Consider the following 230,686-nt stretch of genomic DNA (forward strand, 5'->3'; position numbering starts at 1 on the left):
CTCTTAAGCTTCCTCTTCTGGTTATTCAAACCACGTAAGAAAGAAAAGATGCCCAAGTTCTTAAGAGAGTCCGCAATGGGCGTGGATGTGCTGTTTAAATAGACCTTAAAAGAGAAGTTAGAAGCTAGAAGACAGTAGTTAGAAGCTGATTATCAATGCGTTCTGTCGCATGTATGGCTCGCCAAGTTGGCGGTAACTGGCTGCTGGACTATCAAAGACGAACTCCTTACTTGCTTCGCCATCTACGGCAGACCTCCGTATAAGTCCTAAATGTAGGATAGAGCAGACTTATCAGTAATCCACATCATCCTATAATTAGGATTGTTTGATCCGAAGATATTGAAGCGGAACACGTAGCTGGCTTCCTGGCCTGACATAAGCCTGCCGAATATAGGTGCCCACCCGCTTGGAGAAAGTGGAACCTCTGGCCGTGTCGGTCGAGCACCTAAAGGAACTCGACTACGATCCTACGCCTTACCAACTGTCTCGATACGGAAATCTTCCAAGCGTCGAACCACTGCTACGGGATCGTTGATCTGCAGCACTTCTTCAACCAATGCCCGTGCATCCGCCATCTTCATCTTACGTATAAAATACTTCACCTCAGGCAGCATCGAAGACGTCAGGCTCAACGAAGTCGCGCCCATGCCTAGCAGCAAGCTGGCATAAATCGGATCACCAGCGATTTCACCACACACACTCACGGGTTTCCCCAAGCGATTGGCCTCATCAATAATATGCTTCAGCGTGCGCAGCACTGCTGGGTGCGCAGGCTCATAGAGATGTGCGACACGATCATTCAAACGATCCACTGCCATCAAATATTGTATCAAATCATTCGTGCCGATACTGAAAAAGTCTGCCTCTTCCGCCAAAATATCAACAATCGCAGCCGCACTCGGGATCTCCACCATCGCTCCGACTTCGATCGCTTCATTGAAGGCGATGTTCTCTGCACGCAGGTCGATCTTCACTTCCTCTAAGATCGCATTCGCGCGCTTCAACTCTCCCATACCACTGATCATAGGATACATGATCTTGATATTGCCCTGCGCACTGGCGCGAAGAATCGCTCGCAGTTGCGTCTTAAAAATATCCTGATTTTCGAGGCAAAAGCGAATCGCCCGAAAGCCCATGAAAGAATTATCCTCCTGCACGCTACCATCGCCCAATGTCTTATCACCACCGATATCCAGCGTGCGAATAATCACCGGCTCATCACCCGCAGCGAGGGCCACCGCAGCATATTCCTCATACTGCACAGATTCTGACGGATATCCATGATGCCGTAAAAAGATGCCCTCAGTGCGGAAAAGTCCGACACCATTCGAGCACATCGCCACAACCTGATCCATCTCCTGAGCACCTTCGATGTTAGACATCAAACCGATCGGCGAACCATCCTGAGTCTCACTCGGCTCACATATGACCGAATTATAAATTTTATCCAGCTTACGGCGCTCACTTGCGAGCTTCCCATACTTAAACAGTCGCTCCTCCGATGGATTGATCACCACAATCCCATCATAGCCGTCGACCAGAATCTGATCGCCGCTCTCAATCTTCTTCGTCGCATCATGCAACCCGACCACTGCCGGAATCCGCATCGAACGCGCCATAATCACAGAGTGACTCGTCTGACCGCCGGCATTGGTGATGAACCCAAGCAACTTACTACGATCCATGTCCGCAGTGTCAGACGGCGTAATATCTTCAGAAACGATAATGCTATGTGCCGCCAACTCGCCTAGATTGGACTTCTTCATGCCAATCAAATTCTGCAACAGACGGCGTGATACGTCCCGAATATCAGTCACGCGCTCTTTCAAATATTCATCCTCCATCGAGCTGAAAAATGAGATATAGCGCTGCGCGATTTTATTATAACAACTCTCAACGTTCTTATTCGTTGAACGCAGCTCCGAGTTCACCTCGTCCAACAGCGCATTATCCTCCAGCACCATCAAGTGTGCATCAAATATCCGAGCTTCCGCTTCGCCTAAAGAAGCTGCTACCTTATGACGAACACCAGTGATCTCCTCTCGTGTCCGCAAAATCGCCTGATCAAAACGCTCAATTTCAGCATCGATCGCCTCCGGTTTGAGGTCGTAACTCGGCACATCTAGCTCCTTTTGGAGATATAGCAATGCAGTGCCGTGTGCGACTCCAGGTGACGCAGCAATTCCTTCTAGGATAATTTCTTCTTTGGATGTTTGTTCAGGCACTCGTTTGGGTCGTTAAATAGGGAGGGGGGAGAATAAAGGGGCTAACGTTGTGATTTTCAACTCAGCAGATAGAAGTTTCAACCCAAAAGACGCCCTCACCCCATGCATCGCGCACAAATCGTCCGATTTCCTCAGCACTTACCCCCTCTTTCTCCAACAAAGCAAAGCAGCAACTACCGCTACCGCTCATCAAGCACGCAACTCCCTGCTCCCTTAAGTTCGCCAACAAAGTCGAAATGGCTAGATATTTACTCCCCACGGGAGCTTCGAACGAGTTATACAACACATCTCCCAAGTCCCCATTTTCAACAAACCGCTCCAGACGTGCCACACCCGCGGCCTCAGTTTCATATGTTTGTGGAGCACCTGCCACAAGACGCCCATACGCCCACGCCGTCTCCACACCGAAGTCCGGACGAAACAGCACCAAGCGCGTGCCACGCAAGCGCTCGGCCAGCCCCGCCGCCAGTGGCTCAATCACCTCGCCACGCCCACGCATCCATGCAGGCACTCCTTCGATAAAGAACGGACAATCCGAACCAAGCTCGGCCGCGATCTCACAGAGTATCTCGTTCGTAAACGGCTCGCCGAGAAGTTCATTCATCCCCCGCAGTGCCACTGCGGCATTACCACTCCCGCCGCCAAGACCAGCTCCCATCGGGATGCGCTTGTCCAAATCAAATTCAAAAAACACCTCGCGCTCCAGCCGAGCCCTAAACGCCGCGGCCGCCTTCAGCACCAAATTTTCCGGCCCAAGCGGCACCGCCGCATCCGAACAACGCAACACATCCGCCGAATCACTCGGCCGAATCGTCAGCGTATCGCCAAACTCCAACGCCACCACCAGCGATGTCAGCGCATGAAAACCATCTCCTCGCTTACCATGCACAGACAGCATTAGATTTACCTTGGCTGGCGAAGGCAGTGTTAACTGACCGGAAGAACTATTCGATTTGGTAGGCACGCCTCATTAATGGAGCGACTTTTCTGCTGCGCCGAGAAAAATTCGTGGTTTTACAAATTGCCTCCGCCAAATCCGTTTCACAGGCTTTTCGCATGTCCAACCAGAATTCCTGCAAACTCATCCTCGCCCTCGACCTTGAAACCCGCGAAGAAGCCTTCGCCATGCTCGACCGCCTCGGCGATTCCTTAGAGTGGGTCAAAGTCGGCCTGCAACTTTTCACTGCGTATGGCCCCGACTTCGTGCGCGAAATCGCAGACCGCGGCTACAAGGTGTTTCTCGATCTCAAGCTACACGACATTCCCAACACCGTCGCGAAAGCAGTGAAAAGTATCTCCACTCTTCCAGTTGAGTTGCTCACACTTCACGGCTCTGGCGGCGGAGAAATGCTGGAATGGGCAAACAAAGCGCGTAACGACTACGCTCCCAACCTGAATTTACTGGCAGTCACCGTCCTGACATCGATGGACGAAGCACAGCTCCGCGGTCTCAACGTGCACGCCACCGCCGAAGCGCAGGTCAAGCACTTGGCCGACATCAGCCTCAACGCTGGCATCCAAGGTCTCGTCTGCTCCTCACTTGAGCTTTCACCACTACGCGCACGCTTCGGCAACGATCCGATCATCGTCACTCCCGGCATCCGCCCGAAAGGCAGCTCCGCCGATGAGCAAAAACGCATCATGACGCCACACGCCGCAGCCGCAGCCGGCTCCAGCTACATCGTCGTCGGTCGCCCGATCCTCAACGCCGAAGATCCCGCCGCAGCCGCAGCCGCCATCCGCGCCGAACTCGCACTCTAAGGGAGGGACGAGCTCCGCCTCGTCCGCCGATCCTAAGCCACCGAGACTACGGGAAGCTGAACAGTTTAAGGAGTGTGGGCGACTCGCCCACGTCAACTCAACACGAGGCCGAATCGCCCTCACTCCATTACAAAACACATGCATCGCAACGCTCCAGCCTCAAGCCTCAGCTCTCAGACCACCGCCATCCTCCTCGCAGCTGGCAGCGGTTCACGCATGCAAGGCGCCGTCGCAGATAAAACACTCGCACTGCTCAACGGCCTGCCTGTGCTTTGCCACAGCGTGCGCGCCTTTCTAGAAAGTGGCTGCATTGCGCGCCTCACCATCGTCCATCGCGACGAGACGCAAAAAGCAGAGCTCACCGACGCGCTCAGTCAAATCGACCTAGGCAGCACGCCCGTCGACTGGGCACTCGGCGGCAGCGAACGCCAAGACTCTGTTTACAATGCACTCCTCGTTCAGCCAGAGAGCTGCACCCATGTGCTAATTCACGACAGCGCGCGGCCACTAGTCTCCATCGAGTCAATACAAGCGCTTCACACCGCCGCAATTCGAGACCGCGCCGCAGTGCTCGCCCACCCCGTTGCCGACACCATCAAACGCATTCCCGACGCAGAGCAACTAACACAAACGGAGCTCGAAGACCTCGACCGCTCACGCCTGTGGGCGATGGAAACACCACAAGCCTTTGCGCACTCCGACATCCTCCGCGCCTATCAACACGTGCGCGACTCCGGCCTACGCATCACCGACGACACCGCAGCCGCAGCCACCATCGGGCTGCACACCACGATCGTGCCCAACCACACGCCGAACCTTAAGATCACCACCCCGCACGACCTGAATTACGCCGCTTGGCTGCTGCAGCAGTAGTAATTCCTAGCCAATAAGTGCCGCTCCGTCTCCGCTAACACGACTTCAAGAAGAAGGAAGCATCTTACTCGTAATCATACTCTTATCCTAATCCCGTTTTGAGTAAGCCATTTTCTAATGCTCTGCTGTTTAGATTAGGATTACGATTAGGGCTTAAGCTTCGGGCTTCGAAACGACTAAAGGCAGTGCAGCGCGAAACGCCCCAAGTGCACTTTCACATCGAAGCGCCCGATTTAAACAGCGCTTTAATCGCTCGACCCGTTGAAAAACCGAACTTGAATGAACATATTCAACAGTTCCGAACAATTATAACTTAGAAAGCGCATTTATTATGAAAAAAGATTTTATTTGGGGAGTCGCCACCGCAGCACATCAAGTCGAAGGCGCATGGCTTGAAGACGGCAAGGGTCTGAACATCTGGGATGCCTATAGCCACACACCCGGCAAGATCACCAACGGCGACCATTCCGAAGTCGCTTGCGACCACTACCACCGCTACGAAGAAGACATCGACCTGATCGCCAACCTCGGCACCAATGGTTACCGCTTCTCCATTAGCTGGTCGCGCATCATTCCCGATGGCAAAGGTGCCGTGAACCAAGCAGGCATCGACTTCTACAACCGTCTCATCGACGGGCTGATTGCCAAAGGTATCACTCCCTTTATTACTCTGTATCACTGGGATCTCCCACTCACGCTACAACTGGAAAACGACGGCTGGCTCAGCTACGAAACCGCTGAAGCCTTTGAGCGCTATGCCGAGACCTGCTACAAAGCCTTTGGTGACCGCGTCACCAACTGGATGACTTTTAACGAGAACTGGTGCACCGCTGTGCTCGGCTATGGCGACGGTCTGTTCGCGCCTGGCCGCGTCTCCAACACGGAGCCTTACATCGTCGGTCACAATCTCCTGCTCGCCCATGGCCTTGCCGTTAAAAAGTTCCGCGATGGCGGCTACCCAGGTCAAATCGGCATCGCCAACAATTGCGACTTCCGTGAACCACTCACCGACAAGCCCGAAGATATCGCCGCCGCGCAAGAGAGCCTCGAATTCTTCTATGGCTGGCTCACTGATCCCGTTGTCTTTGGCGAATATCCGCAAATCATGCGTGACCGACTCGGCGACCGTTTGCCAACATTCACACCCGAGCAATCCCAGCTCCTCAAAGGATCTGCGGATTTCCTCGGACTCAATCACTACACTACGCACTACGCCTCCCGCGAGCCCGCAGCAGACAACCCGGTTGAATCCGAAGACGGCAACGGCGGTATGAGCGGCGATCAGCAAGTCTGCCTCAGCTCGGACTCCAGCTGGCACGTCAACAGCATGGGTTGGTTCGTCGTGCCGTGGGGCTTCCGAAAAATGCTCAACTGGGTGCACGATCGCTACAACGGCCTGCCGATTTACGTCACCGAGAATGGCAGCGCCGTCGCAGCTGATACCGTCGAAGAAGCCGTCGACGACCAGGAGCGCGCCGATTTCATTAAAGGCTACACCGATGCAATGAAACTAGCGGTCGAAGAAGACGGCGTTGATGTGCGTGGATACTTTTGTTGGACACTCATGGACAACTTCGAATGGTGCCGCGGCTACGACATGCGCTTCGGTCTCATCTACTGCGACTTCGAAACACTCGAACGCACACCGAAGACCTCGTATTACGCCTACCGCGATATCATCAAGGCCAGCCAATAGAAAGTGAAACAGACATTCCTGTCTGTCCCACAGAATCAGCTCTCTCACAGTGATGCAGACTATTGCCGCACCCGTGAGGTAGGAGGCGCTACATTACTTCGGGGCTTGTGGCCTTTGCGCGGGCTTCGCAAGCAAAGCCCCTACGTTAGAGTCGAGAAAGAGCCTGATAACTTACGCCTTCACGCCAGTCCGCGAAACAATTGACACGCCGAAGATCAACCCAGCGAGCAGTAGAACTACTATCAAATTACCACCACCCCGACGACTCGCTGTGCGTTCGCCGCGAAGTTCGATAATCAAATCGGCTTGATCGTTAATCTGCAATGAGCGCGTGAAGGTCGCTACGTTACCTTGTTGCGGCAAAACGGTCTGAATCGAGAGCGGACTCACCGGAACGGCTTGCTGTTGATCGATCAAACGCGCAGCTAGAAGCCGCAGTGTGTTGTTCTCTTCTTCTGAATTTCCGCGCAAGACATCCTTCACCATTTTGTCGGTGTAGTTCATCAACTGCGACTCATCGATCGCGATTTGCTCGTTGGCCTGCACCACCCCACGATTGTCGTTCATAAAGACATTACGTCGATTCGCCAAAGCGACCAACGCCTGCTCTTCGCGCACATTTTTCAACTGCACGCGGGCATCCTCATTCAACGCATCATCAAACTGAGAGAGATTGTAGGCACTGGAAAATGCCTGACGCGCTTCCTGCTGCTTGCCCAGTTCTCGCAAATTATTCGCCGTCGTCAAATAGCCCTCCGCCTTCCGCTTCTGCACCATACGATTCTGCTGCTCGGATTGCATATAGCTAGAGAGATCCGTCACACCTGCACGGCGCACGTCCACTTGATCCTGTGTCATATTGCCATCCCACTCCTCGGCAGTCCATGTATCCAGATTGAAGGCGATCATGGTAATTGACAGATGGAAACACTCAATAATTTGATTTGGCGAGTAATATCACCCACGGACTCTCGCCTAATAAGGCCTACATCCCTTTCATTAAAAAAGTAGAGTAAAGCCTCTACCCCAAAGCCAATAAACCCCTAGCCCCCACTAAAGATTGATATGAAACAGCCTTTAATTCTACTCGTCGAAGACACTCCTGAAAATATCGATATCCTACATGGGCTGCTAGTGATCGGGATGGAGTATCGCATCAAGTTTGCAACATCTGGAAAACGTGCTCTTGAACTAGCACAAATCGAAGCCCCTGACTTAGTTCTCCTAGATATAATGATGCCTGAAATGGATGGCTTCGAGGTCTGTCGTCGCTTAAAAGCAGATGACTCACTCAAGGATGTCCCCATTATCTTCATCAGCGCTCTACATGATACCTTGAACAAAATGCAAGCGTTTACCTGTGGAGGCGTGGACTATATAACTAAGCCTTTTCAACCTGACGAAGTCGCTGCCCGAGTGCGCACACATCTCGAATTACAGCAAATGCGGACTAATATGAAGTCACTGGTGCAAGCAAAAAGTCATGAACTGATTGAAGCAAACCGTCGTCTCGAGCTCGCAGACATTGCAAAAAATGACTTTTTACACTTAATCTCACACGAATTACGGACTCCAGCTAACGGTATTATCGGAATTACAGACCTATTGTTTGAAAACCTCCCAGACGATCCTAGCATTAATAAGATGCGATCAATTTTCAACAAATCTAGAGATCGCATGATTGATACACTAGATGATGCCCTGTTTCTGGCAAAAGTGGATATGTCTCTCAAACAAAGCGATCTACAACTAATAAGGTTAGACCACTTACTCAGAGAGGCTGCGATTATTTCGGATTGCGTAGTCTCCGAAATCCCGGAGATCTCGAGTCAGGTTAAAGGCGAACTTGACATACTGACCAATGCATTGAGCTCTTTAATACAAACGGTCGGTTGTTTCACCTCAGATGAAAAACAGATAGAGATCGAAGCACACCAGAGCAACAAACAAACAGTGGTCCAAATAAAAGGGACTGGACCAATTGTCGACACCAAGGCTTTGGATGGATTTTTCGATGTCATGAACGATTCACTGATCAGAACCTCTGCAGAGCCTTTAGGCCTAAAACCAATTGTCGCAGAACACATTATATTAATGCATGGAGGACAAGTAGCGCTCAAAGCCAATGAAGAAGGCGGAATTTCCCTCGAACTCATGTTTAACTGCGCATCCAAAGAAACAACCGATTCCACCGCTTCCTTAAATTAGGCCACGTCTCTGAACTGCCACTTAGCAGCAATGAAGATGGGAATGGTAAGCGTGACTTTCAGTTAAAAAACTGGCCACAGTCTCGGAATATACCGCTACAACTTAAAAAAAGAATAAACACATAAAAATCGGTGGTGACATTAAATTTCCATGAAAAAACTGACTTTGATTGTTGGACTGTTTCTCGCGGGGCTACTTTCGGCGCTAGAGCTGAATGAAGAGGAGAAGGCATGGATTAAAGCGAATCCTACCGTGCGCTGTTTCCTGATGGATTCGCCACCCTATCATTTCCAAGAAGACGGAAAAGAAACGACAGGGATATGCGTCGAACTGCTGAATGACATTGCAGAACAAACCGGCCTTAAAATCGAATATGTGAAGGGAGAGACATTAGCAGAAGCGCTTGCGGAACTCAGAGAAGGTCAATCGATCGGAATCCTTCCATTGGTTAAAAACACCGAAGAGCGAAGAGTATATATAGAATTTAGCGATGACTATTGGTCCGATACGATCTCCATCTATACCAACCGAAATAGTTCACCTATTTTTAGCATTGCAGGTTTAGCCAAGAAAACGGTCGCAATCCCTGAAGCATCCTACTTAGGCCAAATGTTAGCAACCGAGTGTCCAACAGCAAGAGTCATCGAATTCCCGACAGCGACGTATTGCTTAAGCGCATTAAATCAAGGAGCAGTCGATGCATACCTTGGCGACCTTGCTGGAACACACTATCAGATCACACTCAATGAATTTGACCAAATCCGGCTCAGCGCGCCGACGCGATGGGAAACACAGCAATTAGCATTCGGGGTTCGTAAAGAATGGCCCGCTTTGGCCTCAATTTTGAACAAGGGATTATCTCAAACATCAGAGTCGGATCGTGCCGCCATGGCTCTGAAATATTACACTAAAGATACTAGCAAGCTAAAGGTGCTAAATACCGTGATTACCAGGGGCATGATCGGCTCATTACTGATCATACTGATAGTGCTGGCTTGGAATGGCACCCTACGGCGCAAGGTCAGACTAAATACAGAGCAATTACGTCAGCACGGGCAACAGCTCGAAATACAAGTGAAGGAAAAAACCGCTCATTTGATAAAGGAGAAAGAACAAACAGATGCACTGCTGGAAGCAGCCCGAGTCGTGCTCAAGTCCGATAATTTCTCTGCTGTGGCAGAACGAATATTCGAGATATCAAGCAAAGTCATCGGGGCCTCCGCTGGTTATATCGCTCTACTGTCTGAAGATAATACGGAATACGAACTGCTATTTTTAATGGAAGGCAAGCACGCTGACGACACAAAGCACCTCCCTCCATTCCCCAGAAGGCTGCGCACCCCGCCTCGCAACAGAATTGAGGCAGCCTACGAAAACGACTTACACAAGAATAGCCGATATAACGGCCTACTCCCGACGGGAGTTTCAACCTTCAAGAACTTGGCGTTCGCACCATTCACCATTAGCGGAAAAGTTTACGGTCTGATCGCTTTCGCGAATAAAGAAGATGGCTTCACTGATGACGATTTAGAAATCGCCTACGCTCATGCAAAGCTGGCGACAATGTCCCTAAGAAACTCAAGATCTCAAAAAGCATTTGAGATATATTCTCAAGAACTAGAAGTTTCCAACTCTCGTTTAACTTCACTCATCGACAACATGCCAATCGGCTATGCCGAACATGAGATCATTCTAGATGAATCAGGAGAGATGACCGACTATCGCTGCCTCTCAGCCAATCGAGCCTTCACCGAACAGAGCGGGTTAACCAGTGATGTAGTGGGAAAAACCGGGCTAGAGGTATTGCCCGAAATCGAAGATTATTGGATTAAGATCTTTGAGTCGGTAGCGCTCACAGGAAAGCAGCAATCACTTTCGCACCACTCAAAAGCCTTAGGTAAATACTTCGAAGTCCAGGCGTTCTCTAGTATCAGGGGACAATTCTCCGTCCTCTGTTCAGACATCACAGAACGTAAAGAAGTAGAATTAGAAATGGTTCGATTAAACGAACTCAGCCGAACATCCTTAGAACTCGCGCGTGCAGGCGCATGGCACATGGATGTGGTAAACTATCCCGAACGGTTCTATGTGTCGACCGACTTGATGAAGCTTTTAGGTGAAGTCGTCCCAGCAGGACAAGACTACATTTTGATAAAGGATTGGAAGGACAACCTAATGTCTACAAATCAAGAAGTGGGAAAAGAAGCGATCGCGACCCTGCAAACTGAACTCAACAATCACAACGGGTCCTCCTCGGATTGCACTTGGCAATATACCCGAAAGATCGACAACCAAATTCGCTGGTTTCATTCGATGGCAAAGGTCGAGCGCAATGAAAACGGCGATGCCGTTTATATTTCAGGAGTCACTCAGGACATCACGGCACAAAAAGAAGCCGAAGACGCACTCCGAAACAGCGAAGCTAGCTTAAAGGAAGCACAACAACTCGCCCAATTAGGCAATATAGGCGTTAACCTAAAAACAAATGAAGTTGTGGCATGGTCTGATGAAACGTTGCAGATATTAGGCTTACCTCAGGATGCTATATGCCACCTCGACACGATACTAGCCCTAGTTGATCCAGCTGACCTGAAAGCCATTCAATCCACGACTAAACAAGCAGTGGAAACAAATGAGACGCAAACGATTGAATACAGGATAACCCGGCCTGATGGAGATACCCGCACAATCTATCAAACCGAGCGCACCATTGTGGACAACTCAAGCGGCGATCTTCTTTTACAAGCTACCATTCAAGACATTACCGAGCTACGCCATGCCGAAGAACGAGCGCTATTGTTAAGTTCAGTGGTCGAAAACAGCCGCGACTTCATTGGAATCTACAATCTCGACCTGAGATGTATCTACATGAATGCATCCGCCAAACGTTTATTGAATGCCCCACTGGATTTGCAGATATCGTCGCTGAATATTCAAGACCTACATCCAGACTGGGTGAATGATATCATTAATAACGAAGGATTACCTGCAGTCGTTAAATACGGCGAATGGAAAGGCGAAACTGCCCTATTGAGCCTAGATGGAAATATTATCTTAACATCACAACTCATCTTCCCAATCATGAACTCCAAGAATGGTAAAGTGCAATACTACGCCACAATAATACGCGACATCAACGAACGTAAAAAACAAGAGGCAAGATTGCGAAAAGCCAAAGAAGCAGCCGTAGCAGCTAGTATCGCAAAATCTGACTTCCTCGCCAATATGAGCCACGAGATTCGCACCCCGCTCAACGCCGTCATCGGCATGGGCTACCTAATAGGAAAAACCAAGCTCGATGCTCAACAAAGCAACTACCTCAAGAAAATGCAGGTCTCAGCGAAAATCCTACTAGGAACAATCAACGACATCCTTGACTTTTCAAAGATCGAAGCTGGCGCTGTAGAGTTGGAACATACTGAATTTCGTCTTGCCGACGTCTTACACGACGTAGGCGACATCAATGCCATAACAGCGCATAAGAAAGGACTGGACCTTTTCTACAACACATCAAACGTCGAAAATCTCATACTGATGGGCGATTCCTTACGCCTAGCACAGATACTCAACAACCTGGTCTCAAACGCCATTAAGTTCACCAAATCAGGATCCGTGGTGATATCAGCAGAGATCCTGTCTGAAAGATCAGAAAAAATAGAACTACGTTTCGTTGTCAAAGATACTGGTATCGGTATCTCAAAAGACCAACAGGCACTATTGTTTAGTTCATTCACACAGGCAGACACATCCACTACACGCAAATTCGGCGGCACAGGACTCGGGCTATCTATCAGTAAAAAGCTGATCGAAATGATGGGCGGTGAGATCGGAGTCGACAGTATGCCTGACCAAGGTAGCACCTTTCATTTCACAGTTCACCTAGACCATTTCGCCGATAAGATAACACAAGCACTCGAAGAGATCAAAAGTAGGCACGTGCTGATTGCCGTCGAAAATTCCGAATTATCGACAATTCTAACCGAAATGCTCACTCCCCGTGCGGCCACAGTCGAAGCCATATTGAACCGTGATGCTGTGCTACTGCGTCTGCAACAAGCATCCTTCGACATCGTTTTTATCGATTGCTGCCTGGGCGACCCCTACTCGAGTAGAATATGTGCCAAAATTAAGGAGTTACCGATCGATAGAAAAACGAAGATCGTCTCCCTCGGAAACGATACCTGTAGATCATGCGGTAGCCCGAACTGTAATGCTCCGTTGCCCAAAAATTTCTCACTTTCCGACCTTTATAACGCAATTTCAAGAGAGAGAAAGAATCAGCCAGTCACTAGCACTCTAGATAAACCTGTCATTGATGAAAAGCACGTTGCAAACAAAATAGGTGGATCACACGTCCTATTGGTCGAAGATAACGAAATCAACCAAGACCTTTCCATTGAACTGCTCGAAGCGGTTGGACTGAAAGTGACCTTAGCCGAAAATGGTCAAGACGCCATCCAACGACTTGAAACGAACAACTTCGACATCGTCCTAATGGATATCCAAATGCCGATCATGGACGGCTATGAAGCCACTCGCCGCATCCGCTCCGATGCTCGCTTTGAAACACTGCCCATCCTTGCGATGACCGCCAATGTGATGTCAACCGACATCGCCAACGCGAAACAAGCAGGTATGAATGCCCATATTGCCAAACCAATTGATCCCAATGAGCTATACACAAAGTTGCAGGAGATGATCGTGGTGAAACATTCAAACAAAAGAATTCAACCTAAACTCAAAGAACAGTCACAAATACCTCCGAGAGTATCTATAGACGGACTTGATTTAGAAAAAGGAATGCAAAGCGTCGCAGGACGATGGGAACTCTACGAAAAAATTCTTAGAAAATTCATCACGAACTACGCAGACATTGGGGAGGAGTTATCCAGCAAAATCAAAAACAAACAATACGATGATGCCCAACGCAGTGCTCATTCACTCAAAGGGCTTGCCGGCAGCATCGGTGCTCACGAACTGCAGAAAGCTGCAAAAATTGCTGAACAAGCGATCAAGGATCAGCATTTAGATGAAGCTCAAACTGCATTCAGACAGATACAGAGTGTCATCGAGCCTCTGATCGCAAACATTCAAAGCACCATAGGGAAGTCAACCGAGCCTGCGCCAACCACAGTCACTGCCGCAGGGGATACGGCAGAAATTTTGAATAAACTACGTGCTGAGCTCAAAGCTGGAGAATCAACAGCTCTTCAAACCTTCAAACGACTCAACGGAGTCATCACACCTTCCCAGTTTAAAGAAGTTGCCATCCTCCTTGAGAATTATGCCTTTGAAGATGCCCTTCAAGCTCTCGAAGGATTTGAACCGGCGCCCGACACACTCGAGTGAACAGTTGCAACGCTCACGAGAATAAGTGATCTACATCGATTTGGAACAAACGCGAAATCGACCTAGACCTTCACCTTGACCTAAAGATAAATATCAGACATTAACTAAGCATCGATAATCAATACAGTGTGATTCATTTCCTACCCTTGTCTCTTAAGTGGTGCACCAGATAAGAACAGTTGATATCTCGCTGATCATACCCGCGTTCCGTTTTTGTAAGGCCAACGGAATTGCAACCGAACGTGTATTGCACCTATCAAAGATTCCAGAGGCAATGTTTGAAGTTGGCGGACGGATTTCGCGACACCAAGTGTATCGTTTCTATTCAGAAATAGCACGACAGGATGAATCCGGGGAGTTCGCTGCACACATGGACGAATTAGTTGATTACAACGGCGACTTCATCGCAATGGGCTTATATTCTTGTATCAACTTAAAGCACGCGATTACACGCATGCAGCAACAACTCCCGCTAGTCATTGATAGCTCGCATATTGAGATATGCACGAGTCGAGACGAGCCCGTTTGCTTGCGTTACAAAAGTGCACATGGATGGGATAATGAAGAACGGGTAGTCCAGCAAACAATCATTGGCTTCCTAATCGCACTGGTTCGTATCGTTACCAGTGATGAATGGCTCCCTAAAGCGATATGCATTCCTAAAAAAACAGACTCAACACAAAGCCTATTTAAGTTAGCCCAAAAACATGAGATCAAGGCAGTGCATTATAAAACAGATATCGTGGGAATCTATATTGATGCCCCTAGCCTATTCCGAAAATTAATACGTCCTCCACATAAAGACGACAAGTCGATGCCAGAAGCTCACCACAATCTGTCACTCGGTTTTATTGATGCAATCAAGGGATTGGTGGCTAGCCATTTAGAGGCTGGGCACTTACTGACATATCATGACATCGCAGATATATGCGGACTATCGGAAAGAACTTTCCAGAGAGACCTAAAGGAGAAAGGCTATAATTATCGCATGCTAGTTAATGAAATTCGCCACCATCTAGCCTGCCAGCAGCTCACTCAGACCAATGCCACTGTCGAATGTATTGCAATTGACCTTGGGTATTCATGCCACAACCCGTTTGTAAGAGCCTTTAAGGCTATTGAAGGGGTGACGCCGTCTGATTATCGCACCCAGATCCAGAGATAGTCCTACAGACTGGCGATTACTGTTACATAGCAAAGCTTGTAACACTAACGTCATAAGGAAAGGATTCATCATCAACAACCAACACAACTGGAAACTGCTATAATTTAGATGGAAACACTCAAAAAAAGCGACAGATCGAAGCACCAGTTTTGTATTCATTGCAGAAAGAACCTGAAATGCATGATCACTGCTGTGATCGTAAAAAGTGAAGGGAATACTTTTTGTAGCAACACCTGCCGAGATGAATATGCATATGAGCTGAAGATGAAATTAAAATCACAAGTAAGCTCATTCTAATGAGTGCCGAAATGTGGTGATATACTGCCGCGCATCAAGAATTGTAATTCCCAATGGTTCAAAAATCTTCGCAGGGGTCGTGCTTGCGCGAACCGCGAAGGCACGAGGCGTTACAAAAATCCATAACCTTCAGGCCTTTTCGCGGTCTTCGCAAAGCAAAGCCCCTACCTTAGACAGAGAAACAATAGTGAAGGCACTTTTCACAAATTATGATGCGTGTGAGTATCGCCGAGACAACTCAGCAGCATCCCCCTCCATCCCTAGGGCGTGAGACAATTGACACGCCGAAGATCAGCCCCGCGAGCAGTAGCACGACCATCAAATTGCCACCACTTCGACGACTCGCTGTGCGTTCGCCGCGGAGCTCTATAATCAGATCCGCCTGATCGTTAATCTGCAATGAGCGTGTAAATGTCGCTACGTTCCCTTGTTGCGGCAACACGGTCTGAATCGAGAGCGGGCTCACCGGAACGGCTTGCTGTTGATCGATCAAACGCGCAGCTAGAAGCCGCAGTGTGTTGTTCTCTTCTTCTGAATTTCCGCGTAAGACATCCTTCACCATTTTGTCGGTGTAGTTCATCAGCTGCGACTCATCGATCGCGATCTGCTCATTGGCCTGCACGACTCCACGATTGTCATTCATAAAGACATTACGTCGATTCGCCAAAGCGACCAACGCCTGCTCTTCGCGCACATTTTTCAACTGCACGCGGGCATCCTCATTCAACGCATCATCAAACTGAGAGAGATTGTAGGCACTGGAAAATGCCTGACGCGCTTCCTGCTGCTTGCCCAGTTCTCGCAAATTATTCGCCGTCGTCAAATAGCCCTCCGCCTTCCGCTTCTGCACCATACGATTCTGCTGTTCTGATTGCATATAGCTGGAGAGATCAGTCACCCGCGCACGGCGCACGTCCACTTGAGCCTGTGTCATATTGCCTTCCCACTCCTCGACAGTCCATGTCTCGGGATAGAAGAGCGACCATGAGATATTTTCTAGAGGCAAGTCCAACTGCGGCCCGCGCAAGCTCGCCCGTAGATCGCGGCGGTCTTCGATCACGGATTGCGTGGAATAGAAAAATTCAACACTCACATCCGCCCCAGCCACTGAGTTCGCCTCCAATTGCAGCAAGATATCGCTGCCCTCGCGCCATGGCCATGCACTTTGCTGATTCACAAATCCAAACCAAAATTCACTTTCGGGTGGCAAAGAAATCCGCAGCATACGTTTGTCACCTGGATCTAATTGCAACGCTACTTTGGTCAACATCGCGCCTTTTCCGGAAAGCACCGAGGTCAGTTTCACGTCGCGCACTTGTGCCGGCACGAGCTCCACGACTTCATGACGCTTCACATCTAGCAATAGACTGACATCGGGACGTAACAAACGATACACATGCGAGGCTTCGTCCACTTTCAAGTCGCCTCGCAGCTTGGCCGCAATCATTTGTGCTTCGGCTTTCTGCAAGGCATCGCCCTGCATCTGTGGCACCAGCTGAAGTCGCCCACGTGGCAATAAAGTGAGATACCCCGACTGCTGATTCACTTCCATTGCCTCAACGGCTTGCACAGTTAATTGATCGGGCTGATCCGGTGTTGGAATCTGATACGAGAGTTCAACGACGAAGGCACCCACCATTTTTTGATTCAACTTCACCGTCCATTCGCTAGGCACATCCTCTTGATGATCCGCCACCGCATCGCCGGAGAACTGCACACCCAGCGCACCTTCAGGCAGACGGAAACGCTGCTCACGAATCCCTGCATTTTCTACGAGGAAATTAAAGCGCGCCTTCACATCGACCATCCCACTACGAATCGCCACTGACTGCACACGCTCGACTTCGACCCACGGATCGACGCGTTCCACATCAAATACGAGCTGTGCATTCTCATTGAGAATCCGGAAAAGCATCATCTTCTGACGCGACATGCCCGCTGCTGCGGGATCCATTTGAATCGCCGCCACACGCTCAGTCGGATTGAGACGATACCCAAGCTCCGGCACGAGCGCTAGGGTGCCACTGTGTCGCCCCGCTCCTTCAAGCTGTAAAATGCTCGGCGTAAACGAAGCTTGGTCACCGAGCCCCGGCCCAGACAGCCCCACATTTAGAACGACCGCACCTTGCGTCTTGCCCTTCAAGTGGAGTTGCAACGAGCGCGCACCATCCGCGCCAGTCGACTCATTCCAATGGCTCAATTGTTGCCCAGAGACGGACTCCACATCGTAATCCGCAGGCAGGGGCAGGCTCAGCTTAAACACACCCGCACGATTGATCTGCGCCTGTAGTTCAGCGCGTAGTAAAATACGATCTTCGCCCAGCGACAGCGTCTGCTGTGAGGTAACACGCACATCTGGCAGCACGGCTAAAGCTTGCACATCAAGCGAGCCCGACTCCGCACTCCAGCGATACGCCCGACGCACCACAGGCACGCGCCCGAGATGTGCGAGCTGCTGCGCATACGCTGCAGGAAAATCTTCTAGGTTCAAAGTCGTCGCACCCTGAGGATCCACCTCCCCCACCTGCACCTCTTCGTCGGTGGCTAAAGCCACTAAACCCAACTGACTCGCCGCACCGATCACACGTGGCGATTCCACCACCCGTCGATACGGCAGCTCTCCAGATGCATATTGCGAAAAGACTGCCACCTCAAACTCCGACAGTTGCACCGGTTGAAAATACAACATCAACTCACGCGCATCCGGATCAAACTGCCAATTTACCATATGCTTCGCTTGCACCGCAGTGATCGTCATCTCCTCAGGAACCTTCAGCTTCAAACTATCCAACTGCCCCTGCGCTAAACGCACGCGATAACGGTGATAGCCACTCATCAACCCAGACAGCGGCGTAAATAGATCATAACTCTCCGCATGATAGACCGCAGCCTCTTGACTGCTATCGCGACGCTCTGGCTGCCATGCGAGCGACACTTCGCTAGCGGGTTTAAAGACCACCTTAAATTGCATTGCACCCTTGGGAGCTTTGATCGATTGCACCGTGACCGCTTGTTCCGACTCCAAAGTCACATTTGTATTCGGCAACTGAATACTGGCCTGATTACTCAAGACTAGACCAGTTGGCAGTTGCACCTTCGACTGACCATCCTCCTGCAACACCACTGGCACGCGATATCGATAACTAAGCGTATAGCTACCCTCCGTCTCGGCTTCGAGTTGATAGTTCACCTGTGACGACACATTCACCTTACTCAAGCGCAGCCCCTTCGGCAATTTGGACATTTCTAGCAATGTCGCAGGCGCGCGTAGAAATATATAGCGCTCGCCCGCTGCTGCCACCCAGGTCAAGTCCGCAGCGACATGCGCAATGTCATCCTGCACTTCAATCGACTGCGTCAACTCTTGCGCCACCGCAGGTTCCGGCAACTGGAGCGTGCGTGCCTCCAAGTGCGAACTAGGAGTAAAGGCCAAGCATCCCAAAGCGAGCAACACAGACGCCTGCACGACGCCGCCGAACAAATACTTCGCACAGAAAGGCCGCATCACATGCACCACGAAAAACAGAATGAGGCAGGCAATAAATAACTCCGCTCCAGCAAATCCACTCAGTGCTCCGAGAAAGACGCACAACCACCCAGCCGACAATAGCAACTGACGGCGCTTATCTGTCATCATAGCGTAGCACCATAGCGCGACCCCGATCACCGCAGGCCACAGTGCGATCACTCCGACCTGCGTCTCATCGTAAGAGCGATTCTCAACCTCAAGGCTCAAAGGCTGCGAGGACAACTCGATCGGCGTGCGCAAAGTAATCGAATTCTGCAACCCACTCGAATGCGGACTATTATTACTTAAGACCATGCCTAAGAAAACTAGCGCCAGCAAACTACCAACCAATAGAAAGATTTTAAACAATCGCGAAAACAGCCCATGCTGCCCTGAACCACACACGAATAAACGCGCGGCAAAGATGCCAATCGAGCCACTCAGCAAGAGCAGCAGCAATGCCACGCGTTGATGACGTCGCTCGCCGGCCAAAACACCGCGCAACCAACTAAAGCCATCCGTTGCAGGGCTCAATTGTGCCGAGCTAATATCTCCCCCCTGATAGCGTAAGCCATAGCCCGGGTCCGAATCCAACTGCCAGTTCACAATCAGCGAAGGTGCGAACAATGCCGGCGCTGTGATCACGAGCTTCTCAGCATTGTCTGCCTTCGATGCGAGTTCCAATTTCACTGGCACTGCACGGTTCGGATCTTGCCCAGCAGGCAATGGCAGCAAGATGCCGTCCGCCACCGAGATCGGGCTCACTTTCTCACCCGCAACTAAAGCCGACCAAATACGATGCCCCTCGGGCACCTGCATACGAAAATGTGTCTGCCCCTTGCTCTTGAGCATCAAATCGACCGCAGTGAGGATTTCACCATCGCGCGAAATCTGTGTCTTTAATTCAGCGAAATCGATCACTTGATCCATACCAGCCGCTTGTGCGAACGACTTCAGCTCAAGCTCCACTTGCATCGGCCGCGCCGTGTATTGAAACGCCGCCAGCACTTTGGAATCATACAGCAAACGAAACTCGGAAGGAATTTCGTTCGGCTCCAAGCGCAGCAGCCCAGCACTCGACTCCACCGCATTCAACGCAAAGGGGAAGTTACTCACCACCACTACATAGCCCTGCTCGGACGCGACGCCCTGCGGAGCGACTCCCGCAAAGGCAACACGCTCACCCTGTGATTCGAACTGCGACTCATACGTCGCCAGCAAAGTATATGCACCGGACGCCGGCGTGTGTAGTTCAACTACATACAGCCCTTCACCCAACGGCGACCAGCCGCGCACATCACGCCCAACGAAATCTAAATTCTGCATCGACTCCGGAACTTGTATTTTAAATTCCGATACAGGTGCTCCGGATATAATAAAGTTCATCACCGAACTCCCATAGATGCGCCCCTCACCCACCGAATACAAATGCAAGGCATCGGCTTGAATCGCTTGCGGCAGTTGCTCGACTTCTAAAGTCGCAGCCCAATCGACCTCGCGCAGACGTAGCGCGACTTGCAAATTCGCCACGGTCTTCGGAAAGAAATTCGGCGCCTGCTCACTTAAACCTTCGATGCTCTGCACACTGGCACGCAAGCCAGGATCCACCGACACGCCCACGTGGCCGCGCACATTTTTAACGTCCTGGGCCTGAAAGCTCGGTAAGGCCCAGGAACCCGCTGTCAGTTTGCGATTATCCTCCAACTCTAATTCAATCACTTGACGCCCCGAGATCGGCTGTGAAAAGACGAGGCGTAACTGATTCCCGTCCTCCGCATTTTCTAGAACGAAATAATCGGCAAGCTTCGGTGCCTTCAGATCTGACAACGAATAACCCTTTGGTATTTGAATAAAGAAATCACGCAGTGGTGCTTCACGAATCGTCAACTCAAGCTCAGCGCGCAGACTCTGATCTTCAAGTCCGACATGATACATCAGCAACTGCGAGACTGACACCTCGGGCAAAATATTTTCGGCCTGCACGGTGTAGTCGAAGTTCACATCCGAGAACCGATACGCCAGCACCTGACCACTGCCTTCGACCACGGTGTTCTGAGCTGGAAAATATTCTGGTGAGATTTGAGCAAAGCCCTGCGCCTTTGGCACATCGATCGAAACCGCGCCGACGTTCACAATTCGAATATAACCGCTGTAACGAATTGCTCCCTGTGGCACGACTCGGAGCGGATCGGCCTGTGTCGGAAACGCGTCCATCGCATATTGCGACTGCACACGAATAGAGAAGTCTCCCGTGTAGTCTTTGTTTAACTCTAGCACCAGTTGCTGTCGCGCCGCATCCTCTGGATTCGGCAAAACTTGCCATCGCAAAATCGAATCGCTGGTGACCTGAGTAATTTCGCCGACACCCTCTAGATCGAAAACCAAATTACGCAGCGTGCCCTGCATGACCTGCACTTGATAGTCGCTCACTTGGCGAATCAAGCCTGGCCCAACAGCTAGTTGCGACACGCTTTCGACCGAATAAAATAAAGCCGCCTCCACCGCCTCGGGTCGCTTCCACGAGGGATCAGTCCAGACTAAGGAAAGCTTTCCATTGCCCGCTAGGTTGCCAGTCAAGGCATCACCATCGGCCTTGGTCGGCACGCCATTGAGTCGCACTTGATCGGCAACCACCGGCAATCCCGTCACCCGGATCGGCTGAAGTGCCGAATCGATCAGATCAAAGCTCACCACACTGCGACCCGCATGCGTGGCGACCCGTGCATCAAATTCTAAACACGTCGGATACTCACCAGGCTCCTCGACATGCACGTAATATTGATTGCGCTCAAACAGCACCTTAGCGCCCTCAACCACAGGCGCTGCGGAAAACGCCGCATTTCCCGCGAGTAAGGGCAACTTGTAATCACCTGCGTTGAGCACATTGAGCACACCCGTCATAACAAAGCTAAAGCGTCCATCCATGAATTCCCCCGCTAATTCAAAATCATCAAACGTCACATTCGGGTGCATCAAAGGCTCAACATTTAGACGCAAAGACTGACCTCCGCCATTGAACGCATACGACAAGGTTCGCTGGCCAATGCTTTCGATGGCGCGCAAGCCCTGAGTCTCACTCGGCACAACACGTAAACCGACCGCAGTCGATACGAGCATTGAACCCGTCAACAAATCTGCATCGGGCGGTGTAAAAAATAACCCCGCCAACTGCCCGGGCGCACTCGCCTCGCGTTGACGTGCCGTAACAGTGCAGACAAAGGTGCCAGCCTCAATTGGCTCTTTCAACTCGACTAATAAACGCAAGCCACTGCCCTCGCCGTCATCGGCAAGCCCGGGGCGTTCCAGACTCCAAGACTTCACCCCGTCACCCGACACACGCTCAATCGGCAACGTTCCAGTCACAGCCAGCTCGATCACTTCTAACTTACCATGCTTCACCTCCGCCGTCAGCACCGTGGTTTGCACCAACGACGCTTGCTCAACTGCGAGTGTCGCATCCGCATGCAGCGAGTAGATCAACTGCTCATCTTTCTCATCAGCGGCAGGATCACTAATCATCGCCTGAATCGTAATGCTCCCCTTGCTCCCATCAAACGTCAGACCATCCACATTATAAGCGGCCTCCTTGGCGCTGAGCGGCAAGCAGCTCAGCATCACACAAACAATCCAAAGTAACGCGGCAGGTAAATTCAGTCTAATTTTCATAATATTCAAATCCTCCGATCCTAATCTTAATCTTAATCCTAATCCTAATCCTCTCTCAAGTCTCAGCCCTCAAGTCTCCAATCTCTCCCATCTCAAGTCTCTCACCTCTCCCCCATCAGCATTCCGGCGTTGTTGATCATGTTCTGTAACTCGACGACGCGTTGCTGGGTCGGAAACGCCTCGGGTAAATCATTGGTCAGGGACGAGAGCTCGCTGAAACTATAGCCCCGTGCATACGGGTTATTTGCGAGGCGCTCTGCAAAGAGTGCACTCGTCGTTGCCAGGCGCAGCGCAGGGCTCGCGACGTCGAGCGATGGAATCGCACGCGGCATTTCAAGTGGCCACTTCTGCTCATGATACAGCCCTGTCGACGGATCACGGTAGCGCACTTGCAACGTGCCCAAGCTACCGATCACATTCGGGTCGTCATTGATCTGCACGACATACAGTGCAGTGCCCGCCTCAGCCTCGCCAATCTCTGCGGCATCCACCGTGTTGTCGCGGAAGTCCTCAGTCTTGAGCTGATGCAAATCGTATCCGACTTGGCGATACGTCGTCACACGCTCGGGATTCCAAATCACTTGCACCTTCACGTCCGCTGCAGCCACCCGCAACGAACCCGCCAACTTTTCTGAAAAGTCCTGTGCGGCATCCTCCGCCGAATTCAGGAAGCCATAGCGTCCGTCACCATTGCGTGTGATCTCTTCCAATAGCGCATCATTATAATCGTCCCAACCGATACCAAAGGCATCTAGAGCGACCCCTTGCTTGCGTTGCTCGACTACTAAGTCAGCCAACGCAGTGCCATCGACATCACCTAAGTTCGCCGCGCCATCCGTCATTAGAATCACGCGATTGCTCGCAGCCGGATCAAAGTTACGTTGCGCATTCTCATACGCCGCAGACAGACCCGCCTCCAAATTGGTGCCGCCTTCCGGACGATATGCCAGTGCCTGATCGACAGCCACCTGTTGCGCATCGTGCGTGCTCGCATTTGCGATGAGCTTCGGTTGACGCGCGAACAGCACGATACTGAGTTCATCCTGCGGCTGCAGCTTATCCTTTAGCGACTGTAAGCTCTGCTCCAAAATCGCACGACGATCCGGACGCTGCATTGAGCCAGAATTATCCACCAACAAATGCAGGTTCAATGGCTGCGCCTTCATCCGGCCTGCGGCCTGCGTCTGCAACGAGAAACGAATCACCTGACGACCATGCGCATACGGCAGATCTGCAATTTCCCAATTCAACGAGACCGCCTCATTCCCTTGAGGAATCGGATCACGATAATCAAAGCTGTTCACGAATTCCTCTGATCGAATCAACGATGCATCCGGCACCCGTGAGCTGTTCAACGCAGCCTGCGCCAACTTAAAGGAGACATTACTCACGTTCAGCGAGAAGGTTGAGATCGGTGCATCAACGGTTTGTTTTTCAGCTTTGGGTGTGAGCGTGGCTTTCTGCTTTTTAGGCGCTGCTGCCATCGCAACTGCCGGTTGAACACGAATCCCCGAATCAGTCACTTCATATGAGTGGTTCACTTGCTGCGTAACGAATTCCACAATTCGATCCAGGTTTAAATTGCGCAGTGAGATGTTAACACGAGGATCCTTTCCATTTACAGGCGTAAACTCAATCGGGACGCCAACCTGCTCTGGGTCATATTCAACCGACAGTTCATTCAGAGTCGCAATCACCTGACTGAGCGGCATTCCACTGAAGTTAACCCGCGGGATCACAATGGACTTCTCTTTGTGTAGGATAGAAGAATTCACCACCTCATCTGACTCGCCCTCCACATCAAACACCTTAGGTCGCTCCCACGACTGAGAAACCTGAGCAAGCATCTGCTGACGAGTCATACCCTTTTGACGATCCTTCACTTCACTTGTAATCTGGCCGATACGTCCCTGAAATAACTGAGCCTCGCGATTCGAAGGATCTTGAGACTGAACTTCTGCAAATGTCGCAGCAGCCCCATCATAGTCGCCATTAAGATATTGCTTACGTCCTAGCTTCAGCAACTCAGCAGGCTTCTCCGAAGCAGTCGCAGGCCCCGCATACGGATCCGCAACTTTCATCAAAGTGCCAAGAGTCACGTTTGGCGGAACCCCACGATTCACAACAAAGTCTTGCGGTGTGCCAGCAGTAATCGAAATAACACCTTCTGGCCCAGAATACTCACCATCATAATAGATCGGCTCGCCTGCATATAAATGCTCTTCAACGACCGTCCCACGGCTGACTACCGCTGACGATTGACTCGGCGCCGCAAACCGATCCACAAATCCTTTAGAGCGTTCTCCCGCATAGCCACCGCTCGATGGCGCGGCGAAGGCATCCACTGGTGGAGACGATGGCCGAGGCGCATTCGTCACTACAGGCCGCGCACTTCGAGCCGCGAATGGATCAACTGGGCCAGAAGCATCATAATCCGTATCCGCCATAACCACTCCAGAGCCACCCGCTCGGCCTAAGTTCAGGTCCCCCATTGCCAGCAATCCGTCCTTCCCATCCATAGAACTTGCATCATTGCCGACAAATTCAGAAAGCGTCTCCTCCGCTAGATCCATCCTCCGCTTCTCTTTTTTGAAACCATCACTCTGCACAGTGCCATAAGCAACCGAAGAAGCGTCACTCTCTATTTTGTCCACCTCCGACGCACGTATCTGTTGGCTCCTCCACCTGGAAGAGTCCCCCTCGTCAGCATCCCTTAAGCTTCCACCTAGTGGTGACGAACCACCTCCGATACCATGACTCGTATTCATCTCGAATGAGTCCGAAATTTCCTGTTCAGCAACTTCCACGCCCCAAGCTGATTGCGAAGCAACAGGCTGAGGAATCGACTTGCTACGTGGAGAGAGCTTTATGGCATGGGGCGTTTGTGGCGCAGCCTTAAGGCTCTCCATCGGAAGTTCCGGAGCTAAGGCAAAGAGTTCGTCTTTACTGGCCAACACATCCTCAGACGATTCCATATTAAAGGTATGAACCCGCTCTTCGGCTCTAGCCTCATGTTCATAGGCGACCCTGCTGGACTTCATCTTCACAGCACCCACCGTAGGAATTAAAATCCCAGCCAGGATAAACAACACCGCAAACACCGCAGCGATTTCAAAGACACGCATCTTCCATGAGACACGCTTTGGTTCCTCGCGCGGTTCAAACTCCGCGGCGTCCACATCTTGGAAGATCTCTGCCCGACGTTCGGGGCTCAGGCGCATCGCTGCGTTCGCGACGGGCGGCGCAATCTCGTCACGCGCATCATGCACATGGCCAATCAAGACCGCCATGCGGTCGCGGTAAGCCGAGAGCTCGGCATCCACCGTCAGGATCTTCTCCAATTCATCCGCGTCCACTTCGCTGAGTTCGCCAGTCAATAAAGCGACCACACGGAGCTCCAGCTCTTCTCTCAAACTTCTGGGGTCTGAATCACTCATTGTGTAATGCCCTCCTTGTTGAGTTCTAGTTCTAATGATTTGAGCGCGTGGTGTAGACTGTAGCCGACATTGCTAACAGTCATCTCCATGCGCTCCGAAATTTGTTTATAGCTTAAATTATCGATGAATTTGAGCCGCACCAAATGCTGATCGCGCGGTTTCAAGCGCTCAATGCACACCCGCATCAGGCCAGTGCGCTCATCGATTTCAGATAATTCATCGGGTGACGGCGAAGGATCCTCGGGCTCCACCTCTGCCGCATCCTCCGTGCGCGGGAACGGCACCACCTTACTCGACTTACGCAGACTATCGATCGCCAGCCGGCGCACCGTCGTATACAGCCAGGCTTTCGGGTGTTCCACCTCCGCCAAATTCTTTTGCAGCCGTAAAAACGCCTCTTGCACTACATCCTGAGCGAGCTGCTCATTTTTGACCATTTGGTGCGCAAATCCCAGCAACGGCGATTCCAAGTCATGGAACAGCCCAATCAATCGGCGCTGCTGCACGCGCTGAGTCGCCTCATCTGCTGTGCCGGATGAGCTCAAATTGCGTAGGGGTTCGGGGTGAAGGCGTTCATCTTTATAGTTCGTTCTAGTGTGTAGACGGACGAACTGTGACTTTCTTAGAACTTTTTTAGAAAAAGTTACGCATCCCCAGCAACATTGCCACATAAAAGCGTTTGGAACGGCAACTGCGGGAGGGATGGCCTCCGCGCTTGCCGCGTTCTACGCTGCCGTCAGCCGAGCCTCAGCACCGGATCACAGCACCAGCACACCGCAAAGACGAGGCGGAGCTCATCCCTCCCAAAGTGTAACACTGCGGGAGGGATGGCCTCCGCGCCGTCCGCCGAGCCTCAGCACCGATCCACAGCACCGATCCACTGCACCAGCACACCGCAAAGACGAGGCAGAGCTCGTCCCTCCCAAACAAATCACTGCGGGAGGGATGGCCTCCGCGCCGTCAGCCGAGCCTCAGCACCGATCCACAGCACTCAACCACTGCACCAGCACACAGCAAAGACGAGGCGGAGCTCGTCCCTCCCAAACAAATCACTGCGGGAGGGATGGCCTCCGCGCCGTCAGCCGAGCCTCAGCACCGAGCCTCAGCACAGAGCCACTGCACTCAACCAATGCACCCACACACCGTAAGGACGAGGCGGAGCTCATCCCTCCCACACAAGACGTGCTACTAGTCAATCATGCCATGACAAAGGAAACATCTCACCTGCATACGGCCAATCCTCCGCTTTCTGCACCAAACCCGCCCGAACAGGATTATTGAACACATACGCCCACTTCTCCGAGTAACTTTCTCCAGTGCGTAATTCACGATCCCAGAAGTCTCGTTGCCACAATTTTCCATCTTGCCCCAGCTTCGCACTGCTAGCGAAACACGACTTCCAATAGCCCACCCAAGGTTTCAACGACGGACTCGGTAATGCATTCGGCGCACAAAATAAATGTATGTGATCTGGCATGATCACATAGCGCCCCACCATAAACACTGAACTGTCAGACCACAATTCCCGAAGCAGAGTATGCACTCGCTCATTAGCTAAAATCGGACGACGCTCTTTCACACACACCGTCACAAATTGAATCGAGGATCGGTTTCCCTTAGCCATCGAAGGCAAATGCACCGGGCGCTTACGATTAGGGCATTGGTTTTCCGACATGCAATAAACATGAACAAATGAGCAACAAACGCAAGCTGCGAACAAAAATCGCGGGAGGGATGGCCTCCGCGCCGTCAGCCGAGCCACAGCACTCAACCACTGCACCAACACACCGTAAGGACGAGGCGGAGCTCATCCCTCCCAAAGTGTAACACCGCGGGAGGGATGGCCTCCGCGCCGTCAGCCGAGCCTCAGCACCGAACCACAGCACTCAACCACTGCACCAACACACCGTAAGGACGAGGCGGAGCTCATCCCTCCCAAAGTGTAACACCGCGGGAGGGATGGCCTCCGCGCCGTCAGCCGAGCCTCAGCACCGAACCACAGCACTCAACCACTGCACCAACACACCGTAAGGACGAGGCGGAGCTCATCCCTCCCAAAGTGTAACACCGCGGGAGGGATGGCCTCCGCGCCGTCAGCCGAGCCTTAGCACCGATCCACTGCCCTCAACCACAGCACCAGCACACCGCAAAGACGAGGCGGAGCTCGTCCCTCCCAAACAAAAAAAGACCCTTGGTTCCTATATGGAACCAAGGGTCTTTGCTAAAAAACAGATCTGAAGCGATAGAACCTATGCGGCGACTTCGCGTAATTCTCCAGTCAGGCTCGCGAATTCAACTTCACACGCTTTCGCGATTTCACCTGCAGCCTCAAGCAACACGCGCTCTGGTAGTAAATTAATCGAAACAACCACGGTTGCTGGCGAAATCGACTTTTGATTGATCGATACCATCAAGCTCGGGCTCCGCATGAATTTACCGATATGCTTAATGAACGTATCGACATCCGCTTGAGCCTCGAAACAAAAGTGACGCTGAACCAGTAGGGATCCGTCGCGTAGCTCGATTACCCAATTGTTAAGTTCACCTGCGTCATTCAGTTTCATAGTATGTATCTCCTTATTATGTGTGTTGATTTATTTAAGGTGCCGCATCGTGCGACACATCGGATATCAACAGATTCCGTGCCAATTTATAAAAATGCAAAAAAAGTGAGCAACCGCCTCAATCGCCAATGCTCTTACCCTTAATCCTACTCATAATTATAAAAAATGAGTTGAACCGTTAATTAACGTTAATGGACGTTAATAGGATAGCAGAAATACATGGATTTAGCAGACTTGCCGATTTTCTTAAAATTGCCATTCGTCTGTCAGGCCATCGCTATCATGGCTCTGGCTCTGATTAACGTGCATTAACGTGCATTAACGGTTTAAGAAACTGAACCTAAGCCTACTTCCGAATTTAGGATACTCAGACTCATACTCAAAGCGCCGCAAAGAAGACCTCACGATTTCACCCAGAGGATTAAGAGTATGAGTAAGATTACGATTAGGATCCCTAAAAATGTTATATTTCTATTCTCAGCGCAGCTTCTCGTCAAAGAACCGCAGCAGTAAGTCGAAACAGTTGCGGGCCACTGCGGGATTATGGCGCGGGCCTTCGTCACGCAGAAAGGCATGCGCTGCGTTGAACTCGTGCCACTCATAATCCGCATTCACCTCATCCAGACGGGCAGCAATTGCTCGACGACCTTCAAGTGGAACATGCGGATCCTGCCGGCCCCACACAAAAAGGAACGGCGTCGGAACACCGGCAAACCGCACCAGTGTGTCATCCTGCTTGCCGGCACCCAAAGTCCCCGAATGTATATCGGTCGGATAAAATGCCGCCACGGCCGAGACGAGCGGTTGAAAGCCAGCACGCACCGCAAGGTGACCGCCGAGGCAAACACCGAAGCTGCCGACTTGCCCCGTGCTACGAGGATGCGTAGCCAAGAACTGAGAAACGACTGCGGCATCTTCATCCGACGAATCGAGCTCTTTAGTAAACTTGAGCTCATTGCCACGCTCCGTGCCCGCTTGATCATATTCAAGCACCGTGCCAGCCGCTTCAAACTCGTGATACACTTCAGGCACCGCCACGAGAAACCCATGCCCCGCCAACGCTGCCGCCATGCGGCGGATCGGCCCCGTCATTTGATAAATCTCCGAATAAAAAATCACCGCAGGGTGCTGCCCCTCGCCTGCCGGCACGAACAAATGCGTGCGCATCGCGCCGCGTGTGGTGGAAAGATCAACGAAAGTATCCGGCTCAATAGTCATAGTGCCTCCACAGAATCGGTTCAGGATGCAGACGTAAACGCCAAACACAGCGGAGTAATGAGCGTAGTCGAGTTTCTTTAGGTGCTCGACCGAAAAGGCGATTGATCCCACCCCTCCAAGCGGCTAGCCACCTACATTCGACAAGCTCATGTCAGGCAAGGAAGCCACCGACTTACATCACTTCCTTTCAGGTCTCCCCCCTCAGCTCTCAGCCTTCTTCCTCTCACCCCTGCACACTCAACCCCGTCGGCAAGGACTCACCAAAGAGCTGCTGAATATCCTTCGCGTCGATCGGTGTGTATTCCCGCAAAGGCAGTAAGCGTTTCTCACTGGCGCCAGACTCCACCGCCTTCGCTAAAATGCGCTCGCGCACTTCCTGCGTCACATCGTGGTCGCGATTGTTTACGATGCGTGCCGCCTGCACAAAGAGCTGCGGCATATTCCTGAGATTATCACGCGTCCAATCAAGAGGCTCCAGTGCATCAAAGGCTCTCTCAACTTCAATTGGATCGAGCAATGCGTGTTCACCGCCATACAGCGGCACACGGCTCAGCAAGCGCCCGAGCGCCCAAATCGAGTGATCACAAAAGCTCTCTTTGCGCGTCTCAATGCTCTGCGTGAAATGATGCGCCAAGGCCAAGCGCTTATCTGTCGACAAATGCTCAAACGCGCCGAGCATGCGCGCAGGTTCGTAAGACTGCTTGGTATCTTGCAGCACTTTTTCAATCCACTCGTCATAGAGACTCTCTTGTTGCGTCTGACTCAGACCGCCAGCCACACGACGCCACAGCAAAAAGTATTGCTCGCGGTTCGCCTTACTCGTCACAAACGCCAAATCCAATTCCTGAATCAACCATAAGGTGCGCAAATAATATTCGTCTAGCGGATGCCCATACCCCGGGCGCAGCAAATAGCCCGCCGCATTCAGCCACGCCAATTCATGCTCCTGCGAAATATCACGCCGCGTAATACACTGACTCAATGGCTGCCACAGTTCACGAATCAGCGGCACATTCCATTCGCGCCGCCCTTGATGGCAAATCGCTTCCAGCGCCTTTAGCATCCCAGCGGCTTGCGCAGGCTTCGTCACGTCACGGTCAAAGGCCAACTCAATCGCAGCCTTCGCCGCAACCAGATCTTCCGTGCTGATACCAATATCGGCAACTTTCCCGCGCGGCGCATCCTCAGTATCTGCTGCGCTTTCACGCAAATTAAACTCCAGACGCCAGTTGCGATTCTGTCCCTGAATGCGTCGCACACTCACGCAATTCACGCGTAAAATACCGAGCGTATTCAGGTGCGCTTCCAAATGAATTGGCACGCTGCCGTCTTCCGGCATCGGTTCCTCAGGCGGCAACTGCGCCATGGTATGCATCGACGGCAACTTATGAAAATCGTGCTCGTTATGCGCAACCAGCTCCGCGCCTTTATCCTGCTCACGACAGGTCGACGTGTAAGCCTGAAATTGCACGGGCGTATTCACCTTCAACTGTAGATTCAACGATACAATCCGCGTCGACTCCTCCAAGGGACTGCCTTGCGGCAACACACAGACCAACCGTGTTTCCGTCTTTGCGCCGCCCTTCTTTTTCTTGCCGCGCTTGGTCGGCACACTCACCTCGATGTAAAAACTATGCCCTGAGCCGCCTTCAATCGTAGTCGCATGTTCGCGCTGCTGACTCGCCTGATACCACGCCGCACCACGAGCCACAGCCAAATCCAACTGATCATTGGTCAAGCACGCAGGCGTGGCGCCTTGCCAATGCGCCACTTGCGCAACGAGACGATCCTGAACCTGCTCCGAATCGAGGCTGCCACCATTAAACAAAATCGCATCCACTTTACGCTGACGAATGAAGTCCGCCAAGTGATGCGTGATCGCCGAGTCCTGCGCATACGGCAACCCGATCTCACGCAGCCCGCCGCTCTTATTCTCTGGTTGCACATCAGATTCACAGTGCGGAAAGAAGCCTTCCAAAATTGTATTCAGAATCTCACTACGTGACAGCGCCACCGTTTGCACCGAAGCAAACAAATTGCCCCCTTCCGCAGCGAGTGCGATCGTGAATACCTCGCCCGCATCGCCAGCGGCCGACAGCACACGTTCCTTCAAGTCACGGCATTGCGCAGTCAACTGACTCCACGTCTTCGACGACAAAGGCTCTGATTGCGACAGCTTCGCCTCGGCTTGGTGCGCCAACGCAAGATCAACATTATCACCGCCCAACAAGATGTGATTGCTCACCGCAATGCGGCGCACACTCGGAAGTGCCTCTCCTGCCTGCAAGGCCAACTCAAACAAACTAAAGTCAGACGTGCCGCCGCCGATATCACACACCAGCACCACCTTCGGTTGCTCACTCAGCCCTGCAATCACTTGCTCCCACTCCTCAACATTCGGATGTTGCTCCAACCACGCATAGAACGCCGCCTGCGGTTCTTCCAGCAATCGCGTGCCCTTCGGGTAGTGCGCCCGCTCGGCCGCATCCAGCGTCAGGCGTTGCGCCACCGTATCAAACGAAGCTGGCACCGTGATGACGACATCCTGCCGATCGAACTGCGACTGCTTATCCGTTGCGCCAATGGTTTGATCCCATGCGAACCGTAAATAATCCAGATACGCCGCACTCGCCTCAACTGCTGAGCGTTTCTGCTCGTCCGCAATCGCCGTGCTTTTCCACGGCAGGAGTTTCGCCTCACGATCGATCCCCGCGTGACACAGCCACGACTTCGCCGAACTAATCGTGCGCTCCGACTCCGAAGCCGCACGATCACGCGCCAGTAAACCAACCACGGTTTCCTGACTCCACGCCGCATCCTCCTTTTCCTGCAAGGTGGCATTCTCAGCATCGCTCAAGAAATAACAAAACGAGGGCAAGGTCGTGCGTTCACGCACCGTGTCGAGCGACTCAAATTGAGGAATCGAAAACACCTGCGTGCCCGCAGACGGATCTTTCGAATCGATGTAAGAGAGCGCACAATTACTAGTGCCAAGGTCAATGCCGATAAAGTAACGAGCAGCCATTTTTTAATTCAGTTTGTAGGGGCGTTGCTTGCGACGACCGAGACTCCACGAGTGCGGTCTTCGGCGAGCAAAGCCCCGACGACAAGATTGCTTTCTATTTCTAATTCGTGCGGACAGCGAACTCCAGCTTCCACTTGTGATCCGAGCGTGTGTGCTGCATCCATAGATCCAGCGTGCCCATTTCGGTGACTTTGGCGTGGATCTTTACCGGAACCGCTTCGCCAGTCGCGTGCCCTTCCAATGGTGTCAGCACCGTCTTAAGCTCCAGTGTTTCTTCAAGCTCTCGTTCCGCATCCGACAACACGGTGCCGACGACATCACCGGAACGCACCGATGAGCTAAAGAAACGGAAAGTCACCTCTTCGCCTGTCACGAGACCGAACTCTTTCGAATCCAGCACTTCTTCAGTGCCCTCTTCCATTCCTTGCGGGACGACGCACAAGGCCTTCAGCGGCGGCTTAAATCCAGGAATCGCGAGACCCGCAGTTTCGAGACCGATATAGTAACTACGCGACGCGCCTGCCTTCACACGCACACCGCTACCCGTCAATTGATTGAGACCGTAGTAAGCCGCACCATGGGCCACTGCTTTGTCATAACGCGCACCCGCCAGTTCGCGAACCGTGGCCTCACCCGTCCATTGATTCAGCAAGGACAACACACGCTCACGCGCAGGCGCTGCATTGAAAAATCCACCGTTAAACAAGACCGCAGTCGGGCGTAGGAATGTGCCGCCGAGTGCGGACTCGTTAAATTTCCCAGCCAGCGCGGGGTTGGCCTGCACATTTTGTAAGCTGCGAGTGAGGAAGCGAGCTAGGTGTTTGCTCAACACCGGATCTGCTTCATACGAAAGACCGAATTCCTGCAAGCCCGCCGAACTGCGCTCCTCAGGCATCACCGTCGGCTCGATCATCGGCAAGAAGCCGTCGAGCGCGATCTGCGACAGCGTTGCACGACTGAGCGTCGTCGCCACAGTTCCCGCAAACATCGACGACCCACGCGATGGCACCGAAACCGGCACTTCACCCAAACTAAGATCTTCAAACAATGCTTCCTTTGCCTGGCGACAGGCGTGGATCAATGCCAGAAACTGCCAATCATCAATCGTCTTACCTTCGCCATCCATTTGATAGCGCAACACATGCGCCAACGCCAAATCGAGATTGTCGCCACCGAGCAGCAAATGTTCGCCGACGCTAATACGCTCCAGCTCCAAGTCGCCATCCACTTCGGACACACAGATCAGGCTAAAGTCAGAGGTGCCGCCACCGACATCGCAGACCAAAATAATGTCGCCCGTGCTCACTGCTTTGCGCCAATCAGCGCCCGCCTGCGAGAGCCAGGCATAAAACGCAGCTTGCGGCTCTTCCATCAAAGTGACCGCGCCCAAGCCAGCCGCTTCCGCCGCTTCGTAAGTCAAGGAACGCGCGACTTCGTCGAACGACGCAGGCACCGTCAAAATAACATTGGTATTTTCAACCGACCAGTCACTGCTCGCCGCCTGTCCCGCCGCGGTAAAACCATACGCGAGATGTTCCAGATACAAACGCGAGGCATCGATCGGTGACAGCTTATCGGTCACACTGGTGGACTGCCACGGCAGAATCGGCTGACGATGATCAATCTGTGTGCTGCACAGCCACGACTTGGCCGAAGCGACCAGACGGTCTGGCACTTGCGCACCATGTTGACGCGCAAACGCTCCCACGATCCGCGAGCCCGACGACTCAAAGCCAGGTAGATTAAACGCATCCGCCGGAAATTCATCCGCCGCCGCGATATACACATTCGACGGCAAGCCCGAACGCTCCTCTACCGTGTTCGGCCCAACCGCCTGCAACACCGAGAGATCATTCAATTTCCCGTCAGCCAGCGTAGCGACCGTCAAGGCCGAGTTGCTAGTGCCAAGGTCGATTCCAAGACTATACTGTTTCGACATTTTTTATTTAATTTAAACTGAATTTATCGCCATTAAAGCAGTGCGCTCTAGCCAAACAGCTGGCTTTCGTTAGTTGCTACCAAGCAAGTTATAAGCCAACCAAACTACCTACCGAACCTCCACCTCTGCAGCAGCCAGCAAGTGAGCCCCCTTCGCATTTGCGCGGTCGCCCATCACTTTCGGCAAGCTGATGGAGGCCGTCTTCCAGCCCTTATGCTTTAAGGTGCCGGTATGTGGTGGTTGACCTTCGATCTTACCGCTGAGGCGATAATCGCCACGCTCGTAATCTTCGGCCAGTGTGATGCTTTGGTTCTCGGCCACAGTTGCGACGGGCTCGATTTTAAAATTACTCTGCATGACCGACTGGCAGCCCTGATGCACGAAGCGGGCAGCAGCCGCGATCTGGACGTCGGGCACGCTTTTGATGTCATCCATCACGAAATCGAGGAAACGTCCTTTTTCTTGCAACAGTGACAGCAGTTGAGCGACTTGCACCTCGCCACTTTGCTCAGGAATCGCCGCGATTTCAGGCGCGCGAGTCTCTGGGACGCTTGGAGCAGGCTCTGACTCTGCCGCAACAGGCTCAGACTTCACACAGCAGCTACTTTTCACGCAGAACGAGAGCACACAAATAACAAGCGCCAGCGCAATCACCGCATAGGCCAATAATTGCGATTTTTCCGCAAATGCAGGCTGAGTCGAAAGCACGCCAAGCACCGCAACGGTGAGGCTAAGAATGATGATAAATGGTTTTGTCATAGTCTAAAAATGGAAGGTCGCTAGGTTCCCGATCTGAGCAACAGAGGCAAGCAGACAATTTTGATCTACGAAAGTGCCAAACAAGCACGCCACCGACCCAAAACGCCGCGAGCGGCGTAACCACAACCATTATCCCATCCAGAAATAATACTGTTTGTGGTTATCGCGCTTGCGCGCATATGCAGCGTGCAAGTCACTCACCCTAAGCACGCCACCGACCCAAAACGCCGCGAGCGGCGTAACCACAACCATTATCCCGTCCAGAGATAATACTGTTTGTGGTTATCGCGCTTGCACGCATATGCAGCGTGCAAGTCACTCACCCAAAGCACGCCACCGACCCAAAACGCCGCGAGCGGCGTAACCACAACCATTATCCCGTCCAGAGATAATGTTGTTTGTGGTTATCGCGCTTGCGCGCATATGCAGTGTGCAAGTCACTCACCCTAAGCACGCCACCGACCCAAAACGCCGCGAGCGGCGTAACCACAACCATTATCCCGTCCAGAGATAATGTTGTTTGTGGTTATCGCGCTTGCGCGCATATGCAGCGTGCAAGTCACTCACCCTAAGCACGCCAACGACCCAAAACGCCGCGAGCGGCGTAACCACAACCATTATCCCGTCCAGAGATAATACTGTTTGTGGTTATCGCGCTTGCGCGCATATGCAGCGTGCAAGTCACTCACCCTAAGCACGCCAACGACCCAAAACGCCGCGAGCGGCGTAACCATAACAATTATCCCGTCCAGAAATAATGTTGTTTGTGGTTATCGCGCTTGCGCGCATATGCAGCGTGCAAGTCACTCACCCTAAGCACGCCAACGACCCAAAACGCCGCGAGCGGCGTAACCACAACCATTATCCCGTCCAGAGATAATACTGTTTGTGGTTATCGCGCTTGCACGCATCCCCGAATTCCAAGCAACCTGCGCCCTAAAATGCCTTTTCCAACCAATCCGCTAGTTTTAGCAGTTTTCATACGTTCCGGACTTTCCAACTCGGTGAATCCATGTTCATCTATTTCCTTTAATTACACTCACCGCTGAGAACCAAGATGATCGGACTCATAGAAAACGCAGGAGGCACCCCCGTCACACAGGGCTATCTCGTCGCGCTCATTGACTCGATTTTCAAAGAAGGTGGCACTTTACAAACCGTCCTCGAACTCGACCACCGTCCGCAACAAGCGGCCATGGCACTGAGCACCGCGCAGTCGCTAGAGACGAATAAGCCCCTGCTCTTCGAAGCTGGCACCGGTGTCGGCAAGAGCCTCGCCTACCTGATCCCTGGCCTGATCCACTCGATCAATACTGAGCGACCGCTCATCGTCTCCAGTCATACGATCACTCTGCAGGAACAAATCCGCAGCAAGGATCTGAAAATCTGCCGCCAATTGTTCAACGCCGTGCCCGAACTGAAGCGCTACGCTGAGTTCAAAACCGCACTCATGGTCGGCAAAGGCAACTACTGCTGCACGACCCGTCTAAGCAACGCCATCAAAGATGCGCAATCCGGCAAACAAACCGAATTCCTCGAAAGCGACGCCAAGAAAGAACTGATCCGTCTCGCAACTTGGTCGGCCAGTAGCAAGAACGGCATCGTTCAAGAGCTCTCCCCCGCGCCACTCCCCGATGTCTGGGACGCCGTGAACGCCGACAGTTCCACCTGCTCAAAAAAGAACTGCGATCCTGCCACCTGTTTTTACCAACGCGCACGCAAGAAACTACTGACGTCGAACTGCGTGATCGTGAATCACAGCCTCCTGTTTGCTCTGATCAACGCCGGCATGCCGCCCAAAGGTGACGCCCGCGGTATTCTGCTGCCCGATGATTTCGTGGTGCTCGACGAAGCGCACCGCATCCCTGCGATTGCGACCGACCACTTCGGACTCCATGCGAGTTCTTACGCCGTCGACCGTGCGCTCAAACGTGTCTACAATCCACGCACCAATCGCGGCATCCTCCGCAAGCACGGCCAGAAATGGGATCACGATGCCGTCGACGATGCCATCACTGCAGCGGCTGAGTTCTTCAGTTATCTAGGCGACACCTTCCTGACGAAGCGCTCCATCCTCCGTATTCACGAAGCCGACTTCTGTGATAACATCGTATCCGGCCCACTCAAGGCGGTCGCGGAGCGCCTCGGCGCACTCATTCAGAAGAGCGACAACGAGCGCGTGCAGGATGAGCTCAAAGATCACCGCCGCCGTATCATGGGCTACCGCGATGCCATCAACGGGTTTGTGACACTCGCCGAAGACGACCATGTGCACTGGCTAGAGCGCGGCGGCAAAAAGGGACAACTCATCACTCTACGCAGCGCACCACTCGACGTGGCGCCCTACTTACGCGAAGCACTCTTCAGCCGACAAACCGCAGCCATCCTCACCAGCGCCACCCTATCCGACGGCACGAGCATCGATACGTTTCAGGAAAAAGTAGGCGGCGAAGTAGCCGAGACGCAGGTCGAGTATTCACCCTTCAACTACAAGGATAACTGCCGCGTTTTCATCGCAACCGATGCGCCCACCCCCGACCCCGGGCAGGGTCGCCTTGATCTCGACTATTTGGCCAACATGATTTGCTGGCACAGCCGCAACGTCGCCGGCGGCACCCTCGTGCTGTTCACCAGCCACTTCGACCTGCGCCAAGTGCATCAACGCACCGAAGCCTTCTTCGAAAAAATCGAGCGCCCACTGTTCAGCCAAGGGCACGGGATCGACCGCAGTGAGCTCACCCGCAAATTCACTGAAGCTGGCAACGGTGTGCTGTTTGGCACCGATAGCTTCTGGACAGGAGTCGATGTGCCCGGCCCCGCACTCTCGCAAATCATCATCGCCCGCCTACCGTTTGACAACCCGAGCCACCCGGTGAGCGAAGCGCGCAGCGAATACATCCGCTCACACGGCGGCAATCCCTTCGCCGAAATGACGGTGCCCGAAGCGCTGGTGAAATTCCGCCAAGGCATCGGCCGCCTCATTCGCCGCCATGAAGACACCGGCAATATTGTCATACTCGACTCTCGTATTTTAACAAAAACTTACGGACAACGTTTCCTAGATGCGCTGCCAGTGAAGGACTTCACACGCTTTAATCGCGAAAACCGCGGGCACGTCATTCGCTAACCCACCACCACTATGCAACTTTCATCCCACGGAATCACTGACCAAGGAAAAGTGCGCAAGGCCAACGAAGATGCCTTCCTGATCGATGCAGCGCATCAAGTGCTTGCAGTTGCCGACGGACTAGGAGGCCTCCCCGGAGGAGCCGAAGCGAGCCAACGCATCGTCGAGCTACTCAAACAAACTTACCGCCAGGTAGACTCCAACGAAGAGCGCGCCGATCTCGGCGAGCTTATTTTAGGCATCAATAAAATCCTAACCAAAGAAGGGCACGAGGCACACCCCTTCACCGGTTATGGCAGCACACTGACGATCGCTCAACTCATCGGCGATCAGTTACTCATCGGGCATGTCGGCGACTCTGCCGCCTATCATCTGCGCGGCGATGACTTTAACAAGATCACGATCGACCACACGATGGAGCAAGAGTTCATCGAACGCGTCGGCGAAAGCGGCCGCAAAATGATGCCGCCTGAATATCCGCACACTTTAACCCGCTGCGTCGGACAAAACGAAGCACTCCGTGTCGATCAATCACGTCTCACCATCGCCCCCGGCGACCGTCTACTGCTCTGCACTGACGGACTTAATAAAGTCGTCACTAAACAACAAATCCACGCCACGTTACAAACCGCCCAATCCGCAGAAGCGATCTGCCAAGGCCTCGTCGATCATGCCAACGCAGCCGGCGGCCCAGACAACATCACTGTAGTGGTGGTGTTTATTAAGTGACACAGACATTGCTGTCTGCCCATTCAGCAAAACAGTTTACGTAGTGGAGTTCCTTTAGGTGCTCAACCGACACCGCCACAGAAGCCACCTACTTTTTCAGCAGCCTGCCGCGTTCTACGCGGTCGTCAGCATCACACAACAATTCCAAACATGAAAAAATCAGAAATCTTCCTACCCAAAGTCGAAGCTAAGCCCGACAACATGCTCTTCCGCTTCAGCCTCGGCCAAGCGCTCTACGACGAAGGCGCCACCGAAGCATCAATCCCACACTTGCAACGCTGCGCCGATTCCCGCGACGACTGGATGCTGCCACGTATCTTACTCGGCAAAGCCCTACTCCAACACGGCCAAGCCGAAGCCGCCAAACCGATCCTCGAACACGCACTGCAACTCGCCGTCGATCAACACCACGACGACCCCGCCGAAGAGCTCCGCAACATTTTAGAGGATTTGTAGGGGCTTTGCTTGCGAAGACCGCGCCAACGCCGAAAACTCTCGAACTATCAACGGTCTTCGCAAGCAAGGCTCCTTTCCCACAAACATGAACACGCACCGACTTATTTCAGTCCTACTGATCCTGCCGATACTGGCGCTGTTCAAATCAGCCAGATGGGTTCAGCCCAAATTCATGTTGGGCTATCTCGTTCTGATCTCGCTCATCACATGTTACACCTATTGGCACGATAAACGCCGTGCACAGATTGGCGGAAGACGCGTATCTGAAGCGACCTTACACACCCTAGAATGTCTCGGCGGATGGCCAGCCGCTTACTACGCGCAGCAGAAGTTTCGCCACAAGACGATCAAGCGGAATTACCAGACAATCTTCTGGTGCATCGTCGGCCTGTATCAATACCTCTCACTAGAGATGCTCTTTCAATGGCGTGTGCTCCACACCTTCGTCGCACTGTTCCGGTAGATCACAGAGCTTAGAACCAAGCTCGTCCCTCCCAAACCAACACGCAACGGGAGGGATGGCCTCCGCGCTTGCCGCGTTCTATGCTGCCGTCCGCCGAGCCTCAGCACAGATACACAGCACACAACCACAGCTCTAGCACGACGTAAGACGAGGCGGAGCTCGTCCCTCCCAAACCAACACGCAACGGGAGGGATGGCCTCCGCGCCGTCCGCCGAGCCTCAGCACAGATACAAGGCACTCAACCACAGCACTAGCACGACGCAAGACGAGTCGGAGCTCGTCCCTCCCTGACCAAAACGCAACGGGAGGGATGGCCTCCGCGCCGTCCGCCGAGCCTCAGCACAGATACAAGGCACTCAACCACAGCACTAGCACGACGCAAGACGAGCCGGAGCTCGTCCCTCCAAACCAACACGCAACGGGAGGGATGGCCTCCGCGCTTGCCGCGTTCTACGCTGCCGTCCGCCGAGCCTCAGCACAGATACACAGCACTCAACCACAGCACTAGCACGACGTAAGACGAGGCGGAGCTCGTCCCTCCCAAACCTCGTAAGCGGATCACTCAAAATTCTCGCACTCCTCCAGCGCACCTCTCACTCTAGCACTCATGCCAAACACCGATGTCACTTACCTCGACTGGAACCTTCCCCTACTGCCTGCGATCACCCAGCAATTGCTCGCAGGTGCCGACGGCGATTTCATCGACCTAAGCAGCATCCTCGTCATCGTCCCCACCGTGCAATCCGGTCGTCGCTTGCGCGAAGCCCTTGCCCTCGCAGCCAATGACCGCGGCTTATTTCCGCCGGACATCGTCACCCCCGACGTCTTTCTCGGGCAAGCGATCAAAGACGAACCGATCGCTAACGAAGAAAGCGCCACCGCCGCATGGGTCACCGTGCTCGGCGCAATCGACTGCACACAATTTGAAGCCCTGTTCCCGATCGCTCCGGAGCAAAATACGAGTTGGCAACTCGGCATGGCACAACGGCTCATGCAACTGCGCAATGAGCTCGGCGAAGAAGGACTCGACTTCACGCTCGCCGCTCAACGCACTGCAGAGAGCGGCCACGAACCCACACGCTGGCGTGAGCTTGCACGACTCGAAGGTCTCTACCTCGATCAACTTCGAGCACGCACGCTCAAAGATCCCAAGCTCGCCCGCCGCGAAGCCGCGCAGAACTACGATGTGCCGAAGCAGATCCAGCGCATCATCCTGGCCGCCACCCCCGACCCACAGCCCTTGCCACTGCAAGCACTCGAACGCGCCGCTGAAAGCATTCCTGTCGAAGTGTGGATCTACGGTCCTGAAGACGCCTCGTTTGACCAGTGGGGACGACCTATCACAGAATATTGGACGCAGCGTCCTCTGGATTTCGAAGCGTGGGACTGTCACCTGCAAACCCTTGCCGCACCGAAACCAACTGCTGCGTGGATTGCCCAATCCATGCAAGACAAAGCACCTGAGTCCGTGCTACTCGGCCTAGCAGACCCAACGCTTAACCCCATCGTCGTCGATGCACTCAGCCGCTCAGAAATCGCCAGCTACGATCCGGAAGGGCAACCGCTGCACATCGGTGGCGTCGGCCGGCTCACCGAACTGCTCTGCCAACTGTGCGACGACCGCAGCACCTCGACCATACGTATACTTCTGCAACATCCTGACATTCAGGAATGGTTGAATATCACGCGCAGCAGCAACGAACTACTACGTCAACTCGACCGTCTATTTGAAGAGCATCTCGCGCCCGACCTCAACACACTCATCCATTTCGCAAAACGCAAGACCAGCCCCGAGCTACATAATACGCTCAACCAACTCGACCGACTCGCCGAAGACCTCGGCGCGACCAAGCACTTCCCCTCCGCACTCGCACAAGCCCTGCAACAGATCTACGCAGGCAAGCAGATCGAAGCATCCGCCCAGTCCGACGTGCCGTGGAAAGAACGCGCCGACGCGATTCGGAAGCTACTGAACAACGCAGCCGAAGCAGATAACCTGTTCCCAAAGTTACCTTCAGCTTTCAGTCGTTCCGCCTTTCGCCAAAACCTACAACGCAGCCGCGTCTATCCCGACCGCCCACGCGACGCACACGACTTACTCGGCTGGCTCGAACTCCTATGGAACGATGCGCCACACCTCATCCTGGCCGGACTCAACGAAGGCATCGTGCCCGAGTCGATCGTTGGCGATGCCTTCCTACCCGAAGCGCTACGAGAAGAACTCGGCCTACGCACCAACGCACAACGCTTCGCCCGCGATGCCTATCTGCTCGAAGCGCTTTGCCGTCGGCGTGCGGGTGAGCTAGGGCGCATCGATATACTCGTCCCACAGGCAGGCGACGACCACACCCCGCTCAAACCCTCGCGCCTACTCTTTCTCGGACACCCCGAGACGCTCCTCACTCGCACACGCCAGCTCTTCAAAGAAACCGAAGACAGCAGCGCCGACATCGAGCACAGCGCCGCATGGAAACTCACACCACCCGCAGGCTTACCCTTGCCTGAATCGATCTCTGTCAGCGCATTTAAAAGTTATCTGCAATGCCCGTTCCGCTTCTTCCTCAGGCACATTCTAAAAATGCGCACGGTGGATGTCGAAACGCGCGAGCTCAATCCAGCCGCCTTCGGCAACCTCTTCCACGACACGGTCGCAGAACTCAAAGGCCGCACACTCGACGACTCAATCGATCAAGCCGCCTTAGTCAAAAAGCTACACGCCATCACCGAGCAGATGCTCAAGCACCGCTACGGCGACAAGCTCTCCTTCGCCCTACGTCTCCAACACGAAGCGCTCATGTCACGCGTCATTGCGTTCGTCGAGCATCAGGCAGAGGACATCGCAACCAACGGACGTATCACGATTCTGGATACAGAAGAAGACTTCGAAATCCCACTCAACGGATTTACAATCAAAGGACGCATCGATCGCATCGATCAACACGGCGAGCGTTTGGAGTTGATCGACTACAAAACCAGCAACTCGCCCGTCACCCCAGAGAAAGCACACCTCGCTGTGGTTGCAAAAAAGGCACCACCTGAGCATTTGCCCCAAGAAGCCTTCTTCGATCACGAAGGAAAGACCTACCGTTGGACGGATCTACAACTCCCACTCTACGTCCTCGCCAAACGCGAAAGCGGGAGCGAACGTCCCTCCGTCGCCTATTTCAACCTAGGCCAAACCATCGAGAAGAGCGGCATCGAGCGCTGGGAAGGATTTACCGACAGCCACCTCGACTCTGCAAGAGTCTGCGCCCAAGCGGTCATTGAAAAGATCAAAGCGGGCGTTTTTTGGCCACCGAGCCAAGACGTCCACGAAGCCTACGATGACTTCGCCGCCCTCTTCCCCGACGGCATCGAAAACTCCGTCGATGGTGAAGCGTTTAAGGCATATAAATTCAGTTCGTAGGGGCTTTGCTCGCGAAGACCGCGCACTTGCAATGCACCACGAAACCACCGACCGCTTCAAACTCATCTTAAAGCTCCCGTTCCCTACGGTCACTTAAGGGCACGAGGCTCAGAGCGGATCCGACGTTGTAATTTATTCAGTCGACACAGCACGGTCGAGGCGAAGCCTTAACCGTGACACAGACATTGCTACGCCATCTCCGGACTTCGGCGAGCTCAGTCGAGTCGCAGACCTCCGTCCTGTGTGTCCCATCAGAGTCGCCACAAATCATACGTAACAGGCAGGAATGCCTGTATCACACACGTGCTCTGCGCCCCAACGCACACATCGAAACCGCTTCGCGGATTCCGCTACAAAAAGTCACTCAGTCGAACCAGTTAAAGCCGCGCGAACATTGCCACTCGCAGCTTCCAAAAGACGCTCAGCGACTTCGCGTGACACACTCGCGCGTGCCATGACGATGGCAGTCTTCATATTTCCTCCGGCCTGTTGCAAGAGTTGCTCGGCCTCCGCCTCAGTGGCGAGGTCTGTCGTCTGCATGACGATGCGACACGCACGTGCGCGCAGCTTCTCATTCGACGCGGCCATGTCCACCATCTGACCTTCATAGACTTTTCCGATGCGAACCATCGCGGTGGTCGTCATCATATTTAAAACGATCTTTTGAGCGGTGCCTGCTTTCATGCGCGTCGACCCTGCGATCACTTCAGCACCAGTTGCCACTTCAATCGGCTGATCCGCAAATTCACTGAGCGCTGCGTTTTTATTGCATGACAAAGCAACCGTAAGCGCACCCACTTCCCGCGCCTCCTGTAAGGCACCGATGCAATATGGTGTGCGACCACTCGCAGCGATCGCCATCACCGCATCGCCGGAAGTCACACCACGTGCTCGCAGCGCCTCTGCACCTTGCGATGCATCATCTTCGGCACCTTCCACAGAGCGCACTAAGGCACCTCCCCCACCAGCAATCACTCCTTGAATCATATCCGGAGAGACTCCAAAGGTTGGCGGACATTCTGACGCATCCAGCACACCTAAACGACCACTGGTTCCAGCACCGACATAAAAGAGCCGACCACCTGCACCAAGCCGGGCAGACACCGCTTCGATCGCCGCGGCAATGCTTGCAGCCTCCGCGCGCACGGCAGCGACGGCCTGCTCATTGGTATCTGCGATCAGGTTGACGATAGTCAGCGAGTCCATCGCATCCAACCCTCGCAGGGTAAGATCGCGACTCTCTGTCCCAAGCCCGCCGAGGTTCTCTTCGATTTTCTCTGCTGCTTGAGTGTCATCCATAGTCAAAAAAACTAAGTGGCGAGGTAGGTATGTCCACGAAGAATCTCGGCATATTCATCCAACATTTTCGTGCCCTCACGCGGCTTGATTAGGTCATCCTTAGTCGCGCGATCGATTTGCTTCTTCAGCTGACGCGTCAGTATATGCCCATCGTATTGCGTAAATCCGAGCACGTCATTTACCGTAAAGCCCTTGATACTATCCTCGATGTAAAATCCGTCGTCTTCGTCGTCTTCAAGAAAGACATGCACCTCATTCACACGACCAAAAAGGTTGTGTAAATCACCCATGATATCCTGATACGCGCCAACTAAAAAAACACCCAAATAGTAAGGCTGCTTCGCATTGAGCTCATGCAATCGAAGTGTGCTACGCACATCTTCAACATCCGTAAACTTGGATACCTTACCTTCACTATCGCAAGTAATGTCCACCAATGTCGCATCCACATCGGGCGACTCGTTGAGTCGGTGCAGCGGTGCAATCGGGAACAACTGATCACAAGCCCAATGATCGATCAGCGATTGAAAAACCGAGAAGTTGCATACGTATTGCTCCGCCATCATCTGCGGCAGAGATTCCAGCTCTTCGGGCGTGTAGGTGGCATCCTTTCCTTGCTCTGAGAGCTCTTTGCAAATCTTCCAATACGTCGCATCCGCTTCGGCCTTTTCTGCTAGGTCGAGGTAGCCTAGAGAAAACAGGCTATTGGTCTCTTCCTTCTTCTGCTGTGCGTCGTGATAGCGCTCCAGTGGACTTGAGTTATACTCGTTTAATAGGATCGCCTCCAGGTCACGTAGAACTGGGTTACGCTTCTTTTTCTTTGGTAACTTGGGATCGACCGAGGTCTTTGAAATACGATCACACACACGCGTGACTAAAATCGAATGCGGTGCGACAATCGCACGTCCACTCTCCGTGACGATATCAGGCACCTCAACACCTGCATCCGTGCAAACGGTCTTAATATTATAAACGACATCGCGCGCATACTCACGCATCGTGTAGTTCATCGAGCTCTCGTAGTTACTTCGCGAACCATCATAATCAATACCGAGACCTCCGCCGACATCCATCAAGCGCATCGGGAAACCCATTTTTTTCAGCTCACAAAAGAAACGCGTCGCTTCGACAGTGGCCTTTTTAATCGTCTGAATATTAGGCACCTGAGAGCCGATATGGAAATGCACCAACTGCAAGCAATCACTCAACCCCGCTCGTTTGAGTCGACGAGTGGCATCAATAATCTCAGGACTGGTCAAACCAAACTTCGCATCTTCGCCTGCAGAGCTCGCCCACTTTCCTTCACCAGAAGTGGAAAGTTTAATGCGAAACCCAATCAACGGGCGCACTCCGAGCTGCTTACTGATCTGAATAATGCGAGGCACTTCACTCAGTTGCTCAACGACCAGGAAGATTTCTTTACCGAGACGCCGTCCCTGCAAGGCAAGTTTGATAAACTCATCATCCTTATACCCATTGCAAATAATCAATGACTTCGGATTCTTATGCATCGCTAAGGCAATCATCAACTCAGGCTTGCTACCGCACTCCAACCCATAATTGAACTCCTTACCCGCGGCTTGAATCTCTTCAATCACTTCACGTAGTTGATTCACCTTAATCGGAAAGACGCCGCGATACTTCCCTTGATAGCCCTCGTCTTGGATGGCTTGCGCAAAGAGTTCATTCAGATCAACCACACGAGTGCGCAACAGATCCTGAATACGAATCGTCAGCGGCGGCTTCAGTCCCTTGCCAATCGCCTCGGTTACAATGTCATGAATGCGAATACTGCGCTGGTCACGAGAAGGGTGCACCAACATGAAACCATCGTCGTCTACAGAGAAATGCCCTCCCCCCCAGCGCTTGAGACCATAATAGTCTTCGGCATTCGCGATCGTCCAATCGTTATCGGAGGGTTTAGTGGGAGGTGTCATAAGTTGCGCGTTTGTATTCTTGCTATTGCAGTGGAGGCGAAAAATGACGGATCGCCTCGCCCTTAGAAAGCAAAAAAGGAAGCGAGATGGCTCGCTTCCTTTAAAAATATCAGCAGCAGTTCGCTGCAGTCAGCTCTTGAGTTAAATCAACTCTGAATACGCCTCAGGCGTCATCAAATCCGCAACTTGAGACGCATCGCTCAGACGGATCTTCAACAGCCAACCTTGATTAAATGCCTCTTGGTTCACGAGTTCTGGTGCGTCATCCACAGCTTCGTTGATTTCAATCACCTCACCACTCAATGGCATATACAGATCAGAAGCGGCCTTCACTGATTCGACGACACCGAAGGTATCTCCGACTTCAAGCGTGGCTCCGACCTCAGGGAACTCAACGAAAGTAATGTCGCCTAGGCTCTCTTGCGCGTAATCGGTAATACCGACAGTGGCAGTGCCATCATTGTTCATTTTGACCCACTCGTGGTCTTTAGTATATAGTAGGTCGGCTGGTAGTTCGCTCATTAAAGGTGAAACAATTGGATCGGGTAGATAGAGAAGACGAAAACGCGCCTACTCGAAAAATTCAATAATCTGCTCGATGATATACTTATGCTCCATCGGTGTAATCTCACCAGCCTCAAGCTGCTGATCGGCTTCGAGCGCTTGCTGAGCCATGCGCTCAAATGGATCGGCACCCGTAGAGTTAGGCACTAGGTCGCTCTTCATCTTCGCCTCCATCACGGCTGGCTCCAAGTCGTGGTAATAACCAAGGTCTTCTGAAAGGCCGAAACGCACAAAATTCTTGCTCTTCTCATTCGGCACTGGTGTGAAATATTTAACGGCAGGATTGAAGCCTGCCTTTTCGAGACGAATCTCGTGGCTCACTTTACGTGGCAGCGAAATAGTAATCGGGGTAATACCAGTCGCCTGCCCATCGATATAAACACTCGCTTCCGTCGGAAACGAAACAATGACAACCTCCTGCGGCGTGCCCTTTTCAAATGAGGCACACGCAGAAAGGAAAATGGACAGAGCCAAGGCAGAAATAATGCAAAATGGGGATTTCATATTTAAATAGACAACAAATGGTAAATAAGTCTCAAACTTACCCTTGCCGCTGTTTATCGGTCAAGTCTTAAGCAAAAAATACTGCATTACCAAATCGCCTCAGAAATCCACTAAATGTGCTTGAATATCATCACTCGCCTAAATCAACATACTTGAATCTAGGCTAACGCAGACCGAATACGAAAATGCGCCTCATTTCATGCGTATAGCCACCAGCCAATGACCTTCACTTTCACTCTAGCAATCGCCTTCACGATCGGAGTCTCCGCACTCTGCTCGATTCTTGAAGCCATGATTCTCAGCACCACCACAGCAGAGATCGAGGCACTCAAGAAAAAGAACCTCAAAAGGGGCGAAACACTGGAACGTCATAAGCTGGGTTTAGAAGAAACCAGCTCTGCGATCCTGAGTCTGAATACAATCGCAAACACCTTGGGAGCGACACTGGTCGGCGGTCTCGCAGTCAAAATCTGGCCAGAAGACACGAACATTCTCTTTAAAATTTCGTCAGCCATGGCGATCGCTATCCTTTTCTTCTCCGAAATCCTCCCAAAAAACATGGGGGTGCTCTACCGCCCGGCCTTACAACCGATACTGATTTACCCACTGACTTGGGTCTGCGCCATTATGGCACCCCTCTCAGGAATCGTCGCAGTAATCGTGCGTATGCTACTCAAGCCCTCCGAGACAACAACCGATAGCGACGAGGAAATCCTACTGCTTGCCGAAAAAAGCGCAAAAGAAGGCACCCTGACTTCAAATGAGCACGAAGTGATTAACAACGCACTGAGCCTCGATGAAGTGCTGGTCGACCAAATCATGACACCGCGCACCGTCCTCTACGCCATCGATGAAGCGGAAACCGTCGGTTCCTTGTTCGAAAAAGAGAGTAACCTCCCCTTTGCTCGCATCCCAACCTACCGCGATGAGACAGAGAACATCACCGGTATCGTCCGCCGCCGCGACATCCTCAGCGCCAAGGCCAAGGACGAAGACCACCTCAAAATTTCTGAACTGACGACTGAAGCGATCTACATCCCTGATAATGTGACCATTGATGATGCCCTACAAATTTTCCTCAAAAAGCACCAACAACTCGGCATAACAGTGGACGAATTTGGCACAATTTCGGGCGTCCTCACCATGGAAGACGTGATCGAACACATCATCGGCCAAGAGATCTTCGAAGAAGACGACCCCGCGGTTGACATGCGTGAATTCGCTCGACGCCGACAGTTTGCATCCAGGCACAAAAGCCGCAAAGGCGAGCTCTAAACCGAGCTGAGCTTAAGCATTCGCCACGCTCAGCGCATAGGCCTTCGCAAAGTAAGTCAGAATCATGTCCGCTCCAGCTCGGCGAATCGCCAGCAGCGACTCATCACGGCAACGCTCCAAATCCAGCCAACCCCTTTCTGCAGCTGCTTGAAGTTGCGCATATTCACCAGACACCTGATACGCCGCTAACGGCAACTCGGTCTCTTCACGCACTTCGCGAATGATGTCCAAATACGGCCCCGCAGGCTTCACCATGAGCACATCGGCGCCTTCCTCCTCATCCAGCGCCACCTCGATCAGCGCCTCACGACGGTTACCGGGGTTCAACTGATAGGTGCGCTTATCTAAATGATGCGTGCCTGCGCTGCTCGCACTACCGACGGCATCACGAAAAGGCCCGTAGAAAGCCGACGCGAACTTCGCCGAATACGCCATCACAGCGGTTTTTTCGAAGCCATTCTCATCCAAAGCCACACGGATTGCGCCCACGCGCCCATCCATCATATCAGACGGAGCCACGAAATCGACGCCCGCCTCCGCGGCCAGCACCGCCATCTCGGCAAGTATCTCAACCGTAGCATCGTTGATCAAATCCCCCGCCTGCACATCAAACAGTCCATCGTGCCCATGCACCGTATAGGGATCTAGCGCCAGATCCGTGATAATCGCCATCTCAGGCACCGCGGCCTTCAGCTCGCGAATCGTGCGCAAAATCAATGTCCCTGGGTTGAGCGCCTCGCGCCCATCGTCACTTTTCAACGAGTCGTCCAGCTTAGGGAACAGCGCCACCGCCGGGATTCCCAGTGCCAACAACTCGCGGCATTCCTCGATCAACAGCGGGATCGTCAGCCGTGAAATGCCCGGCATCGACTCAATCGGCTCCGCGTCGCCCTCGCCATCGATCACGAAAATCGGTTGGATCAGATTATGAACATGCAGATCCGTCTCATTCGCCAAAGCGCGCAAAGACGCCGTGCGGCGCATGCGGCGTGGACGGTGTGTAAGATCCAGTCGAAAGTCAGAAGGAGCTGTCATATCGCTGCAACATGACGACTCCCCTACTCATTTCAAGCCGAACTCTTTTATCCCATTTGAAACTTCACACATTAGTGTTATCCCTTCACTCTACCACACTTTTCACTTTTTCACTTTCCACTTTCAAATGTCCGTTCAACTCTACGACACACTCAGCCGATCCGTCAAACCACTCGCCCCAGCAAGCGGCCAACCACTGCGTTTTTACTGCTGCGGCCCGACTGTTTATGGCCCAGCGCACATCGGCAACTTCCGCACCTTCCTGATCCAGGACGTGCTCCGCCGCGTCGCGGAAGCCGACGGCATTGAGGTCAAACACGTGCGTAACATCACGGATGTGGACGACAAGACGATCCGCCGCTCCATCGAAGAAGGTCTCTCTTTGGGCGAATTCACGGCGAAGTGGACCGATAAATTTCACGCAGATTGTGACGCGCTCAATATGCGCCCACCCTCCATCGAGCCCAGCGCCGTCGCTCACATTCCACAGCAGATCGCACTCGTCGAGACTTTGATTGAGAAGGGGCACGCCTACGCGACCGACGACGGCTCCGTCTATTTCCGCGTCAATTCCTTCGAGGATTACGGACGTCTCTCGCGCCTCAAGCAGCGCGAGCTCAAGACACAAACCGAGAATTCTGCGGGTGAAGTCAACGACGCCGACGAGTATGACCGCGAATCGGTAACCGACTTTGCACTCTGGAAAGGCCGCAAGCCCGAAGATAAAGCCAACTATTGGAAGAGCCCTTGGGGCGAAGGTCGCCCCGGTTGGCACCTAGAGTGCTCGGCCATGGTCGACAGCGCCTTCGACGGCGAAACCATCGATCTACACGGCGGCGGCATCGACCTCTGCTTCCCGCACCACGAAAACGAGATCGCACAGTCCGAGTGCGCCCACGGCCACGACTTTTGCAACCACTGGTTCCACAGCGCCCACCTCATGGTGGAAGGCGCGAAGATGTCTAAAAGCCTCGGCAACCTCTACACACTCGACGATCTTAAGGACAAAGGCTTCAGCCCAATGGTCGTGCGCTATACGCTGATCGCCGGCAGCTACCGCCAGCAGCTCAACTTCACATTCGACGGCCTGCACGCCTCGCAAAGCGGACTGACAAAGATCGAACGCTTCGCCGAGTCGCTCCTAGCCATCACAGGCGAAGACAAAGCCGCGATGAACAGCTACATCACCGCCGATGCACCCGAGGACTTTGGCCGCCTCGCCAAAGCATGGGATGCTCTACGCACCAATCTCAACACCGCAGCCTGCCTCGGCGCCATCTTCGGCGTGATCGGCTCTAACCCTGCCGCATCACTCGATGCCAAAGGTGCCCGCGCACTGCTCAAAGCACTCGGCACACTGCTCTATGCCATGGGACTCGAACTCTTCACCGTTGAAGAGACCAAAGTCGATGCACCAGAAGAAGTCGTCGAACTCGCCCAAGCCCGTTGGGATGCAAAACAAGCCAAAGACTGGGGCAAGGCCGATGAACTACGCGATTCACTACTTGCCCAAGGTTGGGTCGTGAAGGACAAAAAGGATGGCTTCGATCTCGAACAGGCCTAACGTAACACTAGAAATGCACCATCTAATCGCACTTTGCATTTTACTCTGTCCACTGGGATTATTTGCAGCACTGACTCCCAGTGCGTATGTGTCTCGTGAATACGTGGACGTAGTGCAAGCGCGAGTAGGCGAAAAATACGCAGCCATCCGTCACAAGAATGGTAAAAAGGAACTAATCCCAGTGAGCTCACTGCGTCCAGCAAACCTAGATTGGTTTTTCAAAATCGAAGCAGCAGATCCGCTAAGAAGGGGAGACTCTTCTGTAAAAGTCGTAACAACGATCAAGGAGTATGAACCGAAGAATACCATCGTCACATCGGAGATAAAGGATGGCGTCGAAACCGTGCAACTGTGCGCCCCAAATGTCTTCCGCAATCAAACTGGCGGCACGTGCATGTTCTACGCCCGCGTTCATTTAATGGATATCGCAGGCTACTATGTGAATAATGGCACCATCAATAAATCGATCAACGGGGCACCGCCCCACGACCCGTGGAGTTCACCAAACTACGTTGCGGGCCTAACGACGATTGTAACAAACCATACACCGACGCCAATCCTACACGACCCGCTACCCTATGGAGATAATTTTGAATGGGCACGCCAACAACTACGCCTAGGACGACCAATCCTAGCAGCACTGCCCAGTGAGATCTGGCAAGCACTCCCCTCCGGCTATCTCGCCGAGCGGCAATGGAGTGGCGGCAAAGTGGGTCACCAGATCGTGGTCAATGGATTCACCTACAATCCAGAAACCGACGAAGGCACCTTTCATATTGTCAACACTTGGGAGGAACTCCCAGAATTCGACCTTAAAACCGAAGACGCGCGACGGGGCATATTAGTCTTTGAACAAAGCGTATCGCCCTATGGACATGTGCCAGATGACGCGGAGCAAGAACGCTTAGCAAAAGAACTAAAAGTGATCAGCATCTCCCTCCTGCGCAAAGCGGGCAGCTACAACCTCTACAAGGTGGTAACGAACCAAGGCGCCCAACACATCATGGCACCTGATAAATACACCGCACAACGCATCGTCGAAGATCAAGAATAGCGGGCACGGCTCGCCAAGACTACAGCCCGGAAAGCAATACATGGGATGACTTCGTCTCCGGCAGTGTAACTGTCAACCCCGAGCACATCGGTAAAAAAGTCACCGCTCACGACGCAAAAGAAATTGCCCTAGGTGCCACCGAAACGGTTCGACTACGTTTAAGCTAAATTCGGCAATAGGCTTAGGCTCTGTTTTAGAAACCACGACGTAGGTCTTCCGGAGATGGCGAAGCAGTATTACGAATACTACGTGCAGCACCAAATCGATGCGCACATATGCATACAATCGATCCAGAAATAATCGTCAACCAATGCACCAAAGGCACCGCCGGAACAATCGCTCCAGTCTGTCGACTGGCACCATTTAACCCAGGCATAAAGTGCGTTTATTCATTCATATTCAAACATTTCACAGTGGGTAAAACGCTCGCAACATCCTGACGCATCGAAATACTGAGGTCTCCATTTAAACTGCATCAAGCAATCCCAATTATGAAGAAAACAGTCCTCACACTCACCGCCCTACTAACACTCTCCCTCAGCGCCTTTGCCGCTGCCCCGAAAGATAAAAGCAACCCTTGGTTTAAAAAACACGACACCAACGGCGATGGCATCATTACAAAAGCTGAGTTCATCAAAGCCCGATCAGCATTTTACGTCCAAAAGAAAGACTTATCCAAAGAGGAGGCAGATAAACGGGCTGAAAAAGCATTTGCCAAAACCGATCAAAATAAAGACGGCAAGATCACGCCCGCAGAGTTCTTTGCGGGCAAGTAATAAACCTAAAAAGATGAGTTAGGAGGCAGAATTCAGGTTTCTGCACGAGCACCACAATACCTTGACTCCGCCTCTGTCGACATGATCGACAGAGGCTTTTTTGCGCCCGCGGACAGCACACAGATCACAGTCAATCATCACATTGAACGCTAACAAGCGTAGTTAGAAGCTAGTAGCCTGGAGTTACAAAAAAAGGCCACCAATACCCCACAAGCCACTGACAAATAACAACTTAATCAGAAAGAAACTCAAGCGCCCTAGTCTAGATTAAAACAAAACCTGAAACTTTCTAAAAAGAATCACGATCTAACCTGCGAACCCCAAAGAATAACAATCACACATCATGAGACTACTATCCAAAATACTACTCACCTTCACCCTGACCCTGACCGCAACACTCTTCATCTCCAGCGCCTACGCGGGCTCGGATGCTGGCAGAGGCTCTGCTAAATACTATAAAACATTCCCCGATAAATGGGATGGTAAAAAGGTCCATATGGACTGCGTCTCCGTCAAACGAATCAACGGCGGGCCCCAAGTCGAAGGCGTCGTATTCTTTGGAGCACAAACAATTGATGACAAAAACAACGCCCCTGGGGGTAGCATCGTCGTCGCGGTGCTTGAAGGTGACGTTGAAGCCTTCGTCCGGAAATACGGCACTGTAATGGAACGCACTCCAGGCGGATCCGAACGAGTCGATAACACACGCCTAAGCGGTGTTTTTCACCAACTAGAGCGCGGCCATGTCTACCTCGATGCATCTGGTGAAGCGAATGACCTGATCCTTGGACACAAAGAAGAGGCCAAAAATGCGATTCGCTTCGGCGATGGGATCCGATCAGGTGGCGGCGATGGCAAAGGCGGGCCCTACATGAAACGAAAATATAAAAAATAGAGCCCCTTAAATAACTGCTCAAAACGCCGCCTAAACAGGGCGGCGTTTTTTTGTGCCTGCACCTCCTTGCAGTTGACGCCTGCACCCCTCTCCCCCATCAAGCTTGAGCATGTCAGCACTCACGATTCAAACCATCGGCACACACATTTCAAAATGGGGCGAAGGCCCAATCTTCACAGAAGGACACTTGGTCTATGTTGATCTCGAAGGCCACAAGATCATCCGCCTAAACCCAGAAACAGGCGAAGAACAAATCTGGAACCTCGGAGAACGCGTCGGCACCGTCGTGCCACGTAGCGGCGGAGGCTATATTTATGCGGGCGATAACGGCATTGCATCCTTTGCCCCTAGCAATGGTGCGACACAAAATCTAGCCGACCCAGAACCGGAGAAACGCGCAACCAATCGCTTTAACGACGGCAAGTGCGACCCCGCGGGGCGGCTCTGGGCAGGCACGATCAGCCTCGTTAAAAACACAGGCGATGCTGCACTCTACATGCTCGATACAGACGGCGCGCTACACCTCAAAATCGATGAAGTAACGAATTCCAATGGCATTTGCTGGAATGCGGACGCCACTAAAATGTATTACACCGACACCCCGACCAAACAGATCCGCGCATACGATTACGACAACGCCAGCGGAGCCATCAGCAACGCGAGCATTGCCATCGACACCGCAGCTCACGGCTACGACAGCTCCCCCGACGGCATGACGATCGACGCCGACGGCAACCTCTGGGTGGCCTTCTGCCACGGCGGATGTGTCACCTGCTTCGATCCGAACACAGGCAAGCAGCTTCGGAAGGTCGACCTCCCCTGCGTCGAAACAACCGCCTGCGCCTTTGGAGGTCCTAACCTAGATCGCCTCTTCGTCACCACCGGCATCCACAGCAAGCTAATCGAGCAAGACGCCGGCAAAGTCTTCGTCATCGACGGCCTCGGCGTCAAAGGGATGCCAGCGTTCGCCTACAAGGGCTGAGCGCCATCGCTTAAATAAACAAATGACAGGCTCGACTCCCAGGCTCTCTCAAACCAATATTTGAGCCGATGTAACATGGGCAAGCACCGCCCATTGATCGGCAACTAACATGAAGATTTTACATATATGTGGCGGTAGTTTAGGATCAGGGGCCACTCTCGGCGCACTCTCCCTGCACCAGGCTCTCATAAAGCAAGGAGTTGAATCTTCTTTAATTTTTTCGAAGGGCGACAATGAGTCAAACGCACAGCACGTCTCACCCTTCTTCAATTCGAAACTAGCAAGGAAGTTATTCGACAGCGGCACTAAGTGGATAGAGCCTCAGCTCTTAAAATCCGAAACCAAACGGAAAGTAAAAGACATATCACTCGGTCTCGTCGGGCACCCATTCTTCCTTAAAAACCGTGAGATTGAGGCCGCAGACATCATCCACTTGCATTGGATCAATTCAAGGTTCCTACGCATCAAAGCGATCCAGCACTTCAATAAGCCTATAGTGTGGACACTGAGAGACGCATGGCCCTACACAGGTGGCTGCCACTACACCAACGACTGCGAAAATTATAAATCAGGTTGCGGCCAATGCCCGCTACTGCACTCGAATGATCCAAACGACCGCACAAAACAAGTAATCGAAAACAAGCGAAAGCACCTACCCGATGGAATTCGATACGTCGCACTGAGTAACTGGACTGCCGAACAGGCACGAGCGTCCAGTTTGCTTCAAAACCAATCCATCGACACTATTTATAACAGTATTGACCAGAACTACCTCACTCCAAGCAACCAATCGAAAGAATCCGCCTGCGCACAATTCAATTTACCGACCGATAAAGTGATCCTACTCGCAGGCGCCGCACGCCTCGACTCACAATTCAAAGGCTACAAAGACATACTGCCAAAGTTTCCCAACGCTCAAGACTCCAACATACACATCGTCACCTTCGGACGGATCTCAAAAGCACTACAAGCAGCAACTACCGCTCCAGCCACACACTTAGGATCAATCACATCGAGCGAAGCGTTGAAAACACTCTACGGGGCAGCCGACATTTTCATAGCACCTTCCACCCAAGAAGCATTTGGTAAAACACTCGCAGAAGCGGGCGCATGCGGGCTCCCGGTCATTTGCTACGACACCGGAGGCCCTAAAGACATCGTCCTGCAGGGAAAGACAGGCTACCGAATCAAAACGAACTGCACCGACGAATTCATCAATGCGACACTCAAATTAGCGGCGGACCCCAAAACGCGAAGCGAAATGAGCGCGGCGGCAATTGAACATACTCACAAATCCTTTTGCCCTCGTCTTGCAGCAGAAAAGCACATTGAGCTCTATCGCACACTTTTAGAACGACCCAATGATGAATAAATACATCACAGAGCACGCGAAAATATCGATCGCCATCTGCACGAGAGAGCGCCCCGTCATGCTCACGAATCTGCTGAACAGCATGAGACACCTCGCCTTACTAGAAGGAGTCGAAGTAATCATAGACATCATTGAAAATCACACGGAGGAAAACCTTAAAGAGTTAATAAGTCGATTGGCCCCCAGTCTCCCGTTCAAAGTCAACTACCACTGGGAACCTAAGCTGGGCATTCCGATTGCTCGAAACCACGCCCTCAGAGTCGCCGAAGGCTCCAGCGCAACTCACATCATTTTCCTCGATGATGATGAACGCGTCGACTCTCAGTGGCTCAAAGAACTCTGGGCAGCGTATCTAAAATTGGATCAAAGCAGCATCATCCAGGGCGCCGTCATCTCAGCACCTGAAACTGAAACGAACAAGCACCTGCACCCCTTCTTCCAGAGAAAAATCAGACAAACTGGCGACAAGATGGAAACATGCTCCACTAACAATGTAATCATTCCAATCGAGTCACTCACCCAGCATAACCTTACGTTTGATGAAAGTCGCCCATTTGCAGGCGGAGAAGACTACATTCTCACACAAAAGGCTCATAGGCTCAATATCCCGATGCGATTCTGCGCGGAATCCTTTGTCTACGAAGATATACCCGATGAACGCCTAAATCTGAAATGGTTAAGCAAAAGAAACTTCAGCTCTGGCCTAACGGATGGAGAACAAAAACGGGAACTTGGCTTCAAGCTCACTTACGCACTGCAAAGGCTCTGGAAGCTACTACTCAACGTATTCAAAGCAGCCACTAACAAACTGCGTTCTAAAGACCATGAATCGATCAAGAAATGGCTCAAAGCCTGCGTGAACGCTGGCCAATTACTAGGTTATTTCCGATTTTCGCTGAATTCCTATAAGACAACCGATGGAAATTAATCAAAAAGCCTCAGTATCATAACGTCCATTGCGCATCATTAGACATGGCACACTTATTACCTGAATCAACATTTATAGTCGCATGAAAATCAGCGTTCTAATCAACAATTATAACTATGCCTCATTCATCACAGAGTGCTTAGACTCGGTCCAAGCGCAGAGCTACCCCATACACGAAGTCATCGTCGTCGATGATGGATCGAAAGATGATTCAATCGAACGAATCAAGGCGCACCCGCTAAGTCCCACCTGTATCGAGAAAGAAAACGGGGGACAGTATTCAGCCATGCAAGTGGCCACACAAATCGCGAGTGGCGACATCTTTTGCTACCTTGACTCGGACGACACTTGGTCGCCCGACTATCTAAAAAATGTAGCCACTGCCTTCGAAAGCGAGCATCGACCAGACTTCGTCTACACGAGCCTAGAAATGTTCGGCAACAATCACGGCCCACACCACCTCAATAGCAAAATTGATCAACCTCAATTCATACCCAAAAGCCAACAACTCTTACTAATAAGAAGAACCTATCTAGGCGCTCCAACCTCAGCCAACTCGATCAAAGCAAGATACGCCCGACAACTCTTCAAAGACGCAAGCCCCAAACGCCTAAACGACTACCGAATCTGCGCAGATCAAATACTCGTGCTAGGATCCTCACTCATCGGATGCAGCAAGCTACAACTCCCAGGCAAACTAGTCAATTACCGCGTCCACGGTGACAATAGTTTCCACAATAAAGAGCCCGAAAAATCCGAACAAGATAAAGACCTAAAACGCTTCCTCGAACTAAGAGAACACTTAGCCGACCAACAGAACATAGAACTACACCCTAAAGAGCTCTTTAACGAATTTGATCAGCTCTTAAAAGCAGGCAACCGTCAGCCAGACCTCGTTCGCATCTATTCAAAATCATACCCTCGGCACAACATCAGCCCGTTTAGAAAGTGGTGCTGGAAACGTCGCTTCAAGTTAAGATACTGTCTATTACGCTGGTCCAATCAAGTGAAGAGAAAACCATCAGTCACATGAGTCGCAGCAAATAATTGACTCACTTCGGAGTCGGTTCATTAAGAACGTCATCAAATTGCACACGCTCAAACGCCTCAAGGTGGCCTCCGCGTGTTGCATTCAAAATACGAATACCATTCTGATCTGCAAACGTTCGAGCATGTTCAAATGCAAGGTCCATACGATCAATCGAAGCAGGACTCACTAACTCTCCTTGCTTGCGATAATCAGGATGAAAATGATTCGCAGCCTTAGCCTCTACCACCTCTTCCGTGGTCACATCCTTTTCTCCAGCATAGTAATGATCGCACCCGATAATATAAATAGGATTAAGGCCAAGATGATGAGCCAATTGAAGGTTCGTATACGTTACCGTATAGCCTCCGTTCGATCCTGCGACAAGATCAGGCGAAAACATACATTCGACCGCAGGATCACAGGACGCCGCCGGCAATTCATGCAAATAAAGCAGCTTACTTTCTAACTCTTTGTTTTTCGTAGTCAGATATTCAGGAATTATAATACGAGAAAAGTGCTTCGCACACACATCAGCAATTTTGGGCCACAAGATCTCATCCACTATCGTGAAAAAAGTGGGGCGCCATTTAGTCTGCTCGAATGCCAAATAGATTTTGTTCGATGCGATACAAACTTCCCCTTGCAATCGATCGAGGTCCTCAACTTTGAGACTAGGGCCATTGCCAATCACCCAACCACGTTGACCACTGCAGCACCCCTTCAGTCGCTCCCAAGATCGACGCCGGCGCTTCTTTTCGAAACGCCGACGCTTCCGATTTAAACTACGCAGCAAGGGGCCGATCATTTTTGACTGTGTTAAACGTGAAATATCCATTAATACGTCAACACTAGCAATTAATTGCCAGTGCACAAAGTAACTTTACTCAATACTACTTATTTTCGTAGATACGATCCATGGCCTGCATCAGACGGAGTGCATCTTCTGAATTCCCTAGCTGAACTGGAGTTCCATTCAGAATCGCAGCAAAGAACTGAGTCACCTCGGCGCTCCACGATGTATCCGTGTGGAAAATAATATGCTCTTCGCTTTCAAACTGTCCCTGTGCTCGATTCAAATCATTGTGCTTAATCGCTAAGTCCTCGTCGCCATACACGCCTGAAGATGTTTTTAAACCGTTCAGGACGAGCGCTCCTTTCTCGAGAAAAACCTCCAAAGAGAAGAGGTAACGCCATTGAGTCATGGTCGAATGCAAGGATGCGCAGACCCCGGTCTGGCTATTCTTCATAATTGAGAAGACATTATCTTCCAGGCCTTCAGTCTCCCAAAAGAGATTAGAGACCAGTGAGTGAATTTCATCAAATTCACCTGCAAAATGTAGAAACAAGTCCAACATATGAATGCCTTGGTCCAGCATAATACCTCCACCCGCAAGCTTTGGATCCGCACGCCACCCCTTGAAATATTCGCCATCGACTTCTTTGCCGTAACGACCGCGCATCCACAGGATCTTCCCCATCTCACCGCTGTCCACGATCTCTTTCATTTTCTTGATGCTGCCATGGTGGCGATGGTTGAAACCATACATCAGCGTTTTCCCACTGGCCGATTCCACCTCGCGAACTTCTTCGACCTCTCTCGCATTAAATGCTGGTGGCTTCTCGGAAAACACATGCTTTCCAGCTGCCAAGGCCTGCTTACATAAGGGTGCGATTCGAAAATTAGGCGTGCAGATAAACACCGCATCAATACTCGGATGATTGATAATCGCATCTTCGTCCTCGGCGACATCATAGCCACAATCAGAAACATCCGTTGTATCAAAGACTGCGACGACTTTCCCATTACCGCTTTGCTCGATCGCATGCGCACGAGTTTTGCCCATTTTTCCAAACCCAATAATACCACAGCGCAACTGCGTTGCGGCGTCAGAGGGTGATGCGTTGAGAGGTTCAGAAGTTGGTTGCGTCATTCTAAATGTCTTAAGGTTACTGAGTTAATTACAGGAGGCTCAAAGGCGCTGTTACATGAATTAAGTTTGCTGCAGAAGCAATCAGCCATTCAGCCGGGCTTCAAAAGCAACAAAATCACTCGCCAAGCCAGCCAGGAAATTCTCGCAATTACTAGAGACATGTGGGCTCATCAGAAAGCGCTCTGGGTGAAACTGCTTTAGCTTCCCCTGATAGGGCTCCTGCCAAAAGACGTCAAAGGCGGCACGTAGTCGACCCGACTCAATTTCAGTAAAAAGCGCATCTTCGTCTACCACGGGGCCACGAGCGGTATTCACCAAAGCCGCACCGTCTTTCATCCACGAAAGCTTTTCTGTATCCATAAAGCCGGTGGTCGCGTCCATCAATGGCACGTGTAAGCTAATGACATCTGCTTGCTGAATGAGCCCTTTCAGCTCATCCATCGAATTTTGCAGGACGTCGAAAGTCATCACTTCAACCGAAGGAGCCAACTTACGAGTCACATGACTACCGATATTTCCCTGCCCCAGAATCAGCACCTTCTTATTACCGAGAAAACCACGCGACTGCTTTACCCAGCCATCGACTTCACCGATTTCATTAAACAGCATACGAAACACCAAATAGACCGCGAAATTCGCAGTTTCTTCGAAAATATAGCGCTTCGTCTGTTCCGAAGGCATGCAGATTTCGATGCCGCGCTTCTCCGCTTCCTCAAACGGGACATTGTCAGTGCCGACGCCACATTTGAAGATACCTTTAAGGTTCGGCATCGCAGTTAGATCGATCGGCTTGCTGCCAATCACGGCCATCTCTGCGTCAGCGACATCCACAGTATTCAGAAGATCAGGGACAAGCGCATCGATCGTTGCAGTATTTTTCCAGAATTTCATAAGTTAGGTGTTCAGCTTCATTCCTTGACGATTAGCTGTCCAATTTCAGGTTTTGGTGATGGATCCCAGTCTAAGCAACAGAACTAACGGGGATTTTTACGACAAGTTTGCGAACATGCGTAAATCCATTCACATAAAGTTGCGGCATATGTCCGTCTTGGGGATAGAGGATACAGAAATTACCAGTTGTATTGTCGACACGATGCAGGCCCTTTCCGATTGGCTTGTAAAACTGGAAGTCTTTCTCCTCGAGAAACTCTCCCTCCTTCTCGAGGAGCTCCACAGATTGAATTTCAATCCCTTCAGCGCCTTCAATCGTGTATTGTAAATCAATCGTGGCGAGATGGCTTTCATAGCGCGCATCACCGCGTTCCTTGAGATCATACTCCATGACTCGGACAAACGCACCGCCGACGCCGAGGTCATACTGACCGACTTCCGAACGATGTGCATTGGCTTCGATCCACTCAAACGCAGCCTTCCACACGGGATGACTCGTTACTCCGGGGAGGGACTTCCAGTTCTTAATATTATCAGTAATCATAATTTTAAAGTGTCAGTTTTGTTGCGACATATGCCCTATTAGTCGCGTCCCTGCGCTGGGCTATCCTCGGTATTATAAATGTGCGCCACATCTCCACGACTCACAGCCAAGCGAACTGCTGGTTCATCACCAATAGCAGTGATCTTATGCCACACATTCTTGGGCATAAAAACCAATTGACCGGGAAGAATTTCCATTTCCTCGTCGCCGATATTCCATTTCCATTTGCCGCGAAGAATATACCACCATTCGTTCCATTGCGGATGATAGTGCAGTCGATTGCCTTCACCTGGTAGTTGAGAGATAACCGTCGCACTGTTGCTTTCAGTATTAATAATTCGGCGGCACCAAGAGGTTGATGAGTCCATTTCTTCGATTGCCTTCTCGATATCGGTAACGGGCAAGTTTTCGTGCTCAAAATCACTAACCATCACTCCATCGCGCTTCAAAATAGTTGGGACATCGACCTCCGAAGCTTCTTCCCCGAGACTTTCGTAATACTCAGGCGTCGCACCTCCCACACCTGTGCGTGCCTTGATGGCCACTTCAGCTAGTTTAAAGTCGTCCTCTTCATCAATATCGATCGTGGCCAACCCTGACACCTCAAAATATCCCACCTTACCTTCGCCTCCATGGTAGCCCGAACCGATCTTCTTAATATTCGCTTTAAATTCATCGGTATTCCAACCCATGAAGACTGTGCCATAGCTAAAGACCGGCTCCATCTCCTGAGAGGAACGATGTTTTTCCGTTCGACTGAAGTTAATCGGCGTCTCTCCATGGAGACAGGCGATTTGATGACGGACCACTGAAACATAGCTGTCATAACCACCCTCGATCATTCCATCAACAAAGGCGCAAATTTCCTCACCTGTCACGAGCGGTGATGTCGGCAAAAGCTGGAAGACGATATCGGCCTCGACGTTTTCCATGAAATCAAGTGCAAATTCATCGTTCACAGATGTGTCACTCGAAAAAGTAGCATCGCGATGGTAAAACTTAATTCCGTATTCCGATGCGATTTCAGCAAAAATCTCTGCTTCCGAATTAAGATAAATCTCATCGAATGCTCCAGAGGCCTTCGCCGCCTCAATAATGTAGGCGATCAACGGTTTTCCCTCAATCAATCGTAAATTTTTCTTTGGAACCCGCTTACTGCCAAGTCGGGCCGGAATCATTGCTACTTTTTTCATATTTTCTAATTTGCTAATTTATTGAATAATTACACCACCATCAATTACCAGAGACTGACCGGTGATAAACTGGTTTCTATCTGAAGCGAGAAATAATACTGCAGCTGCAATATCCACCGGCTGGGAAAATCGCCCCAAGGGCACCCGATCGAGCAGTGCATTTCTAGAGTCCTCGTCCAAGCTCGCGAGCATGTCCGTTTCGGTGTAAGCAGGGCAGACGTAGTTCACCAAAACACCTTGAGCGGCTAGGTCTAAGGCTGCTGCACGTGTCAATCCAGCAAGTCCCGCCTTCGAGGCCGAATAAGTGGCCAGTGATGAACGCGAGACAATCCCCGCAATCGATCCGACATTCACAATACGCCCCCACCCGCGTTGTCCCATCACATCGCAAACGGCCTTCATCAGTAACATTGGAGCCGTCAAGTTGACAGCCATGACCTTATCCCATTCCGCGACATCAATCTCACTCAGCACCGCCGAATAGAAGGCCCCTGAATTATTCACGAGAATATCAAACTGCCCAGAGCGGATATCTTCACAAAAAACCTCCAATTGGACTGAATTCGAAAAGTCACAAGCGATCAGCGAACAATTTGCTTCCTGAGACCACCAGCCTTCGCGCTCGGACTGTCCCGTGATCGTAACCGATACCCCCTCAGCCAAGAGTTCGCGGGCGACGGCTTCACCAATTCCACGAGTTCCACCGGTTACGAGTGCTTTTTTCCCATTAATCCCTAGATTCATAGATCTTTCATGTAGAGTTTATCAGCGAAAAATTTCGCTATTAATGTTTCAAGCCGACCATCCAGATCACTCAATCGCTTGAACATATCCCCCGCTCCGCGCGTAAGAATAAGTCCCAGTTGTGTGCCTACGTTCTTTTTGTCCTTTCGTATCGCACTTAGGTATTTATCGATGTTCACCTCGGGAACAGGATGCCCATCGAATACGATTTCACAGGCTTTACGATAGCGATTCCGGTCTTCCATGGTGATCAAACCAAAGGACTCGGACACCAAGTTCGCCAAATCGATACCATAAGCGACGGCAATGCCATGTGGGAGCGCATACCCCACCGCAGATTCCAAAGCGTGACCAAATGAATGCCCGTAATTGAAGACACAGCGAGGCCCCTTATCAAACTCATCAATCTCAATCATTGCCTTTTTAATTGCCAGACTCCGATGCATCAAAACTTCAAGTCGCCCCTCACCGGCACGCAGCGCAGGAGCCTCTGCCATAAACAACGCCAAATCTTCTTCCGACTGAACCATCATGTAGTGGAGCATCTCCCCCAAACCTGAGGCAATCTCACGGTCTCCCAGACTTTTGACGAAGCCCGTATCAATCACGATGCCCGCCGGCGGGTAAAAGCCACCGAGCATGTTCTTGTATTGGCGAAAATTAATCGACGTCTTACTTCCAATGCAGGAGTCGCACTGTGTCAGCATATTCGTAGGGAAGAAGAACCAATCAATCCCACGATACAGGAGCGAGGCAATGTATGCCGTCACATCTTGCGTAATCCCGCCTCCAAAAGCGAACAATCGGTGATTTTTACGAAAACCTCCCTCAATTAATCGTTCAAAAAGAGGAATCACCCCCTCATAGCTCTTGGCACTTTCCATAGAATCCAGAAGCCATACCTGCTCTCCAGCTATTTCTAAAATTTCCGGATGGAGCTCTGCGATAACGCGATCAACGATGAAGAAATCCCCCGCTGTAGCGAGCCCCTTCAAAGCACTCAAATAGTCAGAGGTGAACTCCACAGTATATTCGCGAAACACGGATTTAATTTTTAATTCCTCAGACATTGGTAAATCCTCCATCAACAATAATATTTTGACCAGTCAGATAGCGATTCTCTTGACTTAAAAGGAAACGAACAACGTCCGCGATGTCTTCGGGCGCAGCCATTTTACGCATCGGCACTTGCGCCTCAAGAGCGGCAATCTCTGCCTCTGAAAGTGATTCACGCGTCATATCCGTCATCACAAACCCAGGCGATACCGTGTTTACCAAAACACCTTTTGGGCCCGCCTCCACTGCAAGTGCACGAGTCAAACCAACCAGTCCGGTTTTGGCACTGGAATAAAGCGAACGGTGCGCCTTAGTAATGACACTCCAGATCGAGGCAATGTTTACAATACGCCCGCCACCAATCTGCTCCATTCCTTTGATCACTTCGCGACACACCAAATACGGCGAACGCAGATTCGTATCATGAACAAAATCATAATCTGCCTCGTCCACCTCATCCAATGGCTTAATCCGGTTCACGCCGGCATTATTCACCAGTCCATCAAAAGGACCTAACCCGGCAAGTGCGGTTAAAAATACACGAACGGATGCACGATCTGAAAAATCGACATCCAGCCATGAGACACCAACCAAATCAGGCAAGTCCGCACAGCGTGCTGCAGAACGATTCGTGCCGGTGCCATAAACAGCATAACCGTCTTTAAGCAGCCGCGCAGCAATTGCACGACCAATCCCACGGGTCGCCCCGGTAACTAATACTTTTGGTTTCATGATTTAATTGATGACGAAGGGCGAATTATCTAGACTTCAACGGCAACGGACTAAAGTGAAAAAGCGTCCTTCTGCATGTTCTGAAAGCCTTCACGATCCCACTCAGTAACACCCATGAACTTATCGAGCCAAACGTGCAACAATACCTGGTGCGCGCACTCAACAATACCGTAAGTCTTGGCAGGGACGTAAAGGTTGATGTCACCCATTTGGCGCGACTGATTGTCCGGTTTCAGTCCAGAAAACGTCACCACGCCCATTCCCTTCGCACGCGCGGCTTCAATCGTCTTCACGATATTAGGAGAATTACCGGAGCTGCTGATAGTAATCAGCAAATCACCACTCTTCGCATACCAACTCAAAGGAGCCGAAAAAGCCTCTTCATAACCAAGATCATTGCCGAGAGCCGTCAACAGCGCTGAATCGCTGAACGAGTGCGTCGGCACGCCACCATTCTTCGTCCAATCTAGCGCCATATGATTCGCAAACGCCGCACTGGCACCATTGCCAACCAAATATTTATTACGACCCGCATCACGAATCTGACCTGACAATTCGCATAGCTTATCAAAGCCCAGGTCGTGATCGATAACTGCACCACCTCGGTCAGTAATTTCTAATCCAGCTAAGGCCGAATCATGTGCGTTGAGGTAATTTTTGTAATAACTTCCCATCAGTCAGTTTTTTTTGTCAGGTTGAGATTTCCAGTTTCACTTTGGCAGAGATGACAGAGCGCCCGCCAGACAAGTAATCAATAAAATCAGTCCAGAACTGTTGCCGACCACGGCCAAACAAACTGTTGATGTCATCATCCATCGAGTAATAATAATATTTCATCATACGAGTCAGATACACAATGAGTCCATCATGATCGACGTCGAGACTACGAGCAGATTGAAGCGCCGAGAGGATTGCCTCTTCGGGATCTCCTCCTGCAGAAACTCCACTGCCTAAATCGTCAGAACAAATGCTATAAGGCCCCAATAAATAAACGGGAACCTGATCCAGCAGCGACAGAAAAACAGTTTTAGAGCCGAGCGAGACTGTTAGGTCAGCAAGTGACAATATCTCATAGATGTCAATATTCCCAAGAACCTTCACATGCTCGCCAAAAGCACAAGCGGGAACCTCCTGCCCGAAATAATAGTTACTAGTATTCGGATGATCTTTATATAAGATAGTCCAATTATGCTTTTCCGCTAGTTTAGCAAAGTATTCGAGCATATCTTCGTTACTACCAAAATCAGGCGAATATTCCTTAGAAAAATCGGAGCAACGAGGGAACAAGCCTGAAGAGTGAGCCTGGACCCCATTAACGTAAATCACTGGCCGGCCAGCTGGCAGTTCCAATGTCTCCATGCTCGCATCGGTGGCGTATTGCCCGACTTTAGAGGATATTCGTCCTTTTACAATAGACTGCAGATGCGCTTTCATCACTGCGATTTCATCAGGACTTACCGGCAATTCACCAAACTGCTCCTTATACCGTATCGGCCAAGATTCATGAAACATACCTTGACCACAAATAAATGTCGTCCCTGGTATTTCTCCATATTCACTAAAAACCAAACGTGCACCAGAACGAAGCGCCTCCCTCTTCAATAATCGCATGCCAGTCAAATGCTCAGACCACACTACAACAGTATCTCCATCGCAAAGTGAGGTATGATGAAAGAAGCGAAACACCTCTCCTAAACCACTAATTCCCCGCAGAAACGCGCGCCGTATCCTACGAAACTTCAAACGACGTCCGGGGCGCTCAAATGGCTTGGTTTTGAACTCTAAAACCAACAATTCCCACAAAAATAAAGGATCTCGAAACAAGAGAGACAACATCGCCACAAAACCGGAGTAAAACAGCTCAGAATTAATTTTTGCATCACAGAGCCAACGAGGAAAATACACCTCGTGAAACCCAGAAGGTGAGACCTTCTCCACGCTATGAGCACTGAGAAGGTGCAATGAATCGAAGTATGTTTTAGCCTCCTCTGAATTGAACCAAAACTCACATTTCTTCGTATTGACATCACCAACAAACGAACCGGCAATAAATAGCCGTCGAGGTGCTGTGCGTTTCATTGAGGTTTGATCCAACATGCACCTATATGGGGCATAAAAGCATCGATGCTACCAGTAAAATAAAATAATATCCCCAACTCTAGTAAAACCTGCCCCCAACTGCCATCAATGCTTCTGCATTGAACTCGACGACATAAATCTGCGCGATTTCAATCGTAAGATGGTGAAAACCGTCCCGCCCTAAAAAAACATCAGTCGCAAAACGATGTAATTCCTTTTCGCATTGCCGCCCACGACGCACCTCGCTCTCATAGCGCCCGTGAAAATCGGTTTCGTGCTTTATGACTATTATCCCTTCGGTGGCCTTCAGGAAGACTGCTTGGCTACGGCGGTCGCTACCGCCGAGCGCGGGCATGAAGTTCATATCTTCACGCGGACATGGAAAGGCGTCTGCCCTACGAATGTGAAGCAACATCTCCTCGGAAAAACTGGCTGGAGTAATATAGCGCGCAATGATCACTTCTTTAGAGCACTCGACACCGAGCTGCCGAAGCACCAACTCGATGGCGTCGTGGCCTTTAATCGCATCCCGAAGTCCGACATCTATTTCGCAGCCGACCCGTGCTACGTCGAACGCGTTAAGAACAAGCCCTTTTGGTATAAGTGCCGCCTACGGCACCGCTACTACAAAGCCCTAGAACACACAATCTTCGGCAGTGATACCGCACCCGAAACACTCGTGCTCACCGACCGTGAAATCGCAGCCTTCAACCAGCACTACGGCGTCAGCCCAGAGAAATTTCATTTGCTCACACCAGGGGTCGAAAAAAATACGAGCAGCACAGCGACCGCACACAGCAACCGCACGGCACTACGCACTGAGCTCGGAGCCGCTGAAGATACCGTCGTCGCACTCTTTGTCGGCTCTGGCTATCGCATCAAAGGCCTCGATCGCGCGCTTCGTGCGCTTGCGGCGAATCAATCCTCTGCGGCCAACCTTGAATTCTGGATCGTCGGCAATGGCAGCGCGTCACGCTTCGCAGCACTCACCAAACAAGCAGGGATCACCGTGCGTTTCCTCGGCGGCCGCGCCGATGTGAATCGCTTTTACGATGCCGCCGACTTCCTGCTTCACCCCGCCTATAGCGAATCAGCTGGCAAAGTGCTTTTGGAAGCGCTCACACATGGCTTGCCCGTGCTGACCACCGACACCTGCGGCTACGCACCACACATCCTAAAGGCCGAGGCTGGTGCAGTGATCCCCTCCCCGTTTACTCCAGAGGCACTCAACACCACACTGAAAGCGTTCATCCAGAATACAGCTGAAAGAGAGCGCATGAGCCAAAACGCACTGGCCTATTGTGCGAAGGAAGATTTATACAGCTGTCATCAAGCCGCAGCGAAGATGATTGAGAACATCCTGAGCAAAAAAACCTAGTTAGAGTTGTGGATTATACTTTCCGAAGGGAGCATGTTAACGTCTTCTCAACTCTGCCCGTAAAGTGATGTAGACATTCTTGTCTACCCAGTCAGAGTCAGCGCCGCCCCAACGCAACAGGCAGGAATGCCTGTATCACTTCTCACTTCTCACTTCTCACTTCTCACTCTCACTGATGATCGAACTCACAGACGAACTCCGTAGCGCCCTCCCTGAAGGCGCGGATCCCTTTGAGTGGTTTCTTGAAGGTGGCGGCGAAGTGCACCGACACGTCAAAAACCGCCTGACTTACGAGGTCAACTTGGGCGACATGCATTTTTACGTCAAACGTCACCTCGGCTGCGGCTGGGGCGAAGTGCTCAAAGAGTGGTATCGCCTGCGCAAACCCGTCGTCAGCGCCCGCACCGAATGGGAAGGCGCAGCCACGCTCGCCGCCGCTGGCGTGCGCGTGCCTAAAGTCTTGGGCAAAGGCGAACGCGGACGCTATCCACACGCCATCGAATCCTTCGTCGTGCTCGATGCACTCGAAGACTGCGAGACGCTCGAGCACCTCAAAGACGGCTGGATGGGCACCACCGGCTCGCGCTTTGTCGCGCTCAAACGCGCCTTAATCCACGAAGTCGCCAGTATGGGACGCACCATGCACGGCCAAGGGATCAATCACCGCGACTTCTACATCAACCACTTTCTCATTAACCGCGACTTGATCCGCAACTGGCAACCAGGCCAAAGCATCCCGCTCAACCTGATCGACCTGCACCGCGTGCAACATCGCCCCAGCGTGCCACACCGTTGGCTACTCAAAGACCTCGCGTCGCTACTCTTCTCCGCGATGGATGTCGGCATGACTTCGGCAGACTATGCGCGCTACCTACGTATCTACCTCGGCGCAGACTGGAAGCAGCAACTACAGGCCAACCAAAAACTGTGGCAAGGCATCCTCAAACGCGCCTGCAAGCTGTATCATGGCTTTCATGGCAAAGCACCGGAGCTCCCGCGCATCTTACAATTGTAAAAGCCGTAGCGTGCCGCTTTAGCAAACGTCCAGTGCATATTTCTATATCTGTATACTTTTCGTATGAAACAAAAACCTATAGCACTGAGATTGAGCCACAAAAAGGCACGAAGAAGCACAAAAACTAGGCAGCAGCAATTTTTGTGCTTCTTCGTGCCTTTTTGTGGCAATAAAATACCCATTTTTTGAACATCATCCTAGCTGTTTTTTCTAATATGCAATGGCATTGCGCGTCACCAAACATGCATCGTGCTGGCTCAGGGCACTGAACGTTTGCTAAAGCTGCACGCTACAATTCCAACATTCCCTCCTAAATGAAAAACGTCTGGTTCAACCCACGCTTCGCAAACACTACACCGAGCCTCGCAATCTTCGCGGATCGCGACGGCACACTCATCCGCCACGTTGACTACATCAGCGATCCTGAGCAGATCGAGCTACTCCCCGGCGTGAAGAAATCTGTCCACGAGCTCATCGCCCGTGGCATCCCGTTTTTTATCCTAACCAACCAATCCGGCGTCGGCCGTGGCTATTTCCCGATCGAGAAGGTCCACGCCTGCCAGCGCCGACTCTTCGAACTCCTTGACCTTCAACCAGAAGACATCGCAGGCTGGTGCATCGCGCCCGAAGCGCCCGGCACCGAAGGCGGCTATCGCAAGCCCTCGACACGCTTCATCGACGAAGCGCTGAAACATCTCGCTGCTCCAGAAGCCGCCACACATATGATCGGCGACACCCTGGTCGACCTCGAAACCGCATGGAATGTGGGATCCACCGCGTGGGCAGTCGGTTGTGGCAAGCCGCAACTCCCCGCCGCCCACCACGCAGGTCAAATCGATGGCGACTACGAATTCCGTGACACTTTCCCCGACTGTATCCGCTCAATTACCCCAGACTCAAAAGTTGATCGCTAGATGCCTAATTGCCAAGTTCAGTCGCTAACTTCTAACTCCTGCCTCCTAACTCCTCTTTTAAGATTATAGACTAGTCTTAAGCCCAACAAATCTTGATACTGCGACGATTCTTTGAGTTTCACACCAGATAACACAGATTTTTAAGCAATGAGCACAGGCAAATATACACTCGTCACCGGCGGCGCAGGCTTCATCGGCAGCGCCCTGATCCACGCCCTCAACGAAGCAGGCAACACCAACATCGTCGTATCCGACATCCTCGGCACCGACGAGAAGTTCAAGAACCTCGTCCCCCTTCGCTACGCCGACTACATCGAAGCAGACGACCTGATCATGCTGGTCGAAGAAGACCCTGACTATTTCGATCAATTCGACACGTTTTACCACCTCGGCGCCTGCTCTGCCACCACCGAGCGCGACGCGAGCTATCTGATTCGCAATAACTACGAATACACTAAGACCCTCGCTGGCATCGCCATCGAGAAAGACATCCGCTTTGTTTACGCTTCCAGCGCAGCCACTTACGGCGACGGCAGCCAAGGCATGGACGACACCCTCGAAGATCTCCACACGCTGACACCGCTCAACATGTATGGCTACTCCAAGCATATGTTCGACTGCTATGCTCAGCGCATGGGCTGGGACAAAAAGATCGTCGGCCTCAAATATTACAACGTCTACGGTCCCAACGAATGGCACAAAGATGAGATGCGCAGCCTCGTCAACAAAGCCTTCGAGCAAGTGCAAGCCACCGGCGAGATCGGCCTCTTCAAGAGCTACCACCCCGACTACACCGACGGCAACCAGATGCGTGACTTCCTCTACGTGAAAGACGCCGTCGCCATGACCATTCACTTGGCCAACACACCGACCGCCAACGGCCTCTTCAACCTAGGAACCGGCGAAGCCAACACCTGGAACACCCTCGCCGAAGCGATTTTTGCCGCACTCGACTTAGAGCCGAACATCAAATACATCGAAATGCCCGAGCAACTGAAGGGCAAATACCAGTATTACACCTGCGCCAATACCGATAAGCTCAAAGCCACTGGCTACGACACCAGTGTAGGCTTCTCCCTGAAAGACGCCGTCAAAGACTACGTGCAAAACTACCTAGTCACCGGCAAGCACCTAGGGCAGGAAGGCTAAGCAATGAATTTGCCTAATAAAAAATGGCTCACAATGGAGCAGGCACTCGAAGTGCGTGCCTCCGAACGCGCCGCCGGACAAACCATGGTTATGACCAATGGTTGCTTCGATCTGCTCCACGTCGGCCACATTTCCTACCTTCAGGAATCCAAGAAGCTCGGTGATCACCTATGGATTTTGATTAATAGCGACGAAAGCGTGCGCGCACTCAAAGGACCAACACGCCCGATTCAGTCGGAGGCCGAACGCGCCTTCTCACTCGCCGCACTCAGCTGCATCGATTACATCGTGGTGTTTAACAAGCCACGCCTGACCGAAGAAATTCAGCTGCTAAAGCCCGACATTTACACCAAAGCAGGCGACTACACCATCGACACACTCTACCAGCCGGAACGCGAAGCCTTCGACGCTGTCGGAGCACAGATCAAATTCCTGCCTTTCCTCGAAGGCTTTAGCACCACTAAGATGATCGAAAAGATCCATAAAGCCGGCTCGATTTAGGAAATTCCTAATTCTTAATTCCTAATTTTTAATTCTCCACATGTCTCTCGTTCAAAAAGATTACGACACTCTCAAAGCTTGCCTCGACAAGTTCGCCGCACAGCTCGCTGCTGTCGAAGCAACGGGGCATATGATCGTCGAGCGCCTACGCCAAGGCAAGACTGTGTTCGCTTGCGGCAACGGTGGCAGCGCCACCGACTCCATGCACCTCTGCGAAGAGCTCGTTGGTCGCTATCGTGGCAATCGCCGCCCGCTACCAGCCGTGTCGCTCAACACAGACACCTCCGTGCTCACCTGTATTGGCAACGATTACGGATTCGACGAAATTTTCTCCCGCCAAATCGAAGCCCTCGGTAAGTCTGATGATATTCTGGTCGGGTTCTCCACCAGCGGAAATTCCGAAAACGTCGCCCGCGCCTTTACAGCGGCCAAGAAAAACGGCGTCACCACCATTCTGCTCGCAGGCAAAGACGGCGGTAAAATCAAGGCAATCGCCGACCATGCCATCATCGTCGAGAGCGATAACACCGCCCGCATTCAAGAACTGCATACTTTCATACTTCATGCTTGGCTCGAACTCGTCGAAGTCGAAGACTGGAAGGGGGAAGGGGAAGAAGGCTGAGGCCTGAGAGAGGAGACTTGAGGCTCAGATAAATTTATACGAACCTTCGGCACAATATCTCGAAAAACGTAGATAGTCTCAATTCCCCCATCTCAGCTCTCAAGTCTCCCGCCTCAGATCTCAAAGCCTCCCATCTCAAGTCTCCCACCTCAGCCCTCTCCCATGGATATTCAAGCCACTTTAGATAAATTCGCGAAGCTGCGCATCGTCGTGATCGGCGATATCATGCTCGACCACTACATTATGGGCGACGCCACGCGCATCTCCCCAGAGGCACCAGTGCCAGTGGTATCCGTCGCGAAAGACACCTACGTCCCTGGCGGCGCGGCCAATGTGGCAAACAACTTTGCCGGACTCAGCGTGCCGACCACTCTCGTTGGTTCCTACACCGACGACCCCGAGAGCGTCTTGCTCAGCGACGTGCTCACTCACCGCGGTATACAGCTCTCCCCTATAGGGCAAAAAGACGGCGCGACTACGATTCTAAAAACCCGTGTCGTCGTGCAGCGTCAGCAACTCTGCCGAATCGACCGCGAGGCGAAGCCCGCAGCCTACGGGCTCGACCATATTCTGCAAGATCCTCAATTCCTCGAATTGATCTCCAATGCGGATGCCATCCTCTTTTCCGACTACGCCAAAGGCGTGGTCAACGACACGCTTCTCAACGCGGTGCGCACGCATCTCGCCACACTGCCCGAGCAGCCGCTGCTGATTGTCGACCCCAAGCCGAAGCGTCACCTCGACCTACACGGCATGACGCTCATGACGCCTAACCGAGCCGAAGCCCTGCAAATGGCAGGCTTCGACAGTAGCTCCGACGCCGAATTCGACGACGAAGCCGTGAGCGCTGCAATTTTCAACAAATACAACCCCGAGAAACTCGTCATCACCCTCGGCGCCGAAGGCATGCTTCTTGGTGAAAAGGGTAAGATCATCGGCCGTATTGCCACCGTCGCACGCGAAGTGTTCGACGTTTCCGGCGCAGGCGATACCGTGATCGCCGTTCTCACCGCCGCACTCGCAGCGGGAGAGCCGCTCAAAGAAGCAGCCACACTAGCCAACCGCGCCGCAGGCATCGTCGTCAGCCACCTCGGCACCGCACCCATTTCAGCGGAAGAATTGCTCAACGCTTAATCATTCATTACCTATTCGCTATCAGCTATTAGCCATTTAAATTTTTATGTCCGATCCGATCTCAGTCCCACTTCTTGACCTCAAGCCACAATACCTTGCCCTCAAGCCAGAGCTTGATGCAGCTGTAGCCGAAGTCATCGCTTCCCAGTATTTCATCCTCGGCCCCACTGTTGAGAAATTCGAAAAAGCCAGCGCGACCTACTGCGAAACCGAGCACGCCATTGGAGTCTCCTCCGGCACCGACGCTCTAATCGTAGCACTCATGGCCATGGGGATTGGCGAGGGCGACGAAGTCATCACCACTCCTTACACCTTCTTCGGCACCGTCGGATCGATCATCCGCCTCGGCGCGAAGCCGGTGTTTGTCGACATTGAGCCAGACACCTTTAATATCGACGTCTCTAAGGTTGAAGCCGTCATCACCGACAAAACGCGCGCCATCATCCCCGTCCACCTATTCGGCCAAATGGCAGACATGCGCGCCGTCAACCGCGTCGCCCGTGAGCACGATATCCTAGTCATCGAAGACGCTGCTCAAGCGATCGGTGCCAAGCAAAACGGACACCCCGCCTGCTCTTTCGGGCACATGGGCTGCCTTTCCTTCTTCCCGACGAAGAACCTCGGTGGCTTCGGCGACGGGGGCATGGTCGTCACGAACGATGCCGAATACGCAGGCATCTGCCGCCAACTGCGCAACCACGGCATGGAACCGAAATATTTCCATCCACGTGTCGGCGGCAACTTCCGCCTCGACGCACTGCAAGCCGCCGTGCTCGACGTAAAGCTCAACCACCTCAACAGCTGGCACGAGCAGCGCCGCGAAAACGCCGCACTCTACCACAAGCTCAGCAACGAAGCTGGCATCAGCCGCAGCGCCGACACACTCGAAAGCGGCGACCTCAACAACGGCATCATTTTGCCAACTGAAAAGGAAGGCAACTACCACATTTACAATCAGTTCGTCATCTACTCAGACCAACGCGACGCACTGCTCAAGCACCTGCAAGCCAACAACGTCGGCTGCGAAATCTACTATCCACTCGCGCTGCACGAGCAAGAGTGCTTCCGTCTTCTAGGCTACAAGAAGGGCGACTTCCCACATGCCGAACGCGCCGCATCCATGAGCCTCGCATTACCAATCTTCCCTGATCTTGCTCCTGAGCAAATCGCCCGTGTCGTCGAAGTCATCGCAGGCTTCTTCGCAAACGCATAGATGCACCCAACGCTTTCGCTGCTACGCGCTCCTTTTCTTTATGTTTTTAAAACGCTTCGGCCCTTACTTCAAATACCTTAAGCCCGTCCGCAAACAATTTGCGCTCGGCTTACTCTTTGGTGTCGTCTCTGCAGCAGCCTCTGGTGCAGGTCTTCCCTTTGTCATCAAATATCTGGTGCCCTTAGTGACGAGTGACGATGCCCCTACTGGCGTCAAACTGACACTGATCCTCGCCTCCATTCCATTTGCATTCGCGCTCCGCTCCATCGGCAGCTTCTTCAATGCGTATTTCATGGCCTATGCAGGCATGCATGTCGTCGAACGCCTTCGAGTCATGGTTTTTGAGAAAGTCCAGCACCTGCCACTTGCATTTTTCCATAAAAACCATACTGGCGACTTAATGAGTCGTGTCTTAGGCGACACCAACAAACTCAAGTCAGCGCTGGTCACAGTCGTTAATAGCCTGATCAAGGAACCCATGACACTACTCAGTGCCTTCGGATTCTTGATCTACCTGACGATCACACAAAGCAACGTCTCCTTTTTGCTGATAGCCCTCGCATCCGTCCCAGCCTGCGTGCTTCCGATTCGAATGATCGGCAAACAGATCCTAAAAAAGTCCAGAAAATCACTCAAGCTGGGCGGGCAACTCAATGACGTGCTCAACGAGAACCTTGCCTCCGTTCGAGAAATCCGCGCTTACAACTTGGAATCTAGAGAAGTCGATCGTTTCGCAAAAAAATGCCGAAAACTATTCATCCTGGGCATGAAAACCGTAAAATACGGAAAAGCACTCTCGCCTCTCATTGAATTTGTATCCTCCCTAGCAATTGTCTTTGCCCTCTACGTGGCGGTCAAAAAAGAAATCGCTCCCGGAGACATCGCTTCGATTCTGGCCGCACTTTATATGTGTTACCAACCGATCAAGTCCTTAGGTGGCGTATCCAATACAATTCGTAGCGCTGAAGCCTCATTGGACCGCCTAGAATACATTTTAGACTACGAAGATACCGTCCCAGAGACGACGAACCCCGTCACGATCCGCGCCGTCTCGGGTAAAATTCAGTTCAACAACGTCACCTTCAGCTACGACGAAGAAGCTGCATTGAAATCCGTGAATGTCACCATCGAAGCGGGTGAATCCGTTGCGCTGGTTGGGCCGAGTGGCGCAGGAAAAACCACTTTTGCCAATCTGGTGCCACGCTTCTACGATGCCTCCGAAGGGTCCATCACTCTCGACGGCACCGACCTACGCGACGTGCTCAAAGCGGATCTGCGCCAGCAAATCGCACTGGTATCACAAGAGGCCATCCTCTTCGACGACACGATCGCCAACAACATCCGTATGAGTCAGCCAGACGCTACTCTGGAAGAAGTCAAAGAAGCGGCACGTATGGCGCATGCCCACGATTTCATTGAAGCCTTCGACGATGGCTACGAGAGCATGGTCGGCGAACGCGGCTCACGCCTATCTGGCGGTCAACGCCAACGCGTAGCGATCGCTAGAGCCTTTCTCAAGAATGCTCCGATCATCATACTCGATGAGCCGACCTCCGCCCTCGATGCCGAATCCGAGCACAACATTCAGTCTGCACTCGAGAACCTATCGAAGGGACGCACCGTCATTATCATCGCCCACCGCTTCAGCACGATTCAACACGCTGACCGCATCTTCGTGTTCGACGACGGCGAGATCATCGCAACTGGCCCTCATAAAGAAATCTATCACAGCAACGATCTCTACCGTAGCCTCTACGACAAGCAGGCAAAGACGGTGCTCTCTGCCGAGAGTTAACCAACACATTCCGATAAAAATATGAAACGCATCCGCACTCTCATCCTCCTTCTGTTACTTGCATCGATAGCCCCTGCACTCACGAGCTGTGGCACCACCACTGAAAACGGCGTCACCATCGATAAAGGCAACCCGCTCAAGTTCTGGTAGCCTAATTCACCACGGTCAAACTACAATAGGCGCTCGACTCCGAACTCATGCTACACGTCGCAACGCCTCATCGTTTCAACTTTCAATTCCACACGGAGCGCATGCTGCGTGAGCTCTACGCGACCGATGCCTCCGAGTATCAAGAACTGCCGCTTGCTGTCGCATTTCCGGAGAAGCCAGAGCACATTCGTGAGCTCATTGAATACGCGGCAGCGCATCAACTGAGCCTCATTCCTCGCGGCGCAGGCACCTCGCTCGCGGGACAAGTCGTTGGCAACGGAATCGTCGTCGATGCGGGGCGGCACTTAAACCAAATCCTATCGATTAATACCGCGCAGCGACGCGTGCGCGTGCAACCTGGCGTTGTGCGTAACGAGCTCAACCACGCGTTGCAGCCCCACGGTATCGTGTTTGGCCCCGAGACATCCACTGCCAACCGCGCCATGATCGGTGGCATGGTCGGCAACAATTCCTGCGGCTCAAACTCACTTGCCTATGGCTCCACCCGCGAACATCTCGTTTCCTGCAAAGGCTACCTAAGCGATGGTTCCGAAGTCATCTTCGAAGCGCTCAGCCCTACAGCTTTCAACGCAAAATGCGAAGAAGACAGCCTCGAAGCTGCCATCTATCAAAAATGCCGCGAATTACTGAGCAACTCGGCCAACCGCGCCCTCATCACCAAGCACTATCCGAAGCGTAGCATCCCACGTCGCAATACGGGCTATGCCCTTGATCTTTTGATGGATGCCGAAGTGTTCGATCCGTCCTCCGACAAACCCTTCAATCTATGTAAACTGATCGCCGGCTCCGAAGGCACACTCTTTTTCGGCACCGAGTTTGAACTCGATTGCGATCCCCTGCCGCCAAAGCACAGCGCCCTACTCTGTGCGCACTTCAATACCATCGATCAAGCGCTGCGCTCCGTGCTGCCTGCACTCAACTCAAAGCCCTTCGGAGTCGAGCTACTCGACCGTCACATTCTTGAAGCCACCAAGCGCAACCGCGACCAAGCGAAAAACCGCTTCTTCGTGCAAGGCGATCCTGGTGCAATCCTCGTTGTTGATATTCGCCGCGAGACCGAGGACTCCGTAGACGAAGCGATTACTCAAGTCACCACTGACATCCAGGCCGCAGGCTATGGCACCCATTTCCCTGTGCTCAAAGGTGCCGACGAAAGCAAAGTGTGGGAACTTCGCCGCGCCGGACAAGGCCTCGTCAGCAACCTCCCCGGCCACGAAAAGCCACGCGAAGTCTGCGAAGACACCGCCGTCGATGTTACCGAACTAGCCGACTACATTGCCGAGTTTGATCAACTCATGCGCGAGAAACACGGCAAAGAATGCGTTTACTATGCACATGCCGGCTCTGGCGAACTGCACACCCGCCCGATTTTCAATCTAAAGACCGAAGCAGGCCTGAAGACATTCCGTGCAGTCGCCGAAGATGTCGCTGCACTGGTCAAAAAATACAACGGCTCGCTCAGCGGCGAGCATGGCGACGGTCGCCTGCGCGGCGAATTCATCCCCTTCATGGTTGGCGATCAATGCTTCGCCATGATGCGGCAAATCAAGGAAGCCTTCGACCCCGAGAACCGCTTCAACCCGGGCAAGATCATCGACACACCACCGATGGATAGCCACCTACGCTACGGCCCGAAAACTCCCGATCCGCACTACGCGACCATCTTCGATTTCTCCAGTAACAAAGGTATTCTCAATGCCACCGAGAATTGCAATGGCTCTGGAGATTGCCGCAAAGGTCCGCTCGCTGGCGGCACCATGTGCCCGAGCTATATGGCAACGCGCAACGAGAAAGACAGCACACGTGGCCGCGCCAATACCCTACGCCACGCATTAACCAATCCAGTAAATCCCCTTCAGCCCTTCGACAACGAATCAGTCAAAGACGTGCTCGACCTCTGCCTTTCGTGCAAAGGCTGTAAGTCCGAATGCCCTTCCAACGTTGACATGGCAAAGTTGAAGGCCGAGTTCACTCAGCACTACTACGATGCCAACGGCGTGCCGCTACGCACGAAGCTGATCGCCAACTTCACACGAAGCAGCCAGCTCGCATCCTACACCCCATGGCTCTGGAACGGCATCGTCAACACGCCCGTCCTACGCAAGACGCTCAACAAGCTCATCGGCTTTCACCCCGACCGGACGATCCCACGGCTTCACCGCACGACACTGATACAGTGGCATCAAAAGCAAACCCACGTCAGCCTCCCTCCTCAGGTCTCCCCGAAACGGGTATACTTGTTCTGCGACGAGTTCACCAATTTCAACGATGTGCCAATAGGCCAGAAAACTGTGCAGCTCTTAGAGCGCCTCGGCTATGAGGTCATCATCCCGAAACATTTAGAAAGCGCACGCACCTGGCTCTCAAAAGGATTGATCCGCAAAGCCAAACAGATCGCCAACGCCAATGTCCGCCAGCTAGCACCGCTCATCTCCACAGACACACCACTGATCGGTATAGAGCCCTCAGCAATACTCGGATTTCGCGATGAATATATCGACCTCGCCGACGGCGAGCTAAAAGACACCGCACGCATACTCTCCCAAAACTGTCTCATGCTCGACGAGTTCCTAGTGCGTGAATTCGACGCAGGCCGTATACGAAGCGACCAGTTTCAAGCCAAGCCAACGCTCATCAAATTGCACGGCCACTGCTTCCAAAAGGCACTGGCGTCCGTCGTGCCGACTGTGCGCGCCTTACAAATCCCCGATGGCTACAAAGTTCACATGATTCCCAGCGGGTGCTGCGGCATGGCAGGCTCTTTCGGCTACGAGAAAGAGCACTACGAACTGTCCATGCAAATCGGCGAACTCGTGCTATTTCCTTCCGTCCGAAATACACCGAGCGACGTCCTCATCGCTGCCTCAGGCACCTCCTGCCGCCATCAAATCCACGACGGCACGGGCCGCACGGCACTGCACCCTGCAGAGATTCTGTTCGATGCACTGATCCAGTCAGAGCAAAGGCAATCTACAGTTTGACGCCGCCCTTAGAGTTGTTGTAGATTTTGCTTCTACCCATACCCGAAGAAGTGAAAGTCTACATTCAACTCATCATACTCCAGACCTTGCTATTGGTCTTATTCAGCGCGCTCTTCGTTGGTATCAACCAGAAATCACAAAAGCACCTGGCGCACACCTACCAATCCCTTGAAGCAAAAGAAGCACTCACCTTCGATCAACTGGTGAATCTAAAGCGTGAGAGTATGAAGACGCTGGCGATGGACTACTCCTACTGGCAAGACCTGATTGACTGGATCCAAGAACCAAACATGGAGTGGGTGGAAAAGCAATTTGAAGAGTCACTCAACACCTATGGAGTCGACTTGTTCTGCATCTATGACTCAAAGGGGAAGCGCCTCACCCCCACTTTAGATGCGGGCTTAGCCTCCACCACACAAAGTGGCGTGCGATTCCCAGATCAACTACCAACAACCATACTCAACAGACCGATCGATCAATGGTTTCAAGCAACCTTCGATCAGACCCCCAAAGGCATCAGAGAACTTTTCTACGCGCCCATACAGCCACAATCCGACCATGATCGAAGTGGAAAACATTACGGATACCTAGCCACTGCGAGCTACTGGGACACAGAATTCATTCATGAATTGGAAACGCTCACTGGTGCAACTATCTATCTAAACAACGATGAGTTCAATCAAACCTCCAACTCCGATCACATCAGCTTCCAGCGCAGTTACCACGACTATCAAGAACGACCGATCATTACTCTTAACGTCTATAAAACACTGCCTGTCGCCAGTCAGCTCATTCAGAAGCAAGCACACCATCGAACACTCATACTGGTCGCATTTACCATCGGCGGCATCTGCTTACTCGCCTTTATTTACGTCACTATCTCACGTCCGCTGCGCAAACTCTCTCGTGCGATGGAAACCGGAGACAATCAAATCCTCGAAAGCATCACACACTCGCAATCGGAATTTAAGCACTTGGCTCAACTGATCGTCGAAAACACGAAGCACAAACAACTACTACAAACTGAAATCGAGAATCGGCGGACATTTGAGCAACAATTACTTACCGCTAAAACCCGTGCCGAACAAGCCAACCGCGCTAAATCTCAGTTCCTCGCTAACATCAGTCACGAAACACGCACCCCGCTACATACGATCTCAGGCTTCACTGCCTTACTCAGCGAAAGTAATCTCGACGACGATCAACAGAAAACTTTAGAGCACATTCGAGAGAATGCAGACCATCTAGTCAAAATGCTCTCCGACATTATCGACCTCTCAAGTATCGAGGCCGAAGAAATGAAACCACAGCGTAGGGAATTAAATGTCAGAGAGCTTTTTGACGAAATCGTCGCAGCAGCGCAGTCACACGCCGCAGTCAAGAAACTAGAAATCATAGAGGAGTTTTCAACGACCATCCCCGAGGTCATACGCACCGACTACGCTCGTCTGCGCCACGCGCTACTCTCAGTCGTCGACAATGCGATTAAATTCACAGACGAAGGCTCCATTACATTGCGAGCCAACTATGTCGACACCACCAACGAGCCCGCATTAACTTTCGAAGTCATCGACACTGGGATCGGCATGAGTGAGGACGTGCTCGAAAGTATCTTTGAAGCCTTCTACCAAATGGATGACTCTGATTCACGCCGCTATGGCGGAGGGGGGCTAGGCCTCGCCATCGCACGAGGAATCGCTCGGCTCTTAGGTGGCTCTATCGAAGCAGAAAGCACTTTAGGGGAAGGCACCACGATTCGATTGATCCTGCCACAGGCAGCCATCGAGACGAAGTCACCTTTAGTTGCCGCCAATAAAGCCGAGTAGCCATATCGCGTCACACGCCCTCTAATTGACAGTCGTGCCTAAGAGTGTGCACCACGGATAAAACCTCGACGCAGTGGGTCTTCGTCGTCAAATTTCCGCACATCGAAACTCAGCATACGACCGATTAAATATGAAGAATAACACACTCCCGAAGACATTTTGGTGGCATAACCTCACTCAGTTCGGTGGCGCAATGAATGACAACGTGTTTAAGCTCATCATGGTGTATGCGCTGATGGCTTGGAATCTGGATGCGATTAAAGCCGGAGAGGCCAGTTCCGCCACAATCTTGGCACTCGTCGGGCTAACATTTGCACTGCCTTTTCTAATCATTGTCCCCATTGCAGGTAACTTTGCCGATAGGTTCAGTAAGCAGGGAATGATTGTTAAACTCAAAATATCAGAGTTTACCATCATGGCATTTGGAATCGCGGCACTCTATTTCGAAAGTAGTCCCATGCTCTACACCACCATGCTCCTGATGTCGACACAGAGCGCCTTCTTTGGCCCCTGCAAGCTGGGAATCATCCCAGAGATGGTCGACTCCGAGCGACTCTCCAAAGCAAATGGCTCGATTCAACTCTTCACCTTCATCGCGATCATCAGCGGCACCGTCTTAGCTCCCCAACTCAGCACTTGGACGCATGAAAACTTCAGTCTCGCCGCCTGTGTTTGCCTACTGATCGCGGCATTTGGACTCGCCACGTCACTCAAAATCTCACCGACGCCTCCTCACCCAGAGCGCCACCTCAGCCTCAACGGCTTCGGCTCAGTCTTTAAGACTTTCTTGGAAATCCGTAAAGACGGCTTTCTAACACTAGCAGTGCTAGCACTCGCAGTGTTTTACCTAGCTGCCGCCTTCATTCAACTCAACGTCATCGACTATGGCGCACAACATCTCGGACTGACCCCAGAGCAGGCAACGAACCTCTTTTTACTCACTGCCATAGGTATCGGCGTCGGTTCAACGACTGCGGGCTGGCTCAGTGGTCGCTCAATTGAGTTCGGTATCGTCCCGGTAGGCGCACTATTGATGAGCCTCTGCCTCGGAGTCTTAGGCACCCTATCAGAAGGTAATCTCTGGTTATCAGCAATCAGCATGTTTGTCCTGGGATTTGCATCAGGCCTGTTCATCGTGCCGCTCGAATCATTCGTGCAGTATCGCAGCCCGGCCGACCGTGTCGGTGCGATCCAAGCCGCCAGTTCCTTCGCAACATGGATCGGCATTCTAGCTGCCAGTGCTTTTATCTACATCAACTCCTCTATACTGCATGCCACCGCGCAACATGGATTCTTCCTACTCGCATGTATGCTATTGGCCCTCGCACTCTTTAGCCTCTGGGTGCTGCCAGATTTCTTTGTAAAATTCATTCTGATGCTCGTGACTCGGTTCTGCTACCGTTTCCGCGTGCGTGGGCTCGATAACTTACCAGCCAACGAACCAGCCCTACTGGTCTGCAACCACGTCAGCCTCATGGATGCCGTGCTAATCGTGACCAGCCAGCAACGACGCGTCCGCATGTTAATGTCACGCGAATATTACGATGATGCCGGATGGCTCACCAAAAAGATCGTCAAACTCGCCAAGGTCATCCTCATCCACAGCCACGACAACCCGAAAAAGCTCCTTCAATCCCTGAAGACTGCACGCACCGCACTCGACGAAGGCTACCTCGTCTGCATCTTCGCCGAAGGCCACATCACACGAACCGGCATGATGCGCCCTTTCAAGCAAGGCTTTGAGCGTATCGTGAAAGGCACCGATTACCCAATCATCCCCGTCTATATCGGTGGCGCATGGGGCAGCGTTGCTAGCTTCCAACAAGGCATGCCAAAAATCCGCCTGCGCAGTGACTTTCGCTACCCAGTTAGCGTTCACTTCGGCACACCGCTCCCAGCCACCTCGACCACATTCGAAGTGCAACAAGCTGTCAGTGAGCTGTCGGTCGACTCCTTCGAACTCGTCAAAGAAGACCGCAAAAGCATCGGCCACGAGTTCATCCAATCCGCCCGTCGCAATTGGAGTAAACTAGCAATGGTTGACAGCACAGGCCGCGAGCTCAAATTCGGAGAGCTACTAATCGCCAGCCTCATACTACGCGACCGACTTCGCGCGCACACGACAAAGCAGGAGCAGAGCATCGGCATCTTACTCCCAACGGGACCTGCATCCGCGATGGCAAACATCGCCACCACGCTCGATCAACGCATCAGCGTCAACCTCAACTACACCGCACCACCATCCAGCGTAAAGTCAGCACAAGAGCAATGTGAGATCCGCACCGTGCTGACCTCGCGCAAATTCCTCGAAGTCTTACCCGAGTTGCCACTCGCCGAGAACGTCCTCTACATGGAAGACTTACTCAAAGACATCAGCGGCACCGAAAAATTCCGCACCTTCCTCAAAGCACGCATCAGACCGGCACGCATTTTACTAGGCACCAAACGTATCCGACCGGACGAGGTCACCACGATCCTGTTCTCCAGCGGATCAACCGCCGAACCAAAGGGCGTCATGCTCAGTCATCACAACCTGCTGTCCAATATCGAGTCCTTCCGCTCAGTGGTCAGCCCGAAGCGTGAGGACGTGATGCTAGCCACACTCCCCTTCTTTCATTCATTCGGCTACACCGTTACGTTCTGGTTCCCACTCATTTCGGGTATCACCACAGCCTGCCACACGAATCCACTGGAAGGCGAAAAAATCGGTAAGCTCGCAGAAAAATATAAAGCATCCATTTTACTCACGACACCGAGCTTCCTACTCGCCTACACACGTAAGATTAAGCCCGAGCAATTCGCCAACCTACACTACGTCTTCACCGGAGCTGAAAAGCTACAGCCGCGCATCGCCGCGATGTTTGAGAAAAAGTTCGGGATCCACCCACTCGAAGGCTACGGAGCAACCGAACTCTCACCCGTCTGTGCGCTCAGCCTGCCAAACGTCGAAGTCGACAACCTGGAAGAAACAGGCAATCGCGAAGACCGCCTCGGTCGTGCCCTACCCGGCATGGCAATGAAGATCGTGCACCCAGAAACAGGCGACAACCTAGCCCCAGGCGAAGAAGGTCTCATCTACATTAAAGGACCGAACGTCATGGTCGGCTACTTAAAGAAGCCAGAGCTCACCCAATCCGTCCTGCACGACGGGTGGTATGATACAGGCGATATCGGCCTGATGGACCCTGACGGATTCTTTGCCATTACTGGACGGCTCTCGCGCTTCAGTAAACTCGGCGGCGAAATGATCTCACACGGTGCCGTGGAAAAAGCATTGCAAGAAGCCCTCAAACTCGGGCCGGATGCGCTAGCAGTCGTTGCAATCGACGACGAGCGCAAGGGCGAGAAACTCTGCGTGCTTCATAACGCTGCAGAGCTCAACGAGGACGCGATCCGCGAAATGCTCAAAGCCCTCGACATCCCTAACCTTTGGAAGCCAAATCCCAAAGATTGGCAACTCGTCGATGCCCTGCCCCTACTCGGAACAGGCAAATTGGACTATCGCACGATGAAGGAAAAAGCAGCGCAAGTGTAGTTAAAATTCACATACGCAGCGTGTAACTTCACGTAACACGCACAAATAACGTAAAAAAAATATTAAAACGCACATAATATTAGCTCTGCTTACTATCTACTCATTGACCTTCCTAGAAAAACATTGAGTCTGGCAGTGATCCTTCACGCCCAACAGGGCGATACCCCTATGCCATAATAGTTCAACGACAGATGTTTACCCTAACTAACATCTGACATCTCCAAATAAGCACGAACAATGAGCATTCACATCTTAACACAAAATTCTGAAGTCAAAACTCGACTGGGAGCCTTCCTAGATGAGATGGGGAAGAAGTATGTATTCCATGACACCCTGTTGACTCTGGAAAAAAAGCTCAGCCGTTTAAAAAAGACAGATGCCGTTTTTTACGATCTGCAGCTCGAAGAACACATTTGGGCATTTGAACCGATCTACTTAGGATCACGCAAGACACACATGGTCGTCTTCGAGCCTAGCGATACTGGTTCCGTGAACTACAGCCCGATGGGCAATGAACACTTTTTAATATTATCGAAAGATGATGCTCGCACAAAAAAACGGCTAATCACTCTCTTCCACGAGCTCACCAAACTATCAGCACCACGTAAGGCAGCGAAAAAGAAAGCAAAGAAAAAGGCAGTCGCAAAAAAGAAAGCCACAAGCCAAACAACCGATGCCACCGCGACTACCCCAGTCGCTGAAGCGCCAGTAGCAGCAGTCACACAAACGACACGCTACTTGCAGGCAAATAGCGACGCGATGAAACACTTCGCAGCAGAGCTAAAAGAAGCCGCAGGGAAACATAAATTTACAATGCTGCAAGGCGAGGACGGTGCAGAATTCGAACTCGCAGCCCGCGAACTCAACTTTCAGGCCAACGGAGACATCAGCCCACTCATCGTGTTCGACCCGATGAACCTAAAGTCTCAAGAGCTAGAGGAACTGGCAGAATCGGCCATGGCCGCAAAAGTCACTCAATACTGCTATCTCGGTCTCACACTTGAGCTCAACAGTCAGTCCGTCTCTGAGATTGCCAGTTTCCTAGGTCACCTCAAAATGCAGCTCAAAGAGCAGGACACATACCTGCACCTAATCATTGGCCACGAAATCGAGTCCGAGTCCTGCTTCCCTGACAATATCCGCCCAACGCTCGACGCAGTGCGCGGCACCAGTCACCTACTCCAGATCCCAGGTATGGCGAGTCGTGCAGATGATATTTCAGCGATCGCCCACTCCATATTCAGCATGCTGCGCATGGCGCACCCGTTCCTGCAAGCACGCTCAATCGACAGCTCTGCGATCAAGCACCTCGAAGCCGAATGCGCCGAGCTAGATTACTCAAGAATCACACGTGTCCTACGCAATGCGATGGCTCTCGGCCGCAGCCCAACACTGACTAAAGACGAGCTACTGAGCTTCCGTGACAACAGCCCGACCACTCAGCACTTAATGGAAAGCTTAGCTGACGAGAAATACTACCCCTCCGCTCCTCAGTAAAACCAATGGCACGTATACTGCCTCGGAGATTATAAAACTCCGAGTGTAACTACGAAACCGTCAGGCCAGTGTTATCAGCGACGAGACGATAGACACGACTACTCACACCATTGGACTTGTAAACCTGCTGCATCGCAGCGCCGACTTGTAGCGCATGCGCCTTATCTGTCACACAAATCACGGTCGATCCGCTACCACTGAGCCATCCGGTAAATGCGCCATCATTACACCCCGCCTGAATACTTTCGTGCCCAAATGGATTGAGCAACTCACGGTAAGGCTGGTGAATATAGTCATTCACCGCACCTTTGAGACGCGCGAATTCACCGGAAACGAGCGCTCCGACTAAAAATGCCAAGCTATTCGCACTGCGCACCACATCATTAAACGGGATACTATCGGGCAGAACACGGCGAGAATTCTTCGTCAACACCTGATAAGCTGGTGACACGGCGACAAACATCAACGACTCAGGCAAGCCGAAGCGCACATGTTCGCGATAGGCAAAACTGTCTGGATCTGTGCGAGCGATACAAAAACCTCCCGCAAATACGGCGCAGGCATTATCCGGCGCATTATCCAACTGAGTCGTTAGGCGAATCATCGCGTCCTGATCTAGCGGGCTACCAGTCAATGCATTCAGCCCAGCGACAATACTCGCGCGCACGGTCGCACTCGAACCGAGACCACGCGCCAACGGCACATCGCCCCAAATCTCATAGTCAAACCCGCCGTATTCGACACCAGCGAGATCAAGAAAGCCACGCGTAGTCGCCTCTACCATCGCCTGAGTGCCCTCGGCAGCTTCGCCAATGCTTACGATCTGCGCATCCTCGCGCGAGGTAATGCGCACAAAGTTATACAGTGTCAGAGCGATACTAAGTGTATCAAAGCCAGGGCCACAATTCGAGGTGCTGGCCGGAGCCTGAACGAGGACAGATTGTTGAGACATGATGGTGGTGGTGACGCGCCCTATTTATGGTGGCGCATTTCGCGCTCAGCTTCACGCATCGTGATCTTCTTCTTCAGCGTCTCACGTTTATCGAACAGTTTCTTACCCGTGCAGAGCGCGATCTCGACCTTAATTAGGCCGTGTTTCAGATACATGCGCAGAGGGATCAGCGACTTACCGCCGGCCTCCATCGCACCAAATATTTTATGAATCTCTCGACGGTGCAGAATTAACTTACGCTTCCGACGCGGAGGGTGGTTGGCAAAGTTTCCGAACTTATATTCGCCAATATGCGAATTATAGAGCCAGCACTCGCCTTTCTCGATACGACAAAACCCTTCGGTGATCTGTGCATCGCCTGCACGAACCGCTTTTACCTCGGTGCCTTGCAGCACGATACCTGCCTCAAAAGAGTCCCCCACAAAATAATTGTGGTGAGCCTTGCCGTTGCGGATTTCCTTAAATCGGTCCTCCGGTGACTTTTTTTTAGCACACACCGTAAAATCTCCCTTTATATATAGGGAACGTTAAAATTTGGAATCAGACGAATAAACGACTCGCAAACAGCTATTCGCTGTCGCTGTGTTTCTCTTCGTCCAACTGGTAAGTAATCTTACCTTCCATGACTTCGCGTAGAGCCAAATCTTCGGCTGATAGGCGTTCAAGTGACTCAATCAGTGGCTTGTAGCCACTTTTCAGTTGTTTCGCACGACGCGAAATAACATTGATCAAAATCATTGGATCAGGGATTACCAATTGTGCGGCCTGTAAATAATCGTCTCTCAAAGTGATAGCTCCTTCTTAGTGGTGTATTTGGAAAAGCAGCGGAAAATGACGCAGCAGCGACCATTTGCAATAAAAAAGCTAAATAAGCTGAAAAGGTTTAAAATTCCAATTGACAGCGCCTTCTCGCATTCTACTGTTTGCCGCTTTTCCAAAATCATGAAAACAACTTTAGCTACTACATCCGATCACACCAAGAACTGGTTCGTGGTTGACGCTGCCGAAGAAACACTCGGTCGTATCTCCGTAAAAATCGCCAACGTATTGCGCGGCCGTCATAAGGCTATCTATACTCCGCATGCAGACACTGGCGATTTCGTCGTTGTTATCAATGCTGAGAAGATCAAAGTATCCGGCAAGAAGAACAGCGATAAGAGCTATATGTTCTACTCTGGCTGGATGGGCGGCGAAAGCCACGTCACAATGGCAGAGATGCGTGCGAAGAAACCTGAGTTCATCATCGAACACGCGGTTAAGGGCATGCTGCCTCGCAATATCCTTGGTCGCAAGATGATCAAGAAGCTAAAAATTCATACTGGCCCTACGCATCCTTACGAAGCGCAGCAGCCTAAGCCACTCGTCTAATCTTTAGAATACTATAATGAGCGAACAAACATTTGTAACCGTCGGCCGCCGTAAAACAGCGCGCGCACGTGTCCGCCTTACTCGCGGCACTGGTAAAGTCATCGTTAACGGCAAAGAGCCAGCTGACTACTTCAAGACTGAAGATTTCACCCGCGCAGCACTCTCCCCTCTCACTACCGTTGAGATGGCAGATCAGGTGGACATCATCGTTAAAGCAGAAGGTGGCGGTCTCAATGGCCAAGCAGGCGCAACTCGCCTCGGCATCGCTCGTGCTCTCGAAAAACTCAACAGCGAACTTCGCGTGCCTCTCAAACAAGAAGGCCACATGAAGCGTGACCCACGCTCTCGTGAGCGTAAGAAGTCAGGTCAGCCTGGCGCACGTAAGCGCTTCCAGTTCTCGAAACGTTAAACCGCCAAGCGGCAAGGACGCATTTTTGCAAACCCTCCCAGGCCGTATTACGTGCCTTGGAGGGTTTTTTCTTTTTCAACATTCTGGCTCATCAGCCACCAGCTATTCCACCACTTTCACTGCCGTAGGCGTCACTCGCCGCAGGCGCCACTTCTCACTTTATTATGAACGCAGCAGTCATCGGAGCATCCGGCTATTCCGGAGAAGAACTAGTTCGGCTACTTTCACGTCATCCAGACGTGACATTAGCCGCAGTCACTTCGCGTTCGCTCGCGGGCAAGCCCGTCGCAGATGTCATGCCAGGGCTACGGCACTTAGTCGGCGACCTTGAGTTTACAAACTCAGATCCTACAGAGCTTGCTGCTCGGAACGACCTCGACGTATTTTTCCTCGCGCTGCCACACGGTGTCGCCTCCGAATATGCAGATCCCCTCTTCCAAGCAGGCAAAGTCGTCATCGACTTGAGCGCAGATTTCCGGCTCAACTCGACTACAGTTTACGCAGACTACTACGGCCATAAACACCCAGCACCACATTTACTAGCTGCGGCACCTTACGTCATCCCCGAACTCGCGGACGACAAATGGAAAAGTGCATCGCTCATCGCCTGCCCAGGTTGCTATCCCACCAGCATTCAACTGCCACTGGTTCCACTACTGAAGGCAGGCCTGATCAAGACCGATGGCATTGTAATCAACAGCTACAGCGGCGTCAGCGGCGCTGGCCGCAAGGTCGCCGAAGACTTCATCTACTGCGAACGCAACGAAAGCATGAAAGGCTACGGCATGCCGAAGCACCGCCACCTCTCCGAAATCGAAGAACAACTCAGCAGCGCAGCTTTCGCAGATTGTATCGTGCAATTCAACCCGCACTTGGCACCCATGTCGCGGGGCATTTCGACCACCATCGTCGCTAAAGCCAAGAAAAGCTCACTGCAGAACATCTACTCGACCTGGAACACAGCCTACGCCGACAAGCCCTTTGTCAGCGTGCTTCCAAGCGGCACGTATCCAGACACCAAATACGTGACTGGCACCAACCGGGCAGACATCTCTGCCGTCTATGATCCACGGACAGACAACTTCATCATCACCTCTGTGATTGATAATCTATTGAAAGGAGCCAGCGGCCAGGCCGTGCAGCTGCTCAACCTAAAGTTCGGCTTCAAAGAAACAGCCGGACTGGTCTAAAACCTGCATAACACGCCGCCTACCGACATGAACACGCCACTTACAGTCAAACTCATCGAAGATTCCGGCGGCCTCGCAGACTGCCCTGGCTACAAACTTGCCGGCGTGCCCGCCGACATCCGGGAAACCGGCGATACCAAGCGGCTCGATGTAGCGCTCTTCATTTCCGAAGAGCCTTGCAGCGCAGCCGGTGTATTCACATTGAACGACGTCTGTGCCGCACCAGTCAAAGTGTGCCAAGCAATCCTCGCAAAGAGCGCGGACAACATCGCGGGGTGCATCTCTAACAGTGGCAATGCCAACGCAGCCACTGCCGAGCAGGGCATGGCGGACGCGAAGCAAATGAGCACACTCGCGCAGCTCGAAACAGGCATCGGCGCCCCTTTTCTCGTCTGCTCCACTGGCCGGATTGGCCGGAAGCTACCGATGCAAAAGATCGAAGCAGGCATCGCAGCAGCAGCGAAAGCACTTAACAGCGAACGGCAATCCTCACTCAACGCAGCCGATGCCATCCTCACCTCCGACACACGGCGGAAGGTCGCCACCGCACAGTTTGAATACGAAGACCAGACCATCACAGTCTCTGGCATGGCAAAGGGCGCAGGCATGATCGAACCAAACATGGCAACGATGCTCGCCTACGTCGTCACTGACCTACAGGCAAGCGGTGCACTGCTCAAAACAGTCATCAAAGAAGCCTGCGATAAGACATTTAATTGCATCTCCATCGATGGCGACATGAGCACCAACGACACGGTGCTACTCTTCGCAAACGGCAAATCCGGCATTCAAGCCGAAGCAACGCCAGAGCTCCTCGCCGCGTTTAAAGACGCAGTCTATCAAGTCTGCGATAGCATGGCCGAGAAAATCGTCGGCGATGGCGAGAAGGTCACCAAGCTCATTGAATTAACCGTCAAAGGCTGCAAATCAAATGCCGATGCCGAGAAAGTCGCCCGCGCAGTGGGAAACTCCCTACTCGTTAAAACCTCTTGGTATGGCTCCGACCCCAACTGGGGACGTCTTGCCGATGCTGCAGGTTACGCCCGTGTCGGCCTCGACGAAACCTGCTTCGATATCCACTATGATGACTGCCCCGCCCTCATTGGAGGCCGCCCACAGGACGACAAACTTCAGGAGTGGAAAGACATCGCGGCGAAAAACCGCTTCCGCATCACACTCAATCTAAATCAAGGCGAAGGCACCTTCCGTCTCCTAACCTCCGACCTCAGCGAAGCCTACGTAGACTTCAATAAATCGGAGTAGTCGCTTCGCGCTCTTTAAACGTTTCAGCGTTTCAGTTTTTCCAAAGTTTCAGCTTTTCAAATAATGATAAACACCGACCACCTCGACGTCACCACTAAGGCAGCCGTGCTCCTCGAAGCACTTCCCTACATTCAGCGGTTTCGTGATTCCATCTTCGTCGTCAAATACGGCGGTGCATTCATGGACGATGCCGACCCGAAAGTGCGCACACGCGTCGCCACCGACATCGCATTCCTAGCAGCTGTCGGCATCAAAGTCGTCGTGGTGCACGGAGGTGGCAAGGCCATCACTCGTGCCCTCGCTGAGTCTAATGTTGAGACTCGGTTTGAGCATGGTCTACGTGTCACCGACAAAGACTCGGTTCAGATCGTCGAACATACACTCAACAAAGTCGTCAATCTCGACATTTGCGAAATCTTGCAAAAGAAGAGTGCTCGCCCTCTCGGCATCGATGGCAATGACGTGCTCGTTTGCGACAAGAAAGACGTCGTGGTCGATGGCGAACACGTCGACGTCGGCTTTGTTGGCGAAACGCACACTGTCAAAACCAAGATCATCAAGAAAGCACTGAACGACGGATACATCCCAGTGATCTCACCGATCGCTTGTGACGAAGACGGGCAAGTGTATAACACCAATGCCGACGCAGCCGCTGGCCGTGTCGCCGCCGCTCTACGCGCACGCCGCCTCGTTTATCTCTGCGACGTGCCTGGCCTGATGCGCGACATGAGCGACCCCGAGTCACTCATCTCATCGCTCAAAGCCGACGAAGTCGCAGGCCTCGTCAAGGATGGCACTATCAGCAAGGGCATGATCCCGAAGACCGACAGCGCAGTCAAATCCCTCCGCAGTGGCGTGCACCGCGTGCACTTCGTCGACGGCGAAAACCCACACAGCCTCCTACTCGAGATCTTCACCGACAAAGGTGTCGGCACCGAGATCGTAAACGGCTAAGGCTTCCATTCGTAGGGCCTTTGCTCGCAAAGCGCCGCCCAGCAGAGTCAGCCGGTATCAAAGGCACTCCTAATTCGTAATTCCCAATTCCTAATTCTTCCCATGCATCACCCAACTCTCATGAAAAACTACGGCCCGCCCGCGTTCAACGCAGTGCGGGGCGAAGGCGTATATCTCTACGACGAGAGCGGCACACGCTTCTTGGATTTCGGTAGCGGCATCGCCGTCACATCTGTCGGCCACTCACACCCGAAATGGGTCAAAGCCGTGCAAGACCAAGCCGCCACCCTCACCCATTGCAGCAATCTTTACGGCATCCCTGGCCAGCAAAAGCTCGCTGACCGGATCATCGAAAAGGCTGGCCCAGGCCGGACACTGTTCTGCAACAGTGGTGCGGAGGCCAACGAAGCGCTTATCAAACTCGCACGGCTCCACGGCCGGAATCTCTCTGGCGGCGAAGAAGACAAGCGGTATACCGTCGTTGCAGCCGAACACGCCTTCCACGGTCGGACCTTCGGCGGCATGGGCGCCACACCGCAGGAAAAAATCCAAGGTGGCTTCCGGCCAATGCTGGACGGTTTTAAATTTGGCCAGCTCAACAACATTGAAAGCTTCGACAAACTCGTCGACGACACCGTCGCCGCTGTATTCATAGAATCCATACAAGGCGAAGGCGGCATCTTCCCTGCCGAAGACAGCTTCCTTCAAGAACTACGGGCACTCTGCACCGAGCGGGGCGCACTGCTCATGCTCGACGAAGTGCAATGCGGCATCGGCCGGAGCGGACACTTCTTTGCCTTTGAAAAGAGCGGCGTAAAGCCAGATGCAATCGGTATGGCCAAAGGCCTCGGCGGTGGCTTCCCAATCGGCGCGATCTGGGTATCCGAGCCCTATGCAGAACTGTTTCAACCCGGCTCACACGGCACCACGTTTGGCGGTTCGCCACTCGCTTGCGCCGCAGCCAATGCCACACTCGACATCATCGAAGAAGACAACCTCCTCGATGAGGTCGCCACGAACAGCTCGATCTGGCACGAAGGCCTCCAAGATTTAATCAAAAAGCACCCACAACACATCGCTGGCATGCGGGGTGCTGGATACATGGTCGGTCTCCCGCTTCACGCCGATGCACTTGCCGTCACTGCAGCCGCTCGCGCCAAAGGCATGCTGATCGTCCCCGCAGGTCACAATACCATCCGCCTCTTACCAGCACTTACAGCCACCCTCAAAGAACTCGCCGAAAGCGTCCGCATTCTCGACGAAGTCTTTGCTGAGCTGGATTCTTAATTGCTACGCCATTTCCGCGCAGCTCCATTGTCATTCTTAATTCCAAATTCTTAATTCCTAATTGAATCAGATGCACCATTTTCTAAAAGTCACCGACTTCACACTCGAACAAGCACAAGAAGTCTTCTCCCTCGCAAAGTCCCTCAAAGACGACCGGTTCAACACGCCCGCCTCGCTCAACAAGCAATCGTGGGGACTACTCTTCTACAAGAGCAGCACTCGGACACGCGTCTCCTTTGAGGTCGGCGTTAACGAGCTAGGCGGCTTCCCGATCGTGCTCAATTCACAGAATACACAGATCGGTCGCGGCGAAACAGTCGAAGACACTTCCAAAGTGTTGTCACGCTACCTCCACGGTCTCGTAATCCGTGCCTACGAGCACGAAGTCGTTACCGAGTTCGCTAAGCATGCCACCATGCCGATCATCAACGGCCTGACCGACTTCAACCACCCCTGCCAGCTTTACACTGATATCTTCACCCTGCTTGAGCGCTACTCGCCCGACGCAGTCGATATCAACACGCTCAAAGGCAAGAAAGTCGCCTTCCTCGGAGACAGCGCCTGCAACATGGCGAACTCTTGGATTCTCACCGCCGCCATGTTCGGCATGGAGATCGTCGTCTCTGGCCCCGAAGGGTATGAGCCGAAGCAAGCCGTAATCGATGCGCTCAAAGCCGATGGCCTGCCAGTGAACTACACTTACACTTCCGATGCGAAGGAAGCGGTCAAAGACGCCGACGCGATTTACACCGATGTATGGGTATCGATGGGTGATGAAGCCGAAGCCGAGCAGCGCCTCAAGGAAATGGCACCGTATCAAGTCAACGCCGAGCTCCTAGCACTTGCTAAGCCCGACGCCTACTTCATGCACTGCCTGCCAGCACACGCCGGCGAAGAAGTCAGCCAAGACGTGCTCGACAGCCCGCAAAGCATCATCTTCGACGAAGCTGAAAACCGTCTCCACGCTCAGAAAGCGATCATGGCCAAGCTGGTTGAACTGAACGGCTAAAGGAGCGTGGGCAACTCGCCCACCGCAACCACCAATGAAGGCGAGTCGCCCTCACTCTTTTTCAAAACGCATCTCAGCAATGAGGTGCGTTTTTCGTATCTAGTCTGCGCACCAACTTCCGGGATCAAGGAAAACTCTGCCCACTCAGGCATCAGGCCTGAGATCCACGATTTTACTCACTTTAATCTAAATGTGCAGATTGCAAACGAGGTTAAACTGAATCTGTTTAGTGATTAGTTAGTTTACCTCACCACACGTATAATACCCCAAACTATGAATAAGTTCTTCACCTCATGCGTCCTAATGCTTACCAGCCTATCGGCCGGAGCCGCCGAGAAGCCAAACATACTGGTCATCTTTACCGATGACATCGGTGTTTGGAATGTAAATGCCTACGCGCGCGGCATGATGTCCACTCAGACACCCAATCTCGATAGCATAGCAGCGCAGGGCATGCTCTTTACCGATTACTATGCCGAACCGTCCTGCACCGCTGGACGTTCGGCATTTTTGACAGGACAATTCCCGGTTCGCACTGGCATGCATACTGTCGGCTTACCCGGAGGCCCAGCCGGCCTCCGCCAAGACACCCCAACGCTACCTGAACTACTAAAGCTTCAAGGCTACGTCACAGGCCAATTCGGCAAGAACCACCTAGGTGATCGCGACGAATTCCTACCGACGATGCATGGGTTCGACGAATACTGGGGCTGGCTCTATCACCTCAATGCGATGGAATATGTCGAAGATCCTGATTGGCCTCAAGGCGAGGAATTCCAGAAAAAATTCGCGCCTCGCAATGTGATCCACGCATGGGCACAGCCAGATGGCAGTCAGAAGATTGAAGACGATGGCCCACTCCCAATCGAGCGAATGCGAACACTCGATGACGAGGTCAACCGCCACACGATTGATTTCATTACGCGCGCAGTCGAAGCAGATAAACCGTTCTTCACATGGTATTGCCCCTCGCGCGGACACGTCTGGACACACCTCTCCCCAAAGTATGAAGCAATGCTTGGTAAAAATGGCTGGGGACTCCAAGAAGTCGTCATGAAGGACTTGGACGATCATGTCGGTGAAATCCTAGGAACACTCGAAGCCCTCGGCGTGGCAGATAACACGATCGTCATGTTTACTGCAGATAATGGCCCAGAGATCATGACATGGCCAGACGGCGGCATGACTCCGTTCCGCGGCGAGAAAGGCACCACCTGGGAAGGTGGCGTGCGCGCGCCGATGCTCATTTCATGGCCCGGTAAGATCCCGCCCAATACCGTGAATAATGGTTTATTTGATGGTAAAGACTGGATCCCGACACTCGTCGCTGCTGCCGGTGGCCCTGCCGACTTGAAGGAGCAATTGTTGACTGGCTATAAAGGCCATAAGGCACACTTGGACGGATATAATCAGCTTGGCCTGCTAATGGGCACTGAAGAATCCAAGCGCAAGGAGATCATTTACTATGAACGCACACAGCTCCAAGCCGTGCGTTATGGGGACTGGAAGGCGCACTTCGTCATCCAGCCGCACGGTTGGGCAGGCGCAAAAGAAGAGTTGAATGCACCCATGCTCATCAACTTGCGTCGCGATCCGTTCGAACGTGCTCCGGATGAATCCGGCATGTATATCAACTGGATGGGCAAGAAGATGTGGGCATTTGGCCCTGCCCAAGCGGTTGTCAAACAGCACCTCGCCACCTTCAAAGAATGGCCCGCCGTTTCACCAGTCAAGAATCAGGCTCAAATTGAAGCGACCTTAGAAGATATGGATCGTCGATAGGTAGTGCCAGAGATGATCCATTACACTTTCGAGACTGCGAGTGCGCGATACGCAGCACTTAGCAGTCCCGTTTTTTAAACCTCAAAAGAGTAGTTAGAAGCTAGTAATCAGGAGTTAGTCCCAGATCATTAGTTGCTTACAATATCAGAGAGGTTCGCCAAGCTGGCGAGCCCTCAACATCCCGTAAGTCCCTGACACAGAAATACTAACTCCTACCTCCTGACTTCTAACTCCCGCATCTAGGTTAAACCTCAACAAAGGTCCTTATGAATCTAAAAAAATACCTACTCATTGTATCGTTCGCAACGATTTGCGTCATCGGAGCCATCTATGGCATCTCACCGGCATGGTTCTTCGATACCTTTCTAATCAATTCAAGTGCACCAAGCGTGGATCAATCCCACATCCTAAGAGCCGTCATGATGCTCTACATCGGACTCGGCTGCTTTTGGCTGTATTGTGCGTTTTCAGATAAATATCGAGATGCAGGCGTCGTCGTTCTGGCCATCTTTTGCGGAAGTCTAGTCAGTGGCCGTATCCTGAGCATCATAGTCGACGGCATGGCCTCGCCGATCCTGTGTGTATACATCGCCATGGAATTAGCCCTAGTGCCGATCTGCATTTGGCTACTGAAGCGAGGTTAACTCAGCCATTTAACTGAAATCAATTCCCCAAAAGGTAATCATGGCAAAGCTGGTCGAGCTGAATTCGTAGGTTCTGTCTGTTTCACCGCAAGCCCACACGATGTTTTAAAAATCAACGCGCTCCCGCAACGGAGCGCGTTTTTTTGTTTGGGAGGGACGATCTCCGCATCGTCCGTAAGCGGAATAGTAGAAGCGACACTCATGTCGCTTTGGTTCACTGAAGAGCGGCAAGAGTGCCGCTTCTACAGATGAGTCGCGGCACACAACTGCTCCAACTCTCAAAAAATTCAAATTTCGATGTTGGACGTTGGACGTTCGACGTTCAGATTGACCACAGCCCCTTGGCAGACCTCCATCCTAATTTCTAATTCTTAATTCCTAATTCTACCTACCTGTGTCCGCGAAATATAACGAAGACAGCATCAAATCCCTCGACTGGAAACAACACATCCGCCTGCGCCCGGGTATGTATATTGGTAAATTGGGCGACGGCTCGTCTTCCGACGACGGCATTTACATCCTCCTCAAGGAGGTGATCGACAACTCGATCGACGAGTTTGTCATGGGCAACGGTAAGATCATCGAGGTCAACATCGACAGCACCCACGTGGCGGTGCGCGACTACGGCCGCGGCATTCCGCTCGGCAAGCTCAAGGACTGCGCTTCAAAAATCAACACGGGTGCGAAATACGACTCCGAAGCCTTCAAGAAGTCCGTCGGCCTCAACGGTGTCGGTATCAAGGCAGTCAACGCCCTCTCCTCCGAATTTGAGATTCAAGCCTTCCGCGATGGCAAGACCCGCTCAGTCACCTTCTCTCAAGGCGAAGTGCTCTCCGAAGATAAGAAGGACAAATCCGGTAAAGGTGCCGAAGATGGCACCGCGCTACGCTTCGACCCCGACCCTGAAATTTTCGGCGCAATTCGCTTCCGCGATGACTACGTCGAAGACATGCTGTGGAACTACGCCTATCTGAATCGCGGACTGACCATCGTTTATAACGGCAAGAAGTTTAAATCAGAAAACGGCCTCAAGGATTTGCTCAACAACAAGTTGGACGGCGAACCGATGTATCCAATCGTGCACTTGAGCGATACCGACATCGAGGTCGCGTTCACACACAACGACTCTTACGGCGAAGACTACTACTCCTTCGTCAACGGCCAGCACACCACGATGGGCGGCACGCACCTCGCTGCTTTCCGTGAAGCACTGGCGAAGACCATCAAAGACTTCTTCAAAAAGGACTTCGACGCGGTTGATATCCGCACCTCGATCTGCGCTGCCGTGGCAGTCAAAGTCGAAGATCCCGTCTTCGAATCTCAGACCAAGACCAAGCTCGGCTCCACGGAAATGGGTCCTAAAGGTCCAACCGTGCGCACCTTCTTGATCAATTTCATCAAGCAGGCACTCGATAATTATCTGCACCGCAATCCCGAGACGGCTGACATTTTGGTCAAAAAGATCCAAGAGTCCGAGCGCAACCGCAAGGAGCTCAAAGGTATTCAAAAGCTCTCTCGTGAGCGTGCGCGTAAGAACAAGGTGCACAACAAGAAGCTGCGTGATTGCCGCGTGCACTATGGAACAAAGGCAGATCGTCGCCTCGAATCCACGCTATTTATTACCGAGGGCGATTCCGCATCGGGCTCGATCACCAAGGCGCGCGACGTCAACACACAGGCCGTGTTCTCGCTCAAGGGCAAGCCGCTCAACTCGTTTGGCCTGACCAAGAAAGTCGTTTACGAAAATGAGGAGTTCAACCTCCTGCAGGACGCCCTCAACATCGAGAACGGCCTCGAAGACCTACGCTACAACAACGTCGTGATCGCCACCGATGCCGACGTCGACGGTATGCACATTCGCCTGCTACTGATCACGTTCTTCCTGCAATTCTTCCCCGAGTTGATCAAGCAAGGCCACCTGCACATTTTGCAGACGCCGCTGTTTCGCGTGCGCAACAAGAAGGTGACTCGCTACTGCTACAGTGATGAAGAACGCCGCGAAGCGATGGAAGAGTGTAAGCCGAAGCCAGAAATCACCCGCTTCAAAGGCCTCGGTGAAATCTCACCCGACGAATTTGGACACTTCATAGGCAAGAGCATCCGCCTCGATCCCGTCATCATCGGCAAGGGCATGACCATTAAAGAAATGCTGACCTTCTACATGGGCAAAAACACACCCGATCGCCAGGAGTTCATCATCAATAATCTTAAGATTGAGAAGGACGAGCCAGAGGCAGTGAGTGCGTAGCCGCTACGCGGCTAGTTAGGAGTGACGAGTGATAGTGAAAAAACGTAGTCGGGTTCCTTCAGGTGCCCGACCGACATGGCCATCGTTGGCATTACCTCCAATCGGGTGGCCAGCTTATGCAAGCCACCTACTTTTGACTAAAGTGATCCACAATCCGTTGCTCTTGGTATTCGTAAAACGGATTCCAACGAAGTCGTAGCATATCAGCGGCGGCGATCGACAGCACACCTTTCTCTCCACGAATGGCCAAGGCACCGAGATGGATCCGTGTTTTATCCTTGCGCGGGCCAGCGCCATAGATCGGATCTTGCTCCGCAAAGGGCAAGGCGACGTGTGATAGTGAGTAAATCGTTTCAGGCCATTTCAAGCCAATCGAGCTCAGTTGCGGCTCATGGATATGTGGGGGATACGTATGCGCCTCAACCGCCTCATTCCTCGCATCCTTATTGGTAATTAGGGTAAAGATATAATCGCGAGTGGCCTGCGCCTCCAAAAGTCCGACATCTGGAATTTTCCCAGCTTTCAACAGAGGCTCTATTTCAGCAGATCGATTGATATCATACACCACTAACTCATGCCCCACATCGGCTGGCAGTAGATCAAATAAGTCCTTCACCAACGCCGGAGCCAACACCGTCGAATCGACAATCGATTGAAACGCCAAGACATTCGGGAACCCCGACAACTGCCCATCTGCTTCTAGCTGTTTAAGACTCTCGCGGTTCGCAACCGTCAGATTATGCGCAAGCATCCCGGCATTCGCAGGAAACGACGTGTATTTATACGGGTCATACTCAGGCAAGACCGACTGCCATTGTAGTTTATTCAAACGTAAGACGTAGCCGATACGCTCCTGCCAGATGGATAGGACCGCCATCCGCGTGATCCCAATCTCTGGAGAGAGCAGAGCCATACCTTCTAACTGCGGCAGACTCGGATCTTCAATGGCATCAATTGCATAACGCACACTGAGCGCCCCTCCGTTTGAAAAGCCTACGACGTAAAGCGGTTGATCGCCGACGGCGGCCTTTAAAGATCGCATCCCGACGCGCACTGCTGCCGCCATGTCTTCCCACGTCGTGACTGTCAAAGCCGACGGTGCCGTGCCATGCCCTGGTATGCGTAGCCCGATGACATGCGCACCCTCTTGATTCAAACGCTCACCAATCAGCCGTAAACTATAGGGGGAATCGGTTAGACCATGCAACAGCAGCACGCCACTCTTCGCTTTTTCCGCAGGCATCTCGAAACTACGATTCCAATTTACATCCCAAGCAGTCGCATCCGAAAGACTGCCTCGCGTATATCGATTCACATCCAACTCATCAGGTGTATCACTATCCGTGTAGATCAACTCATTGAGTTGCTGAAACAAGCGATCCTCTAACTCCAAATAGTCCTGAAAACTGCTGACGTCTGAATCCTCCGTAAACTCTGCATCCAACACCACTTCATGCCACAGTTGTAGATCCGGCTTATTATTCATCATCTTCACAGCAACGATGAGTAACATCACGACCGCCCCAACGATCCCATACAGGAAGCATTTTAAAGCGTAGGAGGCGGTGCTCATGACCATTTTTTTCATAACAAAAATACGTTGAATTGATATTAGCGCCTCTAGTTCTTGCGGGCACGCGCCTTCTGGATGACATCCATTTTGTTCAACTCTTGAGAGATGTCATTCCAAAGTTTCTCTTTACCACCCGTCGGCCCCGATGGCACCGCTTGCGCCTCAGATCCTTCGAGATACGCACCGTGCGCCTCCAAGTAGCGCTCTTTAAAATCATAATACGACCAGCGTCCCTCAAAGCCCATGCGCACGATTAAATCGTTAAACAAACTGCGACGGATTTGAAGGTCCTTGATCCGTAAGATTTTATAATACTCATCTTCAAAGACTTTAAACTCAGCGGCCTCACGTGCCTCTATTGCGCGCTGCTGCATCTGAGCTTGTTCCACAATCATATCAAGCGAAACATTCCCGGCCGCTTTCTGTGCGCGCAGCAGCTCTAAGTCATCCGCGGCACGTTGCCCCACACGGACGTGATACAGCACCGGAATATTGGAGCCTAAATAATAGCGCACAAAAAACAGTGCACGGTCATTCGCTTGCACGTTCTGCACCAATGGATCTAGCGCCACCTGAGGCGATAGAAAGACATCGCCTGCATCATTTTTCACATACGTCCACAAGTTTAAATCATGATCCGAGCGATACGCGACAAACGAACCCGGCATCTGGCCTTTGAAACTCTCATCGACTGAAAATGTCAGATGCTTGCCTTTCTCCCAGATCAACTGCTGCAACGGCATATCACCATAGGCAATATCCTGAAAATGGACCCCCATCACACCCGTTTGATATAAGGGCTCCGGAATCACCTTCGTCAGCTCTCCATAAAATACATGTGTCGACGCATTGTAAGTGCGCACCAGATCCCACGTGTCCTCCACCTTCGGCTGCGCCACGGAAACAGGACACAACTGCAAGATCAGGTAACAAACTAGAACAACGCGTTTCATACCTAGAGAGCTAAACGGATCATCCCAATTGGCTAGATTAAAACAGGCGCTGAGTTGAAGTGGCGCTTGATTTGGGGAGGGACGAGGCTCGGTGCTTATGCTCGGCTGACGGCGCAGAGGCCGTCCCTCCCGCAAAACTAAATAAGCGGTTAAAGATCTGGGTTCTATTCCCATCCTCAGATCGAAACCGCTTCAGGCTTCGCAACAGCTACGCGACGACAAGTCGCGGTTTCCGCAACACAAAACCGATGTATCCCTACAGACTGACTGCACCTCCACTCTGACTGACGCGACTAGCGTCGCATCGCTACCAATATATTGGACTGCCAGTCGATGTGTGATTCTACACGCCCACGAAAAAGCCCCGACCGTTTCCGGTCGGGGCTTTGTTATAATCTGTAGTATTAGCGTGGTGGCTAAAGTAACCGCAAAGCGATTACATCATGCCGCCCATTCCGCCCATTCCACCCATGCCGCCCATGTCAGGCATGCCATGACCACCAGCAGCGCCGCCTTCTTCAGGAGCGTCTGTGATCATGCACTCAGTGGTGAGGAGCATACCAGCAACTGAACCAGCGTTTTGAAGCGCGGTGCGAGTTACCATGGCTGGATCAACGATACCAGCAGCAAGCAGGTCAACGTATTCGCCAGTCGCGACGTTGTAACCCTTCGAGCCCTTGGACTTGAGAACTTCAGAAACGACGAGCGAACCTTCAACACCTGCATTCAAGCAAAGCTGACGAAGGGGTGCTTCGATCGCACGACGCACGATCCATGCGCCGAGTGCTTCGTCACCTTCAAGTGTGCCAGCAGCTGTTTCGATTGCCTTAGCAGCGCGTAGCAATGCGACGCCACCACCTGGAAGGATCCCTTCTTCAACCGCAGCACGTGTTGCGTGCAATGCATCGTCCACGCGATCCTTCTTCTCCTTCATTTCTGGTTCAGTCTGTGCACCAACATTGATGACGGCGACACCACCAGCGATCTTAGCAAGACGCTCTTGGAGCTTCTCACGATCGTAGTCAGAAGTCGTTGCTTCGATTTGACGGCGGATCTGCTTGACGCGGCCTTGGATCTCGGAGCTCTTACCGCCACCTTCGACGATAATTGTGTTTTCCTTATCAACCGACACGCGCTTTGCGCTACCGAGATCGCTCAACTGAACGTTCTCAAGCTTGATGCCGAGATCTTCAGTGATGCAACGACCGCCAGTGAGCACTGCGATGTCTTCAAGCATTGCCTTACGGCGATCACCGAATCCAGGAGCCTTAACAGCTGCTACATTCAATGTGCCACGGAGCTTATTCACGACGAGTGCAGCAAGTGCTTCGCCTTCGATGTCTTCAGCGATGATGAGCAATGGCTTGCCGGACTTAGCAGCGAGCTGAAGGAGTGGAAGCACTTCGTTCAGGTTGCTGATCTTCTTCTCGTTGATGAGAATGTAAGCATCGTCGAAGTTCACTTCTTGAGACTCAGCGTCTGTGCAGAAGTATGGAGAGAGGTAGCCCTTATCGAACTGCATACCTTCGACAACGTCGAGGGATGTTTCGATACCCTTAGCTTCTTCAACGGTGATTGTGCCGTCTTTACCAACGCGGTCCATTGCGTCTGCAATGATGTCGCCGATTTCAGCATCCCAGTTCGCAGAAACAGTTGCAACCTGACGAATTTCTTCGCGGTCTTTGACCTTCTTGCTTTGCTTTGCGAATGCCGCAGTTGCCGCAGCAACAGCCTTATCGATACCACGCTTGAGGTAGATCGGGTTCGCGCCAGCAGCTACGTTCTTGATACCTTCACGGTAAACCGCTTCAGCGAGAACGGTTGCAGTAGTAGTGCCATCACCAGCAGAGTCTGCTGTCTTAGAAGCCACCTCACGCACCATTTGTGCGCCCATGTTTTCGTAAGGATCAGCGAGATCGATTTCCTTAGCAACGGTGACACCGTCCTTAGTCACTGAAGGTGCACCGAACTTCTTGTCGATAAGAACATTACGTCCCTTCGGTCCGAGTGTTACTTTGACAGCCTTAGCAAGTGTTTCAACACCTGCTAGAATCTTTTTACGTGCTGCTTCATCAAATAAAATTTGCTTAGCCATAATGTGTTATTTCTTTAAATTGTATTTTGTTGATATGAGTGATCCTTAAGCAATAACGCCGAGGATGCTGTCTTCTTCGATGAGGATATATTCAACACCATCGACTTTGACAGGAGTGCCACCGTAGCCAGGAAGGAGAACTTTATCGCCCACCTTCACATTGAAAGGAATTGCCTTACCAGCGTCGTCTTTCTTGCCAGTGCCAATTGCTACAACTTCAGCTTCTTGAGATTTTTCTTTAGCAGAATCAGGAATGATGATGCCGCCGCGGATTTGTTCGTCTTCTTCAATGCGTTGCAAAAGAACGCGTTCACCGAGTGGTTTGATTTTCATATTTTTTTTGTATTTTTGGTTTTGAGAATGATTAAGAGGAGCTAGAATTAAGGAGTTAGAAGTTAGTGTTTAAACACCTACAGCGACTGTGTTGTCACTATACGTGAGTATGATTCTATCTTCTAACTCCTTGTTCCGAACTTCTTTTAAAGAGATTATTTTTTGTCGTCTTCGTCGACTACTTCGAAGTCGGCATCAACGGTTTCAGCACCTTCAGCTTGCTTTGGCTCGGAAGCCTCACCACCCGGAGCGGCACCTTCTGGACCAGCTGCGGCGCCTTCGGCTGCTTGTTGGCTATACATTTCTTCAGCGAAGGATTGCATGATCTCAGTGATCTTGTCCTTCGGTGCTTTCAATGCATCGACATCAGCGTCTTGGTTTTCAAGAACGGCCTTACCTTCAGCAATCGCTGCTTCGAGTTCAGTCTTCTTGTCCGCTGGGATCTTGTCGCCAAGGTCTGTGATCTGCTTTTCGGATTGGTAAACGATGTTGTCGAGTTCGTTACGTGCTTCGACGCCAGCCTTGAGAGCTTCGTCTTCAGCAGCGTGCATTTCTGCTTCGCGCTTGAGCTTTTCAACTTCGTCCTTATCGAGGCCGGAAGAACCAGAGATCGTGATCTTCTGCTCCTTACCAGTGCCTTGATCCTTAGCGCTGACGTTAAGGATACCATTGGCATCGATATCGAAAGTCACTTCAATCTGAGGTGTGCCACGAGCTGCGGTTGGGATACCATCGAGACGGAAGTTACCGAGTGTCTTGTTATCCTTGGCCATTGGGCGCTCACCTTGGAGCACCTTGATGTCCACTGCTGTCTGATTGTCAGCGTAGGTGGAGAATGTTTGGCTCTTCTTAGTAGGGATCGTAGTGTTACGCTCGATCATTGCAGTGGCAACGCCGCCTGCAGTTTCAATCGCAAGTGTCAAAGGAGTCACGTCGAGCAGAAGCACGTCGCGCACATCACCTTGAAGCACGCCACCTTGAATCGCAGCACCGATGGCGACCACTTCGTCAGGGTTCACACCTTGGTGTGGTGCCTTACCAGTGAGTTCCTTAGCGATCTCAACAACCTTAGGCGCACGAGTCATACCACCAACCAGCACAAGCTCGCCAATTTCAGATGCAGTGTGACCTGAGTCCTTCAAGCACGCTTGGAAAGGCGCCTTGGTGCGCTGGTAGAGCGCATCACAGATCTGCTCAAACTTCGAACGAGAGAGCTGGATGTTCAGGTGCTTCGGTCCGCTAGCGTCGGCTGTGATGAAAGGTAGGTTGATGTCTGTGCTCTGAGTCGAGGACAGTGCAATCTTTGCCTTTTCAGCTTCCTCCTTCAGGCGCTGGAGCGCCATCTTGTCAGAGCGAAGGTCCATGCCTTGCTCCTTCTTAAATTCTTCAACGAGGTAGTCGATCAAAGCGCTGTCCCAGTTATCACCACCGAGGTGTGTATCACCATTGGTTGCTTTAACTTCGAAGACGCCATCACCGATCTCAAGGATCGATACGTCGAATGTGCCACCACCGAGGTCATAGACCGCGATCACTTCGTCTTGACCTTTATCAAGACCATAAGCGAGTGCCGCAGCAGTTGGCTCATTGATGATACGCTTCACTTCGAGACCAGCGATTTGACCCGCGTCCTTCGTTGCTTGGCGCTGTGCATCATTGAAGTATGCAGGCACTGTGATAACTGCCTCTGTGACAGTTTCACCCAAGTATGCTTCCGCATCCGCCTTGAGCTTTTGCAAGACCATCGCAGAGATCTGCTCTGGAGCAAACTGCTCTGCCTTACCCTTCACTTCGCATTCGATGTAAGCATCGCCGTTTTTGCCTTTTACGACATTGTAAGGAAGGCTCTTTGCTTCTTCTTCAACTTCAGTGAATTTACGTCCGATGAAACGCTTCGCTGAGAAGATCGTGTTCGTCGGATTGGTTACAGCCTGGCGTTTTGCAGCCTGGCCGACAAGGCGTTCGCCATCTTTAGCGAAAGCCACGACAGAAGGAGTAGTGCGAGCACCCTCCGAGTTTGGTATAACAACCGCTTCGCCGCCTTCCATTACGGACATGCAGCAATTTGTTGTTCCTAAATCAATTCCAATTATTTTAGCCATGCCAAGTCTTAAGCAATCGCGATGCCATGATTCAAAATGCCACACAACCAACTGACTACCAACAACTTTAAGGCAGAACAAGAATCTATCAACATTCTTCAACAGCCTCAAATCGCGCCACAGTGTCACACTTTGTGTCACACCCACCAGACACTGTCCCACAACTGTGACACACTAATGAGCCTAAAAAGAGGAGTTAGGAGGCAGACCTCCGTCTGACTCCTTACTTCTAACTCCTGAATGTAGGATGAGTGTTCGTCGCAGATTCCTATAACAGCGGCGAACGAGAAGTGCATCTACCTCGATGAAACTATACCCAGTTGTGGAACGGGCTTCTCGAAGAGAGCCTGTTTTGCGTTGTCGAAGGCATGCTCGCCTGCAAGCAGGAGAAGCATGCAGCACAACTCATAGCCAACCATCCCACCAATCGTCGATGAACCGAAAATCATCCCAACAGCCCTGAACACGTATTGCATTTGGCAGAATTCTAGCTTCAACTGCGGGCAATGCTCCCGCTAAAGAAGAAAAAGAAAGTCGATTATGAAGCGCTCAATTCGCCTTTGATGCGCATCCCGCGCATGGATGTCGCTGTCGCACGCAACTTCATCGACATCGGCATCCGGGAGATTTACGAGCTCCAAGGGCGCGCGCCCGAGGTGCTATTCGAAGAGGCAAAGCGTAGAAGCGACAGCATCCCCGACGACCGTATCCGCTATTTCCGCATGGCGGTTTACTACGCGGAGAGCCCCGAACCTGATAATTCAAAGCTGCATCCCGATGAGTGGAACTAGACCGACACCACCGAAAAAAATAATACAACTGCCCGTCATGATTGACGACGTGGAGATCCCTCAAGAAGTCCCCGTCATGACGCTCAGCGGTGCCGTGCTGTTTCCGCAAGCGATGATGCCGCTATTTATTTTCGAGCCACGCTACAAGACGATGCTCACCGATGTTCTGGCAAATGACCGTATTTTTGCCGTCGCCACGCTCGACGAACGCAGCGAAGGCTCCGCAGACTCGGAGACGCCCTACTCTGTCGCTGGCATCGGTGTGGTGCGCGCATGTAAACAGAACCCTGACGGCAGCTCAAACCTCGTGCTACAGGGACTTGCACGTGTCGAATTAGAATCTATCAGCGACGAAGCGCCTTACCGCAAGGCACAGATCCGCCAAATCCTGAGCGAACCCGGCGGTTCTGAAGACAGTATCGCCACCAGTCAAAGCCGACTCCTGAGTTTAATCCAAACACAGAGGCGACTCGGAGCAGGTATTCCCAAAGAAGTCGTCCAATTCTTAAGTAACATCAACGAACCAGAGAACGCACTGGATCTCGCGATTTACACGCTTTGCTCCTCCGCTACACTCAAGCAAGAGCTACTTGAAACACGCGGCGTCCTGCCCCGCTACAAAAAATTCGCCGCCTACCTGCAATCCGAAATCGAGCGTCTCAAACTCGACATCAAATTAAAAGGTAAGCTCGACGACAAAAACATCGGACACAATTAGAGAGCGGATTAATTCCGAGGCTTCTCGAAATAGAAGCTCAACAGCCCTGGATTCACCTCAATCGTCTCAATCTTGACCAACGACACCTGCTGATCACCAATACGGTTCTCCACTTCAAACGCGAACTGGCAGCCATCGACCTCACGATAATCGCGATAGAGCGTCTCTAGGCTAGGCGTGCCGTCGGCATTCAGCTGCTCACGCTTAAGAATCAAGCCACTGCGTGCACTTAGATAGTAACGCATGAACGGTTTGCCCTGCTTCGTCACCTCCAACACATTCACAGGCTCCCCATCAACCAACCCCTCCCCCAACAGAGTAATCGCATTCCAAGACTTTTCCAAATGTCGGAATAGAGGACTATCAAAATCCGCCTCGTCACGAAGCACTGTAAGTTGACTCGATGGTAAGTCCTTAATCGTCACCTCGTCTCCGACCTGGGTGCGCTGCCAGCCCGAACGACCATTATAGCCACAGACAATCGACGTGGCCCCTGCGTTTAAACGGTAACGAATCGAGTGCGAGCGCTTCTTACGCATCAAAAACTCAAAACTTTTACCATTCTGAATTTGGGTGCCCTCAATGCTCAGGGATGACAACGCCTCCACCGCACGCGAGCCGCCTAGAGACTCAGTATACCGCTCCAGAATACGCTGCACCGCAAGCGCATCGCTCGGCTCGGCAAACACCTCAGACGAGCACGATAGAAACACATAGCTAAGAATCACTAAAAAACGCATTTCATGGATAGTTAACGGCGCGTCCCCACTCAGGCAAGCCAATCTACCCCATAGAAACACAACAGAACGAGCGCCTCTAAGATTGTAATGCCACTGCGAATCCTCCATCACTCCATTTGTGACTGCTGAAACAATATCCAAATGGCTCCTTCAATTTAAACTCTCTGCTGGCTCTGCCGAGATCGCAGCGCTCGTCCTTGCCGCGCTCTACCTCGCCGTATTGGCCTGGCTCGCCAACTTCATCACGAAGCGATTCATCACTTCCGTGATCCATCCGCTCATACATAAGACAGGCGCGAAGTGGGACGACAAATTGGCAGAGAACGGCGTGCTCATACGCTTCTCTCATATCGTCCCAGCGGCGATCATACACATATTTACGCCGACGCTCTTCCAAACTCACCCGCAAATCATCGCCATTTGCCAAGTCGTCGTAAATACCTACCTAATCGTCATCACCCTCTTCATCATCGATGGCGTGCTCAACTTCTGTCGCTCCATCTGGGATCAACTTCCGGTTGGCAAACGCTTCCCCGCAAAGAGCTTCATCCAAGCCATCAAGTTAGTGATCAACCTCGTCGGTTGTATCTTTATTCTCTCCGTCGTCTTGGGCAAATCCCCACTCGTCTTCTTCTCAGGACTCGGCGCCGTCACCGCCATCCTGCTCCTCATTTTTAAAGACGCCATCCTCGGCCTCGTCGCCGGCTTCCAGCTTTCCGTCAATAATATGGTCATGGTCGGCGATTGGATCGAAATGCCCGCCCGTGGAGCCGACGGCGATGTGATCGACGTGTCCCTCACCACCGTCAAAGTGCAAAACTGGGACAAGACCATCACCACGATTCCGACCTACGCCCTCATCTCCGATTCTTTCAAAAACTGGCGCGGTATGAGCGAGTCCGGCGGACGGCGTATCAAGCGATCACTCAACATCGATCTACGCACTCTACAATTTGCAGACGAGACACTACTCGAACGTTTTAAACATATAAGAATCCTGCGCCCCTATTTAAAAGAAAAGCTCGAAGACATTCAAAAGCACAATGACGACGTCGGCGACGATCTCTCCGAGCTGATCAACGGACGCCGCCTCACTAATGTCGGCACCTTCCGCGCCTACTGCGTGGCGTATCTGCGCAACCACCCCAAGATTCATCAAAGCGGTATGACACTGCTCGTGCGCCAACTAGCCCCCACAGAAAAGGGCCTACCGATCGAACTCTACGCCTTCTCCAGCGACACCGCATGGGCAAATTTTGAAGACATCCAAGGCGACATCTTCGACCACCTGCTTTCGATTCTACCAGAGTTCCAGCTCAGTGCCTTCCAAGCGCCTAGCGGAGCCGATTTAGAAAAAGCGATCCGGCATCTAACAGACTCCAAGTAATCAGATGCACCTTAAAAGAGCAGTCAGAAGTCAGCAGGCAGGAATGATACTGCCGCGCATCAAGAATTGTGACTTTTGCTCAACACATTTGGGAGCGATGAGCTCCGCCTCGTCCTCCGAACCTCAGTCCAGAACTAGCACGCTGCGGACGGCGCGTCGTTTCGACAAGCTCAAGACCCTGAGCCTGTCGAAGGGGAGTCCATCCTCCCGAATCTAGGATGAACGACACTTCTCCAAACCGCACCCCACTCTCTCCCTATTTCCTTGATCGCGCTTCCACTCTACGCGATCAACCCGACTGGCTGGAGGCACAGCTAAAGAGCGACACCACGCGCTGCCTGATCGCCCACGGCGCTCAACTGCTGTGCCGTGCCAACGCGCCCGAGCACCCGATCATTCTCACGCCATATGAGCTCGGTTCGGCGATCAACCTCTCAGCCGATTCGGTCTTTCTAGGCACCGTCGAAGGCATCGCCTACTTCGCCGTTCTAGTCCAGAGCGCCGAACAAGCCGCTCAACTGTGCCAGCAGTTTTCCGGCAGCTTCGAGCCCAGTGTCTCACGCGCGCCCCACATGGAGCGTGCCGACAAAGACATTCTCTCGCTCGCCTGCTTCATGGGCTACTGGCACTCAAGGCACCGCCATTGTGGAAAATGCGGCAGCCAAACCACAGTCGTCAGCGCTGGGCATCATCGCATCTGCAGCGACTCCGAATGCGCGCAGCACTTTTTCCCGAATATGGATCCCGCAGTCATCGTGCTCGTCGAACACGACGGACGCGCGCTGCTCGGCCGGCAAGCCCGCTGGCGCGAAGGCATGTATTCGACACTGGCTGGATTCGTCGAGCCCGGTGAGACAATCGAAGCCGCCGTCGCACGCGAAGTGCATGAAGAGGCAGGCGTCCCACTCGAAGCGATCGAATATCAATCCTCTCAATCCTGGCTCTTCCCTAATTCCCTGATGCTCGGGTTCAAAGCCAAAGCCACCTCCCCTGAGATTACCATTGATCCCAACGAACTCGAAAGCGCCGCATGGTTCACCCGCGAGCACGTGCGCGCGAATCCCGACATGCTGCCCAACAAAGCATCGATCTCGTATGCGTTGATCCAGAGTTGGTTGCAATCAGAAGATCGAGGCGTCATGGACCAATAAAATCATACAATTCCATCGACAAAGTCTGACAAAAGAATACTTTAATCGCATGAAATTCAGCGTAGAGATGGATGAGACGACCCTTAAAAAGGTCATGACAGCGACTGGAATCTCCAAGAAAGGGCCAGCGGTTGCCAAGGCGGCGACCGAATATTTACGGCGCGAGATGGCTAAGGAATTTGCAACGATGGTGATGGAGGGAGAGTTTGAGGACTACCCACTGACCAACGATGAGATCGAACAGTCCGACCGCTAAGCCATGGTCATAGTCGATACCAGTGCGTGGATTGAATTCTTTCGGCGAGACGGCGCTCCCGCAGTCAAACTGGCGATGAAAGCGCTCGTCGAAGAGTTGGAGGCCACCCTGTGCGGCCCCGTAGAGATGGAATTCCTCGGAGGGGCACGTCCTCACGAGCGTCCTCGCATCCAATCCCGCTTCGAAATACTCCCCTATCTAGCCAACGACCAGAAACTCTGGCGCGAGGCGGCCACCCACTACGCCACGCTTCGCACCGCAGGTATCACCCTGCAATGGAACGACGCACTCATCGCCACACTAGCCATCAAGCAAGACTGCCGCGTGTATGCAGTCGATCAACACTTCGAGGCCATGGCGCAGCATTTAGATCTGCAACTCTACAAACCCGGCTACAATGGCAGCTTCGCGCCTGAGCCAATCGATTAGTCTGCAGCAAACACCTGCTGCGTCGGCGTCTGGTCCCCCTGAACAAAACTCGCGACGTCGCCCGCATACACAATCTCGCCGCCGCCATCGCCGCCTTCTGGGCCGAGTTCGATGAGCCAGTCTGCGAGGCGGATCACATCGAGATCGTGCTCAATAATCAGAATCGTGTTGCCCGCGTCGCGTAGCTTAAAGAGCAGATCCATCAGGCGTTGCACATCCAGCCAATGGAGTCCCGTCGTCGGCTCATCCAAAATATAAAGCGTTTCGCCCTGCTGACGCTTACTCAGCTCTAACGACAATTTAATACGCTGCGCCTCACCACCAGACAAGGTCGTCGCCGGCTGCCCTATCTTAATATAGCCTAGCCCCACATCCGAAAGCGTGCGTAGTTTCTCCGCGATGCGTGGCTGCTTATCAAACACCGCCAAGGCTTCGTCCACACTCATCGCCAACACATCCGCGATGCTGTAACCCTTGAAGCGCACATCCAATGTCTCACGGTTGTATCGTTGTCCACGGCAACTGGTGCATTCGGAATACACATCGGCCATAAACTGCATATCGAGCTTAATCACACCGTCGCCCTTGCAGCGCTCACAGCGACCACCCGACACATTGAAACTAAAGCGGCTCGGTTTGTAGCCACGGATCTTTGCCAACGAGCACTTGGCATATAGATCGCGCAACTGATCAAACAACTTGGTATACGTCGCAGGGTTCGAGCGCGGGCTGCGCCCGATCGGCGACTGATCCACCTGCACGACCGACGTAAAATGTTCCAGCCCCGTCACGCCCTTATGTTTCCCAGGAATCGACTTTTCTCGGTTCAACTTAAACGCCGCAGCCTTCGCTAAAATCCCATTCACCAAGGTGCTCTTCCCTGAGCCAGAGAGGCCGCAGACCACGGTCAATAATCCCACAGGAAACGCCGCAGTGACGGACTTCAAATTATTCTCGGTCGCCTCCTTAACCGTCAACCAATCCTGCGACGGCTTTAATGATTCTACCGACTTCTCCACTTGTTGCCGCCCACTTAGGAACGCGCCCGAACGGCTCGTCGGCGCAGTATACGATGCCTCTGGTTCACCTTCGAAGATAAGCTCGCCCCCCTCAACGCCCGCGCCGGGTCCGAGCTCAATCAAATGATCCGCCGCGCGCATGGTGTCGGCATCATGCTCGACCACGACCACGGAATTCCCACGGTCACGCAATCCGAGCAGGGTCTGAATCAAGCGACGATTATCCAATGGGTGTAAGCCAATGCTCGGCTCATCCAAAATATACACCACACCAATCAAGGACATGCCAAGCTGCGTCGCCAAGCGCACACGCTGTGCCTCGCCGCCACTCAATGTGGCATAGCTACGATTCAAGGTCAGATAACTCAGCCCGACTTCATTCAGAAAGGATAAGCGTTGCGCCAAACCATGCACTGCATCGCTCACCGTTTCATACTTCGCGTTCGCCTGTAGCGAGCTCACGAAGGCCTCCGCCTCTTGCAGCGACAGTCCCAGAAAGTCCGAAATGGAAGTGCCCTCAATCAGCACACTCAAACTCGACGGACGTAAACGCCGCCCCTTACAAGTCTCACAAAGGCTACTGGTTTGATACGCCATCAACCGCGCACGCAGCCCATCGCTCGTCGTCGCGCGTCGCATCTCTTCGAGGTCTGCCAGCACACCAGCAAATTCCATCGTCTCTGGCTTCGAGTTTCCGCCCTTGAGCTTAAAGCTAAATTGCCGACTGCCCGTGCCATGCAGGATCTGTTCGCGCACCTCATCATCGAGTTCCTCCCAAGGCACATTCGGATCAAACGGCAACTGCTCGGCCAACTGCTTTAAAATCGCATTGCGCTTAATGATCATCTGCTTCGATCCCAAGCGCCAGGGTTTGATCGCGCCCTTCTTCACCGTCTTCAACGGATCCGGCACCAGCAACTCCGGCTGAAATTGCAAGGTCTCGCCCAGACCGCCACACTCGGAACACGCGCCTTCCGCATGATTCCACGAGAAATGCCGCGGCGAGACCACATCATACACATCGCCACACGTCACACAGGCCAAGCGATTGCTCAGCGGTAATTCACGCCACCCACTCTTCGCCTTTTTGTCTTCAATTAAAACAATCGCGCGATCCCCGCCTTCGCTGAAAGCCAAATCTAAAGAGTCCGCAAGGCGACTGCGTTGATCCGCATTGAGCACGATACGATCCACCACGATCTCGACCACGATCTCCTTCGCCTTTGAGTCGATTAAATCCGGCTCATCGAGACGGCGAATCGCACCATTGATCCGCACACGTTGAAAGCCGCGCTGCTGCAAACGAGGCAATTCCTCACGCAGAATCGCAGGTTTGGTAATCATCCACGGCGCAAGAATCATCAAACGACTCTTTTCAGGCTCCGCAAACACACGCGCCAAACAATCATCCATCGAGCGGCGTTCGATGATTCCCCCATCCTTCGGGCAATACGGCGTGCCACACACCGCCCACAGCACCCGCGCAAAATCCGCGATCTCGGTCACGGTCGCTACCGTGCTACGCGGACTACCGCCACCACCCGTGCGCTGCTCTAGCGCGATCACCGGTGAGAGCCCTTGAATAAAATCGACATCCGGCCGCGGGATTTGCTCCAGCACCGTGCGCGCCTTCGTCGAGAGGCTATCGATATATTTCCGGTAGCCTTCCGCATACACCGTATCGAACGCCAACGACGACTTGCCCGAACCACTCACCCCAGTGATCACCACCAATTGATCCCGAGGAATCTCAAGGCTGATATTTTGCAAATTATGCTCACGCGCCCCCTTAACGGAGATCGCTTCGGCATGTGCTGGACGTGATGGCGGCATAAAGCCCCTACCGATAGACGCACCGAGCGCAGAGCGCAAGCGCGGGTTGAATTGCAACTAACTCAGCCGTGACACAGACATTCCTGTCTGTCCACCGAGCCAAAGCCGTAGCGTGGGTCTTTAGACCACGTCACCGAACCAGAGCACAGATTTCAAAGACGGGCACACATATCAATGCAGCATGCACATAACGCGGATCTCAACGGTTCAGTGATCATGGCGTTTGGCCAGAGGCCTACGCTCCATATTTTTCAAACGCAAAGGAACACCCGATGGAGCGTGGGCGTCTCGCAACGAACCGAGCCTAAGCACGTCACCCCAACAAGATGAATCCGTCTGAGTATTGAAACTCCGTAACGCGACGAAACTACCCTACTAGAACCATTGTTGTTGATTGCAAACACATGGAAGCGATGATTCAAAGCCAACTATGCCCAGCCGCGGACGTCATCAAAGCACTTCAAAAGAGTGCAAACGCATTATCCAAAAGATCGAAATGATTGACGGCGTGGTCGGCGTCATTATCGGCCATTCCTATGGAGGCAAATCACTTGGAAAAAACAGTCGCACCGGCAGCGTAAAAATACAGCGCAAAGAATCTGGAGGCCTCAAAGCAGTCACACAATCTGCCAAAGGCCTGCAAGAACTCTTCATTCGAGTCGAAGTGGGGCACGAAGATCAAGCCATCGAAGCGATCCATAAAATCATCTAATTTGTAAAGCATTCCCCGCAAATGGCCTCTTTATCATTTGAGGATCAGACGAGGTCATGCCACTGCTTCAGTGGCGAACGCTCTGACTTTAAGGACTCAGAGATGTGGCTCAGAGCCATCGTGCACTACAGTGACCACAGGTAACGGGTGGTTTGAAACGATCCATGTCTTTAAAGAAATCACACAGCCATTTGAGATTCAACACGCTTTGGGCATACTCTAATTTTCTCCTCCCTTCAAAAGATCTACCATGAAAATTAAATCACTTGATGCGCTCGAAATACTGGACTCCCGCGGCAATCCGACCGTTCGCACATACGTGGAGCTCGAAGATGGAACAACCGCTTGTGCCTCTGTGCCATCCGGAGCATCGACAGGGCTCAATGAGGCGCTCGAGTTGCGTGACGGCGATCAGGCACGCTATCACGGAAAAGGCGTGCGCGATGCAGTGCGCCACACCATCAACCACCTCAGCCCTGCTTTGCGCGGTATGGAAGTCAGCGAACAAGCCGCGATCGATGCGCGTATGATCGAGCTCGATGGCACTGACAACAAATCAAAGCTCGGCGCCAATACGATTCTTGGAGCGTCGATGGCTGTCGCGCGTGCGGCTGCCACTTCATTGAACTTGCCGCTCTATCAATACCTCGGCGGAGTCAACTCGGTGCGGCTCCCCGTGCCTTGTATGAATATCGTCAATGGCGGCGAGCACTCGGACAACAGTGTCGACTTTCAAGAATTCATGGCCGTGCCCCACGGAGCGCCCACCTTTACCGAAGGCTTACGCTATGTCGCCGAGACCTTCCATACACTCAAAGCGATCCTCAAAGACAAAGGGCTCGCAACAAGCGTCGGCGATGAAGGCGGCTTTGCCCCAAACTTCAGCAGCAACGAAGAAGCGATTGAAACGATTCTACAAGCCATCGAGCGCGCCGGCTACAAGCCGGGAGAGGACATCTCCATTGCCATCGATAGCGCAGCAAACTCGATTGCGACCGATGTAACAGGCGCTTACGATTTGAAATGGTCAGGCGAGGGCGCGCTCTCCAGCGATGCACTCATTGCAAAATCAGGAAAGTGGCTCAGTAAATACCCAATCATCTTGTGGGAAGACCCACTCTCTGAAGATGACTGGGCTGGGTTTGCCAAGTTCAACGCCGCCTACGGCGAGCAAATCGAAGTCGTCGGCGACGACATTTTTGTAACCAATACCAAATACATACAGCGCGGCATACAGGAGCGCACCGCCAATAGTTGCCTGATCAAGCTGAACCAAATTGGCACAGTGACCGAGACCATCGAAGCGGTCAAAATGTGCCGCGAAGCAGGTTGGCGCTACTTCCTGTCACACCGTTCAGGCGAGACCGAAGACAGCTTTCTAGCGGACTTCGCCGTCGCAATGGATGGCGGGCACTTGAAGACCGGATCCGCTAGTCGCAGCGAGCGGATAGCGAAATACAACCGCTTGCTGGAGATTGACCATGCTCTCGGTAGCCGAGCCCAATACTACTGGAAATAGGTCTTAGTCTTAAAAGAGTAGTTAGAAGTGGGAAGACAGGAGCTAGAAGGTGATCATGGTGATTGATAGGTTCTTCACCGTTCGCCAAACTGGCGGCGACATACTTGAATCGAAGTATTCCACTACCAATGGCTCACTTCTGGCTCCTAAGTTCTATACTCACGCGATTTCTCGATCTGACTGTAGGGGCTTTGCTTGCGAAGACCGTGCAAAGGCCAAACGCATAGGAAGTTGTAACACTTTAGCTACCTTCGCGGGCGACGCCCTACGACTAGCTATGGGCCTTGAGCCTGTCGAAACGGCAAGCAGCTACCCCGACAGCAAGGTTCTTCGATTTGATAACTCAGCAGTTATCCTAAAAAGATGAGCTGGAACCGCGACGCAGGTCTGCCGAATTTAGGTTTATCATGCGCTACAGTAATACCCCTAGGTATGGGCCTATATATCGGAGCAAACGATTGAATCCGCCTAAGCAGTTTAATTTTAGCCTTTCGGCAGCTCAATGTGCAAGCCGCTGAGCAAATGATAGTATGCGATGACAGCCAAGAGCCCGAGGCCGACGGTGACTAAAATTCTTAGTTTCATTCCATGGGCGTGATGCTTTTCCCGCTCACGGTGAGAGCTAACATCCATCATTTCATCGCCGAAATAGATCGAGAGCAAAGTCCCCGCGGCACTAATGATTAGTATACTCCAGTAAGGGTAAGGAACGGTGAGGATCTTTTCGAGTAGCGACGTGATGAAGGTGAGCTGATAGTCCGCTCTAAATTTCCATAGCATCACCAGATTAATCCCGACGGCGACGAACCATATAATGACCTGAGTCAGCGCCATCTTAACGCCGAATAGAAGACGCACGGGAAATGCGACAATAAAGCCGCCATCGGCAATAGGCGTGCAGAGCACAAAGAAACTCCAAGTCAGCAGCGCGAGACCAAAGCCAGTGGATGCGTCATACTTCCAACTCATCCATACAAAGTATCCCAGCAAAAGCGCAACCAGCGCAGAGAACTTCAGTATGGTCTCCTGATGGGTCTGTTTTTTCGGATTGATTTTGTTCATTCTTAAAAGAGTAGTTAGAAGCTAGAAGGCAGTAGTTAGAAGTTGAATATCAGTGCTTTGTGAAGAATATTCAATTCGCCAAGTTGGCGGCAGCGAATACGACCGCAAGCGTCTCATTACCAAAGACTAACTTCTAACTTCTGAATCTAGGTTCATAGTTCTGGATCTGCAATCGAACGATCTATTTGCAGCAGCTCGACCGGCGCTCCGTTATCTTCAATAAATGCAACGAATACTCCGGGCGACGGACTATTGGGCTCAATAATGACATGCTTACCTTGAATTGCCTCATGTAAGTCTTCCACTTCAAAGGCCACATGCGGCAGAGTTTTGACAATATCAGGGAAGTCTGCGTCCTCATCAAAACGCATCCATTCAATGCCATAGTCGTTTTTACCGAACCCACTCACAGTCATTTTGAGGTGCTTCAGATATTTCTCATCTTTGAGTTTTTGCTTCGTCGGAATCCCGAGGTGGTGATATTTCATGTATGTGATTGATATCAGGTTAAGCCATACGACATGTGTCAAACAGCCAATTCGTCTACTGATATTTAATCAGCTGCGCAGAAAGAACATGGTCACGCATTTGAGTGGTCGTAGAGACCTCAGAATAACTGCCTTTACTGTGTTTATTACGCTCCTTCAACTTACCATCCTCGGTAATGTAATACTCAGGATCAGATTGCTTGTTCTGCCCACTGGTATAACTCGAACTGCCCACGTTGACTGTCTGCATACCGGTAATGATAATACCGTCGGCTCCCTTCGCCATCGCATCGCGCATCAACTGCTGTTGCATATCCTCAAAGGACATATACTCGGTGGCCTCAGCCTTTGCCATGCCCATCTGAGTGTGTGGGCGCGTGACTCCTCCCGCGCTCATATAAACATCTACATGCGTAGTGGGCGAATAGGTCTGACCGACATATTCCGTATTCGCGCAGCCAGCGAAAAACATGAGAGCACTGAACGAGGCCAAAGCAGCAATGAGTATTTTCATTGAACGCAATTGAATTGCCCAACCGACGATACGCAAACATCAGGCGTAGATTTTATCTGTTACAAGGACTCGGGCAACACCACTCATGACGTCTGCGGCGGTTTAGGACGACATCGTTCCCTCTCTCCAGCTTGCATCCCAGCCCAAAGTCATCATGGCTTTTTCACTTGAGAGCGAATCATCTGCTTCTGCCACATCATAAATAAACGAAATACTTTGTCTGAATGAAATCGTAGTTTATTCAGGTAACGACGGAGTGTTGCCCTCCGAGGTGCCACAAACTCCAGTGGCACCTCAGGCAATTCGAGCTAAGGCTGCTGTCGCGTCGGGGCGAGCACAATTTCACGAATGCACACGTTCTGAGGTTGCTCATAGGCAAACACCACTGATCGTGCAATATCGTCTGCAGCTAATGCTCCGCCAATAGACTCCGCCCATTCGCCATAGCCGTCTTTAATCTCAGTGGAAGTTGTATGCCCCAGCAACTCGGTCGCTGCAGCACCTGGAGCAATGGTAATCACCCGAACATTTGCATCTGCGACCTCCTCACGCACCGTCTCACTAATGGCATGCACGGCGAATTTAGTGCCACAATACGCCGCATGCGATGGAAATCCCTTACGGCCAGCAATTGAAGAAATATTTATAATGGTGCCTGAATTCCGCTCTTTCATCGAACTCAGCACAATTTGCATGCCACTCAATAAGGCCAACACATTGACCGAATACATCTGCTTCCATTCATCTTCTGACTGATCCACAACAGATCCAAGCAACATCACCCCAGCGTTATTAATCAAACACTCAGTGGCTCCATACTCAGCCTCCGCAGCTATAATTGCATTCCGGAAAGCTGCACTGTCAGTGACATCGACTGCTTTACACAGCGCATTTGGTAAGCCCAAAGCTTCGATTCGATCCAGACGACGGGCAATTAATAGAAGCGGATAACCTAGATCCGAAAAACGTTGTGCGATTGCTGCCCCGAAACCGGAACTGGCACCTGTAATAACGATTAAACCTTTTTTCATAATAATATAAGTGAACTACGTGACCGATAAATCCGACACACACCCAGAAAATGGAATGACAAGATGAAGTAAAATAGGGCAACTGTTTGCTAGAAAATCTAAATACATAGGATGCTATTTTCTTGTCGAGAAGTCGAACCACAAATGCGTCCTCTTTCTACTGAGATCGCACTACCGATGAACCATCTCATAGAGCGATGTAGCTTATAGGAGGTTACGATACACTTCCTACAATCGCTGGGATCGCCACTCGACAGGCTCTGGACCTTAGCGATGGCGAGCAACTCTCGGACAAATATCTCTAATCAAAATGCGGTCTATATTCCGGCACAAAGCGACGGATTGCCTGTTTAATTTCGTTCGCATCGCTATCAGCTAAAACAGTCAACGCCGCTCGCATCGACCCGACGGAATCTGCTCGTTCCCCGCCAGCAACGAAGCGCATCACGCGTGGATGATCCGTCGGCTCGTGCGTCTCACTGAGGTGCTGCACCTCCTCATAGAGCTTTTCGCCCGGCTTCAGACCTGTGAATACAATTTCAATATCTTCGCCCTCTTGAAAACCACTGAGCGCAATCATTTGACGCGCGACATCCAGGATCTTCATGGATTGCCCCATATCGAGCACGAATATCTCGCCGCCAGTTCCCTGCGTCGCACTTTGAAGCACCAAGCCAACCGCTTCTTGAACCGTCATAAAAAAACGCGTCACTTCGGGGTCAGTCACCGTCACGGGGCCTCCCTTTGCAATCTGGCGTTTAAAGATGGGGATCACACTGCCCGATGATCCAAGCACGTTACCAAACCGAACGGCCATAAACTTCGTAGTGTTCCCCTCTGCCTTCTGCTGCTCGAGAAGAGATAGTTCAGCCAAGCGTTTGCTCGCGCCCATGACACTAGTCGGGTTGATTGCCTTATCAGTCGAAATCAGGATGAAACGTTCAACCGCAAATTGACTGGCAAGCCGTGCCAAGCTAGCCGTGGTAAAGAAATTATTCTTCAACGATTCAGCAGGTTGCGCCTCCATCAGATTAACATGCTTATGAGCGGCGGCATGAAAAATCACTTCAGGCTGGTAGCGTTTAAACACCGCCTCCACCTCATCCGTCTGATGCACATCCAGAATCAGAGTCTGCGCGGGCTCAGACGTATCAAGCTGCGCCAACACTTCCTGCTGCAAATTGAAAATCGCGATCTCTGCCTGATCGATACAGAGCAAGGATGCAGGCGCATATTCCAAGACCTGCGCCACTAGCTCACGACCAATACTGCCTCCGGCACCAGTCACTAGGACACGTTTACCGGCAAGCATTGAACGAATACCATCCGAGTTCAGATCAATCGTATCGCGCCCGAGTAAATCTTCTAGCTCGACGGGGCGCAACTGTGTCATCTGCGCACGGCCACTCACCAAATCTGTAAGTGCTGGAACAGTATCCACTGCCAGTCCGGCCTCACGCGCCATTTCAGTGACCTTACGCACACGTCCAGCAGATGCCGAAGGAAAAGCAATGATGAGCTTATGTGCCGCGTAACGTTTCGCCACGTCGCCCAAACCATCGATATTATCCGCGACCAAGACACCATGCACATAACGACCAATTTTCCTTTTATCATCATCAAGAAAAGCCACCGGACGCATACCGAGTCGGGCCTTTTGCTTTAGCTCAGTGCAAAGCCCCGCACCGACTTCGCCTGCCCCGACGATCAACACATTTTCCGCATCTTCCCATGTCAACCAATCCTCCAAGCCGCTACTGGCTTTCACACGCATCGCGACACGGAATCCGGCCAACATTAAAAAGCTCAACAGAAAGTCCGTCAAAATAACAGCCCGTGGCGGCACTCCATTACCACTGTAAACATACCACATAGACGCGAGTATCGCACTCGCAGCAAACAGTCCGCCTGACAACCGCACAGCATCGGGTATTCGGAAATACGAGAGCACACAATCCACCTGCCCCGCCGCGATCAACAACATCAACTTCAGCCCGACAACCCACCAGATGGTGTTTACCAAATCCTGCGAAAAATGATCCGGCACATTGAAATCGAAGCGCAATTGAAAGGCGACGAAGTAACTCACCCCGCACAGAAGTGCATACAACAGGATCAATCCCAGAGTCCGAATACTCAAATAACGCGATACAGTGCTGACAGCCATAGTGAAGTATCTTTGTTATGCCTGTGACTGCGAAAAACACGAGCGCACACTCTCAATGACTTTATCCCGATCCTCATCACTCATCGACGAACCGCTCGGCAAGCAAAGCCCGTTGGCGAAGAGCGCCTCTGCACAATCCCCGCCGATCGACGCACAATCCTGAAAGACTGGTTGCATGTGCAAAGGCTTCCACAAAGGCCGCGCCTCAATAGCTGCATCCGCAAGCGCAGCGATCACTTGATCGCGCGAGCTGCCACCCTTCACTGGTTCAATAGTCAGGCAAGAGAGCCAATAATTGACCGCATCTGGATCCGCAATCGGCATAAATGCGACGCCAGGCAAGCCACCCAAGGCCTCACGATACGCCTCGAAATGCGCACGTTTCACAGCTATGCGCCGCTCCAAATCATCCAGTTGGCTCAGGCCGAGACCAGCCAAGACATTGCTCATCCGATAATTATAGCCGACCTCTCGATGCTCGTAATGTGCGACTGGCTCTTTCGCTTGAGTTGATAAAAACCGCGCCCGCTCAATCCACGAGCCCTTATCAGCGAGCAACATCCCGCCGCCCGAAGTCGTGATGATCTTATTGCCGTTGAATGAGAAAAACGAAAACGCCCCCATACCACCGGCCGGACGCCCTTTATAAGTCGCACCCAATGCTTCGGCCGCATCTTCCACTACAGGAATACCATAGCGCTCACACACTGCTAGAATCGGATCCATATCCGCACATTGACCATACAAGTGCACCACGATCACCGCCTTTGGCAGTTCGCCCGAAGCCGCGCGTTCGCCCAACTCCAGCTCCAGAAGCACCGGGTCCATATTCCATGTATCTGGCTCACTATCGACAAAGATTGGATCGGCGCCGCAATAACAGATCGGGTTCGCACTCGCAGCAAACGTCAAGGTCGGGCAGATCACGGTGTCCCCCGGACGCACATTGAGCAGTTGGAGTGCAAGGTGCAGCGCCGCAGTGCCTGAGTTCAGCGCCACTGCATAGGCACGCCCAGAGCGCTCAGCAACCGCGGCTTCAAAAGCCTCCAAATGCGGCCCAACCGGAGCGACCCAGTTAGAAGTCAACACCGCGTCCACCGCAGCATGGTCCTGCGGGCTAATATCTGGAGGGGAAAGATAAATACGGGGCATAGTGACTGGCATGTTTCCCGTTTCAGCAGCGTATTTCGATCTTTTTCCACATCGATTACATGAAAAAGCCCCACATTACTGTGAGGCTAATCAGAATACCCAGGGCGGGACTTGAACCCGCACGCCATTGCTGGCAAGGGATTTTAAGTCCCCAGTGTCTACCATTCCACCACCTGGGCATAGGCTGTGTCATTCGACAAGCGCAGAAAAAAGCAAGCAGACTGAATGTTGGCAAGTCTCGATCACAGCGAATCGATTAAAAGAGACGGCAAGCCAACCACTATATGGGGCCGCACCTTGCAACCCCCTCTCCTCATGCGTAGCATCTAGCTATGAAACACATCGTCATTACCCTTATAGCCATCGCCTCGCTCAACAGCCTCAACGCACAGATAAAAGGCCCAGTAACCATCAACAACCCGAAGGATCTTGAACTACAAACCAAGATCCATGCCAGTGCCTTAGCCGATCAATGGGCAGATGCCTTCAAAGTATTCAAAGCCACTCCTGGAGTAAACCTAGAGATCGTCACCAGCAAAGATGGGCTCGCACTCACTCTGAGTAATATCCACACACTAGAGAGCACCGCAGCCATCACCAAAGGAGGCAACCTGCTCTACGCAGTGCAACGTATCGGCAACCGCGACTATACTGTAGTGCTCGACCCACGCCAGATACGCTACATTCGCCAGATGAAAGCCGACTAGCAATGACTACTTCTTCGATAGGTCGTAGATCGCATAGCCAGCAAAAAGGTTAGGCAGAACCTTACACTCTCCACTCCAATCACCTGAGAGATACGCTCGGTTCTCGATTTTTATCTGACGTGCAGCACAAAATGCATCAAACTCAGCGACAGAAAAAGGATTCGCTCTAAGCGTCTCATACCACGGGCGCGGATACACTTCGTTAATCGTGCGTTGCCCCTTCACGAGGAAGTTGAGGCGATTCAGCCAAAAACCGTGATTCACAAATCCTACTGTCACTCGCTTACCGACACGCAGGCCTTCTGCTAAGATGGCATCTGGATCATCGAGCAACTCTACCGAGCGACTAAAGATGACGCGATCAAAGGCATTGTCACCAAACGTCGCGAGCAATGACCTCACATCGCCGTGATACGCAGGCACGCCGCGCTTCACGCAACTAAGAATACGCTCGAAATTGATATCTACGCCAACCCCATACACAGATTTCTTCTGCTTTAAATACTCCAAGAGCACCCCGCGCCCACAGCCAAGATCCAGCACGCTATCGCCCTCACTCACCCATTGGGCGATGACCTGAAAATCAACTTGGCGTCGCTTGTTTTTATGAATCATAGCGTCAATTACCGGTCCAGAAAGGTTCGGATCAAGTCATAGAGTTCTGGTGAGCGCACGAGGAACGAGTCGTGCCCAAAATCCATCTCTAGTTCTGCATAGGTCGCATCTTTGCCTAAGCGTAAAAGCGCTTCAGCGACTTCACGGTTTCCTTGCGGCGGATACAACCAATCGGAAGTGAAACCAACAACAAGCCCTGGAGCCGAAACTGCAGACAGCGTGTCATCCAGCGACACTGGACTGTGCAGATCAAAGCGATCGAGCGCCTTAGTTAAATACAAATAGGTATTTGCATCGAAACGACCCACAAAGCTTTGCCCTTGATAGCGCAGATAGCTCTCTACCTCAAATTCGACGTCAAAGTGCTCACGCCCCCCATCCAAAGTGCGCCGCTTACGGCCAAATTTGGCCTCCATCCCAGCGTCTGAGAGGTAAGTAATATGCGCCATCATTCGCGCGACTGATAGGCCATGCCCAGGCGGTTGATCGGGATCATAGTTCCCCTCATCCCAAACTGGATCACAAATAATCGCTTGGCGACCCGTATCATTGAACGCAATCGCCTGCGCATTGTGCCGCGCACAGCAAGCCATTGCGATATAACGCCCCACACGATCTGGAAAATCAATCGCCCATTGTAGCGTTTGCATCCCTCCCATACTGCCACCAACGACAGCATGCAGTCGGTCGATCCCCAAAGAGTCCAGTAATACACTCTGCGCTTTAACCATGTCACGCACAGTCAGCTTGGGAAAGTCCAAGCGATAACGTTCACCCGTCTCAGGGTTGACCGAATACGGCCCTGACGAACCAGAGCAGCCCCCCAAGGAGTTCGAGCATATCACATAATAGCGCGACGTATCAATCGGCTTGCCTGGGCCGACCACAAAGTTCCACCAGCCCGATTTGCGCTCATCCATACTATGCACACCCGCACAGTGATGATTACCACTCAGCGCGTGGCAGATGAGTATTGCATTATCCTTCGCGTCATTAAGGTGCCCGTAGGTCTCATAACGCAGCGTCAGTTCAGGAATCGTCCCGCCCGATTCGAAGCGAAACGGTTCACGGGAAACGAAATCTTGATACTCAACTAAGCCGACATCCCCCTCTTCTGGGGAATGCGGTGCTGGTTCGGAATCATTCATTACTTAATAGTGAAATAGTATGCCTCCGACAAGAGGACGCAGCGAAACGCGCGTCAAGCAAACGGACTAGTATCCTTTGATCTCAAAGAGACCAGTGACACTGGCGTTATCATGAATACGCTTAATACCTTCGCCCAGTAGCGCTGCGACACTGAGCACAGTAATCGGCACCCCTTCACGCTGCTCCACAGGAGTCGTGTCTGTTGTGATCAACCGATCCAGCAAGCCATTGGAAATACGCTCGTAGCCCATATCGTTCAAGACACCGTGACTCACGGCAGCCATGACACTCTTGGCACCATTCTTTTTAAGCAATTCCGCAGCAGCGCAGAGCGTGCCTGCAGTCTCGGTCATATCATCAATCAATAGGATATCTCGACCTTCAACATCTCCCACGAGTGAAACAGCCTCAACCGTTTCGGCTGAAGTGCGTCGCTTCGCGATAAATCCGAGCGGCACGTCCAACATGCTCGCATACGCAGACGCCATCTTCATGCCACCGACATCAGGAGAGAAGAGCGATAAGTTAGTCGTGTCGATATCCTTCAGGTATTCGAACAAAACCGGCGAAGCATAGAGATGATCGACTGGAATATCGAAGAAACCTTGAATCTGCTGTGCGTGCAAATCGACGGTCAATACACGCGTCGCCCCCGCAGAAACCAACAAATTGGCTACCAGCTTTGAGGTAATCGGCACACGTGGCTGATCCTTACGATCTTGGCGTGCATACCCATAAAACGGGATCACAGCAGTAATGCTTCTCGCCGAAGCGCGACGCGCCGCATCGATCATGATGAATAGCTCCATCAAATACTGATTTGCCGGATTACAGGTCGACTGAATGATGAAAATATCCGCACCGCGAATATTCTCATTAATACGAACAAAGCTCTCTCCATCTGGAAAACTAATCACCGTGGCATCCCCAAGAGGAACATCCAGATAATTACAGATATCTTTCGCTAATTTCGGGTTGGAATTCCCGCAGAAAATTTTCAGTGAGCTTTCTTTCATATCAATTATTTTGTTGTGTCACGTTCAGCCAAAGACTCGACACTTTTCTCTAATTTATCGAATCTTTTAAACAGATCCGGAAGACGCCGCTGTAAAACAGCAATGCGGTTAAAAAGCATAATAGGCTCTGCAGTCGGCCCACGCACCTGTTCTTTAGGTTTCAATGAACGTGCAATTCCAGTCTTACCCGCAGCGACGACGCCAGCTCCGATCGTCAAATGCCCGGCAACGCCGACTTGGCCTGCCAGCACAACACCATCCTCCAGCACTGTGCTGCCGCTGATACCGACTTGAGCAATGATCAAGCAATGCCTGCCGATCCGCACATTATGGGCGATCTGCACCTGATTATCGACTTTAGTCCCAGTGCCGATGACCGTGGACCCGAAACGAGCCCGATCAATCGAAGTATTCGAACCAATATCGACATCCGCTTCTGTCACGACATTGCCAATCTGAGGAATACGTTGATGTCCTCCGTCGCGGAACTCGTAACCATAGCCATCAGAGCCGATGACACAACTGGAGTGAAGCCGGTTTCGAGGACCGACGACACAATAATCACCGACAACGACGTGCGGATAAATATACGACTCATCCCCCACCTTCGCATATTTACCGATGCTAACATGCGACTCGAGCACTGCTGCCCCCACCACCGCACCTTTGCCAATATAGCAAAACGGTCCAATCGTCGCAGACGGCGAGATCACTGCGCCCTCATCCACAAAGGCAGTCGAATGCACGCCCGGCTCAGGAGCCGGCTGCAAGCTTTTCTCCATATCGCGGCAGAGCAAGGCGAGCGCATACGAAGGGCTATCCACTTTGATGTGTAGCTGTCCAGCCTTAGGGGCTTCTGCATACTCACGCGGTAAGAGCAACACAGATGCCTGCGATGCGGCCACAGTATCACGATACTTTGCATTCCCTAAAAAGGAGAGATCCCCCTCGACCGCCTCGGAGAGAGACGCGATGCCGAGGATATTACCTTGGAATTGACCGGAGCATTCTGCGTCGTCGCCGACGATTTCCAAGATACGTTGAATGGTGTAAACAAATGCCATACAAAAGAGAGAACAAAAAACCCTGTCCTAAGCGAGAACAGGGTTTTTGAAATTTGAAATTATTAACGAACTTATTTAGCCGCATTCAAAACTGCGATCACAGCGTCGGAGATCTCAAGATCATCCGAAGCGTAGACCACTGCATTAATTGGCACGACCAAATCGATGCCCTTGTCTTGAGCAACCTGCTTGACTGCTTCGACTGCTTTGGCTTGTAGCGGAGCGAGCTCTTGTTGCTGGCCTTGCTGAGCGAGTTGCTGTGCTTGTTGGCGGAACTGGTTGAGCTCGACTTGAGCGGCTTGAAGCTGAGATTGGAGACCAGCGACTTCTGCAGCAGCTTCAGCCTTTGCTTCATCACCTAGAGCAGGATTCTTAACCTTCGCCTCTGCCTCACGGCCAGTTGTAACGATCGCTTGGATGTTTTCCTGCATCCTCTTCATTTCCTCTTCTACTGGGGCGACGGACCCTTTGACCTTCTCAACAGCAGTCTGGAAAGCAGTGTAGTCGTTCAAGATACGCTGAACATTGACAGTCGCAACGACTGGAGTCTTCTGGCCGAATAGACCGACCGCGCAGAAAACAGAAGCAAGAAAGAGAATAGTTATTTTTTTCATAGTTATTAATTGAGGATTATGATTTGAGAATGCAAGCAACACTAGAAGCGTGTGCCAAACGAAAAGTTAAACTGAGCCCCATTATCATCCGCATCATCAGGCACTGTAATAGGGAAACCAAGGTCAAGCTTCAGCGGAGAGCCCATTAGGATAATACGCGCGCCGATCCCCCAATTAGATGCATAGTCTGAAGGACTAAAATCATAATCAGATTCGTTAACAAAACCACAGTCATAGAAAGCAACGAGCCCTAAAGGTTCCGCAAGTCGCCAACCATATTCGAAAGAAAGCATGCCGTAAGTATCACCACCGACCGATTCACTCGAATCTTCCTCATCCCGTGGGCTAACATCACGATACTCGAAACCACGCAAACTATCCGGACCGCCCAGGTAGAATCGGTCATAAAATGGGACATCATCACTATCGCCGTATGGCGAAGCGGTGCCGACACGCCCGATAATTGACAGCGTCTGATCATACAGATCAAAGGTCGGAAAGAATTGAGCAGAGCGCGCCTCAAGCTTTAGATAATGCACATCACCGCCCACACCAGCGAGGTTCGCAGAGAGCGTCGTCCGATTACCATTGCGTGTGAACATCAGCGAATCGCGAGAATCACGAAGTAATGTCAGGCCCACGGAAGACACATATTCATCTCCCTCGGCCTCACGATAGGTCTTCACATCATCATCCACATCAAAAATATCGACCAACTCCAAACGGTAACTGACACGCGCTTCAACCAACTCAAAGAGTCGACGACGCAGATACAGCTCAAAACCAGTGCGGAGCTCATTATAATCACTACTATTGTAGTCCGACTCCGTGCGGAATATCTCGACCCCAAAGGCCAAACGCTGCTCGAATAACCAAGGCTCCTCGAATGCGATCAAGACTTCATTACTCGTCGTGCCCAACGATGCGCGGAAACGGAACTTCTGGCCAGCACCACGAAAACCAGAGCGCCAGTTAAAGAGGTCGAAATTACCTTGAGTCAGCTCGAAGTAAACGACCGCACTCTCAACGGAACCAAAACCAGCACCAAAAGTGAAGTTACCCGTGCGACCTTCGCTGACAGTCACACTTAAATCACGACGACCAGGAATATTGGTGGCCTCCGGATTCATGCGCACATCACCAAAATAACGCGTATTGCGCAAACGGTTCTCACTGGTCTCCATACGCTTAAGGTCAAACACGTCACCTGGGCGAAGCGCCAATTCACGAATGATCACCCGTGTCTTCGTAATCGTGTTGCCTTCGACCTTAATCGATTCGACATAAAACTTCTCGCTCTCCCGCACTCGGAACACGACATCAATCGCACGTGTAGCCATATTCGGCACACGTTCGGCACGCACACCTGCATCTAAATAACCACGCGAAGTATAATATTCGCGAACAGCAGTCGCAGCCTGATCGACTTTCTCAGGAGAAAATGGATCGCCGGACTCAACCTCAACCGCTCCAATTAGCTCCCCTTCAGTAAAAATCGTGGCATTCTCAATCGACATCTCACCGACGGTATAGCGCTCCCCTTCCGTCAAACGAATCGTGATGTAAAGATCCTGATCGGTCTTAAAGTCTAGGATCACATCATCCGCATCCACAACCACATCCAAATAACCCTGATTGCGATAATACGTGCGGAGCAGCTCTAGATCTTCCTTAAATTTAACTTCATCAAAACGACCAGAGCCAGTCAACCACGACAACCAACCTCTCTTTTTAGTCTCCAGGACCTTCGCAAGTTTCTTACTTTCGATTGAATCGTTCCCCTCAAACCCCAGCCCCTTGATCTTAACATTCGTGCCCTCATCAATATCAAACAGCACAACTGCAAAGCCAGTGTCTTCATCCCGCCGGATACGGTAATCCACTTTTACATCAGGATACCCCTTCTTTACGTAGTAAGCTTGGATTTTGTCAGCAGCCTCGCTGACTTGATACTCATCCAGCGGCACACCTGCCTCCAACTCACCTTTCGAGGACAAACGCCCTTCCTTGTATTTGTTATTTCCGGAATACGTAATGCGCTCAATGGTATACTTAGGAATCACCTCAAAGATCACATCCACCGAACCGTCATCTGAATTCTCGACCTTCACCTCGACAAACTCAAAGTGTCCGGTGCCATACAGTGTGCGAATCGACTGATCGACCAACGCTGTGTTATAGTTCATGCCGCTGCGCAATTGCACATTGCTGAACACGAACTCCTCACTCACTGACTTGAAGCCGTCGAACTCGACACGCACTTCATTTACCTTCGGGTATTCCTGAGAATCCTGAGCGGATAAAATAGTCAGATTGGCAATGGCTGCGAGGCAGATCACTGCACGCAGGAAAGTCTTAATAAATCGCATTTCTATGTATCTCTAAGTGTTCGCGAACGGCTAGCGATGAAAATTTTCATAGCGTGTATAACGTCGCACAAATGTTAAATCAATGTCGCCAATCGGACCATTACGTTGCTTCGCAATGATCAATTTAATATGCTCCACATCACCAGGCATCGCCCCGTCTTGCACGCCCTCATCATCATCGCTCTTCTTTGGACGATGCAGCAGCAACACCACGTCGGCATCCTGCTCGATCGAACCGGACTCACGAAGATCAGAGATGCGCGGATCGCGATTCTCTTTCTCTGACTCACGATTCAGCTGACTAAGCACGACCACAGGAATACTCAGCTCCTTCGCCATGCCTTTCATACCACGGGAAATATCGGCAATCTGCTGCTCACGCGGCACGCGTGGATCAGCGCCACGAATCAGCTGTAAATAATCGACCACCACGAGACCGAGCTTACTCTTAGTGTGCAGACGACGCGCTTTTGCACGAATATCTAAAATAGTTGAGCTAGAATTATCATCGATCCACAGCGGCGACTGCTTCAGCTCTTTGGCCGTAGTCACGATGTCCGACATATCCTGCTTCGAAGCAACACGGTCGCGAATACGCTTCATATCGACCCGCGAACGGCAGCAAATCAAACGCATCGCCAAGTCTTCGGAGGTCATTTCCAAACTGAACACCAGCACGCCTGCAGGCTTACGCCCCTCCGCTGGCAGCATTGCGTGCTCCGCAAAATTCATCGCCAATGAGGTCTTACCCACCGATGGACGGGCCGCCAACACGATCATTTGACCTGGATGGAAGCCATACGTCATGCCATCCAAATCGCGAAAACCAGATAGCACGCCGTCAATATCATCCTTACCACTTAACAGGGCTTGGATATTACTCACCGCGCCATCAACCGCCTCGCGGATCGGCGTGGCACCCTCAGTGACACGGCCACTACTAATATCGAAGATGTCCTGCTCAATCTTTTCGATGAACGTGGACATATCCTCCTGCTGTTCATAGCAGGCCTCGATCGTCTCGCGTGAGGTGCGAATCAAGCGGCGTAGCAAATACTTCTCGTGAACAATACGGGTAAAGTAGCGCGCGTGAGCTGGCGTCTCGATTCGGTTCTGAATCGCATAGATCGCAGCAATGCCGCCGACTTCTTCTTCCATCCCGTTCTTACGGAGATAGTCCAAAAGCAAGATTTCGTCGATCGGATCACCCGTTTCATACAACGCTAGAAGCGCACGAAAGAGCTCTTGGTGAGATGTCTTAAAGAAATAATCTGGTGTAAGCTTTGCTTCAATACACTCAGTCAGAATTTCGCGACCACCATCAATCAGACAGGCAGCCAGCAGGCCTTCCTCGGCCTCAACATTATGCGGCTGCACACGGATCTCATCAGGTGAGTTTTCCGGGCTCCGAGCATCACGAAACTTACGGCCGCCTTTGTTGCGACCGTAAGAGGAATTCGTTGATTCAGGCGGCATGGAACGAACTATTGTCTAATCGACCGCGCTGAGTGGCTTAATCTTCGTCTTCGTCAGAAGCGTCTTCAACAACGGCTTCTTCGATCGGATTTTCAGATACCACTTCGAACTTCAGTTCTACTTCAACATCAGCATGTAGCTTGATGCCAGCAGTGTGCGAACCGAGTTCCTTGATTGGCTGAGCCAAACCGAGTTGCTTCTTAGCAAGCTCGATACCCTCTTCCTTGAGGCGCTCGATCAAATCGTTGGCAGTGACAGCGCCAAACATCTTGCCGCCTTCGCCAGTCTTCACTGCGATTGCGATGCTGGTCTTTTCGATTTGCTCGCCCAATGTGCGTGCTGTTTCGAATTCTTTCTGCTCACGTGCTTCACGTGCCTTGAGAAGCGCTTCAACATGCTTCTTGTTTGCCTGAGTGATAGGCAAAGCTTGCTTGCGTGGAAGCAGGAAGTTGCGTGCATAACCTGCACGCACTGTTACTGTGTCACCCTCGGCGCCGAGGCCTTTGATGGGTTGAAGGAGGAGAACTTGAGAGTTAGCCATGATACGTTTAATTTAAACTGTTATAAAGAGGAGAAATGATACTTTTTTAAAACGGAACGTCCTCATCGAGTGTGTCGTTATCGTTTGAGAAATTTGCCGCTGGCGCAGCAGGTGTTGCCGGAGCAGCTGGCGCAGAGGGAGCCGAACGCGCCGGAGGCGAGCTCTTTTCGTAACCACCGCCAGTATTGCCACCGTCATTGTCTTCGCGACTGCCGAGGAACTGGAAGTTCTCGAGCACGACACTCAACTTACTGCGCTTTTGGCCATCAGATTCCCACTGATCGAGCTTCAAGCGGCCTTCGACCATGATCGGACGCCCCTTACGCATGTATTTATTGATCACCTCGGCCTGCTTACCAAACGCGTCGATATCGACGAACGTTGTTTCTTCGCGGCGCTCTCCATCTTTAGTGGAGTAAACACGCGAAGTCGCGAGACCGAGCTTACAGATCGAATTACCATTAGGCGTCACACGCAACTCAGGGTCGCGGGTCAAGTTTCCCATGAGGATGACTTTATTAAATGAGGCCATGGCGTTTCAGTTGTAAGGAGAGAGACCGACGCAGAAGTCAGATTAGACTGACTGAACGAAGATGCGGTTGACGCGTTTGTCGAGACGAAGCTTTTCTTGAAGCTCTGCAGGCACTGTTCCAGGACCGTCGAAGTAAACTTCGAGGATATGGCCCTGAGTGTAGCGGCGGTCAGCAGCACGCGCGAATTCGCGCATACCGAGATCTTCGCTCTCAGTTACCGTGCCACCGAGTGACGCGAGAATTTCAGTCAAGTCAGCTAGAACTTTAGCGGAATCGTCTTCGGATTCGCGTAGGTCTAGGATGAAAGTAGTTTTGTAGTTGTTTGTAGTCGTTGCGCTCATGCTAGTGTGCCGTGCGTTGGTTGATGAAGTTCATGGCGTGCTCAGGCTCCTTGTCAATAATGAGCTGAAAATGCTCAAGATAGGCGGGAATCCGATCTGCCAAAAGTTTTTGCTCGTCCTTCGAAAATTTGCTTAGGACGTAATCTGCGAGGTCCATCTCTTTGTGTGGTTTCGCACCGACTCCGATACGATAGCGAAGAAAACCCGGCCCAATCTGCGCGAGCAAATCAGTAATCCCGTTGTGACCACCAGCACTACCACCGGCGCTGAGCTTGGGCCTGCCAAGTTCAAGGGTGATGTCGTCATATACGGCGACAAGTGATGAGGTCGGGAGTTTCCGATAGCGCAAAATCGCACCTAACGAGCGTCCGCTGGCATTCATGAAGGTTTGAGGCTTCACCAGGAGGAGCTTGCGCTCCTCATAGGACACAGTCGCGATTTCAGCTTCGAAACGAGCTTCCGTCTTCCACACGGCACCCAGCTTTGCTGCTAGTTTATCAACTAGAACAAAGCCGACATTGTGCCGAGTGTTGCGGTATTTTGACCCCGGGTTTCCGAGGCCGGCAATGACCGCTATGGACATTTTGGAAAGAACAAAGAGAGAATCGAAAACGCTTCTCTCGAAAAAAATTACTCAGCGTCGTCAGCAGACACCTTCGAAGCAGGAACTTCGTCAGCAGCAACTGCTTCAGCAGCATCCTCAGCAGCAGTCGTAACTGCAACAGTCGGAGCTTGGATCGATACGATCACTTGGATTGGGTTGCCTAGGTATTCAACACCTTCAATGACAGGAAGCTCACTGATGTGAAGCGCATCACCAACACCAAGATCCTTAACGTCCACTTCGACGTGATCAGGAAGCTTAGATGGACGGCAACGAATTTCAACTTCGTGCGTCTTGTGATCAACAATACCACCTTCAAGGCGAACACCAGCAGCCTCAGACGCGTTGATCAAGTGCACAGGCACGTGAGCAATAAAGCTTTCACCACGAGCAACTTCTAGGAAGTCGATATGGTTAATGCAGTTCTTAAATGTGTCGCGCTGAACATCTTGGATATTAACGAGAGCAGTCTCACCCTTCTCATCGACTAATTCGATCAGAGCAGCACCGCCGCCGATCGAGCGTTTGAGATCACGATACTCCACAACGGAGAGCGAAATCGAGCGTGAGTTTCCTTTACTGTATACACAGGCAGGAATGTTACCTTCCGCGCGGAGGCGGCGAGCGACGCCACGACCGGTATTTTCACGGCTTAAGATGTTTAGTTTGAACTGTTTCATTGTCTAAAAATGTGATGAAATGCGCCCCCAGCATGGAGGCTCTTGTTATTAGAAAACCGCGCACAATAAAATAGGGGTTCCAAAAAGCAACCTAAAGTTTCGGCATTTTTCAAAAGACGCCAAACACCCCGACATCATTTGATCTAGGGATATAAAAACAGCTCGCAAAGAAGCCCCAAGCAGCCTTTTTACAATCACTAAACGACATATGGCTCAAGATCCGACACCTCCCTTGACTCCCGAACGCCTCGCCGCGCTTCGGGCCATTCCATTTGAGAAAGCACCTTCTCCTTCCTACATTGTGCACCTCGACCGCCTAGAGGAGAACTGCCAGCTGCTCAAATCTGTCGCCGAACGCTCAGGCGCAAAAATCCTGCTGGCTCTCAAAGGGTTCGCTTGCCACAGCACCTTCCCACTCATTAAGCGCTACCTCAGCGGCACCACTTCCAGCGGACTGCATGAAGCACTACTCGCCCACGAGCTCTTCGGCAAAGAAATCCACGTCTACTCCGCAGCCTACAAAGACACCGAACTCATACACCTGAGCCGGTTCGCGCACAGCCTCGTATTTAACTCTGCCCAGCAGCTCTCCCGAGGGATCGAACAACTCCCACCCGCCAATCGCCCCGAACTAGGCTTGCGCGTCAACCCCGAATACTCCGAAGTCGACACCGAGCTCTACGACCCCTGCTCCCCCGCGTCCCGACTCGGCACCACGCGCGCTGCACTAGACCACGCACTTTCTAAACTCCCTGGCAATCCACTCGAACAACTCGACGGCCTACACTTCCACGCACTCTGCGAGCAAGACGCCGACGCGCTCGAACACACTGCCGACGCCTTCGAAGAAAAATTCGGCGACCTCATCCCTGGCCTCAAATGGCTCAACTTCGGCGGGGGACACCACATCACCCGCCCAGGCTACGACATTGATCGCCTCTGCTGCACCGTCCAACGCTTCCGTGAGCGCTACGGCGTTGACGTTTATCTAGAGCCAGGCGAAGCGGTAGCGCTCCATACCGGCGTGCTGGTTGTCACGGTGCTCGACCTCATTGAAGCTGGCGGCCACCAAATAGCCATTCTCGACACTTCAGCGACCTGCCATATGCCAGACGTGCTGGAGATGCCCTATCGCCCGAACATCCTCGACGCAGCAGAACCAAGCGAGCTCCCCCACACCTATCGACTCGGCGGCATGTCTTGCCTCGCCGGCGACGTGATCGGCGACTACTCGTTTGCCGAGCCACTACAAATCGGGCAGCGCATAGTCTTCCTAGACATGTCACACTATACGATGGTCAAAAACTCGACTTTCAACGGCGTGCCACTCCCCGCCATCAGTTTATTCAGCGAACACTCCGGCCTTCAGGTAGCCCGAAAGTTCGGCTACGAAGACTACCGCAACCGCCTTTCATAAAACTACACCATAAGAGCATTGAATATGACAGCCAAGCCACTAGAGTTGATTCGAATTTAATGAAACAACTTACCACAACCAGTATATTACTAGGCATCGTGCTACTTATTCTGGCAATCGCGTCCACCGTTTTAGTGTTCAACCTCCGCTCCCAACAGCCCACTGCCACTCAGCCCACCATCGAGTCTCCCAAATGAAACTGTCGGAACATCCCTTCATCCAAAGTATCTCTGCAGATCGGCGCGATACCATCCTCAGCGAAGTGGAAGTCCTGCATCTTCAGCCTGGTGACATCATCTTTCTCGAGAACAGCCCGCCCGACGCCCTATATGTCATCCTCGAAGGCATTGTATCCTTCACCAAGGAGAAGCCTGACCACTCAAATCAACACGTCAGCACTTCCGGCGAAGGCAGCTTCTTTGGCGAAGTCGGTGTATTCACTGGCGAAAAACGCGCACTGGATGCCAGCGCCCTTAGCAATTGCGTCGTCGGTCGCGTCCCAGAGGAAACAGTAAAAAAAATCATCGAGGACGCTGAGCCCGTCAAAAAAGTGCTCGAAAGCGTCATCGAACACCTAAGAAGCACGACCTCCCATTATATGGAGGAAGTCATGCGCAAGGAAAAGCTTTCGCTGGTCGGCACCATGATCTCGTCCATACTGCACGATTTCAAAAATCCGTTTTCTATTATTAGCCTCGGCTCACACATCATCCAACAACGCCACGGAGAGGCAGATCCGAAGACCGCAAAGATCTGCGGTAACATCGAGTCACAAATCCGCCGCATGGTCGATATGGCCAACGACCTAGCCGCCTTTGCACGAGGTGATGGTGAAATCGAGATTGCCCACGTATCAATGGAGCAACTCTTACATCACTTCAAAGAGCTAAACGCCCCGTTCTTTCAGGACGAGAGCGTGACGATTGAGATGAGCCCCAACAACGTCTCTCTAGAAGGCGACGCCAGCAAGCTCCTACGCGTCCTACAAAATTTAATCGCCAATGCAATCGATGCGATTCACCTGACCGATAAGCCAGGGAACATCGCAATCACCGCGATTGACAAAGGTCATACCATCTACCTGTCCATCGCCGACAACGGCCCAGGCATCCCTGAAGAGATACAAAGCCGGTTCTTCGAGCCATTCGTCACCTTTGGTAAAAGCGAAGGCACAGGACTAGGCACCGCAATTGCGCGCTCCATCATCGATGCGCACCATGGTAACATCATCTTCTCGACCAGCGCAAAAGGCACGACATTCACGATCCAACTACCCAAAGAATTCAAACCATCGAGCAGCAGCTCCCTGGATTCCAAGAAGTTAGCCCGCTAACTTAGAGGTGCACACTAGATGCATCGGCATCGTCGAACAGAGCCCCCCCAAAAACAGGGCAAAGGAACGCCTAGCCTACACAACTTTGATTCATCGTTTTATTTATGAACATTTTAGTCACAGGCGGCGCAGGATTTATCGGCAGTAATTTGATTCGGACGCTCATTCAAAACACCGAACACACCGTCCTCAACCTCGACGCACTCACCTACGCCGGGAACCGCCATTCTCTCAAAGACCTCGAGAGCCACCCACGCTATCAATTCAGCCACACCAATATCTGCGATGCACAGGCGATTGATCAAGTCTTCACCGACTACCAGCCCGACTGGATCATGCACCTCGCAGCCGAGAGCCATGTAGACCGATCCATTGATGGCCCAGATGCCTTCATACAAACCAACGTCGTAGGCACTTTGAATATGCTACAATCCGCGCGGCGCCGATACCACACCTTAAGTGGAGCTAAGAAAGCAGCCTTTCGCTTTCTCCACGTCTCCACCGACGAAGTATACGGCTCACTAGGGGCGAAAGGCTTATTCACTGAGACCACTCCCTACGATCCGCACTCTCCATACTCCGCAAGCAAAGCCGCATCGGACCATCTCGCCCGAGCATGGAGCGACACGTATCACTTACCTGTCATCGTCACAAATTGCTCTAACAACTATGGCCCCTTTCAGTTCCCCGAAAAACTCATCCCTGTCGTTCTCCTAAAAGCACTACGCGGCGAAGCGATCCCAATCTATGGCACTGGTGAAAATATCCGCGACTGGCTCTACGTAGGTGATCACGCGGACGCACTTCATACCGTAATAGCAAAGGGAGCCATCGGCGAGACTTACAATATCGGCGGTTACAATGAGCGGCAAAACATCGATTTAGTAAAATTACTGTGCGACCTACTCGACGAACTCAAACCACGAACAGACCGTCAACGCTATGCCGATCAAATCACATTTGTAGCAGATCGCCCCAGTCACGACCTGCGCTACGCAATCGACGCCTCGAAAATCAAGCGCGAGCTCGGCTGGACGCCCAAGCAGGATCACACCTCAGGCTTCCGGGCAACGGTTCAATGGTATCTCGACAACACGGCATGGACTGAGCAAATCCTAGACGGCAGCTACCAACTGGAGCGCCTCGGGAACAGCTAAATAAAGCGCAAACGAGACTCCCGCCACGCAAAGGGCCCCTCTTAGCGGACGGATCCTGCACACGCTTCGCGAACTAATTTACCGATTCAGCGCCCCGACGATCCCACGCAAGCCCCACAAATCCTTCATCCTAGATTCAGGAGTTAGAAGTTAGGAGTCAGACGGAGGTCTGCCGTAGATGGCGTAGCAAGTTAGTCCTGGCAATAAACCACTTACGAGAGTATTTGACGCCGCCTACCGAGCGCAGCGACACTTTATTATGCCCTCGGGTGCAACCGAAGGGCGAAGCCATTTGGCGAATCGGAGATTCTTCATAAAACACTGATATTTAGCTTCTGACTACTGTCTTCTGACTTCTAACGACTCTTTTAAGGTTCATAACTCAGGCCGAATCCAGCATTGACTCTCGAAGTTTCAACTTCTGACTCCTTTCACCTTAAATATTATGAAAGAAATGTCTCCACTCGAGGAACTCCGCCACTCCTGCTCGCACGTGCTCGCCACTGCTATTCTGCGTCTTTTCCCAAAGACGCAGCTCGATATTGGCCCTCCCACGGACAACGGTTTTTACTACGACATCGACCTCGACAAGAAGCTTGATGCAGCTGACCTCGAAGCCATCGAGGCCGAGATGAAGAAGGTGATCAAAGAGAACCAACGCTTCACCCGTATCGAATGCTCACGCGAAGATGCTATCGCGAAGATCAAAGAGATCGGCCAAGAAACCTACAAAATCGGCCGTCTCGACGACATCCCCGAAGGCGAGCAAGTCAGCTTCTATCAGAACGGTGAATTCATCGACCTCTGCGCCGGCCCACACGTTGGCTACACCAAAAAGATCAAAGCCTTTAAGCTACTCTCCATCGCAGGTGCGTATCACCGCGGCGACGAGAAGAACAAACAACTTCAACGCATTTACGGCACCGCTTTTCCAAGCAAAGTTGAGCTCACTGAATACCTAGAGCGCCTCGAGCAAGCCAAAGCACGCGACCACCGCAAGCTCGGCAAAGAGCTCAAGCTCTTCCACATCGACGAAGCTGTCGGCGCAGGGCTCACACTTTGGACGCCGAATGGTGCCGTCATCCGCCAAGAGCTACAGAACTTCATCTCCGAAGAGCTGCGTATGGCGGATTACGATCAGGTCTTTACGCCGCACATCGGCAAGCTCGGCCTCTACCGCACATCGGGTCACTTCCCTTATTACAAGGAGTCGCAGTTCCCGCCGATTGTCGATCCCGGCACAGTCGACCGTCTCGCGACTGAAGGTTGCTCCTGCAGCGATCTATCCAATCAGCTCGATTCGGGTGAAGTCGACGGCTACCTGCTCAAGCCGATGAACTGCCCGATGCACATCAAGATCTTCGACAGCCAGCCGCACTCCTACCGCGACCTGCCGGTGCGTCTTGCTGAGTTCGGCACCGTCTATCGCTGGGAGCAATCCGGCGAGCTCAACGGCCTCACTCGCGTCCGTGGCTTCACTCAAGATGATGCCCACCTATTCTGCACTGAGGATCAAATCAGCCAAGAAATCAAAGGCTGTCTCGATCTGGTCAAGCTCGTGTTCAACACGCTCGGCATGAGTGACTACCGCGTCCGAATCGGTCTACGTGATCCAGATGCCACTAAATATGTCGGCGATGCCGAAAAGTGGGACAAGGCCGAAGAGGCACTGCGCGACGCAGCGAAAACACTCGGCGTCGACTTCGTCGAAGAGCCAGGCGAAGCCGCTTTCTACGGCCCGAAGATCGACTTCGTGGTGAAGGACGTGATCGGCCGCGAATGGCAACTCGGCACCGTGCAGGTCGATTACAATCTACCAGAGCGTTTCGACCTCAACTACATCGGAGCCGACAACGAAAAGCACCGCCCCGTCATGCTGCACCGTGCGCCGTTTGGCTCAATGGAGCGCTTCTGTGGCGTGTTGATCGAGCACTTCGCTGGCAGCTTCCCGACATGGCTTGCTCCCGAGCAAGTTCGTATCTTGCCAATGAACGACGACCTCGTGCCGCAAGCACGCGAAATCGAGAAGCTCCTCAAGGCAGCGAAGATCCGTGTCACGGTCGACGCCATCGCCGACAAACTCGGCGCGAAGATCCGCAAGGTGCACGTCGACAAAGTGCCGAACTTCCTCGTTCTTGGAAAACAAGAAGCCGAGCAAGGTCTGGTCAAGGTCAACTCGCGCGCCAACAAATCGCTCGAAGGCCTCAAGACTCCAGCTGAGTTCGTGACCGAGCTCCTGCAGATCATCGCCAACAAGACGCTGCCCGACCCCAAAGAGGACGCGTAACGAGCCTGATAGTTTAACTATTCATCCAAGAACGCCTTCTACGTAGAAGGCGTTCTTTTTTTGTGATAGATACGCACCTATAAAAAAGCGCGCGTCGGTCGCGTTCAATGCGCCCATCGCCATCGAGCACATTGCCCTGCGTGCGCTAGACGTTGGACTCGGCACCTGCTGGATGCGCTTATTCAACGACCAGGCCGTGCGTGAGCTCTTCAACTGGGAGCCGCACATCTACCCCGTCGCACTCATCCCGGTTGGCACAGCCGACGAAACGCCGGCAGCGCGCAAACGACGCCCGCTGGATGAGTGGATCCTTGATTAAGCGAAAACAGGCGCGCGAAATTTTCATTTCTCTGACATTCGATGTTCGACGTTCGACGTTCGATGTTCAACGTTCCCTCGTATGGAAGACAGCACACCACTCTCAAGCGCCGAAAAGAAAGAACTACGCGGTATCGCGCAACGCCTCAAGCCACACGTTCATATCGGCAAACAAGGCCTGACACTCACAGTCCTGAACGAGATCGAGACCGCGTTGCTCAAGAACGGGCTCATCAAGCTTCGCTTCGAATGCGACCGTGCGACGATGAAGACCTACTGTGAAGAAATCGAAAAACTCCGCCAATGCGAATACGCCGGCGGCGTAGGCAAGACTGGTATTTTCTTCCGCGAGATGCCAGAAGAGGGAGAATAGGATTTCAAAATTACGCCTACTCACCGAATTCCCAGTATGAACCCCGCTCCTGATTCAAGCAATACCAACAAGAAGCGATCCACTGGGGCTAAAAAAAAGCGAAGCGCGGTCGGTTCCGCGATACGCGCATTAGGTCGTGGCTTGTCCCATGCGGGTAAAGCCATACACACGAAGCCGGTAAGACCCACTCCTGGCGGATCTCCTGGCATTGAGCAATACCTCCACAACGACACAAAAGAGGTTCCGTTCAAGATTACGACCGTCGATTATGGCAGGGACTTTCATGATGCTCGCTCCGACGTCTCACTGGAGCAGGCGTTAAACTCACCACGCAAAGAAGGCCAGCGAGTTCGCTGGATCAACATCGACGGACTGAATCCGCACGTCATCGATGTCGTCTGCAAACACTTTGGAGTGCACACGCTGGTGGCAGAAGACACGCTCAGCATCCACATGCGCCCTAAAATCGAAGTATTTAAGGACTATCTACAAATCGTCGCTCGCCAACACTACCACAAGCAAAACGAGCTAAAGAATGAGCAAGTGAGCATCTTTTTATTCAAAGATACACTGCTCTCATTCCAAGAACACGCCGGCGATGTCTTCGATCCAATCCGTAAGCGCTTGATGAACCACGACTCACGCTTTCGTTCGAATCAAGCCGACTATCTCTGCTACGCACTGCTCGATTCGATCGTCGACCATCTGTTCCCGATTCAAGAAAGCTACACCAATGACCTTGAGGAGCTCGAAGATCGGATTTTAGAAGCGCCCACTGCGGAGTGCCAACAATCACTCTTTTCGATGAAGCACGACCTATCGCGGCAACGCCGTGCCCTATGGGCCTTGCGCGAAGTCATTGACGGACTGTATCGCACAGAGTCGCCACTGATTGGACACGATTTAAAACCGTTCTTACGCGATGTGCAGGATCACACAATTCAGTTGATTGACCTTATCTCCAATGCGCGTGACACGGCAGCCAGCTTGGGAGATCTCTACCAAACCTCGGTCAGCAATAAGATGAATGAAATCATGAAGGTGCTGACGTTGATGTCTAGTTTCTTCATTCCGATGACGTTTCTCGCAGGGGTTTACGGTATGAATTTCAAATACATCCCGGAGTTAGACTGGAAATATTCGTATGCGACCTTCTGGCTGATCTGCTTAATCAGTTGCACTAGTCTATTGATTTTCTTCCGGCGTAAGGGCTGGATCGGCCAGAGACGCTAAGCGCTATAGGCGTATCACTTGCTGCAGATCCTCACTCAGCGTCAGTGGAATAACTTGCATGCCGCCCTCATTCTCGACGGTGATCTCATAGTCACCCCAAAAGCCCCGTAAGCCCACGCGACCGTCCTCATCGGTCGTCAACTGAGAGTCCGTATTCCAGCGTTGCTTCATCAAGTAGAGCCAGACCTTACCACGTAAATTCGGAGCACCCTGCTCATCTAAAATGTGACGTTCCGCCGCTTTCTCAAAACCAGACGGCATCAGTGTCCAAGCATAGATTCCGTTCACCGAAGGGTGGCTAAAATACACCGTCATGACTCGTTCGGTCATGATGGCTTTGTTCAACTCCCCCTCGACATTCGAACCGATCTCAAACTCGGTCGCAGTCATTGACAACCTAGAACCTGCCAACAAACAAAGGCGTTGATAGATCGTCTCAGGTGGCGTCATCGCATGAAAACGGCTCTGCAAGCCGAGCCCAGTCAGAGGGGCACCCTGTTTCAACAATTGAACGACCTCCTTCATATAGAGAACCATCTTTTTGGAGCGCACCTCAGGATCGGTATCAGAGATCACTCGATTCTCATTCAGATACAGCCCTGCATGGGGCTGCACGCAATTGGCTCGGGCGATGTTAAACCAGTCAATGTAAACTTCCTCTCCGAGCAATTTCGCGACATCAAAATTCCCGCGGGTTTCATTAATCACATCCCACTCGAACACATCCCACTTCGCCGCCCAATCCGCGACCTGCATTTCACACATCTGCTTCAGCGCCTGCTTATTCTGCTCTGAGGGATCCGCCTTGCAGCGTTTCACCAACACAGTCATTTCACGGCTCATATGGTCACGTCCTGGCCAGATCAAGCAATGCCCTCGAACCGGAATTTCATGCGCGCCAAACCACTCCAGCTGTTCGGGTATCAGATGCTCGTTGCCCTTTCGCAGCTTATACTTGAGCCCATTGTTAAATCCAGCGTGGTTGAACCCGAAATCTAAAAAAGTCTGTCGATATTGACCAGCTGAGAGCTCCCCCGTCCCCGCCGCCATTCTTTTGGCATTTACGATACCACCAAATTGAAAGGCGTGATTGACCAGCCTCACCCGCACGTGGGCGTTCGAAACTGGCCGACCCGACTTCAGCACAGTCAACTGTAGATCCGCCATACGATGCTGACGAATACGCTGATCGGCCTCTGCGCGCCACGGTTCGGCAGACTGCTGCACGGCAGAAACAATTGGCTCAATGCCAGTCAGATCAGCACCACTATAGCGATCCTCCGCGCTTAGCGACAGAGCGAGCAGACACAGAACGAACAGGCTAAAATATTGATTCATCCTCCGATACAACGCTCGAGTTAAACTGAACACTTCTAGCATCACCACTCAGCCAACCTCTCGATTTCAGCCACGAGCTCGGCAGCCATTGACTTATGCTTTTTTACACTCGGATGATAGTGCCCACCCTTATCAGCTGGCCCGGCAAATGGCGCATACGAAAGATAACCATTCTGATTTTCAACGGAGTTGCCTTCATCCAGGGTCTTCGCCTCGTTCCCATAGCCGCAAGTTATCGAATCTCCGATCACAAGTATCTTTCGCTGCGGTGCTTCAGGCAGAACCACGCGCCCATCATCTGAGATTTCAAAACCATGAAACTCCACCTCCCCTTTTCCGCCTTCGCTGCGCTTAAAAATCTCGATGCTATGTGACAAGGCGGGAGCCAAACCATCCGCCAAGGTGTAGAGCTGACGCCCCTTCGTTAACTTCAGAAAACGAGATGCACCATCAACCACAATCGTCAGCCCCGCAGCGTCTCCATCTACCACTTCAAGGTCAGCGGCAATCGACGTGCCTGAGAACTCCGTCTCAATCATCGACCCTGTCCAACCGAAACGGAAGTCCTCCGTGAAGCGGCCGACCATTCGAATCGCGTCATCATTCAGCGCCACAGGCTTGGCAAGCAAGACAGGGCACAAAGCCAAGAGGCAACAGATCACAAGGAATGGAGGCATGCGCATACAGGACAGGGTAATTAATAAGGAGACCGGACAAGTCATAGTTTGCCCAAACACCTAGGGTGACAATACGCCAGTCCATTGATTTCCTACAAAAAAACGTGACAATCATGCACTTAAAGAGCCGGGTGAGACCGCACTCTTCAGTGCCTAATAAAGCATTAACAACGCAGTGATCGTGGAGGCGACTCGATAGATGAGCGAAAGCGATTGAGGCGCAGTCTGCAGATACCTGAGGGCAGTGCCATCGGGTTCGGCGCACCCAAGGTTGAGGTTTATTTTGCCCTTGGGTGCTCTGCGGTTAAAATTACACCTGATCGGTTTCCATTCTTCTGTATATCAGCGCATTCGGGCTCACTTTCATCTTCACTTTCGGAGTCGCGCACCACAGAGTCTTGCTATGTCTGATTATAAAACCGTTCAGGAAGTCAAAGCGCTCGACGTCAACATAGCGGCTCGCTTCCGCTGCATCCTCATACTTCGACGCAAGACCACCAAAACGGCCAAAACAGGCAACCCCTTCCTCAGCATCGAACTGGGCGACAGCAGCGGCAGTTTTACCGCCAACTGCTTTGATGGAACAGACATTTATAAGGTGATCGACGCCGTGCCCGAAGGCTCCATCCTGCGCATCGCAGGGATCACCGAATATTGGCAGGAGCGCTTTTCTCCTAAGATCCAAGCCGCTGAGTTCATCGAAGCTGAAGAAGCCGAGGCTGAAGGCATGATGGCAAATCTCATCGAGACGCCGCCCGAATCGGAAGACGAACTTTGGGGGCACATTCAAGAAGGCGTCGAGGCGATCCAGCACCCACAGCTCAAAGAGACCGTGCAACGCGTGCTGAACGAACTCGGTTCACGTTTCCGTAAATGCCCTGCGGCTGTGAGTATGCACCATGCCTACTACAACGGCTTGCTCGAACACACCACCCATATGGTGCGCGCCGCCCGCGCACTCTTGCCACTCTACCCCGAAGTCGATGCCGACCTCGCCATCGCGGGCATCATTCTACACGACATGGGCAAGTTAGAGGAATACGAAGGCGAGTTTGCAGCAAAGGTCAGCCGCATTGGCACCTTACAAGGTCACGTCGTAATTGGCTTCCGCATCGCTCGTAAAGCCGCGATCATGTCGAAACTCAACGCCGACCTCACCGAGCGCTTAGAGCACATCATTCTCAGTCACCAAGGCGAAAAAGCCTGGGGCGCCGCAGCCATGGCCGCCACGCCGGAAGCCGTGTTCGTCTCCATGGTCGACAATCTCGATGCCAAAATGGGCATGGTGCAACGCGTGCTACGCAACACCGCCAAGGGCGAAGAATTCTCCGACTACCTCATGGGGCTGCAGACGCGCGTGCTAGTGACGCCGCCGGACAAGAGCTGAGCAAATCGACATGCACCGTATTACCTTATTATTGCTAGCTCTGCTACTTGGAGCCAGTGCTAACCCACTGCTTGCTCGCGACTTGACTGACATCAAAGGCCGCAGCATCGACGTCGACGTCATTCTGATAACGGAAACTACCGTTACGGTTCGACGAAGTAGTGACGGCTCTCAATTTGAGATTCCACTCGAAAACCTCACAATCGCAGACCGTGAGGCGCTCAAGCGAGAACACGAAAAACTGGGCACCAACAACAGCTTTACCCCTAAAAACGAGGCACTCGGTATTGAATTATGGGCAGATACCCTAATCTGGGATGATGCCCCAGCCAACATCGCAGCACGACTAGGCTGGCAACTTGAATACCAGACACAAAAACTCGCATGCTATCGGCACTATTTCCCCAAAGATGCACCGCTAATTGCTGGGGCGCGACCGTATGCAGCTGCCTTATTCGTTATCGATGGCAAAGTGGACTACCTCTCCATCACATTTGCCAACTCACTGGACTCCACAACCGCCAGCTCGCATAGTAAACGTATCGCAGAAGTAAAGCGAGGCATCGGCAAAGCGATTAGGTTGGATCAAAAAGCAATTGAGAAATGCCTAAATTCCTTAACGAGGAAATTGAATCACAAGCGCGAACATGCAGACGAGAAGTCCGACTTCAACCGATGGGACATCCAACACTGTAGCTTTATCTTACACACAAAAGAAGAGCAATATATTAACCTACAAATCATGCCTGCAAAACTTGCAGACTGGTTTGAACGTTCCGACAAACGTAAACTTGCGAACAGGATGATACGCCCGACACCAGCCTCAGACGGCCCTATCGTTTTAACCGACCTCCCCGAAGTGAGCCCAGGACCAAAGCAATTGCAACTGGCTGCCACAGCTGAAGCCTTTCTGAGACACAGCAACATTCGGGCAGATATGTATCTGCTCGCAATGCACTTAGATAATGAAGACGCCACCACACCCCGCACTGAAAAGATATTCAATGCGGCGAAGCAATTCGCAATCCAAGACGGGGACACCCCCATCCCAACTGATTTAGCCATTAGAAAAATTGATTCAAGAATACTCTTTCAACGAACAGTCCTATGCGCACTAAAGCCACTACCAGAACTAACACCTAAAGAAGAACAACCTTCCGACGATCCAAACCAGGAACAAATCAATGGGCACACTCTGACGCAACGCTCCACAAATCACAGCGAAAACAATACACCCAATTTTTTCATCATTACTGGCTACAATCCGCAGAATCAAACACTCGCACTGACAAGTGCAGCATCTGGCTATAAAGTCCATTGGGTGAATGAAGCGCTAGTCAAATCGGTAGATTCAAGGCAAAACCACTACTTCTACCCACACTACCGCTGACACTTCGGGCAATAAAAGCTATTACGCTGCCCGATAGTCACCGAGCGAATCACGGTGCCACAGGTCGGACACGGTTCACCTGCTTTGCCATACACTTTTAGTTGTATCCGAAAATAGCCGGGCTTGCCATCCGCGCCCATAAAGTCGCGTAGCGTTGTCCCGCCCTGCTTGATCGCACGCGCCAACACCGTCTTAATATGCGCACCCAACTCGACATAGCGTGCACGGCTCACCTTGCCTGCCGCCCGACGCGGGTCGATGCCTGCCATAAATAAGGCCTCATTCGCGTAGATATTGCCCACGCCGACCACCACGGCATTCGTCATTATAAAATTTTTGACCGCCACGGAACGTCCGCGCGACTGCTCAAACAATCGCTCGCCATCGAACGCCTCCGAAAGCGGCTCAGGCCCCATGCCTTGCAATAATTTGAGCGGTGCTTCGTCCGCTCCCTGCCACAGGCACGCACCGAAACGGCGAGGATCGTTGAGCCGCAGGCAATACCCGCCTTCCAACACGAGATCTAAATGGTCGTGCTTCAGCACTGGTTTATCACTCGGCTGCACCGTCAAGCTCCCTGACATGCCCAAATGCAGCACGATACTACCACGCGCCGTATCGAGCAGTAGATACTTCGCGCGGCGACGCACGGCCGTAACGATTTCACCGATAGAGTCTCGCACCGCATCTGGAATCGGCCAACGCAGCTGCGCTTGCCGAATGACAATCGCCTCAATCCGCAATCCTTCCACATGCGGCGCGATCCCGCGCCGCGTCGTCTCAACTTCTGGTAATTCTGGCATACTTCGAATTCATAAACCTTGAATGCTGGTAAAATACAACCTAACACTATCCCCAACGCATATGCTAACCATCTGCCTTATACTATAATGAAACAGTTACACCTCCTTCTTATGATTGCCTGCGCACTGACTGCAGGCTCACTCTGCACCGCTCAGGCGGAAGACTCCGCTTCGGCAACCTCTGTGCAACTCGTGTCCGACGTATGGCCGCCATTCACAAATCACTTTGGCCAGCCACGCATCGCCACAGAGCTCGTCCACCTCGCACTCGCGAAGTCCGGCTACAAGCCAACTAGCGAAATCCTCAACAATTGGACAGTGCCCGCCGACCTGAAGGCAGACAAATACGATGGTTGCGCAGCAATCTGGAAATCCGAGGAGCGCGAGGACTACTTACTTTTCTCCAAGCCATACCTAGAAAGCCGTATACACCTCGCGGGAAAAAAAGGCAACGATGTCAGCATCACCGACCTATCGCAGCTCAAAGGTAAACGCCTCGCCCTCGTCAAGGACTATGCATATGGCGAGTTGGTAGAGTCACTCACCGGCGTCGAAATCATTTACGGCAAAGATGACGTAACCAACCTGAAAATGCTCATCAGCGACGAGGCTGACTACACACTCGTCGATGATCTCCTCATTCAATACGCGTTGAAAGAACACGCCGAAAAATGCGAAGAGTTCCTCGACTTCGGGCAGCAGTCGCTACAAACGAATCCGATCCACTTAGCCGTGCGTAAGAATCTGCCAGGTGCAGAAGACATGATCAAAAAGTTCGATCAAACCATTCGCCTCATGCAAGCGGACGGCACCTACAACCGCGTGCTCCGCCTCAACTCCATCGCGATCGATATCGATGGTGATGGCCAGAAGGAATTAGTCCTCGCTGACGTCAACCTTGGGATCGAAGCGCCCACAGGCGGCTACGACGTCTTCGCAGACAACACCGACGCGCCCAAACTACCCGCCAAAACACGCTACTCCATCCGTGACACCATCTACAATGGCTGGGACGCGGTGCCAGACGACTACCGTGGCATGGACGACGTCATCCCAGACACCCGCGAAGAAGGCTTCAGCATCTTCGGCGGCGACTTCTAGACCATTACAAAGCAATTTATTCAAAAGCCTGATCGCACCTGCGCGATCAGGCTTTTTTGTGTGCTGGTGGGATTCCATAGCCACGAAGCCTTTGTAGGGGTGCTGCTTGCGGCACCCGCGAGCGTTCGAGGGGTTACAAAACTTCGAGTGCGGTGGCCTTTGCGCGGGCTTCGCGAGCAAAGCCCCTACAAACGAACGACACAAAAAAGCCTGAACCACATACGGTTCAGGCTTTTTGAAAAAACGAAATATCGCTCCGATTACTCAGCGCTCTTCAATGGCTTCAAGCTCGGGAAGAGAATCGTGTCGCGAATACTTTCAGCTCCAGTGAGCAAGATAATCAGCCGGTCAATTCCAAGCCCCATACCACCCGCTGGTGGCATACCGTGCTCAAGCGCGTTGAGGAAGTCAGTGTCCATGTCTTGAACCTCTTCACCGACCTGTGCCGCAAACATCTTACGCTGAATGATCGGATCATTCTGCTCAGAATATGCGGGCGCGATTTCCTGACCGTTGATGCACAACTCGAACACATCAATCGTGCTGTCGTCATCGACAGTGATCTTCGCCAATGGGCACAGCTCCTTGGGAATGTGCGTCACGAAAGTCGGCTGGATCAATGTCGGCTCAATCAGTTTTTCAAAGACGTTGTTGGTGATCTCGTAATCTTCCAACTCGCCATCGACTTCGATGTCCATCGCACGTGCCTTAGCCAACTTCTCGTCGCGGCTGTGGCTGAACCACTCCGCGTCGCCAGTCGCTTCAATGATCAGGTCCTTATACTTCGCCTCGCGCCACTCGCCATCGAGATTGATGGTGCTGCCATCAGGACGGGCGATTTCGAGCGAACCAATCACTGTCTTTGCAACGTGTTGAATCAGACCTTGTGTGAGCTCCATCATGCCACGGAAGTCCGTGTAGGCTTGATAAAGCTCTAACATGGTGAATTCCGGATTATGACGGCGCGAAAGGCCTTCGTTACGGAACACACGACCGATCTCGAACACGCGGTCTTCACCTGCAACGAGCATGCGCTTCAGGTAAAGCTCCAATGCGATACGCATGTAGAACTGGCAATCCAGCGCGTTGGAATGCGTAACAAATGGACGCGCAGCCGCACCACCTGCCACACTCTGCAGCATCGGAGTTTCGACTTCAGTAAAGTTACGATCCCAGAGATACTTACGCATTTCTTGGATGATCTTCGCGCGGTGGCGGAAACGCTGACGCGACTCTTGATTCACGATCAAGTCGAGGTAACGCTGACGATAGATTTTGTCGTCGTCAGTCAGGCCTGCCCACTTCTCAGGGAGCGGACGCAGCGCCTTCGACACCAGCGTATAGCTCGCCGCACGCACGGTGATCTCGCCAGTCTTGGTTTTAAAGAGCTTACCGGTAACACCGATGATGTCGCCCAAATCGAGCATCTTCTTAAAGTAAGTATTGTATTCGCCCTCGGGCAAATCGTCGCGAGTCACGTAGCACTGGATCGGGCCATCGCTGTCTTGAATCTTAATGAAGCTCGCCTTGCCCATCACGCGGAAGACGGTGATGCGACCAGCGACAGACACTTCTGCCTGGTCCTCGTCGGCTACGTCTTCTTTATAGAGTTTAACAGCCTCGCCGGATGTATGCGTCTGCGCGCAATTTGCCTGAAAGGGATTACGCCCTTCCTTGCAAAGATTCTCGAGCTTTTGGAGGCGGACTGCATAGAGATCATGCGAATTGTCCTGGTTGGCTGTCTTATCTGTCATAACGAAAGCAGGCGAAAATGTGCCAGCACTCCAAAATGGCAATTGTAAATTGAGCTTAGCCCCAACAGGGGTGCCCATATGTCAAAATGAATATACCGCTTGCCAACACGTCCATTTGAGCATAGCATAAGGCTCAAATGAAACAACAAGACAGAAACGACAAAGTCGAAGAGCCGACGGCAGTCTATAACGTAGCGAGCAGCGCTGCTGGAGAGACGGTCGAGCGCATCCGAGCTGGCTTACCCATGGTCGAGTTTGTCGCACTTCAAGAGCTGCTCGGCATCGGAGCCGAAGCACTCGCGCAGCACCTCGCGATCTCCCGCAGCACTTTAGTGCGTCGCCGTAAAAGCGGTCGCCTCGACATGCAAGAGTCGGATCGACTTTTACGGTTTGCTCGCCTCTATGCGCGAGCACTGACTGTCCTACAAAACGAGGCTACTGCCTGCGACTGGCTCAAGCAACCCGCTCGCGCACTTGATTTTATCACGCCGCTGACCTTCGCCGAAACCGAAATCGGAGCACGTGAGGTGGAGGCGCTCCTGGGGCGGATTGAGCATGGCGTCTTCAGCTAGCCGAACATGATTACCGCATGGCGCATCGTCCCGAAGAATTGGGCGCACACCGCATTTGATGGCGAAGGGGCACGTCTATATGGTGGCCGCTGGAACAGCCAGGGGCGCCCTGCCGTCTATCTGGCAGACAGCCGAGCACTCGCCGCGCTTGAAGTGCTCGTCCACCTCAACCCCTCAATGGTTGCCCAACAGTATCAAATGATTGAGGTCACTTTCCCCGCGAACTTGGTGCAGGAAATCGACATTACCCCGCTGGCTGCAGCGCTCGCCTCGCCATCAATATTGCCAGCCACCCAACAAGCAGGCGACGCATGGCTCACCGAGAGTAGCGCCCCCGTATTAAAAGTATACAGTTCGATCATTTCCGAAGAACCCAATTACGTGCTCAACCCCAAGCATCCTGAATTCGCACGTATCACAATCGGCGACGCACGCCCGCTTGCCCTTGATCCACCACTGATAAGTAAAGCGTAGCACTTTTTTTGACGTGCGAGTTGACTCGCGCCCGCAGTGCCCCTCAGCTCTCAAGTCTCCCCCCTCAGCTCTCTCCTGATTTTCAGCCTTCCAGTTTTCGCAAGTTTCAGCATTTTCCCCAGCAATGACTTGGATCGAATATACCGCACTCAGCGTCACCAGCCTGATTTTCATGATCGGCCTCGCCACTTCCCTGCTCCCAGTCGTGCCGGGCAGTCTCATCGTTTGGTCAGGTATTATCATCCACAAACTTTGGATGGGAGACGCGTCTGTCGCGTGGAAAATCGTCATTATTACCGGAGTGATCACCCTCATCGGCCAAGTCGCAGATTTTGTCATGGGCGTCTGGGGCGCACGTAAATTCGGAGCATCATGGAAAGGCGCACTGGGCGCATTTCTCGGGGCCTTTATCGGATTGTTCCTACCACCGCCGCTCTTCTGGCTGATCGTCGGCCCGATTATCGGCGCAATCATCGGCGAACTCGCAGCCGGTCGCACCTTCAAAGCTGGTAGTAAAGCCGGCCTCGGCACTGTCATCGGCGGCATCGTCGCCTTCGCCTTGAAGTTCAGCCTCAGCGTCTGTGTGGTGGCAATCTTCTACTTTAGCCTGTTTTTAACAGTTTAACAACAGCCCCCGCTTGACTCCCCTAGATCTCAGATATCAAGATGTGCCTTCACACATCACCCTCACAAATTATGAAACTGTTACTTCCCGCCCTCTCCCTCTCCTGTGCCGCACTTTTTATTGGTTGCTCTCAAACGTCTGAAAAAGCGACCTCCGACGCAGATCATGCCGTGCCCGCAAGCACCATGGGTGTGAGCGATGGGCTCATTCCAGCGAAATTTGCAACCGAAGCAACACCGACGATCACTCAGCCCACAGTAGAGGTAGCTCCAGCAAGTCCCAAGAAGACACCAGTCGTGAAAACAACAGTAGCGTCACCTGAACCAATTGAAGTCGTATCGAGTGGTGAAATCCCCAAGAAACAACAGAATCGATTCAACAAGAAAGATGCCAATGGTGACGGGCAACTCGACAAAGAAGAGATAGTCGATGCCTTCAAAGCACACTACCAACGCAAAGAGCTAGATAAAGATCCAGAAGCAGGTGCAGAGAAGTATCTCAAAAAGCACGATGAGAATGGCGACGGCACACTCACCGCGGAAGAGATCTACGGCAACTAAGCCTCTAGGCTCGAAGAGGTATCTGTGAAAAACAGCAGCCGCAGGCTATTTAGGCACACAACTACGGTGCTGCCCTCATGAGCAAAGACACCGACACTGAGCGGAATCCAACCTAGAATCGCCGCAGCGACCATCAGCACCACTGTGCCCAATGCAATCGTCAGATTCTGGCGTATGATCGCACGCGCACGATGGCTCAAGTCCGTCGCCGCTAGATAGTTCTCAATTCGATCCTTCATCAGCACCACCTCGCTTTGCTCCAGTGCGGCATCACTGCCACGCGCACCCATGGCCACAGAGACATACGCAGCAGCAAGACTCGGCGCGTCATTCACACCATCGCCGACCATCGCCACTTTGTATCCGTCTTTCGAATACTCCTGAATGGCAGCCACCTTACCCTCCGGCGTCAGCCCAGAGCGCACTGCTTCGATGCCGATCTCACGCCCCACAGACTCTGCCGCACCGCGTCGATCACCGGTCAACATCACCGTGCGCACGCCCATCGATTTGAGCTTTTCCAAAATCGGCTTTGATTCCACTCGGATCTGATCCTTCAGTAAAATACGGGCAATTAAGTCGTCCTTCAATATCCAGTTCTCCGAAAACTCAGGCGCAGGCTCAGGCACATCTTTAATCCACTCAGCCAACGGCCCGTCCGCCAAGAGTTCACGGCGGCCGAGCACACACAGCGTCTCGCCCTCCCGCCCCTGCACACCTTTGCCACTCATGGCTTGAAAGTCATCAATCACACGGCGCTCCAAGCCCTGCGCTTTTGCATACTTTTTAATTGCACGTCCGATCGGATGCGAACCATGCGCCTCCAGCGAATACGCCAACTCCGCCGCTTCACGCTCGCGCCCCGCAGGAAAGCTCTCAATCGAGTCCACCTCCATTTCGCCCGTCGTGAGCGTGCCAGTTTTATCAAGCGCCACGAGATCCACCTCCGCCATCTTTTCGATCGCAGCACCACCACGAAACAAGATGCCGTGCCGCGCACCCCACGCAATCGCTGCAAGAATCGCCGATGGAATCGACAGCACCAACGCACAGGGACTCGCCACCACCAGCAAGGTCATCGCTCGATAAAACGCTGAAAATCCTGCCTCAGTATTTGTAAAGGGCGCGATACCGAAGCCCAACCACCAGACAAAGAACATCACAGTCGTCAGCGTCAGAATACCAATCGTATAGCGCGTCCCAAACTTGTCAGTGAAGCGTTGACTCGGCGCCTTCAAATGCTGCGCCTCTCGAATCAAACGAATCACTTTCTGGAGCGCACTTTCGCTCACTGGCCGCAGCGTCCGCGCATCCACTGCGCCCCACAAATTGATCGTGCCGCTAAAAACAGTATCGCCGACGAACTTCGACACAGGAACCGCCTCACCCGTCAGATTCGACTCATCCGCCGCACTCTTCCCTTGAATCACCTCGGCATCGACAGGGAATTGAGCACCAGGCTTCACCACCACGACATCGCCGACATTCACTGCCGACACTGACACCTCACGTTCACCGCCCGAGGCATCGCGCACCGTCGCTGACTTCGGTGCCGCATCAAACAAACTATTAATCTCACGACGCGTCCGATACAGCGCGAAATGTTCCAACGCAGCCGAGAACGAAAACAGAAACAGCAGCAAGGCTCCTTCCGCCCATGCGCCAATCAACGCCGCTCCAACTGCCACTGCTAACATCAAGAAGTGGATATCGAGCTCGCCCTTTGGCAGGCCTTCCTTCGCATCTTCAAAAGCATCCCAACCACCAGCGATCATCGCGCCGATATAAAACACGATCGACACCCACGCAGGCGCAGCTTCGACATAGGAAACGATCCAGCCCGACATCCCAAGAACCGCACACCCACCCGCAAGCAGAGCAAGCAAGCGCCACTCCTCACCTGTCTCTTCCTCGGCATCCTCCGCAACTGGCCATTCTAATTCACGCCAATGCCACAACATCGGCGCAGTCAAACACGTCGCCTTCTGCAAACGAATCCCACCGTCCGCCTCCTTTTCAATCGAGACTCCAACCGCAGCGCTCGTATCGGTATCGGCCTCAATCAACCGAATCGTCTCGGCCAAGCTCTGCTGCAACATGTCCAGATTGACTGGTCCAAACGTCGCGATCTCAACTTTACGATGCCCGGAATCCACCCGTAGTGCTTCCACAGCAGCATTCTCCTGTAAAAAGCGAGCCAAGCCAGCCGACCAATTATCCGATTTCAATGGTTCTGCTTCCGATGTCATATGCTTATCTAGAATGATTCTAAATTAAGCACATGCAAGCGACAAGCCACTTTAGCTGCCGGCTAGAACGATACCTGCGCGCGACTAAACGTATCACTAATATCTTGATCGATAATCAGCTGCCCGTTTCTAGCCGACGGAACTTCTTCACCAATATTCCATGGCGTGGCGCACAAAACAGCACCACCGCAAAAATAACCCCAGCCATCACTGCCATCATACCGGAAGTGGATGTCGCATCCACCACATCAGGATCGAGCCCTAGCCACCCTGGCAATACAATGGCAGAGACATGCCCCAAGACAGCGGCAACAACGGACAACAGCACACTGATGATCACCATCACATCTAAACGATCCGTTAACAAATGCGCCGACGCCGCTGGCACGATCAACATCGCAATCACGATAATACTTCCCACCGCTTCAAACGCCGCCACGGTCGTAATCGCAACCAAGGTCATCAACATATAATGCATAACATTCGCATTGATCCCCATCGTCGTCGCGAGCTCGGAATCAAACGAAGTAATACGCAGCTCCTTAAAGAACAGCACCACAAACAACAGGTTGACCACACAAACAGGCAGCAACACCAACGCCGCACGCGGCACTTGCCAGACAGTGCCAAACACTTCAGGACGCCACACCACGTCAAGTGGCGTCATTTCAATCGCACCATACAGCACACAGCTTGCATCCAGATCCACATGATCCGCCGCCTGCACGATCAGCAACAAGCCCAACGCAAATAGCGTCGTAAAAACGATGCCCATCGAAGCCCCTTCATCCACCTTGCCGAAGCGACTCACCCACTGCGTAAAGACCGCAGTCAAAATACCCACCACCGCCGCACCGATAAACATCGTCAGACTCGCACGTGCACCTGTAATCAAAAAGGCAATCGCCAAGCCAGGTAACACCGCATGACTGATCGCGTCGCCCATCATACTCATCTTACGCAGCACTAAAAAGTTACCCAGTAGCGCACACGAAACCGCCGCCAGTATCCCGACGATGACAATCCACGTATCTATTGAAACCCAAGTCATGGCTTCGCAGTGAGAGTGAGGCGCTGCGCGCCTAGTGAGAGTGACAAAGTGAGAGTGTTAAAAAAATTCATTCCTAATTCCTAATTCCTAATTCCTAATTCTCGGTCAGTCTCCAGGTGTAATCGGGTGAGGGCTCGCCGGAACGTTTAGATCGCTCGCGGGGTGTCGTTTCACTAATTTCGCCTCTAACAGCGCTACTAGTTTTTCGCCTAAGACGTGCTCCACCGCATCCGCATCGCGATCCACTCGGCTCGTTGCCACATCAGCATATTCGATCAAATACAGTTCCCACAAACGGTGATTCCGGGTCACCTTCGCAGCAGCTTCCAACCCGGCCTCGGTCAGCGTAATGGAATCGTCCTTACCCACAGTATCGACCAATCCGTCGTCGTAAGCCTGCCCTAAAGTGCGGCGCAATTGACTATCGCTCCATGTGCGACGACCGCGCACCTGACGGAAAGGCACCGCACGAATGCGCAGACTCGTATCATCCGCTTCAAGAATTTCATACAACGCCCGCAACAGATGCTGGCGTCCAACACTTCGCTTTAAATTTAACTGACGCAGCCAACGCACCACCACGCCGCGCTCCCCACCAAACAACATACTAAATAAAAAGAACGCAGCCGCCACTAACACGATCACTGCCCCCGCCGGCATATTCGGAATCAACGCGCTCACGCTCGCTCCCATCCAACCGCTCACCCCACCGATCAGCGCAGAAAGCAATAACATCCGATCCAATCGATCCGTCCAAAAACGAGCCGCCGCCGCTGGTGTAATTAAAAATGCGATGATCAAGATCAACCCGACCGCTTGCAGACCAGCCACCGTCACCGCAGTGACCAAAGCGATCAGCAACACGTCTAAAAACTTCACCGGCCAGCCCTGAGAAGCCGCATAAGATTCGTCGAAACAAAGCAGTCGAAACTCCTTAAAGAGTAAACCTGACAACAGCAACACACTACCTGTCACCACAGACAGCAGTTTAAAATCACTCAACACCATCGATGCTGTCTTACCATAAATAAATGATTCCAATCCAGCCGCAGCACCTTCTGGCATTTTCGTCACCATGGTCAATAATGCCACACCCGCACCGAAAAATACGCTCAGCACAATCCCCATCGCCGCGTCATCTTTAATCCGCGAACGATTACGAATAAATAAAACCGTGCCACACCCCAACACACCAGTGACCGTGGCCCCGAGTAATAATAGGGGCAACGACTTGCCCTGCCCGCCCATCATCACACCGACGAAGAATGCAAGACACACACCCGGCAAAGTCGCATGCGACAATGTATCCCCCATCAACGAGCGTTTACGCAGCAACAAAAATCCGCCCATCAACCCACAGGCACAGCCCAGCAACATGGTGCAGATCACTACCAGTCGCGTATTATACTGACGCAACAGCAGCACATCGAAAATATCAGTCAGCTCAAACATCCCTACAACGATTTCGCCAATGCCTGCGCGGCTTCACTCAACAGCGACAGTTTGCCACCATACGTCTTGCGAAGGTTCTCTTCGTGAAACACATCCTTCGTCGGCCCCGACGCGACGACGCGCATGTTCAGCAGCACCGTCCAATCAAAATACTGCGGCACCGTGGCCAAATCGTGATGCACCACTAGGCAGGTCTTACCGCGCTGCTGCAATTCCTTAAGCAACTCAACAATCGCCCGCTCGGTCGCGGCATCCACCGCAGCAAACGGCTCATCCATAAAATAAACATCCGCATCCTGCACCAAGGCACGCGCAAGAAAGGTGCGTTGCTGCTGCCCGCCTGATAACTGACTGATTTGTCGATGTGCATAATCCGCAAGGCCAACACGATCCAGCGCCTGCAAGGCCAACGCTTTTGAGCGCTTACTCACGCGGCGAAACCATCCGAGTTTACCATACGTCCCCATCGCCACCACATCCAAGGCGCTCACCGGAAAGTCCCAGTCCACACTCTCGCGCTGAGGCACATACCCGACTCGCTTGCGCGCTTTGGCATAGGTCTCTCCATAAATCGAAACCTCCCCCGACGTGCGCGGAATCAAATCCAAACAAGCTTTAATCAACGTGCTCTTTCCGGCCCCATTCGGGCCAACGATACTGACTAACTTCCCCTCGGGGATCTCGAGGTCAATATCCCAAACCACTGGCTTACGATGATACGCCACCGTCAAATCACGAATCACCAGAGGTAATGACTGACCCGACGCACCGACCAACGGCGCGGACTGTAATTGTTCTTTGGAGACTGTGTTCATAATTAAAATGGTTTAGGCCACAAAAAGGCACGAAGATACACAAAAACTAAGACTACACAATTGGGTCTAAAATGTAGCGCTTGATAAATAACTTCGGGCTACCAAAATTAATTAGCAGTCCGTATTTTTTACCACTGCCTCGTAGATAACCCAACAATTGAGCGACATGATCGTCATTGACTGCGCGCACTGCTTTCAATTCGACGATAATCTCCCCCGAGACAAGTAAGTCGGCATTCAAATCACCAAGTATGGTGCCGTCTTCATCATAAACTGGGGCTTGCTGCTGAACTACAATTTCCAGTTTTTTGAGTCGATGAGCCAATCCGTTCTCATAAATCTTCTCAAGATGCCCGTGGCGCAAATGCTTATGCAACCCGAACGAGCATTCTCGGATCGTATCACAAAGGTGGTTAATGTCTGTTTCATTCATATTTTCATCCTCCTATATTTTTGTGCTCTTTTGTGCCTTTTCGTGGCTAAAAAAAACCAGCGCGAAACTCCGCGCTGCCCCCATCGTATCCATGGTATATATCCTTTGACTACTGTGTTCATAAAGGAAATCCATCAGGCCACAAAAAGGCACGAAGATACACAAAAAGTATAGCGCTGGGTTCAAGACGTCGCTTCATTTACATTTTCATCCTCCTAACTTTTTGTGCGTTGTTGTGCCTTTTTGTGGCTAAAAAGATCAGTGCACCACTCCAGTCAGTTTACCTTGCATCCCAGTCACTGGAGCCTCGCCGCCAAGGGCATTCGTAATCGTTGTCACATTATGATCGATCATACCGATATACGTGCCCTCATAGGTGCCAGTTTGCCCCATCGCATCGGAGAACAACGTTCCACCGATCTTAACTTGATGCCCACGTGCCTTCGCGCCTTCAACCAAGGCACGCACATTTTTATCGGCAACGGAGGTCTCAACAAATACTGCAGGAATTTTCTGATCCGCTATGTAATTCACCAAATTCTCAAGATCACGCACACCCGCTTCCGATTCGGTGCTCACGCCTTGGATGCCACGAACCGTCAACCCCGTCGCACGTCCCAAATAGTTAAACGCATCATGCGCGGTGACCAATACCCGTTGTCCCTCCGGGATCGAGGCGATCGCATCGCGCGCATACGCATCCAGCACCTTCAGTTTTTCCAGATACGCCGCCGCATTGGCCTGATAGACATCCGCATGTTCGGGATCAAAATTGCTCAACGTATCTGCCACAACAGGCACCGCCAGCATCCAGCCACGCACATCCATCCACACATGCGGATCGGTATGCTCCGAGCCATCCTCCTTCTCCATCAAATAATCCGGATCCTCCAAGATCAACTCCGTCACCGCTCGCACAGGCTTACCGCTCCCAGCGATTCGCACGAGCACATCCGTCATTTTCCCCTCAAGCAGCAGACCATTATAAAACACGACGTCCGCTCCACTGAGCTTCACCACGTCACTGCGTGTTGGCTTATACAAGTGCGGGTCAACGCCTTCGCCAATGATCCCTTCCACCTCGGCATAGTCACCTGCCACATTACGCACCACATCCGTAATCATCCCCACGGTGCAGACCACTTTATAGGAACCCTCCGTATCCACCGACGACGACTCTGAGCCACAGCCGACGAATAACACCGCGACCACGAAGACTAAAAATGAATTAATTGCTCTATCAAATTTCATAATTTGACCATTCAAAGTAGAACCCTCCGCGTGTCAACTCGTGATATATCACTTAGTCGCGTAGACCTCAGTCGTAGAGCCCAACATCTTTCCTCAAAGTAAACGTTCCCAGTCAAATACTGACCATTTATCAATGAATATACGCATGGCGCTTCAACTGCCAGGCTTACAGGTTATAAGCTGAATGCCTACCATTCATATCCCCAGCAGAAAAGAAGTCACCCGCACGTCACTCACGACAACAACCAAGCCGACGCCCCTACCCCACGAGCAATCATCAGCACCCCTCTAAAACAAACTTAGATATGAGCTATAAACATTTATTCACAATCTCGCTGCTAGTAGCATCCACCTCCTTTGCGGCACGCTACCACGCTCCACATACCGATGGTATCGAGCCCTACTACCAACCAGAGGAGACTGTGCGCTACATGAGCGGCCTGTCAGAAGAAGAACGCGCCACTTTGTTTGCCAAAGAAGGTGCGATCGATTGGTGGCTCGATGCCCGCTTCGGTATCTTTGTCCACTGGGGGCCGAGCTCCATGCTTAAATGCTCCATGAGTTGGGGCCGCATGGGGCCACGCCCGCAGCACTCCACCGATGGCACAGTCAAAAAAGGCATCCCGCAGGAAATCTACGACAATCAATACAAGTTGCTCGAAGCCGCTGAGTTCGACGCAGATGAATGGATCAAGCTCGTCAAAGACTCCGGCGCAAAATACTTCCTCTTCACCACCAAGCACCATGATGGGTTCAGCACTTATGACAGTGCGGTGACCGATTACGACATCATGAACACACCCTTCGGCCGCGACATGACCCGCGAGATCGTCGAAGCGTGCAATAAATACGACATCAAAATCGGCTTCTACTATTCTCAGCCCGATTGGAATCACCCGCTCTACGCCGCGGGTGAAAATGAACAATACTGCGAAGCGTTCCTCTTTCCGCAAATCCGCGAGTTGCTGACCAACTACGGCAAGATCGATATCATGTGGTTCGATGGCCTCGGTCGCAATCCCGACACTTGGCAAAGCCCGAAGCTAATGCAAATGATCCGCGAGCTACAACCGGATATCATCACGAATCACCGCTTCGCACACCCGCCCGCACACATGGGCGACTTTGACGGCCCAGAGCGTAGCATCGGTCGCTTTCAAACCAATCGCCCTTGGGAAACCTGCACCGTCATCGGCGGTGGCTGGGCTTGGATGGGCGACGCACCTGCCATGCCACTCCCGCAAGCGATCAGCTTACTGGTGCGTTGTGCTGGCGGTGGCGGCAACCTCGCACTCGGTGTCGGCCCCAATGGCGATGGCGAGTTCCTTCCAGACCACAAAAAGCGCCTGCTCCAAATGGGCGACTGGCTCAAGCAATACGGCGAAACCATCTACGGCACACAGGGCGGCCCTTACATCTCCGGCCCTTGGGGTGCAGCGACCTACAAAGACGACACCGTCTATCTACACATCCTAGCCAACTGGTCGGGCAAACTCACCCTCCCCGCGCTCCCCGCGAAAATGCTCAGCACCACAGTGCTCTCCGGCGGAACGGCACAGGTGCAACAAACCGACGATGCACTCACCATTTCGATGGATCCGAAAGACATCAACCCCGTCAACACCGTGATTGCGCTGAAGCTCGATCAATCGGCCGCAAACATCACACCGATCCCAACGATCAGCCTACCACTCTCCATTGGCGCAACCGCCACAGCGTCTTCCGAAAAGAGCGCGAAGCATACTGCAAACTCAATCGTAGCTGGCGACCTGAAGGAATTCTCCGAAGGCATCATGGTTAAAAGCTCATGGAGTCCAGCCCCCAAGGACAAGGCACCGTGGATTCAAATCGAACTCACAGAATCACAATCTGTATCACAAATTCAAATACGCGAAGGCAAGTTCGGCGCAGCCAGTCGAGTCAAAGCATTCGTCCTCGAAGCCAAAGTCGATGGCGCATGGCAGGCCATCTATGCAGGCAAGCGAATCGGCGGCGACTTCGGCCTAGTCCTGAGCGAACCAGTCACCAGCGACACCTTTCGGCTACGGATAATCAAATGGCAAGGCGGACTCAACATTAACGAATTAGAGTTATTTTAGTAGATATAGCACAATGAAGCCCCTATCCATCACTTGCCTACTCGCGATCACGAGCATCGCCTCCGCGAGTCAAAGCATCTCCAGTGATGATGCACGTATCCAAACTCTGGGCACGAAATACATCAAGCAGGCGGAGTCCGGCACTCAGTATCAACGTCACCGCGAAGACGTGCTGCAAAGTCCGCGTAAACAACTCGGTATCAACCCCGACAAAGCGCGCAACACCAGCGGCATCGTGCTGGCCTTCAATAGCGACAGTAAAAACATCACCGCCCATTTCGATATTCTCGCAGCCAACTATATGGGCTCTGGCTTTGGCGCCTTTGAGAACGGCGAACTCATTGAGGAATTGAAGCTCAAGGCGAAAGATAAAACCGCCACGCTTAAATTCACTTCAAAATCCAAAGGGAGTTCACTCTACGAAATCGCACTCCCCAGCTTTGCCTACGTCGCGTTCAAGGGGCTCACCATCGACGCCGGCGCTGATCTGCAACAAAACCCTGCGCTCGACAAGAGGATCTATGTCGCGCTCGGCGACTCCATCAGCCACGGCGTCGGCCAGGACGGTGCGACGCACAAGACATGGCCCTTTCTGCTGTCACGTCAGCTCAACGCCGAAGTCTTCAACCTAGCCGTTGGTGGTGGTAAGATTTCAGTGCCAACAGCCGCCATGCTTTCCGATTGGGAACAGATCGACCTCATCACCGTGCTCATCGGCTACAATGATCTGCATTTCGATGCCAAAACACCCGCTGCCTACGCAGCGAAATACAACGAACTACTCGACACCATTCGCGCCAACCATCCGAATACTAAAATCTACTGCATCAGCTTACTCTACACCGATAAGCCAACCGCCAAGTCAGGGCACACCGCCGATGAATTCCGTGCAGCACTCACGCAGGTGATTACCCAGCGCAAGTCCAGCGACAAGCACCTCTTCCTCGTCAAAGGCGACAGCATCACCTCCAAGAAGAATCTGCGCGCCGATAATGACAAAGACCCCGTGCACCTCGGCGTCGAGGGCGCTGCAATGTTGGCCAATGAATTGGCAGCGATCATACAACGATAGAGGGCCCCAAAGATGAAACGCCTGATCTCCATCTGTTTTGCACTACAATGCATCGCCATGCTCATTGTATATACATCGAGCACTAACGTGGGTGCATCCCAGCGATTACAACAGAATTGGGTATTTCACCATGGCGAAGCACAAGGTGCGAGCAGCATCAAAGGCGATACCGATGCGATAAAACTAGCGATCGAAGAACACGGCCACATGTGCATCGACTGCTTCTGCTGGTTATTGAACAACAACAACTTCGCGCATCGTAAATTTATAGTAAAAGAAATTGTAGAGTTCGTAAAATCAACGGAGAGCGGTAAATAATCATCCTGTAATACATTTGTGAAACCACTGTAGATCGCGTTTTCTGTGAGATACTTCACAAATCTAACTCTACACCACCCCCCCCTGCAGAACTATGACTAAACTCACCCCCTATATCCTCGGCGCATCGCTTTGCTTTGCAGGCGCCGCCTCAGCTCAAGTTCTTGTTGAGCAGTTCCTATTTGAAGATGGTGTTGGAACCAATCTCACCGCGGCAACAAACTCGGTTGGCACTGCTACTTTTGGTGGAACAACAACCGTTGCCGAGAATGCCAGTGGAGATATGGTTTTTGGAGTCGATGCCACCAATGGTAATTATTTCAACAATGGCACTTTGACTGAAGCCAGCGGCTATAGTGTAGGCACACTAGAGTTACAATACACAGTAACTGGATACGATATGTCTAATACAGCAGACCCTTCTGGTGCAAGTGCTGGCTTTGGTTTTAGAGATGCTAACAACACTGACCTTTTTCTTTTTCGTCTACAGCACCAGAACAATTCAGTTCGCCTACAGCACCGCATCGGAACGACAAATACTGATCTGTTTGACTTCGGAAATGAAGTGGATACTTTCACGACTTTAGCTCTTCGCGCTGTGGCTAATTTGGGCACAGATAAGGTCGACTTTTATTGGTCTATTGATGGTGCTGCGGAGTCTTCAAGTCTTGGTGTCACAATTGGTGGCACAGGGCTAGCAGCGGTCACTAATTTGCGCACTGCTGCAACTCTCAATAGCACTGATATGGCTGCTGGGGACTTTGTTTCCGTCGAGTCCGTATCAGTTTTTTATACCGTTCCAGAGCCCAGTTCTTACGCGTTGATCGCGGGTCTTCTTGGGTTGACTGCAGTGATGATTCGCCGTCGTGCTTAAGTCCTAAGTTAGACGCAAATTTACAAAAGCCTCCGTGAAAACGGAGGCTTTTTTTGTCGAAAGTTGCATGCGCTTTTCTTCGCATGGTGGTAGAGGCCAAAGCCGCGCGTAAGGAACTGTCGCGAAAGTGCACGTATGAATCACAACCGCGATAAGTATCATTGAAAAAGGCACTCCCCCTCTCGCTAAAAAGAGTTACCTTTAGCATTCTATTTCCTTCACCTCGATTTGTATTCAGATACCCCATCCACCATTTTCAATGAAATTCATTGCCCAACTCTTTATCGTCGCCGCGCTCTGCGCCTGCAGCCTCACGTATGCGCAGCAAGCACCCAACATCGTCTTTATCCTAGCTGATGACCTCGGCTATGGCGGACTGAATTGCTACGGCACGGATTGGCTGGAAACACCTAACATTGATCAGCTCAGTCGCGATGGCATGAAATTCACCAACGGCTATGCCTCGCACCCGACTTGCCAGCCTTCGCGCATCGCGATCCTCAGCGGCCAATATAGTCCACGCACGGGAGGCTACCGCGTGATGAATCACCACCGCGGGCAGGAAGATAAGATTAAATATATCGTGCCGCAGTTGACAGGTCTCGCACTGGAAAAGACGACCTTTGCCGACACTTTTAAGCAGGCAGGCTACGCCACCGCGATGTATGGTAAATGGCACGCCGACAATTACGATAAAGCACTGCACCCGAGTGGCCAAGGCTTCGACGTAGCGATCGTGGCCAATGATCATTACGGCAAGAAGCCGTCTAGGCCCAAAGTCGACCTGCCCGAAGGAATGGACTACGCCGAACTCTTCACGGGTATGGCCATCGAGTTCATGGCCGAGGCCAAAGCGAATGATCAGCCCTTCTTCCTTTATATGCCCTACTACCTCGTGCACGCTCCGTTCGAAACGCGCGCGGATTACATTGAGCACTTTCAAGCCAAGCTCGCAGGCAAAGTATTCAAAGATAAAAAGGCGGACAACATTCCAATCATCGCAGCCATGACCAAGCACCTCGACGATCAAGTGGGTCGACTCGTTGCAGCGCTTCAAGAAATGGGACTCGAAGACAATACCATCGTCGTCTTCACCTCCGACAACGGATCTTACTGCAAAGACCTCGTCGGTGGCTATCGCGGCACAAAAGGCGATGTCTATGATGGCGGCATGCGCGTGCCGTATCTCTTTAAATGGCCAAACAAAATCGCAGCGGGCAGTCTCTCTGAAGAGCGCATCACCCACGTAGATCTGTTTCCTACCTTTCTCGACATGGCTGGCTTGCCACGCCCGGAGAATCATCCACTGGACGGCGTAGACCTCACGCCACTCCTGACCGGAAAGGTTGAGCACATAGCGCCTCGCCCCATCGTTTGCTATTATCCGAAATATGCAGGGTTCAGCGACAAGACCAAAACGTGGAGAGTGCCTTGGCGCAACGTGCTCTTCGATGGTGACTACAAGCTACGCGAAAACGTCGAATACAGCAGCTACGAGCTCTACAACTTGAAAAACGACCCACTCGAAAGCAAAGACCTCGCGCCGAGCCATCCCGAGAAGGTGCAACAACTCGAGCAGAAGCTCCGCGCATGGGAGCAGCAGGTCGGAGCGCCCGAACTGACACCGAACCCCGACTACAGCTTAAACTAATCCCAATGCCATCTCACAAAGGCCGCAAAGGCTCACTCGACGAAGGCGGCCACCGTGTGCCCTTCATCGCGCAATGGCCTGCCGTCATCGCAGCCGACAGCCGTAACGATACGCCCTGCAACTTAATCGATCTCTATGCAAGCTGTGCCGACCTGCTCGACGTCAAGATCGAACCAGACACCGCCGAAGACAGCATCAGCATGCGACCACTCTTCGAAAGCAACAACGACGCCTATACTCGCAGCGAAATGGTGCACCACGACTTCGGTGGACGCTTCGCCTTTCGCCAAGGGAAGTGGAAGCTCATCACATCTCCATTCAGTAAGAAGCAGGCGCTCTACGATATGGTCGCAGATCCGAGCGAGACTACTAATGTCCTTAAAGCGCATCCGGAAGTTGTAGAGCAGATGGAGCACCGATTGACCGCCATCGTGCAGGACGGCCGCAGCACGCCTGGCCCGAAACAAACGAACGAAGGCCCCGCATGGTGGCCTGAGCTGGTTTGGATCGAGCAACCGTAGAAGGACGCTCGCATCAAGAATTGTGATTTCTAGCTTACCCCATTCGGGAGGGACGAGCTCCGCCTCGTCTTGCGGTGCGCTGGTGCTTTGGTTGAGTGCTTTGGTTCTGTGCTGAGGCTCCGCGGACGGCGCAGAGGCCGTCCCTCCCCCAAGCAACACACATTCAGCAGATCTGCATGAGCCGTGGCGCTTTTCACGAATCATGATGTGAGCGAGTATAGACACTCGCTGTATTGCCATTCAGTAACGCATCCGATTGGATCGTTCAGTGGACGAACTCTCTCTATTCACCGACGGCAGCGTCAACACACAGAACAAGCTCGGATATGGCGCATCTTTGACGCTCACTGAAGACGAGTTTTCACTGCCGATCGCAGCTCTGAAAGCACGTGTCACAGTCCAGAAGTTTGAGCAGACCTCGTCCACCAAGTTAGAGTTGCAGACACTCCTTTGGGCGCTCGCCGAACTCCCTGACGCCATCGAGCAGCTCACGGTCTACACGGATTCTCAAAACATTGTGAATCTAGCGGCGCGCAGGGAGCGCTTCGAAGCGCACGACTACCACTCAAAAAAGGGGCTACCGCTACGCAACGCTGAGCTCTACCGATCCTTTTTCGAGGTAAGCGATCGATTACAGTTCAAGCTAGTCAAAGTCGAAGGCCACAAGCCGATGCGGAAGCGGAACCAAATCGACCAGCTGTTCGCGTTGGTCGACAAAGCCTCACGCAAAGCAAGACGCGCAAAAAAGTGATACAGACATTCTTGTCTGTTCTACCACAGCGAGTCCGAAGCAATTCATTTCCCGTAATAGGGGACGTGCTTGCGCGAACCGCGACCACTCCGATGTTCACTTGAACCTAAAAAGATGAGTTGAACCGTTAATAAACGTTAATGGACGTTAATCAGAGCTTCTAAATACATACTGCTTAAATACTTGAGTGACGTCTCGAACTAGGAATCGCGTGTTAGCTCATTCGCCATTTTGGCAGTGGCTGGATTGACGTTAATTAACGTCAATTAACGGTTTAAGAATCAAAGCCCATGCCAACTGCCGAATCTAGGTTGAACACGACGCGGAGCAAAGTAGAAGCGGCTTCCAGCCGCTGGCTCCATACTGCCGCACATGATAAATTGTGATTTGTGAAATCGAAGGATCTTGCGTAGGGGTCGTGCTTGCCGTTTCGACAGGCTCAAGGCTCAGAGCTCGTCGAAGAGCGGCACCCGCTAAGGCCGCTAAAGTTTTAGAACTTCCTGTGCGTGTGGCCTTTGGGCGGGCTTCGCAAGCAAAGCCCCTACAACAAGATCGCGAAATAGCGTGAATGCGCTTTTCACAAATTATGATGCGTGTGAGTATACTCAAAAAAAGGCTGCTCTCCCGTTCGGAAAGCAGCCTTTTGAAAATTCAACTCTGAGAGAGAGCGTTATGCAGGTGTCGGTGCAGGTGCTTCGTCGCCTGCAAGACCATCCTTGTCGTCGTCCTCATCGACCTTCTTTGCGACTTTATCTTCATCCTCCTCATCGGTCTCAGGTTCTTCCTTCGCGATTTCACGCTTTATAATCGGTGAGCGCATTTCGCCGTGCTCAAGAATCTCCAAGACGTGCACACCATCAATGGTTTCGTGCTCAAGGAGCATGTCAGCCATCGTATCGAGCGCAGCACGGTGCTCATTGAGAATATCGAGCGAGCGCAAATACTCCTTCTGCACAATCTCGTAGATCTTTTTATCAATCTTCTGTGCTGTTTCTTCGCTAAAGTTATTCGCCCCGGCTCCCATCGTGCCCATGTAGGCATGGTTCTGACTTTCACCGAAAGCAATCGGCCCAAGATCCGTCATGCCCCAGTCGCACACCATGTGACGCGCGATGGATGTCACCATGCGAATATCACCGGAAGCACCACTGGTAATGTCACCCACTACGATCTCTTCCGCAGAACGGCCGCCCATACCAGTGCAAATCTGATTCAACAAGCGACGCTTGGAGTGGTTGAGCAAATCCTTCTTCGGCATGAACATCGTCGAACCGAGACTCTGGCCACGAGGAATAATCGTCACCTTATGCACCGGCATATGTCCGTCATCCACGACTGCTTGAATCAACGCGTGACCGGCTTCGTGATAGGCAGTGATCTTGCGATCTTCGTCATCCATCAACCTGCGACGCTCGCGACCGAAAGAGATCTTATCGCGCGCTTCATCGAGATCGTTCATCTCAATGACCTGCTTATTATAACGCGCCGCGATCAACGCACCTTCATTCAGTAGGTTGGCGAGATCCGCACCCGAGAATCCAGGCGTGTTACGCGCAACGTGCTCAAGGTTCACTTCTTCGGAAAGAGCGACCTTTTTAGCATGCACCATCAAAATTTCGTGACGACCATTCAAGTCAGGCAAATCAATGGTCACTTGGCGGTCAAAACGACCAGGACGTAGCAACGCAGAGTCGAGCACGTCAGGGCGATTCGTCGCCGCGATGATGATCACACCTTCGTGCCCATCAAAACCATCCATCTCAACGAGGAGGGAGTTCAACGTTTGCTCACGCTCGTCATTACCACCACCGACACCCGCGCCACGTTGGCGGCCCACAGCATCGATCTCATCGATAAATACGATACAAGGCGCGTTCTTACGACCTTGCTCAAACATGTCACGCACACGTGCCGCACCGACACCGACGAACATTTCGACGAAGTCGGAACCACTGATCGAGAAGAACGGCACTTCCGCCTCACCTGCAACCGCCTTCGCAAGCAGTGTCTTACCAGTTCCCGGAGGGCCGACCATCAGCACACCACGAGGGATGCGACCGCCAATGCGTTGAAATTTCTTGGGATCTTTGAGGAAGTCAACGACCTCACTCACCTCTTCCTTGGCCTCATCGCAACCCGCGACGTCCTTAAAGGTCAGCGAATCTTTATCACGCTTCAGCATCTTGGCCTTGCTCTTGCCAAAGCTCATCGCTCCCTTACCCGCGCTCTTGAGTTGGCGCACAAATAGGAAATAAAGCAGACCGATAATCAGTAAGAACGGCAGGAAGCTGATCAGGATATCTTGAAACGCCGTGCTACGGGGACTTTCTTTCAGAACACTGCGCACCAATTCGAAATCCTTTTCGAGCAAGCGACCTTGCGCAGAAAAGTGCACCTTCTCGGGCACAGTCTCATCCGATAGATTCGCATCATAGTCGGGGTTCTTCATCATACCAGTAATGGCATACCCATCCTCGCCGAGCGACGGTTCCGGCTTCATGACCCCCTTATCTTCCTTCACGATGGCACCATCCTTTACGGCCTCGACCAATTCACTGATGGTCAATCGCTGATGATTCGCCCCGGCATCGGGTTGAGCGAACCAAAGTCCGATAATTGCCGAGATGATGACCAAAAAAATTAGAAGCACTTTAGGGTTAAAGCGCTCTGGTTGGCCGTTATTTCCGGGTTCTTTTTGTTGTGGCTTATTTTGCTGTGACATTTGTGCGGTCAAAGTGGGTTTCTTCGTTCGTAAGTCAATCTAAGAGCCCTTTTCGTTGCGGCACTGATTTTCAGGGCATCGGCTGGAGGAAAACCTGGCACCCATACGACTTCTCCTGAATGCGACAAGACAAGCGGGAGCAGCTTTCGTTCCTTCACGGGGATCTGCCGGTCAATAAACCAATCTTTCAGCTTCTTCGTGCCCGGAGCACCAATCGGACGAAAGCGATCCCCGGGCAACCAACCTCGGATCTCAAATGTCTGCCCGACCTCAACGGCGATATAAGCTTCGCATGCAACATCGACCCCACCCTTCAGAATGGCATCGCGCAACTCGTCGTCTAGCTCCACGACCTCAGTCTCGAGCACAGCGCCCGTAGTCAGCATCACCGACTCACCTGCCTCGATCTCACTAGGCTCCAAAGTCTGCCCTCTCACCTGTGCCGATTCGAAATGAATACTCGTCTCGTCGAGTTCGATATAAAACGCCCCCGCGCTCAACCGGTTCTTCGGTTTCACCGCATAGACGGCATCCATCAGCAGGTCCATCGCTGGCGCACTCATCGACTGAATCAAATCATGTGAGCTCAACCACGCAGACAATGCCCGCCGCGTCAGGGCTCGTGGCGCAGCGCGTAGCACCAAGCGATCCAGCGATTCACTCTCGGTAAAAGCTTCTGGCACAGTGACTCGCGCCAACGCATCCAGCGCATCCGCATCTTCTTCTAATAAATACCGCGAACGCGCCGAACCCGCCGAGGCATCGCGATCCAAAGCATCACTCAGGCTAGGAATGACATTATGCCGCAGCGCGTTACGCGAAATCTCCACATCTTCATTGGATATATCCTCGCGCCACGGAATTTCGGCGGCATTCAGCGCCATGCGAATCGCCCCCGCTCCCAGATGCAGCACGGGCCGCACATGTGTAGGATACGACTCAAAAAAATGAACCGGCCGCGGAGCCGCCAGACCATCCGTGCCACTGCCCCGCGCCAAGCGCTGCAGCTGCGTCTCTAAAATATCGTTCTGCTGATGCCCAAATGCGATGCACTGGCAGCCGTGCTCCTTCGCCGCAGCCCGCAAAAAGTCTAAGCGCAAGGCGCGCGCCGTCGTCTCCGTAAACGCCGCCTCATTTTCTGGCCGATCCGCGGTCGCATAGCCGCAGCGCAGTTGCAGCGCCAATTCTCGCACGAATGCTGCATCCTGTCGCGAGTCCTCCCCCCGCCAGCGATGATTGTAGTGCGCGACCACCAGCTCGACGCCCAAGTCAGCCGCCTGTGCCCACAATTGACACAGCATATAAATCGAATCAGCGCCGCCCGAACATGCCACCAACACACGCTGACACTGCGGTCCAGTCAGTAGCTGACGCACATTCGCATGCAGCGAACCTTCGCTCATTTGCGCATGCAGCATTCGCGCCGCTTCGGGCCAATCATGTGGGTGGGTGGGGTTCGACATAAGACCCTATTAGTTGGCTACACTTTTGATCAGACCGCAAGCCCGCAGGGACTTTGTTGAAAGGTTCACAGAACAAAAAAACGACCAATCGCTTTTCGACTAGCAGAATCACAACCACAACAATTCGCATGCATCGCAATCGTTCCCCCATTACGCCACACCCTGATCTTTGGAGCGGAGCCAGGAACTGGTTACGACACTGAACCTCAGCACCGCGCCCCAAAATGAAGGAGTCGCACCCGAACTACCCCCCCAACCGCTCTCGCAGCTCCGCTTCGCTCAAGCCGGTAACCAACAAGCATTTCTGCGAATTCGTTTGGCCGCGCAACACCGACACCGCCCGCTTCGGCAAGCCCAGGTGCTTTGCCAGTAACGCGCAAATCGCCTTGTTCGCTTTTCCCGATTCTGGCGCCACGGCGGTCTTGATCTTCAGTGCGCCCGCATGCCAGCCGACAATTTCGTCACGCGAGGCATTCGGAATCACCCGAACATTGAGTTCTGTTGTTATAGGCATCGGAATTCTCATCATTTCAGGACAGTCACCTTCAGCCATTCTTCGCAAAGCTTCGGCCATGTCTCCGCAGCTCGATGTCCGGCACGCATCCCATAGCCGTGCCCGCCTTCGGGGAGCACATGCAATTCAAAAGGAACTTTAGCTGTGCGCAGTGCCGAGCTCATCACCAGACTGCTGTTCGCATGGGGATCATCTGCAGCGACAAACAAAAACATCGGCGGAGTCTCTGCATCAAGTTTCAATTCCGGGGTCAGCACATGATTCTTCCCCTGATCCAAGTATGCTGGGTAAATCAACACGGAGAAATCAGGCCGAGCCGACACGCTGTCCAATGCATCGATCGGATCATAAAGCACCTCTTGATAACGCGTGCTGGCTCGGGCGCTTAAACTCCCGCCGGCAGAGAACCCTAATATCCCTATTCTATTCACATCCAGCTCCCATCGTTCACTCATTCCCCTCACCATCCGAATCGCGCGTTGCGCATCCTGCAGCGCGCCCACCCGCTTCCGGGGCACCCGATATTGCAGCACAAAGGCGGTATACCCGAGCTCACTTAACCACTTCGCAACCTCATACCCTTCGTGATCAATCGCCAAAATACCATAGCCACCTCCAGGGCAAACAATGACAGCCGCCCCATTTCGATTTTCATGGCTTGGCTCATAAACGACCAACGCAGGATTCGTCACCTGACTAATACGAGTCACGCCACCTCGTCGATTATCGGAAATCTCCGGTGACGCCTTAGCCGTCGTTTCCCCTGGAACCGAATTCGGCCACAAATACAGGATCTCACGATCCTTCTGCGCATGACCGATGCTGCCTAGGAATAAACATAGTAAGGTTACATATACTGTTTTCATATATTACGAAGCTAAGAAACGAGTGGCAGGAACTCATATAATTAGCCTATCAAGCAAGCAATCCTCAATCACGTGGCCGACATCACCAAACAGTGCAAACTCATCCTTAATTTTTCGTTTGCCTTCTATGATTGCCGATTGATCCTCTGCAGCGCGTTACGCACCAAATATTGAACCCAAACAGATCACATTTCACTCTACATGAAGACTTTCAAAACACTCTCCGCGACAGCACTCCTGCTCGCGACTAGCGGCATGACACTCTCTGCGCAAGAAGTAGCAGAGACACCAACACCTGCAATCACAGAGCCAGCAATTGATGCAGTCGCAATCCGTGTAAACGGCGAAGACATTAAGCAAAGCGAAATCCAAGCAATGGCGGACATGATGCTCCAGCAGGCTCAAGCAAGCGGCCAACCAGTGCCACCAGCGATGCGCGAGCAAGCGATCAAGGCAGCAGAAGATAATATGATCATCCAAAAGCTAGTCACCAGCGAAGTGGCTGCCGCCGAAATCGTCGTCACTGATGACGAAATAGAAGCAACGATCGAGCAGATCAAAACCAGCCTGCCTCCAACCATCGACTTCGACCAAGCGCTCGCGATGCAAGGCCTCACGATTGAAGAACTGAAGGAAAACATCAAAGACGACACCGCTGCCCGCCAACTGATCGAAAGCAAAACACAAGATGTCGCCGAAGTCAGCGAAGAGGATGCCCGCGCATTCTACGACAGCAATATTGATAAATTCGCAGAAGAGCCGAAGGCCTCTGCGAGCCACATCCTTCTCTCATTTGAAGAAGGCGAAAGCGACGAATCCAAAGCCGCTAAGAAAGCACAACTCGAAGGCATTCGCGCCGAGATCATCGCTGAAACCATCACATTCGAAGACGCAGCTAAAGCACATTCCGGTTGCCCAAGTAGCGCCCAAGGCGGCTCACTCGGCGAATTCGGCAAAGGCCAAATGGTTCCAGAATTTGAAATCGCAGTCTTCAGTCAAGACGTTGATTCCGTCGGCGAGGTCGTCGAAACATCCTTCGGCTATCACATCATCAAAGTCACTGACCGGACAGACGGCGGCACCGCAAGCTTCGACGAGGTCAAAGCACAGATCATCGGCTATCTCAATGGCAACGCCAAACAAGAAGCTGTCGGAGCTTACCTCGAAAGCCTGCGTAAGAGCGCCACGATCGAATACGTGACCGCAGATGCACCTGCACCAACAAACTAAACGTTTTTAAAACACCTGGTTGAGCGCTCCTAAAACAGCAATCAACTCGCCGAAACGGCGGATCTGCATATTTGCTAGATCCGCCGTTTTTTTTGGGGGGGGCGACCACCAAGCCTCTCGCCTCAAACGATACCATCGTGTCGCGGGAGTGGTCGAAATGGCTTCGCCAGTCCGCTACCAATTAAACCTAAAAAGAGTAGTTAGACGGAGGTCTGCCGTAGATGGCGAAGCAAGTTGGAAGGTCGGAGTTAGAAGCTGAGCATCAGTGCTTTATAGCCCCTGAAGCGCTCGGCAGGCGGCGTCAGACTCGGCCGTAAGCACTTCATTACCAAAGACTAACTTCTAACTTCTAACTTCTAACTTCTGAATATAGGTTAAAACGTAATCAACTCGTCGGGGCGACGGATCTGTGTGCGGAACCAAGTGCCCTGTTTTTTCACTAAGTGATTGGTGCTTTGCACGATCGCGGGTGCCAGTGATTTGAGCTGAATCGCACCACGAAGATACTCAAGCGTCTCGCGATACCCAATCGCAGAGGCCGCGCTGGGATTCTTTTCAAGACCAAGCTCACGCAGGCATTCGACTTCTTCGATGAGCCCATCCTGCAACATCTTATCCACGCGACGTGCGACACGTTGCTTTAAATTTTCGGGATCACGCTCCAGTAAAATATACTTTTTCTCACAGTCCGCATACGGCTCAGGGCGCGCAGCAAACTCAGCTTGTAGATCCGGCAAGGACTTACCCGATGCGATACAGCGCTCCAGCGCGCGCAAGACTCGGCGCGGATTCAACGCATCTAAATTCCCAATCCCTGCAGGGCTGCGTTGCCTCAGTTCCGCCACCAAACCATCTAAGCCTTCGGCGGCATAGAGTTCCGCCACCTGTGCACGAATCGCATCAGAGACCACGACAATATCGATCACTGGCGCAAAGAAGCTCTTCAGATAAAACCCGCTACCACCAGTCACCACGACCGACTTGCCACGCGCAAAAATATCGGCCACGGCCGCCTTAGAATCGCGCACATAAGCAGCGATATGATAGGGCTGATTGACCGCGTTCACATCAATCAAATGATGTGGCACACGCGCAAGCTCCTCAGGCGTCGGCTTTGCGGTGCCGATATCCATACCGCGATAAACGAGTGATGCATCGCACGACACGATCTCAGCATTGTGCTTCTCAGCGTAGGAAAGCGCATACTCGGTTTTGCCAACCGCGGTGGCTCCAGTGATGATGTGTAAAGTCTGTGTCATAAAATTGTGCATTGAGGCTATGACAAGCTATGCCCAGACTTCCAACACCTTTTTAGGGGGCACACCGAATCACGCTTGGCAACCAGAGCAATGCGCGTAATCCTGAGCCCACGAATGACGCTTGACCTCACCGAATACGATTGCACCGCATGTGGCGCCTGCTGCCGAAGCTTCCCCATCTTTGCGAGCGAGGCCGACGCCGTGCGCGAACCCGCGATCCGCAACGAAGCACGCCGACTACCGGAACATTTGGAGACCGAGGATAAGGCATATCAACTCTTTCCACTGCCCTTCCAAACCCGCTGCCCCTATTTGAAAGAAGACGAGCTCTGCCGAATCTACGAATCGCGGCCAAGCGTGTGCCGTCGTTTTGAAGCCGGTAGCGCGCAGTGCATCGAGGCGCGACGACGGCAGTTCGGCGAAGCCGAACAGTGACGCTTTGCGAGTGAAAGTGAAAGTGATCAGTGATCAGTGGGACAAGTGTATGAGACAGAGCTCGTCACCCCCCGAACGATTCACTCTCACTAGCGAAGCGCCTCACTCGCCGAAGGCGCCTCACTAGCGAAGCGTTCACTCGCGAGCGCAGCGAGCGCTACTCTCTCAACGTCCCAGCCGCTTGCTCGTCGAGGAAGGATTGATACGCCATCGCCACCCCTTGCTCGATTGGAATCTTAGGTGCCCACCCAGTGGCTTTAATCTTCGAAATATCAGTGAGCTTGCGTGGCGTGCCATCTGGCTTGCTGGTGTCAAAGGTCAGCTCGCCTGCGTAGCCCACGGCGTCTTTGACCAGACGCGCTAGGTCACCAATCGAAATATCGGTCCCGCAACCGAGGTTTACCCATTCCGGCGGATTCTCAAGTTCCAGTAAGTGCAAAATCCCTGCGGCCGCATCGTCCGCATGCAAGAATTCGCGCAACGGTGTGCCCGTGCCCCAGATCGCGACTTCGGGTGTGTGGTTTGCCTTCGCCTCGTGGAAGCGACGGATCAACGCGGGGAGCACATGGGAATTTTGCGGATGATAGGTATCGCCCGCACCGTAAAGGTTGGTCGGCATCGCGGAGTGATAGCAGACGCCATATTGACGCCGGTAATACTCGCACATTTTGAGACCTGCGATCTTCGCGATGGCATAGGCTTCATTGGTCGGCTCTAGCGCACCAGTCAGCAACGATTCTTCCTGGATCGGTTGCTCGGCAAATTTCGGATAGATACAGGTGCTCCCGAGAAAGAGCAGACGCTGCACGCCTTCATTGTAAGCCTCGCCAATGGTGTTTTGAGCGATGGCGAGGTTCTCCATCATAAACTCGGCCGGATAGGTATTGTTGGCATGGATACCGCCAACACGTGCCGCAGCGATAATCGCGACTTCTGGCTTCTCAGCGGCGTAGAACGCACGCACCGCGGCTTGGTTCGTCAGGTCGAGTTCACCCCGAGTGCGCACCACGATGTGATCAAACCCCTGCGCACGCAACGCACGCACCACAGCCGAGCCAACCATACCACGATGCCCAGCGACGTAAATTTTTGATGTCTTATCCATGTCTACCAAAGCCTCAATCAACTCTCAATTCCACATTCCTAATTCCTAATTCCACATTCCTAATTCTCCTCATCCGTTCGTCGCTTGCTTGTAAGCGAGCTCTTGCTTGGCCAGAACGAGGTCGGAATCGACCATGATCTTGACCAACTCCTTGAACTTCACCTTAGGCTCCCAGCCGAGTTGCTTCTTCGCTTTGGCAGGATCGCCGATCAACAAATCGACTTCGGTCGGACGCTCATAGCGCTTGTCGTAGTCAACATACTTTTCCCAGTCTAAATCGAGGTTGTTGAAGGTCTCAATCACGAAGTCCTTCACGGAGTTCGTTTCGTTGGTGGCCATCACATAGTCATCGCCCTCGTCTTGCTGGAGCATCAGCCACATCGCTTCGACGTATTCCTTGGCATAGCCCCAGTCGCGTTGCGCGTCGAGATTGCCGAGGTAGAGCTTATCCTGCAGACCGAGTTTGATACGCGTCGCCGCGCGGGTGATCTTGCGCGTCACAAAGGTCTCACCACGGCGTGGCGATTCGTGATTAAAGAGAATACCATTAGTCGCATGCATGCCATACGATTCGCGATAGTTCACAGTGAGCCAATACGCATAGACCTTCGCGCAACCATACGGCGAGCGCGGATAGAACGGTGTCTTCTCGGTTTGTGGCACGTCCTGCACCAAGCCGAACATTTCGGATGAGGAGGCTTGATAGAAACGGCACTTACCTTCGAGACCGACTTCGCGGATCGCTTCGAGTAGACGCAGTGTGCCTAGACCTGTGACGTCGCCAGTGTATTCCGGAATATCAAAGGAAACACGCACGTGGCTCTGCGCGCCAAGGTGATAAATTTCGTCTGGCTGCAAATTGTAAAGCAGCTTCATCAGCATCACGCCATCAGCCAGATCCCCATAATGCAGGAACATCTTGGTGCCATTGATGTGCGGATCATTATAGAGATGATCGATGCGCTGTGTATTGAAAGTCGAGCAACGACGAATAATGCCATGCACCTCGTAACCCTTAGCTAAGAGAAGTTCTGCAAGATACGATCCATCTTGACCGGTGATACCTGTGATGAGTGCTTTTTTCATAATGGCGGCAGTATATACGACCTTGCTTGGCCTGTCTTTTCGTATTTACGTATAAATAATTATATATTTACGAATAAACCATGCGCACCCATGAACAACTCGTCGCGATCGCCTTCGATCTGAATTTCCGCCACGCCGCAGAAATCTTCAGCGGCGTGTCCGATTATGTAACCGAAGCACGACTCGATTGGCAGCTCATGCCACTCAATTTCGGCTTCGAAGTGCGGCTCATGGAATTGGCAAAATCCGGACAACTCTCCGGAGCGATTGGCACCTTCGTGAGCGATGGCTGGATCGCAGGATTGCTCGAACAAGGCGTCGCCGCGATCAACATGTTTAACTTTTCGGAGATTCACAGCATCCCCAATGTCGGACCGGACGACTTCGCCACAGGCGAAGCCGCTGCTGAGCATCTGATCGCCCAAGGTGCCAAGCGCTTTGCGTTCTTCGGAGCGGACGGCGTGCATTACACACGGCTACGAGAAGCGGGGTTCAAGGCTGGCCTCCAGTGGCGCAGCACCATCGAACTACGCCCCGGCCCTTGCTTAGACGATCAAATTAAGGACTTAAACACCGCCGAAGGTCTGCTCGGCATCTTCTGCTCGAATGATCTATCCGCCCGTGAATTCATCCTTGCCGCACAACGGCAAGGCCTGCACTGCGGGCGCGATTTCCTGATCGTCGGCGTGGACAACGATCCCTCCGAGTCGATCTTTGCCGGCATCGGCATCAGCAGCTTCAAGCAACCGATCCGCGAGACCGGTTACCTCGCAGCCAAAGCGCTTCACCAACAGCTCACGCTCGGGCAACTCACCTCCGAGCTGACACTGCAAACACCCTCGCAACTCATCGCCCGTGAATCCTCACTAGCGTCAGGCCGCGCCCGCATTGCCCAACAAGCCGTCAACCTACTACACGAGCACCTCGCCGATCCGGAGCTAGAAATGGAAAGCATCGCTCAACGCATCGGCGTCTCTCGCCGCGTGCTAGAGCTGGCCGTCAAAGAGCAACTCAGCACCAGTCCCTACCAAATCCTCTCCAAAGCCCGACTCGAGCGAGCACAGCAGCTCCTGAAAACCACCAAGCTCCCGATAATGGAAGTCGGCACACAGTCCGGCTACCCCGAGCCGCACCATTTTTCCGCATGGTTTAAGAAACAGTGCGGCATGGCTCCGAAAGCTTTTAGAGGTTGAATCGCCGAGCGAAAGGCGAATGTCAGCCAATGATACGCTCTTCCTCTAGATAATTGATTTACAACCGCTATGCTAGGGTGCCCTACGGACGAGAATGGGGAGGTCATTACCTATATGAAGTAACAGACTGAAAGGTCTGAATTACTGATTCCACTCATTCGATTCTTAAGTTAATTTCGATGTAGTAGATGCTCTCACCCTGCCACTTTAGTTCTTCAAAATATCTATTTTTGTCAGTATTAAGCATTATTGAACTATCATAGTGACGCGGCCGATCGTAGAAACTGGAGCTATTCTTCTTTTCCGTTTTTATCCGAAGTTCGGTGATGTTCCCCTTACGGTTCAATTGGTGATAACCGGGGTAATTATAGACGAAAATTTCTATTTTACGGCTATCACTTCCGAGTATAACGGTGGTCTCAAAATCGGATTTTGCATCAAACCGAGTCTCCACGATTAACTTTTCCTTCTTCCCGATTGAAATCTTTTTATAAGATCCGTGCAGCCCCAGCAACGCCGCCTGCTTCCTAGAAAATTCGTTATTCGTCTTGGGTGGCGTCAGTTGCTGCCAAGCGTTCAGTCGGCACGTCAAAGACAGGAGCAGAATTAGTAACAGTGGTTTCATTATTTTTATGCCGAACGTGGAGAGTGATCGATATCGCTTTCACGACATTGATCAGCTCGATTAGATATCCTGTAGATGGTTATCTGCATGTCCAGATTCGATATAGACTCCAGGTTGCATCTTCGTTCCTTTTGAAGTCAATGTGAACGTGAGAAAGGGCACCGCCGTGTCCTCCTAGCTTAAAGTCACTTTCATTGCTGGGGAATTGCTCAGAGCTGAAAACCTCACTTAAAGAGCGCTGGCCTAGGGTTTCTTTCATTCTTTCTATGTCGTGTAGTTGGCCAACTGCATCAGCCTTATGCGTCTGGCTTCTTACGATCTTACTTTCTTCATTTTGGTCCAATGCTTCATCAATCCACTGCAGGAATGGGGCGAGTTCTGTAAATGAAACGGCATTCGACTGTGCTGAATCTTGCTGTGCTAGAATTGAAGCGGGATTCTTCTCTTCAGGACGATCGGGACCGCAGCAAGTGAACGGAACTCCCCCTGCGCATCCCAGTGTGATTGCTGCTATCAAAAATTTCATTTCCTCTGGATATCGTAGAGATCAGCGGATGCGAGGCAACTGATTTAGATTAACACCGGCGCATGAACTCGCATTCGCTGCATCGACTGGATCAGGACTCAAATGTGACAAATGCACAGACCGCTCAACCGCGTCTATGCACTGTTTTTTTTTCAGCATCTTGTCACGGCGTAATGCAATGGAGGCGGAAGCTGGAGACCGCTTATTTTCACTAATTTACGCTTATTATGAGGTTTCATTTTTCGTTCTTAGCGTCGGGTTGGATCAGCGTTTATTAGCGTAAATTAGCGGTTAAAAAAATCTGGGTTCCTTTTCTTCTGTATATCGTAGATAGTGGTAAGAGGACTAATTCTGGATATACCAGTGGGCAGTGCAATCGGGATCGGCGCTTCGGAGTGGTTGAGGTTCATTTTAGTGGGATTTTTAAGATTCGTTCAGAGTGGTTAGAATGTGGATTCATTCAATTCAATCATCCCCAGAGGCCAGCGGGGCTGGATCCGCTTAACTTGCTACGCCATCTCCGGCAGACCTCCGTCGCTTAATTTACGCTTAAAAAGAGATAGCTGACGTCGTTCAGGTTAAGCGTGATTAAGCGGTCAAAATCTGGGTTCATTTCTTCTGTATCGTGGAGCGTGAGCGTGAGTGATTCTAAGCGAACCTCATTGATCACCGCGACTGGTTATCATCCTGGATTAGTTCTAGAAGGATTTGGCAAACTTGTGCTAATGCTTTTAAAGTTATAAATAGGATTCCTGCGACGACTATAGTTCCTATGGTGTAATAGAATTTTTCACTATTGTCTAGTCTTTGGTTTGTTAAAGAAAGGATTGGAAGTGTGATGCCCAACGCGATGCTAAATGCAGCCATCCCATTTAGCATTGCTTTGAGTAAATGAAGGTAGGTAAAGCGATGCCCTGATAGAGCTTCCCTGATCTCCTTATCCAGTATGCCTTCGTTTTGATTCTTCATTTCTCTGATAACGTCCGAGTCATCCTACGTCTGACCGAGGGCGCGCTCCGAATTCCGAATTGATGGTTGAATAGCGATGAAGCGTAGAACTCGTGGCGGGTCAGGCGTTAGGATCGACGCCTTGTTCTGCTTCTTCCGTTGATTCTGCACTCTTCGCCCACAGGCATAAATAGGCGTGGAATTGGCAGTGCCAGAGCAGGCGGAGAGGATTACAATCGTCTCCTTCGCATTACCATAAGCCCCACTACTGTTGAAAGGAGAAGTGCTGTGGAAGATGGTTCGGGAATTTGAAAGGCGACGATAGCGTCGCCACTGCCTCCGATGTAACCACTACCATTGGGAACTGTTCCGCCGAAATCTGAGGATTGAAGGAAGAAACTTGAGCCGCCTAAATTCACATAGTCCAGTCTCTGATCGAGACTGCTGCTGACAAGCGACAGGGTGGTAGTGATTCCAGTCAAGATGGGTGGTAAGGAAATGTCCTTCAGCAAAATGTCACTCTCCGTAACTTCGATCATGACCAGGCCAGGATTTGGCCCCGCTATATCATACTCCCATAAAGAGTTCGCCGGGGTGAAAACATACGCGGACGGTCCCGGTAAGGTTACTGTGATATTCCAATCCGTGAACGGTGTGTCATTCTCGGTGAACTCTCCCACTGTAGTCGTGATGGTTCCGGCCACGGTGAAGCCCTTGTCAAGCGGGTCAGCAAGAATCTCGTTAGGGTCAACTACCTGGTAATCAAAAGCAGCTTGCGCCGGAAGGCAAAGGACAGCCGCAATGACAACCGTTATTAGGTCTTTTTTTCTCATTTGAACTTATTTTGGGTGGTCGGATTCAAGCGGCCAGCGCAACTGGGTTGGTGGTTAATGTAGATTCGTCGGCGAAACATTAGAGATGTCAAGCACAACGTAGAGATGTGACATAGATGAGCGCCAGCGAAATCTATTGATCACAATCGACTGGATCTGACTCCTTTTCAAGTCTTTCCGCGATCCCAATTATGAGTGTTTGGACTGGATCACCAATCCAATTTTTAATAGTAGTCCCAATGATAACTCCGGTCATAATGCTTATGAGCATTAACATTGGTAAGATTGTTGAATACGCTAGGGCTTGAAGTTCTATTTTTCCTTCCAATTTTACTGGAATTGAAGCCATGGTATTTGCTGCGAAGCAGAAGGCGGCCATCATCAGTATGATTAGACATACGAAAACCCATTTCATTTTCTGAAACTGCTTTCGGTTTTTCTGAAGCCGATGTAGCGCTTTGGATTCTGCTTCAGTTAAATTCATTACTTTTCAGATCGTCGAGGACAGGCAACCCGTCTGACGAGTTCAAAGTCCTGTTGATTTTTAGAGTTTTACTGGAGGGTTATCGGGTTGTCCTGCTCCGACTTGCTCACGTCTCTTTTTCTTAATTCGCTTCGAGAAGGCGAAATCGTAAACCTCAGCTGTAAGACCAACCGAACGTGACACATACGATACAATCAGGGGAAACACCAGAGGAAGTGATACGACCCAGAGTAAACCAAAGATCCCCAAAAACCAACTGACGATAGATTCTTTACTGACCAACTCGGCAGTCAGCATCGCAAATGCTTTTCCGATTTGGTAAATGCCGCCGACGAAAAAGAAGAGCAGGAAGACTCTCCAAATGATTCGAAGACCGTTGATCCATTCTCTTTTTAAATTTTCCATTTTCTGTGAACAAGTTATTATGTCATTTGAGATAATATTCCCGTTAGGGCTTGTCAACGCCACTTTGGCGTAAGCATGCCAAGTCATTTTAATGACATATCAAGCCGATTGGGGTGATATGTCATTGAGATATTACCCCCTTGAACGAATACCTGAGAGCCGACCCATAGTCTGGCAGCGTAGCTTAGCGGCAAACCAACAGAATCACTATCTGCGACCTTTGCGTCTTTTACGGCCTCCCCCGCTCCCCGCTCCCCGCTCCCCGCTCCCCGCTCCCACTCCCCACTCCTCACTTTCACTCCTCACTCAGTAGGAAGCACTATATCACTCGCGAAGCGCCGCTTCGGTTTGACAATTAGGCCTACTAGTCGCTTCTCTATGCGCATGTCCAAACAAGGCGTAATACTACTCAATCTCGGCTCACCCGATTCCACTCAAGTCAGCGACGTGCGCAAATACCTCGGCGAGTTCCTGATGGACGGTCGCGTGCTCGACGCTCCTTTTGCGATTCGCTGGTTCCTAGTGAACTGCCTGATCCTGCCCAAGCGCCCAAAACAGTCCGCCGAGGCCTACTCAAAGATCTGGCTCGACGAAGGCTCACCACTCATCCTGACCTCGATCGCGCAGCAGAAGGCACTCGCCGAGCAAGTTGACGTGCCTGTCGCCCTCGGAATGCGCTACGGCAGCCCCTCCACCGAAGGCGCGCTCCAAGAGCTCCTCGACCAAGGCGTGGACGATGTCTTTATCGTGCCCATGTATCCGCACTACGCGATGTCCAGCTATGAGACTGCCGTGGTTCACTTGATGGAGTCGGTTCGCAAGCTCAAGCCTGACCTCAAAACCACGCTGATGCCTCCGTTCTATCAAGACCCCGACTACATCGCGGCTCTGGTCGAACGCTCCCGTGCCGACCTAGTAGAAGGCAGCTACGATAAACTTGTGTTCTCGTTCCACGGCATTCCGCAGCGTCACCTGGTGAAAGGCGACCCATCGCACAGCCACTGTATGACTACGCCGGATTGCTGCAACACCTGCCACCCCGCGCATGCCACATGCTACCGCCATCAGTGTGCCATGACAGTGGAAAAGTTCGTCGCCGCGCTGAACATACCGAAGGACAAATACATGATCACCTTCCAATCGCGCCTCGGCCGCGAGCCATGGTTGCATCCTTACACCGACCAGACGCTAGAGCAGCTCGCCGAAGAGGGACACAAGCGCGTCAAAGTGATCTGCGCCTCGTTCACTGCCGACTGCCTAGAGACCTTGGAAGAAATTGCGCAAGAAGGCCGCGACACTTTCATCGAAGCTGGCGGCGAAGACCTACATCAGATTCCTTGCGTCAACGAGCACCCGAAATTCATCGAGTTCTTGCGCAACAAGGTGACAGCGTGGCAGAGCGGTGCCTACGAAACGGCGCACGCCACACCGCCGGCCTACGTCGCTAAATAGCAACCACTGCCCCCTGAATGTTCGATGAACTAGCCATTACCGCCCGCGACGCGATCGCGATCGGAGCCTCAATTTATTTGAGCGCTTTCCTGCTCGGCATCTTCACCTTGCTACTGCGCAAGCCCTACCCACGCGCGTTAATGTTTACGTTGCTCGCGGGTGGTTTCATCATGCAGACCCTCGGGCTCAACCTACGCGGCGCAGAGATCAAAGGCTGCCCGCTGGGTAACATCTTTGAAATCTCGCAGTTCATCGCATGGTCACTAGTGCTGCTCTATTTCATCATCGGCCCGGCCTTTAAGCTGCGCCTACTCGGCTTCTTCACTGCGGGGCTCGCGGGCTTTCTCTCCAGCACCGCACTACTGATCCACGCTTGGGATAGCCCTTATCCTCCAGGCATCTTCGGCGGTAACCCGTGGATTGAGCTACACGCCGCACTCGCGATCTTCAGCTATGGCATCTTTGCCATCGTGTCAGTTGTCTCGTTCATGTTTTTGGTTCAACAACACGGCCTCAAGAAGAAGCAGTTCAAAGGCGTCTATCAATATCTGCCCTCCGTGCAGCAGCTCGATCTAATGGCCAAGCGCCTCCTTATCACTGGAGTGCTCGTGCTCAGCGCGGCCCTAATTTTTGGAGCCGTTTTTTGGATCAGTCACCCCGAGCGCGTGCCAGTGTTTAAGCTCAGCGCCACCTGCCTCGTATGGGCGGGCTACCTGACTGTCGTCGTTTTACGGATACAAAAGAAGCTCGTTACGCGCCGCCACGCCCTCGCAAGCATCGGACTCTTCATCTTCGCCCTCGCCTCGTTGTGGCCCGTCCAATCTGCACGTGACACAACGCACATCGACGAGCCCTCAGCGCAAGTATCTGAATGAGCGAAGTATTGCAGTCACTCTTTGTGCTCGGCAGCACGCACCATGAAGCTCCACTCGAAGTGCGCGAGCGTATGGCACTCACGCCTGCCGACGCCGCAGCGCTCCAACAAGAGCTACACGCGTTGGATGACATCCGCGAGTGCCTCGTCGTCAACACCTGCAACCGACTCGAAATTTACGGGCTGGCCAGCTCGCCCGATGTCGAGTCCACCATACGTGATCAGCTCTGCGCACGCAACGGCGTGAGCCGTGAGCTACTCGATGCACACTCCTTTTGGCACACCAACCTCGACGTGCTGCAACACGCCTTTGAAGTCTCCTCCGGGCTCGACTCACAAATGGTCGGCGAGACCGACATTCTAGGGCAAATGAAAACCGCCTATGCTGGCGCCCGCGAAGCAAAATGCACGGGCATCGTGCTTAATCGACTTTTCGAAAAAAGCTTTCAGGCCGCCAAATCGGCGCGCACGCAGACCGGCATCACCCGTGGTCAGGTCAGTATCGGCAACGTCGCCGTCGATCTAGCCAACCGTATCTTCGGACATCTACGCGACAGCCGCGTGCTCCTACTCGGAAGTGGCGATGTCGCCGAAAAGACTGCACAATCCCTCAAGAGCCGCGGCGTGGCCGACATCACCGTCGCCAGCCGCACCTATGAGAATGCACATGCCCTAGCCCACAGCCTCGGCGGTGCCGCGATTGAATTGAGCGATTTCGCAGCACAGCTCAAACGCTTCGACATCGTGATCAGCTCCACCGCCGCGCCCAGCCTATTGCTGAACTGCGACATGATTGCGACCGCGCTGAAGCAACGTCCTGATCGACCATTCTTCTTGATCGACGTGGCACTGCCACGCGACATCGACCCAGCTGCGGACCAGCTCGAAAACGTGTATCTCTACAACCTCGATGACCTCTCAGCCATCGCCAACGAAAACCTTGAGTTACGTAAAGCCGAGATCGAACGCGCTCGCACGATCCTAAAAGGCCATGCGTGGAATCTATGGCTGCAGCTCAGACGCCGCACCATGATGGCGGCGAGGTAAGACGATTGAACGCACAGATAAGAAGGCTTCGCCGATCTTCTACCTCAGACGCCCTAGCGGACTGGCGAAGCCATTTCGACCACCGAACCTCAGCCATTCCAGACCCCGAGCAGACAGGTAAGCACGGCTTCGCCGATCTTATACCTCATACACCGTAGCGGACTGGCGAAGCCATTTCGACCACCGAGCCGCAGCCATTCCAGACCCCGAGCACACAGGTAAGCACGGCTTCGCCGATCTTATACCTCATACACCGTAGCGGACTGGCGAAGCCATTTCGACCACCGAGCCGCAGCCATTCCAGAATCCGAGCACACAGGTAAGCACGGCTTCGCCGATCTTCGACCTCACACGCCGTAGCGGACTGGCCACGCCATTTCGACCACCGAGCCTCAGCTCCTCGGGCTAACGCACTACGAGCGTTACCAACCCGGTAATTAACGTCCGCAACTCCCGGGTATCCCTAGCATTGGTTCGATAGCCAACTGCCGACCTTCCCAACAAATGTGCAAGCTGCGGAACCGACATCCCTTGATGACGCACGCTCTCGCTCTGAGATCTAAGGATCTCGACGATCAATTCTGTGAACCTCACAAAATTCGCATCCACCGCCTCACGCGCGCCAGTCAGCGACCAGTCGAATAAATCACTCGCGCGGGGCGAGCGACCAATCAACTCAAACGGGCGCACGATCCATACATCAAACACGAGAATCAGCATCGAATCCAGCGACGAAAACTTCATCAAATCAGAGCGAATTTCAGCAATCGCACTCACGCCCCACTCACTGATAATACGGTTCAGCAACAGCTCTTTACTCTCAAATTCGACAAGCAGTTCCTCCGTTGACACCTCCGCGGCTGCCGCAACCGCTGACATAGACACTCCCTGAAAGCCATGCTGCAGGAACAACTTCCGTCCGACTTCTAGTATAATCAATCGCTTGCTTTCCATGGGGATGACTACGGAGATTCCATGTCATTTCGTCAATCGACGAATCACAGATTGGGGCGGCGCATCGATGAACCTAGAAAGTGCAGCGATATTGTCGCACATCGAGAGTTGTGATTTTCAGCTCAACTCATGGGGGAGGGACGAGCTTTACCCATAAGTTAGAATGTGTGAAAAGTTGGTGGTAAAAAGCTTATAGCTCCTTCCCTGCGAAGGGAAGGTGGATCGCGGAGCGAGACGGAAGGGTTTCGCGCAACATGAGCAGATTCTTTGGGCTAACATGCCGAAACCCCTCCGACCCCGCCCTTCGACGGGCTCAGGGTGGTGAGCTTGTCGAACCACAGACGGAGCCACCTCCCCTTCGCAGCATATCCTTCTACATATCTTTGCATTATCAAATCTACGTAACCCAGATTCATCAAAGGCATATTAATTGTAGCACCAAAGGTGCGGCCGATGTCAGCCTAGGGCAAAGCCCTAGAGGTGGAATGAACCATCCACCCAAAGCCCTGAAAGGGCGATCTAATCGAGCAAGTGTTTGGCCCATCCAATAGAACGCCCTTTCAGGGCTCGCTGTGTTTTTGGGGTTGAATACCCGGGGCTTTGCCCCAGGCTGACATCGGCCGCACCCTTGGTGCTACAATCATGCGAATACGCTCCACAGACTTGTGTATAAGGATATGCTTCGCAGGGGAGGAGCTCAAAGAACCGCGTTCATCGCGACAACAAGAAGATACAACATTATGGGTAAAGCTCAGGCTCCGCCTCGCCTTGCGGCGTGCTGGTGCTTGGTTAAGTGCTTTGGCTCTGTGCTGAGGTTCGGCGGACGAGGCAGAGCTCGTCTCTCCCCCCAAAAACAAAAAAAGCCGCCTCCCCGAAAGGAAGCGGCTTTGATTCAAAAATCGGAGTGACCTTATTTTACCGAAGGTGTGCTGCTTGGAGCTGCTGGCATTGGCGCTGCGGGTGCACCCATCCCTTGCCCCATCATCATGAGTCCCATGAGTGGCATCATCGCGCCTTGTAGGCTCTGGTCGAATTGTTCTTGAGTCTCGGCTGCTGCGATTTGAGTCAACACACCATCCATCATCGCGAGAACGCCCATGATCTGCGGTTTTTGAGCAGCAATATCTTCTGGAGACGTCGCTTCGAGTTCAGCAGTTGCTTCTGCAACCGATGAAGCCCAATCACTTGCCATATCAGCCGGCACCCAGCGCTCTTCAACCTTAGTGAATGTTTGCTCTACTGGTTCTTCACCAGGAACGGTCATCAACAAAGTCGCTTGTAGATCATCTGCATCTACCACGCTCACGACGGAGTTGACGTAATCTGAAAGCACGTATTCTTCTCCGGCCAGCACACCGAGCTCTTCGACATACCCAGCAAGCTTTGACACAGTCGTATCGAAAAATGCCTGACCATCAAAATTCAACAAGCCAGTCGAAGAGGCCAACTCGCTTTGAGTCAGCGTATTGATGACACCAACGACTGACGGCAGCGCCGCTTCGAGCTCAGCCATCTCCTCAGCCGAACGGCCTTTAAGGAAAGAAGTATTCAGGATAAAAGCCTGCTGCTGATCCACCACCTCAGCAAGACGGCCAATCGTCGCAAAGCTCTTATCGTAGACTTCAGCATCCACCTTGGTGCCCGCAAGCTTTACCAGAGTCGTTACATCAGTCTGGTAGCTCGCTGGCATGGCCTCCCAAAGAATACCGCCATTGCCTTGAGCAAATTCAGTGATGACCGTTTGGATCGCGGCATCCGGAGCTGCTGGAATCGTGTCTTCAGCTGGTTTGCTGCATGCGGTGATGACTAGAGCACTGGCAGTCAGGCCAAGCGCAACGTGTTTAGAAATCGAAGTTATCATATTATTTGGGTGGGTTTAAGTAAGAAACTAGATTCCAAGCGAAATGGGACAGGAATTCGACCCTAAAGTGTCAGATCCCACAGAAAACGAACGCCTGTTGATTCAGCAACTCTAGGAAGTCAAAAATATCAAAAAAATGATACGTTTTAGTGCAGCAAATTAAAGTATTTAACTGAAGGACAATCATTAATCCTAGATTCAGGAGTTAGAAGTTAGGAGTAGAAGTTAGTCCTTGGTAATAAAACGCTTACGAGAGAATTTGACGCCACCCACCGAGCGCAGCGACACTTTATTATGCCCTTGGGTGCAACCGAAGGGCGAAGCCATTTGGCAAATCGGAGATGCTTCATAAAACACTGAGATTCAGCTTCTGACTTCTAACGACTCTTTTAAGGTTAATGGAGAACTGGTTCCAATATGTCGTTTGATCGGCCTAATTATTTTAATCATATACGTCGTCAAACCATCAGTAGGAACAACCGGCTACGGCCGAAGTGATTTCGCCGAATCGCAGTGCCCCCTTTATTTAGCAACAAAGGCCGCTTCCCAAAAGAAGGCGAAGCAGGCATGCGCGTCGTGGCGTATATGAATGGTCACACTGAGGCGGACTTCATCAAGCGCATCAACAATCAGACCCAATAATACTAATACCACGTCTCAAGCTGATCATATCTGGTGTGGTGATCGCGCTCGCGCGTATACAACAGCGTGAAAGCCACTCACCCGAAGGACGGCCGCAAACGGCGTCACCACAACTTTCGACTAGGCCGCGCTTCACAGCCAAATATTGAACCAGCCCTTCAGCCCCAAAATAGCGAACGCGTGATATGCGCTATCCATCCAGCAGACGCGTGCGACGGTGTTGCTGCGGGAACTGTAGGGTAATCGCGGTGCCCTCGCCTTTGCGCGATTCGATGCCGAGCTGACCGCCGTGGTCGCGGATAATGCGTTGCACGATCATCATGCCGAGTCCGTGACCTTCCTTCTTGGTCGTGTAATACGGCTGCAAGATACGAGAGAGCTCATCTTCTGAAATGCCCGAGCCGGTATCGATGAATTGCAGATACACAAATTCGTCATCACTGCGCGCTAAAACTCGGAGCTTCCCACCTGCCTGCATCGCTTCCATCGCATTTTTGACCAGATTAAAAAAGACCTGCTTGATTTGGCCACGATCGCCAAGGATCGATGGAATGGTTTGGGCGACATCGACATTTACATCCAAGCGCCGGTTACTCAATTCGGCTTCCTGCACACGTAACACCTCGTCTAGGAGTTCGATCAAATCGAGCTCATTGAGTTCAGGTTGCTGCGGCCGCACCGCTTCGAGGAAATGGGTAATGATACCGTCGAGGCGCTTGACCTCGCCCTGACACACTTCGAGTGAGTCGGCCATACCACTGGCCTCCGCTCCGAGTTGTAGCTTTTTCAGTTTTCGTTCGATCAGCTGCAGATGAATCGTCAACGAGTTGAGCGGATTACCTAGCTCATGGGCGACGCCCGCAGAGAGACGCATGATCGAGGCAATGCGTTCGCTCTCGATCCGCTCTTCCATCGAAACTTTTTCTTCGGTCACATCAGAAAGCACGACGACCGTGCCGCCACTATCATGGTGCCCGACATTCGCGTCGATCGGCACCATATAGAGACGAACGAACCGATGCTCTGGATACGTCAGCTCGACCTCTCGGGACAGCACGGGCGAGGCTTTCGCCACCTTTTTATTTTTATCTAAATCAATTGAGCGCGCCAGATCTGGCACCATTTTCCACAGGCGGGTAGTGCCGATGTCATCCTCTTTCAAGCCAATCAGACTAAAGGCCGCCTCGTTGGCGTATTGCACCACCCCTTCGGAATCAATCACCAGGATCCCATCCTGAATCGTGTTAAACACGGTCTCCTGCAGCTTACGGTCGCGCGCGAGGCGCTGCACCAGAATACCCAGATTCACCGAATCGAGGTCATCGATACGGCCCAGGATTTTATCAAGTCCGGAGTTTTTCATTACTAAAATCTTAATCCTAATCTTACTCTTAATCCTAATCAATTCCGATCATCAGTCACCTTCATTGTAAGCTGCGGGGTCTTCATACACGCGCCCGCCTTCTTGACTGCGAATGAGTCCAACAATCATCGAAACAATCTCTTTCAGAATTATTTTCCCCTCCTCAGCGGTCGTCGCCCCTATTTTGTTGCGACGGGTCAAGACATCCAAAGCAGCGGCGCATTCCAAGGCGGAACCACGCGCAATATCAAAGAAACGGCAACGATCCTTTGCCGTGAACTTCCCATTTCCTTCGGCCAAATTCAGTGGTATCGAAGTAGACGCACGATCGATTTGATCATGCGCAGCGAGCCCTTTGGGTAAATCCGACAACAGCGTCTCTGCAAATTCGACAAAGTCTAAAGAACGCTGATAGACGTTTAACCTTTCGTGATCAAAGATAGTGGGCATTAGTGAAGTGGGATTAGGATTATGATTAGGATTATGATTAAGACCACTAAGCCATTGGCGTCACCAGCTGGATCAACTGCTTGGCGATCTCGGCTTTGGTGGCGGGGCCAATTTTAAGTGAGCTGCCGTCGGCGGCGATCAGCGTCACTTCATTGGTATCGGCGGCAAAGCCTGCGCCCGCCTCGCCCACTTTGTTGGCCACGATCCAATCGAGGTTTTTCTCTTCCAGCTTTTTACGGGCGTAGGCGTCGACGTTGTCCGTCTCTGCGGCAAAGCCGACCACCGTCTGCTGCGCCTTGCGCTCAGTCATCGTTTTTAAAATATCGATGGTGCGCTCAAATTCGATGGTCATTGAGGCATCGCCCTTCTTCTCCTTCTTGGCGTGTTGTGTGACTGGTCGAAAATCACTCACGGCCGCGGTCATGATCAACACATCACAGGCATCAAACAGAGCATCGACGTGGTGAAACATTTCCTCAGCACTGACAACTGGGTATAAAATAACATCCTCTGGCTCTTGCAGGGCGACCGGCCCAGCGACTAGATCGACCGTCCATCCGGCAGCTACAGCGGCTTCGGCGATGGCATAGCCCATTTTCCCGGTGGATGGATTGCTCAAAAAGCGCACCGGATCGATAAATTCACGGGTTGGGCCCGCAGTGATAAGACAACGAATAGAGCTTGCGTTCGACATAAGTCGGAAAAGCCTAGGCGAACATATGGCCGAACAGCAACCCAGCACCGCACCAAATTTGCAGAATTCTCCGATATCTGGAAAACCTCCCGTTAAGAAGGAGAATATGCTCCTCAACATTGGCTTCAACATCTTGTTGCCCATTATGGTGCTCAACAAGGGCAAGAAATATTTCGGCGAATACCTGGAGCCCTATTTTGAGAATGTCGCTGTCGGTATCCTGATCATCGCCATCCTCTTCCCGGTCTGCTATTTCATCTACGATTACTTCAAACGCTCGAAGTATAACGTCTTCTCCATCCTCGGTCTCATCAGCGTGCTACTCACTGGTGGCATCGGCATTCTGGAGATCCCCACCGAATGGTTCGCGGTGAAAGAAGCAGCAATTCCGCTACTGCTAGGCATCGCGGTCGTCGTGTCACTCAAGACGCCTTGGCCACTGATTCGCACACTGCTCTACAATCCGGAAATTCTGGATGTGGACAAGGTGCACAACGCACTCGTCGCACATGACAGCGAATCCGCCTTTGAAAAGCTCCTCACGAAGTGCACATGGCTCCTCGCCTTCTCTTTCCTACTCAGCGGTATTCTCAACTTCGTGCTCGCACGCTGGATCGTCGTCAGCCCAAGTGGCACGGATGCCTTTAATTCAGAGGTCAGTAAAATGATGGCTTGGAGCTGGCCCGTCATCGTCATCCCAAGCATGGCAATTATGATGGTCACACTCTGGATGCTACTCGGCGGCATTAAGCAAATGACGGGGCTAGAGCTGGAAGACATCCTGCACGGCGCACCACCGAAGGCGGACGCAAAGGGTAGCGATCAGGCTGAAGGGTAACACCGCTTCCCCAAATACTGGATCCGTGTTGCGCATTCTCTCGCAGCCTCGCGTCCGGCAGCGAACGGGCAAGCCCCCGGTTTGGCTTTGGATATGTATATTTAAGCGCCCGCTCCGCTTGAGAACGCTGAGCGCGCAGAGGCATGACACAGAGCATGTCAAAGATCCTCCCCAAATTCTCCGCGCACTCTGCGGTTAAACTTTTTACCTTTTTTAGTCAGTGGTTGCTATGATACGCAACGGCATTGCGCTTTAGCCCGTGTGCCGAGCCTCAGCGACCGCGCCCCTCCGACGCTCAGCGGCGCGCAGCTACCGGATACACAAAAAAACGGCAGCGCCCCGGGGAGCACTGCCGTTCATAAAATGATACCCTTTACGTTCTAGCGATCTTCCATCTTCACGTAATCACGCTTCGTGGAGCCTGTATAAATCTGACGAGGGCGGTGGATACGGCTCTTCGGGTTTTCTGCAATTTCCTTCCAGTTCGCAATCCAACCTGGCATACGACCAATCGCAAACATCACGGTAAACATCTCAACTGGGATACCGATAGCCTTCAAAATCAAGCCACTGTAGAAGTCGACATTCGGGTAGAGCTTACGGCTGACGAAATAATCATCTTCCAGTGCGGCTTGTTCGAGCTTACGAGCAATATCAAGCAGCGGGTCATTCATGCCCATGCTCTCAAGAATAGACTCAGCGCTCTTACCGAGAATCTTTGCACGCGGATCGTAGTTCTTATACACGCGGTGCCCGAAGCCCATAAGCTTCGCTTTACCTTCTTTCGCCGCTTGGATGAACCGAGAACCGTCATCGCCCGAGGCATGAATGTCTTCGAGCATCTTGATCACCGCCATATTGGCACCACCATGCGACGGGCCCCAGAGCGCGCAGACACCCGCCGAGACAGATGCAAAGAGATTCGCCCCACCAGAGGCAACCATGCGAACCGTCGAAGTAGAGCAATTTTGCTCGTGATCTGCATGCAGCATGAGGAATAGGTCGAGTGCCTTTCCTGCACCGTGATCATCCATCCACTCATTATAAGGCTCGGAGAACATCATGTGCAAAAAGTTGCCAGTGTAGCGCTTATCCGCAGGATAAACAAAGGGCAGCCCCATTTTCATACGATAGGTCATCGCCGCGATGGTGCGCACCTTAGAGATCAGTAACGCTGCGGTCTCGTCGAAGTGGGCGAGGTCTTGCTCACGGTCATTCGACGACATCTGAGGATAGTAAGCCCCTAAGGCATTGAGCATCGCCGAAAGAATCGCCATCGGATGTGCATTACTAGGGAATCCATCAAAGTGGCTGTGCATACCTGTGTGAATCGAGGCATTGCGGCGCACGTGATACTTAAAAGCCTTCAGGCGCTCGTCGTCGGGTAGCTCGCCATAAATAATCAGCATGGCAGCTTCGAGGAAAGCGGACTCCTCGGCAAGTTGCTCAATCGGATAACCACGGTGACGAAGGATGCCTTTCTCACCATCAATGAAGCTAATTTCGCTCATGCAAGAGCCGGTATTGCCATAGCCCTCATCAAACGTAATACAACCGCTCTTAGCGCGTAACGTCCTAGTATCGAGAGCCTTCTCTCCTTCGGTTCCTTCAATTATCGGGAACTCGAAATTCTCATCGCCGAGTCGGATAGTGCCTGTATTTTCCATATTAATAGGTAGTCGTCGTGTTAGATAGGTAGTTGTGCGAATTATCGTTAAATCAAAAGTCCTGAAGGTTCGTGCGCTAAAGTAGTTTCAAGAAATTGCGGTAAAGGTGTAATCCTTTTGCCTGACTTTTCTCGGGATGAAACTGTGTAGCATAACACTTACCAGAACGAATCCCGGAAACAAAACGACCACCGTAATCCGTCTCAAACAGCGCGAGACTCTTATCTTCGGGGTCAATATAGTAGCTATGCACGAAATAAAATTGATCCGTTCCACTCTCCAGGCCTTCGGTCAATGGGTCTTCGCCATCGAAGCTTACTGAATTCCAACCCATGTGTGGCACCTTAAGCGATGGATCGATCTGAAAGCGACGAACCCGCCCCTTAAAGACACCCAATGCTGGCGTGTCGCCCTCTTCGGAGTGTTCGAATAATGCCTGTAGCCCGAGGCAAATGCCGAAAAATGGCTTATCCGCAGCGATCCACTCGCGGATCGCATTATCAAATCCAGTCTCTTTGAGCAAGCGCATCGTATCCACGATCGCCCCTTGACCAGGAAATACCAAGGCATCGGCATCCTTGATTTCAGCTGGAGTGGAGACGAGTTGCGCATCCGCGCCAACATGCTCCCAAGCCCGCACAACACTACGCAAATTCCCCATACCGTAATCGATTACGGCAAGGCGTGGCTTATTATTTGAAGTAACTGCGCTCATAAGAAACGCAACAAGGTGCCAAAATTGAGATAGGATGCAAGCAGACAAGGGACACGTTTTGGAAAATCTCTTCATCTACTGGATGAACCATTTCGATTTCAACAAACCATTGATAACTAGGGCTAATCGAACCAAAAAGACCAACTAATGAAGTGGCGCTATTTGAGCCAACTCAACGATCACTCAACGCCATCGCCCGAATCGAAAGTCCACCGTTGAAACAAAGAGACATCCGTGCACAGGCGCATGCAACGATTCGTTCAAGGTGCCCTAGCGAAGTTAGCAGACGGAACAAATAAAATCCCATCTCTAATTCGTTTGACGGGCCGACTCTTTCTCAAAAAGTATAGAAAGAAGCCCCTTATTAAAGTCCACTTTCGAGAACGTTGCACTGCTCAGGGTTTTACCATCTAGGCTCAGCTCAAAGCCGGATGGAAAACTAAAGGTTAGATTCTCAATTGGGTCGTAGTAGCGAATCTCTACGTTTCGCGGTTCGTTATTGAGCTCAAAATCAATGGTGCGACGCACCTCACGACCGGACTCTGCATCGATATAATGAACGACGGGGAATCGAAAGCTCATACTATCTTCAAGCACATAAAAGCGTCGCCCTCCCCATGCCGCATCAGGCAGTCGCTTAAGCGCCTTTAGGTGCAGTTTACTCTCATAGAGCCAGCTTAAGATAGGGATCGTGCACTCGAGATGCATCATCGTTTCGTTGAGTGTTTTAAGCCCCGAGTTGGCCTCATCGATGATCGCTTGACTCTGATCAATCCAACTGGACTTTCCATTAAAACCGAATGTGATCCAGGAATCCAGCCCCTGCAATCGCAGTCGGTAGAAGTTGGGCTGCTTCGCCTGCATTCGTAAGCCCATACGCAAAGCACCTGTTGAATACTTCCCATCCAGACGATAACTCTTCACCTGAGAGAGGCCAGTCATCTGAAGATGAAACGCCAATATTTCCTCAATTTGTTCAGCTGGACTAGCTTCTCCAACCGAGCTATTCAATCGTTCCTGCTCTTTTTCGGCCGCTTGAAGTGCCTGAATCGCGGCAGCTTCTTTTCGAGGGAGATAGTAAAAATAATACGACGCTGCTGCCAGTGAAACAACCAATAGCAACAGCACACCGATGACAAAATACACGTCTTTCCTTGGAATTGGACTGCCAAGAATACGAAAGTCCTCAGATGGTTCCATGCTGGCGGTTCGTCAAAGTGAAAGCTTCTCCAAATATCCCTCAATCATCTATTAGGACGTCTGCGTCGCAGGACGACTGCGAATGTCAGCACGCAGAAGATTAGCGTGTATTGACTCGGTTCAGGAACAGCAGTCAGACCAAACCCCACAACGTTGTTCCCATCTGTGCCAAAAGTTAGATCTGCGTCATCCGTTTGAAGTGTTAAGGTATTCGTATCACTTGCTAACAAGGAATACACGCCGGTCAACGCAACGCTGCCGACATCTCCGGTATCCACTTCTCGAGTGGATCCTGCGACGATCGAGCTCGTGGTTCCGCCGTCTAAGAATAACTGATATTCGCCGGTGGTAGATGAGGTGCTTGTGGCAGTGACACTGGCAGCAACAAAGACATCCATATCCTCAGAGACCGCCAGATCCAGAGTGGCACCCGTTGAGCCTACAGTATATTGTTCGTAACTTTGTAAGTATGTGTCGGCATCAATCGATAAGGAGAGCGCAACCAAATCCACATCCAGAGTGGAGAAATTATCACCACTCACCAAACTCTGTGTCAGTCGAAATTCGTAGTCACCCGCAGCATCGAGATCAGCAAGTGCCGTGACTGCCGCAACTCCCTGATTCGTATCCAACTTACGAGAACTCGCGTTTCCTGCGACCTCCCAAAGACCAGTCTCAGCCGTGCGATATTCTAACTGCCAAGAGGCGTTCGAAGTGCCTGAACTCACCGTTTCAAAGGTCGCCATGATGAACACTTCAGCAGTTCCGCCGTGTATGTTAGCCACGTTCAGAGCCGTCGTTTTCGCGACTTCCTCAACGTTGCTTGTGACCGTATCCGTCGATGAAGTATAGGCGTGAGACAGGGTTTTCCCTCCAGATGTCAGCGGAATCGCTGTCAATGTCGAATGAGATAGGGTGGAAAGGCCAGGTTTATCACCTGTCGATTTAGCGTGTTGCAGGGTCATCGAACCTCCACTGGACACATTGACAACCCCGATCGCTGCCCCTGCTCCAGCTGCGGCACTCGACTTGATGATATGTCGATCACGCTCGATCCCAACAGGACTGCCGTTAGCGTCCAATTGATGCCGAGCGGTGAGTTCGTCTGAATTATTTTTTTTATTAGCTGAATAGCTAGAGATCATGAGCACATCTCCGGAATAGCTCGGCAAGGTCACACTGAGCCCCGTAACATCAACTAAAGTATCGCTATTCGTATCAGCATCAGCGCTGGTGATCGCATAACTAGCATCAAAAGTAACTGCTAGAGCAGCCTGCTGGATCGGCAGCACCCCAAACCCACACAGTATAAGTAACAAATTTCGCACAAACTCTAGCTTATGAATTAATATCGAAAAAATGTCAAGGGTCTAGCCCGCATGCCCCTAGCCGAGAAAGAGAGAACAAAAAAAGGCGCCCCAGTGATGGGACGCCTTTTGCGTTAAAAAATGTGCGTCTCGCTACAGCGAGAGCGTGCCCTTCGTGGACGGCAATGCTCCGCCGAGGCGAGGATCGACTGTGGTCGCCACGTCGAGCGCACGCGCAAAGCCCTTGAAAATCGCTTCGGCGATGTGGTGCGGCTCTTCGCCGTATTCCAGAGTGATGTGGAGGTTGCAGGCTGCGTCGTTGGCAAATGCTTGGAAAAACTCCTTCACGAGCACGATGCTGAAATCGCGCACCATTGGAAATTTGTAGTCCACATTATAGACGAAGGCCTGACGGTTCGAGAGATCGAGCACCACGCGGGCGAGCGACTCATCCATCGGCAAGAGGAAGAATCCGTAACGACGGATGCCACCCTTATCACCAAGCGCCTGCTTGACTGCCTGCCCGAGCACGATGCCGGTGTCCTCCACCATGTGATGATAATCAACATCGATATCGCCGGTTGCTTTGACCTTCAGGTCAAACAAGCCGTGCTTGGCAAAGAGCGTCAGCATGTGGTCGAAAAACGGGATGCCAGTGTCGATTTCAGACACGCCAGTGCCGTCGACATTCAGTTCGAGTTCGATCTGAGTCTCTTTAGTATTGCGAGTGATTTTTGCTATGCGTGGTTCAGCCATGATGTAACAGCGGTTATAAATGCCTCCATTTCAGCGTCAGTTCCTATGCTGACGCGGAGAAAAGAGCAAGTTAAAGGATGGTTTGGGAAATAGCGCACTAATACGCGCTTGCGCTTCAAATGCTCAAACAGCGAGGCTGCAACGTCTGCGCCCACCTCGCCTGCCGCATTTTTCGGCTCGGTAAACAATAAATTCGCTGCAGATGGATACGTGAACCAGCCCAGCGAATCGAGCTGAGCAAGTGTCGCTTCGCGAGTCGCGATCACCTTCTGGCGCTGCTCTTCGAAATAAGCAACATCCTCAAACGCGGCCTGTGCTGCAGCCTGAGCGACACGATCGACGTTGTAGGCATCACGCACACGGTCGAGCATCCCGATAATTCCTTCGCTCGCCATGCCGAAGCCGACACGCATGCCCGCCAGTCCATAAGACTTCGAGAACGTGCGCACCACGACGAGGTTTTCGTAATCCTGAATCAGCGCAACGGCACTCTCGCCGCCGAAATCCACATACGCCTCATCCACGACCAAGATGCCGTCAATCCGTTGCAAGATCGTCTCAATCGTTGCCAAAGGAAACGCGACGCCGGTCGGCGCATTGGGCGACGTCAGGAAAAACACGGGGGCATTCGCGGCCACAATCGCATCCACATCGAGCTCCATCGAGCGAGTAAACGGCACATCAATCGTGCCCTGCCCCGACATACCAGCCACGACCGGATAGAGCGAATAACTTGGCACCATGTGCCCCGCCCCTTCGGACGACACGTAACAACGCGTAATCAGGTCCAAAATATTGTCAGAGCCATTACCGATGATCACGTTTTTCGCCGTCAGGCCATAGCGCGCACCGATCACCGCACGTAGCTTCTGGCTCACAGGCTCTGGGTAGCGGCGCAACTGTGCCACCTCAGCGGCCACAGCCTCACCGACCTTCGGCGACGGAGGATACGGATTCTCGTTCGTGTTGAGTTTCACCCATCCCTGGCCCTGCGGTTGCTCACCGGGGACATAAGCGTGGAGTTCCTGAACGTGCTTCAAAGCACGAGCGTTGGCATCAAATGTTTTCTTCATGGCTGCGATCAGCACTCTTTGAAATCAGGATTGCGCACAAATGCACACAAATAATTCAAGAAAGCATTTATGAATCGATCATCTCAGAGCCCAAGAAGCGGTTTGCTTTCTAGTGCAATTCAGCTACCGCTCTAAACGCACAATTATCACTTCTGCCATGTTTAGCCGATTCACTCTTACTGCGCTAGCCGCACTCACCATCATTCCCGCTATAAATGCTGACGAAATCCTAATGAAAAATGGATCTCGACTGGTAGGTGACCTCGTTAGCGCTGAAGCCGACAAAGTCGTATTCGATACCCCCTTTGCTGGTAGAATCACCATCAAACAGGAGAACATCGAGCGCATTACCACCGAAGAGCCAGTCACGCTGATGATGGAAGACGGCACCGTGTATCGAGACCGTCAGATCATATCGACCGAAACAGCGATGCTGGTAGAGGCTGAGAATGAAAAAACAGTTATCTTCGCCGCCCAAGATATCGAAATGGTGAACCCTGAGCCATGGAAACTGGGCAAAGGCTACGACTGGACTGGTCGCATCTCACTCGCAATGGAATACGAACGTGGCAATTCCAACTCCGATGAATGGCACCTCCAGGCCAACTCGGTATGGCGTAGCCTAGTTGACCGCTACACACTCAAAGGTGACAAAGAGTATGAAGAATCCAAGAACGTCAAAAAGGAAGACAACTGGTTCGCCTACGGAAAATACGACCGCTTCTTAGAACCTGGCAGTCAGAACTACCGCGGCTTCCATCTCAGCTACGAATACGACGAATTTGCCGATCTCGACCTGCGTAGCATCTACGGCGTGCATGCGGGGCGCGATTTCTCTGATAATCCACACTTCACCCTGCAGATGGAACTCGGCCCGGCGTGGGTGGACGAACAATTCATCGAAGCCCCAAGCGACAGTTGGCTCGGTATCATGTGGACAGCCACCGCCACCAGCGACATCATTGGCTTTGGCTCTACGCTCTACCTCGACCACGACGGGATCTTCAACACCAGCGATCCACGCGACACGATACTCAACGCAACAGTCGGCATCAGATTCCCTATCGCAGGCGGATTCGAAACCGCATTGGAAGCCGAATTCGAGTATGACGGCGGCGCCGTGGAGAATGTCGATCAATTAGACGAGACCTACACACTCAACTTCGGCTACTCTTGGTAAGCCACTTCCCCTTTCAGACACATTTTAACACTACATATGAAACTAAAAACACTCACACCACTCCTCCTCATCGCCGCAGCTTCGGCACTGCTCTCTGGCTGCGCGAGCCCTGCCAAGACCGTTGTAGAAACAGGATTCCTAGACAACTATTCTCAGCTGCGTGATGGCGAAAAAGGCGAAGCGCGCTACGTCTACATCGACCATCGTTCAAATTTCACAAAATATACCAAGGTCAATATTATGCCCGTAACGATCTGGCGCAGTGACGACTCTGAAATGGATGAGCTACCTCCAGAAGTCGCTCAGAAGCTCGCCAACGATCTTCACACCGCAGTTTACAACGAGATCAGCAAGGACTACGAAATCGTCGATACCACAGGCCCAGACACACTGCTACTCCGCGTGGCACTGACCGAAGCAGTCGGTGCCAACAGCGTCATGAACACAGTCTCTACAGTCGTGCCCGTCGGGTTGGTTGTATCAGAAGCTGACAAAGTTATCTCTGGCAGCCACCCCTTCGTCGGCAAAGCGTCCATCGAAGTCGAACTGCTTGACTCCGACACGGGCGAACGCCTCGCTGCTGCAGTCGACGGACGTGATGGCTCCATCGGCTTTGGCGCGAAATGGACCCAAGTCGAAAAAGCCTTCAACTTCTGGGCAGAGAAAATGCGTGACCGCCTCAAGCGCCTGACCACCGCGAGCCGCCTCAAGCAAAACCTGCTTGATGTGAAACTCTAGTCCCACACAGATTTCTGTAACGAAAGACCCCGTTCGGCGCATGCTGAACGGGGTTTTCTTTTGACTCGCAAAAAAACGACGAAAAGTAGAATAACTGTCCAACTCTCAGATATATTCCAGACACTGACACGCCCCGAGACTCATAACAGTTACGATGCAAAACGAAGAACAGAAACGCCTCACCGAAAGCACCAACAAGCAAGTCGCGTGGAAAAAGTGGGGACCGTATCTCAGCGAACGCCAATGGGGCACGGTGCGCGAAGACTACAGCGCCGAAGGTAATGCGTGGGACTACTTCCCGCATGACCAGGCACGCTCACGTGCGTATCGACGCGGCGAAGACGGCCTCGCGGGGATCAGCGATGATCAGCAGCAACTCTGCTTCGCCTTAGCGCTGTGGAATGAAAACGACTCCATCCTAAAAGAACGCTTGTTCGGCTTGACCAACGAGCAGGGCAACCACGGCGAAGACGTCAAAGAATACTACTTCTACCTGGATAGCACACCCACGCATTCCTACATGAAGTATTTGTATAAATACCCACAGGCCGCCTATCCCTACAAGCAACTGCTGGAGAAAGGACAGCAACGCAGTCGCCTCGAGCCCGAATACGAACTGCTCGACACGGGAATCTTCGACGAAGATCGCTACTTCGATGTCACCGTCGAATATGCCAAAGCTGGCGACGAAGATCTGTTGATCAAAATTAGCGCCGTCAACCGTGGCCCAGAAAGCGCGAAACTACGTTTGCTGCCGACCCTCTGGTTTCGCAAAACCTGGCATAAGGCGCAAACGCCCCAGCCACGCCCCTATCTCTGCGGCTCTGAATTTGTCACCGCACACCACCCCAAACTCGGCGAGTTTCACCTCTTCTGCGAACATGCCGACGAGCTGCTCTATACTGAAAACGAGACCAACCACGCCCTGCTCTTTAACGGCACCAACAAGACACCCTACGTCAAAGACGGCATCAACGATACCATCGTCTCAGGCAGCGCAACCACCAACCCCGAGCACTTCGGCACCAAAGTTGCCGCCCACTACCGCAAGGAGATCGCCCCAGGCGCCACGGAAACGATCCGCCTGCGTCTGAGCAAAGGTCAAGTCATTCAACAAGACAACGCCTTCAACGAAGACTTTGAGGCGACCTTTGCTGCACGTATTCAGGAAGCGGATGCGTTCTACGACAACATGATCCCTGACAGCACGCCCGCAGCCGAGCGTCAGATCACACGTCAAGCCATCGCTGGCATGATGTGGACCAAGCAGTATTACGAATACAATGTGCAACGCTGGATAGACGAACGCAGCCACCTCGGCCTGCCGCCACGCAACAGCGACTGGGGGCACATGGTCAACTGCGACATCATCTCAATGCCCGACAAATGGGAATACCCTTGGTATGCGACTTGGGATCTAGGCTTCCACACCATCGCACTCGTGCTCGCCGACCCCGCCTTTGCCAAGGAGCAGCTCATGCTCTTTATGAGCGATCGCTACATGCACCCCAACGGGCAACTCCCCGCCTACGAGTGGAATTTCAGTGACGTGAACCCACCGGTGCACCCCTTTGCAGTGCTCACGGTTTACATGATCGATAAACAACAGCACGGCGGCGCAGGCGACACCGAATTCCTCGAAGCAGCCTTCAAAGAGCTCGAACGCAATTTCCAATGGTGGGTCGACCACAAAGACCCCTCCGGCAAAGGCCTCTTCGACGGAGGCTTTCTCGGGCTCGATAATATCGGCGTGTTTGACCGCAGCTCCGCCCTCCCGACAGGCGGCAAGTTAGAGCAATCTGACAGCACCTTCTGGATGGTGCTCTACTCACAATACATGCTGCGCATGGCCATCGAGTTGACCAACTCCAGCGAACACTACGAAGCGCAAGTCCTGAAATACTACGATCACTTCTTAAGAATTGCCAGTGGCATGGATCGCGTCGGCACATTCGATGATGAGATGTGGGACAGCGTCGACGGCTTTTTCTACGACGTGCTTCGCTACCCAGACGGCCATGGCACACGCCTCAAGGTGCGCTCACTCGTCGGCCTGCTGCCCATGTGCGCCAACAGTGTGATCGATTCAGACATCCTCGCTCACCTGCCCCAACTCCAACAACACTGCCGCGAAGTTTACGAGCGCCACGCCGCCACCGCTCAAAACGTCGCCTGCCCACAGACGGAGGGGATCAACGGTCGCCACCTGCTCGCCATTACCGACGAAACGAAGCTGCGACAAATACTCAGCAGAATGCTCGACGAGAATGAATTCCTGAGCCCCTACGGCATTCGCTCACTCTCCAAACACCACCAAGAGCACCCCTACACCTTCGACTGGGACGGCCAGACACACTCAGTGAGCTACCTACCAGGTGAATCTGACAGCGGCATGTTCGGCGGCAACTCCAACTGGCGCGGTCCCATCTGGATGCCGACCAACTTTTTAATCATCCGCGCACTGAGTAACTTCTACGCCTACTATGGCGACGACTTCAAAATCGAGTGCCCCACGGGCTCGGGTAATAGGATGACACTCTACGAAGTATCCTCCGAACTCTGCCACCGACTGACAAATATCTTCCTACGCAACGACGAAGGTAAACGCCCTGTCTATGGCGAAAGTGACAAATTCCAGAACGACCCGCACTGGCGCGACCACATTCTTTTCTACGAATACTTCCATGCCGACAACGGCACCGGGATCGGCGCTAGTCACCAGACTGGATGGACTGGGATGATCGCCACCATCATCACACTGATGCAAACAATCGACGCCGACCTAATCAGCAGTCAGGGCACCGGCGGAATCGCCGATCAAATGGCCAAAGTCAGCACCGGCACTGTGAATAAATAGAACGCTCACTCTTTCAAAAAGTTTTTCCGCATCCGCGCCTTGCTCTCTTGGTCAACCGTCATGGCCTCGGTGCTCAGCACCGAGGTCGGCAGCTTACAAGCGAATCGTTAGCGAACGGCCGTGGCCATCGAGCTTCTCTAACCGCGCGAAGGTCTCCACGACGGGAGCTGCATTGGCCAAGCTCTTGGCATCGTAGCGCAAAATACTGGAGCGGCGGATAAAGTCGGTTGCTTGCAAGCCACTGAAGAAGCGTCCCGCACGGCCAGTCGGCAGCGTGTGGCTCGGCCCTGCAGTGAAGTCTCCCAGCACGGTCGGCGTCATGTAACCCTGCAGAATTGCACCGGCAGTCACGATTTTCTTGGTCAACGCATCAATCGACTTGTCGGCGATCTGTAGCTCCAAGTGCTCAGGTGCAATGTAGTTCGACACCTGCGCCGCTTGATCGAGATTCTTGCAAGTGACCGCGAGGAAGCGAGTCGTCAGCACCTTCTCACACTTCGCCGCGTGGGTGCGCTCTGGCAATTGCTTGGCGAGCGACTTCTCTATCTTCTTGAGTAGCGCCTTGCTGGTGGTTGCTAAATAGATGATTTCCTTACCGCTGCCGTGTTCGGCCTGTGCGATGAGATCCGCAGCAACGTGATCTGCATTTGCACCTGCATCAGTGATAATCATCACTTCACTTGGGCCGGGTAGTAAATCGATCCCAACAGTGCCGAGCACCTGACGCTTCGCCTCCATAACAAAGGCATTACCAGGACCAAAAATCTTATCGACCGCAGGAATGGTTGCGGTGCCATAGGCCATCGCGCCAACGGCTTGCACGCCGCCGACTTTATACACTTCGTCAACACCCACCATCGCCAGCGCGGCCAACATTCCAGGGGCGATTGAGCCGTCTGCTGCGGGAGGCGTGCAAACGCAAATCTCAGGATTCTTCACCAGCTTCGCCAGCACGGCTGTCATGATGACCGTCGAGACGAGCGGCACATTACCACCCGGCACATAAAGCCCAACACGTTGGATCGGGTAAAAGCGCTCGCCGACGATACCGCCTTGCGCGTTCTTAGCCTTCCAATCCTTCGGCAGCGTCTTTTTGTGGAAATCTTTGACGAGTGCAATGGACTCCCGAATGGCTTTGCGATCCGCAACCGAGAGGCTCTTGACCGCGGCCTTCATCTCGGCGGGATCCACACGCAGCGCTTTGGCGCTGAGTTTTGCACCGTCGAACTTCTGGGTGTATTCGAGCACGGCGGTATCGCCGCGCGCCTTCACATCAGCCAGCACCGGAGTGACCACATCGGAGACATCACCCGTGGCGTTTGCATCCGCACAGAACGTGCGCAGCGCATTGAAGAATTTAGGCGAATCAGAGAATTCGAGAGTTTGCATAATAGCTAAAAGAAAATGGTTCGCGCCTGCTCCTGCAAGCCGCGTGCTTACTTTGTTTTTTGACCAGTCGGAATAGTGAAGATCCCACTCTGTAGTGGTGTATTTACCTGCACATTACTGATCACGACAGTGTGGAGCATTTTGTTATCCTGATAATACTCCACCCGCCTCGGAAATTTAATACCATCCACGATACGCTCGCCGACTTCGACACTTTCTACGCCTTGATCGGTAATCGTCGAAACGAGTGTATCGTCATTCACTGCAAAATAGCGTGTCGTAGTCTGTCCGTCGGGATACGAATACAACAGCTTATGAGAACGCACGCCGCGCCGCTGCTCGATACCCTTGTATGCGACCTGTTCGCCACTCTTAAAATCAGCACCAAAGAAACTGAATAGCTGACGCGTGCTAAAGGCCACGCGCTTTAATTCCTCTTCGGTCATCGTGCGCATTTGAGAACGCTTCGCCTCATCACTTAGATTGGAGCGAATGATACAGCCCGAATCGCCATCCAGGATAGTGGTTTCCACCAAATCATCCACCTTCACCTCCAAGCGCTGCGAACAAGGCTTGCGGGAAATAATAAGAATCGTCGCGCTAGGTAACTTCGATTCAGCCGGCTCGATCCAGCCTTCCATCTTCAGAGTGACGACACCCTTCAACGCCGCTTCCGTGCCGACGGTGGCACGAGCGCGGTTTACAATGGAGTTTACTTTCGACGACGCCCCAAATAGCGGAGCGGCCAGAGCAATCAAACAAATGCAGGATAATAACTTCATAACTGATAGGCTTCAGACCGAGATCGAGATGAAATGTTCAGATCAAAAACGTGCACCACGATGGCGCACGTCATCCGCGCTACTCCCACTCGATTGTGCTCGGTGGCTTCGAGCTAATGTCGAGCACGACACGATTGCAACCAGTCACTTCATTGATGATACGGCTAGAAATCTTACGAAGCACGTCATAAGGCACACGCGCCCAGTCCGCAGTCATCGCATCGAGACTCTCGACGATACGTAGCGCGACTACATTCTCGTAGGTGCGCTCGTCGCCCATAACGCCAACAGTCTTCACAGGAAGGAAGACACAGAAGGACTGCCAGACCTTGTAGTAAAGATCAGCGGCCATCATCTCTTCTTGAAGAATCGCATCCGCCTTACGCAGCACGACGAGATCCTCTTCCTTGATCGGCCCCATGACGCGCACGCCAAGACCGGGACCAGGGAACGGTTGACGCCAGACCACTTCCTTCGGCAAGCCGAGTTGTGAGCCGAGCTCGCGGACTTCGTCCTTAAACAATTCACGCAGCGGCTCAAGTAGCTTGAGGTTCATCTTCTCAGGGAGACCGCCGACATTGTGATGGCTCTTAATGAGTGCCGCAGGGTTACCGTCGATCGCGATGGACTCAATCACGTCTGGATACAGCGTGCCTTGAGCGAGGAAAGTGTAGTTGCCCTTCTCCTTTAGTTCGGTGACAGACTCGTCAAAGACTTCGACGAAGGAATTGCCAATGATCTTACGCTTGGTTTCCGGATCGGAAACACCCGCCAAACGATCAAGGAAGAACTTGGCCTTGTCAGCCACACGCACATCGAGATCGAAGTGATCGCCGTAAAGTTTTTCAACCTGCTCACGCTCGTGGAGGCGAAGCAGACCGTTGTCTACGAAGACACAAGTGAGCTGCTTACCGATCGCTTTATGAATCAGCGCAGCAGCGACAGAAGAATCGACCCCACCAGAAAGACCGAGAATCACACGCTCATCGCCGACCATATCTTTGATCTTCTGCACCGACTCTTCGATGTAATTGGCCATCGACCAATCCGACTCGCAGCCACAGATCTTAAAGAGGAAATTCGCGATCACCTCGGTGCCCATTTCGGAGTGTGCCACCTCGGGGTGAAACTGCATGCCGTAGAAATCACGCTTCGCATCTTGAATGGTCGCAAAAGGCGAATTCTCAGTCGAAGCGACCGCCTCGAAACCTTCCGGCAATTCCTCAATACGATCACCGTGCGAGTTCCACACGCGCAGCTCGTCTGGCATGCCCTCGAACAGCTTACCCTTGATGCCGATGCTCAAAGTGCCATGGCCGAATTCGCGCTCCTCACTCTTGCCGACGCGACCGCCGAGCATATGCGCCATGAGCTGCTCGCCGTAGCAAATGCCCAGCACAGGAAGCCCCATTTCAAAGACCTTCGCATCCGGACGCGGAGAGCCTTCGATCAATACCGACGACGGGCCACCCGAAAGGATAACACCTTTAACGCCCGCCTCTTTCAGCACGCTGGCCTGCGTGTTGTATGGATAGATGCGAGAGAGAACATTGGCCTCACGAATACGGCGGGCGATGACCTGCGTGTATTGTGAACCGAAATCGAGGACTGCGATATGATCTGGCATGATATGAAAAGCTGAAAAACTGAAAAACTGAAATTAAGAAATGCTGAAAACTAGAAATACACTTTTGCTAGAAGCGCAAGCGACCATTGGTAAACCCGCACTGAGGGCAATCGCATTCTTCACTGCCATGCGAACCAGTGTATATCTGGCTACATTTGATACAGTGGTAAATGACCTTCGAGCGCTGGGCCTCAAAGAGATGCTTATCCTTCCAGTCATAGTAAAACCACAAGCCAAAGAGCAGCGCAAAGCCGCTCCCCAGGTAAAGGAGGAAAAATATATCTACATCGAGTCCGATCACAGGGAGCAATTTGGGACAACTCGCGCTCGGCTCAAGTAAATTGAGACAAACACCTCAGAAGGTTATCAAAAAGAAGCTCATAAGGGAAGTGACACAGGCATTGCTACGCCATCTCCGGCAGACCTCCGTCCTGCCTGTGCATACGCGAGAGGAAACAGACAAGTATGTCTGTTTCACGTCCTCCCCCTACTCCACGTCCTCGCTCTTCTGCTCACGCAACTGCGCCATCAGCGCCGACGACTCGCGCTCGATCCCTTCGCGACACATCCGACTGGCTGGATAGATATCCTGCGCGGCCAAAAAGGCTGCCAAAGCGCCGGCATGCTGCGCTTCCGCGGATTGACGTTGTGCGCGATCCAGATAGACGACGAAGTCCGCGACTCGTGGTGCAAGCTCGGCACGCGCACGATTCATCGGCGCATCGTCTGCATCAAACTTCGCAGCCTCTGCCAATAGTTCCCATGCCACATAAGCATCTCCCTGCTTCAGGGCTTCTTCGCTCTGTGCGACCAGCAAATCAATGGTAGAGACCTGCTCGATCACCTCCATCAACAAGGGGCGTCGCGCCGAGTCCTCCGCAAGGGCAAAGCCCAAATCCATACGGCGATCATAAATCCCACGATGGTCACCGCGTTTATACAAGTCGTCGAAAATCTGCACACCTTGAGACCCCGCTGTCGCCAGCTTCGTAGTCTCTTGCTGAAATTCGCGGACCGATGGATTCGACGGCCAGATATCAATCGCCGTCTGCAACTCGGCTCGCGCCTTATCAATATCGCCTAAATTACGATACTGCGACGCGGCAAACACCGCCATATCACTCATACTCTTCGCAGTCTCGACACTCGAAAGGACGCGTGTCTTCGGAAAGTCTTTGGCAATCAAGGCAATGCGCTCAGCATATTGCTCCACCCCGTTGTAATCTTTCGCATCCGCCAGCTCGCCCGCTTCCATCATATCTCGATACAAATCCAGTAACGTGCGGCGTTGCTCGACCGGAATCGCATTCAGCGACGGCATAAACTCGCCAAGGAAAAAGGTCTCCTGCAAGCGCTCCAGAGCAATAATCGTGCGCTCCTCTGCATACGCAGTATTCACAGCATCCACACCTTTATTGACATCCGTGACCGCTTCGTTCGCGACGAAGGCCATCATATCAACGGTAAATACCATATCGGTATTCGGGAAAAAGGACTTCAACTCGCCCTTGCCCACTTCGAGTTGTTGCTGTGAACCTTTAAACATTAGCTGGTAAAAGCCAGAGAGCACCAAGGCATGTTGATAACGACGTTGCACGAGGAACGCCACGATTTGGCTCTGCATCTGCAACTTCGCCTGCATGCCAGTCAACGCAACTTGCCCTTCCATCGCGAGCAGCTTCGCCTCCGTTTCGGCTAAATCCAACGCGCGAAAAGCACCTTCTCCAGCCAAAGCGGCCGTATTCGAGCTGCCCTTCCCTTTTCCATCTTTCCCAGAAGTCATTCGCACAGATTCTTTCTGTTTCTGCTCCTGAATCTTATCCAAAATCATGGCGCGGTTCGCCACGACTTCTTGCTGGTAGCGACGCACGTCAGCCAGCTCACGTTGCGTGAGCGCCGTCCCACGCATTTCCTTACGAATGCGCCATGCGTTAAACACTTGATTCGCCACAATCGTGCTATTACCGCCATCACTATCGAAATTGGCCGCACGAAATAGCATCTCCCAAGTCTCGAAGATCGCATCCTCGCTATGATCGCCCATCGCTGACAAGCGATCCAAGATGTCGTCCATCAAGCGCGCATAATTCTCCTCTTCCTCAGTCGGCGAAGCTAAAAGAAAACGCTCAAACCGTGCTCGAAACGCACGTTGATCGGTCAAATTAAAGGTCTTCCCCTTCCAGGCGAAGCTACCGTTCTCGAAATCCATCGAGTCGCTCGATGGATCAAAGGCACGATTCGCCATTTCTAGGAAGGTATTGCTCTCAAACATCCCACCTGTCGGTGCAGACATACCTGCCGCAGCAGGTGCCGGGCCAGCAGGAGCTGCCGCAGGGGCATAGCCCTGAGCAAACGAAGTGACCTGAGCGGCCACCAGACAAAGACTAATACTTGCGCAAACTTTCAACATAGATCAGCCCTCCTTCTTCGATTCTGGCACGCATTTCATAACGCTGCCCAATATGTAAATTACCACCCACATCATCCGGCACAAACACCGGCAAGCGCGAACCACCGCTCTCAGGCACCACTGCCAAGATACGACCAACGCCCTTCTCCCACTGCACCTGCGAGTCAATCTGCGCGCGGATCGTGTAAGTATTGCCCAGGAAATCTCCTGGCTTCTTCATGTAACTCTCCGTCGGTAGCACTTCGAGATCAGAAAATTTGTCACCACACCCACTGGTCAGGGCGAGCGCGAGAAACGAAAAGATAACTGACACGCCGATCCATATCGACGTGGGCTTTCGGTGCATTGGGTAGTTCAACTGGGGCATAAGACCGTGTATCCGTATTTGATTAAAATTGTTTCAAAGAGGGTTAAGTCACACGTTTTTTGTGGCAACCCCAAAACACTAACGCCGCACCGACGCAGAAATGCACACATAGCACTCCTCCTGCCAAAATCGGGCTGGGGATCATCTCTGAGGATTCGAGTCGATACGCATCGTAAAAGCGCGAATCAATCATCGAGCCAAAATACCCGGCCCATCCCCAATACGCATTGATAAATGGGCGACAGACCCAGACCAACACTTCTGGCAACGCCAGCACCACCCCTGAGAGTGGCAGCTGAAAGCCGACCAAATACACCGACAGCAGCGACGCCTTATCCGCCGAACTAAAAATCGCGGAAAATGCCAAACACACCGCAGTCATCGACACACAGCTCAACATCAACACCAAGGCCTGCGGCAACAAGGGGCCAGGAAACTGACAAACATATTTCACAAACAGCGTCATCCATAGCCCCTGCCCAATCGCCACTGCTGACGTAAAAATCAGCTTACTCGTGGCATACGACCTAGGCCGCAACCCCGCGAAGCGCTCTTTCTCATACAGATTACGTTCGCCGGCGATCTCACGCGCGCCATTATTACTGCCCATCAGCGTCAGCAAAATCACTTGAAACAAAATCAAGCCCGTCACCAACGATGCCGACTCCAGCGCATCGATCCGGTAACGCAAATTCTCCTGCGCCTGCTCGACAAACCCGCTCGATCCACTCATCGCAAGCCCGCGTAGTTGTGGTAAGCCATCCATCGCAAAAATCGTCACCAGCAGCGGAAAGCCGATCGTAATGCCCAGCGTAAGCAACCAATAGCCCTTGTCTCGCTTGAACAGCAACGCTCGTCGCTTCAACAACGTCCAGATCTGATTTAGCGCACTAGGCAATGGCGGGGCCACTACTGGCGCAGCCTCAAAGCCAGCATTCGCCTCTTTCGCTTCATCTGTTTCGCTCCAGCGCTCACGCCAAGATTCGATCGGGTGCTCGTTCAATTTATCGTAGAGGTGCAGCGCATCCGGAATCTCAAAATACTCCAGTAGTGCCTCTAAAGACCCCTGAAACACCACCGCGCCTTCAAACACCACCGTGATCCAATCAAAGAAGTCCAACTTCGCCAGATTGTGAATAATGCAGAGAAAGGTCTTCTCACGCTCATCGCGCAAGCGCTGCAACATCGTCAGGATCTGATCTTCCGAACGCGGATCCAGCCCACTGGTCACCTCGTCGCACACCATACATTGCGGATCACCGACCAGTTCCAGACCAAGCCCAAGACGGCGCAACTGGCCTCCACTCAGACTGCCGACCCGCTTATCGCGGTGCATATCCAAACCAATACGCTTTAAAATTTCTTCCAGCCTCGATTCTTTCGCAGCAATATCAACGACGCACAAATCCAGCGCATACTTGAGCGCTTCCCCTACGCTTAAGCGCTCTTGAGCGATACTGAATTGCGGCACAAATGCCAATTTCCCACGCAACGCCTCGCTATTGGCCACTGGCTCGCCCGCCATAAACACTTCGCCCACTCGGGACGAGAGACCGAGCATCGCACGCACTAAAGTCGTCTTACCGCAGCCCGACGGACCAATCACCGCATTCAGTGCTTTGGGTTTAAAACGCGCGGTCGCACGATCTAAAATTCGTGTTCCGCCAGGAGTAAGTTCGACTGAGAGTTCTTTACAGGAGAGCATTAATTGAAAGGGTAATACGTCGCTTCATTCAAAAAGTTGCAACTCGCGGCCAAATGAAGTGAAACAAATAAACTTTGCACACGATAGAAAGGCCAGCACTTTGATCCCTATGAATACTTTATCGAAACAACTCTTCGCAGCTCTACTCCTCTGCTGCGTTGCATCCTCACTGAGCGCCGTATCCGTTAGTTCCAACGCCATCGCCAACAAGGCACTATTCGGCATTACCTTTCCTGCCGACAGCAAAGAGTATTATGGTAAAGAAGCCGCCATTCACTCGATTTCGAAGCAGGAATACATCACGTCAGGATTTCGCGTGGTCGAAATTAACATCGTAACCGCAGGCAGCGGCCTACTCCGCATCTACCACAGCCGCGCGCTCAAGCTCGGCGAGCTCCAAGCAGCGATGGACGATGGCGCAGCGGCCGCAGGCGTGCCCTCCACACTACAGCGCTCCCCCGTCCCCCCCGGCGTGCAGGAGATGGCAGACCGGGCAAGCGGCGTCGTCGAGGCGATGACCAGCGACACTGTGATGAAGGAATACCCACTCGCAACGCACGCACGCACCATCGAATATCGCGTGCAAACACGCAGCGAACTCCTCGACCTTTTTGACGAGCTACAAAAACACTGGCTCAAAGAACCTGCCTTCTATGAGAGTGGCCAAATCGTAGACGAAGACGAAGCCACCAGCAGTAAAATGGAGCCACGCAGCCTCGGCGGCACGCGTTTTATCGTGGAGTAGCACAGGAGTATGGACACTCCAGTCCATCAACAAAAAACACAGGGAACGTAGCGACGTCCCCCGCGCCGAGCACTAGCCGTGAAACAGACATTCCTGTCTGTCACAGTGCACAAGTCCCAAGCAACCACCCGCCTACTCCGCTTCGCAGAGTGTTTTGATTCCGCGTAGGTCTAGCTTTCCAGTCGCCAAAGCGGGGATCTCATCCACACGCTTGATCACCTTCGGCACCCAAAGGTTCGAATAGCCGGCCTCCGACAACTTCGCACGCACGTCCGACAGCTCCAGATCCATCACCGACAACAATACCAAAGCCTCGCCCTTAGCCGCGTCGGGACGAGAGCCCACCGCAAGCATCGGCACTTCCGAATTGAGCAAGCCAAAGGCTTCAACCAAAGCTTGTTCGACGGTGCCATGCGGCACCATCTCCCCTGCTATCTTAGAGAAACGCGACAGACGGCCTTCGATAAACAGGTAGCCCTCGTCATCAAACCGAGCCAGGTCGCCGGTAATAAACCAGCCATCATCCATCACCTCAGCAGTGCGTTCGGAATCATTCAAATAACCTCCGAAGATATTAGGCCCTTTCAACAACAACAGGCCCACATCAGTAACAGGCAACGGCTCCATGGTATCCGGATTTAGAATACGCGCAGCATGCCCAGGCATCAGTAAGCCAACCGACCCGCGCTTCGCGCCATTCGCCTCACTCTGCACATACGAAAACCCTTCAGGCGTATGCGGGAGATTGATACTCACCACAGGCGAAGTCTCAGTCAGGCCGTAACCTTCAAGATATAAACCACCAAAACGCTCTTCCCACAGCTCGGCAAAACCAGATGGGGTCTTTTCTGCACCAGTAATTGCATACTTTAGAGACTTCAACTTCTCTGGCGCAACATGCCGTATGTAAGGCTTAAAGAAAGTCGGCGTGCCGATCAGAATCGTCGCGGACTCTGCCTCAATGGCCTCAGCCACTTTCTTAAACTCTAACGGCGACGGAACTGTCACCACCGCGCAGCCACGTAATAATGGATACCACAGCGTAACGGTAAATCCAAAGCTATGAAAGATCGGTAAGTTCGCGATAATTTTGTCATCCACTGGCAACAGCCGAGTCGCATCAATTTGTAAACAATTCCCCAAAATGTTACGATGCGTCAGCACGACACCCTTGGGTTCACCAGAACTACCACTGGTGAACAGCAACCCCGCCTCGGTATCGCCACCAACGGAGGGCACCTTAAGCAATTTGGCCAAGACCTTCGCAGGCGTCGCCTTAATAGCAGTCAACATCGCAATGGTCTTTGCTTTGGGCAAGCGCTTCAACTCCTCGACCAGATCCACCACGCCTGCCTCTGGCCACGGAAAGTTCGGGATTTTCGCACGCATACGCTCCGTGCTCAAAATACAATCGATGTCCGCACGCGCCAAACAAGCCTCAGAACTGGCAGGCCCTAGCGTGAAGTTTAAATTCACCGGCACCTTTCCCGCAAACACCACTGCTAGGTTTGCGATATAACCACCGATGCCTGGTGGAAATAAAATCCCCACACGCTTCTTATTCGTCCACTCCAGCAAGCGACGTGACATCATCCAAGACAGCGCCAACAGAAACCCAGACTTCATCTCACGCCGTTTCAAAGTGCGATCAATGACGAGCACCCGGCTAGGGTGCTTCGCCAATGCGATAAAACTTTCCCACGCTAAATGACTGTTCAACTCAGGCCGCGCCTGAAATTCACCTTCGCCGAAGTCTAACAGTGTCAAATCACTCATGGGGGTAGTAAATGTCGCTTAGTAGTCGCCGTCCTCTTCTTCAAGCTCCGCCTCAGCTTTCCGCACTTCAAGAACAGCCTTCAATAAGTCTGCCTTCAGCTCCTCAAAACCTTCATCGGAAACGCAAGAAATGGCATGCACCTTGCCCTTAAACTTCTTCTTAAAGATCTTCAAGTTTTCGGCAGCATTCGGCTCATCCATCTTATTGGCAGCCACTAGCTCGGGCTTCTTGATCAAACCTGGCATGTAAAGTTTCAGCTCGTTAACCAAGACGCGGAAGTCAGAAATCGGCTCACGCCCATCCGTGCCTTCCATATCCAACATGATCAATAGCACCTTGCAGCGCTCCACGTGTTTAAGGAAACGGTGCCCAAGGCCACGATTTTCACTCGCGCCTTCGATCAGACCAGGAATATCCGCCACAGTAATCCGTTCGAATTGCTCGGGGAACTCCAACACACCGACCGTAGGAAACATAGTGGTGAACGGATACGCGCCGGTCTTCGGATGCGCATTGGTGATCATATTCAAAAAAGTCGATTTACCGGCGTTCGGAAATCCGATCAAACCGACGTCCGCAATCGTCTTCACGACCAGACGATATTCGCCCTCTTCACCTGGCTTACCGAGTGTGAACTGACGTGGCGCCTGATTGGTTGAAGACTTAAAGGCCTCATTGCCTTTACCGCCCCAACCGCCTTCGAGTAGCAGAACTTGCTCACCATGCTCTAACACCTCGGCTACGACTTCTTCGGTTTCTCGATCAATGACCACTGTGCCAACTGGCACCTTCAGAATGACATCTGCTCCATTCGCACCATGCTGATCGCTACCACGACCGGGCTCGCCGTTCTTAGCTTTCCAGCCCGGCTTATAGTGATAATCAGTCAAATCCGCGATATTGGTATCCGCAATGATATAGACAGCGCCACCACGTCCACCATTACCGCCATCAGGTCCTCCCTTGGGCTCGTATTTACCGCGCCGAAAACTAAAGCAGCCATCGCCACCATTACCTGCCTTGAAATTCACCTTTACCTCGTCGTAAAACATGCACCCTTCTCTTCCGACTCTCAGAGCATTGCAACCTCATTTAACTAAGCACCGCTCAAAGCAGCTTTATCCATAGACTTGACCCCCACCCACGACGGCCTTTTCTAGCCAGATGCCTACTAACGAAATAGTCGCCGTCATCGATGTTGGCAGCAATTCCATCAAGCTCCTCGTCGCAAAACCAGGCGCGACCGCAGGCAGCGTCGAAACCATTTTTACCGAGACGATTGAGACGCGTATCAGCAGCGGCATCAGTCAAGCGCTCCCCAGCCTCAGTGAGAGCTCAATGGCTGCTGGGTGCAACACGATCACCGAACTAGCCCGTCTCGCCCAAGGCTACCAACCGAAAACAATCCGAATCGTCGCAACCAGCGCCGTGCGCGATGCCACCAACGCGGTCCAGTTCATCGAGTTAGTCAACGATGCCACCGGCATTGAGATTCAGACGCTTTCCGGACACGAAGAAGCGACCTACATCGGGAAAGGCCTAGGCTGCGATCCGAAAATTTCAGGCACAAAGAGCTTCATCCAAATGGATATCGGCGGCGGCAGCCTCGAACTCATCCACTTTAACCACGGCACAATCGACCAGGCGCTCTCGTTACAGCTCGGAGCCGTGCGTCTCACCGAGCAATTCATCTCAGACCGCGATGCCGCAATCTCAGCCGAGACCGAAGCATCAATCGAAGCCCACGTCCGAGAGACACTCAAGGCCAGCGGCTTCAGTTTCGAGCCATGCGCCGCCCCATTGATCGTCACAGGAGGCGCATTCACCGTCACACGCGCAGTGCTCGCCTCACAGATCGGGCAGACAATCGATGATCGCTCGCCGGTATTGCACCAACAAGAAATCACTCAACTCAAATCCAAGCTCATGCAACTGCCGCTGCACGAACGCATGGCAGTGCCTCACCTTCCCGCAACGCGAGCCGACATCATACCCGCAGCATTAATCACGATAGACACCGTGCTCGATCACGCCGCCCGCGACACCGTCACGCACTCATTTTACAATCTACGCTACGGCATCGCCGCAGAGCTTCTCAGCTAAACACTCGCCGACGAAGACCTTGGATCACGGCAAGACCGCCCCAAGCCGAACCACGCATCTCATTCACCTTCGGAGGGTGCTTACGACCCCGCTCGTGTTGCCAAGCAGTTGTAAAGCCCCGAACGAACTCCGAAGAGCCGAGGATCGCACCATCCGTGAAATACCGAACTCGGCAGCGCAGCATGACTGATTTCGACAATTCCCCATCGTCTTCCTCTAGAACTTTTAGCGCTCGTTTACGCGTCATCTCAGACGAGCCGCCATCAGACGCATGCTTACCAAAGATAAGCATACGATGAGCGCTCAACGCCAAATCGGCCTTCTTCGCTCCCGAGTCATGCCACACTTGAATCAAGCCAGCCTTCGCGGCCGGCACTCCCGCAACCGCTTCCGCATAGCCACAGAACCGATAATCCTTCGGATCATTGACCAGCCCCGCTCGCACCGGGTTCAAGTCAATATAGGCGGCCATCGTTTGGAGAGGATTGCCCTCCCCCTCGACCAGCACTGACTTAAAGCGCTCCGCCCACAAAGTGCCATAGCGCTTATTTGTTCGATTATACCAGACAGAAAAGCGCTGCTTCACTGCCTTCATAAACTCAGAGACATCTCCCATCCGCGCCAATAATTTACGACGAATCAACACTGCCTCATCACCATCGGCCTGAAGGTCAGCCTTCATCAATTCAGCAGACGCCGCCTGATACTTAGTAGGCTTCGGATACAGCACCTGGTAGCGACGCATCAGTTCTCGGTCCGAAACTGCCCCTCCATCCGGCACACGCAGTAAGACATGAAAATGGTTCGACATGACACAGTATGTCATCACCTCCACACCACAGAAGTCAGCGACCTGCCAAATCATCTTTCGCAGCATTTCCTTTTCGCGATCATGAAAAAGCAACTCACCGTTCACAGTGCGTGTCATGCAGTGGTATACCGCACTACTGCCATCTCTTACTTTGATCCTTCGGCTTCGCATTCTTCAAAACAGCATACATCTAAAATTCATCCCAAATCAAGTTTATTTAGTCTGTCCCTGAATATTTGGATATCGATTGGGTTCACTTGGACATCGCCGAGCTACATGCATAAACCTAGATTCAGGAGTCAGAAGTTAGTCCTTGTTTATGAGACCCTTACGAACGTATTCGCTGCTGCCTACCGAGCGCAGCGACACTTTATTATGCCCTTGGGTGCAACCGAAGGGCGAAGCCATTTGGCGAATCGGAGATTCTTCAAATGGCACTGATATTCAGACCCTAACTACTCTTTTTAGCATAAAAAAGCCAGCACCACACATGACATGCGACGCTGGCTGATGAGAAACTAAAATCAGGCTACTTCTTACCTCGCTTATTGTGATCCGCCTTCTGTTGTGTGATCTTCGCACGGCGTTCTGGATGCTTCTTATCGAGCTTCGCGGCGTCTGGGCCCATCTTACGCAGACGTGCCTTGCGCTGTAGGTCATCACTCTGACGGTGTGCGTGCTCTGCGGCACCCTCCTCATCTTCGTAGCGGCGCTCTTTGCCAACTAGGTCGAAACGAACTGGGCAACCGCTGAGACGGAATTCGTGGATAATCGCCTTCTCCAAATAACGACGATACGCAGGATCGAGGCGCTCGATACGATTACAGAAGAAGCGAATACGTAGCGGACGTGAGCCGGTTTGAGTCGCGTAGAATACCTTGAAACGCTTGGTGCCAACAACCTTCGGAGAACGTGCTTCGAAGAGTGCTTCGAGCAGGCCATTCAACTTGCCTGTCGGGATCTTCATATCGAGCGTTGCAGAAATTGCCGCGGCAGTTTCGAGCATCGATTCAATACGAAAGCCAGTCTCTGCTGAAACAAAGAGCACAGGCGGATCTGGAAGGAAGAACATCTCCTTGCGAAGCGACTTCTCATACGACTCGAGGAAATGCTTGAGCGACTTGAAACCTTCGATCGGCTCACGCTCCCACTGCTCAATAATGAGATCCCACTTATTGACGACAATCACCAGCGCACGACCAGCGTCGAGCACCGAGCCAGCGAGCACCTGATCTTGCTTGGTCACACCTGCAACCGCATCTATCACAAGAAAGACAACGTCAGAGGACTCCATCGCATGCTGTGTGCGAACCGTGGAGAAAAACTCTACAGGACTATCCACTTTGCTCTTACCACGCAGACCTGCGGTGTCGGCCATGCGGAATTTCAAAATCTCGCCGTCCTTGTGCTTATAATCCAGGTCAAGCTCCACCGCATCACGGGTGGTGCCAGCGACGTCGCTCACGATCAAACGTGTCGAGTTAAGCAGGCGGTTACCGATAGAGGATTTACCCACATTCGGGCGCCCCATCAGAGAAATGCGAATACGCTTCGAATCAGCTGGCGCTCCTTCTTCAGGCTCTACCTTCTCACCAAGCTTTTCCTTCGTCGCAGCCAACAAATCAGAGATACCACGGCCGTGCTCCGCAGAGACTGTCATCGCATCGCCCAAGCCGAGGCGTAAAAACTCAAATGCATCGTCTTCGAGGTCTTCAGAGTCTGCCTTATTAGCAACAAGGATCACTTGCTTGCCAAAACGACGGAGCTTCGCGGCGACGATTTCATCCAACGCAGTGATGCCCTCACGGACATCTACTACGAACAACACAACGGACGATGCCTGAATTGCAAAGTCTACTTGCTGCTCGGCTGCATCTGAAATTTTCTTGGCAGTCATCTCGATCTCCATGCCGAGACCGCCAGTATCAAGGAGCACAAAATCGTCATCGACCTCGGCAGAGATCAGGTCACGCGTCACTCCGGGCATATCATGCACGATGGACAAGCGACGCCCACAAAGCCTGTTGAAAAGACGGCTTTTTCCGACATTGGGACGGCCAACGAGGGCCACGGTTCTGGATGAATCGATCATTTTTTAAAAGAGAGTTGAGCTCAGGAATTAGAGTTCAAGAAGCTAGGAATATAGTGAAACATGCGTTCCTGTCTACGCTTGAAGCGAGATAGAAGGAAGCACGACAAAGCAAAGCCGAGTTGGAATGCTCTAGTAATGAATAACTTACAAGGCTTATTTACGAACCTTATCGACGTAGCGCTCGATACGGTCGGTCGCCTCAATTAGTCGCTCATAGCTAGTAGAGAAACTCGCACGGGCAAAACCTGCGCCGCTCGGCCCGAAAGCGGTGCCTGGAACGATCGCAACTTCCTCCTCTTTGAGTAAGCCTTGGCAGAAGTCCATCGAGCTCATCCCCGTCGATTGAATCGACGGAAATGCGTAGAAAGACCCCTTCGGCGAGTGACAATCAAGCCCAGCTTCGTTGAAGCGGCGCACGACTAAGTCACGACGACGATGATATTGTTCCTTCATCTTCGCAACTGCAGGGCCACCGTTTTTCAACGCTTCGATCGCTGCTTCTTGCGAGAGAATCGGCGCACAGAGCATGCTGTATTGGTGCACCTTCATCATCGCTTCGATGAGTGGCGCAGGGCCGCAAGCGTAACCGATACGGAAACCAGTCATGGCAAATGCCTTCGAGAAACCATGCAGGAAGATCGTGCGCTCCTTCATACCAGGCAGTGTCGCGATACTCGTGTGCTCGCCTTCGAAAGTGAGCTCGGAGTAAATTTCGTCACTGATCACCAAGAGATCTTTCTCAATCGCAAACTTCGCGATGCGCTCCAACTTGGCACGCTCAGTCACGCCCCCCGTCGGATTCGTCGGAAAGTTCAGCATCAGCACCTTGCAACCTGGCTCCCAAGCAGCCTCAACCGCAGCGGGATCAATACCAAACTGATCCTTCGCTGAAGTGCCGATGGCAATGGGTTGCGCATGCGCGAGCACGATACTCGGGCTGTAAGAAACGTAGCACGGTTCGTGGTAGAGCACCTTGTCTCCAGGGTTGAGCACCGCGCGCAGCGCGATGTCCAGCGCCTCGGACACACCGACAGCGACGAGCACCTCGTTGTCTGGATTGTAGCTCAAATCGAAATTGGCTTCGACGTAAGTATTGATCTCACGGCGCAGGCGGATGAGGCCCATGTTATCCGTATAACTGGTCTTACCCTTTTCGAGTGCAAAGATCGCGGCTTCGCGAATATGCCAAGGCGTGACAAAGTCAGGTTCACCGATACCCAGTGAAATCGCCTGCGGCATGGCCGCAACAATCGCAAAGAAATCACGAATACCAGAACGAGGCAGACCCACCACGTGGTCTGCTATAAAGCGTTGGCTGCTGTCGCCCATTATGCACTTACAGCGGGTTTATCGCTGCCCTCGGTCGGAGATAAAAATAGGTGCCCCTGCTCTTTATAGGCACGCAGCATGAAGTGCGTCGCTGTAGATAGCACACCTTCGACACTCGCTAGGCGCTCAGAGACGAAAGATGCCACTGCACGCAAATCGCGCCCCGCAGCAATCACCAACAAATCATAAGAGCCAGACATCAAGTAGCAGGACTCGACCGCGTCGAAACGGCTGATACGAGCCGCCAAACGATCAAAACCGCCATCGCGCTCAGGGGTAATCCTCACTTCGATGACCGCTCGCACGAAATTCTCTTGGGCACGCTCAGGGTTGAGCACGGGGCGCCAACCAAGGAGCACCTCATCGGCTTCGAGGCGCTTTAATTCTGCGGCGACGTCGGCCTCGGACAGACCAAGCACCTGCGCCATTTGGGCAGTGTTAAGGCGTTCACCTTCAAGAAGTAGTTGCAAGACAGAACTCATAAGCGCGGCAGTAAAAGTGGTAACGTGCCAAAAGGCAAAAAACAAAAATGACTATTTTACAGCCGCTTAGCATGCATCCGAGGACATCGAGCGCTTCTTCAACTCGATCTCGACCTCACCAAGCAACACGCGTAATTCATGGACAAACCGGCCAGACACTTCACGTGCCGCTGATACATTCTCACGCTTCGCGACTGCCTCCAACTCAACGGCTAGAGACACGATATTGCTTGCACCGAACACCCCGGAAACCCCCTTTAAACTATGCGCCATGAAGGCGATTTGCTTCCAGTTCTTCTCACGAAGCGCACAGTCTAACTTATGCAAATCTTTCGGCAAAGTATCCGACAAAATCCCTGCAACGCTCAGCACATCTTCACGATCTTCCTCGTGCATCTCATCCAAGCGCTGCGAAAAACTCAAATCCAAGTCAGGCCCTGCCGCATCAGCCACCTCACGCTTATGCGCCTTAGCGATTTCCAGCACCTCTTTTAATCGCTCCACCCGGAAGGGCTTCGAAATATACTCATCCATACCATTCTCGAGGAACTTCTCTTCATCGCCCTTCATGGCATGCGCGGTCATCGCGACGATAAATACCGACGGACGCCCCTGATCGGCTTCGAACCGGCGAATCTCACGCGTCGCCTCACTGCCATCCATCACTGGCATTTGCACATCCATGAGCACACAGTCAAATTGCTTGGAAAGGACGAGGTCGACCGCTTGTTTGCCATCGGCAACGACGACGACTTGGTGCCCCAACTTCTCTAAACGACGACATGCAATCTGTTGATTCACCTGATTATCTTCGGCTAATAAAATATGAAGACGCTCCTCAACGGAGCCAATCAATTCTGGCAACTCGTCTGCACTTTCAAGCAACTGCTCACAGTTCGTATTCGCTTCAGGTGTTCGAGCACCTCGCACATTGAACGTCTCTAAAATAACTTCGATCAGTGTGCCGCGCTTCACCGGTTTCGACAGCGCACGCGCGATGCCTAATTCCTCCGCACGCTCCATCTCAGTGCGATTCAACGACGAAGACAGCAATAACATCTTCGTCCCCTTTAATTCGAGACGGCTCAACACCAGACTCGCCAAATCCAAACCAGTCAGACCTGGCATTTGCTGATCGAGCAACACGAGTTGATACGGATCATCCGCACGGCATGCGTTTTCTAGCATCGCAAGCGCTTCGAATCCCTCTCGGGCAATCGTGCTACGATAGCCCCAGCCTTTGCACATTTGTTGATAGATATCGCGATTAGTCGGGTTATCATCAACGATCAAGACACGTAACCCCGCCAACTCTGGGTTATACAGAATCGACTCTGCGCCAGAATGCGCGCTTTCTTGAAACGGGATTTCCAGCGTAAAAGTAGCCCCTACGCCGAGCTCACTTTCCACCCGAATCGAGCCTCCCATCAGATCTACAAGCTCCTTACAAATGGTAAGTCCCAGCCCCGTGCCGCCATATCGACGAGTCGTCGACATATCGGCTTGCGTAAAACTAAGGAAAATCGCGTCGAGCCGAGAGGGCGGTATCCCCACACCCGTATCAGAGACAGAGAAACGCACCCGAGCGCTACCTTCAACGCGGTTCAGCATCTCTGCTCTTAACGCGACCTCACCTGATTCTGTGAACTTCACCGCGTTACCTATCAAATTATATATAACCTGCTTCAGACGCATCGGGTCGCCCATCAAATAGTTTGGCAACTCGTCATCATACGTCACGATCAACTCAACCTGCTTTTGTCGCGCGACCCCGGTAAACTCTTGCGCCACGTCTTCCAATAGCGTTGCCAGATTAAACGAAAGCGTTTCCAAGTTTAACTGCCCGGCCTCAATCTTAGAGAAGTCTAGCACATCATTCACCAAGCTGAGCAAAGTATTACCACACTGCACCACCGTATCAGCATAGCCACGCTGCTCGGCATCGAGCGGCGTCTCTAGACAAAGCTCCGACGCACCGATGATTCCGTTAATTGGTGTGCGAATTTCGTGACTCATTGCCGCGAGGAACTCTCCCTTCGCACGACTCGCATCTCTGGCCTCCTGAATTGCGGCCAACAAATCCGACTCCGTCCGCTTCAAATCGCTGATATCGCGCGCCACACTCACCGAGCCCACGATCTCACCCGAGCCGCTGCGCACTGGAACGGTCGTCATCTGCAGCCAATGCATCGTGCCATTATTAAAAGTAAATCGAGATACTTTATTCACCAACGGCCGCCCCGACTCATAGACCTGACGATCCATATCAGCCACCCAATCCGCACTATCCTTCGAGACAAAAGCCGCAATCGTCAGTCCCGCAGGCGATGCCACCTCATCCGTAGCCACCGCAGCGCTAAACGCCTGATTGGTAATGATAAAGTGCCCCTGCGTATCGCGGAAGAAGACATACTCCAGAGTATTATCGAGCAGCACCTGTAGAATCTGCAACTCACTGCGACTACTGAAGCGCAGTGCCCCATCCACCGACGGATGCTCCAGCGTATAGAGCCACACTCGATTCGCATCGTCAGGATCTTGCTGTAACAACAACTCAACCGACCCGATCCCGTGCTTGTTCTGATACGGCACGACACGCCCCGACCAGGAGTGCCCAGCAGACAGCTCTTTCACCACATCAGCAAATCCCTGCCCTCGAGGAAACACGAATTTATCATCCACTACGGCTCCATCACAATGAGTGCCGACATAGTAGCGCTGCATGTGCTCGTTGGCATACAGCAACACACCCTCATCCTTTGAAAAGAGGGACACGCCCCAAGGAAAAGCCTGAGGGAGAGGCATACTGCCTATGTCTGAATGCGCAATTGACACTAGAAACGAAAGTAAAAACCCGTATCAAATGCCACCCTCCTCAGAAATTACAATAAAACAACGCCCCCATCTCTAAAAAGAAAGTAATATCAGCCCGTTTTAAGGTCTCTTTACAACCTCAGCGCAAAGACTTTACGAAACTAAGAACGCCTCGATCTGCCCCAGAACTGCCGCACCTCCATCTTCGAGTATATAGTGCCCATGCCCTTCATGCAGCTTCACATCAGCATTCGGGAAGATCTCACACCATCGCTTAAAGAAGTGCATATTGAAGCAAAAGTCCTTACCGCCCCATACGATCTGCACCGGTTTATCAGCCAGCTTTACAAGTCCAGCCTCCACCTCAGCCAAGGTTTTGTAGCTCGGATGCCCCTCATGCAGCGGTATGTCTTTCACGAAATTCCACACCGCCACGCGATCCGCCCAGCTGCGATACGGCCACAGCATGCCCGCCTTCACTGCAGGTGAGAGCGGAGTCTTAACCGACATCACGGCCGCCGGCCCGGCAAATCCATTGAGCCCGCGAATCACGGCCTCACCAATCAGCGGCACCTTGATCGACGCAATCCGCAGCGGAATACGCTTCGAACGGAACGCCCCGGTATTGAGTAGCACCAACTTTTCCAGTGCTTCAGGGCGACGCCCCGCCAGACCACAGCCAATCGCACCACCCCAATCGTGCACGATCAGGCTGAACTGCTCAATCGCGAGATGATCGATCAATCGCTCCACATCCTCAATGCGGCGCTTCAGCGTGTAAGGATAATCGCTCGGCTTATCCGAAAGCCCGCACCCCACATGGTCAGGCACGATGCAACGATAACCCGCCACAACCAATTGATTGATGACATTTCGATAATAAAACGACCACGTCGGATTACCATGCAGCATGAGCACCACAGGCCCCGTGCCCTCATCGAGATAGTGCATCTGCACCGGCCCATCGGACTTCGGCGTCGCTGGTTGATCAAACAAATTTCCGGCAAACGGATACTCGACCCGCACCTCAGGCGGTAATTGTGAGGCTCTTGAATTAATCATGCTTCGGCCACTCCACAGCCATCATCAAACTACTTAAACCACTGCCAATACCCAGCAGCGCCGTCTTTTGCCCAGCGACAAATACACCGTCCTCAATCGCACGTGCCAAAGTAATCGGGCACGAAACCGAGCCGACATTGCCGAGCGTTTCAAAAGTGGTATAATCTTTCGCCAGATCCAGCCCCAGCGCCTTAAACAACTCACGCGAATGCGCCTTGCCCACTTGGTGCGTGATCACGCAATCCGGCGTCTCCGCCGTCCAGCCCGTCGCTTCGACGAACCGCGCCCATGCACGCGTCGCCACACCGATGCCTGCCACCAGCAACTCCTCCGAGTCGGTCAACATCTCCAAGGCATCGCCCGCACTGTCGCCTTGGCACATTTCATTGGCGGAACTATCCGTCTCGACCACCGCCGCAGTCACTAACGGACACGATGCCGGAGCCAGCTCTTTACGGCAGAGCATCGCACCCACCGCGCCCGCACCAATCGTGAGGTTCGCAAAATACGGCTTTATCGTCTTCCGTGTCAGCTCAGGATTGAGCAACTGCTGTAGTGTATTCTCCACCAGTGGACGACCATTCTCACCCGACACCACCAGCGCACGCTCGATCTGCCCCGACTCAATCAAGCCCGCCGCCACGACCATGGCATTGAGAAACCCAAGGCACGCATTTGACACATCAAAAATCTGCGTCTTGCCCGGCAAATTCAATAAACCATGCACATAGGCCGCCGTCGCCGGCTCCAGACGATCACGGCACACCGACGAGTGAATCAACAAATCAATTTCTGAGCGATCAAAGGACGACTGAGCCAATACCGCCTCGCCCGCCTTTGCCGACGCCTCCGACGCGCGACTGCCCGCTGGCCAAAAACGACGCTCTTTAATGCCCGTCATCAGCTCCAAGCGCCCCTCCGGCAAACGCAAGCGCTCGTAGACCGGCGCCAGCTTCGCCTCCACGTCCGCCGAGGTCCACACCTCATCCGGCAGCGCATAGGCTAGCGATTCGATAGCTACATTCTTAAAATTCATGTCCCTATGGGATACGGGAAGCAGGACACGGGACACGAGTCTATTTTCTCCTAGATCCAGATTTCAGCGGTAGAATCTGAGAATTCAAGATGTAGCAGCCCTCGATCCGTTACAGTTTGGCCATACCTCAAGCGTGAGCATAGAGGAGCGTCAGCGGAATCGATTACGCACGATCGACCGGATCGGGGGAGCCTTTCAGACTAGGTGATATGATGGTTCTGCCACAATCTGGGCATCGGTCAGAAATCATGACTAACCTAATCGTGTGTAAGTGCATCCGAGTCTCGCAAAAAGGGCAAACAGGCAGGTTTCCTATCATTTCATTTCGCATTTTCTTCAATTTAGGAACCGCCCAGAAACCTACAAATACTAGGTATAGAATACATAAGTATACAGTCGGATTTTCTAGGTCTGAAGTGCTTCGGTAGCTAACTTCACTCCATGCGGCCAGTGTAATAACTGGGAAGATCAAAGCCATTCCTTTTACCACGTATGGGAGGAGCCGCTTGAGTGACATCTTAGGATTTCTAATTCCATCGAGCCTTTGACTGTAGGCTCTGAATTCTTCTGGTGTGAACATATTGATTTCTTTTCCCAAACCCCGAGCCTCTAGTAGTTGGTTGCGCAGGT

Annotated in this window: 197 protein-coding genes and 1 tRNA gene (1 of these 198 running past the window's edge); 92 read left to right on the top strand and 106 right to left on the bottom strand. The window is 52.3% G+C overall.

The window, feature by feature from the left end; translation table 11 throughout:
* A protein-coding gene (locus GZZ87_RS01525) for a hypothetical protein (RefSeq protein ID WP_162028087.1) crosses the window boundary here: on the top strand, positions 1 to 102 show its 3' portion. The gene continues 1,623 nt to the left of window position 1, outside the view; the window shows 102 of its 1,725 coding nt (coding positions 1,624-1,725); its start codon lies off the left edge, out of view; its stop codon occupies positions 100 to 102.
* Between the two features lie 365 nt (positions 103 to 467).
* On the opposite strand, the gene ptsP is transcribed toward GZZ87_RS01525, so the two are convergent.
* Complete coding sequence (ptsP, locus tag GZZ87_RS01530; RefSeq protein WP_162028086.1) at positions 468 to 2,225, bottom strand: phosphoenolpyruvate--protein phosphotransferase; 1,758 nt, start codon at positions 2,223 to 2,225, stop codon at positions 468 to 470.
* Between the two features lie 61 nt (positions 2,226 to 2,286).
* Positions 2,287 to 3,189 carry a 4-(cytidine 5'-diphospho)-2-C-methyl-D-erythritol kinase gene (gene ispE / locus GZZ87_RS01535; protein WP_162028085.1) on the bottom strand — a complete coding sequence of 301 codons (903 nt, stop codon included), beginning with the start codon at positions 3,187 to 3,189 and terminating at the stop codon, positions 2,287 to 2,289.
* Positions 3,190 to 3,281: 92 nt separating this feature from the next.
* Here ispE and pyrF point away from each other — a divergent pair, with 92 nt between their 5' ends.
* The 3 genes from pyrF to GZZ87_RS01550 all read left to right on the top strand — a co-directional run bounded on the left by pyrF (position 3,282) and on the right by GZZ87_RS01550 (position 6,555).
* A complete protein-coding gene (gene pyrF / locus GZZ87_RS01540) occupies positions 3,282 to 3,986 on the top strand; it encodes an orotidine-5'-phosphate decarboxylase (protein WP_162028084.1) in 705 nt (234 codons plus the stop codon).
* A gap of 138 nt (positions 3,987 to 4,124) precedes the next feature.
* Positions 4,125 to 4,859: an IspD/TarI family cytidylyltransferase gene (locus GZZ87_RS01545; protein ID WP_162028083.1), complete on the top strand. Its 735-nt coding sequence runs from the start codon at positions 4,125 to 4,127 to the stop codon at positions 4,857 to 4,859.
* A 331-nt stretch (positions 4,860 to 5,190) separates the two neighbouring features.
* Positions 5,191 to 6,555 carry a GH1 family beta-glucosidase gene (locus tag GZZ87_RS01550; RefSeq protein ID WP_162028082.1) on the top strand — a complete coding sequence of 455 codons (1,365 nt, stop codon included), beginning with the start codon at positions 5,191 to 5,193 and terminating at the stop codon, positions 6,553 to 6,555.
* Positions 6,556 to 6,726: 171 nt separating this feature from the next.
* Here GZZ87_RS01550 and GZZ87_RS01555 read toward each other — a convergent pair whose 3' ends face one another.
* Complete coding sequence (locus tag GZZ87_RS01555) at positions 6,727 to 7,464, bottom strand: hypothetical protein (RefSeq protein WP_162028081.1); 738 nt, start codon at positions 7,462 to 7,464, stop codon at positions 6,727 to 6,729.
* Between the two features lie 156 nt (positions 7,465 to 7,620).
* Here GZZ87_RS01555 and GZZ87_RS01560 point away from each other — a divergent pair, with 156 nt between their 5' ends.
* From GZZ87_RS01560 to GZZ87_RS01570, 3 genes are all read left to right on the top strand, one after another.
* On the top strand, positions 7,621 to 8,763 hold the full coding sequence (locus GZZ87_RS01560; RefSeq protein WP_162028080.1) for a hybrid sensor histidine kinase/response regulator: 1,143 nt from the start codon (positions 7,621 to 7,623) through the stop codon (positions 8,761 to 8,763).
* 150 nt (positions 8,764 to 8,913) lie between these two features.
* Positions 8,914 to 14,112 (top strand): transporter substrate-binding domain-containing protein, encoded by a 5,199-nt coding sequence (locus GZZ87_RS01565; protein ID WP_162028079.1) that lies wholly within the window; start codon positions 8,914 to 8,916, stop codon positions 14,110 to 14,112.
* 160 nt (positions 14,113 to 14,272) lie between these two features.
* Positions 14,273 to 15,277, top strand: a complete 1,005-nt coding sequence (locus tag GZZ87_RS01570; protein WP_162028078.1) for a helix-turn-helix domain-containing protein — start codon at positions 14,273 to 14,275, stop codon at positions 15,275 to 15,277.
* Positions 15,278 to 15,812: 535 nt separating this feature from the next.
* Here GZZ87_RS01570 and GZZ87_RS01575 read toward each other — a convergent pair.
* The 3 genes from GZZ87_RS01575 to GZZ87_RS01585 form a co-directional block, all read right to left on the bottom strand.
* Entirely contained in the window at positions 15,813 to 22,748 is a 6,936-nt protein-coding gene (locus GZZ87_RS01575; protein ID WP_162028077.1) for a hypothetical protein, read from the bottom strand.
* A gap of 101 nt (positions 22,749 to 22,849) precedes the next feature.
* The gene (locus GZZ87_RS01580) at positions 22,850 to 26,185 is read right to left on the bottom strand and encodes a von Willebrand factor type A domain-containing protein (RefSeq protein ID WP_162028076.1); all 3,336 of its coding nucleotides are present in this window, start codon (positions 26,183 to 26,185) and stop codon (positions 22,850 to 22,852) included.
* Positions 26,182 to 26,730, bottom strand: coding sequence for a sigma-70 family RNA polymerase sigma factor (locus GZZ87_RS01585; protein ID WP_162028075.1), 549 nt, complete (start codon positions 26,728 to 26,730; stop codon positions 26,182 to 26,184). The genes GZZ87_RS01580 and GZZ87_RS01585 overlap by 4 nt, the downstream gene beginning before the upstream one ends.
* A gap of 157 nt (positions 26,731 to 26,887) precedes the next feature.
* Here GZZ87_RS01585 and GZZ87_RS01590 point away from each other — a divergent pair, with 157 nt between their 5' ends.
* Positions 26,888 to 27,466, top strand: a complete 579-nt coding sequence (locus GZZ87_RS01590; RefSeq protein WP_162071422.1) for a hypothetical protein — start codon at positions 26,888 to 26,890, stop codon at positions 27,464 to 27,466.
* Between the two features lie 411 nt (positions 27,467 to 27,877).
* Entirely contained in the window at positions 27,878 to 28,012 is a 135-nt protein-coding gene (locus GZZ87_RS19865; RefSeq protein WP_280178265.1) for a hypothetical protein, read from the top strand.
* A 422-nt stretch (positions 28,013 to 28,434) separates the two neighbouring features.
* Here GZZ87_RS19865 and GZZ87_RS01600 read toward each other — a convergent pair whose 3' ends face one another.
* From GZZ87_RS01600 to GZZ87_RS01620, 5 genes are all read right to left on the bottom strand, one after another.
* On the bottom strand, positions 28,435 to 28,749 hold the full coding sequence (locus tag GZZ87_RS01600) for a hypothetical protein (RefSeq protein ID WP_162028073.1): 315 nt from the start codon (positions 28,747 to 28,749) through the stop codon (positions 28,435 to 28,437).
* Between the two features lie 477 nt (positions 28,750 to 29,226).
* Positions 29,227 to 30,078 (bottom strand): dienelactone hydrolase family protein, encoded by an 852-nt coding sequence (locus tag GZZ87_RS01605; protein WP_348534032.1) that lies wholly within the window; start codon positions 30,076 to 30,078, stop codon positions 29,227 to 29,229.
* Positions 30,079 to 30,190: 112 nt separating this feature from the next.
* Positions 30,191 to 32,992 (bottom strand): hsp70 family protein, encoded by a 2,802-nt coding sequence (locus GZZ87_RS01610; protein WP_162028072.1) that lies wholly within the window; start codon positions 32,990 to 32,992, stop codon positions 30,191 to 30,193.
* 100 nt (positions 32,993 to 33,092) lie between these two features.
* Complete coding sequence (locus GZZ87_RS01615; RefSeq protein ID WP_162028071.1) at positions 33,093 to 34,931, bottom strand: Hsp70 family protein; 1,839 nt, start codon at positions 34,929 to 34,931, stop codon at positions 33,093 to 33,095.
* Between the two features lie 108 nt (positions 34,932 to 35,039).
* Entirely contained in the window at positions 35,040 to 35,690 is a 651-nt protein-coding gene (locus tag GZZ87_RS01620) for a DUF2760 domain-containing protein (RefSeq protein WP_162028070.1), read from the bottom strand.
* Positions 35,691 to 36,747: 1,057 nt separating this feature from the next.
* Here GZZ87_RS01620 and GZZ87_RS01625 point away from each other — a divergent pair.
* From GZZ87_RS01625 to GZZ87_RS01650, 6 genes are all read left to right on the top strand, one after another.
* Positions 36,748 to 38,817, top strand: coding sequence for an ATP-dependent DNA helicase (locus tag GZZ87_RS01625; protein ID WP_162024792.1), 2,070 nt, complete (start codon positions 36,748 to 36,750; stop codon positions 38,815 to 38,817).
* 12 nt (positions 38,818 to 38,829) lie between these two features.
* A complete protein-coding gene (locus tag GZZ87_RS01630; protein WP_162024791.1) occupies positions 38,830 to 39,546 on the top strand; it encodes a protein phosphatase 2C domain-containing protein in 717 nt (238 codons plus the stop codon).
* A gap of 150 nt (positions 39,547 to 39,696) precedes the next feature.
* On the top strand, positions 39,697 to 40,002 hold the full coding sequence (locus GZZ87_RS01635) for a molecular chaperone DnaJ (protein ID WP_162024790.1): 306 nt from the start codon (positions 39,697 to 39,699) through the stop codon (positions 40,000 to 40,002).
* Between the two features lie 85 nt (positions 40,003 to 40,087).
* On the top strand, positions 40,088 to 40,465 hold the full coding sequence (locus GZZ87_RS01640) for a DUF1294 domain-containing protein (RefSeq protein WP_162024789.1): 378 nt from the start codon (positions 40,088 to 40,090) through the stop codon (positions 40,463 to 40,465).
* 310 nt (positions 40,466 to 40,775) lie between these two features.
* The gene (locus GZZ87_RS01645) at positions 40,776 to 40,973 is read left to right on the top strand and encodes a hypothetical protein (protein ID WP_162071424.1); all 198 of its coding nucleotides are present in this window, start codon (positions 40,776 to 40,778) and stop codon (positions 40,971 to 40,973) included.
* Positions 40,974 to 41,072: 99 nt separating this feature from the next.
* A complete protein-coding gene (locus GZZ87_RS01650) occupies positions 41,073 to 43,871 on the top strand; it encodes a PD-(D/E)XK nuclease family protein (RefSeq protein WP_162024788.1) in 2,799 nt (932 codons plus the stop codon).
* Positions 43,872 to 44,231: 360 nt separating this feature from the next.
* On the opposite strand, the gene murQ is transcribed toward GZZ87_RS01650, so the two are convergent.
* The 4 genes from murQ to GZZ87_RS01670 all read right to left on the bottom strand — a co-directional run bounded on the left by murQ (position 44,232) and on the right by GZZ87_RS01670 (position 48,175).
* Positions 44,232 to 45,170, bottom strand: coding sequence for an N-acetylmuramic acid 6-phosphate etherase (murQ, locus tag GZZ87_RS01655; protein ID WP_162024787.1), 939 nt, complete (start codon positions 45,168 to 45,170; stop codon positions 44,232 to 44,234).
* Positions 45,171 to 45,181: 11 nt separating this feature from the next.
* The gene (gene speA / locus GZZ87_RS01660; RefSeq protein ID WP_162024786.1) at positions 45,182 to 47,107 is read right to left on the bottom strand and encodes a biosynthetic arginine decarboxylase; all 1,926 of its coding nucleotides are present in this window, start codon (positions 47,105 to 47,107) and stop codon (positions 45,182 to 45,184) included.
* A 141-nt stretch (positions 47,108 to 47,248) separates the two neighbouring features.
* On the bottom strand, positions 47,249 to 47,629 hold the full coding sequence (gene gcvH, locus GZZ87_RS01665; protein ID WP_162024785.1) for a glycine cleavage system protein GcvH: 381 nt from the start codon (positions 47,627 to 47,629) through the stop codon (positions 47,249 to 47,251).
* A 48-nt stretch (positions 47,630 to 47,677) separates the two neighbouring features.
* Positions 47,678 to 48,175: a PEGA domain-containing protein gene (locus GZZ87_RS01670; RefSeq protein WP_162024784.1), complete on the bottom strand. Its 498-nt coding sequence runs from the start codon at positions 48,173 to 48,175 to the stop codon at positions 47,678 to 47,680.
* Between the two features lie 219 nt (positions 48,176 to 48,394).
* Between GZZ87_RS01670 and GZZ87_RS01675 the strand changes: the two genes are divergently transcribed.
* Complete coding sequence (locus tag GZZ87_RS01675; protein ID WP_162024783.1) at positions 48,395 to 49,450, top strand: CNNM domain-containing protein; 1,056 nt, start codon at positions 48,395 to 48,397, stop codon at positions 49,448 to 49,450.
* A gap of 12 nt (positions 49,451 to 49,462) precedes the next feature.
* On the opposite strand, the gene hemB is transcribed toward GZZ87_RS01675, so the two are convergent.
* Positions 49,463 to 50,485: a porphobilinogen synthase gene (hemB, locus tag GZZ87_RS01680; protein WP_162024782.1), complete on the bottom strand. Its 1,023-nt coding sequence runs from the start codon at positions 50,483 to 50,485 to the stop codon at positions 49,463 to 49,465.
* Positions 50,486 to 50,612: 127 nt separating this feature from the next.
* Here hemB and cysS point away from each other — a divergent pair, with 127 nt between their 5' ends.
* Together cysS and GZZ87_RS01690 are read left to right on the top strand one after the other, a co-directional pair.
* The gene (cysS, locus tag GZZ87_RS01685) at positions 50,613 to 52,049 is read left to right on the top strand and encodes a cysteine--tRNA ligase (protein ID WP_162024781.1); all 1,437 of its coding nucleotides are present in this window, start codon (positions 50,613 to 50,615) and stop codon (positions 52,047 to 52,049) included.
* 13 nt (positions 52,050 to 52,062) lie between these two features.
* Complete coding sequence (locus tag GZZ87_RS01690) at positions 52,063 to 53,103, top strand: hypothetical protein (protein WP_162024780.1); 1,041 nt, start codon at positions 52,063 to 52,065, stop codon at positions 53,101 to 53,103.
* A gap of 193 nt (positions 53,104 to 53,296) precedes the next feature.
* On the opposite strand, the gene GZZ87_RS01695 is transcribed toward GZZ87_RS01690, so the two are convergent.
* Positions 53,297 to 53,479 (bottom strand): hypothetical protein, encoded by a 183-nt coding sequence (locus GZZ87_RS01695; protein WP_162024779.1) that lies wholly within the window; start codon positions 53,477 to 53,479, stop codon positions 53,297 to 53,299.
* Positions 53,480 to 53,594: 115 nt separating this feature from the next.
* Between GZZ87_RS01695 and GZZ87_RS01700 the strand changes: the two genes are divergently transcribed.
* The 6 genes from GZZ87_RS01700 to GZZ87_RS01725 all read left to right on the top strand — a co-directional run bounded on the left by GZZ87_RS01700 (position 53,595) and on the right by GZZ87_RS01725 (position 59,089).
* Entirely contained in the window at positions 53,595 to 53,879 is a 285-nt protein-coding gene (locus GZZ87_RS01700; protein ID WP_162024778.1) for an EF-hand domain-containing protein, read from the top strand.
* Positions 53,880 to 54,222: 343 nt separating this feature from the next.
* Complete coding sequence (locus GZZ87_RS01705; RefSeq protein ID WP_162024777.1) at positions 54,223 to 54,774, top strand: hypothetical protein; 552 nt, start codon at positions 54,223 to 54,225, stop codon at positions 54,772 to 54,774.
* 109 nt (positions 54,775 to 54,883) lie between these two features.
* Positions 54,884 to 55,756, top strand: a complete 873-nt coding sequence (locus GZZ87_RS01710) for an SMP-30/gluconolactonase/LRE family protein (protein ID WP_162024776.1) — start codon at positions 54,884 to 54,886, stop codon at positions 55,754 to 55,756.
* A gap of 109 nt (positions 55,757 to 55,865) precedes the next feature.
* On the top strand, positions 55,866 to 57,128 hold the full coding sequence (locus GZZ87_RS01715; protein WP_162024775.1) for a glycosyltransferase: 1,263 nt from the start codon (positions 55,866 to 55,868) through the stop codon (positions 57,126 to 57,128).
* Complete coding sequence (locus GZZ87_RS01720; RefSeq protein ID WP_162024774.1) at positions 57,118 to 58,056, top strand: glycosyltransferase; 939 nt, start codon at positions 57,118 to 57,120, stop codon at positions 58,054 to 58,056. Before GZZ87_RS01715 ends, GZZ87_RS01720 begins: the two co-directional genes overlap by 11 nt.
* 82 nt (positions 58,057 to 58,138) lie before the next feature.
* Positions 58,139 to 59,089 carry a glycosyltransferase gene (locus GZZ87_RS01725; RefSeq protein WP_162024773.1) on the top strand — a complete coding sequence of 317 codons (951 nt, stop codon included), beginning with the start codon at positions 58,139 to 58,141 and terminating at the stop codon, positions 59,087 to 59,089.
* A 19-nt stretch (positions 59,090 to 59,108) separates the two neighbouring features.
* Here GZZ87_RS01725 and GZZ87_RS01730 read toward each other — a convergent pair whose 3' ends face one another.
* The 11 genes from GZZ87_RS01730 to GZZ87_RS01780 all read right to left on the bottom strand — a co-directional run bounded on the left by GZZ87_RS01730 (position 59,109) and on the right by GZZ87_RS01780 (position 68,620).
* On the bottom strand, positions 59,109 to 59,921 hold the full coding sequence (locus tag GZZ87_RS01730; RefSeq protein WP_162051187.1) for a 6-hydroxymethylpterin diphosphokinase MptE-like protein: 813 nt from the start codon (positions 59,919 to 59,921) through the stop codon (positions 59,109 to 59,111).
* 55 nt (positions 59,922 to 59,976) lie between these two features.
* Positions 59,977 to 61,017: a Gfo/Idh/MocA family oxidoreductase gene (locus tag GZZ87_RS01735; protein ID WP_162024771.1), complete on the bottom strand. Its 1,041-nt coding sequence runs from the start codon at positions 61,015 to 61,017 to the stop codon at positions 59,977 to 59,979.
* Positions 61,018 to 61,098: 81 nt separating this feature from the next.
* Positions 61,099 to 61,908: an NAD(P)-dependent oxidoreductase gene (locus tag GZZ87_RS01740; protein WP_162024770.1), complete on the bottom strand. Its 810-nt coding sequence runs from the start codon at positions 61,906 to 61,908 to the stop codon at positions 61,099 to 61,101.
* A gap of 70 nt (positions 61,909 to 61,978) precedes the next feature.
* Entirely contained in the window at positions 61,979 to 62,452 is a 474-nt protein-coding gene (locus GZZ87_RS01745; protein ID WP_162024769.1) for a YhcH/YjgK/YiaL family protein, read from the bottom strand.
* A gap of 38 nt (positions 62,453 to 62,490) precedes the next feature.
* Positions 62,491 to 63,645, bottom strand: a complete 1,155-nt coding sequence (locus tag GZZ87_RS01750; RefSeq protein ID WP_162024768.1) for a cupin domain-containing protein — start codon at positions 63,643 to 63,645, stop codon at positions 62,491 to 62,493.
* Between the two features lie 18 nt (positions 63,646 to 63,663).
* Entirely contained in the window at positions 63,664 to 64,389 is a 726-nt protein-coding gene (locus tag GZZ87_RS01755; RefSeq protein ID WP_162024767.1) for an SDR family NAD(P)-dependent oxidoreductase, read from the bottom strand.
* Positions 64,386 to 65,459, bottom strand: coding sequence for a 3-dehydroquinate synthase (locus GZZ87_RS01760; protein WP_162024766.1), 1,074 nt, complete (start codon positions 65,457 to 65,459; stop codon positions 64,386 to 64,388). The genes GZZ87_RS01755 and GZZ87_RS01760 overlap by 4 nt, the downstream gene beginning before the upstream one ends.
* Positions 65,452 to 66,177, bottom strand: a complete 726-nt coding sequence (locus tag GZZ87_RS01765) for an SDR family NAD(P)-dependent oxidoreductase (protein WP_162024765.1) — start codon at positions 66,175 to 66,177, stop codon at positions 65,452 to 65,454. Before GZZ87_RS01765 ends, GZZ87_RS01760 begins: the two co-directional genes overlap by 8 nt.
* 50 nt (positions 66,178 to 66,227) lie before the next feature.
* Positions 66,228 to 66,851, bottom strand: coding sequence for an SIS domain-containing protein (locus tag GZZ87_RS01770; RefSeq protein ID WP_162024764.1), 624 nt, complete (start codon positions 66,849 to 66,851; stop codon positions 66,228 to 66,230).
* 16 nt (positions 66,852 to 66,867) lie between these two features.
* Positions 66,868 to 68,256 (bottom strand): hypothetical protein, encoded by a 1,389-nt coding sequence (locus GZZ87_RS01775; RefSeq protein WP_162024763.1) that lies wholly within the window; start codon positions 68,254 to 68,256, stop codon positions 66,868 to 66,870.
* Positions 68,257 to 68,335: 79 nt separating this feature from the next.
* The gene (locus GZZ87_RS01780) at positions 68,336 to 68,620 is read right to left on the bottom strand and encodes a hypothetical protein (RefSeq protein WP_162024762.1); all 285 of its coding nucleotides are present in this window, start codon (positions 68,618 to 68,620) and stop codon (positions 68,336 to 68,338) included.
* Between the two features lie 39 nt (positions 68,621 to 68,659).
* On the opposite strand from GZZ87_RS01780, the gene GZZ87_RS01785 reads away from it, so the two are divergent.
* From GZZ87_RS01785 to GZZ87_RS01845, 14 genes are all read left to right on the top strand, one after another.
* Positions 68,660 to 69,634, top strand: a complete 975-nt coding sequence (locus tag GZZ87_RS01785; protein ID WP_162024761.1) for a glycosyltransferase family 4 protein — start codon at positions 68,660 to 68,662, stop codon at positions 69,632 to 69,634.
* 175 nt (positions 69,635 to 69,809) lie between these two features.
* On the top strand, positions 69,810 to 70,649 hold the full coding sequence (gene rfaP, locus GZZ87_RS01790; RefSeq protein WP_162024760.1) for a lipopolysaccharide core heptose(I) kinase RfaP: 840 nt from the start codon (positions 69,810 to 69,812) through the stop codon (positions 70,647 to 70,649).
* Between the two features lie 314 nt (positions 70,650 to 70,963).
* Positions 70,964 to 71,563, top strand: coding sequence for an HAD-IIIA family hydrolase (locus GZZ87_RS01795; RefSeq protein ID WP_162024759.1), 600 nt, complete (start codon positions 70,964 to 70,966; stop codon positions 71,561 to 71,563).
* A 147-nt stretch (positions 71,564 to 71,710) separates the two neighbouring features.
* Positions 71,711 to 72,712 carry an ADP-glyceromanno-heptose 6-epimerase gene (gene rfaD / locus GZZ87_RS01800; RefSeq protein ID WP_162024758.1) on the top strand — a complete coding sequence of 334 codons (1,002 nt, stop codon included), beginning with the start codon at positions 71,711 to 71,713 and terminating at the stop codon, positions 72,710 to 72,712.
* Between the two features lie 3 nt (positions 72,713 to 72,715).
* Positions 72,716 to 73,213 (top strand): adenylyltransferase/cytidyltransferase family protein, encoded by a 498-nt coding sequence (locus GZZ87_RS01805; RefSeq protein WP_162024757.1) that lies wholly within the window; start codon positions 72,716 to 72,718, stop codon positions 73,211 to 73,213.
* A 40-nt stretch (positions 73,214 to 73,253) separates the two neighbouring features.
* On the top strand, positions 73,254 to 73,835 hold the full coding sequence (locus GZZ87_RS01810) for an SIS domain-containing protein (RefSeq protein WP_162024756.1): 582 nt from the start codon (positions 73,254 to 73,256) through the stop codon (positions 73,833 to 73,835).
* A gap of 162 nt (positions 73,836 to 73,997) precedes the next feature.
* Positions 73,998 to 74,969 carry a PfkB family carbohydrate kinase gene (locus tag GZZ87_RS01815; RefSeq protein ID WP_162024755.1) on the top strand — a complete coding sequence of 324 codons (972 nt, stop codon included), beginning with the start codon at positions 73,998 to 74,000 and terminating at the stop codon, positions 74,967 to 74,969.
* A 46-nt stretch (positions 74,970 to 75,015) separates the two neighbouring features.
* The gene (locus GZZ87_RS01820; protein WP_162024754.1) at positions 75,016 to 76,182 is read left to right on the top strand and encodes a DegT/DnrJ/EryC1/StrS family aminotransferase; all 1,167 of its coding nucleotides are present in this window, start codon (positions 75,016 to 75,018) and stop codon (positions 76,180 to 76,182) included.
* A gap of 40 nt (positions 76,183 to 76,222) precedes the next feature.
* On the top strand, positions 76,223 to 77,977 hold the full coding sequence (locus tag GZZ87_RS01825) for an ABC transporter ATP-binding protein (protein WP_162024753.1): 1,755 nt from the start codon (positions 76,223 to 76,225) through the stop codon (positions 77,975 to 77,977).
* A gap of 21 nt (positions 77,978 to 77,998) precedes the next feature.
* Complete coding sequence (locus GZZ87_RS19870) at positions 77,999 to 78,127, top strand: hypothetical protein (protein WP_280178247.1); 129 nt, start codon at positions 77,999 to 78,001, stop codon at positions 78,125 to 78,127.
* Between the two features lie 47 nt (positions 78,128 to 78,174).
* Positions 78,175 to 81,129, top strand: coding sequence for an FAD-binding and (Fe-S)-binding domain-containing protein (locus GZZ87_RS01830; RefSeq protein ID WP_162024752.1), 2,955 nt, complete (start codon positions 78,175 to 78,177; stop codon positions 81,127 to 81,129).
* Positions 81,130 to 81,155: 26 nt separating this feature from the next.
* Positions 81,156 to 82,955 carry an ATP-binding protein gene (locus GZZ87_RS01835; protein ID WP_162024751.1) on the top strand — a complete coding sequence of 600 codons (1,800 nt, stop codon included), beginning with the start codon at positions 81,156 to 81,158 and terminating at the stop codon, positions 82,953 to 82,955.
* A gap of 130 nt (positions 82,956 to 83,085) precedes the next feature.
* Positions 83,086 to 86,490, top strand: coding sequence for an acyl-[ACP]--phospholipid O-acyltransferase (locus GZZ87_RS01840; protein ID WP_162024750.1), 3,405 nt, complete (start codon positions 83,086 to 83,088; stop codon positions 86,488 to 86,490).
* A gap of 237 nt (positions 86,491 to 86,727) precedes the next feature.
* Positions 86,728 to 87,987 carry a hypothetical protein gene (locus tag GZZ87_RS01845; protein WP_162024749.1) on the top strand — a complete coding sequence of 420 codons (1,260 nt, stop codon included), beginning with the start codon at positions 86,728 to 86,730 and terminating at the stop codon, positions 87,985 to 87,987.
* 49 nt (positions 87,988 to 88,036) lie between these two features.
* Here the strand turns inward: GZZ87_RS01845 and thrB are convergent, their stop codons facing one another.
* The 3 genes from thrB to GZZ87_RS01860 all read right to left on the bottom strand — a co-directional run bounded on the left by thrB (position 88,037) and on the right by GZZ87_RS01860 (position 89,725).
* Positions 88,037 to 88,939, bottom strand: a complete 903-nt coding sequence (gene thrB, locus GZZ87_RS01850; protein WP_162024748.1) for a homoserine kinase — start codon at positions 88,937 to 88,939, stop codon at positions 88,037 to 88,039.
* 20 nt (positions 88,940 to 88,959) lie between these two features.
* Positions 88,960 to 89,436 carry an SsrA-binding protein SmpB gene (gene smpB / locus GZZ87_RS01855; protein ID WP_162024747.1) on the bottom strand — a complete coding sequence of 159 codons (477 nt, stop codon included), beginning with the start codon at positions 89,434 to 89,436 and terminating at the stop codon, positions 88,960 to 88,962.
* Between the two features lie 70 nt (positions 89,437 to 89,506).
* Entirely contained in the window at positions 89,507 to 89,725 is a 219-nt protein-coding gene (locus GZZ87_RS01860; protein WP_162024746.1) for a DNA-directed RNA polymerase subunit omega, read from the bottom strand.
* A gap of 156 nt (positions 89,726 to 89,881) precedes the next feature.
* Between GZZ87_RS01860 and rplM the strand changes: the two genes are divergently transcribed.
* The 10 genes from rplM to GZZ87_RS01910 all read left to right on the top strand — a co-directional run bounded on the left by rplM (position 89,882) and on the right by GZZ87_RS01910 (position 101,093).
* A complete protein-coding gene (gene rplM / locus GZZ87_RS01865; protein ID WP_162024745.1) occupies positions 89,882 to 90,307 on the top strand; it encodes a 50S ribosomal protein L13 in 426 nt (141 codons plus the stop codon).
* Between the two features lie 16 nt (positions 90,308 to 90,323).
* Positions 90,324 to 90,716 (top strand): 30S ribosomal protein S9, encoded by a 393-nt coding sequence (gene rpsI / locus GZZ87_RS01870; protein WP_162024744.1) that lies wholly within the window; start codon positions 90,324 to 90,326, stop codon positions 90,714 to 90,716.
* A gap of 164 nt (positions 90,717 to 90,880) precedes the next feature.
* Positions 90,881 to 91,906 carry an N-acetyl-gamma-glutamyl-phosphate reductase gene (gene argC, locus GZZ87_RS01875; protein ID WP_162024743.1) on the top strand — a complete coding sequence of 342 codons (1,026 nt, stop codon included), beginning with the start codon at positions 90,881 to 90,883 and terminating at the stop codon, positions 91,904 to 91,906.
* 27 nt (positions 91,907 to 91,933) lie between these two features.
* A complete protein-coding gene (gene argJ / locus GZZ87_RS01880) occupies positions 91,934 to 93,169 on the top strand; it encodes a bifunctional glutamate N-acetyltransferase/amino-acid acetyltransferase ArgJ (RefSeq protein WP_162024742.1) in 1,236 nt (411 codons plus the stop codon).
* Positions 93,170 to 93,232: 63 nt separating this feature from the next.
* The gene (argB, locus tag GZZ87_RS01885; RefSeq protein WP_178092111.1) at positions 93,233 to 94,123 is read left to right on the top strand and encodes an acetylglutamate kinase; all 891 of its coding nucleotides are present in this window, start codon (positions 93,233 to 93,235) and stop codon (positions 94,121 to 94,123) included.
* 102 nt (positions 94,124 to 94,225) lie between these two features.
* Positions 94,226 to 95,410, top strand: a complete 1,185-nt coding sequence (locus GZZ87_RS01890; RefSeq protein ID WP_162024741.1) for an acetylornithine transaminase — start codon at positions 94,226 to 94,228, stop codon at positions 95,408 to 95,410.
* Positions 95,411 to 95,480: 70 nt separating this feature from the next.
* Complete coding sequence (argF, locus tag GZZ87_RS01895; RefSeq protein WP_162024740.1) at positions 95,481 to 96,419, top strand: ornithine carbamoyltransferase; 939 nt, start codon at positions 95,481 to 95,483, stop codon at positions 96,417 to 96,419.
* A gap of 273 nt (positions 96,420 to 96,692) precedes the next feature.
* Positions 96,693 to 98,201 carry an arylsulfatase gene (locus tag GZZ87_RS01900; RefSeq protein WP_162024739.1) on the top strand — a complete coding sequence of 503 codons (1,509 nt, stop codon included), beginning with the start codon at positions 96,693 to 96,695 and terminating at the stop codon, positions 98,199 to 98,201.
* Positions 98,202 to 98,467: 266 nt separating this feature from the next.
* Complete coding sequence (locus GZZ87_RS01905; RefSeq protein WP_162024738.1) at positions 98,468 to 98,845, top strand: DUF4345 domain-containing protein; 378 nt, start codon at positions 98,468 to 98,470, stop codon at positions 98,843 to 98,845.
* A gap of 394 nt (positions 98,846 to 99,239) precedes the next feature.
* A complete protein-coding gene (locus tag GZZ87_RS01910; RefSeq protein ID WP_162024736.1) occupies positions 99,240 to 101,093 on the top strand; it encodes a DNA topoisomerase IV subunit B in 1,854 nt (617 codons plus the stop codon).
* A 127-nt stretch (positions 101,094 to 101,220) separates the two neighbouring features.
* Here the strand turns inward: GZZ87_RS01910 and GZZ87_RS01915 are convergent, their stop codons facing one another.
* The 5 genes from GZZ87_RS01915 to dnaK all read right to left on the bottom strand — a co-directional run bounded on the left by GZZ87_RS01915 (position 101,221) and on the right by dnaK (position 108,149).
* Complete coding sequence (locus tag GZZ87_RS01915; RefSeq protein ID WP_162024735.1) at positions 101,221 to 102,681, bottom strand: alpha/beta fold hydrolase; 1,461 nt, start codon at positions 102,679 to 102,681, stop codon at positions 101,221 to 101,223.
* Between the two features lie 32 nt (positions 102,682 to 102,713).
* The gene (locus tag GZZ87_RS01920; RefSeq protein ID WP_162024734.1) at positions 102,714 to 103,619 is read right to left on the bottom strand and encodes a hypothetical protein; all 906 of its coding nucleotides are present in this window, start codon (positions 103,617 to 103,619) and stop codon (positions 102,714 to 102,716) included.
* 436 nt (positions 103,620 to 104,055) lie between these two features.
* Complete coding sequence (gene groL, locus GZZ87_RS01925) at positions 104,056 to 105,714, bottom strand: chaperonin GroEL (protein WP_178092110.1); 1,659 nt, start codon at positions 105,712 to 105,714, stop codon at positions 104,056 to 104,058.
* Between the two features lie 45 nt (positions 105,715 to 105,759).
* Complete coding sequence (locus GZZ87_RS01930; RefSeq protein ID WP_162024733.1) at positions 105,760 to 106,047, bottom strand: co-chaperone GroES; 288 nt, start codon at positions 106,045 to 106,047, stop codon at positions 105,760 to 105,762.
* Positions 106,048 to 106,202: 155 nt separating this feature from the next.
* Positions 106,203 to 108,149: a molecular chaperone DnaK gene (dnaK, locus tag GZZ87_RS01935; RefSeq protein WP_162024732.1), complete on the bottom strand. Its 1,947-nt coding sequence runs from the start codon at positions 108,147 to 108,149 to the stop codon at positions 106,203 to 106,205.
* A 506-nt stretch (positions 108,150 to 108,655) separates the two neighbouring features.
* Between dnaK and GZZ87_RS01940 the strand changes: the two genes are divergently transcribed.
* Positions 108,656 to 108,940, top strand: a complete 285-nt coding sequence (locus GZZ87_RS01940) for a helix-hairpin-helix domain-containing protein (RefSeq protein WP_162024731.1) — start codon at positions 108,656 to 108,658, stop codon at positions 108,938 to 108,940.
* Positions 108,927 to 109,658: an LON peptidase substrate-binding domain-containing protein gene (locus tag GZZ87_RS01945; RefSeq protein ID WP_162024729.1), complete on the top strand. Its 732-nt coding sequence runs from the start codon at positions 108,927 to 108,929 to the stop codon at positions 109,656 to 109,658. Before GZZ87_RS01940 ends, GZZ87_RS01945 begins: the two co-directional genes overlap by 14 nt.
* An 8-nt stretch (positions 109,659 to 109,666) precedes the next feature.
* Here the strand turns inward: GZZ87_RS01945 and GZZ87_RS01950 are convergent, their stop codons facing one another.
* Positions 109,667 to 110,398 carry a hypothetical protein gene (locus GZZ87_RS01950; protein ID WP_162024728.1) on the bottom strand — a complete coding sequence of 244 codons (732 nt, stop codon included), beginning with the start codon at positions 110,396 to 110,398 and terminating at the stop codon, positions 109,667 to 109,669.
* 118 nt (positions 110,399 to 110,516) lie between these two features.
* Between GZZ87_RS01950 and GZZ87_RS01955 the strand changes: the two genes are divergently transcribed.
* From GZZ87_RS01955 to GZZ87_RS01970, 4 genes are all read left to right on the top strand, one after another.
* Positions 110,517 to 111,785 carry a mechanosensitive ion channel family protein gene (locus GZZ87_RS01955; RefSeq protein ID WP_162024726.1) on the top strand — a complete coding sequence of 423 codons (1,269 nt, stop codon included), beginning with the start codon at positions 110,517 to 110,519 and terminating at the stop codon, positions 111,783 to 111,785.
* 218 nt (positions 111,786 to 112,003) lie between these two features.
* Positions 112,004 to 112,936, top strand: coding sequence for an NAD(+) diphosphatase (gene nudC, locus GZZ87_RS01960; protein ID WP_162024724.1), 933 nt, complete (start codon positions 112,004 to 112,006; stop codon positions 112,934 to 112,936).
* A gap of 49 nt (positions 112,937 to 112,985) precedes the next feature.
* Positions 112,986 to 113,192 carry a DUF2191 domain-containing protein gene (locus GZZ87_RS01965; protein ID WP_162024722.1) on the top strand — a complete coding sequence of 69 codons (207 nt, stop codon included), beginning with the start codon at positions 112,986 to 112,988 and terminating at the stop codon, positions 113,190 to 113,192.
* Between the two features lie 3 nt (positions 113,193 to 113,195).
* On the top strand, positions 113,196 to 113,621 hold the full coding sequence (locus GZZ87_RS01970; RefSeq protein WP_162024720.1) for a PIN domain-containing protein: 426 nt from the start codon (positions 113,196 to 113,198) through the stop codon (positions 113,619 to 113,621).
* Here the strand turns inward: GZZ87_RS01970 and uvrA are convergent.
* Positions 113,618 to 116,473, bottom strand: coding sequence for an excinuclease ABC subunit UvrA (gene uvrA / locus GZZ87_RS01975; protein ID WP_162024719.1), 2,856 nt, complete (start codon positions 116,471 to 116,473; stop codon positions 113,618 to 113,620). The genes GZZ87_RS01970 and uvrA overlap by 4 nt on opposite strands.
* 430 nt (positions 116,474 to 116,903) lie before the next feature.
* On the opposite strand from uvrA, the gene GZZ87_RS01980 reads away from it, so the two are divergent.
* Together GZZ87_RS01980 and eno are read left to right on the top strand one after the other, a co-directional pair.
* Positions 116,904 to 117,185, top strand: a complete 282-nt coding sequence (locus GZZ87_RS01980) for a hypothetical protein (protein ID WP_162024718.1) — start codon at positions 116,904 to 116,906, stop codon at positions 117,183 to 117,185.
* A gap of 250 nt (positions 117,186 to 117,435) precedes the next feature.
* Positions 117,436 to 118,704 carry a phosphopyruvate hydratase gene (gene eno, locus GZZ87_RS01985; RefSeq protein WP_162024716.1) on the top strand — a complete coding sequence of 423 codons (1,269 nt, stop codon included), beginning with the start codon at positions 117,436 to 117,438 and terminating at the stop codon, positions 118,702 to 118,704.
* Positions 118,705 to 119,187: 483 nt separating this feature from the next.
* On the opposite strand, the gene GZZ87_RS01990 is transcribed toward eno, so the two are convergent.
* The 7 genes from GZZ87_RS01990 to GZZ87_RS02020 all read right to left on the bottom strand — a co-directional run bounded on the left by GZZ87_RS01990 (position 119,188) and on the right by GZZ87_RS02020 (position 125,297).
* Positions 119,188 to 119,766: a hypothetical protein gene (locus GZZ87_RS01990; RefSeq protein WP_162024715.1), complete on the bottom strand. Its 579-nt coding sequence runs from the start codon at positions 119,764 to 119,766 to the stop codon at positions 119,188 to 119,190.
* A 152-nt stretch (positions 119,767 to 119,918) separates the two neighbouring features.
* Entirely contained in the window at positions 119,919 to 120,254 is a 336-nt protein-coding gene (locus tag GZZ87_RS01995) for a hypothetical protein (RefSeq protein ID WP_162024714.1), read from the bottom strand.
* A 55-nt stretch (positions 120,255 to 120,309) separates the two neighbouring features.
* Positions 120,310 to 120,768: a hypothetical protein gene (locus tag GZZ87_RS02000; RefSeq protein ID WP_162024713.1), complete on the bottom strand. Its 459-nt coding sequence runs from the start codon at positions 120,766 to 120,768 to the stop codon at positions 120,310 to 120,312.
* A gap of 308 nt (positions 120,769 to 121,076) precedes the next feature.
* Positions 121,077 to 121,799 carry an SDR family oxidoreductase gene (locus GZZ87_RS02005; RefSeq protein ID WP_162024712.1) on the bottom strand — a complete coding sequence of 241 codons (723 nt, stop codon included), beginning with the start codon at positions 121,797 to 121,799 and terminating at the stop codon, positions 121,077 to 121,079.
* Between the two features lie 301 nt (positions 121,800 to 122,100).
* Complete coding sequence (locus GZZ87_RS02010) at positions 122,101 to 123,966, bottom strand: nucleoside-diphosphate sugar epimerase/dehydratase (protein ID WP_162024711.1); 1,866 nt, start codon at positions 123,964 to 123,966, stop codon at positions 122,101 to 122,103.
* 15 nt (positions 123,967 to 123,981) lie between these two features.
* Positions 123,982 to 125,130 (bottom strand): aminotransferase class I/II-fold pyridoxal phosphate-dependent enzyme, encoded by a 1,149-nt coding sequence (locus GZZ87_RS02015; RefSeq protein ID WP_244652036.1) that lies wholly within the window; start codon positions 125,128 to 125,130, stop codon positions 123,982 to 123,984.
* Positions 125,131 to 125,214: 84 nt separating this feature from the next.
* Positions 125,215 to 125,297 (bottom strand) — tRNA-Leu (locus GZZ87_RS02020).
* 153 nt (positions 125,298 to 125,450) lie between these two features.
* Between GZZ87_RS02020 and GZZ87_RS02025 the strand changes: the two genes are divergently transcribed.
* Positions 125,451 to 125,825 (top strand): hypothetical protein, encoded by a 375-nt coding sequence (locus GZZ87_RS02025; protein ID WP_162024709.1) that lies wholly within the window; start codon positions 125,451 to 125,453, stop codon positions 125,823 to 125,825.
* Between the two features lie 6 nt (positions 125,826 to 125,831).
* On the opposite strand, the gene GZZ87_RS02030 is transcribed toward GZZ87_RS02025, so the two are convergent.
* The 12 genes from GZZ87_RS02030 to GZZ87_RS02085 all read right to left on the bottom strand — a co-directional run bounded on the left by GZZ87_RS02030 (position 125,832) and on the right by GZZ87_RS02085 (position 136,827).
* On the bottom strand, positions 125,832 to 126,440 hold the full coding sequence (locus GZZ87_RS02030; protein WP_162024708.1) for a methionine biosynthesis protein MetW: 609 nt from the start codon (positions 126,438 to 126,440) through the stop codon (positions 125,832 to 125,834).
* Between the two features lie 8 nt (positions 126,441 to 126,448).
* Complete coding sequence (locus GZZ87_RS02035; protein WP_162024707.1) at positions 126,449 to 127,588, bottom strand: homoserine O-acetyltransferase; 1,140 nt, start codon at positions 127,586 to 127,588, stop codon at positions 126,449 to 126,451.
* 66 nt (positions 127,589 to 127,654) lie between these two features.
* Entirely contained in the window at positions 127,655 to 128,605 is a 951-nt protein-coding gene (locus GZZ87_RS02040; RefSeq protein WP_162024706.1) for a ribose-phosphate pyrophosphokinase, read from the bottom strand.
* Between the two features lie 5 nt (positions 128,606 to 128,610).
* The gene (gene lpxD / locus GZZ87_RS02045; protein WP_162024704.1) at positions 128,611 to 129,669 is read right to left on the bottom strand and encodes a UDP-3-O-(3-hydroxymyristoyl)glucosamine N-acyltransferase; all 1,059 of its coding nucleotides are present in this window, start codon (positions 129,667 to 129,669) and stop codon (positions 128,611 to 128,613) included.
* A 71-nt stretch (positions 129,670 to 129,740) separates the two neighbouring features.
* Positions 129,741 to 130,283: an OmpH family outer membrane protein gene (locus tag GZZ87_RS02050; protein WP_162024703.1), complete on the bottom strand. Its 543-nt coding sequence runs from the start codon at positions 130,281 to 130,283 to the stop codon at positions 129,741 to 129,743.
* A 41-nt stretch (positions 130,284 to 130,324) separates the two neighbouring features.
* Positions 130,325 to 132,652 carry an outer membrane protein assembly factor BamA gene (gene bamA, locus GZZ87_RS02055; protein ID WP_162024702.1) on the bottom strand — a complete coding sequence of 776 codons (2,328 nt, stop codon included), beginning with the start codon at positions 132,650 to 132,652 and terminating at the stop codon, positions 130,325 to 130,327.
* 30 nt (positions 132,653 to 132,682) lie between these two features.
* A complete protein-coding gene (dnaB, locus tag GZZ87_RS02060; RefSeq protein WP_162024701.1) occupies positions 132,683 to 134,128 on the bottom strand; it encodes a replicative DNA helicase in 1,446 nt (481 codons plus the stop codon).
* Positions 134,129 to 134,165: 37 nt separating this feature from the next.
* Positions 134,166 to 134,669: a 50S ribosomal protein L9 gene (gene rplI / locus GZZ87_RS02065; RefSeq protein WP_162024700.1), complete on the bottom strand. Its 504-nt coding sequence runs from the start codon at positions 134,667 to 134,669 to the stop codon at positions 134,166 to 134,168.
* Between the two features lie 46 nt (positions 134,670 to 134,715).
* Complete coding sequence (gene ssb / locus GZZ87_RS02070) at positions 134,716 to 135,201, bottom strand: single-stranded DNA-binding protein (protein WP_162024699.1); 486 nt, start codon at positions 135,199 to 135,201, stop codon at positions 134,716 to 134,718.
* A 42-nt stretch (positions 135,202 to 135,243) separates the two neighbouring features.
* Entirely contained in the window at positions 135,244 to 135,543 is a 300-nt protein-coding gene (locus GZZ87_RS02075) for a 30S ribosomal protein S6 (RefSeq protein WP_162024697.1), read from the bottom strand.
* A 1-nt stretch (position 135,544) separates the two neighbouring features.
* Positions 135,545 to 136,126, bottom strand: a complete 582-nt coding sequence (gene pth / locus GZZ87_RS02080; protein WP_162024696.1) for an aminoacyl-tRNA hydrolase — start codon at positions 136,124 to 136,126, stop codon at positions 135,545 to 135,547.
* A gap of 47 nt (positions 136,127 to 136,173) precedes the next feature.
* Complete coding sequence (locus GZZ87_RS02085) at positions 136,174 to 136,827, bottom strand: 50S ribosomal protein L25 (RefSeq protein ID WP_162024695.1); 654 nt, start codon at positions 136,825 to 136,827, stop codon at positions 136,174 to 136,176.
* Positions 136,828 to 137,035: 208 nt separating this feature from the next.
* On the opposite strand from GZZ87_RS02085, the gene nspC reads away from it, so the two are divergent.
* From nspC to corA, 7 genes are all read left to right on the top strand, one after another.
* A complete protein-coding gene (nspC, locus tag GZZ87_RS02090) occupies positions 137,036 to 138,244 on the top strand; it encodes a carboxynorspermidine decarboxylase (protein WP_162024694.1) in 1,209 nt (402 codons plus the stop codon).
* Between the two features lie 193 nt (positions 138,245 to 138,437).
* Complete coding sequence (locus tag GZZ87_RS02095) at positions 138,438 to 139,577, top strand: ATP-binding protein (RefSeq protein WP_162024693.1); 1,140 nt, start codon at positions 138,438 to 138,440, stop codon at positions 139,575 to 139,577.
* 104 nt (positions 139,578 to 139,681) lie between these two features.
* Complete coding sequence (gene rfbB / locus GZZ87_RS02100) at positions 139,682 to 140,734, top strand: dTDP-glucose 4,6-dehydratase (protein WP_162024692.1); 1,053 nt, start codon at positions 139,682 to 139,684, stop codon at positions 140,732 to 140,734.
* Positions 140,735 to 141,179: 445 nt separating this feature from the next.
* Positions 141,180 to 143,021 carry a threonine--tRNA ligase gene (gene thrS, locus GZZ87_RS02105; protein WP_162024690.1) on the top strand — a complete coding sequence of 614 codons (1,842 nt, stop codon included), beginning with the start codon at positions 141,180 to 141,182 and terminating at the stop codon, positions 143,019 to 143,021.
* Positions 143,022 to 143,100: 79 nt separating this feature from the next.
* A complete protein-coding gene (locus GZZ87_RS02110) occupies positions 143,101 to 143,340 on the top strand; it encodes a nitroreductase family protein (protein ID WP_162024795.1) in 240 nt (79 codons plus the stop codon).
* An 81-nt stretch (positions 143,341 to 143,421) separates the two neighbouring features.
* Positions 143,422 to 143,712 (top strand): YhbY family RNA-binding protein, encoded by a 291-nt coding sequence (locus GZZ87_RS02115; protein ID WP_162024689.1) that lies wholly within the window; start codon positions 143,422 to 143,424, stop codon positions 143,710 to 143,712.
* A 36-nt stretch (positions 143,713 to 143,748) separates the two neighbouring features.
* On the top strand, positions 143,749 to 144,945 hold the full coding sequence (corA, locus tag GZZ87_RS02120) for a magnesium/cobalt transporter CorA (RefSeq protein ID WP_162024688.1): 1,197 nt from the start codon (positions 143,749 to 143,751) through the stop codon (positions 144,943 to 144,945).
* Positions 144,946 to 144,948: 3 nt separating this feature from the next.
* Here corA and GZZ87_RS02125 read toward each other — a convergent pair whose 3' ends face one another.
* On the bottom strand, positions 144,949 to 146,283 hold the full coding sequence (locus tag GZZ87_RS02125; RefSeq protein WP_162024686.1) for an endo-1,4-beta-xylanase: 1,335 nt from the start codon (positions 146,281 to 146,283) through the stop codon (positions 144,949 to 144,951).
* 41 nt (positions 146,284 to 146,324) lie between these two features.
* Positions 146,325 to 146,960 (bottom strand): hypothetical protein, encoded by a 636-nt coding sequence (locus GZZ87_RS02130; protein ID WP_162024684.1) that lies wholly within the window; start codon positions 146,958 to 146,960, stop codon positions 146,325 to 146,327.
* Between the two features lie 403 nt (positions 146,961 to 147,363).
* On the opposite strand from GZZ87_RS02130, the gene GZZ87_RS02135 reads away from it, so the two are divergent.
* Both GZZ87_RS02135 and GZZ87_RS02140 read left to right on the top strand, forming a co-directional pair.
* Positions 147,364 to 148,347, top strand: coding sequence for an HD domain-containing protein (locus GZZ87_RS02135; RefSeq protein WP_162024682.1), 984 nt, complete (start codon positions 147,364 to 147,366; stop codon positions 148,345 to 148,347).
* Between the two features lie 10 nt (positions 148,348 to 148,357).
* A complete protein-coding gene (locus GZZ87_RS02140; RefSeq protein WP_162024680.1) occupies positions 148,358 to 149,737 on the top strand; it encodes a hypothetical protein in 1,380 nt (459 codons plus the stop codon).
* On the opposite strand, the gene mutM is transcribed toward GZZ87_RS02140, so the two are convergent.
* Complete coding sequence (gene mutM / locus GZZ87_RS02145) at positions 149,728 to 150,540, bottom strand: bifunctional DNA-formamidopyrimidine glycosylase/DNA-(apurinic or apyrimidinic site) lyase (RefSeq protein ID WP_162024679.1); 813 nt, start codon at positions 150,538 to 150,540, stop codon at positions 149,728 to 149,730. The genes GZZ87_RS02140 and mutM overlap by 10 nt on opposite strands.
* 87 nt (positions 150,541 to 150,627) lie before the next feature.
* On the opposite strand from mutM, the gene GZZ87_RS02150 reads away from it, so the two are divergent.
* Complete coding sequence (locus tag GZZ87_RS02150; protein WP_162024677.1) at positions 150,628 to 151,641, top strand: transporter substrate-binding domain-containing protein; 1,014 nt, start codon at positions 150,628 to 150,630, stop codon at positions 151,639 to 151,641.
* 260 nt (positions 151,642 to 151,901) lie between these two features.
* On the opposite strand, the gene lysS is transcribed toward GZZ87_RS02150, so the two are convergent.
* On the bottom strand, positions 151,902 to 153,395 hold the full coding sequence (gene lysS / locus GZZ87_RS02155) for a lysine--tRNA ligase (RefSeq protein ID WP_162024675.1): 1,494 nt from the start codon (positions 153,393 to 153,395) through the stop codon (positions 151,902 to 151,904).
* Between the two features lie 137 nt (positions 153,396 to 153,532).
* Here lysS and GZZ87_RS02160 point away from each other — a divergent pair, with 137 nt between their 5' ends.
* From GZZ87_RS02160 to GZZ87_RS02175, 4 genes are all read left to right on the top strand, one after another.
* On the top strand, positions 153,533 to 153,967 hold the full coding sequence (locus tag GZZ87_RS02160; protein ID WP_162024673.1) for an antitoxin Xre-like helix-turn-helix domain-containing protein: 435 nt from the start codon (positions 153,533 to 153,535) through the stop codon (positions 153,965 to 153,967).
* Between the two features lie 6 nt (positions 153,968 to 153,973).
* Entirely contained in the window at positions 153,974 to 154,441 is a 468-nt protein-coding gene (locus GZZ87_RS02165) for an RES family NAD+ phosphorylase (RefSeq protein ID WP_162024671.1), read from the top strand.
* Positions 154,442 to 154,565: 124 nt separating this feature from the next.
* Positions 154,566 to 155,066, top strand: a complete 501-nt coding sequence (locus GZZ87_RS02170) for a DUF456 domain-containing protein (RefSeq protein WP_162024669.1) — start codon at positions 154,566 to 154,568, stop codon at positions 155,064 to 155,066.
* Between the two features lie 71 nt (positions 155,067 to 155,137).
* Positions 155,138 to 155,626 carry an EF-hand domain-containing protein gene (locus GZZ87_RS02175; RefSeq protein ID WP_162024667.1) on the top strand — a complete coding sequence of 163 codons (489 nt, stop codon included), beginning with the start codon at positions 155,138 to 155,140 and terminating at the stop codon, positions 155,624 to 155,626.
* Here the strand turns inward: GZZ87_RS02175 and GZZ87_RS02180 are convergent.
* From GZZ87_RS02180 to GZZ87_RS02205, 6 genes are all read right to left on the bottom strand, one after another.
* Entirely contained in the window at positions 155,623 to 157,875 is a 2,253-nt protein-coding gene (locus tag GZZ87_RS02180; protein WP_162024666.1) for a heavy metal translocating P-type ATPase, read from the bottom strand. The two genes, GZZ87_RS02175 and GZZ87_RS02180, sit on opposite strands and share 4 nt — an antisense overlap.
* Positions 157,876 to 157,990: 115 nt before the next feature.
* The gene (locus tag GZZ87_RS02185) at positions 157,991 to 158,926 is read right to left on the bottom strand and encodes a metal ABC transporter permease (RefSeq protein ID WP_162024665.1); all 936 of its coding nucleotides are present in this window, start codon (positions 158,924 to 158,926) and stop codon (positions 157,991 to 157,993) included.
* 105 nt (positions 158,927 to 159,031) lie between these two features.
* Positions 159,032 to 160,378 (bottom strand): iron chelate uptake ABC transporter family permease subunit, encoded by a 1,347-nt coding sequence (locus tag GZZ87_RS02190; RefSeq protein WP_244648049.1) that lies wholly within the window; start codon positions 160,376 to 160,378, stop codon positions 159,032 to 159,034.
* A 2-nt stretch (positions 160,379 to 160,380) separates the two neighbouring features.
* On the bottom strand, positions 160,381 to 161,193 hold the full coding sequence (locus GZZ87_RS02195; RefSeq protein WP_162024664.1) for a metal ABC transporter ATP-binding protein: 813 nt from the start codon (positions 161,191 to 161,193) through the stop codon (positions 160,381 to 160,383).
* A 52-nt stretch (positions 161,194 to 161,245) separates the two neighbouring features.
* Positions 161,246 to 161,626 carry a GxxExxY protein gene (locus GZZ87_RS02200; RefSeq protein ID WP_162024662.1) on the bottom strand — a complete coding sequence of 127 codons (381 nt, stop codon included), beginning with the start codon at positions 161,624 to 161,626 and terminating at the stop codon, positions 161,246 to 161,248.
* Positions 161,627 to 161,884: 258 nt separating this feature from the next.
* Positions 161,885 to 162,877: a zinc ABC transporter substrate-binding protein gene (locus GZZ87_RS02205; protein WP_162024660.1), complete on the bottom strand. Its 993-nt coding sequence runs from the start codon at positions 162,875 to 162,877 to the stop codon at positions 161,885 to 161,887.
* 305 nt (positions 162,878 to 163,182) lie between these two features.
* Between GZZ87_RS02205 and GZZ87_RS02210 the strand changes: the two genes are divergently transcribed.
* The 7 genes from GZZ87_RS02210 (at position 163,183) to GZZ87_RS02240 (ending at position 170,163) form a co-directional block, all read left to right on the top strand.
* Positions 163,183 to 164,976, top strand: coding sequence for an alpha-L-fucosidase (locus tag GZZ87_RS02210; protein ID WP_162024658.1), 1,794 nt, complete (start codon positions 163,183 to 163,185; stop codon positions 164,974 to 164,976).
* 13 nt (positions 164,977 to 164,989) lie between these two features.
* Positions 164,990 to 166,048: an SGNH/GDSL hydrolase family protein gene (locus GZZ87_RS02215; RefSeq protein ID WP_162024657.1), complete on the top strand. Its 1,059-nt coding sequence runs from the start codon at positions 164,990 to 164,992 to the stop codon at positions 166,046 to 166,048.
* Between the two features lie 12 nt (positions 166,049 to 166,060).
* Positions 166,061 to 166,366 (top strand): hypothetical protein, encoded by a 306-nt coding sequence (locus GZZ87_RS02220; protein WP_162024655.1) that lies wholly within the window; start codon positions 166,061 to 166,063, stop codon positions 166,364 to 166,366.
* A 94-nt stretch (positions 166,367 to 166,460) separates the two neighbouring features.
* Positions 166,461 to 167,240 carry a PEP-CTERM sorting domain-containing protein gene (locus GZZ87_RS02225; RefSeq protein WP_162024653.1) on the top strand — a complete coding sequence of 260 codons (780 nt, stop codon included), beginning with the start codon at positions 166,461 to 166,463 and terminating at the stop codon, positions 167,238 to 167,240.
* 259 nt (positions 167,241 to 167,499) lie between these two features.
* The gene (locus GZZ87_RS02230; protein ID WP_162024652.1) at positions 167,500 to 168,891 is read left to right on the top strand and encodes a sulfatase; all 1,392 of its coding nucleotides are present in this window, start codon (positions 167,500 to 167,502) and stop codon (positions 168,889 to 168,891) included.
* 5 nt (positions 168,892 to 168,896) lie between these two features.
* A complete protein-coding gene (locus GZZ87_RS02235; RefSeq protein ID WP_162024650.1) occupies positions 168,897 to 169,412 on the top strand; it encodes a sulfatase/phosphatase domain-containing protein in 516 nt (171 codons plus the stop codon).
* A 256-nt stretch (positions 169,413 to 169,668) separates the two neighbouring features.
* The gene (locus GZZ87_RS02240) at positions 169,669 to 170,163 is read left to right on the top strand and encodes an RNase H family protein (protein WP_244653997.1); all 495 of its coding nucleotides are present in this window, start codon (positions 169,669 to 169,671) and stop codon (positions 170,161 to 170,163) included.
* A gap of 670 nt (positions 170,164 to 170,833) precedes the next feature.
* Here the strand turns inward: GZZ87_RS02240 and ftsH are convergent.
* The 4 genes from ftsH to GZZ87_RS02260 form a co-directional block, all read right to left on the bottom strand.
* Positions 170,834 to 172,885: an ATP-dependent zinc metalloprotease FtsH gene (ftsH, locus tag GZZ87_RS02245; protein WP_162024649.1), complete on the bottom strand. Its 2,052-nt coding sequence runs from the start codon at positions 172,883 to 172,885 to the stop codon at positions 170,834 to 170,836.
* 8 nt (positions 172,886 to 172,893) lie between these two features.
* Entirely contained in the window at positions 172,894 to 174,348 is a 1,455-nt protein-coding gene (tilS, locus tag GZZ87_RS02250) for a tRNA lysidine(34) synthetase TilS (protein ID WP_162024647.1), read from the bottom strand.
* A 244-nt stretch (positions 174,349 to 174,592) separates the two neighbouring features.
* Complete coding sequence (locus GZZ87_RS02255) at positions 174,593 to 174,862, bottom strand: DUF167 domain-containing protein (RefSeq protein WP_162024645.1); 270 nt, start codon at positions 174,860 to 174,862, stop codon at positions 174,593 to 174,595.
* An 11-nt stretch (positions 174,863 to 174,873) separates the two neighbouring features.
* Positions 174,874 to 175,728, bottom strand: a complete 855-nt coding sequence (locus GZZ87_RS02260) for an alpha/beta hydrolase (protein ID WP_162024643.1) — start codon at positions 175,726 to 175,728, stop codon at positions 174,874 to 174,876.
* Between the two features lie 201 nt (positions 175,729 to 175,929).
* Between GZZ87_RS02260 and GZZ87_RS02265 the strand changes: the two genes are divergently transcribed.
* Positions 175,930 to 176,958: a peptidylprolyl isomerase gene (locus GZZ87_RS02265; protein WP_162024642.1), complete on the top strand. Its 1,029-nt coding sequence runs from the start codon at positions 175,930 to 175,932 to the stop codon at positions 176,956 to 176,958.
* 374 nt (positions 176,959 to 177,332) lie between these two features.
* On the opposite strand, the gene miaA is transcribed toward GZZ87_RS02265, so the two are convergent.
* Positions 177,333 to 178,217 carry a tRNA (adenosine(37)-N6)-dimethylallyltransferase MiaA gene (gene miaA / locus GZZ87_RS02270; protein ID WP_162024641.1) on the bottom strand — a complete coding sequence of 295 codons (885 nt, stop codon included), beginning with the start codon at positions 178,215 to 178,217 and terminating at the stop codon, positions 177,333 to 177,335.
* Positions 178,218 to 178,331: 114 nt separating this feature from the next.
* Here miaA and GZZ87_RS02275 point away from each other — a divergent pair, with 114 nt between their 5' ends.
* Complete coding sequence (locus GZZ87_RS02275; protein WP_162024640.1) at positions 178,332 to 178,652, top strand: YkgJ family cysteine cluster protein; 321 nt, start codon at positions 178,332 to 178,334, stop codon at positions 178,650 to 178,652.
* Positions 178,653 to 178,809: 157 nt separating this feature from the next.
* On the opposite strand, the gene GZZ87_RS02280 is transcribed toward GZZ87_RS02275, so the two are convergent.
* A complete protein-coding gene (locus GZZ87_RS02280) occupies positions 178,810 to 179,757 on the bottom strand; it encodes a GDP-L-fucose synthase (protein WP_162024639.1) in 948 nt (315 codons plus the stop codon).
* A gap of 69 nt (positions 179,758 to 179,826) precedes the next feature.
* Complete coding sequence (gene gmd / locus GZZ87_RS02285) at positions 179,827 to 180,843, bottom strand: GDP-mannose 4,6-dehydratase (protein WP_162024637.1); 1,017 nt, start codon at positions 180,841 to 180,843, stop codon at positions 179,827 to 179,829.
* Between the two features lie 80 nt (positions 180,844 to 180,923).
* On the opposite strand from gmd, the gene GZZ87_RS02290 reads away from it, so the two are divergent.
* Positions 180,924 to 182,036 (top strand): substrate-binding domain-containing protein, encoded by a 1,113-nt coding sequence (locus GZZ87_RS02290; protein WP_162024636.1) that lies wholly within the window; start codon positions 180,924 to 180,926, stop codon positions 182,034 to 182,036.
* Between the two features lie 154 nt (positions 182,037 to 182,190).
* Here GZZ87_RS02290 and GZZ87_RS02295 read toward each other — a convergent pair whose 3' ends face one another.
* From GZZ87_RS02295 to GZZ87_RS02320, 6 genes are all read right to left on the bottom strand, one after another.
* Entirely contained in the window at positions 182,191 to 182,661 is a 471-nt protein-coding gene (locus GZZ87_RS02295) for a hypothetical protein (RefSeq protein ID WP_162024635.1), read from the bottom strand.
* Between the two features lie 79 nt (positions 182,662 to 182,740).
* Positions 182,741 to 183,187, bottom strand: a complete 447-nt coding sequence (locus GZZ87_RS02300) for a hypothetical protein (protein ID WP_162024634.1) — start codon at positions 183,185 to 183,187, stop codon at positions 182,741 to 182,743.
* Positions 183,188 to 183,853: 666 nt separating this feature from the next.
* Complete coding sequence (locus tag GZZ87_RS02305; RefSeq protein ID WP_162024633.1) at positions 183,854 to 184,156, bottom strand: hypothetical protein; 303 nt, start codon at positions 184,154 to 184,156, stop codon at positions 183,854 to 183,856.
* 209 nt (positions 184,157 to 184,365) lie between these two features.
* On the bottom strand, positions 184,366 to 184,968 hold the full coding sequence (locus GZZ87_RS02310; protein WP_162024632.1) for a PEP-CTERM sorting domain-containing protein: 603 nt from the start codon (positions 184,966 to 184,968) through the stop codon (positions 184,366 to 184,368).
* A gap of 133 nt (positions 184,969 to 185,101) precedes the next feature.
* Positions 185,102 to 185,452, bottom strand: coding sequence for a hypothetical protein (locus GZZ87_RS02315; protein ID WP_162024631.1), 351 nt, complete (start codon positions 185,450 to 185,452; stop codon positions 185,102 to 185,104).
* Positions 185,453 to 185,512: 60 nt separating this feature from the next.
* Complete coding sequence (locus GZZ87_RS02320; protein ID WP_162024630.1) at positions 185,513 to 185,857, bottom strand: hypothetical protein; 345 nt, start codon at positions 185,855 to 185,857, stop codon at positions 185,513 to 185,515.
* 384 nt (positions 185,858 to 186,241) lie between these two features.
* Here GZZ87_RS02320 and hemH point away from each other — a divergent pair, with 384 nt between their 5' ends.
* The 3 genes from hemH to hemA are packed head-to-tail and all read left to right on the top strand — an operon-like array spanning position 186,242 to position 189,230.
* Positions 186,242 to 187,309 carry a ferrochelatase gene (gene hemH / locus GZZ87_RS02325; RefSeq protein ID WP_162024629.1) on the top strand — a complete coding sequence of 356 codons (1,068 nt, stop codon included), beginning with the start codon at positions 186,242 to 186,244 and terminating at the stop codon, positions 187,307 to 187,309.
* 17 nt (positions 187,310 to 187,326) lie between these two features.
* Positions 187,327 to 188,184 (top strand): cytochrome c biogenesis protein CcsA, encoded by an 858-nt coding sequence (gene ccsA, locus GZZ87_RS02330; protein WP_162024628.1) that lies wholly within the window; start codon positions 187,327 to 187,329, stop codon positions 188,182 to 188,184.
* Positions 188,181 to 189,230, top strand: coding sequence for a glutamyl-tRNA reductase (gene hemA / locus GZZ87_RS02335; protein WP_162024627.1), 1,050 nt, complete (start codon positions 188,181 to 188,183; stop codon positions 189,228 to 189,230). The genes ccsA and hemA overlap by 4 nt, the downstream gene beginning before the upstream one ends.
* A 405-nt stretch (positions 189,231 to 189,635) precedes the next feature.
* Here the strand turns inward: hemA and GZZ87_RS02340 are convergent, their stop codons facing one another.
* Positions 189,636 to 190,169 carry a TetR family transcriptional regulator gene (locus tag GZZ87_RS02340; protein ID WP_162051188.1) on the bottom strand — a complete coding sequence of 178 codons (534 nt, stop codon included), beginning with the start codon at positions 190,167 to 190,169 and terminating at the stop codon, positions 189,636 to 189,638.
* Between the two features lie 925 nt (positions 190,170 to 191,094).
* Positions 191,095 to 192,045 (bottom strand): hypothetical protein, encoded by a 951-nt coding sequence (locus GZZ87_RS02345; RefSeq protein WP_162027716.1) that lies wholly within the window; start codon positions 192,043 to 192,045, stop codon positions 191,095 to 191,097.
* Between the two features lie 513 nt (positions 192,046 to 192,558).
* On the opposite strand from GZZ87_RS02345, the gene GZZ87_RS19875 reads away from it, so the two are divergent.
* Positions 192,559 to 192,687 (top strand): hypothetical protein, encoded by a 129-nt coding sequence (locus tag GZZ87_RS19875; protein ID WP_280178264.1) that lies wholly within the window; start codon positions 192,559 to 192,561, stop codon positions 192,685 to 192,687.
* 190 nt (positions 192,688 to 192,877) lie between these two features.
* Here GZZ87_RS19875 and GZZ87_RS02350 read toward each other — a convergent pair whose 3' ends face one another.
* From GZZ87_RS02350 to GZZ87_RS02360, 3 genes are read right to left on the bottom strand one after another with little or no spacing between them, the layout of a single operon-like run.
* Positions 192,878 to 194,050: an ATP-binding protein gene (locus GZZ87_RS02350; RefSeq protein WP_162027717.1), complete on the bottom strand. Its 1,173-nt coding sequence runs from the start codon at positions 194,048 to 194,050 to the stop codon at positions 192,878 to 192,880.
* A gap of 51 nt (positions 194,051 to 194,101) precedes the next feature.
* Positions 194,102 to 194,500, bottom strand: a complete 399-nt coding sequence (locus tag GZZ87_RS02355; protein WP_162027718.1) for a four helix bundle protein — start codon at positions 194,498 to 194,500, stop codon at positions 194,102 to 194,104.
* A gap of 46 nt (positions 194,501 to 194,546) precedes the next feature.
* Positions 194,547 to 195,194: a phosphopantothenoylcysteine decarboxylase gene (locus GZZ87_RS02360; RefSeq protein ID WP_162027719.1), complete on the bottom strand. Its 648-nt coding sequence runs from the start codon at positions 195,192 to 195,194 to the stop codon at positions 194,547 to 194,549.
* A 106-nt stretch (positions 195,195 to 195,300) separates the two neighbouring features.
* Here GZZ87_RS02360 and GZZ87_RS02365 point away from each other — a divergent pair, with 106 nt between their 5' ends.
* Complete coding sequence (locus tag GZZ87_RS02365; protein ID WP_162027720.1) at positions 195,301 to 196,032, top strand: VC0807 family protein; 732 nt, start codon at positions 195,301 to 195,303, stop codon at positions 196,030 to 196,032.
* A gap of 380 nt (positions 196,033 to 196,412) precedes the next feature.
* Here the strand turns inward: GZZ87_RS02365 and GZZ87_RS02370 are convergent, their stop codons facing one another.
* The 6 genes from GZZ87_RS02370 to hisC form a co-directional block, all read right to left on the bottom strand.
* The gene (locus GZZ87_RS02370; protein WP_162027721.1) at positions 196,413 to 197,699 is read right to left on the bottom strand and encodes a citrate synthase; all 1,287 of its coding nucleotides are present in this window, start codon (positions 197,697 to 197,699) and stop codon (positions 196,413 to 196,415) included.
* A 76-nt stretch (positions 197,700 to 197,775) separates the two neighbouring features.
* Positions 197,776 to 198,414 carry an imidazole glycerol phosphate synthase subunit HisH gene (gene hisH, locus GZZ87_RS02375; RefSeq protein WP_162027722.1) on the bottom strand — a complete coding sequence of 213 codons (639 nt, stop codon included), beginning with the start codon at positions 198,412 to 198,414 and terminating at the stop codon, positions 197,776 to 197,778.
* 309 nt (positions 198,415 to 198,723) lie between these two features.
* Positions 198,724 to 199,614 (bottom strand): hypothetical protein, encoded by an 891-nt coding sequence (locus GZZ87_RS02380; protein ID WP_162027723.1) that lies wholly within the window; start codon positions 199,612 to 199,614, stop codon positions 198,724 to 198,726.
* Between the two features lie 44 nt (positions 199,615 to 199,658).
* Positions 199,659 to 200,933, bottom strand: a complete 1,275-nt coding sequence (locus GZZ87_RS02385) for a hypothetical protein (protein ID WP_162027724.1) — start codon at positions 200,931 to 200,933, stop codon at positions 199,659 to 199,661.
* A gap of 141 nt (positions 200,934 to 201,074) precedes the next feature.
* A complete protein-coding gene (gene hisB / locus GZZ87_RS02390; RefSeq protein ID WP_162027725.1) occupies positions 201,075 to 201,677 on the bottom strand; it encodes an imidazoleglycerol-phosphate dehydratase HisB in 603 nt (200 codons plus the stop codon).
* On the bottom strand, positions 201,659 to 202,750 hold the full coding sequence (hisC, locus tag GZZ87_RS02395) for a histidinol-phosphate transaminase (protein WP_162027726.1): 1,092 nt from the start codon (positions 202,748 to 202,750) through the stop codon (positions 201,659 to 201,661). The genes hisB and hisC overlap by 19 nt, the downstream gene beginning before the upstream one ends.
* A 232-nt stretch (positions 202,751 to 202,982) precedes the next feature.
* Between hisC and GZZ87_RS02400 the strand changes: the two genes are divergently transcribed.
* The 3 genes from GZZ87_RS02400 (at position 202,983) to GZZ87_RS02410 (ending at position 207,525) form a co-directional block, all read left to right on the top strand.
* Positions 202,983 to 203,930 (top strand): DUF481 domain-containing protein, encoded by a 948-nt coding sequence (locus GZZ87_RS02400; RefSeq protein ID WP_162027727.1) that lies wholly within the window; start codon positions 202,983 to 202,985, stop codon positions 203,928 to 203,930.
* Positions 203,931 to 203,966: 36 nt separating this feature from the next.
* Positions 203,967 to 204,668 carry a DUF3313 domain-containing protein gene (locus GZZ87_RS02405; protein ID WP_162027728.1) on the top strand — a complete coding sequence of 234 codons (702 nt, stop codon included), beginning with the start codon at positions 203,967 to 203,969 and terminating at the stop codon, positions 204,666 to 204,668.
* Positions 204,669 to 204,822: 154 nt separating this feature from the next.
* On the top strand, positions 204,823 to 207,525 hold the full coding sequence (locus GZZ87_RS02410; RefSeq protein ID WP_162027729.1) for a glucosidase: 2,703 nt from the start codon (positions 204,823 to 204,825) through the stop codon (positions 207,523 to 207,525).
* 93 nt (positions 207,526 to 207,618) lie between these two features.
* Here the strand turns inward: GZZ87_RS02410 and hisD are convergent, their stop codons facing one another.
* From hisD to guaA, 3 genes are all read right to left on the bottom strand, one after another.
* A complete protein-coding gene (gene hisD / locus GZZ87_RS02415; protein ID WP_162027730.1) occupies positions 207,619 to 208,914 on the bottom strand; it encodes a histidinol dehydrogenase in 1,296 nt (431 codons plus the stop codon).
* A 47-nt stretch (positions 208,915 to 208,961) separates the two neighbouring features.
* Positions 208,962 to 209,696: a hypothetical protein gene (locus GZZ87_RS02420; protein ID WP_162027731.1), complete on the bottom strand. Its 735-nt coding sequence runs from the start codon at positions 209,694 to 209,696 to the stop codon at positions 208,962 to 208,964.
* Positions 209,697 to 209,775: 79 nt separating this feature from the next.
* The gene (gene guaA, locus GZZ87_RS02425; RefSeq protein WP_162027732.1) at positions 209,776 to 211,323 is read right to left on the bottom strand and encodes a glutamine-hydrolyzing GMP synthase; all 1,548 of its coding nucleotides are present in this window, start codon (positions 211,321 to 211,323) and stop codon (positions 209,776 to 209,778) included.
* Between the two features lie 40 nt (positions 211,324 to 211,363).
* Between guaA and GZZ87_RS02430 the strand changes: the two genes are divergently transcribed.
* Positions 211,364 to 211,663, top strand: coding sequence for a hypothetical protein (locus tag GZZ87_RS02430; RefSeq protein WP_162027733.1), 300 nt, complete (start codon positions 211,364 to 211,366; stop codon positions 211,661 to 211,663).
* Positions 211,664 to 211,810: 147 nt separating this feature from the next.
* On the opposite strand, the gene GZZ87_RS02435 is transcribed toward GZZ87_RS02430, so the two are convergent.
* From GZZ87_RS02435 to GZZ87_RS02445, 3 genes are all read right to left on the bottom strand, one after another.
* Positions 211,811 to 213,733 carry a hypothetical protein gene (locus GZZ87_RS02435; protein ID WP_162027734.1) on the bottom strand — a complete coding sequence of 641 codons (1,923 nt, stop codon included), beginning with the start codon at positions 213,731 to 213,733 and terminating at the stop codon, positions 211,811 to 211,813.
* Positions 213,708 to 214,079, bottom strand: coding sequence for a hypothetical protein (locus GZZ87_RS02440; protein WP_162051189.1), 372 nt, complete (start codon positions 214,077 to 214,079; stop codon positions 213,708 to 213,710). The genes GZZ87_RS02435 and GZZ87_RS02440 overlap by 26 nt, the downstream gene beginning before the upstream one ends.
* Before the next feature lie 64 nt (positions 214,080 to 214,143).
* Entirely contained in the window at positions 214,144 to 215,805 is a 1,662-nt protein-coding gene (locus tag GZZ87_RS02445) for an ATP-binding cassette domain-containing protein (RefSeq protein ID WP_162027736.1), read from the bottom strand.
* A gap of 109 nt (positions 215,806 to 215,914) precedes the next feature.
* On the opposite strand from GZZ87_RS02445, the gene GZZ87_RS02450 reads away from it, so the two are divergent.
* Positions 215,915 to 216,550, top strand: a complete 636-nt coding sequence (locus tag GZZ87_RS02450; protein ID WP_162027737.1) for a hypothetical protein — start codon at positions 215,915 to 215,917, stop codon at positions 216,548 to 216,550.
* A 132-nt stretch (positions 216,551 to 216,682) separates the two neighbouring features.
* On the opposite strand, the gene GZZ87_RS02455 is transcribed toward GZZ87_RS02450, so the two are convergent.
* Together GZZ87_RS02455 and obgE are read right to left on the bottom strand one after the other, a co-directional pair.
* Entirely contained in the window at positions 216,683 to 218,326 is a 1,644-nt protein-coding gene (locus tag GZZ87_RS02455) for an AMP-binding protein (RefSeq protein WP_162027738.1), read from the bottom strand.
* 18 nt (positions 218,327 to 218,344) lie between these two features.
* Positions 218,345 to 219,379 (bottom strand): GTPase ObgE, encoded by a 1,035-nt coding sequence (gene obgE, locus GZZ87_RS02460; protein WP_162027739.1) that lies wholly within the window; start codon positions 219,377 to 219,379, stop codon positions 218,345 to 218,347.
* Positions 219,380 to 219,491: 112 nt separating this feature from the next.
* Between obgE and GZZ87_RS02465 the strand changes: the two genes are divergently transcribed.
* Positions 219,492 to 220,430: a phosphatase gene (locus GZZ87_RS02465; RefSeq protein ID WP_162027740.1), complete on the top strand. Its 939-nt coding sequence runs from the start codon at positions 219,492 to 219,494 to the stop codon at positions 220,428 to 220,430.
* On the opposite strand, the gene GZZ87_RS02470 is transcribed toward GZZ87_RS02465, so the two are convergent.
* From GZZ87_RS02470 to GZZ87_RS02500, 7 genes are all read right to left on the bottom strand, one after another.
* A complete protein-coding gene (locus GZZ87_RS02470; protein ID WP_162027741.1) occupies positions 220,423 to 221,412 on the bottom strand; it encodes a transposase in 990 nt (329 codons plus the stop codon). The two genes, GZZ87_RS02465 and GZZ87_RS02470, sit on opposite strands and share 8 nt — an antisense overlap.
* Positions 221,413 to 221,770: 358 nt before the next feature.
* A complete protein-coding gene (der, locus tag GZZ87_RS02475; protein ID WP_162027742.1) occupies positions 221,771 to 223,333 on the bottom strand; it encodes a ribosome biogenesis GTPase Der in 1,563 nt (520 codons plus the stop codon).
* A 153-nt stretch (positions 223,334 to 223,486) separates the two neighbouring features.
* Positions 223,487 to 224,662 carry an aminotransferase class I/II-fold pyridoxal phosphate-dependent enzyme gene (locus tag GZZ87_RS02480; RefSeq protein ID WP_162027743.1) on the bottom strand — a complete coding sequence of 392 codons (1,176 nt, stop codon included), beginning with the start codon at positions 224,660 to 224,662 and terminating at the stop codon, positions 223,487 to 223,489.
* Positions 224,662 to 225,144 (bottom strand): Lrp/AsnC family transcriptional regulator, encoded by a 483-nt coding sequence (locus tag GZZ87_RS02485; protein WP_162027744.1) that lies wholly within the window; start codon positions 225,142 to 225,144, stop codon positions 224,662 to 224,664. The genes GZZ87_RS02480 and GZZ87_RS02485 overlap by 1 nt, the downstream gene beginning before the upstream one ends.
* A 66-nt stretch (positions 225,145 to 225,210) precedes the next feature.
* Positions 225,211 to 227,919, bottom strand: a complete 2,709-nt coding sequence (locus GZZ87_RS02490) for a response regulator (RefSeq protein ID WP_162027745.1) — start codon at positions 227,917 to 227,919, stop codon at positions 225,211 to 225,213.
* A 192-nt stretch (positions 227,920 to 228,111) separates the two neighbouring features.
* A complete protein-coding gene (locus tag GZZ87_RS02495; RefSeq protein ID WP_162027746.1) occupies positions 228,112 to 229,020 on the bottom strand; it encodes an alpha/beta fold hydrolase in 909 nt (302 codons plus the stop codon).
* The gene (locus tag GZZ87_RS02500) at positions 229,013 to 230,056 is read right to left on the bottom strand and encodes a 3-oxoacyl-ACP synthase III (protein WP_162027747.1); all 1,044 of its coding nucleotides are present in this window, start codon (positions 230,054 to 230,056) and stop codon (positions 229,013 to 229,015) included. Before GZZ87_RS02500 ends, GZZ87_RS02495 begins: the two co-directional genes overlap by 8 nt.
* Positions 230,057 to 230,686 lie beyond the last annotated feature (630 nt).

The organism is Lentimonas sp. CC4, from assembly GCF_902728235.1.
Taxonomy (GTDB): Bacteria; Verrucomicrobiota; Verrucomicrobiia; order Opitutales; family Coraliomargaritaceae; genus Lentimonas.

Coding starts and splice junctions, on each gene's coding strand:
- GZZ87_RS02005 (WP_162024712.1), bottom strand. CDS start 121,799: ATGAAAAAAGGTTTAATCGTTATTACAGGTGCCAGTTCCGGTTTCGGG.
- GZZ87_RS02495 (WP_162027746.1), bottom strand. CDS start 229,020: ATGATTAATTCAAGAGCCTCACAATTACCGCCTGAGGTGCGGGTCGAG.
- nudC (WP_162024724.1), top strand. CDS start 112,004: ATGAACGACACTTCTCCAAACCGCACCCCACTCTCTCCCTATTTCCTT.
- GZZ87_RS02400 (WP_162027727.1), top strand. CDS start 202,983: ATGAAAAATGGATCTCGACTGGTAGGTGACCTCGTTAGCGCTGAAGCC.
- GZZ87_RS01690 (WP_162024780.1), top strand. CDS start 52,063: ATGCACCATCTAATCGCACTTTGCATTTTACTCTGTCCACTGGGATTA.
- miaA (WP_162024641.1), bottom strand. CDS start 178,217: ATGACACAGACTTTACACATCATCACTGGAGCCACCGCGGTTGGCAAA.
- GZZ87_RS19870 (WP_280178247.1), top strand. CDS start 77,999: ATGAAACGCATCCGCACTCTCATCCTCCTTCTGTTACTTGCATCGATA.
- GZZ87_RS01760 (WP_162024766.1), bottom strand. CDS start 65,459: ATGTCTGAGGAATTAAAAATTAAATCCGTGTTTCGCGAATATACTGTG.
- GZZ87_RS02265 (WP_162024642.1), top strand. CDS start 175,930: ATGAAGACTTTCAAAACACTCTCCGCGACAGCACTCCTGCTCGCGACT.
- dnaB (WP_162024701.1), bottom strand. CDS start 134,128: ATGCCGCCTGAATCAACGAATTCCTCTTACGGTCGCAACAAAGGCGGC.
- corA (WP_162024688.1), top strand. CDS start 143,749: ATGAACCCCGCTCCTGATTCAAGCAATACCAACAAGAAGCGATCCACT.
- ssb (WP_162024699.1), bottom strand. CDS start 135,201: ATGGCCTCATTTAATAAAGTCATCCTCATGGGAAACTTGACCCGCGAC.
- rfbB (WP_162024692.1), top strand. CDS start 139,682: ATGAACATTTTAGTCACAGGCGGCGCAGGATTTATCGGCAGTAATTTG.
- GZZ87_RS01695 (WP_162024779.1), bottom strand. CDS start 53,479: ATGCCTGGGTTAAATGGTGCCAGTCGACAGACTGGAGCGATTGTTCCG.
- GZZ87_RS02410 (WP_162027729.1), top strand. CDS start 204,823: ATGCAAAACGAAGAACAGAAACGCCTCACCGAAAGCACCAACAAGCAA.
- GZZ87_RS02500 (WP_162027747.1), bottom strand. CDS start 230,056: ATGAATTTTAAGAATGTAGCTATCGAATCGCTAGCCTATGCGCTGCCG.
- GZZ87_RS02185 (WP_162024665.1), bottom strand. CDS start 158,926: ATGACTTGGGTTTCAATAGATACGTGGATTGTCATCGTCGGGATACTG.
- GZZ87_RS01630 (WP_162024791.1), top strand. CDS start 38,830: ATGCAACTTTCATCCCACGGAATCACTGACCAAGGAAAAGTGCGCAAG.
- GZZ87_RS02320 (WP_162024630.1), bottom strand. CDS start 185,857: ATGGAAAATTTAAAAAGAGAATGGATCAACGGTCTTCGAATCATTTGG.
- GZZ87_RS02190 (WP_244648049.1), bottom strand. CDS start 160,378: ATGTTTGAGCTGACTGATATTTTCGATGTGCTGCTGTTGCGTCAGTAT.
- GZZ87_RS01705 (WP_162024777.1), top strand. CDS start 54,223: ATGAGACTACTATCCAAAATACTACTCACCTTCACCCTGACCCTGACC.
- GZZ87_RS01815 (WP_162024755.1), top strand. CDS start 73,998: ATGGATATTCAAGCCACTTTAGATAAATTCGCGAAGCTGCGCATCGTC.
- GZZ87_RS02200 (WP_162024662.1), bottom strand. CDS start 161,626: ATGAATGAAACAGACATTAACCACCTTTGTGATACGATCCGAGAATGC.
- GZZ87_RS02095 (WP_162024693.1), top strand. CDS start 138,438: ATGAAACTGTCGGAACATCCCTTCATCCAAAGTATCTCTGCAGATCGG.
- GZZ87_RS01625 (WP_162024792.1), top strand. CDS start 36,748: ATGATCGGACTCATAGAAAACGCAGGAGGCACCCCCGTCACACAGGGC.
- GZZ87_RS02455 (WP_162027738.1), bottom strand. CDS start 218,326: ATGAGTGATTTGACACTGTTAGACTTCGGCGAAGGTGAATTTCAGGCG.
- hisH (WP_162027722.1), bottom strand. CDS start 198,414: ATGAGCGCAGTTACTTCAAATAATAAGCCACGCCTTGCCGTAATCGAT.
- GZZ87_RS02370 (WP_162027721.1), bottom strand. CDS start 197,699: ATGGAAAATACAGGCACTATCCGACTCGGCGATGAGAATTTCGAGTTC.
- GZZ87_RS01730 (WP_162051187.1), bottom strand. CDS start 59,921: ATGGATATTTCACGTTTAACACAGTCAAAAATGATCGGCCCCTTGCTG.
- cysS (WP_162024781.1), top strand. CDS start 50,613: ATGTCCGTTCAACTCTACGACACACTCAGCCGATCCGTCAAACCACTC.
- GZZ87_RS01915 (WP_162024735.1), bottom strand. CDS start 102,681: ATGAAAAAAATGGTCATGAGCACCGCCTCCTACGCTTTAAAATGCTTC.
- hemH (WP_162024629.1), top strand. CDS start 186,242: ATGTCCAAACAAGGCGTAATACTACTCAATCTCGGCTCACCCGATTCC.
- ccsA (WP_162024628.1), top strand. CDS start 187,327: ATGTTCGATGAACTAGCCATTACCGCCCGCGACGCGATCGCGATCGGA.
- rfaD (WP_162024758.1), top strand. CDS start 71,711: ATGAGCACAGGCAAATATACACTCGTCACCGGCGGCGCAGGCTTCATC.
- GZZ87_RS01725 (WP_162024773.1), top strand. CDS start 58,139: ATGAAAATCAGCGTTCTAATCAACAATTATAACTATGCCTCATTCATC.
- der (WP_162027742.1), bottom strand. CDS start 223,333: ATGATCGATTCATCCAGAACCGTGGCCCTCGTTGGCCGTCCCAATGTC.
- lysS (WP_162024675.1), bottom strand. CDS start 153,395: ATGACAGATAAGACAGCCAACCAGGACAATTCGCATGATCTCTATGCA.
- GZZ87_RS01765 (WP_162024765.1), bottom strand. CDS start 66,177: ATGAAACCAAAAGTATTAGTTACCGGGGCGACCCGTGGGATTGGTCGT.
- GZZ87_RS01965 (WP_162024722.1), top strand. CDS start 112,986: ATGAAATTCAGCGTAGAGATGGATGAGACGACCCTTAAAAAGGTCATG.
- GZZ87_RS01545 (WP_162028083.1), top strand. CDS start 4,125: ATGCATCGCAACGCTCCAGCCTCAAGCCTCAGCTCTCAGACCACCGCC.
- pyrF (WP_162028084.1), top strand. CDS start 3,282: ATGTCCAACCAGAATTCCTGCAAACTCATCCTCGCCCTCGACCTTGAA.
- GZZ87_RS02360 (WP_162027719.1), bottom strand. CDS start 195,194: ATGTCGAACGCAAGCTCTATTCGTTGTCTTATCACTGCGGGCCCAACC.
- GZZ87_RS01755 (WP_162024767.1), bottom strand. CDS start 64,389: ATGAATCTAGGGATTAATGGGAAAAAAGCACTCGTAACCGGTGGAACT.
- GZZ87_RS01930 (WP_162024733.1), bottom strand. CDS start 106,047: ATGAAAATCAAACCACTCGGTGAACGCGTTCTTTTGCAACGCATTGAA.
- GZZ87_RS02295 (WP_162024635.1), bottom strand. CDS start 182,661: ATGAAACCACTGTTACTAATTCTGCTCCTGTCTTTGACGTGCCGACTG.
- argF (WP_162024740.1), top strand. CDS start 95,481: ATGCACCATTTTCTAAAAGTCACCGACTTCACACTCGAACAAGCACAA.
- GZZ87_RS01830 (WP_162024752.1), top strand. CDS start 78,175: ATGCTACACGTCGCAACGCCTCATCGTTTCAACTTTCAATTCCACACG.
- GZZ87_RS02225 (WP_162024653.1), top strand. CDS start 166,461: ATGACTAAACTCACCCCCTATATCCTCGGCGCATCGCTTTGCTTTGCA.
- GZZ87_RS02220 (WP_162024655.1), top strand. CDS start 166,061: ATGAAACGCCTGATCTCCATCTGTTTTGCACTACAATGCATCGCCATG.
- GZZ87_RS02195 (WP_162024664.1), bottom strand. CDS start 161,193: ATGAACACAGTCTCCAAAGAACAATTACAGTCCGCGCCGTTGGTCGGT.
- murQ (WP_162024787.1), bottom strand. CDS start 45,170: ATGGATGACACTCAAGCAGCAGAGAAAATCGAAGAGAACCTCGGCGGG.
- hemB (WP_162024782.1), bottom strand. CDS start 50,485: ATGACAGCTCCTTCTGACTTTCGACTGGATCTTACACACCGTCCACGC.
- GZZ87_RS01920 (WP_162024734.1), bottom strand. CDS start 103,619: ATGAAACGCGTTGTTCTAGTTTGTTACCTGATCTTGCAGTTGTGTCCT.
- GZZ87_RS02165 (WP_162024671.1), top strand. CDS start 153,974: ATGATTACCGCATGGCGCATCGTCCCGAAGAATTGGGCGCACACCGCA.
- GZZ87_RS02365 (WP_162027720.1), top strand. CDS start 195,301: ATGCTCCTCAACATTGGCTTCAACATCTTGTTGCCCATTATGGTGCTC.
- GZZ87_RS02305 (WP_162024633.1), bottom strand. CDS start 184,156: ATGAAGAATCAAAACGAAGGCATACTGGATAAGGAGATCAGGGAAGCT.
- GZZ87_RS02315 (WP_162024631.1), bottom strand. CDS start 185,452: ATGAATTTAACTGAAGCAGAATCCAAAGCGCTACATCGGCTTCAGAAA.
- GZZ87_RS02485 (WP_162027744.1), bottom strand. CDS start 225,144: ATGAGTTCTGTCTTGCAACTACTTCTTGAAGGTGAACGCCTTAACACT.
- GZZ87_RS01945 (WP_162024729.1), top strand. CDS start 108,927: ATGAGTGGAACTAGACCGACACCACCGAAAAAAATAATACAACTGCCC.
- GZZ87_RS01990 (WP_162024715.1), bottom strand. CDS start 119,766: ATGAACAAAATCAATCCGAAAAAACAGACCCATCAGGAGACCATACTG.
- guaA (WP_162027732.1), bottom strand. CDS start 211,323: ATGCCAGATCATATCGCAGTCCTCGATTTCGGTTCACAATACACGCAG.
- GZZ87_RS02275 (WP_162024640.1), top strand. CDS start 178,332: ATGACGCTTGACCTCACCGAATACGATTGCACCGCATGTGGCGCCTGC.
- argJ (WP_162024742.1), top strand. CDS start 91,934: ATGAACACGCCACTTACAGTCAAACTCATCGAAGATTCCGGCGGCCTC.
- GZZ87_RS02290 (WP_162024636.1), top strand. CDS start 180,924: ATGCGCACCCATGAACAACTCGTCGCGATCGCCTTCGATCTGAATTTC.
- GZZ87_RS02000 (WP_162024713.1), bottom strand. CDS start 120,768: ATGAAAATACTCATTGCTGCTTTGGCCTCGTTCAGTGCTCTCATGTTT.
- GZZ87_RS01995 (WP_162024714.1), bottom strand. CDS start 120,254: ATGAAATATCACCACCTCGGGATTCCGACGAAGCAAAAACTCAAAGAT.
- speA (WP_162024786.1), bottom strand. CDS start 47,107: ATGACACCTCCCACTAAACCCTCCGATAACGATTGGACGATCGCGAAT.
- lpxD (WP_162024704.1), bottom strand. CDS start 129,669: ATGGCATTTGTTTACACCATTCAACGTATCTTGGAAATCGTCGGCGAC.
- GZZ87_RS02205 (WP_162024660.1), bottom strand. CDS start 162,877: ATGAAATTTGATAGAGCAATTAATTCATTTTTAGTCTTCGTGGTCGCG.
- GZZ87_RS01810 (WP_162024756.1), top strand. CDS start 73,254: ATGTCTCTCGTTCAAAAAGATTACGACACTCTCAAAGCTTGCCTCGAC.
- argB (WP_178092111.1), top strand. CDS start 93,233: ATGATAAACACCGACCACCTCGACGTCACCACTAAGGCAGCCGTGCTC.
- GZZ87_RS01905 (WP_162024738.1), top strand. CDS start 98,468: ATGAATCTAAAAAAATACCTACTCATTGTATCGTTCGCAACGATTTGC.
- GZZ87_RS02140 (WP_162024680.1), top strand. CDS start 148,358: ATGCACCGTATTACCTTATTATTGCTAGCTCTGCTACTTGGAGCCAGT.
- gcvH (WP_162024785.1), bottom strand. CDS start 47,629: ATGAGCGAACTACCAGCCGACCTACTATATACTAAAGACCACGAGTGG.
- GZZ87_RS02030 (WP_162024708.1), bottom strand. CDS start 126,440: ATGATTCATAAAAACAAGCGACGCCAAGTTGATTTTCAGGTCATCGCC.
- hisB (WP_162027725.1), bottom strand. CDS start 201,677: ATGGCTGAACCACGCATAGCAAAAATCACTCGCAATACTAAAGAGACT.
- GZZ87_RS01890 (WP_162024741.1), top strand. CDS start 94,226: ATGCATCACCCAACTCTCATGAAAAACTACGGCCCGCCCGCGTTCAAC.
- hisD (WP_162027730.1), bottom strand. CDS start 208,914: ATGCAAACTCTCGAATTCTCTGATTCGCCTAAATTCTTCAATGCGCTG.
- GZZ87_RS02215 (WP_162024657.1), top strand. CDS start 164,990: ATGAAGCCCCTATCCATCACTTGCCTACTCGCGATCACGAGCATCGCC.
- argC (WP_162024743.1), top strand. CDS start 90,881: ATGAACGCAGCAGTCATCGGAGCATCCGGCTATTCCGGAGAAGAACTA.
- tilS (WP_162024647.1), bottom strand. CDS start 174,348: ATGTCGAACCCCACCCACCCACATGATTGGCCCGAAGCGGCGCGAATG.
- GZZ87_RS02445 (WP_162027736.1), bottom strand. CDS start 215,805: ATGCTCTCCTGTAAAGAACTCTCAGTCGAACTTACTCCTGGCGGAACA.
- GZZ87_RS02345 (WP_162027716.1), bottom strand. CDS start 192,045: ATGATAACTTCGATTTCTAAACACGTTGCGCTTGGCCTGACTGCCAGT.
- GZZ87_RS01565 (WP_162028079.1), top strand. CDS start 8,914: ATGAAAAAACTGACTTTGATTGTTGGACTGTTTCTCGCGGGGCTACTT.
- GZZ87_RS01715 (WP_162024775.1), top strand. CDS start 55,866: ATGAAGATTTTACATATATGTGGCGGTAGTTTAGGATCAGGGGCCACT.
- obgE (WP_162027739.1), bottom strand. CDS start 219,379: ATGTTTTACGACGAGGTAAAGGTGAATTTCAAGGCAGGTAATGGTGGC.
- GZZ87_RS02280 (WP_162024639.1), bottom strand. CDS start 179,757: ATGGATAAGACATCAAAAATTTACGTCGCTGGGCATCGTGGTATGGTT.
- GZZ87_RS02180 (WP_162024666.1), bottom strand. CDS start 157,875: ATGACATCGGAAGCAGAACCATTGAAATCGGATAATTGGTCGGCTGGC.
- GZZ87_RS01805 (WP_162024757.1), top strand. CDS start 72,716: ATGAATTTGCCTAATAAAAAATGGCTCACAATGGAGCAGGCACTCGAA.
- GZZ87_RS01640 (WP_162024789.1), top strand. CDS start 40,088: ATGAACACGCACCGACTTATTTCAGTCCTACTGATCCTGCCGATACTG.
- GZZ87_RS01970 (WP_162024720.1), top strand. CDS start 113,196: ATGGTCATAGTCGATACCAGTGCGTGGATTGAATTCTTTCGGCGAGAC.
- rplM (WP_162024745.1), top strand. CDS start 89,882: ATGAAAACAACTTTAGCTACTACATCCGATCACACCAAGAACTGGTTC.
- GZZ87_RS02465 (WP_162027740.1), top strand. CDS start 219,492: ATGCCTACTAACGAAATAGTCGCCGTCATCGATGTTGGCAGCAATTCC.
- GZZ87_RS01950 (WP_162024728.1), bottom strand. CDS start 110,398: ATGCGTTTTTTAGTGATTCTTAGCTATGTGTTTCTATCGTGCTCGTCT.
- GZZ87_RS01840 (WP_162024750.1), top strand. CDS start 83,086: ATGAAGAATAACACACTCCCGAAGACATTTTGGTGGCATAACCTCACT.
- GZZ87_RS01745 (WP_162024769.1), bottom strand. CDS start 62,452: ATGATTACTGATAATATTAAGAACTGGAAGTCCCTCCCCGGAGTAACG.
- GZZ87_RS01825 (WP_162024753.1), top strand. CDS start 76,223: ATGTTTTTAAAACGCTTCGGCCCTTACTTCAAATACCTTAAGCCCGTC.
- GZZ87_RS02230 (WP_162024652.1), top strand. CDS start 167,500: ATGAAATTCATTGCCCAACTCTTTATCGTCGCCGCGCTCTGCGCCTGC.
- GZZ87_RS01600 (WP_162028073.1), bottom strand. CDS start 28,749: ATGAAACTGAATGACGCAGGTGAACTTAACAATTGGGTAATCGAGCTA.
- GZZ87_RS02440 (WP_162051189.1), bottom strand. CDS start 214,079: ATGCACCGAAAGCCCACGTCGATATGGATCGGCGTGTCAGTTATCTTT.
- GZZ87_RS02170 (WP_162024669.1), top strand. CDS start 154,566: ATGACTTGGATCGAATATACCGCACTCAGCGTCACCAGCCTGATTTTC.
- GZZ87_RS02135 (WP_162024682.1), top strand. CDS start 147,364: ATGTCTGATTATAAAACCGTTCAGGAAGTCAAAGCGCTCGACGTCAAC.
- GZZ87_RS02255 (WP_162024645.1), bottom strand. CDS start 174,862: ATGCCTATAACAACAGAACTCAATGTTCGGGTGATTCCGAATGCCTCG.
- hemA (WP_162024627.1), top strand. CDS start 188,181: ATGAGCGAAGTATTGCAGTCACTCTTTGTGCTCGGCAGCACGCACCAT.
- GZZ87_RS02125 (WP_162024686.1), bottom strand. CDS start 146,283: ATGAATCAATATTTTAGCCTGTTCGTTCTGTGTCTGCTCGCTCTGTCG.
- mutM (WP_162024679.1), bottom strand. CDS start 150,540: ATGCCAGAATTACCAGAAGTTGAGACGACGCGGCGCGGGATCGCGCCG.
- GZZ87_RS01820 (WP_162024754.1), top strand. CDS start 75,016: ATGTCCGATCCGATCTCAGTCCCACTTCTTGACCTCAAGCCACAATAC.
- GZZ87_RS01900 (WP_162024739.1), top strand. CDS start 96,693: ATGAATAAGTTCTTCACCTCATGCGTCCTAATGCTTACCAGCCTATCG.
- GZZ87_RS01635 (WP_162024790.1), top strand. CDS start 39,697: ATGAAAAAATCAGAAATCTTCCTACCCAAAGTCGAAGCTAAGCCCGAC.
- GZZ87_RS01555 (WP_162028081.1), bottom strand. CDS start 7,464: ATGATCGCCTTCAATCTGGATACATGGACTGCCGAGGAGTGGGATGGC.
- GZZ87_RS01775 (WP_162024763.1), bottom strand. CDS start 68,256: ATGAAACGCACAGCACCTCGACGGCTATTTATTGCCGGTTCGTTTGTT.
- hisC (WP_162027726.1), bottom strand. CDS start 202,750: ATGAAGAAAACATTTGATGCCAACGCTCGTGCTTTGAAGCACGTTCAG.
- GZZ87_RS01795 (WP_162024759.1), top strand. CDS start 70,964: ATGAAAAACGTCTGGTTCAACCCACGCTTCGCAAACACTACACCGAGC.
- GZZ87_RS02450 (WP_162027737.1), top strand. CDS start 215,915: ATGAATACTTTATCGAAACAACTCTTCGCAGCTCTACTCCTCTGCTGC.
- eno (WP_162024716.1), top strand. CDS start 117,436: ATGAAAATTAAATCACTTGATGCGCTCGAAATACTGGACTCCCGCGGC.
- GZZ87_RS01615 (WP_162028071.1), bottom strand. CDS start 34,931: ATGTCGAAACAGTATAGTCTTGGAATCGACCTTGGCACTAGCAACTCG.
- GZZ87_RS02405 (WP_162027728.1), top strand. CDS start 203,967: ATGAAACTAAAAACACTCACACCACTCCTCCTCATCGCCGCAGCTTCG.
- thrS (WP_162024690.1), top strand. CDS start 141,180: ATGAAAGAAATGTCTCCACTCGAGGAACTCCGCCACTCCTGCTCGCAC.
- GZZ87_RS02010 (WP_162024711.1), bottom strand. CDS start 123,966: ATGGCTGTCAGCACTGTATCGCGTTATTTGAGTATTCGGACTCTGGGA.
- gmd (WP_162024637.1), bottom strand. CDS start 180,843: ATGAAAAAAGCACTCATCACAGGTATCACCGGTCAAGATGGATCGTAT.
- GZZ87_RS01780 (WP_162024762.1), bottom strand. CDS start 68,620: ATGAACTTCATGCCCGCGCTCGGCGGTAGCGACCGCCGTAGCCAAGCA.
- GZZ87_RS01740 (WP_162024770.1), bottom strand. CDS start 61,908: ATGAAATTCTGGAAAAATACTGCAACGATCGATGCGCTTGTCCCTGAT.
- GZZ87_RS02050 (WP_162024703.1), bottom strand. CDS start 130,283: ATGAAAAAAATAACTATTCTCTTTCTTGCTTCTGTTTTCTGCGCGGTC.
- GZZ87_RS01590 (WP_162071422.1), top strand. CDS start 26,888: ATGGCCTCCGCGCTTGCCGCGTTCTACGCTGCCGTCAGCCGAGCCTCA.
- pth (WP_162024696.1), bottom strand. CDS start 136,126: ATGTCCATAGCGGTCATTGCCGGCCTCGGAAACCCGGGGTCAAAATAC.
- GZZ87_RS02420 (WP_162027731.1), bottom strand. CDS start 209,696: ATGAAGTTATTATCCTGCATTTGTTTGATTGCTCTGGCCGCTCCGCTA.
- GZZ87_RS01610 (WP_162028072.1), bottom strand. CDS start 32,992: ATGGCTGCTCGTTACTTTATCGGCATTGACCTTGGCACTAGTAATTGT.
- bamA (WP_162024702.1), bottom strand. CDS start 132,652: ATGCGATTTATTAAGACTTTCCTGCGTGCAGTGATCTGCCTCGCAGCC.
- GZZ87_RS02435 (WP_162027734.1), bottom strand. CDS start 213,733: ATGTTGAAAGTTTGCGCAAGTATTAGTCTTTGTCTGGTGGCCGCTCAG.
- GZZ87_RS01670 (WP_162024784.1), bottom strand. CDS start 48,175: ATGAAATCCCCATTTTGCATTATTTCTGCCTTGGCTCTGTCCATTTTC.
- GZZ87_RS02380 (WP_162027723.1), bottom strand. CDS start 199,614: ATGGAACCATCTGAGGACTTTCGTATTCTTGGCAGTCCAATTCCAAGG.
- GZZ87_RS01675 (WP_162024783.1), top strand. CDS start 48,395: ATGACCTTCACTTTCACTCTAGCAATCGCCTTCACGATCGGAGTCTCC.
- GZZ87_RS01710 (WP_162024776.1), top strand. CDS start 54,884: ATGTCAGCACTCACGATTCAAACCATCGGCACACACATTTCAAAATGG.
- GZZ87_RS01770 (WP_162024764.1), bottom strand. CDS start 66,851: ATGGGAAGTTATTACAAAAATTACCTCAACGCACATGATTCGGCCTTA.
- GZZ87_RS02430 (WP_162027733.1), top strand. CDS start 211,364: ATGCTGAAAACTAGAAATACACTTTTGCTAGAAGCGCAAGCGACCATT.
- GZZ87_RS02160 (WP_162024673.1), top strand. CDS start 153,533: ATGAAACAACAAGACAGAAACGACAAAGTCGAAGAGCCGACGGCAGTC.
- GZZ87_RS02355 (WP_162027718.1), bottom strand. CDS start 194,500: ATGCCCACTATCTTTGATCACGAAAGGTTAAACGTCTATCAGCGTTCT.
- rplI (WP_162024700.1), bottom strand. CDS start 134,669: ATGGCTAACTCTCAAGTTCTCCTCCTTCAACCCATCAAAGGCCTCGGC.
- GZZ87_RS02235 (WP_162024650.1), top strand. CDS start 168,897: ATGCCATCTCACAAAGGCCGCAAAGGCTCACTCGACGAAGGCGGCCAC.
- GZZ87_RS01750 (WP_162024768.1), bottom strand. CDS start 63,645: ATGAAAAAAGTAGCAATGATTCCGGCCCGACTTGGCAGTAAGCGGGTT.
- GZZ87_RS02350 (WP_162027717.1), bottom strand. CDS start 194,050: ATGAAAAACTCCGGACTTGATAAAATCCTGGGCCGTATCGATGACCTC.
- dnaK (WP_162024732.1), bottom strand. CDS start 108,149: ATGGCTAAAATAATTGGAATTGATTTAGGAACAACAAATTGCTGCATG.
- GZZ87_RS02015 (WP_244652036.1), bottom strand. CDS start 125,130: ATGCCAGTCACTATGCCCCGTATTTATCTTTCCCCTCCAGATATTAGC.
- GZZ87_RS01700 (WP_162024778.1), top strand. CDS start 53,595: ATGAAGAAAACAGTCCTCACACTCACCGCCCTACTAACACTCTCCCTC.
- GZZ87_RS02040 (WP_162024706.1), bottom strand. CDS start 128,605: ATGAAAGAAAGCTCACTGAAAATTTTCTGCGGGAATTCCAACCCGAAA.
- GZZ87_RS02260 (WP_162024643.1), bottom strand. CDS start 175,728: ATGAAAACAGTATATGTAACCTTACTATGTTTATTCCTAGGCAGCATC.
- GZZ87_RS01560 (WP_162028080.1), top strand. CDS start 7,621: ATGAAACAGCCTTTAATTCTACTCGTCGAAGACACTCCTGAAAATATC.
- GZZ87_RS02150 (WP_162024677.1), top strand. CDS start 150,628: ATGAAACAGTTACACCTCCTTCTTATGATTGCCTGCGCACTGACTGCA.
- GZZ87_RS02470 (WP_162027741.1), bottom strand. CDS start 221,412: ATGCGAAGCCGAAGGATCAAAGTAAGAGATGGCAGTAGTGCGGTATAC.
- GZZ87_RS02085 (WP_162024695.1), bottom strand. CDS start 136,827: ATGAAACAGTTCAAACTAAACATCTTAAGCCGTGAAAATACCGGTCGT.
- GZZ87_RS02175 (WP_162024667.1), top strand. CDS start 155,138: ATGAAACTGTTACTTCCCGCCCTCTCCCTCTCCTGTGCCGCACTTTTT.
- GZZ87_RS01735 (WP_162024771.1), bottom strand. CDS start 61,017: ATGACGCAACCAACTTCTGAACCTCTCAACGCATCACCCTCTGACGCC.
- GZZ87_RS02075 (WP_162024697.1), bottom strand. CDS start 135,543: ATGAGCGCAACGACTACAAACAACTACAAAACTACTTTCATCCTAGAC.
- GZZ87_RS01645 (WP_162071424.1), top strand. CDS start 40,776: ATGGCCTCCGCGCCGTCCGCCGAGCCTCAGCACAGATACAAGGCACTC.
- GZZ87_RS01575 (WP_162028077.1), bottom strand. CDS start 22,748: ATGAAAATTAGACTGAATTTACCTGCCGCGTTACTTTGGATTGTTTGT.
- GZZ87_RS02035 (WP_162024707.1), bottom strand. CDS start 127,588: ATGAATGATTCCGAACCAGCACCGCATTCCCCAGAAGAGGGGGATGTC.
- rfaP (WP_162024760.1), top strand. CDS start 69,810: ATGATCGAACTCACAGACGAACTCCGTAGCGCCCTCCCTGAAGGCGCG.
- GZZ87_RS02130 (WP_162024684.1), bottom strand. CDS start 146,960: ATGCCTCCATTCCTTGTGATCTGTTGCCTCTTGGCTTTGTGCCCTGTC.
- GZZ87_RS02480 (WP_162027743.1), bottom strand. CDS start 224,662: ATGGGCGACAGCAGCCAACGCTTTATAGCAGACCACGTGGTGGGTCTG.
- GZZ87_RS01940 (WP_162024731.1), top strand. CDS start 108,656: ATGCTCCCGCTAAAGAAGAAAAAGAAAGTCGATTATGAAGCGCTCAAT.
- GZZ87_RS01650 (WP_162024788.1), top strand. CDS start 41,073: ATGCCAAACACCGATGTCACTTACCTCGACTGGAACCTTCCCCTACTG.
- GZZ87_RS19865 (WP_280178265.1), top strand. CDS start 27,878: ATGAGCAACAAACGCAAGCTGCGAACAAAAATCGCGGGAGGGATGGCC.
- thrB (WP_162024748.1), bottom strand. CDS start 88,939: ATGTCTCAACAATCTGTCCTCGTTCAGGCTCCGGCCAGCACCTCGAAT.
- groL (WP_178092110.1), bottom strand. CDS start 105,714: ATGGCTAAGCAAATTTTATTTGATGAAGCAGCACGTAAAAAGATTCTA.
- GZZ87_RS02310 (WP_162024632.1), bottom strand. CDS start 184,968: ATGAGAAAAAAAGACCTAATAACGGTTGTCATTGCGGCTGTCCTTTGC.
- GZZ87_RS01580 (WP_162028076.1), bottom strand. CDS start 26,185: ATGAGTGATTCAGACCCCAGAAGTTTGAGAGAAGAGCTGGAGCTCCGT.
- GZZ87_RS02025 (WP_162024709.1), top strand. CDS start 125,451: ATGAAACACATCGTCATTACCCTTATAGCCATCGCCTCGCTCAACAGC.
- rpsI (WP_162024744.1), top strand. CDS start 90,324: ATGAGCGAACAAACATTTGTAACCGTCGGCCGCCGTAAAACAGCGCGC.
- GZZ87_RS01720 (WP_162024774.1), top strand. CDS start 57,118: ATGATGAATAAATACATCACAGAGCACGCGAAAATATCGATCGCCATC.
- ftsH (WP_162024649.1), bottom strand. CDS start 172,885: ATGTCACAGCAAAATAAGCCACAACAAAAAGAACCCGGAAATAACGGC.
- GZZ87_RS02210 (WP_162024658.1), top strand. CDS start 163,183: ATGAGCTATAAACATTTATTCACAATCTCGCTGCTAGTAGCATCCACC.
- GZZ87_RS02300 (WP_162024634.1), bottom strand. CDS start 183,187: ATGAAATTTTTGATAGCAGCAATCACACTGGGATGCGCAGGGGGAGTT.
- uvrA (WP_162024719.1), bottom strand. CDS start 116,473: ATGCCGCCATCACGTCCAGCACATGCCGAAGCGATCTCCGTTAAGGGG.
- GZZ87_RS01845 (WP_162024749.1), top strand. CDS start 86,728: ATGAGCATTCACATCTTAACACAAAATTCTGAAGTCAAAACTCGACTG.
- GZZ87_RS01550 (WP_162028082.1), top strand. CDS start 5,191: ATGAAAAAAGATTTTATTTGGGGAGTCGCCACCGCAGCACATCAAGTC.
- nspC (WP_162024694.1), top strand. CDS start 137,036: ATGGCTCAAGATCCGACACCTCCCTTGACTCCCGAACGCCTCGCCGCG.
- GZZ87_RS01620 (WP_162028070.1), bottom strand. CDS start 35,690: ATGACAAAACCATTTATCATCATTCTTAGCCTCACCGTTGCGGTGCTT.
- GZZ87_RS02115 (WP_162024689.1), top strand. CDS start 143,422: ATGGAAGACAGCACACCACTCTCAAGCGCCGAAAAGAAAGAACTACGC.
- GZZ87_RS01980 (WP_162024718.1), top strand. CDS start 116,904: ATGCCCAGCCGCGGACGTCATCAAAGCACTTCAAAAGAGTGCAAACGC.